Origin of the sequence: Streptomyces sp. NPDC092369 (assembly GCF_044755245.1) — a bacterium.
Classification (GTDB): domain Bacteria; phylum Actinomycetota; class Actinomycetes; order Streptomycetales; family Streptomycetaceae; genus Streptomyces.
Map to the genome: position 1 here is coordinate 57,672 of NZ_JBIVQP010000006.1, position 224,663 is coordinate 282,334.

Consider the following 224,663-nt stretch of genomic DNA (forward strand, 5'->3'; position numbering starts at 1 on the left):
GTCGGTCAACCCGGTCATGATCATGGCGCTCGCGCCGGTCTTCGCCTGGGCGTGGCTGGCGCTGGCCCGGCGCGGCAAGGAGCCGAGCACGGCGACGAAGTTCGCGATGGGCCTGGTCCTGATCGGCGCGTCCTTCTTCCTCTTCCTGGCCCCCCTCGGCATCGCCGACGGCGGTCACAAGGCGGCGGCGCTGTGGCTGGTCGGCATCTACTTCGTCCAGACCGTCGGCGAACTGACCCTCTCCCCGGTCGGCCTCTCGGTCACCACGAAGATGGCACCGGCGAAGTACGCCTCCCAGATGATGGGCGTCTGGTTCCTCGCGGTCACCGCGGGCGACGCGACGACGGGTCTGCTCTCCATCGCCGGCGTCGACCTCAACAAGACAGGGATCGTGGCCCTGGAGGCGGTGCTCGCGGTGATCGCGGGCGCGGCGGTGTGGATGTACCGGAGGAAGGTGCGGGAGCTCATGGGGGACGTGCACTGACGTACGTTCCCGGCTCGGCGGTCTGAGCAGGAGGGCCCTGGCGCACTTCGGGTGCGGTGGGGCCCTTCTGCCTTGTCACGCCTTGATCACTCGATGTGATGACGTTCCACGGATTCCACGGCTACCGTGGTGGCGAGGGCCCGAGGATCCCGTCCATGGGAGGAACCATGACCGCCGAGCGTGTCGAGACCGCGCACCGCTGGCCGATGCCGCCTCAGGACGGCTACACCGTGGACGACTTGTTCACACTGCCCGATCTCCCGCCGCACACTGAGCTCATCGACGGGAGCCTTGTTTTCGTGAGTCCGCAACGCCTCTTCCACAGTCAGATGATCGATCTTCTGGTGAATGGGCTGCGCAGTACCGCACCCTCGAAGTTGAAGATCACTCGGGAGATGACCGTGATCCTCGACGACCGCAACGGCCCGGAACCGGACATCTCGGTAGTACGCGCGGACGCCGTCACCGGCCTCGACCAGACACGGTTCCAGGCGGCCGACGTGCAACTCGCCGTCGAGGTGATCTCCCCCGACTCCGAGGCCCGCGACCGCGACACCAAACCGCGCAAGTACGCGGCTGCCGGCATCCCGAACTTCTGGCTCGTCGAGATGACGGGCGCCGACCAGCACCCGGTCGTACGCGTCTACGAGATCGACCCGCTGTCCAAGACGTACATCCTGACCGGCATCCACCACACGGCTCTCAAGCTGCCGGTCCCCTTCAACGTCGACGTGGACATCACGCTGGAGGCGCTGCGGAATCTGTGACGGTTCGTCACGGCACACAGCGCCTCCGCCCCGGGCCGGCCAGGCCTACCGCAGCCGTCGCCGTCCCGGCATGAACGTGAACACCCCCACGCCCAGCAGGATCGCCGTGCCGGACACCAGTCCCAGCGCCTTCAGGCCGCCGTGGCTGTCGGAACCCGTCGCCGCCAGTCCCCCGCTCGTCGTCGACGACGTGCCGGACGACGTGCCGCCGCCCGAGGTCGACGAACCGCCCGAGACCCCGCTCGCCTGTTCCGTCGTGTCCAGGGTCAGCGAGACCTCTGTCTCGTCCGGTGTGCAGGTGGTGGTCGTGCCGAGGGCCTCGATGGTGAGGATGCCCGGGGAGAGGGTGGAGGAGCCGCTCGCGCCCGGCTTGTAGGTGCCGGTGAGGTCGGGGATCGCGATGGGGTCGCCGGTCTTGATGGCGTCCGCGTTCAGGGGGCCCTCCACGTGCACCGAGCCCGAGTCGGCGCCGGCCACGATCACGTCCATCGACGGCTTGACCGAGCCCGCCGGGATGTCGGCCGGGCTGTCCATCACCGACTTCTTGAACTGGACCGTGAGGTCGAAGTCGCCGCCGTCCTTCTTGGCATTGATCTGGATCGGCGAGGTCGCCTTCTTCTCACCGAGGGGCGACTGGCAGGTGTACGGGATGTCGACCTCCTTGCCGGTGAAGTCGGTCTGCCCGCCGGTGCCGTCGCTCTCGCTCGGGGTGGCCGTGGGTGTGTCCGAAGCGGTCGGCGTGGCCGTGGGCGTCTTGGTCGGAGTGTCCGTCGGCGTAGGAGTGCCCGTGCCGCCGCCGCCCGCCGTCACCGTGATCGTCGCCGCCTTCGGCACCGTCTGGGTCGGCGAACAGGCCGTGTCCGTCCCGAACGCGTTGACCTTGTAGGCGTCCGGGGTGAGCGTGACCTCCCCGGCCGTCGTCAGTTTCAGCGAACCCTTCATGTCGGACAGCACCATGGTGGCGCCCTTGGGAATGGCCGGGTTCTCGCGCGGACCCTGCATCGCGACGGCCGCGGTCTGTGCGCCGGCCGCCTTGAGCGTGCCCGAGGGCTGCACCGAGTTCGCGGGCAGGTCGATGATGTCAGGGTTCTTGGACGCGGCCTGCGTGAACTTCCAGACGATGTCGACGGTGTCGCCGACCTTCGCGGTGGCCGGCGCGGTGATCTCGACCTTCGTGGTGCCGTCGACCGGGTCGATACCGGCGGGCGGTACGCAGTGGGTGGCGTACGACACCTCGGCGGCCTGCGCGGGCGCGGCGGCCATGCCCAGCAGGACGCCGGCCGAACACAGGGCCAGGGCGGCGCCCGCCGCCCCCGCTCTCCGGGCCGGTGTGACTCTCCTCGGCTGTCTCACGTGGATCCCTTCCTGGTGGGAGTCGTCGGACCCGTGGGAGCCGACGGACTCGGCTGACTGTCGTCGTGCGGTGCGGAGAGCCGACCGGCCGTGCCCGGATCGGAGTCCGGGGTGAACCACGGCAGGGTCGAAGCGGCGGTGGGCGCCTCGGCGGGCGTCCGGCTGATCGTGAACTTCGGCCGGTGGAGGCTGAGTTCGGGCAGGCGCAGGCCCCGGTGGCGCAGGCCGCCCGCGCGGCGCGGGCGGACCCGGTCGACGACCGCCATGCCGATACGGAACAGCGCGGCCGGCACGACTACGCAGACCAGGACCCAGAACAGGGTCACGCCCCACGGCCGGCCCACGCCCCAGGGCTGTTCGGCGAGCACCTTCCCGCTGTACTTGAGGGAGACGGTGTAGTCGCCGTGCGCGCCCGCGGCCAGGTCGACGGGGAGTTCGATCCGCGCCTTCCGGCCCGGCTCGATCGTCCCGCGCCACTCCTGTTCCTCCCACTGCGGGGCGAACACGCCGTGGGAGGTACCGACTTGGAAGACGGGGTTCTTCACGGCGGAGGTGCCGACGTTGCCGACGGTGAAGTCGAGGGTCCGCGAGGGCGGGGCGCCGAACCAGGTGAGCAGTCCGCCAGAACCGTCGAGGCGGGTGTCGGTGAGGACCGAGAGCCGGCCGCCGGCGGTCTCGGCGGGCAGCGGTTCGACCGCGTGGCCGGCGACCTGGAGGACCGCGTCCGCCTGTGACTTCGCGCCGGTCACGGTCGCCACGTGCACCACGCACGGGCACGGCACGGGCGGTTCGGAGACGGGGAGTTTCTTGCCGAAGGAGCCCTTGGCGTCGGTGGTGACGGCCCGACCGTCGCTGTTGGCGCAGGAGTTGGTGCCGCCGACGACACCCCGGGCGGGCGTGGCCTGGCCGCAGATCAGCATCATCAGCAGCGCGTTCGCCCGCCATCCGCTGCCGCTGACGGTGATCGAACCACCGGTCCCCGCCTGGGACTTGGACAACTTCACGACCGGCCCGTCCGCCGCCGCGGCCGTGGCCGCCAAGGCCAGCAGAAGCAGCGCGAGCACCGCGACCAGCGCGGGTATCCGACCCTTCGGCCCAGATGTCCGAACCTTGCCGCTCACAGCACCGCTCCCGTCAACTCGACTTCCGTACGCGAGGGTTGAGCCGCCCCGTCGTCCGCCCGCGCCCGCCGCCTTCGATGTCGTACGACCAACAGGGCACCCCCGGCCGCCACCGCGCCCGCGACCCCCGCCACCGCCCCCCACGGCACGAACCGTGCCGAGGCGTGCGCGCTGTCGTGGGCTCCGCCCGCCGCCGTCGCCGTGAGGCGGACGTCGACCGCGTCCAGGGCGGGGTGGCCGGGCCAGGGTTCGGTGAGGTCGAGGCGCTCGCCGGGGCGGAGGTGGACGGGCAGGGTGCGCGGGGCGCGGTCCAGGACCGCGCCGAGGAGGCCGTCCGCGTGTACGGCCAGGCGTGGAACCAGCACGGTCGTACCGCGGTTGACCAGCTCGTACGCGATGTGGTCGAGGTGCACGGTGACGTGTTCGACGGTCAGCGCGGACAGGGTCGGGGCGGCCGCGCGCAGGCGGAGCGGGACACTGGCGCGTCGGCCGTCCTGGTCGCGGGCGACGAGCTCGCCGGTGCGGTCGCCGGTGGCGGTCACCGTGAAGGGGATGTCGGCGCGGGTGCGGGCGGGCACCCGTACCCGGCTCTCGGCGAAGGCGATCCGGACGCCGGTGCCCGACAGCCGTACGGTGAGGGGCCGTTGGCCTCGGTTGGTCACCGACACCGTGTCCCGCAGGGGCGTGCCGGGCTCGCCCTCCGCGTAGAAGGACGGGCGGGAGCCGCCGGCGGGCGCGAGGGACCAGCCCTCGGCGGCGCTCGCCGTCGGGGCGGCGGCCAGCAGCAGCAAAGCGGACAGGAACAGGACACGCATCCGGCGGCTCCAGCGGTCGTACGGACGGTGTTCGTCAGCGGCGTACCGCCTGGCCCCGCCTGGTCAGCCACAGCGCGCCCGCCGCGCCCGCGAGCAGCACGGTGCCGCCGAGGGTGCCGAGCGCGATGGCGGAGTCGTCCGGGCCGGTCTGCGGGAGGGAGCCGCCCGAGTCGGTGCCGCTCTGGGAGGTGCCGCCGGAGGACGAGCCGCCGGAGGAGCCGCCCGCGGCGGTCACGTCGAGGGTCAGCGCCGCGCCCGGGCTGTTGGACGGCGTGCACGTGGTGGTGGTGCCGAGCGCCTTGATGGTGAGGATCGCCGGGGTGAAGGTGACCTTCCCGGTGGCCTTCGGGGTGTACGTACCCGTCAAGTCGTTGATCTTTATGGGGGTGTTGGCGGGAATGGCGGCCTGGTTGGCGGGTCCGGTCACGTTCATCGTCCCGCTGTCGGCGCCGCCCAGTTTGATGGTGGCGCTCGGGTTCATCGCACCCTTGCCCAGCTCGACCGGGCTGGAGGAGACGCCCTTCTGCCAGGACATGGTGATCTTGTAGCCGCTGCCGCTCTTGACGCCCTGGATGTCGATGGGCGAGACGGCGCTCTTGTCACCGATCGGCGTCTTGCACTGGTAGTTGACGCTCACGACCTCGGCGTTGGCTGCGGGGGCGGTCATCAGCACCGCCGAGCCGGCCAGGGCCGCGACGGACGCGAGCACGGCGGTTCGTTTGTGGTACGACACGATCCCCTCATTCCTGACGGCACATCAGATCGGCCGTCAAGGTACGCCCGGGGTCGTGAGGAAGGAAGACACGAAGCGCGCCGGAGTTGTGGGGATCCGGCGCGCACGCAAGGAGGTTCGAGTGGAGGCCGTGCCTCCGGGGGCGGGAGCGTCAGGCCGGGGCGCCCAGCTCCGCCCACACCTTCTTGCCGGGTACGCCCGGGGTCCGTACGACTCCCCAGTCCAGGCACAGGCGCTGCACGATGAACATGCCGTGGCCGCCGGGGCGGCCCGCGCGGTGCGGGGTGCGGGGGGCCGGCTCGCCCGCGCCGCGGTCGGAGACCTCCACCCGGATCACCTTGTTGTCGCCGCTGATCCAGAGCTCGTCGGGACCCTCCGCGTGCAGACAGGCGTTGGTGACCAGCTCGGAGACCACGAGCAGCACGTCCTCCGCGGTGGCCCGCCGGTCGGCCGACTCGGCGGGCAGCCAGCCCCACGCGTACAGCGCCTGGCGGGCGAAGTCACGCGCGAGCGGTACGACCCCGCTGGCGCCGTCGAAGTTCAGCGTGCGGACCTGCCGGCCCACCGGGGCCGCCGCAGCCTCCGTCGGCGGCACGGCCGCGTCCCCATCTCCCCCGGTCGCCGCCACGCCCCCGTCGGACGCCCCGGAAGCGCCGCTGGGCTCCGGGCCGCGGTCGCCCGGCGGGTAAGGCCGGGTGGTGCTCATCAGCGCTTCACCTCACCGATTCACCAGTTCACGTTTCAGAAGTCAGTACGTACATCGACGGCCGATCCGTCACTGTGCCCACAGACCATGTTCAGGATGTCTCCTGCCCGACGGAACCGGCGGAACACCCCCGGATGTGACGCGGAACGCGTAACACCCGGAATGCCCCCTGGGGACAGGGGTGACCGAGGCAGACCGCCGGTGTTCCGCACGCGCCTCAGCCCGCCTCGGCGGCCAGGGCCGCTTCGAGGGTGTCGTGGACGGTGAAGACCGCGTCCGCCCCGGTGATCTCGAAGACGCGCGCCACCACCGGCAGCATCGCGGCGAGATGCACCCCGCCCCCGGCGGCCTCGGCCTTCAGCCGGGCGCCGAGCAGCACATTGAGACCGGTGGAGTCGCAGAACTCCAGTCGTGAACAGTCCACGACGAGCCGGTTGAATCCCTTGTCGAGGCAGTCGTCGAGCGGTTCGCGCAACAGGTCGGCGGTGTGGTGATCCAACTCACCCGCCGCGGTCACGACGGCGCTGTGGCCCTCTTCCCGCACCTCGACCAATAGCCGACCAGACTGTGCGCTGCCGACCGTCCCGCGGTCCATGCCGTCTTCTCTCCCGACGTGGTGGCTGCTGACTGATGCTCCCGAACACTACGCCTTCCTCACACTCTCCGACACCCGAACAACCGCCGGAAAGCGGACATATGGCCATAGAAAGCACTTGCGGGAGGCGTGGGAAACCGGATAGGGCTAGAGGTACGTAACCGACACGGCCGGCTTTGGAGGCGCCGCACACCGCAGTGCACGCACTGGCTTCGGCAGCCATATGCCGAGAACGATGGAGGACATCATGTCACCCCGGCTCGACGCACCGCACGCCCCACAGGCGACGTCGACACCCCATCCGGAACAGGAACATCTGGATCCCATCGAGAGCACCGACACGGATGTACTCGCCGGACTTCCACAGATCCCCCCGTTCGCCGAGGTGGGGCCGGTCGACGCGCGAGCCCTGTCCAAGACGCTCTTCGCACGCCTGGAGTCCCTCGAAGAGGGCACCCACGAGTACTCCTACGTCCGCAACACCCTCGTCGAGCTCAACCTCGCGCTGGTCAAGTTCGCCGCCTCCCGCTTCCGCTCCCGCAGCGAGCCGATGGAGGACATCATCCAGGTCGGCACCATCGGCCTGATCAAGGCGATCGACCGCTTCGAGCTCTCCCGGGGCGTGGAGTTCCCGACCTTCGCCATGCCGACCATCGTCGGCGAGATCAAGCGTTTCTTCCGTGACACCTCATGGTCCGTACGCGTACCGCGCAGGCTGCAGGAACTCCGGCTCGACCTGGCCAAGGCCGGCGACGAGCTGGCCCAGAAGCTCGACCGGTCCCCCACCGTCGGCGAACTCGCGGAGCGGCTCGGCCTCTCCAAGGACGAGATCGTCGAGGGCATGGCCGCGTCGAACGCGTACACCGCCTCCTCGCTGGACGCCCAGCCCGAGGAGGACGACGCCGAGGGCGCCCTCTCGGACCGCATCGGCTACGAGGACCACGGCATCGAGGGCATCGAGTACGTCGAGTCGCTCAAGCCCCTGATCGCCGAGCTTCCGTCCCGGGACCGGCAGATCCTCTCGCTGCGCTTCGTGGCGGGCATGACCCAGTCCGAGATCGGCGACGAACTCGGCATCTCGCAGATGCACGTATCGCGACTGCTGACGCGAACCCTGGTGCGCCTGCGCAAGGGGCTGACGGTCGAGGAGTGACCTCCCGCCCTGCCCGAGACACCGTGGGGCGGTGAGCTTCCGAGTGCGGTGTGCCCGTCCGGCACACCGCACTCGGCATGTCCGGGCCCCTCCCCCGCACCGGTCTCCCGGGCCCTGCCAGGCGGTTCCCCGGTTACCCGCAGAAACCCCTTCTCCCACCGAGTCACTTGCCTCACTATGGTCCCCACAAACTGGCCGGTACGTCAGGAGCCCGGCGGGAGAAGAGGTTTCTGTGGAGACCGGGCTGCACACGGGCGCGTCCGACGCCCGCCTGACCGAACTGCTGCGCACCAGCACCGCCACCGCCTACCCGGCCCTGCGCGAACTCCGCGCCCGTCACCAGCAGTCGGTGCTCGCCTACGCCCGTCTGTGCGCCGGCGGCGACACCTCCGCCCGCCAACTCGCCGCCCAGGCGTTCACGTCGGCGGCCCGTGAGACGGCCCGCGGCATCGAACCGAGCGGCCCCTGGCGCCACCACCTCCTCCTGCTCACCGCCCGCACCGCCGCGTCCTGGGCCACCGACGACCGCGCCGCCGCCCTGGACCCCGGACTGCTCCTGGTCCTCAACACGACGGGCCCCGGCGGCCTCGTACCCCCGATGACGGCCGCCTTCCAGACCCTCCCGTCCCGGGCCCAGGGCCTGATCTGGTACGGCCCGGTCGAGCGCCAACCCGCCCCCGCGACAGCCCAGTTCCTCGGCATCACCCCCGAAGACGTGGCGTACGAGACCGACGCGGCCCTCCACCTCCTCGGCCAGGCCTGCCTCCGCACCCGGCTCGCGGCCTCCGACGATCCGCAGTGCGGCGACTTCCGCCGGCTCATCGAGGAGTCGGTACGGCCCGACCACCCCCGCGACAGTGCCGACCTGCACGCCCACATGGCGCACTGCCCGCACTGCACGGCCGCCCACGAGGAGTTGAGCGCCCTGCGCGACACCCCGCGCACCGCGCTCGCCGAGGGCCTGCTGCCGTGGGCGGGCACGGCGTACACCGGCAGCGAGCCGCCGCAGCGCCCCAAGTCCCTTGCGAAGCCGTCCTCCTGGCCACCGTCCAAGCGACTCGTCCTCACCTCGGCCGCCCTCGGGGTGGCGCTGGCACCGCTGTTGGTCCTGCTGCTCACCCAGGGCGGTACGGCGCCGTCCTCGACGTCCGGGCGGGCGGCGGGCGCGGGCGGTACACCGAGCAGCGCGCCGCAGGTCACGGTGACGGCGACCGTGTCGGCTACGCCGTCGCCATCGGCCACCAGCGGCAAGCCGTCGAACTCCCCGTCCCCGACGCCGAGTTCGACCCCCACCAAATCGAAGAGCCCGTCCCCCGCGACCCCTCCGGCGCACGCCCCCAACGGCACTTACGCGCAGGTCGTGAACGTCTCCTCGGGCCGCTGCCTGGACATCCGCGACGGCGACCTGTCCAAGGGCACGGACGTGATCACGGCCCCCTGCTCCGGGTCCCGTACGCAGCGCTGGCGGGTCGATGCCGGGCGCGGGGTCGTGCAGTCGGCCGCCGACCCCGACTTCTGCCTCGACAACCGCGGTGACGTGGACAAGGGCGTGGGCATCTGGGAGTGCGACTCGGTGGACGGCGACAACGGCGACAACCTGACCTTCACCGTGGACTCCGACGGCGTGATCCGCCCGGCGGTCGCCATCCTGACCGGGGTGACGCCGGAGGGCGGCGACGGGGTGGGGATGGAGCCGCTCAGCGGGGGCGCGGAGCAGCGGTGGCGGGCGGGGGCTGCCTGAGAGGGGGCCGGCCGCTTTTCGGGGCGGGGGCTGTCCGGGACCGACCCCTGCCGGCCTCCCCGGCACGGGCTCAGACCTGGCGGACGCCTCGGCGCCAGACTCCGGTGACGAGGGGGACGCCCGGGCGGTAGGCCAGGTGGACGTGGCTCGGGGCGTCGAGGAGGGTGAGGTCGGCGTAGGCGCCCGCGGTGAGGCGGCCGACGTCCTCGCGGCGCAGGGCGCGGGCGCCGCCGGCCGTGGCGGACCAGACGGCCTCGTCGGGGGTCATGCCCATGTCCCGTACGGCGAGGGCGATGCAGAACGGCACGGACGAGGTGAAGGACGAGCCCGGGTTGCAGTCCGTGGACAGGGCGACGGTCACGCCCGCGTCCAACAGCCGCCGGGCGTCCGGCCATGGGGCCCGCGTCGAGAACTCGGCGCCGGGCAGCAGCGTGGCCACCGTGTCGCCGCCGGCGAGGGCGTCGACGTCCGCGTCGGTGAGGTGGGTGCAGTGGTCCGCGCTGGCCGCGTCGAGTTCGACGGCCAACTGCACACCGGGACCGTAGGAGAGCTGGTTGGCGTGGATGCGCGGGTGCAGGCCCCTGGCCTTGCCCGCGGTGAGGATCGCGCGGGCCTGGTCGCCGTCGAAGGCGCCCTTCTCGCAGAACACGTCGATCCAACGGGCGTACGGCGCACAGGCGTCGAGCATCTCGCCGGTGACGAGGGCGACGTAACCGGCGGGGTCGTCGGCGTAGTCGGGCGACACGATGTGCGCGCCGAGATACGTCACCTCGTCGGTGTGGGCGGCGGCGATGCGCAGGGCGCGGGCCTCGTCGGCGACGGTCAGGCCGTAGCCGGACTTGGTCTCGAAGGTCGTGGTGCCCTGGCGCAGGGCCTCGGCGAGGTAGCGGGTGAGGTTGGCCGCCAGGGCCTCGTCGCTCGCGGCTCGGGTGGCCGCGACCGTCGTGCGGATGCCGCCCGCGGTGTAGGAGCGGCCGGACATGCGGGCGTTGAACTCCTGCGTCCGGTCGCCCGCGAAGACGAGGTGCGAGTGCGAGTCGACGAAACCAGGGAGCACCGCCCGCCCGCCTGCGTCGACCCGATTGTCAGTGGCGGGTGCTTTGCTGGATTCACCGGTCCACACGACCCGGTCGCCGTCGATGACGAGCGCCGCGTCCTGGATCAGTCCGAGGGGGGATCTGTCACCGAGGGAGGGGTCGTTGGTGACCAGCGTGGCGATGTTGGTGATGGCAGTGCTGCTCATGGCGTCCTCGTGGGTGGTGGTCAGGCCCGCAGGGCTTCGACGGCCCGCGCGAGCGCCCCGGGCACATCCGGTACGAGGGTGTGGGCCCCGTCGCGCACGACGTGCCGGCCGCTCACGATCGTGTGCCGTACGTCCGCTGCCGTCGCCGCGAATACGGCGGTCTCGGCGCCGAGCCTGGGCAGCGGCCCGGCCGTCCTGACCGAGTCGAGGGCGATCGTCGTGAGGTCGGCGAGCGCGCCGGCCTCGATGGTGCCCGCCTCGTCCCAGCCGAGCGCCGCGTGGCCGTCGGCGGAGGCGGCGCGCAGCAGGGAGGCGGCGGTCCAGTGACCCCGGGTGCGGGTGCGCAGGCGCTCGTTCAGCTCCATCGCGCGGGCCTCTTCGAGCAGGTCGATGACGGCGTGGCTGTCGGAGCCGAGGGAGAGCGGGGAGCCGGCGCGCTGGAGGGCGACGGCGGGTCCGATGCCGTCGGCGAGGTCCCGTTCGGTGGTCGGGCACATGCAGGTGCCGGTGCCGCTGCCGCCGATCAGGGCGATGTCCTCGTCGGTGAGGTGGGTGTTGTGGACGCCGGTGGTGCGCGGTCCCAGGACACCGTGGTCGGCGAGGAGCCGGGTCGGTGTGCGCCCGTGCGCGGCCAGGCAGGCGTCGTTCTCGGCGGTCTGCTCGGACAGGTGGACGTGGAGCGGGGCCCGCCGCTCCTCGGCCCACCGGGCGATGGTCGCGAGCTGTCCGGCGGGCACGGCCCGCACCGAGTGGACGGCCGCTCCGATCCGCGCGTGATCCCGTTCCTTGAGAAGTGAACAGCGTTCGGCCCAGGCCTCCGCGCTGCCGTCGGAGAAGCGCAGCTGGTGGGCGTTGGGCGGCTCACCGCGGTGCTCGCTCACGATGCCGGCGGCGAGGTAGGCGGTGTCGAGGAGGGTGATGCGGATGCCGGCGTCGGCGGCGGCCGCGACGAGGGCCTCGCCCATGGCGTTGGGGTCGGCGTAGGGGGTGCCGCCGCGCTGGTGGTGGACGTAGTGGAACTCGCCCACCGCCGTGATCCCGGCCAGCGCCATCTCGGCGTACACCGCGCGGGCGAGGGCGTGGTAGGTCTCCGGGGTCAGCTGGTCGGCGACGGAGTACATGACCTCGCGCCAGGTCCAGAAGGTGCCGGAGCCGACCTGGACGGTGGAGCGCAGGGCCCGGTGGAAGGCGTGCGAGTGGGCGTTCGCCAGACCGGGGAGGGTGAGGCCGCGCAGCACCTCGGCGCCGGGCGGCGGCGCGGTCACGTCGGTGCGGACGGCGGTGATCCTGCCGCCCTCGGTGTCGAGGGCGACGCCCGGCTCGACGTGGGTGTCGAGCCAGGCGTGCTCCAGCCAGTACGTGCGGGTCCCGGTCACCTGCAGGCCAGCCCTTCCAATACGTCGGCGAGTGCGGTCACCCCGGCCACGCAGTCGTCCTCGGCGGCGAACTCGGCCGGGGAGTGCGAGACGCCCGTGGGGTTGCGCACGAACAGCATGGCGGTCGGGATGCTCCCGGAGAGGATTCCGGCGTCGTGTCCCGCGCCGGTGCCCAGGACGGGGACGGTCAGTTCCGTTCCGGTGCCCAGGATGCGGGCGAGTTCGTCGCGCAGGGCGTGGTCGAACTCGACGACGGGGGTGAAGGACTCCCTGACGATGTCGAGGTCGATGCCGTGCGCCTCCGCGTACTGGCGGGCCGCCTTCTCGATACCGCCGACCACCTGGTCGAGGCTCTCCTGGTCCTCGGCGCGGGAGTCGAGCCAGCCGCGCACCAGGGAGGGGATGGCGTTGACGCCGTTCGGCTCGACGGCGATCTTGCCGAACGTCGCGACGGCGCCGGCGAGTTCGGCCTCGCGGCGGGCGGCGAGCACGGTCTCGGCGTACGAGAGCATTGGGTCCCGCCGGTCCACCAGCCTCGTCGTACCGGCGTGGTTGGCCTCGCCCCGGAAGTCGAACCGCCACCGCCCGTGCGGCCAGATGGCACTGGCGATGCCGACGCGGTCACCGGAGAGGTCCAGGGCGCGGCCCTGTTCAACATGGAGTTCGACGAACGCGCCGATACGGGCGAGCCGTTCGGGATCGGGGCCGATGGCGTCAGGGTCGTAGCCGGCGGCCTCCATGGCCCGAGGCAGCGTGACCCCGTCTCCGTCCGTCAGCCGGTGCGCCTGCTCGACGGTGAGCTGCCCACCGGTCAGTCGCGACCCGACACAGGCGAGCCCGAACCGGGCCCCTTCCTCGTCCCCGAAGTTGACGATCGCGAGGGGCTTGCCGAACTGCGCTCCCCTGCGGCGCAGTTCATCGAGTGCGGCAAAGGACGACACGACTCCGAGGGGCCCGTCGAAGGCCCCGCCATCGGGCACGGAGTCGAGATGGGACCCGGTGACGACGGCGTCCCCGGCGCCCGGGTCGCCGAGCCAGGCCCACTGATTCCCGTTCCGGTCGAGCTCGTAGGTCAGAGCGCGGCTCTCGGCCTGCGCCCTGAACCAGTCCCGACATTCGGCATCGGCCCCGGTCCAGGCGAAGCGCCGGTATCCGCGGGAGTCGGGGTGGCGCCCGATGGGCAGCAACTCGCGCCACATCTCGTGAAAGGAGGGCGCGCTGTGGCTCACGGCCTGACTGCGACCTCCAGTCCGTTCAGGCTGTGGGCCGCCGACGGGCGCACCGGCCGTACCGGCCACAGGCTGTGGGCAGTCGTTCCGACCGTCGCCGTGCTCGACGTCACGCCGGGTCACTCGCCCCCACCCTCACGCATCGGCACCCGCACGCCCCGCTCGTCGGCGACCCGTTCCGCGATGTCGTACCCGGCGTCCACGTGCCGAATGACGCCCATGCCGGGGTCGTTCGTCAGCACACGCCGGATCTTCTCGCCGGCGAGAGCCGTACCGTCCGCCACCGAGACCTGGCCCGCGTGGATGGAGCGGCCCATGCCGACCCCACCGCCGTGGTGGATGGACACCCAGGACGCGCCGGAGGCGACGTTCACCATCGCGTTCAGCAGCGGCCAGTCGGCGATCGCGTCGGAGCCGTCGAGCATGGCCTCGGTCTCGCGGTACGGGGAGGCCACGGACCCGCAGTCGAGGTGGTCGCGGCCGATGGCCAGGGGCGCTGCCAGCTCGCCGGAAGCCACCATGTCGTTGAAGCGCTCGCCGGCCTTGTCGCGCTCGCCGTAGCCGAGCCAGCAGATGCGGGCCGGGAGGCCCTGGAAGTGGACGCGCTCGCCGGCCAGCTTGATCCAGCGGTGGAGGGACTCGTTCTCCGGGAAGAGGTCGAGGATCGCCTTGTCCGTCTTGTGGATGTCGGACGCCTCGCCGGACAGCGCCGCCCAGCGGAAGGGGCCCTTGCCCTCGGAGAAGAGGGGGCGGATGTAGGCGGGGACGAAGCCGGGGAAGGCGAACGCCCGCTCGTACCCGGCGAGTTGGGCCTCGCCACGGATCGAGTTGCCGTAGTCGAAGACCTCCGCGCCAGCGTCCATGAACCCGACCATCGCCTCGACGTGCCGAGCCATGGATTCCCGGGCTCGGACGGTGAACCCCGCCGGGTCCTTCGCGGCGGCGTCGGCCATGTCCTCGAAGGCGATGCCCACCGGCAAGTAGGCCAGCGGGTCGTGCGCCGAGGTCTGGTCGGTCACGATGTCGATCGGCGCGCCCTCGGCCAGCATCTGCGGCAGCAGCTCCGCCGCGTTGCCCAGGAGGCCGATGGAGAGCGGGCGACGGGCGTCGCGGGCCTCGACGGCGAGCTGGAGGGCGTGCGCGAGGGAGTCGGCCTTCACGTCGAGGTAGCGGTGCTCGATGCGGCGCTCGATGGCGCGCGGGTCGACGTCGATACAGATCGCGACGCCGTCGTTCATCGTCACCGCGAGCGGCTGGGCGCCGCCCATGCCGCCGAGGCCCGCGGTGAGGGTGATCGTCCCGGCGAGCGTGCCGCCGAACTTCTTCGCGGCGACCGCGGCGAACGTCTCGTACGTGCCCTGGAGGATCCCCTGCGTGCCGATGTAGATCCAGGAACCGGCCGTCATCTGGCCGTACATGGTGAGGCCGAGGGCCTCAAGGCGCCGGAACTCCTCCCAGTTGGCCCAGTCGCCGACCAGGTTGGAGTTGGCGATGAGGACGCGCGGGGCCCACTCGTGGGTCTGCATCACGCCGACCGGGCGGCCGGACTGGACGAGCATCGTCTCGTCCTGCTTCAGGGTGCGCAGCGTGCGGACCATGGCGTCGAAGGAGCGCCAGTCACGGGCCGCCTTGCCCGTGCCGCCGTAGACGACGAGCTTGTCGGGGTGCTCGGCGACCTCGGGGTCCAGGTTGTTCTGCAGCATCCGCAGGGCGGCTTCCTGCTGCCATCCCAGGGCGCTCAGTTCCGTACCGCGCGGCGCTCGTACGGGGCGGGGTCCTGACATGGTCTGCCTCCTAGCGGATTGCTCCCGGTGGACTCTTACAGCGGTTATTCACATCCTGGCGTCCTGAATAGAACTAGTCAACACCTCCCGGCGTCTCTACCGGTGCGCTGTGGATGTTTGGCTGGACGCATGGGCGCAGGTGAAGACAACAGGACGGGGGACGGCGTGGACAGGGCGACAGGCGGGGCGACGGGCAGGGAAGCCGACGACGAGCCGACCATCCGGATCGACGGCCGGCCCGATGACCGGACCGATGACCGGACCGCTGACCAGGGCGGACGGGCCGCGCGCCGGGACGAGGCCGTGCGGGCCGCCGTGGAGCAGGGGCTGCTGGGACCGGACATCCCCATCGTGGGCCTGCTGGACGTCGCCGGCATCCGGGAGTCGGCGGCGGCCCTGCGGGCGGCGTTCGACGCGGTCACCGCGCCCGGCACGCCCGTGCTGCACGCCTTCGCGGTGAAGGCGACCCCGCTGGTGCCGGTGCTGCGGCTGCTGCGCGAGGAGGGCATCGGCGCGGAGGTCGCGAGCCCGGGCGAGCTGGCGCTGGCGCGCGCGGCGGGGGTGCCGCCGAACCGTACGGTCCTGGACTCGCCCGCGAAGACGCCGGCCGAGCTGCGCGAGGCGCTGGCGCTGGGGATCGCCGTCAACGCGGACAACCCGCAGGAACTGCACCGCATCGACGGTCTGATGCGGTCGGCGACCAGCCGCTCGCCGCTCGGGATCCGGGTCAATCCGCAGGTCGGCGGCGGGTCGATCGGGGCGACCTCGACCGCGACGGAGACCTCGAAGTTCGGGGTGGCGCTGCGCGACGAGGGGGCGCGCGAGTGGGTGGTGCGGGCGTACGCGGAGCGCCCGTGGCTGACCCGGCTGCACGCGCACACCGGCTCCCAGGGCATCCCGCTCTCGCTGCTGGCGCAGGGCGTGGCGCAGACGTACGCGCTCGCCGAGGAGATCAACCGGCGCATCGGGCGCCCGCAGATCGACACGCTGGACATCGGCGGCGGGCTGCCGGTGAACTTCGGCTCGGACACGGAGACGCCGACCTACGCGCAGTACGCGCGGCTGCTCGGCGAGGCCGTGCCGGGGCTGTTCTCGGGGCGGTACGGGCTGGTGACCGAGTTCGGGCGGTCGCTGCTGGCCAAGCACGGGACCGTGGTGGCGCGGGTGGAGTACACCAAGAGCGCGGGCGGACGGCCGATCGCGGTCACGCACGCGGGCGTGCAGGTGGCGACGCGGACGGTGTACGTGCCGGGGTCGTGGCCCCTCAGGATCGCCGCGTACGACGGGAAGGGGCGCCCCAGGACGGGGGCGCCGGTGGTGCAGGACGTCGCAGGACCGGCCTGCTTCGCGGGCGACCTGCTCGCCGAGGGGCGCTCGCTGCCGCTCCTGGAGCAGGGGGACTACGCGGCGGCGCTGGACACGGGCGCGTACTACTTCGCGCACCACTACGCCTACAACTCCCTGGCCCGGCCGGGTATTTACGGCTTCACGCAGGACGGGCCCGGCGGGGGCGTCTCCTTCGCGACGGTCCGCCGGGCGCAGAGTCTCGACGAGATCGTGGCCGAATCCGGCGGGGCGTACGCGGATGCGCTCACCACCCGGCGCGCACCCGGGCGCGGTTGACGTGTCCCGCGGGACACGATGTTCAACTGGGGAGAAAACAGGCACAGTTGACCCACCCTAATCCCCCGCCGCATGTTCCGCCGGAAAATGCCAGATCCCTCACCCCTCACGCACACGGTGCGTAGTTTCGGCGTCACTCAGCCGAAACCAAGGCAGGAGGGGAGCCACGGTGCCCGGAATCGACGAGTGTCTGCTGGAAGCCATGCGACTGCCCGGTGCTCGGGGCGCCGCACTGGTCGACTGGACCAGTGGGCTCGCCCTGGGCACCGTGGGCGAGTCGCCCGGCGGCGACCACGAGGCCGCCGCCGTGGAGGCCGCCGAGTTCGCCCGGCTCGCCGCCGAGCAGCACGCCTTCGCACCCGACGACGACCCCGAGGCCGGTCCGGCGGCCGACGCGGACCCGCCGGTCGAGGATCTGATCATCAGCAACCGGGACAGCTACCACGTGCTCCGGTTCGTGGGGGCGTCCTTCGACGGCAGCGTGTTCCTGCACCTGTGGCTGGCCCGCGCCGAGGGCAATCTGGCGCTGGCCCGCATCCGGCTCGCCGAGATGGCGGAACGGCTGGTGCTGGCGTGAGCGCCGTGCGCACGACCGAGCCGCCGCGCCTGCCGGTGCGGGACAAGGCGGCCGCGAGCGACCGCGGGTGGGGCGGTGTCTCACCGATGCTGACCCGGCTCGCGGCCGAGCGGGCCACCGGCGTCCTGGTCCGCGAGCGCGGCTCGCTCTACCTCGCCGAGGGCCTGGTGGTGCACGCCGAGAGCGCGTCCGCCCCCGGTCTGGACGTCCTGCTGACGGCGCGAGGGACGCTCAGTCCCGAGGCCTGGCAGCAGGCGCTGGCCGAGGCGGGCGACCGGTACCACGTGGGCCGCAGGCTGGTCGACAGCGGACAACTCGCCGTCGGCGCGCTGGAGTTGTGCCATCTGGCGGCGGTGTACGACGCGGCGTACTTCACGCTGGGGCCCAGCAGCGCGCCGGGCCGGTTCCGCTACGGCTCCGCGCACGAGCCGAGCCCCGTCCATCCGGTGCCGGTGGCCGACCTGGAGCGCGAGACGCTGCGCCGGCGCGACCTGCTGCACCGGCTCTGGCCGGACCCGGGCCCCGACGAGGCCCCGCTGACCCGCGCCGAGCGCACCGAGGTGCCCGCGCTCACCCGCCGCCAGCGTTCGGTGCTGGCGCTGGTGGACGGGGTCCGCACGGCGACGGACATCGCCCGGGCGCTGGGCCGGCCCGCCTTCCACACGCTGGTGGACGTACGGCGGCTGACGGCGGCCGGCGCGGTCGGCATCCGCCGGCCGGGCCAGGCGCCCGAATCCGCCCACTCGGACGCCGACGAGGACCCAGCCGCCGGACAGCTTCCACCCGATCCCCACGTCACGCTGCTGAAGAGGCTCAGGGATGCGCTGGAGGCCCTTTGAGAGGAGACACCGGATGGCCGCCGAGCCCGAAATCCTGGACGAGCTGCGCCGGTTGAGGGCCCGCGTCCCGCAGCTCACCGGCGCCCTTGCGACCGGCGCCGACGGGGCGGTCCTCGCCCAGGACACCCCGGGCGTCGACCCGGAGAGCATGGCCGCGCTCGCGGCGACCGCGCACACGGCCGCCGCGAGGCTGGCGGACGCGACCGGTCAGGGCGAGGTCCGCGAGGTGCTCGTACGCGGTGTGTACGGCTATGTGGCGACGTACGCGGCGGGCGGCGGGGCCGTGCTGACGCTGCTCGCCCAGGACCGGGTGAACGTCGGGCGGCTGCTGCTGGAGGGACGCCGGGCCGGGGCCCGCGTCGGCGAACTCGTCGACGCGCGGGCCGCCGCGCTCGCCAAGGCGGTCCCCAAGCCCACGAAGCCGGCCCTCAAGCCGGCCACCCCCGCACGGACCAGAACGGCGCGCGCTCCACGCACCACGAACACCAGCGCGCGCACCACCACGGAAAGTTGACAGGAACCCAAGGAGCAGAGTCATGGCCAACACCGAAACCTCGCTGAAAGAGGCACTGGCCTCCATCGAGGGCGCGACCGGGGTCGCGCTCGTCGACTACACCAGCGGGATGGCGCTGGGCACGCTGGGCGGCAGCAAGAGCTTCGACCTGGGCGTGGCCGCCGCCGGTAACACCGACGTCGTACGCGCCAAGATGCGCACGATGGAGCACCTCGGGCTCAAGGGCCAGATCGAGGACATCCTGATCACGCTGTCCGACCAGTACCACCTGCTGCGCCTGATGAGCGGGCGCGGCGGCAACGGTCTCTTCCTCTACCTGGTGCTGGACGCCAAGCGGGCCAACCTGGCGATGGCCCGCCACCAGTTGAAGAAGATCGAGGAGGACCTGGAGGTGTGACGGGCGGCGGCTCGGCCCACGACCTCTAGACGAGCGCCGCGGTGCGGCGGCGGGTCCCGCCCGGGGCCGCGTCGCCCGCCGCGATGCCCGTGCTGCGGTAGGCCTTGACGGACTTGCCGGCCGGACGGCCGCCGTTGTCGGCGAGCCAGTCGACGCGGACCCACAGCAGGGCGTCCTCGGCCCGTTCGCGCCGGCCCAGCCAGGCGGCCTTCAGACGCAGTCCGACACCGGCGCCGGCCAGCAGCATGCCGCCCGCCGCGGGCACGGCGAAGGAGGAGCCCACCGCGAGCAGGAACGCCAGCAGCAGCCACCAGCGGTGCCCGCGACGCCAGTTGCGCACGCCGACCGCACGGTCCTGGAGGACGTCGTGCTTGCCGGCCCGGGTCGCTCCGCGGGCGAGGGCGAGGTAGCGCTTGCGGCGCGCGTACGACACCACGAGCGCCGCGATGATGAACAGCGCGGCCCCCGCCATCACTCCGATCCGGCGCCCGGTGATGCCCGGCGGCAGCACGCCGACACCGGCCGCGAACACCCCGGACCACCACAGCGGGGCGGCTCCGGCCCGAACGACGACAGCCACCCGGGTCAGACCCTGGGCTCTGCGATCTCCACTTCCGCGCGCCACGTCGCGCCTCCTCATCCTCACGACACAGTCCCGTCCGGCCGGGAGACTAGTGAGCGAACGTGAGACGAAGCTGAGAACGCACCGCCCGGGACGGCACGTCTCACTCCACGAACAGCCCCCGCGCCGCCGCCCCCGCGTCGAACTCCTCCAGGCGGGCCTGGGCGTCCGGCAGGTCGTCGCACATGGCCTCCAGGAGGACCCGGCCGAGCAGCATCGGGGCGCACGCGGTGTCGAAGGCGAGGCCGGTGCCGACGGCGGCGGGCAGCAGCAGGTCGGAGGCCTTGGCGACCGGCGCGAAGGCGGAGTCGGCGACGGTCACCACGGTCAGGCCCGCGCCCTTGGCGAAGGTCAGGGTGTCCACGACCTCGCGGGGGTGCCGGGGCAGCGCGAAGCACAGCAGGGCGGTCGCCCCGGCGCGCACGGCGGCCTCGATGCGGTCGTGGATCATCGTGCCGCCCTCGTTCAGCAGCCGTACGTCCGGATGGACCTTGGCGGCGAAGTAGGCGAAGCCGTAGGCCTGGGAGGCGGCGGCGCGCAGGCCGAGGACGGGCAGCGGGCGGGAGCTCGCGAGCAGGCGGCCTGCCTTCTGCAACGGGCGCGGGTCCGCGAGCAGTTCGGCGAGATGCCTGAGGTTCTCGATCTCGGCCTCGACGGCCTGCTGGTACTCGTTGTAGGAGCCCGCGTCGGCCGACTGCTCGGTGGGCGCGACCTCGCGCAGGTGCTTGCGCAGCGCGGGGTAGCCGTCGAAGCCGAGGGCGACCGCGAAGCGGGTCACCGAGGGCTGGCTGACACCGGCGAGTTCGGCCAGCTCGACGCTGGACAGGAACGGCACGTCGGCCGCCCGCCGCACCATGCTGTGCGCGATGCGCCGCTGGGTCGGCGTCAGCCGGTGCCCCTCGAAGAGCGTCTGCAGCCGCCCCGCCGCAGTGTCCGCCACGGTCGTGCCCCTCTCCGCGTTCGTCACGCGTTCCCCCTCCAGATGTCCGTGAACCGGTCCAGCAGCGCGGCCGCCGCCGTCACGTCGTCGGTGAGCGGCCGGTCGGCCTGGTCCTGCGCCAGCACCGACTCGGCGAGCTCCAGCGCACGGCCCACCGGAAGCTCCGGCTCGGGCCGCAGCCCGCGCTGGCGCAGCGCCCGCACCGCGGCGACGAGTTCGCAGCCGACCACGAGACGGTACGCGCGACAGGCGCGCAGCGTCTGGCGTGCGGCGAGCGAGGCGAAGCTGGCCTGTTCCTCGACGCCCCGGGAGAGTACAGCGTGCCCGAGCGAGGCGGGAGCGGAGAAGGCCCGCAGGTCGCCGAGGGCCGCGGCGGCGGCGTACTCCAGGATCATCACGCCGGAGGAGGCGGGCTCCTGGTCGGCGAGGAAGGGCTTGAGGCGGGTGAACGCGGGCTCGTTGAGCGAGGAGAGCCGCGAGGTCGACAGCCGGGCCACCTGGGTGAGCGCGAGCCTGAAGTGGTCCAGGGCGAGGGCGAGTTGGGCCTGGTAGAAGCCGCCGTGGTGGTAGGCGGCCATGTCCTCGGGGGAGATGAGCGGGTTCTCGGCGGCCGCGTTGATCTCGATCGCGAGGACCGCCTCCAGGGCGTCGGCCGCGTCGTGGGCCGGACCGTGGATCTGCGGCAGACAGCGGAAGCCGTACGGGTCCTGGATCCGGCCGAGCGGCGGGGTGGGCCGGTCGGCGGCACCGATCAACTCCCGCATGCGCCGGGCGACTTCGCTGCTCCCCCGGTGCGGCCGGGCCGCGTGCACGGGAGCGGCGTACGGTTCGTGCGACCCGTCGACGGCCAGCATCGACAACGCACCGACCACCTGCGTGGCCTCCACCAGCCCGCGCAGCTCGTGCAGGGCGAGGGCGGCCTGGCCGAGCGTGAGGGCGTTGCTGCTGATGATGGCGAGCGCGTCGTTGTTGTCGAGCGGCTGCGCCTCGGGGACGCCGACGACGGCGCCCGCCGCGGGACCGGGACCGTTCCCGACGGAGTCACCCTCCCCACCGCCCCGCCAGGGATGCTCCCCCGCCAGCGCGAGCCCCATCTGCGCCAGCGCCGCGATGTCGCCCGTGCCCACCGAGCCGAACTCGTTGACCAGCGGGTAGACGCCGTTCTCCAGCGCCTCGCACAGGGCCGTGACGACGGTGGGGCGCAGGCCCGCGCCGCCCGCGAGGATCTGGTTGGCGCGGACGGCGAGCATGGCGCGGACCTGTCGGGCGGGCAGTTCGTCGCCGATGGCGCCGGCGTGGCTGCGCAGCAGGCGCAGGCCGTGCTCGGCTGCGGCCTCGGTGGGCACGTCCTCGTTCCGGTTGGCGCCGACGCCGGTCGAGCGGCCGTAGACGCGTCCGGTGGCCGCGATCTGCCGGGCGGCGTCCCAGGACTCCCCCGCCCGCTTCATCGCGTCGGTGCCGGGCACCGGCCGGGCGGCTCCGTCGGCGAGGCGGACGACGTCCTCGATGCCGAGCCCGACGCCGTCGAGGACCACCAGGCCGGTGTGGCCGGCCGATGAGCCGACCGACGCTCCCAGCGGCGTGTCCACGATCCGAGACGACATAAAGCTCAAACTCCCCTCAATCGGGACACCTGATCTTGCCTTTCGGTCATCTGTTACCTCGGATTAACACCAACCCGTTGACAACCTATTCAGACACCAAGAACTCTGCATGACGTTATACAGCCGGGCAAGGGACAACTCATGATCCAGTTCGATGCGGTCCACAAGCGCTTCCCCAACGGCACGACAGCAGTCCACGATCTCTCCCTGGAGATCCCGGAAGGCGGCGTGACCGTCCTCGTCGGATCCTCCGGTTGCGGCAAGACGACCACCCTGCGGATGGTCAACCGGATGGTAGAGCCGACGTCGGGCACGATCCGGGTCGGGGGCAAGGACGTCACCCGACAGGACGCGGCCGAACTGCGCCGCTCCATCGGGTACGTCATCCAGCAGGCCGGCCTCTTCCCGCACCGCACGGTGCTGGACAACGTCGCCACCGTGCCGCTGCTGCTGGGCCACGGCCGCCGCAGGGCCAGGGCCCGCGCCGCCGAACTGCTGGAGACCGTCGGCCTCACCGCCGAGTCCGGCCGGCGCTACCCGCACCAGCTCTCCGGCGGCCAGCAGCAGCGCGTCGGCGTCGCCCGCGCGCTCGCCGCCGACCCGCCGGTACTCCTGATGGACGAGCCCTTCGGCGCCGTCGACCCGGTGGTGCGCACCCAGCTCCAGGACGAACTCCTGCGCCTGCAGAAGGAGTTGAACAAGACCATCGTCTTCGTCACGCACGACGTCGACGAGGCCGTCCGCCTGGGCGACCGCATCGCGATCTTCCGCACCGGCGGCCATCTCGTGCAGTGTGCGGCGCCCGCCGAACTCCTCGCCCGCCCGGCCGACGACTTCGTGGCCGACTTCCTCGGCGCCGAGCGCGGCCTGAAGCTGCTCTCGCTGCAGACCCTCGCCGACGTCCCGCAGGGCCCGGCACCGGAAGGCGGCGCCTGGACCCTCGTACTCGACGAGGCACGCAAACCGCTGCACTGGGCGCCGAAGAACACGCGGGACGCCGAGATCCCCGTCCGACCGCTGCGCGACGGCGATTCGCTGCTCGCGGCGCTCGACGAGTCGATCGCCTCCCCCACCGGCCTGATAGCCCGCGTCGACGCGGCGGGCGTCCTCACCGGCGTCTCCGCCCGCGACAACATCCACGAGCACGCGGGCCGGGCGCACACGGCGGCCCGGACCCGCACCGAGGCCGCGCCCGAGACGGAGGCCGCCGCATGACCATCGACTGGTCGTGGATAGGCGACCACACCGACGACCTCACCAGCCTCACGGTCTCCCACCTCCAGGCCGCGCTGTCCGCCGTCTTCCTCGGCCTGCTGATCTCGCTCCCGCTCGCGGTCGTCGCCCATCGGGTCCGCCCCCTGCGCGGCTTCCTGCTCGGCCTGTCGAACGTGCTGTTCACGATCCCCTCGATCGCGATCTTCGTACTGCTGCTCCCGATCAGCGGCCTGACCCGCACCACCACGGTCATCGGCCTGACGGTCTACACGCTGGTCGTGCTGCTGCGGAACACGGTCGAGGGCCTCGACTCGGTCCCCACCAGGACCAAGGAGGCGGCGAAGGCGATGGGCACGCGCCCGCTGCGCACGCTGCTGACGGTCGAGTTCCCGCTGGCCCTGCCCGTGATCATGGCGGGCGTCCGAATCGCGACCGTGATGTCGATCTCCCTCGTCTCCGTCGCGACCTACATCGGCGACGGCGGCCTCGGCCAGCTCTTCACCGACGGCTTCCAGCGCGACTTCCCGACGCCGGTGATCGTGGGAGTGGTCCTCACCCTCCTGCTCGCCGTGGTCGCGGACGCGCTGCTGGTCGCCCTCCAGTACGTCCTGACCCCGTGGAAGAGGCGGCGAGCCTGATGTACGAACTCTTCAGGAACCTCGGCAAGTGGCTGACCAGCGGCGCCCAGTGGACCGGTTCGGACGGCATCGCGCACCGCCTCGCCGAGCACCTCCAGTACTCGCTGCTCGCGACCCTCATCGCGGCCCTGATCGGCCTCCCGCTGGGCCTGCTGATCGGGCACACCGGCAAGGGCGCGTTCCTCGCGATCAACCTCGCCTCCTTCGGCCGCGCCCTGCCGACCGTGGGCCTGGTGGTCCTCGTCTTCCTGGCCAGCGGCCTGTCCATGTGGCCGGTGTACATCGCGCTGGTCGCCCTCGCGGTCCCCTCGATCGTCACGAACACCTACGCCGGCATGACCGCCGTCGACCCGGACATCAAGGACGCGGCCCGCGGCCAGGGCATGCGCGGCCACCAGGTGCTGTTCCAGGTCGAGTTGCCGCTCGCGCTCCCCCTGATCATGACGGGCCTGCGCCTCGCGCTGATCCAGGTGGTCGCCACGGCCACGATCGCCGCGTACGTCTCCTTCGGCGGCCTCGGCCGGTACGTCTTCGACGGGCTCGCCCAGCGCGACCTCGTGCAGGTGCTCGGCGGGGCGGTGCTTGTGGCTGTCGTCGCCATCGTGCTGGACCTGGGCCTGTCGGCCCTCCAGCGATTCCTTTTCCGACACCGCACGGCGTGAGCCCTCGGGTGGATTGCCGTCTTTCATCTGCGGCGCTGCCGTGGCTGGTCGCGCTCACGTGGCGGTAGCCGCACATCGGCACGGTCCCGCGCCCCTTTGGGGCGCGCCGAACCTGAAGGAACGTGAAATGAACCGTCGTAAACTCCTCGGCGCCCTCGCCGGAACGGCCGTCGCCGTCCCCGTCCTGTCCGCCTGCTCCAGCGGTGTCACCTCCCTGGACGGCGGTGGCTCGGCCGGCGGTGGCAACGCCTCCAGCAAGAACGGCGTCACCATCGGCACCGCCAACTTCACCGAGAACCAGGTCCTCGGCTACCTCTACGCGGCCGCCCTCGAAGCGGCCGGCGTGAAGACCAAGGTCCGCCCCAACCTCGGCACCCGCGAGATCGTCTTCCCCGCCCTCAAGAGCGGCGACATCGACCTGCTGCCCGAGTACCAGGGCGCCCTGCTCACCTACCTCGACCCCAAGTCCAAGGTCTCCCAGGAGGGCGAGATGCAGAACGCCCTCACCGTCGCCCTCCCTTCCGGCCTGCAGGTCCTGCCGTACGGCACGGCCGAGGACTCCGACGCCTTCGCCGTCACCCGCGAGACCGCCAGGAAGTACGGGCTGACCTCCCTGGCCGACCTGAAGAAGCAGAACGGCAAGCTGGTCATCGGCGCCGCCGCCGAGGTGAAGACGCGTCAGGTGGGCGTCGTAGGACTGAAGGACGTGTACGGCGTGGAGTTCAAGGAGTTCAAGTCCCTTGATTCCGACGGGCCGTTGGTGAAGGGCGCGCTGAAGAAGGGGAACGTCGACGTGGCGAACCTCTTCACCACCGACACCGACATCGAGGCCAACGGCTGGGTGGTGCTGACCGATCCCCTGAACCTGATCCCCAGTCAGCACATCGTCCCCCTCATCGCCGACCGCGTGGCCGACCCGACCGTCCGCAAGGCCCTGGCCCGGCTCGGCAACCTCCTCACCACCGCCCAGCTCACCGAGCTCAATCGCCAGGTGGACAAGGACAAGAAGGACCCGGAGGACGTGGCGAACGCGTACGCGAAGCAGCACGGCATCACGAAGTAATGGGTGGTCATCGCGGGGTGCTGGAGTCCCTGGGGGCCCTGGGCGCGAACCCGAATTCCAACAGGGGGGCTATCCCCAGTGCGGCGAGCGCCCCGGCTCCTTAACGTGGTTTCCCATGACGGGAATGGAGACCATGATGGACGCGCGGGACGCCGAGCTCAAAAAGGAACTCAACGCCACTCTGCAGGCCCGCCGGGAGCTGGGCGAGGACTACGAGTCGGCGCTGGTCGACTCCTTCCTGGAGAAGGTCGACCAGCGCATCGACGGTGCGGTGGAGCGCCGGGTGCGCCGGCAGCTCGCCGAGCAGCAGATGGTGGTCGCCCGGGGTTCTAGGGCCTCGAAGTCGACGGACTCCTTCGGCGAGCGTTTCGGCTTCGGCATCGTTTCCCTCGTCCTCGCGATTCCCCTCTCGGGGATCGGCGGCGGAGTGGCCCACCTCCCCGGCCTCCTCGTCACCTGGGCCGGCATCGTGGGCGTCAACGCCTTCCAGGCCCTGCGCATGAACCCGAACCTGTTCGGCAGCAGGCGACGCCATAAGAACGCGGACGACTGGGAGGACTGAGGGGCGTGCCCGCTGGATGCCGGTCTGTATCACTCAGCCCGTCCGGCGCTTGAGGACGAGGCCGTCCAGGCCGACAGTGGGGGTCTGGGGGCGGCAGCCCCCAGCAGACGCCAGCACGAACGCCGGGTGCGCAATAAGGCGAGGACCACTCGACACCCCGCCGAAAAGATTGTCGCGGGGACCGCCGCACCCCCGTTGCCGGGGGGCGGGACGACGGCGGTCCCCGCGAGGGACGTGGACCGGGTCAGGCCCGGGGCCACATCCAGCGTCCATGGAGGTCCGGGAGCCGCTCCGGAGGTCCTTGGACGTTTTGGTGTCGGCCGAGGCGGGGAGCCGCTCCCGCCCTGCCGACACCCACCAATGTGCCGGACCCGTGTTAAGCGTGTGCTGCGCGGACGTGACGCCCTCGTACCACTTCCGAGAAGTCGGCTCCGGAGTCCGGCACGAGGAACGCCCCGGGGCCGGCCGCCGCAAGTTCGCCGCCGTCACGCCCCGTTCACCGGACGTTCGCGCTACTTCCCGCCCTTGGCGAGGAAGGCCAGCAGGTCCTGCCGGCTGATCACCCCGGTGGGCCGCCCGTCGAAGAGGACCATCGCCGCGTCGGCGTCACCGAGAACGGACATCAGGTCGCCGACCGGTTCACCGGAGCCGACCTGCGGCAGCGGGGCGGACATGTGCTTCTCCAGCGGGTCCTCAAGCGAGGCCCGCTTGCTGAACAGCGCGTCCAGCAGCTCCCGTTCGACCACGGACCCGACGACCTCGGCGGCCATGACGTCCGGGTGACCGGCGCCGGGCTTGACGACCGGCATCTGCGAGACGCCGTACTCGCGCAGCACCTCGATGGCCTGACCGACGGTCTCCTCGGGGTGCATGTGCACGAGGGAGGGGATCGCGCCGTGCTCCTTGTCGCTGAGGACGTCGGCGACGCGGGCGCTGGGGCCCTCGTCCTCCAGGAAGCCGTAGTCGGCCATCCACTCGTCGTTGAAGATCTTGCTGAGGTAGCCGCGACCGCTGTCCGGCAGCAGGACGACCACGACGTCGTCGGGGCCGAGCCGCTCGGCGACCCGCAGTGCCGCCACGACGGCCATGCCGCAGGAGCCGCCGACCAGCAGCCCCTCCTCCTTCGCGAGGCGGCGGGTCATCTGGAAGGAGTCCTTGTCGGACACGGCGACGATCTCGTCGGCGACCGTGCGGTCGTAGGCGGTCGGCCAGAAGTCCTCGCCCACGCCCTCGACGAGGTACGGGCGCCCGGAGCCGCCGGAGTACACGGAGCCCTCCGGGTCGGCGCCCACGACCTGCACGCGGCCCTCGCTGGCGTCCTTGAGATAGCGGCCGGTGCCGGAGATGGTGCCGCCGGTGCCGACGCCCGCGACGAAGTGGGTGATCCGCCCGTCCGTCTGCTCCCACAGCTCAGGGCCGGTCGAGTGGTAGTGGGAGAGCGGGTTGTTGGGGTTGGAGTACTGGTCCGGCTTCCAGGCGCCCGGCGTCTCGCGGACCAGCCGGTCGGAGACGTTGTAGTAGGAGTCGGGGTGCTCGGGGTCCACGGCCGTGGGGCAGACGACGACCTCGGCGCCGTACGCGCGCAGGACGTTGATCTTGTCGGTGCTCACCTTGTCGGGGCACACGAAGATGCAGTGGTACCCCTTCTGCTGGGCCACGATGGCGAGCCCGACGCCGGTGTTGCCGCTGGTGGGCTCGACGATGGTGCCGCCGGGCTGCAGCTCCCCGCTCTTCTCCGCGGCCTCGATCATGCGCAGGGCGATGCGGTCCTTCACGGAGCCGCCCGGGTTGAAGTACTCGACCTTGGCCAGAACGGTCGCCTGGATGCCCTTGGTCACGCTGTTGAGCCTCAGCAGCGGGGTGTTGCCGACGAGGCTGATCATCGAGTCGTGGAAATGCACCGTTGTCTCCGGTTGCTTGCATAAGGACTGGTCTTCGTTGGTTCCGCCAGCCTAAGGCCCGCAGCTGACGCAGGACGGTCGTTCACCCCCCGTTGAGATTGGCGGACCGTCTGTACGGGGCAAGGAGTGGGTGTACGACCAAGAGGAGGTGGCGGCGACGCATGACGAGAATGTCGAGGGCCCGGGTGGCCCGGCGGATCGCGGCCGGCGCGGCCTACGGCGGTGGCGGGATCGGGCTGGCCGGCGCGGCCGCCGTCGGTCTGCTGCTGGCCGAGGTGCAGATGGCCAAGCGGCAGGTGGGCAACGGCACCAGCGGGCGCGTCCCGGTGGCGGACGGCCGGTACGGCACGGCGTACACGGTCCCCGACGAACCGCCGCTGCGGCTGACGATGCTCGGTGACTCCACGGCCGCGGGCCAGGGGGTGCACCGGGCCGGGCAGACCCCGGGCGCGCTGCTCGCCTCGGGCCTCGCGGCGGTGGCCGAACGCCAGGTGACCCTGCACAACGTGGCCCTGCCCGGCGCGACCTCCGACGACCTGGACCGCCAGGTGGCGCTGGTCCTGGCGGACCCGACCCGGGTGCCGGACGTCTGCGTGATCATGATCGGCGCGAACGACGTCACGCATCACCTGCCGGCCACCCGCTCGGTTCGCCATCTCTCGGCCGCGGTCCGCCGGCTGCGCACGGCCGGCGCCGAGGTGGTCGTGGGCACCTGTCCCGACCTCGGGACGGTGGAGCAGGTCCAGCAGCCCCTGCGCTGGCTGGCCCGCCGCGCCTCCCGCCAGCTGGCGGCGGCGCAGACCATCGGCACGGTCGAGCAGGGCGGCCGCACGGTGTCCCTCGGTGACCTGCTGGGCCCCGAGTTCGAGGCGAACCCGCGCGAACTGTTCGGCCCCGACCACTACCACCCCTCCACCGAGGGCTACGCCACCGCCGCGATGGCCGTCCTCCCGACCGTCTGCGCGGCCCTGGGTCTGTGGCCGGCCGACGAGGAACGCCCGGACGTCTCCCGCCGCGAGGGCTTCCTGCCGGTGGCCCGGGCAGCCGCGGAGGCCGCGTCGGAGCCGGGTACGGAGGTCACGGCGGCGATGCCGACGGGTCCGCGGGGTCCATGGGCCCTGCTGAAGCGGCGCAAGCGGCGCAGGGTGCACGAACCGGCACCGGAGCCGAGGTCCGCACCTTCCGCTCGGGCCACTCCGTGACCTTCTCCGTGGCTGTTGCCTGAATCCGGGCTCCGGGAGAGCTCACGGAAAAGCAAGCGCTTGGAAACTGCGGTCAGGGTCACACCGCGCCACCCGTGACCCTGACCGTACGTACGGGTAACTTCCCAAGAAGCCCTGCCCGCCTTCCTTACGCCAATGGAGCCGTGATGCCCGAAGCAGTCATCGTCTCGACCGCCCGATCCCCCATCGGCCGCGCTTTCAAGGGCTCCCTCAAGGACCTGCGGCCCGACGACCTCACCGCCACGATCATCCAGGCCGCCCTCGCCAAGGTCCCCGAGCTGGACCCGAAGGACATCGAGGACCTGATGCTCGGCTGCGGTCTCCCCGGTGGCGAGCAGGGCTTCAACCTCGGCCGGATCGTCGCCGTGCAGATGGGCATGGACCACCTGCCGGGCTGCACGATCACCCGTTACTGTTCCTCGTCGCTGCAGACCAGCCGCATGGCCCTGCACGCCATCAAGGCCGGCGAGGGCGACGTCTTCATCTCGGCCGGTGTCGAGATGGTCTCCCGCTTCGTCAAGGGCAACTCCGACAGCCTCCCGGACACGCACAACCCGCTGTTCGCCGACGCCGAGGCCCGCACCGCCGAGGTCGCCGAGCAGGGCGCCGACAGCTGGCACGACCCGCGCGAGGACGGCCTGGTCCCCGACCCGTACATCGCGATGGGCCAGACCGCCGAGAACCTCGCCCGCCTCAAGGGCGTCACCCGCCAGGACATGGACGAGTTCGGGGTCCGTTCGCAGAACCTCGCCGAGGAAGCCATCAAGAACGGCTTCTGGGAGCGCGAGATCACCCCGGTCACCACCCCCGACGGCACGGTCGTCAGCAAGGACGACGGCCCGCGCGCCGGCGTCACCCTCGAAGCCGTCCAGGGCCTGAAGCCGGTCTTCCGCCCCGACGGCTTCGTCACCGCCGGCAACTGCTGCCCGCTCAACGACGGCGCCGCCGCCGTCGTGATCATGTCGGACACCAAGGCCCGCGAGCTCGGTCTGACCCCGCTCGCCCGCATCGTCTCCACCGGCGTCTCGGGCCTGTCCCCCGAGATCATGGGTCTCGGTCCCGTCGAGGCGTCCAACCAGGCGCTGCGCCGCGCCGGTCTCACCATCGACGACATCGACCTGGTCGAGATCAACGAGGCGTTCGCCGCCCAGGTGATCCCCTCCTACCGCGACCTGAACATCCCGCTGGAGAAGCTGAACGTGAACGGCGGCGCGATCGCCGTGGGCCACCCCTTCGGCATGACCGGCGCCCGCATCACCGGCACGCTGATCAACTCCCTTCAGTTCCACGACAAGCAGTTCGGTCTGGAGACGATGTGCGTCGGCGGCGGCCAGGGCATGGCGATGGTCATCGAGCGCCTGAGCTGAACCGCTCCGTAACCGCCGAGGCACCAACGGTGAGCCTCTGGCCCGGAGTCCGGGAATCCGCCGGGCTCCGGGCCGTTTTGTGATCCAATCTCCCCCAGGATGTGACCTATCTCCCAAGTGGAGGGTTTTCCGCAGGTCAGAGCCGTTACAGCACCAAACCCCGGGCCCAAAGTCCTGTCCGTTTCGTGACGTTACGCACTGACAGCTGGTTAGTCCGCCCTTCAAGCTGATGTAGGAAGTCGGGGGTCGACTTTGAACCGGGAGTACGTCAGTGAGCGCTATGCCGATCGCTTTGCTGCTCACCACGGTCGCCACCGGCGCCGTGGGCGTCGCCGTGCTGCGCACCCTCTTGGTGCTGCGCCGTGAGGTCGCGGCCTTGCACACCCAGCTCGCGGAGCACAGCACCGCGCGCGGACTCGTGCCAGCCGCCCGCCTCTCGGCCGAGGCCGACGAGATACGCGCCGCCGTCGCGGAGGCGCTCGCCGAGGAACGTGAGCGTGAACTGGCCGAGGCGCGTGCCTTCTGGGCCGCCCAGGAGGCCCGTGACGGCGATGCGCCGACCCTGCTGGGGCTGCCGGACAGCGAGCTGTTCCTGCCCCGCCAGAGCGACTTCGTGGGCCTTGAGCCGATGGAGGCGGTGACCGAGGCCGGCGCCGACGCGGACGGGTTCGCGGGCGGCACCTCGATGGACGGTTTCGTGGGCGACTCCCCCGAACTGGCCGCCGCCCGCCGCCGCCACCCCTCCCACCCGGACTTCGTACCGGTCCAGTCACCGGTGGTGAACGACCACGAACGCACGGTCGCCACCCTGGAGGAACTGGCCGCGTCCCAGGTCGAACTGGCCGACGTCCGCCCGGGTCCGCTCGGCACCCTCGACGTCTACGTCTTCGCCGACGGCACCACCCTCTGCATGACCCCGGGCCACCGCGAGACGGCGGAGCGCCTCTCCGCGGCCCTCCGCGCCGGCGAAACCCCGATCCTGCTGGGCGGTTCGGGAGTCTCGGGCGCGTACACACTGACGTTCGCGTGCGGCGAGGAGAACGTCTACATCCTGGCGGACCGGGTCATAGCGTCGCTCTAGCGATCACACGCCGGCGCGTTTTTGCGCCTCGGTCACCAACTTCACCGCGTCCTCCACCTGGCCCTCGTCCGACAGCACGAGGGCCAAATCATGCACGGCAACGGTGATTTGATCGGCCGCGGCGAACATCCCCGCATCCGGCATCTCCCGAGGAACGCAGGACGGGTCCTCGATCCGCTGGGCACGCAGTGCCAACTCCCTGGCCAGCGCCAGCGCCTCCGCCGCACCACTTCTCTGCAGCCGGCTCTGCGGAGCCGCCCGCAGACGGTCGGCGAAGTGATCCACGGCTCGCGTCAAAGGCGTCGTATCAACCACGGGACCGAGCGTACGCGGCGCCGCACTGTTGCCAACACGCCAACGCTCAGGCACGGTGACGTGAAGGACCGGCTTACATCCCCTTTGCGTCCGGAGGCGCCGATGTCCCAAGTGTTCTCCCAGGAGACCCACCGCAACATGCTCGCCCGCATCCCGCACTGCACCGGTCGTGAAGTGTCCGACTGGCTCCGCACCGTCGACGAAGGCCCCGCCCTCTTCCGCTTCGAGGAAAAGGTCAGCTGGCTCCGCCACGAACACAACCTCGCGTACGGCCACGCGAAGGCGCTCATCCACGAGTACGACCTGAGGAGGGCGGCGCGCAAATTCCTCTAGGCGCGCACCTGGACCACGCCAAAGGGCCCCGGGAGCGAACCCGGGGCCCTTTGCTGCGAACTGTGGCGTGACTACCGCACGACCGTCGGCGACTAATCGTTGCTGTTGAGGATCGCGATCAGGCGCAGGAACTCGAGGTAGATCCACACCAGCGTCAGCGTGAGACCGAACGCGGCGAGCCAGGCCTCTTCCTTCGGGGCGCCGTAGGCGATGCCGTCCTCGACCTGCTTGAAGTCCAGCGCGAGGAAGCACGCGCCTAGCAGGATGCCGATGACACCGAAGACGATGCCGAGCGGGCCGCTGCGGAAGCCGAGGCCGTCACCGCCGCCGAAGACGGCAAACAGCAGGTTCACCATCATCAGCAGGACGAAGCCGAGCGCGGCCGCCATCACGAAGCCGTAGAAGCGGCGGTTGACCCGGATCCAGCCCGCCCGGTAGGCGATCAGGACACCGGCGAACACCGCCATCGTGCCGATCACGGCCTGCATGGCCGCGCCGCTCGCGATGCGGTTGTCGACGACGCTGGAGACGACTCCGAGGAACACGCCCTCGAACGCCGCGTACGACAGGATCAGCGCGGGCGAGGCCTTGCGCTTGAAGGACTGGACGAACGCCAGCACCATGCCGATCAGCGCGGCGCCGACGCCGATCCCGTAGGAGCGGTTGATGTTGGCGTCGTCGACCGGGAGCAGCGCCCACGCGAGCGCGGCCGTCACGATCAGGGTGCCGAGCGTGGACGCCGTGCGCAGGACGACATCGTCCATGGTCATCCGGCCGGTGGTGGCCGGTGCCTGCGGCGGCGCGCCGTTCTGCAGGTCAGTCTGGGCGTACGGGTTGTTCGCGTAGGGGTTCCCCTGCGCGTACGGGTTGGCCTGCGTGCCGACGGCGGGACCCCCGGCCTGCGGCGAGGCGTTGAAGCCCGCGTAGCCGTTGTCGCGGCTGAACCCCCGTCGCGAGAAGACCGGGTTTCTGCTCCTCATTTCACTCCTCCATGGCCACCTTCGTGGGCCTTGGCTCAAGAGTAATAGGTAGGCAAAGGATTGACCCTACTGCTTGGGGAGGATCTTTCCCTCGTCGTGCTGCGCAACACGCTACGTGGCCGGGTGATTCCCGCCACCACGGGAGGCCTGATCATGACAGACCTGGGACACAGAAGTTATAGGGCGAACCCCGTGTATCCCTCGGCCAGGTCGGTCTCGGCGGCACGGGATGACACGATCCGCTCCAGCCGCGCCAGCTGCAGCCGGTCCTCGAAGTCGGTGGCGTCGGGGGCGCGGTGCAGCATGGTCGTCATGTCGTACGAGAACCGCTCGGCCTGCCACACACGGCGCAGGCAGGTCTGCGAGTACCCGTCGAGGAGCTCGTCCGAACCGGTCTCCTTCTTGTACGTCAGTGCGCGCGCGAAGGTCACCACGTCACCGACGGCCAGGTTGAGCCCCTTGGCGCCGGTCGGCGGCACGATGTGCGCCGCGTCACCGGCGAGGAAGAGCCGGCCGTGCCGCATCGGCTCGTGGACGTGGGACCGCATGGGGGTGACGGACTTCTGGGTGATGGGGCCGCGCTCCAGGCGCCAGTCGTCGTCGGTCTCGAAGCGGCGCTCCAGCTCCGCCCAGATCTCGTCGTCGCTCCACGCTTCGGCGTCCGTGCCGTCGGGGACCTGGAGGTAGAGGCGGGAGACGGACGGGGAGCGCATGGACAGCAGGGCGAAGCCGCGGTCGTGGCGGGCGTAGACGAGTTCGTCGTGCGAGGGCGGTACGTCGGCGAGGATGCCGAGCCAGCCGAAGGGGTACGTCCGCTCGAACACCCGGGTCAGTTCGGCGGGGATCGCCTTCCGGGCCACGCCCCAGGAGCCGTCGCAGCCGACGACGTAGTCGCAGTCGAGGACGTCCTCGCGCCCCTCGTACCGGAACACGACGAGCGGCCGCTCGCCCTCGGCCCCCTCGACACTCAGCGCCTCGGCCCCGAACAGGAGCGGGCCGCCCTCCTTGAGCTGGAGGGCGATCAGGTCCTTGCAGACCTCGGTCTGGGCGTAGACCGTCACGGACCGGCCACCGGTGAGACCGGGGAAATCGACGCGGTGGCGCTGTCTCGCGTACCGCAGCTCGATGCCGTCGTGGCGCAGGCCCTCGCGGTCCATGCGCTCGCCCGCGCCGGCCGCGCGCAGCACGTCCACCGTGCCCTGCTCCAGGATTCCGGCGCGCTGGCGCTGCTCGACGTAGGCGCGGTCGCGGCTTTCGAGGACGACGGAGTCGATGCCGGCGCGGTGCAGCAGCCGGGCGAGGAGGAGACCGGCGGGGCCGGCTCCGATGATGCCGACGGTGGTACGCATCGGGCGTTCCCTTCGGGCGGGGCTCTGTGCGGCCGACGAATGCACGGATGTTCGTACAGTGAAGTTTTATTCACTTGATCGATCCGAGTCTGCGCCGAGGCCTTCCCGATGTCAACGGTCCGCGCCACCGCCGGCGGACCCGACCGTCGCCGGTCGTCCTGTCCGCGAAGGGGCGGTCACGGGCAGGGCGACCGGCTCGGCCGGACGGTGGCGGCGGGTCAGCGACCCGGCCAGCCGTCCAGATGGCGGTGCATGGTGACGTCGGGCTTCTCCTCGCCCTTCGGGGCGTGCGCGACGGCATTCTGGAGGACGCCGGTGACCTCGGCGGCCAGGGCGTCGGCCTGGGTCTTGAGGTCGGCGGCCGGCAGCTTGGACCGGGTCAGCGTGTCCAACCGGCGGTGAATGTCGGCGAGTTGGCGCTTGGCGCCGCCGTCGAGGGTGAACGCCTTGGGCGTGGAGACCACGAACTGGTAGGCGCCGGCCAGGGTTTGGCAGCCGGTGCATTCCTTGTTGGCGGCGTCGCTGAGGTTCACGGCGTTCAGGTGCGTCTGCTCACCGGCGACGGTGACGATCTGGAAGGACAGCGCCACCGAGCGGCAGTGGTCGTCGACGGAACAGCCCACGGAGGCCGCGTTGGCCTGGTTGCGCACGGCGGTGGCCTTGGTCGTGCCGAACTGCCGGACGGTGAAGGAGTCCTTCGCCTGGGTGTGGTGGGCCCGGTTGGCCTGCGTGAACACATGGTCCTCGGCGAACGCGACGTGCGTCGTCCCGGTCGCGGCCTGCGCCGGCACCGCGGTCGCCGCCCCGGCGACCCCGGCGGCGAACAGCCCGAAACGGACGGCACGCCGGGTGAGTGGACTTGGGGTACGGGTTTTTCGATGGCTGCTCAAGGGTTCTCCTCGATGGATGAACGGTCCCGGACGGGAAGCCCCCGCCCGGGAGGCCACGACCTGCCGAGCGGCGCTCCCGACTCCCTCTCAGGTCGCCGCCGGCGTCTCGCTGGCCGGTGGGGTCGAGGGGAGGTCGGACGGGGAGGCCGGGGCGCTCTCCGAGGGGGTCGGGGTGGTGGGATCGGGGGCGGACGGGTCGCCCCCCGTGCCGGGCGACGACGGTTCCGGGTCGCCCCCGCTCGGGTCCTGGCTGGGAGCCACCGGGTTCTGGGAAGCCTGGTCGGACGGCCGGGCCGACGCCGGCGCGGACGGGGAGCCGGACGCCGAGGCGGCCGTACTCCCGGACGCGCCCGGCGACGCGCCGCCGCCGGGACCCGCGCTCGCGCCCGGGGTCGCCGGTGATGCCGAACCGGCGCTGTCCGAGGGGCCGTTCGAAGCGCTTCCGTCGGAGGTCGAGGCGTTGCGGGGCTCGGGCTCCTGCGTCGAGACCCCGGGTTGCAGGATCGGCGCGATGGGCGGGCGCTTCGGCAGCGGCTGGGGTGCGATCCCCGAGGTCCACGCGTAGCTGAGGCCCGCGAGACCGGCCAGCGCCAGTGCGCAGACGGCGATCCGCAGGCCCGGCCGGCCGGCCGTGGACTTCTTCGCGGCGCGGACCAGGCGGCCGCCCATCTTCACGGACAGATAGACGATTCCGGCCATCGGGCACAGCAGCATGACGCAGCCGATCGTCCCGACGAGCCCCTCCACGATCTTCCCGTCGGCGAACGCCGAACCGGTGCCCACGAGTTGCTCGGTCAGCGACCGCGTCATCGTGGCGAGGATCCGCGGCAGGTTCCACAGCGCGTAGCCCAACTCGCCGATGAGCAGCGGCACCATGGTCAGCACCCAGGTGGAGACGATGCGCCGCGTCGACTTCTTCAGCCCGGCGACCTCCTTGCGGGCCGCCCTCCCCTTCGTCCCCGGCAGCAGGCTCAGCAGGATCGGCTTGATCTTGCCGAAGAGATCCGGCACCCCGGCGAGGTCGCCCAGGATGTAGTAGCCGTCCAGCCGGACGGCCGGCATCAGCTGCTCCAGGATCTCGAAGTGGCCCAAGTACACGGCCGCGAGAAAGAACGGCTGCCCGGTGGCGAAGTACGCCCCCGCCATGGCGAGCATGAAGACGACGTTGAAGTACACCCCGCCCAGGTCGGTGCGGAGCCGCCCGGCCCGGCCGATCCGGTAGACGTCGGTGACGTCGGTGTACATCGACGGCCAGATCAGGAACAGCCCGCAGCCGATGCACCCGGGCCGGGCACCGCCGTATCTGCACGCGGAGGCGTGGCCGAACTCGTGGAAGACGAGCGAGGCCACGGTGAGCACGAAGACGACCAGGATCAGGACCGGCTGGTCGAGAACTTCCAGGACCGGCTCGATCGCCCCGAAGAAGCCGAACAGCCATACGTCCATGGCGACGGCCGCCAGCAGCACGACCGCGACGACCGGCGGCCGGTGCAGCCAGGTGAAGACGCTCGCGATGGCCGCCGTACGCCGCTCGTTGAAGATCACCCGGTGGCCCTTGAGGGCGAGCAGCAGGTCGGAGCGCGGGGCGTCGACCTCGTCGTCCTCCTGGCCCTCGGGGACCGTCACGCCCAGCGGTTGAAGCTTCTTCTCCACCAGGTAGCGGATGTTCTCGCCGCTGACCTCGCGGCCGAAGCGCGCGCTGACCCGGTAGGCGATCGTCTCGATGTCGCGGACGCCGTCCACGCTCGACGCCACCAGGTACAGCAGCCGGGACAGCTGCACGACCTGCCCGTCCCCCCGACGGGCGATGTACTTGGGCTCGGTGAAACCCGAGCCCTGGTACTCGCCGTGCAGCTGCAGCCCCGCGCTCAGCCGCGGTACCAACGGCTGTCCGACGACCGGCACGCTGCCCGTGGCGACCTGTTCGTAGGTCACCGGGCGGCCGCCCGGACCGGGTACGGGCCCGGTGCCGTACAGCGCCGTGGGCCCGTCTCCGAGCACCGTCATTGTGGTTCTCCCCCCAAGTCCGCGCCGCCTCCCCCCGGATGCGGCGGGTTCCCCCCGGTAAAGACGCCACGGGGGCGGACCGCCTCGCAGGCAACGTGCGGTCCGCCCCCGTGGCCGTACCGCTACTGAGTGACGGTGATGTTCTGCGCGGCCGAGGACGACGCGACCGAGTACGCGGAGTGGTCGTTGAGGGTCAGGGACTCGTTGGACGCCGAGATGTTGGCGACGTGCTTGGTGACGTTGGTGGTGCGGTTGAAGCTGAACTTCAGCTTGCCCAGCGCCTCACGGCCCGGCAGCAGCTCCGCGGACTCGGTGTCGAGCTCGTGCATGTCCATGCTCATGATGGATGTCCTCTCGGGATGTCGGTGGATGTCGGGTTCTGTTCGAGGTGGAGCGCGAGCGCTACTGCTTGACCGTGATGTTCTGCGCGGCGCCGGAGTCGGCCGCCGACCACGAGGAGTGGTCGTTGACGGCGGCGGACTGGTTGGCCGCCTCGATGTTGGCGACGTGCTTGGTGACGTTCGTGGTCCGGTTGAAGCTGAACTTCAGCTTTCCGAGGGCCTCGCGGCCCGGCAGCAGCTCGGCGGACTCGGCATCGAGCTCGTGGGCGTCCATCATGATCAGTTCCCCCTCAGGGACGGGCAGTTCCGATCGGACGGAGTCAGGTTCCCCCCAGACTCTGTCCAATCTGGTCGGACGTGCTGTCCAACGAGATTGGACACTAGGCCCTCGGGGACACGCTCCGCAACCCGTTCGGGGAATCACTCTTTCGGCGGCCCCCGCAGCCGCCCGTAGAATCGCCTCCGACATGCACGGATCCAGCGAGCGGCAAGCAGGAAGTGACGCACCAGTGGCCAACGCACTGCAGCAGTTGATCCGCGAGCGCCTCGACCGAAGAGGCTGGTCCTACGGCGACGTGGCGCGCCGCGGCGGGGTCCCGCGCTCCACCGTCCACCACCTGGCCACCACCGAACGCGTCTCCCGCATGCCCCAGTCGACCACCCTGGAAGGCCTGTCCAAGGGCCTGGAACTGCCGTTGGACACCGTGCGCCGCGCCGCCGCCGAGGCCTGCGGCATCCACGTGTACGGCCCGCCGGCCGGCTCGGATCCCACCGCCGCGGCCGGCGACCCCGCCGACCCCGAGGTCGACCTGCTCATCGCCAGCGTCCAGCAGCTGTCGGCCGACGACCGCCGCCATGTGGCCGCCCTCGTCGAGTCCCTGCTGGACCGCTCCACCCCTCGCGCACCGGAGAAGTGACCGCTCCCGGAGCCTGCGGCGCCGTCCGACGACCGAGGTGGGTGCCACTTCCGTCAAGTCGGAAAAAGAATTCAACTGCGCCCGAAACCACCGAGATCCCCCGCTAGTCTCTCGTCCTGCCCGAGGAGCGAGAGCCGCACGACCCCGGGCGCAAGCGCCTGTCCGGGGGGAAATGTGTTGTTCGTGCACGGCGGACCGGCCACGGCCGTGGTCCGCGGTCCCGCGGGCGAGTCGGTCGTCCTGCTCTCCGGCGAACTGCCCGATGAGCTCACCGAGGAGTCGGTCGCCGAACTCGTGGACCTCGCCGCCGCCGTCCTGGACACGGACGAGCTGGCCCTCTTCCACACCTGCCTGCGCACGCTGCGGCGGGACGGGATGCGGGCGGGGCGCCGGGTGGAGATGGGCGGCGCGGTACTGACCGTCTACCAGGGCTGACGTCGGCGTTAGCAGGCGTTCTGCGGGCCGGTCAACCTCTGTTGTCCAGGATGGCCGCGCCCCGCTCCCCCGGTCGAGACTTCCGTCATCGACCGCATGAGCCTCAGGGCTCGCAAGGGGGAACAGAAGAGAATGCGTGTGAACAAGAAGGTCGCGGCCACGGTCTCGGCGCTGGCGATGACCACCGGACTGCTCGCCATGTCCGGCGTCGGCACTACCGCCAGTGCCGCCGACGGCTGCAACACCAACGTGGTGACCGGTACCGCCCGCTCGGCGACCGGCGCCAGGGGCCAGCTCTTCGAGCTGAGGTACAACGGCTCCGGGACCAACACCTGCGCCTGGGGCCGGGTCACCAACGGCGCCGTCGGCATGCACGTCTGGGTGGACCGCAGCAGCGACGGCGGCCGCACCTGGGAGCCGCAGCTGGGCATCCGCCGGGTCGACGCCGGAACCAGCGTGCACACCGAGGCCTGGCGCGACTCGAACGGCAAGCTGATGCGGGCCTGCGGCGACTCCGGCGACGGCACGGCGATCGTCTGCACCGGCTGGTACTAGGGCCGACCGACCGTCTTCAAGGGTTGACACCAACGTCAATAAGGATTGACGCTGAAAATACCCCCGAAAGGGTGAGCGCCCACGCGTCGGATGTCGTCGCGTGGGCATGGAGGTGCCCGGAGCCGGACTTGAACCGGCACGCCCGCGAAGGGGCAGCGAGGTTTAAGCTCGCCGTGTCTGCATTCCACCATCCGGGCAGGCCATGGGCTCCGCGTCGAGGTTCCGAGCCTATCGGGATGCTTCCCTCGAACAGCGGCCCGGTGTACCGATGTTGTCTTATTTTATTGATGCCTGAGGGTGCATCAGCCACTGGAACGGGCCATCCGCACATGCCAATAGCCTTGCGTGCGGGATCCGGGGGCGTATGCGGAATGACGGAATTTCACCGCCCGAACGAGGGTGCTCCACCGGTTCTTGACGCAAGCGCTTCCGCGCGCCGGTCGAGGAGTCCCTTCGACGGACCCCCTCAGGGGTGACCGTCATCCCCAGGTATGACTCGACCACCCCGGGTCCCTCCGGAGTCTGCCTTCGGAACCGGAACAGCGGCTGACTACACGGGCACATCCGGCAACCACGATGGGAGACGTCCCCTTCACACGTCGTCCTTTCGAGGAGAGCCTCCCGTGACCACCACACCCGTCGCCGGCCGGACCACCACCGTGGCCGCGCGCGCCACGGATCTGTCGAAGATCTACGGACAGGGCGAGACCCAGGTGGTCGCCCTCGACCGCGTCTCCGTCGAGTTCCGGCAGGCCGAGTTCACCGCGATCATGGGCCCCTCCGGCTCGGGCAAGTCCACGCTGATGCACTGCGTGGCCGGCCTCGACTCCTTCTCCTCCGGATCCGTGCGCATCGGCGACACCGAACTGGGCTCGCTGAAGGACAAGGCGCTGACCAAGCTGCGCCGCGACAAGATCGGCTTCATCTTCCAGGCGTTCAACCTGCTGCCGACGCTGACCGCCATCGAGAACATCACGCTCCCGATGGACATCGCGGGCCGCAAGCCCGACAAGCAGTGGCTGGACACCGTCATCAAGATGGTGGGCCTCGCGGACCGGCTCAGCCACCGCCCCTCGCAGCTCTCCGGCGGCCAGCAGCAACGCGTCGCGGTGGCCCGCGCGTTGGCCTCCCGCCCCGACATCATCTTCGGCGACGAGCCGACCGGAAACCTCGACTCCCGCTCCGGCGCGGAGGTGCTCGGCTTCCTGCGCAACTCCGTACGGGAGCTGGGCCAGACCGTCGTCATGGTCACCCACGACCCGGTGGCCGCGGCCTACGCGGACCGCGTGGTCTTCCTGGCCGACGGCCGGCTGGTCGACGAGCTCTACCAGCCGTCGTCCGAGGCAGTCCTTGATTTCATGAAGCAGTTCGACGCGAAGGGCCGTACGAGCTGATGTTCCGCACCGCCCTGCGCAACGTCCTCGCGCACAAGGCCCGCCTCCTGATGACCGTCCTCGCCGTCATGCTCGGCGTCGCGTTCGTGTCCGGGACCCTGGTCTTCACCAACACCATCTCCGACGCCTTCCAGAACAGCTCGGCCAAGGGCTTCGACCAGGTCGACGTCGCCGTGACGCCCAAGTCCCAGCGGGACACGGGCAATACGATCAACAAGACGCCCGAGCTGACGAAGGCTCAGCTCGACACCGCGGCCAAGGTGCCGGGCGCCTCGAACGCCATCGGTGTCGTCACCGGCTTCACCGCCATCGCCGACAAGGACGGCAAGCTCATCGGCGGCGGCTTCCAGTCGCAGGGCGGCAACTACTGGGGCGACAAGGACCCCCGCTACCCGCTGACCTCCGGCACCGCCCCGCACGGCAAGGACCAGGTCGCCATCGACGCGGAGACCGCGAAGCGGGCCGGCTACAAGGTCGGCGACACCATCCGCATCTCCGTCGACGGCCCGGTCCTCACCCCGAGGATCACCGGCATCTTCACCACCGACGACGGCAACGTCGCGGCCGGCGGCAGCCTCGCGCTCTACGACACCGCCACCGCGCAGACCCTGTTCGGCAAGCCCGGCACGTTCGACGAGATCGACGTGAAGGCGGCCTCCGGCACCTCCCAGGCGGCGCTGAAGTCCGCGCTGGACAAGGCGCTGCCCGCCAAGCTCGTGGAGACCGAGACCGGCAAGAAGCTCGCCGACGACCAGGCCGAGCAGATCGCCTCCTCGATGAGCGGCCTCAAGCAGGGCCTGCTGGTCTTCGCCGGCATCGCGCTGTTCGTCGGCACGTTCATCATCGCCAACACCTTCACCATGCTGGTCGCCCAGCGCACCAAGGAACTGGCGCTGCTGCGCGCGGTCGGCGCCTCCCGCCGGCAGGTCACGCGCTCGGTGCTGATCGAGGCGTTCGTGGTCGGCGTGGTGGCCGGGGTGACCGGACTGGTCGCGGGCATCGGCATCGGAGCCGGCCTGCGCTCGCTGATGAACTCCTTCGGCGCGACCGTCCCCGACGGCCCGCTGGTCATCTCCCCCGGCACGGTCGTGGCCGCCCTCCTGGTCGGCGTCGTCATCACCATGCTGGCGGCCTGGCTGCCCGGCCGCCGGGCGGCGAAGATCCCGCCGGTGGCCGCGATGAGCAGCGTGCACGCGAAGGCGACGACCAAGTCGCTGGTGCTGCGCAACACGTTGGGCGCGCTGTTCAGCGGCGCGGGCATCGCGACCGTGCTGGCCGCCACGACGATGGACGGCTCGACCGGCCAGGCCCCCATGGGGCTCGGCGCCGTACTGCTGATCATCGGCGTGTTCATCCTGACCCCGCTGCTGTCCCGCCCGCTGATCGCGGCGACGGCACCGGTCCTGCGGATCTTCGGCATCTCGGGCAAGCTGGCCCGCCAGAACTCGGTGCGCAACCCGCGCCGTACGGCCGCCACCGCCTCCGCGCTGATGATCGGGCTCACCCTGATCACCGGTATGACGGTGGTCGCCGGCAGCCTGCAGAAGTCGATCGACAAGATGGCCTCGGCCGCGATCAGCGCCGACTACATCATCTCCATGGCCAACGGCAACGAACTGTCCACGGACGTCGACAGGAAGCTGGAGTCCACCGCGGGCGTCGCCGCCACCAGCCCGCTGCGCAACTCCCCCTCGCGCATCGACGGCACGACCGAGTACCTGACCGGCGTGAACGGTGCCGCGATCGGCGAGCTGACCGACCTGAAGGTCGACAGCGGCTCTTTCAAGGTCGGCGGCGACCAGGTCGTCGTCGACGACGACACCGCCAAGTCCTACGGCTGGAAGGCCGGTTCGGACTTCACGGTGCACTACGAGGACGGCAAGGCGCAGCGGCTGACGGTGGCCGGTGTCTACGAGGGCAACGAGCTGATCCGGGGCATCATGCTCGACAACAAGGTCCTCACCCCGCACCTGACCGACCCGGGCGACATGCAGATCCTGGTCAAGACCGCCGACGGCGCCTCCAGCGCGACGAAGGACAAGCTGGAGAAGGCCCTGGGCACCAACCCGGCCATCAAGGTGCAGAGCAAGCAGGACCTGTCCGACGACATCGCGCAGATCTTCACGCTGATGTTGAACATGCTCTACGGGCTGCTCGCCATGGCGGTCATCGTGGCCGTCCTCGGTGTCATCAACACCCTGGCGATGTCGGTCTTCGAGCGCTCGCAGGAGATCGGCATGCTGCGCGCGATCGGCCTGGACCGCAAGTCCATCAAGCGCATGGTGCGCCTGGAGTCCCTGGTCATCTCCCTGTTCGGCGGCGTTCTCGGCATCGGCCTGGGCGTGTTCTTCGGCTGGGCGGCCGGCGAACTGCTGGGCGCGAAGATGGCGACGTACGAACTGGTCCTGCCCTGGACCAGGATGGCGATCTTCCTGCTGCTGGCGGCGACGGTCGGCATCCTGGCCGCGCTGTGGCCGGCCCGCCGGGCGGCGAAGATGAACATGCTGGCGGCGATCAAGTCGGAGTAGCGGGAGGGATGTTGACTGCGGAGGGGCTCCGCTGCCGGGTGGCGGCGGAGCCCCTCCGCAGTCAAGTGCCGTGCGGACGTGGTCGGTTCAGTTCCAGGTGCGCGCCCGCAACGGCAGCCCGGAGCGGCCCGACTCGGGTGTGCGTACCGCCAGCACCTGGTTGACACCGATGCGGTTGCGCTCGAAGGCGAGGGCGCTGGCGGCCATGTAGAGGCGCCAGACGCGGGCGCGGCCGGCGCTGGTCAGCTTCACCGCCCGCCCCCACTCCGCCTCCAGGTTGGCCACCCAGCGGCGCAGCGTGAGCGCGTAGTGCTCGCGGATCGACTCGACGTCCCGCACCTCGAACCCGGCCCGCTCCAACTGCGTGACGGTGGAGCCGAGCGGGGCGAGTTCGCCGTCCGGGAAGACGTACGCGTCGATGAACTCGTCGATGTCGTACGCCGACTCGTCGCTCTGCGGCCGGCGCGCGATCTGGTGGTTGAGCAGCCGGCCGCCGGGCCTGAGCAGCCGGTACAGATCCCGGGCGTACTCCAAGTACCGTTCCGCGCCGACGTGTTCGGCCATGCCGATGGAGGAGATGGCGTCGTAGGGACCGTCGGCGACGTCCCGGTAGTCCTGCACCCGGATCTCCACCCGGTCGGTGAGCCCCTCGTCCGCGACACGCTTGCGGGCGTAGGCGGCCTGTTCCTGGGAGAGGGTGATGCCGACGACGCTCACGCCGTGCTCGCGGGCGGCGTGCACGGCCATGGAGCCCCAGCCGCAGCCGACGTCGAGCAGTCGCTGACCGGGCGTCAGATCCAGCTTGCGGCAGACGAGTTCGAGTTTGTCGCGCTGCGCGTCCTCAAGCGTGGCGTCATCCGTGGAGGCCTCCCAGTAGGCGCACGAGTACACCATGGAGGGGCCGAGGACGATCTCGTAGAAGTCGTTGCCGACGTCGTAGTGGTGGCTGATGGCGCGTCTGTCACTGCGTTTGGTGTGCAGGTGGGAGCGGGTCCTGCGGACCTCCTCGCGGGGCGGGGCGGGCGGCAGCGGGAGCCCGGCGAGCTTCACGAGTCCGCGGGCGGCGGCCCGTACCTCCGGCTCGCGCACCATCTGCGCGAGGGACCTGGCGTCCTCCCCGCGCTCCCACACCAGCCCGGCGATCAGGTCGAGGGCGGTGTAGAGGTCCCCTTCGATGTCCAGGTCCCCCGAGACCCAGGCACGGGCGAGCCCCAGCTCGCCCGGTCTCCACAGCAGCCGGCGCACCGCGCGCCGGTTGCGTACGACCAGCGTGGGCGCGCCCGGCGGCCCCGCCTGCGACCCGTCCCAGGCGCGGATGCGCACGGGGAGGGGAGTGCCCAGCAGTTGTTCCAAGAGGGTCTTGAGCCGCAGCGCGGCGTCAGCCATGACGCACACCTCCGTGACGAGGTTCCCTTAATTGTCCAGTCACTACGTAAACACCGGTAGGGGCGCAGCGCAGTCCCTCGTGAGCGTTACGAGTGGGCAAAATGCCTGTAGCTACCATGCATGCGGGTGCCGGAGCACGCCGAAGGGGCCGCCCGCACCACGGATGGCGAGCGGCCCCTTCGGGCGTACGACGGAGGTGACCCGAGGTCAGGAGGCCTTGGCCTTCTCCTCGGTCTTGGCCGCGGCGGCGGGCGCCGGGGCCGGCTTGGCGGCCTCGTAGAACTCCTCGCGGGGGTTCTCCATGGCGCCGAGGGCGACGACCTCGCGCTTGAGGAACATGCCGAGGGTCCAGTCGGCGAAGACGCGGATCTTGCGGTTCCAGGTCGGCATGGCCAGACCGTGGTAGCCACGGTGCATGTACCAGGCGAGGCGGCCCTTGACCTTGATCTTCATCTTGCCCATGACGATCATCGCGACGCCCTTGTGGAGGCCGAGACCGGCCACCGCACCCTTGTTGGCGTGCGAGTAGTCCTTCTGCGGGAAGCCCCGCAGGCCGGACATCACGTTGTCACCGAGGACCTTGGCCTGACGCAGCGCGTGCTGGGCGTTCGGCGGGCACCAGGCGTTCTCGACACCGGCCTTGCGGGCGGCGATGTCGGGGACCTGGGCGTTGTCGCCGGCGGCCCAGATGTAGTCGGTGCCCTGGACCTGGAGGGTCGGGGCGCAGTCGACGTGACCGCGGGGGCCGAGCGGCAGGCCGTAGCGGGACAGCGCCGGGTTCGGCTTCACACCGGCGGTCCACACGATGGTGCTGGAGTCGACCTCAAGACCGTTCTTGAGCACGACGTGCCCGTCGACACAGGAGTCCATGGAGGTGGAGAGGTAGATCTCCACACCGCGGCTCTCCAGGTGCTCCTTGCCGTACTGGCCGAGCTTGGGGCCGACCTCGGGCAGGATCTTGTCCGCGGCGTCGACGAGGATGAAGCGCATGTCCTCACGGGACACGTTCTTGTAGTACTTGGCCGCGTCGCGGGCCAGGTCCTCGACCTCACCGATGGTCTCCGCACCGGCGAAACCGCCGCCGATGAAGACGAAGGTGAGCGCCTTGCGGCGGATGTCCTCGTCGGTGGTGGAGTCGGCCTTGTCCAGCTGCTCAAGCACGTGGTTGCGCAGGCCGATGGCCTCCTCGATGCCCTTCATGCCGATGCCCTGCTCGGCGAGGCCGGGGATCGGGAAGGTCCGGGAGACCGCGCCGAGCGCGATCACCAGGTAGTCGAAGGGCAGCTCGTACGCCTCACCGACGAGGGGGGCGATCGAGGCGACCTTGCGGTCCTGGTCGATGCTGGTGACCCGGCCGGTGAGAACCTCCGCCTTCGGCAGCACGCGTCGCAGCGGGACGACGACGTGGCGCGGGGAGATGTTGCCGGCGGCGGTTTCGGGGAGGAAGGGCTGGTAGGTCATGTACGACCGGGGGTCGACGACCGTGACGGTCGCCTCGCCGTAGCGCATCTTCTTGAGAATGCGCCGAGCTGCGTACAGGCCTACGTACCCACCGCCTACTACGAGGATCCTGGGACGCTCCGTGGTGCTCATGCCATCGAGTATCCACCTGCCCCAGGGGGGTAGCTCGTGCGCCCCTTCACAAGCTTGTGGAGGGGGTGTGCTATTCTCCGCGGCCGCCATGATCCATGTCACCTCGCGAGGACGGAACCCTCGCCCGGTACGACCCGTTGTCAATGCCGCGTGAGCTGCCGCTCTGACGCTCCGACGGCCCCGCCGACCCCTCCCCGGCCGCCCCGCCGACACACCCCCGACACCCCCTCGACACACACTCCTGAACGCGTTCAACACCCTACCTGGCCCCCGGAAGGGCCAACCGGGGCCTTTTCCTGCTCCGACAGGGCCGAATTCCTTGTGAAGAACTTCACGAACTTTGTCGGCGGGGTGTTCGCGAAGGGGGCTCCGAGGCCTCCCTGGGCTGCTCATCGGGGGTGCGGAGTGCTCAGTGGAGTGCGGATCCGCCCCACCGCCGGACCCCCTGGCCGCGGTCCATGGACGCCTAGCACTGCACGACCAGCCGGGCCCGGTCGAAGCGCAGAGCGGCGAGGTCCTCGTGGCGGATCAGCCAGTAGAGGGTGCCCGCGTCCCCCCACTCCATCTCCGCGTCGATGTCGCTGTCGAACTGGGCGAGCGAAACCCAGCGGGCCGCTTCCTCGTCCAGGAGCGGGTCGCCCCAGGTGCGGTGACCCGGGCCGAGGTGCGCGTCCGCGATCTCGTACTCCACCGGGCCCTGCACGGGGACGGCGTGACCGCCTACCTGGTGGCCCATGTCGCCGCGCAGGCGTTCGAACGCGCGGCGGAACGAGCGGAGTTCGGTGGGGGTCTCGCGCAACTGCTCCGGCCACTGTCCACCGTCGCCGAGCAGGGCCTGCCGGGCCTGGGGCAGCCAGAGGTCGGGGGCGCTCAGCTCCGTCTCCGCGGCGAGGGGCGTGCGCGGGTACGGGGTCAGCTCCCCCGGTACGTCCGCCGGGCGGACCGGTGTGCCTTCCGGGACGTACAGGACCTGGGCCCCGGCCCAGGTCCCGGGGTCGTCGACGGAGACGAACGAACCCTCGTCGCCGTCGGCCTCACCGTCGTACTCGAAGTAGAAGAAGAGCAGGGTGCCGTCCTGGGGGAAGCCCGTCGTCAGGGCCTCGCGCGGTAGCGCCGCGCAGCGCACCGACGCGACGAAGGACAGCGGGCCGTGGCCCGGCCACTCGGGCCAGGCCGTCCCGAGCGGCAGCTCCGGCGTCCCGCCGAGGGCGGCGACGGGCCGCTCGTCGCCGGCGGCTGGATGCAGGCGTGCGCACGGGCGCAGCAGGGCCGTCCATCGGTCGGCAAGGTCGGCGGAGAGATGATCGGCCGCCAGTCGCGCGTATCGCTCGTCGGTCATGACGGCCATGGTCCCGGTCGGCACTGACATCCGTACCGCCGGGACCCGTCGTCGGTGCTGCGGCGGTCCGGCTCAGTCCCCCTGCTCGCCGGCCCCGGACTCCCTCGCCGCCAGGAACGCGATCCCGTCGAGGATGTCGTGCTCGCTCACCACGACCTCCGCCGCGCCGGTCCGCTCCATGATCGACAGCAGTACGAGGGCGCCCGCCCCGATGACGTCGACGCGGCCCGGGTGCATGGAGGGGATGGTCGCGCGTTCGGCGTGTGTGGAGGTCAGCAGGGACTCCGTGATCTCGCGGACGCGGTCGTAGGAGACGCGGGAGTGGTGGATGGCCCGGGAGTCGTACTCGGGGAGGTTCTGCGCGATGGCCGAGACGGTCGTGACCGAGCCGGCCAGGCCGACCAGGGTGCGGGCCTCGCGAAGGGGGACCGTCCGTTCGGCGAGGTCGAGGGCGGCCTCGATGTCCGCGCGCATCGCCGTGACCTGACCCGGAGTGGGCGGGTCGGACACCACGCCGTCCTCGACCAGGTGCCGTTCGGTCAGGCGCACGCACCCGACGTCGACCGAGCGGGCCGCGCGGACCCGGTCGTCGCCGACCACGAACTCCGTCGAGCCGCCGCCGATGTCCACGACCAGGTAGGGCTTGGCGAGGTCGTCGCGGCCGGCGAGTTCCGCGGTCGCGCCCGTGAAGGAGAGGGCGGCCTCCTGGTCGCCGGAGACGACCTCGGGCTCGACCCCGAGGATGTCGAGGACCCCGCGCACGAAGTCGTCACGGTTGGCGGCGTCCCGGGTGGCCGACGTGGCCACGAACCGCACTCGGTCGGCGCCGTGTTCCTTGATGATCGCCGCGTAGTCACGGCAGGCCGCGAAGGTCCGCTCCAGCGCCTCGGGGGCGAGCCGTCCGGTGCGGTCGACGCCCTGGCCGAGCCGCACGATGGTCATGCGCCGGTCCAGGTCGACGAGTTCGCCGCTCGCCGGGTCCACGTCCGCGACGAGGAGGCGGATGGAGTTCGTACCGCAGTCGACGGCGGCGACGCGGGTCACCGGCCATCCTCCTCTACGGGCTTGAACGCACCGTGTCCTTTACCGTCCTCGGTCGTCTCCGTCTGCCGGCCCTCGCCCGTCGGCGGCCCGGGCACGGTCACACACGCACCCTTCCGCCACCACTCCGGCAGCATCGCGATCGCCTCGTCGCCCAGCGGGTTCACACCGGGTCCCGCGGCCAGGGAGTGCCCCACCAGTACGTGCAGGCACTTCACCCGGTCCGGCATGCCGCCCGCGCTCGGGAAGCCCTCCAGGACCTCGATGGCGTCGCGGCGGGCGAGGTAGTCCTCGTGCGCGGCGCGGTAGGACGCGGCGAGTTCCGGGTCCGTCTCCAGACGGGCCGTCATCTCCTTCATGACGCCGTTCGCCTCCAGCGTGCCGATCGCCGAGGCGGCGCGCGGGCACGTGAGGTAGTACGTCGTCGGGAAGGGCGTGCCGTCGGGGAGGCGCGGGGCCGTCTCCACCACATCGGGCTGGCCGCACGGACAACGGTGGGCGATGGCGCGCAGCCCGCGCGGCGGACGGCCGAGCTGCTGCTTGAAGGCCTCGACGTCCGCGTCGGTGGGCTCGGTGCGCGGGGTGGTCGGCGGAGGGGTTTCCACTGCGGAGTGTCTCTCTGGTCAGGTCACTGGTCGGAGGCGTCGGACTTGTCGACCCCGTCCCAGACGTTCGAGTACCAGGGGCGGTCGGCCGCCCCCAGGTCGGCGCGCGACTGCTTGGTCAGGTCCGGGTCGATCACGATGTAACCGGTCTCCCCGGGCATGACGTAGTGCAGCCGCTGCCGGATCTGCTGCTCGGCGTACGCGTCGTCCTGCCAGCGCGCCTTGAGGTCGCGCAGCTGCTCGACCCGCTCCTTGGCCTGCTGCTTCTGCCGCTGCAGGTCGGCGACCTCGGCGCGCTGGGAGACGTACTGCCTTATCGGGTAGGCGAGCGCCACCACCAGTGTGCAGACGACGAGCGCGAGCAGGGCCGCGCGGCCGGTGAGCCGGGAGCGGCGGGCCTGGCGCTTGGTCTGCGAGCGGTAGACCCGGGCGGCGGTCTGCTCGCCGAGCAGCCGGATCCGGGTGGCGGTGGAGAAACGGTCCCGGTCCTTGACGGCCATGTCTCCGCCTCCCCTTTCACACGCGCGTACGTCCCCGCACACGGTACGGGACCGAGTACGGGGACGTACGTACGACTGGCTCGGGCTTGACCCTGTACGGCTCAGCCCTTGTTCAGGTCAGCCCTTGTTCAGGTCAGCCCTTGAAGCGCGGGAAGGCGCTGCGGCCCGCGTACACCGCCGCGTCGTCGAGGATCTCCTCGATGCGCAGCAGCTGGTTGTACTTGGCGACGCGCTCGGAGCGGGCCGGGGCGCCGGTCTTGATCTGGCCGCAGTTGGTGGCCACGGCGAGGTCGGCGATGGTGACGTCCTCGGTCTCGCCGGAGCGGTGGGACATCATGCACTTGAAACCGTTGCGCTGGGCCAGCTCGACCGCGTCCAGGGTCTCGGTGAGCGAGCCGATCTGGTTCACCTTGACGAGCAGCGCGTTGGCCGCGCCGTCCTCGATGCCACGGGCCAGGCGCTCCGGGTTGGTGACGAACAGGTCGTCGCCGACGATCTGCACCTTGTCGCCGAGGCGGTCGGTGAGGACCTTCCAGCCGGCCCAGTCGTCCTCGTACAGCGGGTCCTCGACGGAGACGAGCGGGTAGGCCGCCACGAGCTCCTCGTAGTACTCGGTCATCTCGGCGGCCGAGCGGGACTTGCCCTCGAACTCGTACTTGCCGTCCTTGTAGAACTCGGAGGCGGCGACGTCGAGCGCGAGCGCGATCTGCTCGCCGGGGATGTAGCCGGCCTGCTTGATCGCCTCAAGGATGAGGTCGAGCGCGGCGCGGTTGGAGTCCAGGTTCGGGGCGAAGCCGCCCTCGTCGCCGAGGCCGGTGGACAGGCCCTTGCTCTTCAGGACCTTCTTGAGGGTGTGGTAGACCTCGGCGCCCCAGCGCAGGGCCTCGGAGAAGGACTCCGCGCCGATCGGGGCGATCATGAACTCCTGGATGTCCACGTTGGAGTCGGCGTGCGAGCCGCCGTTCAGGATGTTCATCATCGGCACCGGCAGCAGGTGCGCGTTCGGGCCGCCCAGGTAGCGGAAGAGCGGGAGGTCGCTGGCCTCGGAGGCGGCGTGGGCGACGGCGAGGGAGACGCCGAGGATGGCGTTGGCGCCGAGCGAGCCCTTGTTGTCGGTGGCGTCCAGGTCGAACATCGCCTGGTCGATCAGGCGCTGCTCGGTGGCGTCGTAGCCGACCAGCTCCGGGCCGATCTGTTCGATCACGGCGAGGACGGCCTTCTCGACGCCCTTGCCCTGGTAGCGGTTGGGGTCACCGTCACGCAGCTCGATGGCTTCGAAGGCACCCGTGGAGGCGCCGGAGGGGACGGCGGCACGACCCGTGCTGCCGTCGTCGAGGCCGACCTCGACCTCGACCGTGGGGTTGCCTCGGGAGTCCAGGATTTCCCGGGCTACGACGACGTCGATGGACGGCACGAGCATCTCCTTCTTCAATGTGACGCGGCTACGCGGGCCGCGATGGCTCTGCGGGACCGAGCCTAACCGTCCCGGGGCGAACAGCCAGCCGATGGGCCGCCCCTTGGACAGAACCGAGAGTAAATTGTTTCCGAACGGAACAAAGCAGACGGGCAAAAAGAACCCCGCCCCGGTGCGTACGGGGGAACACGCACCGAGACGGGGAGTCCGTGGGGACGGGGGAGGCCCTCACGTGCCGTCCATGATGGACGACACACCTGTCGGACCGCTGTGGCTCAGCTACCGGATCCCTGTCACCAGGGGTCCGGCGTGGGGCGCCGCTGTCACTTGAGGTGCAGCTGCTGACCCGGGTAGATGAGGTCCGCGTCCTCGACGATGTCCTTGTTCAGCCGGAACAGCTTCTCCCAGCCGCCCTTGACCTTGTGCTTCTCGGCGATCGTGCTGAGGGTGTCGCCCTTGACGACCTTGTACTCGCCGTCGCCCTTCTTGACCTTCTTGCCGGTCGGGGTGGTGACGGTCTTCTTCGCGGCCGGACGGTCGGCCGAGCGGGAGGTGCTGGTCGAGTCGTTCGAGCGGGTGCTGGTGCCGCTGCTCGAAGAGCTGTTGTTCGAGGAGCTGGAGGAGCTCGACGAGCCGCCGCCGTTGTACGCGGCACCGGACAGGCCCGTGCCGCAGACCGGCCAGGCACCCTTGCCCTGGGAGGCGAGCACCTTCTCGGCGACGGCTATCTGCTGCGACTTGCTGGCCTGGTTGGCCTGCGCGGCGTACTGGGTACCGCCGTAGGCGGCCCACGTCGAGGCGGAGAACTGCAGACCGCCGTAGTAGCCGTTGCCGGTGTTGATCGACCAGTTGCCGCCGGACTCGCAGCTGGCGACCGTGTCCCACTCGGAGGCGGTGGCGGCGGAGGCGTTGCCGGCCGCCATGAGCGGGGCGGCGATGGCGACACCGGTCACGCCGGCGAGCGTGGCGACGCGGGTGGCCTTGGACGGACGACGGTGCTTGCCCTTGCTGGAAAACAGCATGCGGAGATCCCCTCACCGACGCCTGCGAGGTGAGCTGTCGGGTTCGGGCCGTGTGAGTTGCCCGGCCGCGCACCTCTCGGCGCACGACTTCACCCCAAGCCGGTCCGGCACTGTCTGCCGGGCCCGGCACTTACCTGGGTCCCCCGCTCCTGCCTACGGCGCTGTGAAGCGACGACTGTTCCCTACGGCCGCTGGCAGGATTCGGCGTTGCGGCATTCGGGGTTCGTGTTGACGAACGGTGATGACCGTAGACACGGATTCCGCGGAAACTCAAAGACGATCAGGGCTTCTGAGAGTCATCCCACACTTTCACCAAACCGGACATTCAGTCCGAAGACCGTCGTTAACTCCCGTCGCTTTTCGCCCCGTTCAGCCCTTGTCCGCCCCTATTCGCCGGGAAGCCTCAGGGTCTGACCGGCCGCGACGTCGTTCGGGTCGGCGCCGATGGCCTGCCTGTTCTCCGTGTAGAGCGCGCGCCACCCGCCGTCCAGGCCAAGGGAGTCGGCGATGGAGGCGAGAGTGTCACCGCCGCGGACGGTGTACGACCCCTGCGGAGACCCTCCCGCGTCGTCGCCGGCCGCGTCCTCGTCGGCGCTGGCACCGCGGTGCTTGCCGGAGCCGATCGCACCGGTGTCGACCAGGCTCCAAGAGCCCACGGCCTGCTCGGACTTGTCCGAGTTCTCACCCTTCGCCCGATCTGTCGACGGGCTGTCGCTCTCCCGTGAACCGCTCGCCGTCGACTCGGACGGGGAGTCGGAGGGCGAGAGGTACTCGTCCGTTTCGTCAGGGTTGGTCGAGGAATCGGATGAAGAGTCAGGTGAGGCCGACGGTGACGTGGACGAGTCCGTCGAGGACGAGTCGTCGGACGTACCGCCGGGCGTGTTGGACAGGCCGGTGGAGCCCGAACCGTCCGAGGAGGAGGAAGAGGAGGAATCGGAGGAGTCGTCCAGGATCCCGGTGTCGATGTCGGTCGACCCGTCGTCCGCCGACAGCCCCGTGGTCAGCCCGCAGGTGTGGAACGCGCCGACGCCCTGGTCGTCCAGGAGCTTCTCGGCGACGGCTATCTGCTGGTTGCGGCTGGCCAGGTCGGGGCGCGAGGCGTAGTCGAGACCGCCGTACCGCTCCCAGTCGTCCTGCGAGAGCTTGAGCCCGCCGTAGAAACCGGTCCCGTCGTTCTGGCTCCAGGAGCCGCCGGTCTCGCAGTTCGCCACCTTGTCCCAGGTGGTGCCGTCGGCCGCGCTGGCGCTCACCGCACCGAGGAGCGGGATCGCGATGGCGGAGCCTGTCACGCCGGCGGCGACGAGGAGGGCCGGAGCCTGGCGGGGGCGACGGTGACGACCGTTCCCGGAGAGCATGCGGGGGCCTTTCAGGAGACAGCGGTGACGAGTGCGACGCGTGGTGCTGGGCACCGCACTTGAACGGTGAACGTATAGGCACTCCATTGCTTGTCACAAGTTAATGCCGCGTAGATCACGTGAAGATCACATAGTTGAATGTGCGTCATGTTTGCGCAGGTGGACACGTGCTCCTGCGCGGTGACGATCCGGTCACCCGGGTGGCGTGAACTCGACCGGCAGCGTGCGCAGTCCACGCATGATGAGTCCCCCACGCCATCTCAACTCGGCCGGATCCACGGCGACTCGGAGGTCCGGCAGCCGGGTCAGCAGCGTGCGGAGCGCGGTCTGTCCCTCCAGCCGGGCGAGCGGGGCGCCGAGGCAGTAGTGGATGCCGTGGCCGTATCCGAGGTGCTGGTTGTCCCGGCGGGAGAGGTCGAGGGTGTCCGGCTCGGCGAACCGCGCCGGATCCCGGTCCGCCGCCGCGAGGACGACGAGAACGGGGTCGCCGGCCGCGATGTCCTGCCCGCCGACGGTGAGCGGTTGGGTCGCGAACCGCCAGGTCGCCAGCTCCACCGGCCCGTCGTAGCGCAGGAGTTCCTCCACGCCGGTCTCCAACAGGCCGCGTTCGCCGGCGGCCAGGGAGTCCTGGAGGCGGGTGCGCTGCTCGGGGTGGGTGAGCAGGGCGTACGTGCCGTTGCCGATGAGGTTGACGGTGGTCTCGAAGCCGGCGAAGAGCAGGATGAACGCCATCGCCGCGGCCTCGTTCTCGGTGAGGTGCTCGCCCTCGTCCGAGGCGCGGATGAGGCCGGAGATGAGGTCCTCCCCGGGCACGGGCTCGGCCGGCAGGGATGCGCGCTTCTTGTGAATGAGTTCCAGGAGATACCCGCGCATCTTCTTCACCGAGCGCGCGACCCCGCCTCTCGGCCCGCCTCCGTGCCGGATCATCATCCCCGCCCAGTCCCGGAAGTCGTCCTGGTCCTCGCGCGGGACACCGAGCAGGTCGCAGATCGCGTAGATGGGGAGCGGGAAGGCGAACTCGTGGATGAGGTCCGCGGACCCCCTCTCGGCGAACCGGTCGATGAGGTCGTCGGCGAGCTCCTGGACGCGAGGGGTGAACTCGGCGACCCGGCGAGGCGTGAACGCCTTGCTGACCAGCCGACGCAGCCGGGTGTGGTCCGGCGGGTCGATGTTGAGCAGATGGGTCATCAACTCGGCATTGCGCTCACCGGGGATACCGGTCTTGCCCTTGGCGTGCGCCGGCTCGTCGTGATGTGCCGGGTTCTTGGAGAGCCGCGGCTCGGCGAGGGCCTGCTTGGCATCGCCGTAACGCGTGACCAGCCATGCCTCCACCCCGCTCGGCAGCCGCGTGCGATGCACGGGCGCGTGCTCCCGGAGCCAGGCGTAGGCGGGGTAGGGGTCGGTGGCGAACTCCCAGGTGAAGAGGTCGGGGGCGGAGGCGGTGGAGTCGGGGGCGGTGGAGTCGGGCACGGGGGCGGGGGTGGCGGTGGCAGAAGCGGGCGCAGGGGTGGGCGTGGCGGGGGCGGGCGCGGTGGCGGGCGTGTCAGGGGCGGGCGAGGTGATGGGCGTGGCAGGGGCGGGCGAGAGATGGGGGCGGTCCGGCTGATCGGTCACTCCTCGTCGTCCCCCTTGTCAGCTTCCGCCTTGTCCGCATCGGCCTGGTCCGCATCCGCGATCCCGGCGCCCTCGCTGTCCGCACCCGAGACCCGAACGCCCTCGCCGCCTGTCCCCGACGCCTCTGCCTCCCGTACCGCGTCCCGATACGCACGCGCCGCCGCTCGCAGCGCCGCCTCCGGGTCGATGCCGTCCGCCTCGGCGCGTACCGCCAGCGTGAGCAGCTCGTAGCCGATGCCGTCCTTGGAAGGCAGGGGGACCTCCAGGCCCGCCGTGCGGACGCGGGACGCCAGTTTCGAGGCGAGGGCGAGGCTCGGCTGGCCGAGGGGGATGCCCTCGGTCACCGAGGTGCGCCGCTTCTCCGTCGCCTTCGTGCGCAGCCAGTGCTCCGCGACCTCCTCGGGCGTGGCCGCCGTCTCGTCGCCGAAGACGTGCGGGTGGCGGTGGATGAGCTTGGCGACGATGCCGGCGGCCACGTCGTCGACGGAGAAGGGGGCGTCCGGGTCCTCCTCGGCGATCCGGGCGTGGAAGACGACCTGGAGCAGGACGTCGCCGAGCTCCTCGCGCAACTCGTCCCGGTCGCCCTCCTCGATCGCCTCGACGAGTTCGTAGGCCTCCTCGATGGCGTACTTCGCCAGGCCCTTGTGCGTCTGCCGGGAGGTCCAGGGGCACTCGGCGCGGACGCGGTCCATGACCTGGACGAGGTCGAGGAGACGGGCGCCCGGCAGGTCGTAGGAGGCGGGGAGCAGCTCCAGCTCGGGCATGTGGACGCGGCCGGAGCCGGCGAGCCGGGCGAGGCCGTCGGTGAGGGCCGGTTCGCCCTCACCGGTGGCGACGACGACCACCGTCCGCCCACCGGCACACGCGTCGACCAGTTCCTCGGCGCTCGGGGACACCTCGTCGACCGCTGTGCCCGCTTCCCGCAGATACGGCAGCTGCGGGTGGGCGCCGTCCGCGCACAGCACCCGGTCGGCGGCGTGCAGGGCCTGCCAGGCGGGCCAGGACAGGAGGCCGGGCGCGACGCGGTGGCTGGTGGTGAGGAGGACGATGCGGCCGGGGGCGGGGGGCGCGCCCGGGGCCTGGTCGGAGGCGGCGTCGAAGCTGGTTGCGTTCACAGTTCGAAGCTAACGCACGGCGACGACGGTCCCCGCGGGATATCCACAGGGCAGCGAGGTTCGCCCGATCATCAGACCGCAAGCCCCGGCTGAATCCTTTATGCCGTCCCCTGCGTCGCCGGTGCCGTCACCTCGCGTACCCACGGAGTCTTCGCGTCGACGCGGCTGCTCTTCTGGACGTCCCAGGTGCCGTAGCGCGGGTTGAGGTCGACGTGGAGTTCCTTGGACGCCTTGGACAGGGCGTTCCAGAAGGCCGGCTTGCTGGTGTCGGTGCCAAGAGCCTGGGCGAGTTTCTGGGCCTCCAGCTGGAGGCGGAGGTTGTCGTCGAGGCGGGCCGGGGCGACGCCGTACTGCTGCAGCCAGGCCGTCTCCAGCGCCTTGGAGCCGCCGACCTGCTGTTCCAGGCCGGTGCGCATCTGCTGGATCTCGTGGCGGGAGACGGTGACGTCCTCGTCCTGGGCGGCGCGGTGCAGCACCCGGTCCAGGACCATGCCGTGCAGGGTGTCGCGGGTGAGGCTGCCGGTCTGTGCGACCGCCTGCTTGTACTGGGCGTCGTCCGACACGGCCGCGCGCTGCGCGGAGCGCACCTCGCCCACCCGGTTCTCCAACTGCGCGACGGTGATCCGCTGGCCGCCGACGACGGCGGCGGCGCCGGGATGCGCGTCGCTCCCGCAGGCGGAAAGGAGCGGGGCCGCGGCGATCACGGCGGTGAACAGGAGCGCGGTGCGACGGCGGCGGTGCAAGGAAGCCTCCCGAGGAGATTGTGCGACGGTGCACAAAGTCTTGCGGTGATCGATGGTAGGCAGTGGGTCGGCTGGGGCCAACCCATTCGACCAACGATTCACCAGGACTTCGGGCACCGCCGCGCCCTCGCGGGCTCCACGGGCTCCGTGAGTTCAGCCGGTGATGGCCACCGGGGCGTCCCAGGCGTCGCGGTCCACGGTGATCGTGTAACCGCCGCGGGTCTCCTTGCTGTTGACCATGTACTGGTGGGCCCGGCTGTGGTTGGTGAACTGGGTGGAGCCCCACGGCCAGTCCGAGGTCGTGGTGTTCTTCTTGTCCCACAGCGCGTACCAGAGGTTGCCGGGCAGGTCCGTCTTGTCGGTCGCGGTCGCGATCGCCTTGGCGCTGGAGCTGCTGAAGCCGTAGTAGCCGGTGCGGTACGTCTTGGCGTGCAGTTCCTTGTCGAAGGCGCGGACGTAGGTCAGGACGGCCTTGTTGCAGGACGTGTTCGTGATGTCGTACGACTCCATGTCCAGGTAGATCGGGCTGCCGGCCTTCATGCCGAGCGCCGAGGCCTTCGCCACCGCGTCGTCCGCCTCGCTCTTGCCGACGGACGCGGCGGTGGTGGCGCTGATCTTCACCGAGCCGCCGGAGCCGCAGGACGGCTGGGAACCGACGTACAGGGGGATGAGTTTCCAGCCGACCGCGCTGACCGACTTCACCCAGGAGGCGGTGAGGTTGGCCTGCGCGCAGCCGCGGTTCTTGCCGCCGATGTAGACGGCGGCGGCGCCGTAGAGGCCGCCCTTCCACGCCTTCATCGCGGAGAGGGAGGGCGCGGCGCAGGTGTCGAACGCGCGGCCCGTGTACGTCTTCTGGGCGGGCCAGGCCGTGGCTGCCATGGAGCTCTGCGCGGCGAGTCCGGCCCCCGCGACGACGGCTGTGCCGGCGACGGCCCACGTGATGTATCTGCGCTTCTTGGACTGCCGATGGCCGGCCATGAATACCCCACCCCTGGTTGTGCGTTGGCGCCCTCTTTAAAGAGGAGGGCGCATTGACTGGCGATCTGACTGGCGATCCGACGGGCGAAAAACGAACCGCAACCTATCCCGCGGCGCCCAAGTGTTCGGGAAACCCCGCCCCTTGAGGAACACAAGTTTCTCTCCGTGCACGGCAAAAACTAGCCGCGCACCTGCCCCAGCCACTCCAGCGTCCGCCGGATGTCCACCGCGAGCGGGTGGCCCGGGCCGCGCAGCCGCTCCACGTCGTGCAGCAGGCGCGCGAGCGTGTCGTGGGCGGCGCCGCGGTCGCCGAGGGCGAGCAGGAGGTGGCCGATGCGCCGGCGCACGTCGTGGGCGAGCTCGGGGTCACCGGCCACGTACTGGTTCTCGTAGTACGGCAGCAGGGCGCGGTACTCCGCGAGGGCCGCCGCCGGTTCGCCGAGCGACTCCAGGCACTGGGCGGCCTCGTAGCGGAACCGGAGCGACTGGGGGTCGGCCTGGCCCGCCTCGGTGGCGCGTTCGTCGGCGAGGCGGCGCAGTTCGGGCAGCGCGCGCCGGTACTGGCCGTCGTCCATGAGGGTGGCCGCGTACTGCTTGCGCAGGGTGCGGACGACCGGGGAGTGCTGGCCGTGCTGTTCGGCCGCCGCGGGCAGGATCGCGCCCAGGATGTCGACGGCCTGGGTGATGCGGCCCTCGCCCAGCAGGCGCTTGACCTCGTCGACGGCGCGCGCGACATCGGGCTTCTCGGCGGCGGGCGGGGTGACCGCGGCGGGCTGGGACGCGGGCGTGCGCGCGCGGTCCGGCCAGGGGGCGTGCGGGCGCAGGAACGGACGCGTGGGGTCCAGCGGCGCCCCCGAGGGCATCCCGCGCGCGGGCAGCAGCGGCGCCAACTGCTCGTAGACCTCCTGCGCGGACGCGGGCCGGTGCTGCGGGTCCTTGGCGAGCAGGCGCAGGACGAGCGCTTCGAGCGGCTCCGGCACCTCGGGGCGGACCCGGCGCACGGGCAGCGGGGGCTCGTACAGGTGCCGGTGCAGCACGCCGAGGGCCGTGGAGCCCGCGAACGGGACGTCGCCGCTGAGGAGTTCGTGCAGGACCACACCGAGCGCGTACAGGTCGGTGTACGGGCCGACCGCGCCGCCCATCGCCTGCTCGGGCGCCATGTAGGCGGGCGAGCCGATGGGCGTGCCGGTGTGGGTGAGGCGGGTGGTGTCGGCGTCCATGACGGAGGCGACGCCGAGGTCGAGCACGGTGACCGTGCCGTCCTGCTTCACCATCACGTTGCGCGGCTTGAGGTCGCGGTGGACGATCGGCACGGCGTGCACGGCACTGAGCACGGCGCACAGTTGCGCGGCGACGGTGACCGCCCACGGCCACGGGTACGGGTCGTGCTCGGCGAGGTGGTCGGAGAGGTCGGCGCCGTCGATGTACTGCATGACGAGGAACAGCTCCTCGCCCTCGCTGCCCGCGTCGTGCACCGTGACCAGGCCGGGGTGGTCGACCTGGGCGGTCACCCGGCACTCGCGCACGAACCGGCGGCGCAGTTCGTCGGCGTCCTGCCCCGCCACCTTGTCGGGGCGCAGCAGCTTCACCGCCACGCGCCGGTCGAGCCGTTGGTCGTAGGCCGTCCAGACCTGGCCCATGCCGCCCTGTCCGATGAGCGTGGACAGGGCGTAGCGGGAGGCGACGACCCGGCCTTCCGCCGCGGTCACCTGCCGCCCTCGTGGTTCCCGTCCTGGTGGCCGTCGTGCCTGCGCAGGTAGTCGCTGAGTTCGTCGAGTTCGGCGCGCACCTGGTCGATGCGGGCGGGCGCGGGGCGCTGGGGCGGGGGCGGCGGCACCGGGGTGTGCAGCGGGTTCTGGGGCGGGGTGTGGTGCTGGGGCGGCTGCGGCAGCTGGGTCTGGTGCAGGGGCGGCTGGGGCACGGGCGGCTGGGGCACGGGCGTGGCGCCGAACGGCGTCGCGGCCTGCGGATAGCCGTACCCGGACTGCACGGTGGGACCCTGCGGCGGGTAGCCGGCGAACTGCTGCTGCTGCCGGTGGATCCGGATGTCCACCACCAGGAAGTAGATGCTGCTGAACACGCCCAGGAGGATCACCACCGCCATGGCGATGTCGGTCCTGGAGTCGCTCTCCGGCAGCGAGCCGACCACGGCGAAACAGCCGATGGCCACCGGCAGGCTCACCCAGGCCAGCGCCCAGTCGGTCTTCCGCCCGCGGAGGAAGGCCACCCGGAACAGCGGCACACAGGCGAGGAACCCGCAGCAGAGGGTGCCGATCACGGCGAACATCACGCGCAAGGTGACGACGTTGCTCTCGCTGCGGGCGGGCGGCACCGCGCCGTGGCCGTACATGACTGCTCCCGGGCCCGTAATCGATGTGGGGTTCGAGCGTATAGGCCCACACCGACATGCGGTCCGGGTTGTACCGAACCGTTGTCGTGCTGATCAATTCATGCGACCACGCCCCGGCCCGGCGGCTCAGTCCGGCGCCACCGTCCCGTCCGTCAGCCCGTCGTACATCCCGCGCACCAGTTGCTCCCCCAGCCGGCCCGCGTTCCTGAGCGCCCGCTCGAAGTCGTCGAGGGCGCGGAACCGCGCGCCGTAGCGCCGCTGTTCGTCCAGCGGGAGCCGGGGCAGCTGGAGCCGGCGCACGTCCAGCCGCGTGGCCGTGGACGCGTAACTGCTGGCCTGGCGGTTGTTGGCGGTGCCGCGCAGGAAGCCGGCGAGGAACCACGCGTCCAGCGCCGCGGGATCGGGGCGCAGGAGCACGAGGTTGCGCCCCAGGGCGGCGCCCGTCGTCGCGTCGTCGATCACGCGCGCCACCGAGCCCCCGCCGAGCACCGGCAGCACCACATCGCCCGGCTCCGTCAGCACCGCCTCCTCGTCGCTCTCGGGCAGCGTCCCGGAGGGCGCCGTACCGGCGAGGACGTCCTGGTCGGTGAGCACGGGCACGCGCGCGTGGCCACCGTTTCCGCCGCTGCGCATCACCACCGCTCCCCCGCGCGCGAGTTCACCGACGGTGGTCAGCGGCCAGCGCCCGAGCCGCGCCGACTCCGCGGGCGGCGGGGTGAGGTCGGCGGTCAACCGGAGGGTCTCGCCGAGGCGTTCGCGTACGACGGTGAGCGCGTCGGCGCCGTCCGCCGCGGTCGGCGGCGGGAGGTGGCGGGCCGGGGCGAGGTCGACGTCGTCGTCGAGGAGTTCGATGACCGGCAACGCGCGGGCCACGCCCGGACGTTCCTGGAGGGTGCCGGCCAGGTCGAAGGCCCGCCACGCGTCCAGGACGGCCCCGCGCACCTCCCGCCAGTCGGGACCGCCGCGCCCCTCGCCGGCGTACTGCCCGGTGTCGACGAGCAACACCTCAGGCTGCACGGGCGCCTTCTCGGGCCGCCGCAGCACCCACAGGTGGAGCGGGATGTTGTACGGGGGTGCCGCGCCGATCGGCAGGGCGATCACGGCACGCAGTGCGCCGCGGCGCAGCAGGTCGGCGCGGATGCGGCGCCCTGAGCGGCGGGAGGCGGTGGCCGGCGGCATCAGCAGGACGGCGGTGCCGCCGTCGGCGAGCCGGGCGAGCGCGTGCTGCACCCAGGCAAGTTCGGACTCGTTGCGGGCCGGGAAGCCGTACTCCCAGCGGGCGTCGTAGGCGAGTTCGTCGTGGCCCCAGCCCCGCTCGTTGAACGGCGGATGGCACAGGACCGCGTCGGCGCGCAACTCGGGGTAGGCGTCGGCGCGCAGGGTGTCGCCGGCGGCGGCGCGCACGGTGACGCGCGTCTGCAACGCGAGCCGCAGCGCTGTGAGCGCGGCGAGTTCGGGCGCGCTGTCCTGGGCGTACAGCTCCTGGCCGGGGCCGGGGCCGGGGCCGGGACCGGTGCCGACGGCGCGCAGCAGGGTGCCGGTGCCGCACGCGGGGTCGAGGAGGGTGCGGGCGGGGCCGGCCAACTCGACCATGAGGGCGGCGAGTTCACCTGGGGTGAGCGTGTACTGGCGCGGGTTGGCGTCGAGGTGCCGGCCGAGCAGGAACTCGAAGGCGCCCCGGGCCCCCGTCTCGGCGGCCAGCTCGGCGACACCGCGCAGGAGGGGGGCGGACGGGAGGAGTTCGGGGCCGGTCGGGGTGTGAACGGCAGGGTGGGTGTTCACAAGAAGCGCGGCGCTCACGGAAGTCGACCCGTCCGCGAGGGACGGCCTGTGTACAGCACCCCGGCCGTTCACAGCGGAAGCGGCCTTCACAGAGGCGTTCTTCACCGAAGCGCCCTTCACACCCCCCGCCCCGAACCGCGGCACCAGCACCCCTTCCAGCGCCCCCGGCAACATCGCCGCGAGCCGCTCGTCCGAGCCCGCGCTCGCCTCCAGCCACACCGTGGGGCGGTCGTGGATGAGCAGCAGGACGCAACCGGCGTGGGTGAGGGCGGTGAGCGGGCCCTCCGGATGGCCGGCGAGTTGCTGCCAGACGCGCTCCCGGAGCGGGACCTCGGCGAGTTTGCCCTGCTCGCGCAGCCACGCCTCGACCTCGGCGAGCGCGAAGGACGGGCTGGTCTCGGTGCCGCCAACCGGTTTGGGGAAGTCGGCGTGGCGGCGGCGCCAGTTGCTCACGGCCGCGCGGCCGACGCCGGCGAGCCGGGCGATCCCGGCGGCGGTCACCTCAGTGGCGTTGTCCTGCACCCGGCGGCTCCCCTCGTCGTTCCGCGTCCGCGCACCGCATCCGCGTGTGATCCCGAGCATAGCGAGATGAGCGACATCCATCGGTTCACATCCGTGTACTGACACGAACGCGTGAATCGTGTTGACTCGGTTCACAGGCTTTGGTCTCATTGACCCAGCGAACCGTAACTTCCGGGGGGAATCCGCATGTCTCGCAAGGCACTCACCGCTCTCGTCCTCGCCACCGCGACCGCCGCAGCACTCACCGCCTGCCAGTCGGGCACGTCCGGCCAGGACGCGAAGGCCGGCAAGTCCGGCTCAACCGCCAAGCCCAGCAAGTCCACCAAGCCCGCCGACCCCTTCGCCGGTCTCAGCGCTCTGGAGATCGCCGACCGTTCGATGAAGGCCACCACCGGTGCCTCGTCGGTGCACCTGAGGGGCGATGTCGAGGACGAGGACGCCGGCGGCAGGATCCACGTCGACATGGCGCTCAGCACGAAGAATGAGTGCAGGGGCACCTTCGGCATGGGCAGTTCGGGCGGCATGGAGATGATCAAGGCCGGCGACACCATCTACATGAAGTACGACGAGGCGTTCCTGCGCGAGCAGAGCAAGACCGAGTCCAAGGAGACCGTCGACGAGATGGTCGCGATGCTCGGCGGGAAGTGGGCCAAGACCTCCGCCACGGGCGCGGACTCCGAGGACATCGCGGGCTTCTGCGACCTGGACACGGTGCTCGAAGGCGCCGAGGACGTCGGTTCGGGCGGCAGCGCCTCGCCGGGCGCCACCGCCACCGCCGCCTCCAGCGCGACCCGCGCCGGCACGGCCCAGGTCGACGGCGCGAAGGCGGTCGTACTGAAACTGAAGGACGGCAAGGACCGGTACACGCTGTACGTCGCCGCCGAGGGCAAGCCGTATCTGCTCCGGATGGTCAGCACCGGCAAGGACACCGGCACGCTCACCTTCGGCGACTACGACAAGCCGCTCTCCGTGCGCAAGCCCCCGGGAAAGATCCTGGACCTGGACGCGCTGGGCGCACAGAACACCTGACGGCCCGTCACAATCCGTGCCGCATCCACACGTTGGGCTCCACGTACACGGCGTACCCGCGCTCCGGATCGCAGTGCACCGGCACCAGCGCGCCCGGTACCTCCAGGTCGCCCCGGGTGTCGAAGGGCAGCCCGGTCCACTCGCGCCACTGCTCAAGGGAACCCGAGACGGTCATCGAGGCCGGTGCCACCCGCTCGATCGTGGCGCCGGCCCGGGCGTGGACGCGCAGCCAGGGGTCGTGGGGCAGCCCGTCGGACCGTACGCGCCAGGCGTACTCCTCGATGGAGGTGTGCGGTTCGAGGTGTTTGGCGCTGGGGCGGACCGGGGCGACGACCTCGGTGAAGCCGCGGGCGCGGGCGGTGTCGCGCAGCGCGGAGAGCATCCGGGCGGACAGTCCGCGGCCCTGGACGCTCGGCGCGACGACGATCGCGATCGCGCTGACCGTGTCGGGGCGCACGCCGTGGCGCAGGTCGGCGAAGGCCCACAGCAGGACCTGGTCCCAGCCACGGGCGGGCAGTTCGCCGGGGCCCTCGGTGCCGCCGCGGTCCTCGGTGCGCAGGGCGAAGGGGACGCTGTAGGCGTAGGCGACGACCTCGCCGCGTTCGTCCTCGGCGGCGAGGGTGTACTCCGCGAAGTCGACGGCGAGGCGCCCGTAGCAGGCGTCGCCCACGCCGTCGTGGCGGACGAACTCCGGCCAGCTGTCGGCCATCGCATAGACCTTTTGGACCAGGTCGGGGCGTTCGGCGAGGCTGGACACCTTCAGCTCCATACGGTCACCGTAGGCGCGGTGGCCGTCCCCGGAAACCCATTTGTACGGCTCTCAGCCCGAGGTGAACCGGGCGGGTGCCTCCGTCGGGTTGCCCCCGGACGGCAGCTTCTGCCCCGAGCACGTGCTGAGCACCTTCTCCATCGCGGACTTCTCGGCGGCCGTCACCCACAGTTCGTACTTCTTCTTCACGGCGACCTGCGCGGCGACGTACGTGCAGCGGTAGGACTTGTTGGGCGGCAGCCAGGTGGCCGCGTCGCCGTCGCCCTTGGAGCGGTTGGTGGAGGAGTCGACCGCTATGAGGTTCAGCGGGTCGTTGGCGAGGGCTATGCGCTTGCGGCTGTCCCAGTACTTGGCGCCCTTCTGCCAGGCGTCGGACAGAGGCACGACGTGGTCGATGTCGACCAGGCTGCGCCCGCGCCGGTAGACGACGTGCTTGCCGGAGTAGGGGTCCTTCTCCAGGACGCCGTAGGACACCTTGCAGTCGCCGTCGCTGAACTTCACGTCCTCCAGGTCCCGTTTGAGGATGTCGTCGCGGGTGTCGCAGCTGTTGGTGTCCGTGTCCGCCCAGGCGCTGCCGAACCTGTCCCGGTCGTAACCGGTCTTGGGCGCACGCCCCTTGACGGTCAGTGCCTTCGCGGCGGTGAGCGCGGCACCGCCTCCGCCGCCCCCGCCCGCGTCGCTGCCCGTGGACTGTTCCGGTCCCGGGGCTCCGGTCGTCATGTCCTTGCACCCGGCAAGGCCGCCCATGCCGATCACCAGCACGGCGACAGCCGCGGTCCCGCCCCTCAGACGCCTCACAGTGCGCCCCTCCCCTTCGACCTCGCTCCGCAGGGAGCGTCCCGAACCGTCCCGACCCCGCAACAGGCGTCTTCCCACTACTTGTTGGTGCACACCGTAGCGAGCGGGCGCACAGGGGCACCCGGGAGGTCCAGACCATTTCCGTCCACAGTGTGCGCTTCGCACATTTCGGACGTATCGTCGACGGTGAGTCACCTCCGGAAGGAGCTCTGGATGGGCATCCTCGACAGGTTCAGGAGCAACCGCCAGGCACAGGACAAGGCCAAGGGCATGTCCGACATGGCGGAGAAGAAGGTCAACGAGAAGACGGGCAACAAGTACGAGGGCCAGGTCGACCAGGCGCAGCAGAAGATCGAGGGCGCCCTCGGCATGGACCGCGACAAGCCCGACCAGCCGTAGGCCATCAGGCCCCACGGAGGAGTCACAGAGCCGGACGGAGGCCGCCCGCGGACACGAACGTCCCGCGGGCGGCCTCTCTGTGCAAGGGTCCCGCGCCCCCGGAGCCAAACCGGTCTACGGTCCCGGAACCAAGCCGGTCTACGACCCCAGGATCGACGTCAGGAACTCGCCCACCCAGCCGAGCAACTCCCGCCCGACCAACGGCTTTCCGCCGACCTTCGCCGTCTTGGGCCGAGGCACCAGCACCTGGTGGGCCGTCGGCTTGATGACGGTGCCCGGGTACAGGCGCTTGAGGCGCAGTTCCTGGGACTCGCGCAACTCCACCGGTGCGAAGCGGATGTTGGTGCCCTGGAGGACGATCTCGCCGACACCGCACGCGCGGGCGAGCATGCGCAGGCCGGCCACCAGCAGGAGGTTCTCCACCGGTTCGGGCAACTTGCCGTAGCGGTCGGTGAGTTCCTCGCGTACGGACTTGACGTCCTCCTCCGTGTTGGCGGAGGCGATGGAGCGGTAGGCCTGCAGACGCAGGCGCTCGCCGGGGGCGTAGTCGTGCGGGACGTGCGCGTCGACCGGGAGCTCGATCTTGACCTCCAGGGGCGGTTCCTCCTCGACCCCGCCCTCCAGGGAGGCGCGGTAGTCCGCGACCGCCTCGCCGACCATGCGGACGTACAGGTCGAAGCCGACGCCCGCGATGTGCCCGGACTGTTCGCCGCCGAGCAGGTTGCCCGCGCCCCGGATCTCGAGGTCCTTCATGGCGACGTACATGCCCGCGCCCATCTCGGTGTGCTGGGCGATGGTGGCGAGCCGCTCGTGCGCGGTCTCGGTCAGGGGCTTCTCCGGCGGGTACAGGAAGTAGGCGTAACCGCGCTCGCGGCCACGGCCAACTCGCCCGCGCAGCTGGTGGAGTTGGGAGAGGCCGAAGTTGTCGCCGCGCTCCACGATGAGGGTGTTGGCGTTGGAGATGTCGATGCCGGACTCGACGATCGTGGTCGAGACGAGGACGTCGTACCGCTTCTCCCAGAAGTCGACGACGACCTGTTCCAGGGCCGTCTCCGACATCTGGCCGTGGGCGGTGGCGATGCGCGCCTCCGGGACGATCTCGCGCAGCCGGGCGGCGGCGCGGTCGATGGACTCGACGCGGTTGTGGATGTAGAAGACCTGGCCCTCGCGCAGGAGTTCACGGCGGACGGCCGCGCCGATCTGCTTCTCCTCGTAGGGGCCGACGAAGGTGAGGACGGGGTGGCGCTCCTCGGGCGGGGTGGTGATGGTGGACATCTCGCGGATGCCGGTCACCGCCATCTCCAGGGTGCGCGGGATCGGGGTGGCGGACATCGTCAGGACGTCGACGTTGGCGCGCAGCTTCTTCAGCTGCTCCTTGTGCTCGACGCCGAAGCGCTGTTCCTCGTCGACGATGACCAGGCCCAGGTCCTTGAACTTGGTCTCGGAGGAGAACAGTCGGTGGGTGCCGATGACGACGTCCACCGAGCCCTCCCGCAGGCCCTCCAGGGTCGCCTTCGCCTCGGTGTCCGTCTGGAAGCGGCTCAACGCCCGTACGTTGACCGGGAATTGGGAGTAGCGCTCGGAGAAGGTCCCGAAGTGCTGCTGCACCAGCAGGGTGGTGGGGACGAGGACGGCGACCTGCTTGCCGTCCTGGACGGCCTTGAAGGCGGCGCGGACCGCGATCTCGGTCTTGCCGTAGCCGACGTCGCCGCAGATCAGGCGGTCCATCGGGACCGACTTCTCCATGTCGTCCTTGACCTCGGCGATGGTGGTGAGCTGGTCGGGGGTCTCCACGTACGGGAAGGCGTCCTCCAGCTCGCGCTGCCAGGGCGTGTCCGGGCCGAAGGTGTGCCCGGGGGCGGCCATGCGGGCGCTGTACAGCTTGATCAGGTCGGCCGCGATCTCCTTGACGGCCTTCTTGGCGCGCGCCTTGGTCTTCGTCCAGTCGGCGCCGCCGAGACGGTGCAGGGTGGGGGCCTCGCCGCCGACGTACTTGGTGATCTGCTCCAGCTGGTCGGTGGGGATGTAGAGGCGGTCGCCGGGCTGGCCGCGCTTGGCGGGCGCGTACTCCACCACCAGGTACTCGCGGGTGGCGCCCTGGACGGTCCGCTGGACCATCTCGATGTAGCGGCCCACGCCGTGCTGCTCGTGGACGATGTAGTCGCCGGCCTCCAGGCTGAGCGGGTCGATGGTCTTGCGGCGGCGGGCCGGCATCCGCGCGCCGTCCTTGCCGGCCGCCTTCTGGCCCGACAGGTCGGTCTCGGTGAGCACGGCGAGTCTCAGCGCCGGGTCGACGAAGCCGTAGTCGATCGAGCCGCACGCCACGTGCACGACGGACGGCTCCAGGTCGGTGAGCCCTGTGCTGTCCAGGCGGGCCGCGATGCCCTCGCCGCCGAGCACCTCGACCGTGCGGGCGGCGGGGCCGTGCGCCTCGGTGACGTAGACCGTGCGCCAGCCGTCGGCGAGCCAGCCCTTGGTGTCGGCGAGCGCCTTGGCGGTGTCGCCGCGGTAGGTCTCGGGCGCGTGCATGCCGAGCTTGAGGGTGTCGCCCGCCGCGTCAGCGGCAAATGTCTCCGTGAGTTCCTCGTCGGCGGCGAAGGGCGACACCGACCACCACATGATGTCCAGCTCGCGCGCCCGGTCCCGGACGTCCGCGATGGACCACAGGGAGGCCGCGCCGACGTCGATCGGGGCCTCGCCGCCGCCGGCGGTGGCCGCCCAGGAGGCCTGGAGGAACTCCTGCGAGGTCGCGACGAGATCGGCGGCACGCGTGCGGACCCGCTCCGGGTCGCATACGACGGCCATGGCGCCCTTGGGCAGCACGTCGAGCAGCAGCTCCATGTCGTCGACCAGGACGGGGGCGAGGGACTCCATGCCCTCGACCGCGATGCCCTCGGCGATCCGGCCGAGCAGTTCGCCGAGCTCGGGGTGCTGTTCGGCGAGGGCACGCGCGCGGGCGCGGACGTCCTCCGTCAACAGGAGTTCACGGCAGGGCGGGGCCCACAGCCCGTGCGCGGCGACTTCGAGGGACCGTTGGTCGGCGACCTTGAAGTAGCGGATCTCCTCGACGTCGTCGCCCCAGAACTCGATGCGCAGGGGGTGTTCCTCGGTGGGCGGGAAGACATCGAGGATGCCACCGCGTACGGCGAACTCGCCGCGCTTCTCGACCAGTTCCACGCGCGCGTAGGCGGCGGCGCCGAGCGCGTCGACGACCTCGTTCAGGTCGGCGGTCTGTCCGGTCCGCAGGGCGACCGGCTCCAGCTCGCCCAGCCCCTTGACCTGCGGTTGCAGCACGGACCGTACGGGCGCGACGACGACCGACACCGGTCCGGTCTCGGGGTCGTCGGGCCGGGGGTGGGTGAGCCGGCGCAGGACGGCGAGGCGGCGGCCGACGGTGTCGCTGCGCGGGCTGAGCCGCTCGTGCGGGAGCGTCTCCCAGGACGGGTACTCCACCACCCCGTCGGCCGGCAGCAGCGAGCGCAGGGCGGCCGCGAGATCCTCCGCCTCACGTCCCGTCGCGGTCACCGCCAGCACCGGGCGACCGGTCTCCCGGGCCAGGGCGGCGACGGCCAGCGGCCGGGCCGCGGGCGGACCGACCAAGTCGACGTGCATACGGTTGCCGCCGGCGGCCGCCGCGATCGCTTCCGCGAGAGCGGTGTCCTTGACAACGGCATCGAGCAGACCGTGCAGGCTCATGAAGGAGTGCTTCCGTCCGGGGTTCCGAGGGGGGTGGGCAACACGAAGGACCCGACACGCGCGGCGGGCCGGGGGTTCTCCAGGGTACGTCGCCGGGGGCGGTGTCACTCGGCGGAGTGAATGCGGTGGCCCGGCCGGGGGATGGAGCGTTACCGTGGTTCTCATCTAGTCCGCCCCTTAGTCCACCAATTGGGGAGACCGCCATGGCACCGCAGGAAGTCCAGCGGCAGTACAACGTGCATGACGCCAAGACCCACTTCTCCCGGATACTGCAGCTGGTGGAGACGGGGGAAGAGGTGATCATCAGCCGGGCGGGGGAGCCGGTCGCCAAGGTGGTGCCATTGCGGCCCAAGGTCAACCGGACCGATCGCGGATCGCTCCGGGGCCAGATCCACATCCCCGACGACTTCGACGTACTGCCCGACGACATCGCCGAAGCATTCGGGATGCGGTGATCGTCCGGTGAAGTACTTGCTCGACACGCATGTCGTTCTGTGGTGGCTGAACGCATCCGAGTTGTCCGAGGACCTCACAGAGCTCCTGCGCACCGAGCCGGGTGTCTACATGAGCGCGGTGACCCCGTGGGAGATCGCCCTCAAACACTCACTGGGCAAGCTGCCCGGTCCTCCGGGCTTACGGGAACGCGTGCGCGACCTCCAGTTCAGGCAGCTCCCGATCACGACAGAGCACGGACTGCGCATCCGGGATCTCCCCTGGCACCACCGCGACCCCTTCGACCGCATGCTCGTCGCCCAGGCCCAGCTCGAAGACCTGACGATCGTCACCCGCGACACCTGGATCCCCAAGTACGACGTCCCCGTGCTCCGCGCCTGACTCCTCCGGGCATGTCAGCGGCCCGGCGCCGTCGAGTCCCCCAAGACTCTTCGACGCCGGGCCCTCCCCCGCAACCCCCGTATGCGGTGGCTTTGTCCCCCGTCTCCCCTGTTCCGTTACGCGGTCTACTCCGTGGCGATCGCGTTCAGGACGTTCATCCGGCCCGCCCGGAACGCCGGGATCAGGGCGGCGATCAGGCCCACGAAGGCCGAGCCGGCGAAGACCGCGATGATCGTCGGCCAGGGGATGTCGAGGACCTTGAGGCCCTCCAGGGCGAGGAGTTTCTGGGCGGTGGCGCCCCAGCCCATGCCCAGGCCGAGGCCCAGCAGTGCGCCGAAGAGGGCGATGACGACCGACTCCAGGCGGATCATGCGGCGCAGCTGGCGGCGCGAGAGGCCGATGGCCCGCATCAGGCCGATCTCGCGGGTCCGCTCGACCACCGAGAGGGCCAGGGTGTTCACGACACCGAGGACCGCGACGATGATCGCGAGGGCCAGCAGGCCGTAGATCATGTTCAGGAGCTGGCCGATCTGGTCCTTCAGCGCCTGCTTGTAGTCGGTCTGGTCGCGCACCTTGTACTGCGGGTAGTCGTGCAGCGCCGACTTCAGGGACTTGTACGCCGCGTCCTGCTGTCCGTCCTTGGCGCTGGCGAAGACCAGGCTGTCGAGCGGCATCTTGTCAGCCGGCACGTACTTGGCGAGCGTGGCGATCGACATGTACTTGGAGCCCGCGTCGATCAGACCGTCGTTGCTGGTGATGGCCCGGACCGTCAGGCTGGCGGTGGCGCCGTCCTTGAAGGCCATCTTGATCTTCGAGCCGAGGTGGATGTCGTGCGCCTTGGCGAACTTCTCGTGCACGGACATCGAGTCGGGCAGGTAGGCGTCCTGCAGCTTGCCCGCGACGGTCTTGACGCGCAGGTCGGTCGCGTAGGTCGGCGAGGCCGCGGTGACGTCGGTGTTCTTGAGCGTCTTGCCGTCCGGGGTCGTGTAGTCGGCCTCGGCCTCCTTGTACTCGGAGACCCGGGACAGTCCCGGCGTGTCCTTGACCGCCTTGACGGCCTGCGGGGTGATCAGCTGCCCGCTGTCGCTCTGGATGATGAAGTCCGTGCCGACGGTGCTGTCGAGCTGGTCGGAGGCGGAGGCCACCATGGAGGAGCCGACCACCGACAGGCAGGCGACCAGCGCGAGGCCGATCATCAGGGCGGCGCCCGTGGCACCGGTACGGCGCGGGTTGCGCAGCGCGTTGCGCTCGGCCATCCGTCCGACCGGTCCGAAGATCCGCAGCAGGACCGCGCCCAGCACCCGCACCATGGCGCCGACCAGCAGCGGGCCGATGACGACGAAGCCGATCAGGGTCAGCACCACGCCCAGGCCCAGCCAGAGCGAACCCTCGCTCGCCTTGTTCGCGGAGGCGGCCACGTAGAGGCTGTAGCCGCCTGCGCCGGTCAGCAGCAGGCCCAGTACGGCCCGGATCCAGCCGGCCTTGGCGTCGGCCGGAGCGCCGGCGTCGCGCAGCGCGGCCATCGGGGAGACCTTGCCGGCCCGGCGGGCGGGCAGATAGGCGGCGAGGACGGTGACGACGACACCGAGCAGGAGACCGATCGTCGGGGTCGTCCAGGCGACGGTCAGGTCGCTGGTCGAGAGCTGGATGCCGAGCTTGCCCATGAGTTTCATCAGGCCGACCGCGATGCCGACACCCGCGCCGACGCCGAGGATCGAGCCGAAGACACCGAGCAGCAGCGCCTCCACCAGTACGGACCGGTTGACCTGCCCGCGGCTGGAGCCGACGGCCCGCATCAGGCCGATCTCACGGGTGCGCTGGGCGACCAGCATCGAGAAGGTGTTGATGATCAGGAAGATGCCGACGAGGAAGGCGATCCCGGCGAAGCCGAGCATCGCGTACTTCATGACGTTCATGAAGGACTCGACGTCCTTCTGGTTGGCGTCGGCGGTCTCCTTGGCCGTCTGCACCTTGTAGGCGCCGCCGAGTTCGGCGGTCACGTTCTGCTTGAGCTGTGCGTCGGTGACACCGGACGCGGCCGTGACGTTGACGTTGGTGTACACGTTCGGCTCGCCGACCAGCGTCGACTGCGCGGTCCTGGTGTCGAGGTAGAAGATCGCCGCACCGGGGTTGGTGACCTGGAAGTCGGCGATGCCGGAGATCTTCGCCTTGAAGTTGCCGACCGCGCTGATCACGCCGATCTGGTCGCCGAGCTTGAGGTGGTGCTTGTCGGCGGTGTCCGCGTCGACCATGACCTGGTCGGAGCCCTTGGGCGCCGCGCCCTTGGTGATCTTCATGGTGCGGGCGTCGTTGCTGTTCCAGCTGCCGACGATGGTCGGGGCGCCGCTGGAGGGCGAGAGGTTGTCCTTCTTGTCGTCGACGACGGTGACGGAGGTGGAGAAGACGGTCCCCTCCGCCGACTTCACGCCGTCGGCCGCCTTCACCTTGGCGAGCACGGAGGCCGGCATCACCGGCGGCTTGCCGTTGCCGGAGGTCGTCTCCCCGCTGTCCGAGGCGCCCTTGGCGCTGACGGTGACATCGGAGGAGGTGGCCGCGAAGAGCTTGTCGAAGGTCGTGTTCATCGTGTCGGTGAACACGAGCGTCCCGCACACGAACGCGACCGACAGCAGCACGGCCACCGCCGAGAGGGCCATCCGGCCCTTGTGCGCGAAGAAGTTGCGCATCGAGGTCTTGAGCACGGTCATGACGTACGCCCCCGGGCGTCGAAGTCCTTCATGCGGTCCAGGACGGCCTCGGCGGTCGGTTTGTACATCTCGTCGACGATCCGTCCGTCGGCGAGGTACAGCACGCGGTCCGCGTACGAGGCGGCGACCGGGTCGTGCGTGACGATGACGATGGTCTGGCCGAGCTCGTCGACCGAGCGCCGCAGGAAGCCCAACACCTCCGCTCCCGCACGGGAGTCGAGGTTTCCGGTCGGCTCGTCACCGAAGATGATCTCGGGCCGCGCGGCCAGGGCGCGGGCCACGGCGACGCGCTGCTGCTGACCGCCGGAGAGCTGCGAGGGCCGGTGCTTGAGCCGGTCGCCCAGACCCACGGTGTCCACGACCTGCGCCAGCCACTGCCTGTCGGGCTTGCGGCCCGCGATGTCCATCGGGAGCGTGATGTTCTCGATCGCGTTCAGCGTCGGCAGCAGGTTGAACGCCTGGAAGATGAACCCGATCCGGTCCCGGCGCAGCCGCGTGAGCTTCTTGTCCTTGAGCCCGGTGATCTCGGTCTCGTCGAGGTAGATCTGCCCGCCGGTGACGTTGTCGAGCCCGGCGAGGCAGTGCATCAGCGTGGACTTGCCGGACCCCGAGGGCCCCATGATCGCGGTGAACTGCCCCCGCGCGATGTCCACGTCGACGTGGTCGAGGGCGACGACCCGGGTCTCCCCGGACCCGTACGCCTTGACGACCTGGCGAGCCCTGGCGGCAACGGCCGTACGCCCTCCAGTGCCCCCGTGCCTGGGAATGGTTACGGCCGAAGTCATGGTATTTCTCCTATGTCGGTCATGAAGATGACGCACGTGTGCCGCGTCGGTCCGGTCCTGCCGGTGTCGCCCGGCTCGGTCCCGCCGGCCTTGCGTTGTGCTGACGTCGATGAGTCTGTCGTCGAAGAGGGGTCCGGCGCGCTGGTGCCCAGCACCCTCTTCTACGGGGGAAAACCCCACCCCCACCGGTTCGGTGAACCACCCCACCACCGCCCGGCCACCGCTCCCCAGCGGCATAAAGCCAGGTTAAGGACGCCCCGGGCCCGTCTCCTCCTCCACGGGTACGAACCCGCCCCTGTCCGTAGTGCGGAGGAACCCTTAGGGGCTGTCCACCGTCGGGTGGAGTCGATCTAGGGGTTCGGTCCACCCACCGGTCCGCCCGACCTTGCACCCTCCCGCCACGTCAGGGTCAAGTGGGAAGCTGTCCGAGGGCAGATAGGTGCAAGGGGAAAGGAATCACGTGGACCAGGGGGACACAGACATACGGGCGTCGGTGGCGGGCAGGCCTCCGCAGGACACCCGCCGCCGAGGCGCCGTCGTCGCCGCCCTGATGCTCGCCATGGCCCTCGCGGCCCTCGACTCCACGATCGTCTCGACCGCGGTCCCGCAGATCGTGGGCGACCTCGGCGGCTTCTCCTACTTCTCCTGGCTCTTCTCCGGCTATCTGCTCGCCGTGACGGTGACGCTCCCGGTCTACGGCAAGCTCTCGGACACCTTCGGCCGCAAGCCGGTGCTGATCGTGGGCGCGGCCCTCTTCCTGCTCGGCTCCCTGCTGTGCGCGGTGGCCTGGAACATGCCCGCGCTGATCGCGTTCCGGATCGTCCAGGGCCTGGGCGGCGGGGCGTTGCAGGGCACGGTCCAGACCCTGGCCGCCGACCTCTACCCGCTCAAGGACCGCCCCAAGATCCAGTCCAAGCTCTCCACGGTCTGGGCGGTTTCGGCGGTCGCGGGCCCCGGCATCGGCGGACTGCTCGCGGCCTACGCCGGCTGGCGCTGGATCTTCCTGGTCAACCTGCCGGTCGGCGCGGTGGCGTTGTGGCTGATCGTCCGCTATCTGCACGAACCGGCACGGGAGGTGGTCCGGCGCCCGCGCGTGGACTGGGCGGGCGCGCTGGCGGTGTTCGCGTGCGGCGGCGTCCTGATCACGGCGTTGGTGCAGGGCGGGGTGGCCTGGCCATGGCTGTCGGCACCCTCGATCGCCTTGTTCGGTACGGGACTTGCGCTGGTCGCCGTCGTGGTCGCGGTCGAACGCCGGGCGGCGGAGCCGATCATCCCCGGGTGGGTGTGGCGGCGCCGCACGATCGCGGCGGTCAATCTCGCCCTGGGCGCCCTGGGGTTGCTCATGGTCGCGCCGACCGTGTTCCTGCCGACGTACGCGCAGTCGGTGCTCGGTCTCGCGCCGGTGGCCGCCGGATTCGTGCTGTCCGTCTGGACGTTGACCTGGCCGGTGTCGGCGGCACTGAGCCAGCACGTGTACCGGCGGATCGGTTTCCGCAACACCGCGATGATCGGCATCGGCACGGCGACGCTGATCCTCTTCGCGTTCCCCTTCCTCCCCTACCCGGGCTCGGCCTGGCAGCCGACCCTCCTGATGCTCCTGCTCGGCGCGGCCCTCGGCCTCTTCCAGCTCCCGCTGATCGTCGGCGTCCAGTCCACGGTCGGCTGGTCGGAGCGCGGCACGACCACGGCCTCGGTGCTCTTCTGCCGCCAGACCGGGCAGACCATCGGCGCCTCGGTCTTCGGCGCGATCGCCAACGGGGTGCTGGCCGCACGGCTCGGCGGCGCGAGCGACCTGGACTCGGTGACGCGGGGCCTGGACGCGGGTGCCGTCCCGGAGGCGACGCGGCGGGCGGTCGCGGACGCGGTGCACGCGGTGTATCTGGGCGCGGGGGGCGCGGCGGCGCTCGCGTTCCTGGTGCTGCTGTTCATGGCGCCGAGGCGGTTCCCGGTGCTCAAGGAGTGAGGGTCCGGGGACTCAAGAAGTGAGGACCCGGCGCGGAAAACGCGGACGGATAGGGAGGGCCTGTAAAGGTCTCAGGGCGCCCAAAGGTATGAGTTAACGCGGGTAACACCGCAGGTCAGCGAAGTAAGCGCGTACCGACCAATCAGTTTGGCGAAACCCTCGCGCAGCGCGGGTACCGACGAGTAGCGTGCGTGGCTCCGCCCGCTCCCCACCCCTCTCCCCCTTCCCCACCCACCTCCCTGCGGTCCGCCGCCACGGACCCGAGCCACGCAAGGAGACCGGGATGTCCTACGACTCGTCCCCGTCCTACGACTCGTCCCCGTCCTACGACGCCACCTACCCCTGGCAGCCGCCCCTCGACCCGCCCGAACCGGCCAGGCGGCGCCGCCCCGAGCGCCCGCCGCTCGGGCACCACAGCGATCTGCGGGTCCTGCGCAGCGCGTACCGCTGGCAGCGGCGCACCGCGAGCCTGGCCGCGCTCGGCTACTTCACGCTCTTCCTGATCCTGTCGGCGTTCGCACCCTCGGTCATGACGAGCACCGTCACCGACGGCCTGCCGACCGGACTGCTGCTCGCGCTGCTCCAGATCCCGGTGACCTGGCTGGCGATCGTGCTGTACGAGCGCACGGCCCGCCGTTACGTCGACCCGATCGCGGACCGCATCCGCAAGGAGTCCGCGCTGGACGCCAAGCGGGAGGCGGCCCGATGACCGACGGTTTCAGCGGGAACGCGCAGGCCATGTCCCTGGTCGCGTTCACCGCCATCGCCACCATCACGCTGCTGCTGTGCGTGATGACCGGCCCCGACCGTGACGACCTCGACGAGTTCTACACCGGCTACGGCTCCCTCTCCCCGCTGCGCAACGGCCTCGCGATCGCCGGCGACTACATCTCCGCGGCGAGCGTGCTCGGCACCGGCGGTGTCATCGCGCTCTGCGGCTACGACGGGATCGTGCTGGCCCTCAGCACCGCGCTGTCGCTGATGCTGCTGATGTTCCTGCTGGCCGAACCCCTGCGGAACGCGGGCCGGTTCACGATGGGCGACGCGCTCGCGCGGCGGATGCCGGGGCGGGGCGTGCGGATGACGGCGTGCGTGGTGACCATCGCCGCGCTGCTGCCGCTGATGCTGGTCCAACTCGCGGGCACGGGACAGCTGTTGGCCTTCATCCTCGGCTTCTCCGGCGACTCCCTGAAGACGGCCTGCATCATCGGGCTCGGCGCGCTGATGATCAGTTACGCGGCGATCGGCGGGATGAAGGGCACCGCGCTCATCCAGATCATGAAGATCGTGATGCTGCTCGGCTCCGGGGCCGTGATCGCCGTACTCGTGCTGCAGCGGTTCGACTGGAACCCCGGCACGCTCTTCGACGCGGCCGCCGCGCAGAGCGGGGTGGGCTCGTCGTTCCTGCACTCGGGACTCCAGTTCGCGGGCGGTCCCGAGCCCCGACTGGACATGATCGTCTCGCAGTTGACGGTCGTCCTGGGCGGTGGCGTGCTGCCGCACATCACCATGCGCATGTACACGGCCTCCAGTGCGCGGCAGGTGCGGCGGTCGATGTCGTGGGCGGTGTCGGCGGTGGTGCTGTTCGTGCTCGTCGTCACGGTGGTCGGGTTCGGCGCGACGGCGCTGATCGGGCGCGCGGCGATCGCGCAGGCGGACCCGCAGGGCAACACGGCCTATCTGCTGGGCTCGCGGGCGGCCTTCGGCCCGGACGTCTCCACGGCGGAAACGTTCCTCTTCACCACGGTCACCACGGCGATCTTCCTCACGCTCCTCGCCTCGGTCGCCGGCATGATCCTCGCCTGCGCCAACTCCCTGGCCCACGACGTGTTCGCGGCGCGCGCACGGGAGATGACGGCCCGCCGGGAGATGACGCTCGCCCGGATGTCGGCGCTGGCGGTGGGTGTCCCGGCGATCCTGCTGGCCACGCTGGTCCAACACCGCAGCCTGCAGCCCCTGGTGACCCTCTCCTTCTGCCTCGGCGCCTCCGCCATCGCCCCCGCCCTGGTCTACAGCCTCTTCTGGCGCCGCTACACCCGAACGGGCCTGCTCTGCACCCTGATCGGCGGCACCACGGCGGTCCTCCTCCTCATGCCGGGCACCAACCTGGTCTCCGGCAGCCCCACTTCGGCGTTCCCGGAGTTCGACATCAACTGGTTCCCTTTCACGACGACAGGCCTCGTCACCATCCCCCTCGGCTTCGCCTTCGGCTGGCTGGGCTCGATGCTGTCCGGCCGCCGGGCGTCGGAGGAGGAGCGCCGACAGTACGAGTCGGTGGAGGGGTGGATTCTGGCGGGGGCTGTGCGGAGGGGTGGGTGACGGGGGGCGGTTCGTTACGGGGGTGGGGCGGGGGCGGGCCGTTACGGGGGTGCGGCGGGGGGCGGTTCGTTACGAGGGTGCGGCGGGGGCCGGGCCGTGAACCGGCGGTGCGAGTGCGGGGCTTGACGGCCGGTCGCGTACCCCGGAGACCTGGGCTGGCGCGGGACGCCGGCCGGGGGGCGCGGTGTCGACGTGCGCGCGCGTCGTCAGCCGGGAGCGGAGGACGTCAGGTCGGGGCGCGCTCTTGTACGAGGAGTGCGGCGGGGCCGTGAACCGGCGGTGCGAGTGAAGGTGTGGGCCGGCCGGGCGCGGGGTCGATCCCGGTCGCCCGGATCCGGCGTCGGCGGTCGAGACGCGAGACGACCGGTCGGGCGGGGCGCCAGTCGGGGTGCCGGACGCCGGCTGAGGGTGGCGTGCGGTGTCGATCGGCGCGCGTCACGTCGGCCGGGAGCCGAGGACATCAGGGCGCGGCGCGCTCATGGTGCCGGGGGCTGTGGCGTGCTCATGTGCCGGGGCGAGGCGTGCACATGTGTCGGGGCGAGGCGTGCACATGTGCCGGGGTGCCATCCGCAGCCGGCGCCGCCGCCCCGGCGGTCCGTCACTCTCCCGACGGTGAACCCGTCAGTGCCGTGAGGCTGCTGCGTACGTAGTCCATCTGGGCCTGTACGTCGTCCCAGCGTTCGCCGTGTTCGCGCAGGACGCGTTCCGTTTCGCGGGCGGTGCGTTCCTCGCGGGCGCGGGCCTCGGCGAGGATCTCGGCGGCGCGGGCGTGGGCGTCCTCCTGGCAGCGGCGGGCGGACTCCTCGGCCTCCGCGAAGGCCCGCTTCGCCTCGGAGAGCGACGCCTCCGCGCGCGCCACCCGTTCGGCCTCGCGGGCGTCCAGGGCGGCCTCGCGCTCGGCCGCCTCGCGCTCCGCCTCCGCCCGCCGTTCGTCCTGCTCCTTGGTCAGCTCGGCGAGCATTCCCGCGGTGCGCCGGCGCACTTCGCGGAGCGCGGCGAGGGCCTCACCACGCCCCTCCTTCACGTCCCGCCGGGCGGAGATCCGGATCTCGTCGGCCTCGGCCTGCGCGGCGAGCAGACGGTGGCGGGCGCGTTCGTCGGCCTCGGCGCGTACCTCGTCGGCGTGCGCCTGGGCCGCATCGCGCACGCCGGTCGCGTACTCCTGCGCCTCGTCCATGAGGCGCCGCGCCTCCTGACGCGCGCCCTCCCGCACGGCCGTGCCCTCCTCCTGCCCGAGCTGGAACAGGCGCCGCGCCCGCTCCCCGAGGATCTCGTAGGTCTGCGGCACGAGCTGCGCCACGGTCTCCCGCAGCCGGGCCGTCTCCTCCTCCATCTCCCGGGCGAGCACGGTGAGACGGGCGGCCCGCTCCCACGCGGCGTCCCGGTCGCGGGAGATCGCGACCGCGTACGCGTCGACCTGTTCGGGGCGATAACCGCGCCCTCGTACGGCCACGAAACCGTGGGTCGGGACCGCTGCGCTGCTCATCCTGGAACCCCTCTCCGCCGAACGGACGCGACATGATGATTTCCCGCTCATCCTGAGGTATCGGACGGAAGTGTTCATAACGCGACACTCCGCGCATAGGTCACGGTCATCAGGCGTCTGTACCCGAACAGGAACGAGAACGGGGACAGGAACGCCGAGGGGCCGGGCCGGTCACTGTGACCGGCCCGGCCCCTCGGCCTCGTTCAGTGGTGGCGGTGGCGGTGCCTCACAGCAGCCCGTCCCACATCTGCTCCAGCAGGACCGACCACCAGCTCTCCGGCGATCCGAGCGACGCCGGGTCGAGAGAGGCCAGCTGGGCCTGGAAGTCGACGGTCCAGCGGCCCGCCTGCTCCTGGTTCAGCCCGTACCGCAGCCGCCACATCCGCCCGAGCAGCCCGAGGCAGCGCTGGAACTCGGGCAGGCCCGTGTTCACGAACTGCGGCGGCACGGACGCCCCGCCGGGCCCCGCCTCGACCGGGACCGCCACGATGTTGGCCGTCCCGTACTGCACACAGATCGCCTTGCCGAAGTCGCTGCCCATCACGAGGTACGAGCCCGCGTCCGGCGCCGGCCGCACCCCGCGCTCCTGCGCCAGCTCGGCAAGCGTCGGCACCGGCCGCCCCGGCTGGGCCTGCGCCCAGAAGAAGGGGCCGAGGTCCACCGGCAACCCCGCCGCGACGAGCGAGTGCGCCACGACCGGCGGTACGCCCTGCCGGGACACGGCCGCCTGCTCGAACCGGAACACCCCCGGCCCGAACGCCGCCGCCAGCTCCTGCGCGATCGCCTCCGGCGGGATCGGCGGCGCCGACTGCACCGGCGGCAACGGCGCACGCACCGGCGCCGGGCGCGCGGGGCCGTCGGCGACCTGGTGCAACTCGCCCTGGTGGGCCAGCAGTTGGTGCATGCCCTGCTGCCGGCTCGCGTGATCCGTGCCGTACGGGGCGATGCTCGCGATCCGCGCCTGCGGCCACTGCTCCCGGATCATCCGCGCGCAGTACGCGCCCGGCAGCTCACACGACTCCAACTCCGTGTGCAGCTCCAGCACTTGGTCCGGCGGCACGTTCATGCCGCGCAGCTCGTGGAAGATCTGCCACTCCGGGTGCGGGGTGCCCGGCGCCGAACGCCGGATCACCTGCTGCTCGGAGCCGTCCTGCGCGCGGTAGCGCAGCACGGCCTGATAGCCGGGACCCACGGTCGGCTGCCCCTGCGGCTGCGGATAGCCGTACGCGGGGGGCTGACCGGGCGCCTGCCCCGCCGGGGGCATCGCCGGCTGCGCGGCACCCGGCACCATACCGGGCGCGCCGGGGGCCGGCGGCGGAGGAGGCGGCGCACCGGGTCCACCGACCGGCGGCGCCGACAGCACGGTCTCCGCATGATGCACGGCACCTCGCGCGCCGCCCGCGGAGCCCTGCGGACCGGGCCCACCGGGAGCGCCCGGGGCGCCGGGCGGCTGGGGCGCACCGGGGAACGCGGGTGCGCCGGGAGCACCAGCACCGCCTGGAGCGCCAGGCGCGCCCGGAGCCTGCGGCGCGCCAGGGGCTCCCGGACCGCCCGGGATACCCGGCGCCCCCGGACCGCCTTGCGCGCCGGGCGAGTTCGGGACGCCAGGGGCACCCGGAGGCTGCGGCGCACCCCCGCTGGAGCCCGCCCCACCGGGGCCGGTCCGACCGGGGTCGGCGAACATCGTGGCGGCCTGGTGAACACCACCGGGCGGCGTACCGCCGGGCGGGTTCGGCGCACCGGGCGGATGAGGAGCGCCGGGTGCCTGCGGCGCACCGGGCGGGTTGGGCGCACCCGGACCACCCTGCGACGCCCCCGGCCCCTCGGAACCGAGCGACGACACCATCTGCGTCGGGACGTACCCGCCCGCCGGCGCACCAGGCCCTGAAGCGGGCGCCGGAGGCGTACTCGCCGGCCGCGCACCCGGCGTACCGGGGGCGCTCGGCGGAGGCGGCGGGTTGCCGCCCGCACCTCGCGCCCGTCGCGGCGGAGGTCCGGCCTTGCTCGTGGCGGCATCGGCGATGTCCCCGGCATCCGGCGGCGCGACCGGCGCCGCGGGCACACCGGGACCGGCGGGCGGCTGGGGGGCACCGGGGGCGCCCTGCGGATAACCGGAGGAGGCGCCACCCTGGCTGCCCGGCGCACCAGCACCGGCCGGCGGCTGCGAGGAACCCGGGGCGCCTTGCGGATAGCCGTAGGAAGAAGCACCCGGCGCGGAGGGCGGGGTCCCCGGCGCCCCGGGACCGGCAGGCGACTGCGACGCACCCGGACCACCCTGCGGATAACCGTAGGAAGAACCACCCGACCCGGCCGGCGAAGCCCCAGGCGCGCTCGGCGTCCTCGGCGCGCCGGAACCACCCGGCGACTGCGGCGCACCGGGCGCGCCCAGCGGGTAACCGTAAGACGAAGCACCCGGTCCGGACTGCGAACTCGCCTGTGTGCCGGGCGAGTTGGAGGCGCTCTGCGGGAAGCCGTAGGAGGAACCGCTCTGTGCGGGCGGCGGTGTCCCCGGCGCTCCGGGACCGTTCGCGCCACCCTGCGGATACCCGTACGACGAGCCGCCCGGCGGAGCCGACGGCGGCGTGGCCCCCCGCCCACCGACCGCTCCCTGTGCACCCGGCCGAGCCGAACCGTCAAGTGCCCGTTCCTCCGCCGTCGGTGGCAACTGGCTGCCGCCCGACATCAGCGCGGTCTGGGCGTCGGGCGGCGTGGCGTCGTTCGAATCCCGCAACGGCGGCGCGAACACGGTCGCCGGCAGCGGCACCGAACGGTCCTCGCCACCATCGGCGTTGGTGTCGGTCCCGGCCCAGGGAGTGGCCCCGTCGGGCACCCCCGCACTGCCTCCGGCCGGAGGCCACTGCGCACCGCCACCCGACCCGACAGAAGCCCCCGGAGCGGGAGTTGCCGCCACCGGAGCCCCGGCCTGCGTCTCGGGCAACGCCCCACCACCGGAAGCCGAAGCAGCCCCCGAAACAGCACCGGCACTCTCCCCGGAACCGCCGGAGGCATCGGCGCCGCGGCGATCCTGGATCCCCAGCTTGTCCGCCGCCTCCTGCAGCCACTCCGGCGGGCTCAGCAGGAAGGACGTCTGGTTCAGATCCACCCGCGCCGAAGCGGCCGGCACGGCATCCGCCGGCTCCTCCGGACGGCCGTACTCCTCCTCGTAGCGGCGGACGACCTCGCCCACCGGCAGCGCGGGCCACAGGGTCGCCTCGCCGCTGTCGCGGGCGATCACCAGCCGCTGCGCGCCACCGTCCGAGCGCGGTCCGTCGGCACGGTCCTCGGCCCACACCACGAAGCCGAGCTCGAACTCCCGCACCCGCACCTCACGATGCTGGTACGACGGCACATCGCCGTTGATCCATTCCTCCGCGCGCTCCTGCGCCTGCGCGAACGTCACCATCGAGAAGTCACTCCCCCACCGAAGCCGCCGTCGGCACCGCCTGCGCGAAACCGCCGTCCACCATCAGGTTCGCCACGGTCTCCAACTCCGGCGGCGAGCCCGCGAGTCGGGAGAGGAACGCGTCGAAGTCATCGCCGCACGGCAGCAGCAGCCGCGCCACGCGGTCGGCCGGCGGCCACGAGGGATCGACGTCGCGGGCGTCGTCGTAGGCGCAGAACCACACCGAACCGAGCCGTTCGCCCTTCACCTTCACCGCGAGCAGCCCGCCCTGGACGAAGGCGACGCACAGGTAGTCCTTGGTGAGGTGGTCGCGCAGGCACTTGTTCACGTAGACGAGGTCGTTGACCGCCGCCTCCTCACGGACCGTGAAGAAGGGCTGGTCGATCAGCAGGCCGAGGTCCGCGTCGAGCGCCGTGCCCACCGGCGCGCAGCCGCCCGCCGCCTTGAGGAACGAGCGGTAGGCGCCCGGCAGCCGGTAGCCGAGGTCCTCCTCGACACCCTGCACCTGCGCCTCCGTCACCGCCGCCCCCGACTTCGGCAGCCCGAAGTGGGTGGGCCGGGTCTCCTGGAGCGGGCGCGTGCCGCGCTTGTTCTGGTCGACGTTGCCCGTCGCGATACCACCGTGATGCCGCAGCAGCGCCTTCACCTCGACCGGGACCAGTTCGAGGCGCCGGCCGCCGCGCACGTGGTGCCAGGTCCAGCCGTGCGGCGTGGCCACCGCGGGGACCGTGTCCCACAGTTCGTGACCGGAGGCGGCAAGCGCCGCGTTCGCCGACACATAGTCCGTCAGGCGCAGCTCGTCGACCCCGAAACCCTCCGGCGGATCGGCGATCTCCGCAGCGGCACGCGCGTAGGCGGAGAAGTCGGGATAACCGTGCTCGTCCACCCGCACCCCTCTGGGATGACGGGCCGCCCGGACCGGATCCGGGAAATGCACGACCTGCCCGGCGTAGGCCGCGTTCGGCGGCGCGGCTTGCCCGAGCCGACCTGTCGTCATGGCGGTTGCCCCCTGCGGCACTCTGTACGGCGCGCGACGACCGGCCAGGCCGGCCGTTCACCACACCCCGTATCGACTGTCTCGTCCGTCTCGACGTCCGTCTGGACTTCCGTCTCGACCTCACCTCGTCCGACACCGCGCGCCGACCGCCGTGTGGCACCGGGCGTCGACCGCGCGGACGCGGTGCGGACAGCCTATGCGGTACGACCGCACCGGTCACCGGGCGCCGGTCAGCCGCCCTCCGCTTCCGTGACCGGCCGTCACAGCACCGTGACTGCCCGCCCAAACCCGGGCGTGTCGTGTGGCCCCAGCTTCCGCACCAGCCACGGAATTTGGCACTCTGTCTCCTCCGGGGGGATGCTCGGGAGGGGATGACGATCATGAACGCGACACAGACGGGTCCGCACACGGACCCCGGCGGCAGACCGTCCGACGGTTCCGCGACCGGCCGGACGGGCGACCCGCGCGGTGGTGCGTACGGCGACCGGCACGGTGGCGCCTACGACGATCCGCGCACCGCCGGGTCCGGCGATCCGCGCGTCGGCTGGAGCTCCGAAGCCGACCACACACCCGCCCTCCACCACCGCCGCGACGGCATACTCCCGACCATCGCCGCCGCGCTCTCCGTCCGCGGCGCCACCCTCACCGGCACGGCCGCCCGCGGCGACCAGCCGCCCGAGCTGCACCCCCTCGTCCAGGACTTCCTGGACACCCTCACCAGCGCCCAGCGCGACCGTTTCACCGGCCGCTGCGCCGAGACGATCCTCATCTCCCGCCACATAGCCGCCGTCGACGCCGACCGCAGCAAGCGCGCCGCCCGCAAGCCGCTGACCAACGGCGAGGCACGCCGGGCCCTCAAGCAGTCCAAGCTCACCGCACGCCGCATCCGCGAGGACGGCGACCCCCTGCACGGCAGCTTCGCCGCCCCGTGCCGCGCGTGCGCCGCGCTCAGCGCCCATTTCGGCGTCCGCGTCGTCGACCCGGCGGCGGCCGACGACTGACCCCTCTCTCCCTCACCCCCCGCACCACGGCGCCCGTGGGCGCCCACCCATGACCTCGACGAACGAAGGGCAGATGCACGCCGACCGCACCTCCACGAGATTCGCCGTCCCCCTCGACGCAGCGCTGCGCGCAGCGGGGTGGCAGCCCGGGCGCTGGGACATAAAACAGGCCGAGTTCTGGGCCGACACCCTGCGCGAGCACGAGTCGCCGGCCGGCCACCGCCACGCCGTCTTCCCGGCCGCCGTCGAGGCCTGGGCGGAGTTCGGCGGCCTGCACATCAAGCCCACAGGCCCCGGCCGCCAGATCGCCCCCGCCGCCGTCCACCTCGACCCCCTGCACGGCCTCCACATGGCCCGCACCCTCGGCGACCTCGGCCGCGCCCTCGACACCGAGGTCACCCCCCTGGGCACCGAGACCGACACCCACGCCCTCCTGGCCATGGACATGGAAGGCCGCGTCTACGCCCTCGACCACACCGGCGACTGGTACCTGGGCCTCACCATCGACCAGGCCCTGACGACCCTGGTCACGGGGATAGACCCACCCCGCCTGACGACGGCCTGACCGGCAGCGGGCCTTGAACCAGAGGGCGCCGGGAATCGCCGGCCCTGCAACCCCGCAAGGGGCGCGGGGCTGTTTCGATATGCGGCTCCGCCGCGTGGGCGCGACCAGCCCCCACTAACCGGCAGCCGCCCGACAACCGAAACCGCGCACCCCCTAGGGCGACCGCTAAGCCGGAATAACAGCCGAAACCCGATAGCCCCCGGCATCCGTAGGACCGGACACAAAAACACCGCCCAGCGCAGTCACCCGCTCCTTCATGCCGACCAACCCGTTACCGCCGGAAGGCAACCGCGCCGACGAAGCCGAGGAGACCTCCGGCGGAGGCTCGTTCTCCACCTGCATGGCGATCTCGGAAACCCGGTGGGCCAAGCGGACATGCGTCTTCGCACCGGCCGCGTGCTTGTGGACGTTCGTCAACGCCTCCTGCACGACCCGATACGCCGTCTCCTCCACCTCCGCCGCATAGAGCCGCACATCGCCCTCCACCGACAGATCCACCACCATCCCCGCCGCGGCCGACTGCCCGATCAGCTCGTCCAGTTCCTCAAGACAGGGCCCCTCACCGTCATCCGCGAAACGGGACGCGACCACCGCCGCCGCGACCCCCACCGCCACCAACGGCACCGAAGGCTCCGTACGCCGGGAACCGTCCCCACTGCGCAGCACACCGAGCATCTCGCGGAGCTCGGTGAGCGCCTGGCGGCCCATGTCGCCGACGAGCGCGGCGTTCTTGACGGCCTTCTCCGGATCCTTGCGCGCCACCGCCTGCAACGCCGCCGCGTGCACGACCATCAAACTCACCCGATGCGCGACGACATCGTGCATGTCCCGCGCGATCCGGGTCCGCTCCTCGTTGCGGGCCCACTCGGCCCGCTCCTCCGCCCGCTCGGCCAACAGCTGCAACTCGCGCTCAAGACTGTCCGCCCGCTCCCGCAGGCTCTCCATCAGCCGCCGCCGCGCCCCGACGTACAGCCCGAGCAGCAGCGGCGGCGCGGTCATCCCGATCGCGGTGGTGATGGCGGCGAACGGCACGAACCAGTCGCCGAGATCCAGATCCCCCCGCGCCATGTCCTGCCGGACCCGCACGAACATCACGATCAGCATCCCGACCAACGACATCCCGGCCAGCGAGGCGATGATCCGGCGCGGCAACTCCGAGGCCGCCAGCGTGTAGAGGCCGACGATGCCCATCAGGTAGCCCATCTGGGCCGGCGTGATCGCGATCGCCACCAGCACGACGGCGATCGGCCACTTCCGCCGGAACAGCAGCGCCGAACCGGCCAGCACCCCGAACACGATGCCCGCGGCGAGCGGGATCCCCGCGTCCCGCGCGAACCGGATCCCCTCGAACGCGCACTCCACCGCGGACGCCGCGGCGAGCCCCACGTCCAGTACGGCACTTCGCCACCTGGTCCACCACCACGGCCCTCCCCGGCCCGTGGTGTCTTCTTCCCCCGTCGTGGTCATGCCTCCAGCCTACGGGCGCCGCGCCCCGGTTTTCCGGTGAGTTTCGACGACTGGCCTACACCACAGAGCGCGGCCGAACGGAAGCGGAACGACCCGACACCCCTCGAACTGCTGAATCGCGCAGCGTTCGACCTCGGAATAGATCATTCCGCCCGCACGGTATGCCCATGGCACATCCACAGAGCAAATACGCCGACTTCGACGGCCTGCGGGACCAGGCGGTGGCACTGCGGCAGGCAGGACTCAGCCGACGCCAGATCCGCGACCGGCTGCACGTCGACAACAACGACATCCTCAACCGCCTCCTGGAGGGCGAGCCGCCTCCGGACTGGACGAAGCGCCCGAACGCGAAGGACGACCTGAGGGACAGGGCACGGGAACTCCGGCTCCAGGGCTGGACCTACGACCGGATCCAGGTGGAGCTGGGCTGCTCGAAGAGTTCGATCTCGCTGTGGGTACGGGATCTGCCGAAGCCGGAGCCGAGGTACACGCCGGAGGAGCATCAGGCCCTCATGCAGGCGGGGCTGGCACACCTGCGCAACTCACAGGACGAGGAGCGCAAGCGGGTCAAGGATCGCGCCGCACAGGAGATCGGGGAACTCTCCGACAGAGATCTGTTCATGGCCGGCAGTGCCCTCTACTGGGCCGAGGGACAGAAGAGCAAGCCGTACCAGCGCCGCGAAGTCGTCGCGTTCGTCAACAGCGACCCGTCGGTCATCGAGGTCTTCCTCGCCTGGCTCGACCTGCTGGGCGTGAGCCGGGAACGTCTCGGATTCCGCGTCATGATTCACGAGAGCGCGGACGTACCTGCCGCCGAGCGCTACTGGGCCGACCTCGTCGGCGTCGACACGTCCGCTCTGCAACGGACGACGCTCAAGAAGCACAACCCCAAAACCGTTCGCAAGAACACCGGGGACAGCTATCACGGTTGCCTTGTCGTCCGAGTCCGGCAGGGGGCCGAGCTGTACCGCCGCATCGAGGGCTGGTGGTACGGAATAGCTGCTGGCGCAGCCGCGCGGCTCCGGTAAGGTCTGAGGCAGCGATCCGCCGTAGTGTAATTGGCAGCACGGCATCCTTTGGAGATGTTCGGTCTAGGTTCGAGTCCTAGCGGCGGAGCACCTCACCTCGGGCCCTGACAGCACCGTCAGGGCCCACTCTCATGTCCCCCAAGAAACGCCCCGGTATCCTTCGGATGTCCCCACCTCATCCACAGCCGAAGGGCAACCCCGTGAGCGCCATTCGCCCGGCAGCCGTCGTCGTTCTCGCAGCGGGTGAGGGCACCCGTATGAAGTCGGCCACACCCAAGGTCCTCCATGAGATCTGCGGCCGTTCCCTGGTGGGCCATGTGCTCGCCGCCGCGCGTGAGTTGGCGCCGGAGAACCTCGTCGTGGTCGTCGGGCACGCACGCGAGAAGGTCACCGCGCACCTCGGCGTGATCGACCCCGCCGTGCACACCGCGGTGCAGGCGGAGCAGAACGGCACCGGGCACGCCGTACGGATCGGTCTGGAGGAGCTCGGCGGTTCCGTGGACGGGACCGTCGTGGTCGTGTGCGGGGACACCCCGCTGCTGACCGGCGAGACCCTGAGCCGGCTCGCCGAGACGCACTCCGCGGACGGCAACGCCGTCACCGTGCTGACCGCCGAGGTCCCGGACGCCACCGGCTACGGGCGGATCGTGCGGGACGACGTCACCGGCGCCGTCGTCGGGATCGTCGAGCACAAGGACGCGAGCGAGGCGCAGCGGGCGATCCGGGAGATCAACTCGGGGGTGTTCGCGTTCGACGGGCAGCTGTTGGCGGACGCGTTGAAGAAGGTGCGTACGGACAACAGTCAGGGCGAGGAGTATCTGACGGATGTGCTCGGGATCCTGCGGGAGGCCGGGCACCGGGTGGGGGCCTCGGTCGCGGGGGATCACCGGGAGATCGCCGGGATCAACAACCGGGTGCAGTTGGCGCAGGCCCGGCGGATCCTGAACGACCGGCTGTTGACCGCTGCCATGCTCGGAGGGGTGAGTGTCGTCGATCCCGCGACGACCTGGATCGACGTCACGGTCACTTTCGAGCAGGACGCGATCGTGCACCCGGGTACCGAGTTGCACGGTTCGACGCATGTCGGTGAGGGCGCGGAGGTCGGCCCCAACAGCCGGCTGACGGACACCCGGGTCGAGGCGGGGGCGCGGGTGGACAACACGGTGTCCTATTCCTCGCACATCGGGGCGAACGCGTCGGTGGGCCCGTTCGCCTATCTCCGGCCCGGCACCCGGCTGGGCGCCAAGGGCAAGATCGGGACGTACGTGGAGACGAAGAACGCGTCCATCGGGGAGGGTTCGAAGGTCCCGCATCTCTCCTATGTGGGGGACGCGACGATCGGCGAGTACTCGAACATCGGCGCGGCCAGCGTGTTCGTGAACTACGACGGACAGGACAAGCACCACACCACTGTGGGCTCGCACTGCCGGACCGGTTCGGACAACATGTTTGTGGCGCCTGTCACGGTCGGGGACGGGGCGTACACCGCTGCCGGGTCCGTGATCACGAAGGATGTGCCGCCCGGTTCGCTGGCCGTGGCCCGGGGCCAGCAGCGGAATATCGAGGGTTGGGTGGCCCGCAAGCGTCCGGGGAGCGCGGCGGCGAAGGCGGCCGAGGCGGCCTCGGGCCGGGGCGAGAGCGAAGACTGACCGGAAACGGGTGCGTCGAACACGGCGTACCGTGATAAACGCACACCCAGTTGATGAACCTCTGAGGAGACAGTGCTGTGACCGGGATCAAGACGACCGGCGAGAAGAAGATGATGTTCTTCTCCGGCCGCGCCCACCCCGAGCTTGCCAAGGAGGTCGCCCAGCAGCTGGGTGTCGGGGTCGTCCCGACCAAGGCCTTCGACTTCGCGAACGGTGAGATCTATGTCCGTTTCGAGGAGTCGGTGCGTGGTGCGGACTGCTTTGTGATCCAGAGCCACACGGCTCCGATCAACCAGTGGATCATGGAGCAGTTGATCATGATCGACGCGTTGAAGCGGGCTTCGGCCCGCTCCATCACGGTGATCGTGCCCTTCTACGGCTATGCCCGGCAGGACAAGAAGCACCGCGGTCGCGAGCCCATCTCGGCGCGCCTGGTCGCGGACTTGATGAAGACGGCGGGTGCGCACCGCATCCTGACCGTCGACCTGCACACCGACCAGATCCAGGGCTTCTTCGACGGCCCGGTGGACCATCTCTTCGCGCTGCCGCTGCTCGCGGACTACGTGGGCCGCAAGGTCGACAAGGACAAGTTGACGGTCGTCTCCCCTGACGCGGGCCGCGTCCGCGTGGCCGACCGTTGGTGCGACCGCCTGGGCGCCCCGCTCGCCATCGTGCACAAGCGCCGGGACAAGGATGTCGCCAACCAGGTCACGGTGCATGAGGTGGTCGGCGAGGTCGAGGGCCGGGTGTGCGTGCTCGTCGACGACATGATCGACACGGGCGGCACGATCTGTGCCGCCGCGGACGCGCTGTTCGCGCACGGTGCGGAGGACGTCATCGTGACGGCCACGCACGGTGTGCTCTCCGGGCCTGCCGCGGACCGTCTGAAGAACTCCCGGGTCAGTGAGTTCATCCTCACCGACACCTTGCCGACGCCGGGTGAGCTGAGCCAGGACCTGGACAAGATCACCGTGCTGTCGATCGCGCCGACGATCGCGAGCGCGGTGCGTGAGGTCTTCGAGGACGGTTCCGTGACGAGCCTGTTCGACGAGCAGTAGGTCGCACGGCCGGTCCCCGCGGTCGTAGATCGATTTCGGAAACGGCCTCCCCGCCGAGTACGCTGACCCAGTTGCTCGGCGAGGGAGGCCGTACCCGTTCCAGGGTGCGGCGGTCCGTTATCGACGCGCTCTTCGTAGCAGGCCGATGTTCGGCCGGGTGACCGCCTTTTTTTGCAGGCTTCCCCAAGTTTTCTACGAGGAGTGAACATGTCCGAGGTCAAGCTCGCCGCCGAGACCCGCACCGAGTTCGGCAAGGGCGCCGCCCGCCGCATCCGCCGTGACAAGAAGGTTCCCGGCGTGGTCTACGGCCACGGTGTCGACCCGGTCCACATCACGCTGCCGGGCCACGAGCTGCTGCTCGCCCTGCGCACCCCGAACGTCCTGCTCTCCCTGGACATCGAGGGCAAGACCGAGCTCGCGATCCCGAAGGCCGTCCAGCGTGACGCCGTCAAGGGCTTCCTGGAGCACGTCGACCTGCTCCTGGTGAAGCGCGGCGAGAAGGTCACCGTCGAGGTCTACGTCCACACCGAGGGCGAGCTGGCCCCGGGTGCCTACCTGCTCGAGCACGTGCTGAGCACGCTGACCGTCGAGGCCGAGGCCACCAACATCCCGGAGTCGGTGACCGTCTCCATCGAGGGCCTGGAGGCCGGCGCGTCGATCGCCGCCAAGGACATCCCGCTCCCCAAGGGCACCACGCTGGCGATCGACGAGGACGCGGTCGTCCTCCAGGTCCTGGCCGCCCAGGCCGAGGAGAGCACCGAGGACGAGGCCGAGGGCGAGTCTGCGGAGGCCTGATCCTCAGCTCATCACCGTTTCGCCGGCCGCTGTTCCCTCCGGGGGCAGCGGCCGGCTGCCGGGGGTCCCCGGGGGGGTGTCCCCCGAATTGCACAGCAATGGAGACGTGGACGTGACGACCGACGCCAATGCCCCCTGGTTGATCGTGGGGCTCGGGAATCCGGGTCCTGAGTACGCGAGGAATCGGCACAACGTGGGCTTCATGGTGGCCGATCTGCTGGCGGAGCGGATCGGGGGGAGGTTCAAGCGGGCCGGCAAGGCGCAGGCGCAGGTCGTCGAGGGGCGGATCGGGCCGCCTGGGCCGACGGGCCGGCGGGTGATCCTGGCGAAGCCGATGTCGTACATGAATCTGTCGGGTGGCCCGGTGAACGCGCTGCGCGACTTCTACAAGGTGCCCCTGGCCAACGTCGTGGCGGTGCACGACGAACTCGACATCGACTACGGGACTTTGCGGCTGAAGCTGGGTGGCGGGGACAACGGCCACAACGGGTTGAAGTCGATGACGAAGGCGATGGGTCCCGATTATCACCGGGTGCGGTTCGGGATCGGTCGGCCGCCGGGGCGGATGCAGGTCGCCGACTTCGTGCTGAAGGACTTCTCCGGCTCCGAGCGCAAGGAGCTGGACTACCTGGTGGATCGCGCGACCGACGCGGCCGAGGCGCTGGTGCTCGAAGGACTTGAGCGGGCGCAAAGCACGTACAACTCCTGACTTGTCGCCCGCCCTGGTCGACCCGAGTTGACCGCGCGCGGGGCCATGGCCAATGATCCCGGCCATGCCCGCCACCGCCACCACCTCCCGCCAGGTTTCGGCGATCGCGCTGCGGTTCGGTCGGCTCGCGGCGATGGGGACGATCGCGGTGCTGATCATCGTCGCCGGTGTGTGGGCGTCCTGGGGCAGCGCCCAGTACGTGATGCTCACCAAGGGGCGTGAGCGGGGCACGGTCGAGGTCGCGCGGTGCGACCACGACACCTGCACCGGTGCCTACACGCCGGTCTCGGCGGGCTCGGAGCCGCGCTCGCACGTCGTCATGGAGAAGACGGTCGCAGTGCGGAAGGGTCACTCCTACACGGTGGTCGTGAAGCCCGGCACGGACGAGGTCTTCCGGTGCGGGCTCGCGGGCGTCCTGTACGCGTGGGTCCCGCTGGGCGGCGCGCTGCTGCTCGCCTCGGTGGTGGTGGCCGGCGGCCTCGGCCGCGTCCGGCTGGGCTGGGTGCTGGCGGGGTCGGGGGCGGTGCTGCTGACGGCCACGTTCATCGCCGTCCAGTCGTAGACACGAGCACGGGTACGGACATACGAGAAGGGGTGCCCCCGGGATTCGTACGATCCCGGGGGCACCCCCATGTCCGAGCGGCTCAGCCCGTGTTGCGCAGGCCCGCGGCGACGCCGTTGACCGTGAGCAGGAGGGCTCGGGCCAGGAGCGGGTCCGGGGCCTGGCCGGCGGCAGCGGCGTCGCGCTGGCGCTTGAGCAGGGTCACCTGGAGGTAGGAGATGGGGTCCAGGTAGGCGTCGCGGATGGTGAAGGTCTGCTTCAACACCGGGGTGGCGTCGAGGAGTTCGCTCTCGCCGGTGACCCGCAGCACCTCGGCGACGGTCAGTTCGTGCTCGGCCCTGATGGTCTCGAAGACGTGCTTGAGTTCGTCGGGGACGAGGGTGTCGACGTAGTGCTGGGCGATCCGCAGGTCCGTCTTGGCGAGCGTCATCTCGACGTTGGAGATGAAGTTGCGGAAGAAGTGCCACTGCTCGTGCATCTCGTCGAGCACTCCCTCTCCTCCCGATGGTGCGGTGGGACCCGCCTCGCGCAGCGCCTTGAGGCCGGAGCCGACGCCGAACCAGCCGGGCACGATCTGCCGGGACTGGGTCCAGCCGAACACCCATGGGATGGCGCGCAGTCCGTCGAGCGAGACGCCCGAGCCGGGGCGGCGGGAGGGCCGCGAGCCCAGGTGCAGGTCGGCGAGCTGGTCCACCGGGGTGGAGGCGAGGAAGTAGGTCGGCAGGTCCGGGTCCTCGACCAGCCTGCGGTAGGCCGCGTGGGCGGCGTCGCTGACGACGTCCATGGCCGCGTCCCAGCGGGCGAGCGCCTCGTCGGACTGGCGGGGCGCGGTGTGCAGGGCGGACGCCTGGAGGGTGGCCGCGACGGTCAGCTCCAGGTTCTCCCGGGCCAGCGAGGGCACGAGGTACTTGTCGGAGATGACCTCGCCCTGCTCGGTCACCTTGATCTCGCCTTCGAGGGTGCCCCAGGGCTGGGCGAGGATCGCGTCGTGCGAGGGGCCGCCGCCGCGGCCGACGGTGCCGCCGCGGCCGTGGAAGAGGCGCAGGCGTACGCCGTAGCGGTGGGCGACGTCGCGCAGGCGCCGCTGGGCGCGGTGGATCTCCCACTGGGAGGTCGTGATGCCGCCGAACTTGGAGGAGTCGGAGTAGCCGAGCATGACCTCCTGGACGTCGCCCCGCAGCGCCACCAGGCGCCGGTAGGACGGGTCGGATAGCATGTCCTCCAGGATCGTGTCGGCGGCCTTCAGTTCGTCGGTGGTCTCCAGGAGCGGCACGATGCCGATCTTCGCCCAGCCGGCGTGCAGGTCGAGCAGTCCGGCCTCGCGGGCCAGCACGGCGGCGGCGAAGACGTCGTCGGCGCCCTGGCACATGGAGATGATGTACGACTCGACGACCTCGGGCCCGAACACCTCAAGGGCCCGCTTCACGGTCTGGAAGACGCCGAGGGTCTTCTCGCCGGCCGCGTCCACCGGCGCCGGGGTCGGGGCCAGGGGCCGCCTGGACCGCAGTTCCTTGGCGAGCAGCTTGCCCCGGTACTCGCGGGGCATGTCGGCGTACCGCCAGGACTCCTCACCGAGCCGGTCGAAGAGCTGGCCGAGGGCGTGGTGGTGGGCGTCGGCGTGCTCGCGCACGTCCATGGTGGCGAGCTGGAGGCCGAAGGCGGCGAGGGTGCGGATGGTGCGGTTCATCCGGCCGTCGGCGAAGAGGCCGCCGCGGTGCTCGCGCAGCGAGGTCTGGATGAGTGTGAGGTCCGTCAGCAGTTCGCCGGTGCCGAGGTAGTCGCGGCCGGGCTGGTGCGGGGTGTTCTTGGCGAGGCGCTGCTTGGTGTTCTCCAGCTTCTGCCGGATGCAGGTGGCCTTGAGCCGGTAGGGCTCCTCCGCGTTCAGCCGCTTGTAGCGGGGGCTGATCTCGGGCAGCCGCTGCAGGTCGGTGCCGAGGGAGTCGAGGAGTTCGTCGGTGGCGCCGGTGTAGCGGATGGAGTTGGACAGGAAGCCGCGCAGTTCGTCGATCTGCTCCAGCGCGTCGTTGATGCCGTGCTCGTGCTGGAGGATGAGGACGTCCCAGGTCACCTGGGGGGTGACGTTCGGGTTGCCGTCGCGGTCGCCGCCGATCCAGGTGCCGAAGGTCAGCGGGCGGGTGGCGTCGGGGAGTTCGACGCCGACGCGCTCCAGTTCGGCGGTGAGGTCCTCAAGGACGTCGCCGACGGCGCCGGCGTGCAGTTCGTCCAGGTAGTAGATCGCGTTGCGGGCCTCGTCGGCCGGCTCGGGGCGCACCACGCGCAGTTCGTCGGTCTGCCAGACCAGGTCGATGTTCTCGGCCAGCCGGGTGTCGTAGCGGCGGCGGTCGGCCTCGATGACCGGGGTCTCCAGGAGCGTGGCGATGCGCCGGAGCTTGTTGAGGACGGACCGGCGGGCGGCCTCGGTGGGGTGGGCCGTGAAGACGGGCCGCACGTTCAGGTTGCCGACGGTCTGGCGCAGGTGTTCGGGGTCGGCGTCCTTGAGGCGGTCGGCGGTGCGGGCGAGCAGTCCGCCCTCGGCGGCCCGGCGGGCGCGCAGCTCGCGGCCTCGGTGCACCTGCTCGGTGACGTTGGCGAGGTGGAAGTAGGTGGAGAAGGCGCGCACGAGCTTGGCGGCGGTCTCCAGCTCGATGCCGCGCAGCAGCTCGGCGGCGGCCTCGCCGTCCTCGCGGGTGAGGCGGCGGACCTTCTCGACCAGCTCCAGGAGCTCGGGGCCCTCCTGGCGGACGAGGGTCTCGCCGAGCAGGTCGCCCAGCCGCCTGATGTCGGCGCGCAGCTCACTGTTGGTCGAGGTGGTGCTCGTGGTCAGGTCGTCGGCACTGCTCACAGGTGCGGCTCCTTGCAGTGTTGAAGCTCGTCCGGGAGGGAACCCGGCAGACCGGGGCCGTGCGGCGAGGTGCCGCATACGGCCCTGACATCCGGGAAGGAATCAGAGCGGACCGCGCTGTCCGACCGACTCCAAGGATAGGTGTCCATGCGGACGCGCAGACTGTCGGGCTCCTTGCCGCCCGGCCACCCGCTGCCATACTTACGATGCCGTAGGTTACGGAACCGTAGGGACTGTTGTAACGGAGCCCGGGCAAGGTTCCCGCTGCCGTCCCGGCACCACCTCTCCACCATCGACCCCACAGGGGACGCCACCATGTCCACAAGTTCCGATGTGATCGACGACGCCCCGAAGGCGAACGACGACACCCCACTCCCCCCAGCGACCCTCGGCGGCGAGAGGAAGGGGTCGGTCGAGCAGTCCGCGCTGCTCCTCTTCATCGTCGTACCCTTCGTGGCCCTTCTCGCGGCGGTGCCCCTGGCCTGGAGCTGGGGCGGTGTGAGCTGGCTCGATCTCGGGCTGCTCGTCTTCTTCTACTTCCTCGGCTGCCACGGGGTGACGATCGGTTTCCACCGCTACTTCACCCACGGTTCCTTCAAGGCCAAGCGCCCGCTGCGCATCGCGCTCGCCATCGCCGGTTCGATGGCGGTGGAGGGCCCGCTGGTGCGCTGGGTGGCCGACCACCGCAGGCACCACAAGTTCTCCGACGCGGAGGGCGACCCGCACTCCCCGTGGCGCTTCGGCGAGACCCTGCCGGCGCTGATGAAGGGTCTGTGGTGGGCGCACATCGCCTGGATGTTCGACGAGGAGCGGACCCCGCAGGACAAGTACGCGCCGGATCTGATCAAGGACACGACGATCCGGGCGATCTCCCGGCAGTTCATCTACTGGACGATGCTCTCGCTGGCGCTGCCCGCCCTGATCGGCGGTCTGGTGACGATGTCCTGGTGGGGCGCCTTCACCGGCTTCTTCTGGGGCTCGCTCGTGCGGGTGGCGCTGCTGCACCACGTGACCTGGTCGATCAACTCGATCTGCCACGCGGTCGGCAAGCGCCCCTTCAAGTCGCGGGACCGCTCGGGCAACGTGTGGTGGCTCGCGGTGCTGTCCTGCGGTGAGTCCTGGCACAACCTGCACCATGCCGACCCGACCTCCGCGCGGCACGGTGTGATGCGCGGCCAGGTGGACTCCTCGGCGCGCATCATCCGCTGGTGCGAGCAGCTCGGCTTGGCCTACGACGTGCGCTGGCCGTCACGCTCGCGTATCGATTCCCGCCGCAACACCGACCAGGACGGCTCCCGGCGCGGGAGGGAAACCGCCGAGGCGGCATGATTGACGCCGTGGCGACCGACTCCAGCAGCACCCCGAGCAATGAAAAGCCGCGGCGTGCCCGCCGCACCCGGATGACGGGTGCCGAGCGTCGCCAGCAGCTGCTGGAGATCGGCCGCACCCTGTTCGCCGCCAAGGGCTTCGAGGGCACGTCGGTTGAGGAGATCGCGGCGAGGGCCGGGGTGTCCAAGCCGGTGGTGTACGAGCACTTCGGCGGCAAGGAGGGCCTGTACGCGGTGGTCGTGGACCGTGAGATGCGCCGACTCCTGGACATGGTGACCAGCTCCCTCACCGCGGGTCACCCCCGCGAACTGTGCGAACAGGCCGCCTTCGCGCTCCTGGACTACATCGAGGAGTACACGGACGGCTTCCGCATCCTGGTCCGCGACTCCCCCATCCCCCAGTCGACGGGTTCCTTCGCGTCCCTGATCTCCGACATCGCGACGCAGGTCGAGGACATCCTGGGCCGCGAGTTCAAGAACCGCGGCTTCGACTCCAAGCTGGCTCCGCTCTACGCGCAAGCGCTGGTCGGCATGGTCGCGCTGACAGGCCAGTGGTGGCTGGACGTCCGCCGGCCGAAGAAGGCGGAGGTCGCCGCCCATCTGGTCAACCTGGCCTGGCACGGCCTGGACGGCCTGGAGGCGAAGCCGCACCTGATAGGACGCCGCAAGGCCTGACCGGCCGCGCACCGGCCGCGTACGAAAAGGCGCACACGAGAAAGCGGGCCCCTGCCGTCCCAGGCAGGGGCCCGCCTTGTTTCCCCGGCGCCGGCCCTGAGGTGCTCGACCGCATCGGCGTCCGAGCGCGTCAGTCCTTGAATACGTCCTTGACCTTCTCCTTGGCCTGGCGGGCGTCACCCTTGGCCTGCTCGGCGCGGCCCTCGGCGGTCAGCCGCTCGTTGCCGACGACACGGCCCACGGCCTCCTTGGCCTTGCCCTTCATCTGCTCGCCCTTGGCCTTGCCCTTTTCCTCTTCAGCCACCGTTTCTCACTCCAAAGATCGGTCGGATTCCGGTGTCGCACTCCGGGTAGCCGCCGAGCCCGTCCGCAAACCTCGATTCTGCGGCTCAAGGAATTCCAGCCGGTTGCCGACCGGGTCGTCCGCGTAGAAACGCAGGTGCCCCGGGAGGTCGTCGTCCCAGGTCACCGCCACTCCATGCGCCGCCAGCCGGGCCGCGTACGCCTCGATGCCGGTGACCCGCAGCCCTGGGTGGGCCTTCCTGGCGGGCCTGAAGTCGGCCTCGATCCCCAGGTGCAGCCGCACGGCCCCGGCCTCGAACCAGCACCCGCCGCGTGCCGCGAGCACCGCCGGCTTGGGCACCTCGGTCATGCCTAGGACGTCGACGTAGTAGCCGCGCAGCAGGTGCTCGGAGCCGGGCGGGGCGGCGAGCTGGACGTGGTCGACGGCCGCGAGCACGGTCAGCTCTCCTTGCGGGCGACCGCGAAGATACGGCGGAAGGGGAACGGCGTGCCGTGCGCGGTCGCCGGATAGGCCTCGCGCAGGGCGGCCCGGTAGGCGGCGAGGAACGCGTCCCGCGCGGGCGGGTCGTCGGCGAGGGCGGTGAGGACGGGTCGCAGCCCGGTCCCCATGACCCAGTCGAGCACCGGGTCCTCGCCGGTCAGGAGATGGACGTACGTCGTCTCCCAGACGTCGGCCGCGCAGCCGAGCGCGGTCAGCCGCTCCAGGTAGGTCTCCGGCGCGAGCACGGCGTCGTCGTGACGGAGGGTGTCGGCGAGGCGGTCGCGGAAGGGGGCGGAGTGGGCCAGGTCGCGCATCGACCGGTGGCTGGGGGCGGAGAAGTTGCCCGGTACCTGGAAGGCGAAGGTGCCGCCGGGGGCGAGGGCGGCGATCCAGTCGGCGAAGCGGTCGACGTGTCCGGTGACCCACTGGAAGGTGGCATTGCTGACGATCAGGTCGTACGTGCCCTCGGGCGCCCAGGTGCGGACGTCGGCGTAGGAGAAGTCCAGGCGGCCGCCGCCGGGTGTCTGTCCCTCGTACTCCACGAGCGCCTTGTCGAGCATCTCGGGCGAGTTGTCGTAGCCGACGATGTGCGCGGCCGGCCAGCGTTCGGCGAGCAGGGCGGTCATGTTGCCGGGGCCGCAGCCGAGGTCCGCGACGCGGGGTGCGGATGACGGCGGGTCGGGGATGCGGGCGAGCAGGTCGGTGAAGGGGCGGGCGCGGTGGTCGGCGTGGCGGAGGTACTGGGCCGGGTCCCAGGTGGGAGAGGTCATGACGTCCACCTTCCCCGTCCATATATCTTGATGTCAAGAGACTCGACCTCAAGAGACTTCACGTCGACACAACCACTACACTGATCGTCATGGAGGACGAGGTCGATCGGCTGGTCGCTGCGTGGCGCCGGGAGCGCCCGGACCTCGACGTGGAGCCGCTGGAAGTGCTCAGCCGGGTGAGCAGGCTGGCCCGGCACCTGGATCGGGCGCGTCGGCTGGCCTTCGCCGAACACAGCCTGGAGCCCTGGGAGTTCGACGTGCTGACCGCGCTCAGGCGCGCGGGAACGCCGTATCAGCTCTCGCCCGGACAGCTGCTGACGCAGACTCTGGTCACCTCGGGCACGATGACCAACCGCATCGACCGGCTGGCCAAGAAGGGCCTGGTGGAGCGGCTGCCCGATCCGAGCGACCGGCGCGGAGTACTGGTCCGGCTGACCGAGGAGGGCCAGGACCGCGCGGACCAGGCCCTGGCCGGTCTGCTCGCCCAGGAACGCGCGATCCTCGCGGAGCTCTCCCGAGCCCAACGCGGCGAACTCGCGGGCCTGCTGCGCCAACTGACCGCGCCGTTCGACAACATCCCGGGCTGAGGGCCGCGCCGGTCGGACCCTGGCCGGGCACAGGACCCCGGTCAGTCACAGGGTCCTGATCAGACGCTGGGCCCCGGTCAGGCTGTGTGGGTCTCCTCCGCCCCGATGCGGGCCGTCGGTTCCAGGTCCACCGGGCCGACTCCCGCCCTGCGCGCGAGCGCCACCGCGGCGAGGGTGGAGTGGACGCCCAGTTTGCCCAGGACGTTCTGCATGTGGGTGCGGACGGTGTGCGGGGAGAGGAACAGGCGCTCGGCGACGGCCTTGCGGCCCAGGCCGGCGACCATGCAGCGCAGCACTTCGCGCTCCCTCGGCGTGAGGGACTCCACCAGCCGTTCGCTCTCGGTGCGGTGCTTGCGCGCCGCCGTGAGCTCCCGCAGGACACCCGTGAGCAGGGCCGGCGGCAGATGCGTCTCGTCGCGCAGCACCCCCCGGATGACCGTGAGCAGCCGGGACAGCGAGCAGTCCTTCGCCACCCACCCCGACGCCCCGGCCTGCAGGGCCAGTGCGGCCCGCCGGGGATCGTCCTTCTCGGCCAGGACGACGATCCGGACGCCCGGCTGGGCGGTGCGGACGCCGGCGACGAGTGAGATCCCGTCGACCAGCCCGTCCTCGCCGGCCTCCTGGAGCGGCACCGCGGGCCGGACACCCGGCACATTGCCCCCCAGGTCCGAGTCGACGAGCAGCACGTCGTAGCGGCGCCCCTCGGCGGCGGCGCGCTCCAGACTGCGCAGCGCCGCGGGACCGCTGCCGGCGGCGGAGACGTCGACATCGGGCTCTGCGGCCAGTGCCGCGGCGAGCGACTCGGCGAAGATGCGATGGTCGTCGACGACCAGGACACGGATGCGAACCACGAAACCCCCTTCCCCAAGCTCTCGAAGAGCAGGGGATACCCCATCGTCGGGAGACGACACGGGCGCAGGTACGACGCCCGAAGCGCGATGGCTGTGCATGGCCGCCGCCATGCGTGAACTGCTACCCCCACTTCGGGTGCCGTACCCGACTTGTCTCGCCCCCTGATCAGCACCGGCCCCCACCGGTGCCGTTCATCAGGGTACGGCTGGGGGGCGGGAGCGGAAGGTAATTTGCAGAACTGGTTGGCCAGCGCGTTTATGGTGAGCCGCATGTTTCGTCTTGAGACAGAAATCGACAGGGCTCGACGCGATCTTCTCCGCTCCCGGCTCCGGGACACCAACACGGCCGCCTCACCGGTGCTGCGCGCACTGCGCGGAACGCCCGCGGAACGTGAACTTCCGCTCCATGTCTGGGCATTGGACGAGGCAGGCGAGCTCGCCGGCGGCCTGGTCGGCCACACCTGGACGACCTGGCTGCACGTGACGTACCTGTGGGTCGACGACCGCCACCGCGGCTCGGGGCTCGGCTCGGGGCTCCTCGAAACGGCGGAGCGCATCGCGCGCGAGGAGCGCGGCTGCGCGGCCGCCCGGCTGGAGACCTGGGACTTCCAGGCGCCGGAGTTCTACAAGAAGAAGGGGTACGAGGTGGTGTGCGTGATCCCCGACTATCCGCCGGGGACCACCGAGTACACCTTGACCAAGCGGCTCAGCTGAGCCGGCGCGCGCCCGGCGAGGGCACCGCCTCGAACACCCGCGGCGCGAGGAACCCGGCCGTGGCGAAGGCCTCTTCGACGGCCTTGGTGATCGTGTCCACGTCGGCGGTCTCCGCCAGCACGATCGCCGAGCCGCCGAAGCCGCCGCCGGTCATCCGGGCGCCGAGCGCGCCGGTGGCGACGGCCGTGTCGACGACGAGGTCCAGCTCCGGGCAGGAGACCTGGAAGTCGTCGCGCAGCGAGGCGTGGCCTGCGACCAGCACCGGGCCGATCGCGCGGGTGTCCCCCGCCTCCAGGAGCGCGACCACCTTCTCCACCCGCTCGTCCTCGGTGACGACGTGCCGGACCAGCCGGACCACTTCCTCGTCGTCGCCGAGCCGGGCCAGGGCCGCGTCGAGTCCGTCGTAGGGGATGTCCCGCAGGGCGTCCACGCCGAGCAGCGCCGCGCCCTTCTCGCAGCCCGCGCGCCGCTTGCCGTACTCGCCCTCGCTGTGCGAGTGCTTGACGCGGGTGTCGACGACCAGCAGGCGCATGCCCTCGGCCGCGAGGTCGAAGGGGATCTGCTTCTGCGAGAGGTCCCGGGTGTCGAGGAACAGGGCGTGGCCCTCCTCGCAGCACGCGGACGCGGTCTGGTCCATGATGCCGACCGGCGCACCGACGTAGACGTTCTCCGCGCGCTGGCACAGCCGGGCCAACTGCCAGCCCTTGAGGCCCAGTTCGTAGAGGTCGTTGAGCGCAAGGGCGACGACGACCTCCAGGGCCGCCGACGACGACAGGCCCGCGCCCGCCGGGACCGTCGAGGCCAGGTGGATGTCCGCGCCGGTGACCGGATGCCCGGCCTCGCGCAGCGCCCAGACGACACCCGAGGGGTACGCCGTCCAGTCGCGGTCGCTCTCGGGCACCAGGGCGTCCAGGGACAGTTCGACGACCCCGCTCTCGACGTCCGCGGAGTGCAGGCGCAGCACCCCGTCGGTGCGGCGCGAGACGGCGGCCACCGCGGTGTGCGGCAGCGCGAACGGCATCACGAAGCCGTCGTTGTAGTCGGTGTGCTCGCCGATCAGGTTGACCCGGCCCGGCGCCGCCCAGACGCCCTCCGGCTCGGTCCCGTACAGCCCGACGAAGTCCTCACGGACCTGCTCTGCCCCCACTACTGCTCCCTTGCGATCTGCTGCGCGAACTTCCAGGCGTCCGCGACGATACCCGCGAGGTCCGCGCGGGACGGCTGCCAGCCCAGCTTCTCGCGGGCGGTCTGTGCCGAGGCCACCAGCGACGCCGGGTCGCCGCCCCGGCGCGGGGCCACCACCTCGGGGATCGGGTGGCCGGTGACCTGGCGGACGGTCTCGATGACCTGGCGGACCGAGAAGCCCTCGCCGTTGCCCAGGTTGCAGATCAGGTGCTCGCCTGGGGTGGCGGCGCTCAGGGCGAGGAGGTGCGCCTCGGCCAGGTCGGCGACGTGGATGTAGTCGCGCACGCAGGTGCCGTCCGGCGTCGGGTAGTCGTCGCCGAAGACCGAGATGGCCTCGCGCCTGCCCTGGGCGACCTGGAGGACCAGCGGGATGAGGTGCGACTCGGGGTCGTGCCGCTCGCCCTGTTCGCCGTACGCGCCCGCCACGTTGAAGTAGCGCAGCGAGACCGCGCCCAGGCCGTGGGCCGCCGCCTCGCCGGTGATCATGTGGTCGACGGCGAGCTTGGAGGCGCCGTAGGGGTTGGTCGGGGCGGTCGGCGCGGTCTCGACGATCGGGACCTCGGTCGGCTCGCCGTAGGTGGCCGCCGTGGAGGAGAAGACCAGCTTGCGCACGCCCGCCTCGCGCATCGCGCCGAGCAGCGCCATGGAGCCGCCGACGTTGTTCTCCCAGTACTTCTCGGGCTTCACGACCGACTCGCCGACCTGGGAGAAGGCGGCGAAGTGCAGGACGCCCTCGTAGGAGGAGTCGAGCCACTTGGCGGCGTCACGGATGTCGCCCTCGACGAAGGTCGCCCCGGCCGGGACGCCCTCGCGGAAACCGGTGGACAGGTTGTCGAGGACGGTGACCTCGTGGCCGGCTTCCAGCAGATGCCGGGCGACCACGCTGCCGACGTACCCCGCGCCACCGGTCACCAAGTACTTGCTCATGAACTCGCTACCTCTCGCAGACGCTGGGCCGCGCGCTCCGGCGGCACGTCGTTGATGAACACGCTCATGCCGGACTCGGAGCCCGCGAGGAACTTCAGCTTGCCGGAGGTGCGGCGGATGGTGAAAAGCTCCAGGTGCAGCGCGAAGTCGTCCCGGCTGACGCCGTCGAACTCCGCCAGCGCGCCGAACGGCGCCTGGTGCCAGCCCGAGATGTAGGGCGTGGGCGGTTCACCTTCGCCGAAGATCCGGTCGAAGCGCCCCAAGAGTTCCAGATAGACCTGGGGGAACTCTGTGCGCGCCTCCTCGTCCAGGCCGAGCAGATCGGGCACCCGGCGCTTGGGGTACAGGTGGACCTCGTAGGGCCAGTGCGCCGCGTACGGCACGAAGGCCGCCCAGTGTTCACTCTCCAGGACGACCCGCTCACCGGCGAGTTCACGCTTGAGGACGGCGTCGAAGAGGTTCTCCCCGCCACTCGCCTTTTTGTGCTGCGCGAGTTGACGCAGCATCAGCGCGGTGCGAGGGGTGGTGAAGGGGTAGGCGTAGATCTGGCCGTGCGGGTGACCGAGCGTCACGCCGATCTCCTCGCCGCGGTTCTCGAAACAGAACACCTGCTCCACGGAGGGGAGATGCGACAGCTCCGACGTCCGGTCCGTCCACGCGTCCAGGACCAGCGCCGCCTGCTCCACGCTCAGATCGGCGAAGGAGGCGTTGTGGTCGGACGTGAAGCACACGACCTCGCAGCGCCCGGAGTCACCGGCCAGCGAGGGGAAACGGTTCTCGAAGACCACGACGTCGTACGACGAGTCGGGGATCTCGCTCAGCCGGCCGTCCCGCGAAGGACACAGCGGGCACTCGTCGGCCGGCGGGTGATAGGTGCGGCCCTGGCGGTGCGAGGCGACGGCGATGGAGTCGCCGAGCAGCGGATCGCGGCGGATCTCGGAGGACGTGACGGTCGGCTCCAGCGGGCGACGGTCCACGGCGTCCCGCACGGTGTCATCGCGCAGATCGTAATAAATCAACTCGCGACCGTCGGCCAGCCGGGTCGAGGTCTTCTTCACTGCGGACTCCCGTTGTTCGAGCCAGCCAACCACCAAACAGAACCGAACACACCAAAACACAACTCACCACCTCAGTCAACATCACAATCAATCAAGGTGAGACAACGAACGTGTTGAATTACTGGGTGCAGAACCCCACATATGCTCCTGAGTCCACCCATACGACTGTGCAACTGGCAGCCGAGCTGCGACTCCCCACCAACTGGCTCGACTACACGATCCTCGGCATCTACTTCGTCGTGGTGCTCGGCATCGGCTTCGCCGCCAAGCGCTCGGTGAAGACCAGCCTCGATTTCTTCCTCTCCGGTCGCTCGCTGCCCGCCTGGATCACCGGTCTCGCCTTCATCTCGGCCAACCTCGCCGCCACCGAGATCCTCGGCATGGCGGCCAACAGCGCGCAGTACGGCGCGTACACCGTGCACTGGTACTGGATCGGCGCCATCCCGGCCATGGTCTTCCTCGGCCTGGTGATGATGCCCTTCTACTACGGCAGCAAGGTCCGCTCGGTCCCCGAGATGCTGCTGCTGCGCTTCGACAAGGCCGCACACCTGCTGAGTTCGATCCTGTTCGCCTTCGCCGCCATCCTGATCGCCGGGGTGAACCTGTACGCGCTGGCGATCGTGGTCGAGGCGCTGCTGGGCTGGCCGCAGTGGGTGGCGATCCTGGTCGCCGGCTTCTTCGTGCTGGCGTACATCACCCTCGGCGGTCTGTCGTCCGCGATCTACAACGAGGTGCTGCAGTTCTTCGTGATCCTGGCCGCGCTCATCCCGCTCGTCGTGCTCGGCCTGAAGAAGGTCGGCGGCTGGGGCGGCCTGACCGACAAGCTGGACGCGAGCCACGGCCACAACTTCACCACCGCGTGGGGCGGCACCGGCATCGGCAGCGCCAACCCGCTCGGCGCGAACTGGCTGACCATCGTGCTGGGCCTGGGCTTCGTGCTGTCCTTCGGCTACTGGACGACCAACTTCGCCGAGGTGCAGCGCGCGCTGTCCGCGAAGAACCTGTCCGCGGCCCGGCGCACCCCGCTGATCGCCGCGTACCCGAAGGTCTTCATCGTGTTCCTGGTGATGATCCCGGGCCTGGTGGCCGCGGTGCTCGTCCCGAAGATCGGCACCAGCGGCTCGGACCTGCAGTACAACGACGCGATCCCGTACCTGATGGAGCAGTTGCTGCCCAACGGCGTCCTCGGCATCGCGGTGACCGGACTGCTGGCCGCGTTCATGGCCGGTATGGCGGCCAACGTGTCGTCCTTCAACACCGTGTTCACCACCGACATCTGGGGCAAGTACGTCGTCACGGACCGGGAGGACGGGTACTACGTCCGCTTCGGCCGGCTGATCACGGTCATCGGTGTGGCCGCCTCGGTCGGCACGGCGTTCCTGGCGTCGTCCTTCTCCAACATCATGAGCTACCTCCAGACCCTGTTCTCCTTCTTCAACGTGCCGATGTTCGTCGTCTTCATCGTCGGCATGTTCTGGAAGCGGGCCACCCCGAAGTCCGGCTTCTGGGGGCTGCTCGCGGGCACGGTGACCGCGATGGTGAACTACTTCTGGATCTACAAGCAGGGGATCATCTCCATCCCCTCCGACCAGGGCGCCAACTTCGTCTCCGCGATCGCCGGCTTCGTGGCCGGTGCGGTGGTCATGTTCCTCGTGTCCCTGTTCACCCAGCCCAAGCCCGCCGAGGAACTCCAGGGCCTGGTCTACGGCACCACCTCGCCGGGCATGACGGAGGCGCCCGCGGAGGGCGACGACGCGTGGTATCGGCGGCCGGCACTGCTCGGCTGGGGTGCCGTGATCCTGGCGGCCCTCTGCTACATCCCGTTCTCGTTCTAGTAGCGGGAGGATTGAGAGACCATGTCTGAGAACTCAGGACACCCCGGACCTTCAGGGCACGACGTCCAGCGCGAGGTCAGTGAGCTGGAGGGCAAGTCGACGACGGCCTCCCGGCTGTTCGACCTGCGGTTGATCATCGGCGGGCTGTTCGTCGTCTACGGCATCATCGTCACGATCGCCGGGATCAATCCGTCGGACTCGTCGCTGGACAAGTCCGAGGGGATCAACATCAATCTGTGGACCGGGCTCGCGATGCTGCTGCTCGGCGTCTTCTTCCTGGGCTGGGTGAAGCTTCGGCCGGTACCTCCGGTGGAGTTGGTGGAGGAGAAGGACGAGGGGGCTTAGACCGGTTGCCGGGTGCGGGAGGACTGTGGCTGGTCGCGCAGTTCCCCGCGCCCCTGGGTCGGCTGGACCCGTCGCCGGTTCACAGATCCGGGCCCGCTGAGTTGTTCAGTGGGCCCGCCCTGTCCAGCAGTCCCGTCCTCGCCGCCAAAGCCGCCGCCTCCAGCCTCGAACCCACGCCCAGCTTCATCAGGACCCGCTGCACGTGGGTGCGGGCCGTGGAGGGGGCGATGCCCATGCCGGCGGCGATCAGGCGGGTGTCCTCGCCGTCGGCCACCCGGACCAGGACCTCGACCTCCCGCGGGGTGAGCATCTGGAGCAGGCGCTGACCCTCGTCGTCGGGCTGGGCCGCCGGGTTGAGGAGTTCACTGAAGGCGCCCTGGAGCAGTTGGGGCGCGACCGCTGCCTCGCCCGCCCTCGCCTTCATGATCGCCCGCTCCACGCCCTCGATGCGTTCGTCATGGCGTACGTAGCCGGAGGCCCCGGCCGCGAAGGCCGCCGCGATGCCGCGTGGGCTCGGTACCGGGCCCAGGACCAGGACCGCCACCTGCGGGCGCTCCCGTTTGATCCTCACCACCGGGTCGAACATGCCCGGCTCGGCCGGTGTGGCCGTCCCCAGCAGGCACACCTCCGGTGCCCGGCTGATCACCAGTTCCGCCGCACCGGCGGCGGGTGCCGCCGCGGCCAGCACTCGGTGTCCCCGCAGCTTGAGCGCCGAGGCCAAGGCCTCGGCGAGCAATCGGTGGTCGTCGACCACCATCAGCCGCACTCCCATCGAGCAACCCCCCAGTCCCCCCAATGGATCCCCATGGACGCACGGAAGCCCCCCTCCGGCTCCCCCGCCCTCCATGACCCCGGAAGCTACACGCTTGTTCGACGTTGCGCTCCCCCTACCGGTGAGAAGTGCCCTGGATCGACGGATTTTCTGGCTTTCCCCTCATTCGAGGGTGATGAGCGGTACGCGCACGGCCCCGCCCCTGAGCAGGGGCGGGGCCGTCACCGAATCCAGGTGGTTCAGCCGGTGGTTCAGCCGCTCGTGCCGAAGGCGAGCGCCAGGTACTCCTTGTCGCCCGCGGTCGAGGAGGAGTCGGCGTAGACGGCGGACATGTAGAGGTGGCCCTGCCGGTAGATGATCTCGGAGTACTCCGGCAGCATCCGCGACTCGGCGTCGCGCACCGAGTCCGTCGCCGGGTTCTCCAGCAGCTTGGTCTCCTTGAAGGTGCCGCCGTCGAGGCTGACGATCTGGCCGCCCTTGTCGTAGGGCGGGCGCTTGTACGCGATCAGGTTGGCGCCGTCCATGCGCAGCGGGGTGATGGTGTAGCCGTCGCCCGCGTCACCGCGCTGGCCGGTCTGCTTGCCGGTGGCGAGGTCGAAGACGACGACCTCGTTGCTCTGGCCGTGCTCGCCGCCGCTGTCGTGCTCCTCGGTCGGCACGTACAGCCGGTCGTTGCCGACGGCGAGACCCGAGCAGTTCTCGATCCGGGAGATGCCGTCGCACTTGGCCGCGTACTGGTCGCCCGGCGCCGAGATGCGGGTGCGCAGCTTGCCCGTCTTGTTGTCGATGGAGAAGAAGTCCGAGATGCCGCTGCCGTCGCCCGCGGTGTCGCCGACGTCGGCGGCCACCACCAGCGGGTTCGTGGACACGACGGCCGCGTACTCGATGCCGTCGGACATCTTGTACTCCGAGATCACCTTCCCGGACTTCGGGTCGATGGTCTGGATGTGCAGCTGGCGCTGGCCGTACGCGCCGCACTTGCGCACCGCGACCAGCTTCTCGCCGCCGGCGTACCCGGCGTCGTAGCAGCTGTCGGTCTGCTTGGGGGCCCACAGGGGCTTGCCGGTGGTGATGTCGAACGCGCCGCCGCCGCTGGTGCCGCCGACCGCGACCGTGTTCGCGCTGACGGTGACGTTGTCGAAGTTGATCGCCGTGTCACCGGTCTTGACCGTCTTGGTCCACAGCTTCTTGCCGGCACCGAGGTCGAGCGCCGCGACCTGGCTGCAGCCGTGCGCGGGCTCGGCCTTGGTCGGCATGGCGGGCTCGTAGACGATCGCGGTCAGGCCGGCGTCGGTGGCGTGCTTGCTGGACTGGCAGACCGGGCCCGGCAGTTTGATCGTCCAGAGCTTGGTGCCCTTGTCGGGGTCGTAGCCGTTGATCTCGGCGATGCCGCTCTTGACGTATGCCTTGTCGGTGAGCCACGAGCCGTTGACGGCGACGCTGTTGACGCCCTTGGAGACCTGGGGCTCGGGGACCTGGAAGAGGACCTGGGAGGCGGTGTTCGCGGGCACCTTCTCCTCGCCGCCGGTGGACGTGCCGCCGGTGTCGCCCTTGTCGTCCTTGTCGTCCTTGCCGCCGGTGGGCCCGGCCGAACTGGCCTGCTCGTCCTTCTTGTCGTCGTCCTTGCCGGAGGAGGAGTACCAGATGCCGCCGCCGACGATCAGCGCGATCGCCACGACCGCCGACACGATGATCGCCACCTGCGCGTTGACCTTCCGGCCGCCGCCCGGCTGCCCCGGTTGCGGGTGCAGCGGCACGGTGGTCGGCTGCGGGTAGCCGTAACCGGGCTGCTGGCCATAGGGGTTGGGCGCCTGACCGTACGGATTGGGCTGCTGGGCGTACGGGTTGGGCTGCTGGCCCGGGTAGCCGTAGCCCGGCTGCTGCGGCGGCTGGGGTGCCTGCGGGGCGCCGAAGCCGGGCTGCTGCGGGGGCGCGGCCGGGGGAGCCTGGGGCGGCGGTGCCTGCGGGTAGCCGTAGCCCGGCGGCGGCTGGGGCGGCTGCTGCGGCTGCTGCGGCTGCTGCGGCTGATCCTGCGGCGGGCCGAAACCGGGCTGCTGCGGCGGCTGGTTGGGCGGTGGGGGCGGCGGCTGGGTCATGGCGTGAGTACCTCGGGGACGGGGACGGCGGCGGGTCGCGGGCGAACGGAAGAAGGCGTCACTTGCCGTAGGCGAGCATCAGCTTCTCCTTCGTGTCGTCGTTCCCGGACAGCCGCGTGGTCGCGAGATAGAAGCGTCCGTCGACCCAGTCGAAGATCTTGGAGTAGAAGCCGCTCTCGATGCCGGCCGTGCTCGCCGGGTTCTGCAGCAGCTTGACCGGCTTGTGCGACGAACCCCCGGTGGGGATCGACACGACCTGGCCGCCGGTGGCGTACGACGGCTCCACGTACGCGATGAGCTTGCCGCCCTCGGTGCGCAGCGGCAGCATCGACTCGTCCGCCGGGGACTTGACGCGCCACTTCTCCTTGCCGGTCGCCAGGTTGATCGCGACGACGTCGTTCGGGCCGCCGGAGGCCTCGGTCGGCAGGTAGAGGGTGGTGGAGTCGACCGCCACGCCCTGGCAACCCTGCAGATCGCGCTGGAGGATCGCCCACCCGCACGCGGGCGCGAAGTCCTCGTCGAAGCTGACCTGCGAGCGGAAGGTGCCGCCCGAGTTGAAGGTGGAGATGTTCCAGGCCTTCTTGTCCTCGTTGGTGCTGTAGACCACGACCGGGTCGACGGAGTACGTCCGCGCGACCCGCCAGCCCTTGTCGAACTTCTGGGTCCACCTGACCTTGCCGGTCCTCGGGTCCAACTCCTGCATCTCGTCGTGCTCGTTGGTCCCGGTGGCGTCGCAGGACGCGACGGAGAGCAGCCTGGCGCCGCCCGCGAAGGCGGTCGGGAAGCAGGCGTTGCCGTACTTCGTCTTGTCGAACAGCTTCTTGCCGGTGCCGACGTCGAAGGCCACCCCGGACTGCGAGCGGCCCACCAGCAGGGTCTTGCCGGTGATGGACATGCTGATGGTGATGGTGCTGTCGAACAGGGCGCCGTCGGCGAGCGTGCCGCTCCAGCCCTTGGCGCCGGTGTTCAGGTCGATCTGCTGGAGCTTGTTGCACTCGGCCCGGTCGCTGGTGCCGCTCTCGTAGGCCACCACGACCTTGTCGTCGGCCGTCTTCTGCGGGGTGACCGCGCAGATCTTCTGCGGGAACGTCAGCGCGTCCCAAGTGGGGTTGCCGTCACCGACGTTGTAGGCGAAGACCTGCTTGTACGCGGCCTTCACGACCGTCTTGTCGGTGATCCACAGGCCGGGTGCGTCGGCGCCGGAACCGGGCGCGTTCGGCGCCTCCTTGTACCAGAGCACCTTCGACTCGCCCGCCTTGCGGCCGGAGTTGAGGTCCTCGGGATCGGCACCGCCGTCGCCGCTGCCGTCACCGGGGTTGACCGGGACGGACGCCGACGGCTTCGCGTCGTCGCTCTTCTGGGCGACCGGCTTCTTGTCCTTGTTGTCGTCGCCACCGCTGGTGACGGCGAAGACCACGCCCCCGATGAGGGCGAGCGCGACGACGGCCGCCCCGACGGCGAGCCCGGGCTTGCCCTTGAACGGATTGCGGGAGCCGCCGGCGGGCGGCGGCGGCATGCCGGGACCGCCCGGGTACTGGGGCTGCGGCGGATAGCCGTACCCCGGCTGGACCCCGTAGGGACCCGGCTGCTGCGGCTGGCCGTAGGGACCGGGCTGCCCGTAGGGGCCGGGCTGTTGGGCGTACTGGCCGGGCTGGGCGTACGGTCCCGGCTGGTCGTACGGGCCGGACGCGCCGTACGGGCCGGGCTGCTGGGGTGCCTGCGGGTAGCCGTAGCCGGGCTGGGGCGCGGCCGACGGCGGGCCCTGCGGAGGCGGCGGGGCCTGGGGCGCGCCCTGCGGGGGCGGTGGTGTCTGGGGCGGCTGCATCTGGGGTGGCGGCGCGCCGAACGCACCTTGCGGCGGCTGTGGTGGCTGCTGCGGCTGGTCCGGCGGCTGAGTCATCAGCGCGTCTCCCCCTCGTTCACTGATTTTTAGCCACCCCGGACTGTGTCGGGCCCGGAGTCGTCCTCAGAAAGTTCTCAGACGGCTCTTTCTATCACCCGGGGCCGACAAAGCATCGGGCCGGTTCAGCCCCTGTTCCCAAGGGAGAACCGGCCCGTGATGCCGCCGTTACGCGCCTTCACGCACCCTTCACGCGTCCTCGGCGAGATCCAGCCAGCGCAGCTCCAGTTCGTCGCGCTGCCCGGCGAGATCGCGGAGTTCGGCGTCCAGTTCGGCCACTTTCGCGAAGTCGGTGGAGTGCTCGGCGATCTGCGCGTGCAGCTTGGTCTCGCGCTCGGAGACCTTGTCCAACTGCCGCTCGATCTTCTGGAGTTCCTTCTTCGCGGCCCGCTGGTCAGCGGCGCTCTTCTCGGCGACGGGCTTCACCGTCACCGGCGCCGCGGCGGCGGCCGCCTCCTCCATCCGCTTGCGCCGCTCCAGGTACTCGTCGATGCCGCGCGGCAGCATCCGCAGGGTGGCGTCACCGAGGAGTGCGAAGACCCGGTCGGTGGTGCGTTCGACGAAGAACCGGTCGTGGGAGATGACGACCATCGAGCCGGGCCAGCCGTCGAGCAGATCCTCCAACTGGGTCAGCGTCTCGATGTCGAGGTCGTTCGTCGGCTCGTCGAGGAAGAGGACGTTGGGCTCGTCCATGAGCAGCCGCAGCAGTTGCAGTCGCCTGCGCTCACCGCCGGACAGGTCCCCGACCGGCGTCCACTGCTTCTCCTTGTTGAAGCCGAACGTCTCGCACAGCTGCCCGGCGGTCATCTCGCGCCCCTTGCCGAGGTCGACGCGCTCGCGGACCTGCTGAACGGCCTCCAGAACGCGCAGAGTCGGGCTCAGTTCGGCGACCTCCTGGGAGAGGTAGGCGAGCTTGACGGTCCGGCCGACGGTGACCCGGCCCGCGGCCGGCTGGGTCTCGCCCTCGCTGCGGGCGGCCTGGGCCATGGCCCGCAGCAGGGAGGTCTTGCCGGCGCCGTTCACGCCCACGAGGCCGATCCGGTCGCCCGGGCCCAGCTGCCAAGTGACGTGCTTGAGCAGCACCTTGGGACCGGCCTGGACGGTGACGTCCTCCAGGTCGAAGACCGTCTTGCCGAGCCTGGACGAGGCGAACTTCATCAACTCGCTGGTGTCCCGGGGCGGCGGCACGTCCGCGATCAGCTCGTTGGCGGCCTCGACGCGGAAGCGCGGCTTGGAGGTCCGGGCGGGGGCGCCGCGGCGCAGCCAGGCCAGCTCCTTGCGGACCAGGTTCTGCCGCTTGGTCTCCTCGGTGGCGGCGATCCGCTCGCGCTCGGCCCGCGCGAAGACGTAGTCGGAGTAGCCGCCCTCGTACTCGAAGACGTCACCCTTCTGCACGTCCCACATGCGCGTGCAGACCTGGTCCAGGAACCACCGGTCGTGGGTCACGCAGACGAGCGCCGAGCGGCGCTCGCGCAGATGGCGGGCGAGCCAGGAGATGCCCTCGACGTCGAGGTGGTTGGTGGGCTCGTCCAGGATGATCAGGTCCTGGTCCTCGATCAGCAGCTTCGCGAGCGCGATACGGCGCCGCTCGCCGCCGGAGAGGGGCGCGATGACGGTGTCCAGACCCTGCGGGAAGCCCGGCATGTCGAGCCCGCCGAACAGTCCGGTGAGTACGTCGCGGATCTTGGCGTTGCCCGCCCACTCGTGGTCCGCCATGTCCCGGATGACCTCGTGGCGGACGGTGGCGGTGGGGTCGAGCGAGTCGTGCTGGGTGAGCACGTCGAAGCGCAGGCCGCCGGAGTGGGTGACGCGTCCGGTGTCGGCCTCCTCCAGCTTGGCGAGCATCCGGATCAGCGTGGTCTTGCCGTCACCGTTGCGCCCCACGACCCCGATCCGGTCCCCTTCGGAGACACCGAGCGAGACACCGTCGAGCAGGGCACGGGTGCCGTACACCTTGCTGACGTTCTCGACATTGACCAGGTTGACGGCCATTTCGCTCCTGACAGGGGGGACGGTCAGCCACCCAGCCTAATGCGCACCGGGCGGCTGACGATCCACGCAGGTCAGGAGGCCGCTGCCGTCCTGACCTCGGCCGGCAGGTCGTACATCGTCCGGCCCGGGCAGTCCGTCCGGAGCCAGTCGCGGTGGCCGCTGACCGCCGCAGGTCGCGGAGAACGCGGTCGTCGCCGTGCGTGGCCCTTCGGGGAGTCCGCTTCGGGGAGGCCGCGTGGACGCGGGCGGGCGAAGATCGCCCGGCCGGTGAGGAGCGGTCAGCCGCGCTCCCGTTGCCGCCACTGGTAGCGCCACACCGCGTCCAGCAGCCAGGTGTCCGGCCACTTCTCCCGGTCCACGGAACCGATGTGCCGCTCGGCCTCGACGCAGCGCGGATCGTCGTGCAGGGCGAGGCCGTACACGGCGTAGATACGGATCAACTGCTCCTCGTGGTCGACGAGTTCGGCCAGCGCGTCGGCGATGCGAGGGTCGCGGCCCGGGTACTCGGCGAGCCAGTAGCCCGCCGACGCGCGGACCTGGGAGTCGGGGTCGCGGACGAGCGTGAGCACCGCCGACAGATTCTCGGGGCGGACCAGCATGCACCTCTCGTCCCGTTGGAGGCCGTGCAGGACCTGGACACGGATCCGCGGGTCCGGATGCGTGAGGTGGGAGAGCAGCAGCGGCTCGATCTCCGGACCCTCGCTCTCCGTCAGCGCGTTGAGCACCGCCGCCAGCACCTCGATGTCCTGCTCGGCCGCCGCCCACGGCACCAGCACCTCGGGCCCGCGGCTCTCGAAGCGGTAGTCGGGGTCCAGGGGATTGCTCCCCAGCCCCATGATCAGGCAGCGCAGCACATCCGCCGCGAACAGCCGCCGCAGCCGGTCGGGGTGCCGCCCCAGGGCCACGGCGGCGGCCCAGGTCTCCTCGTCCATCCGGGCCGAGAGGGTCAGCGACACCGTGGACCGGACGGCGTGCTCCTCGTCGGGGTGCGCCAGGGCACGGGCCACCAACTCCTCGAAGGGCGTGCGCAGTCCGAAACGCGCCTCCAGGTTGCTCAGGATCCCCGCGTGCCCGTCCCACACGCTCACCCCGCCGAGCGTGAGCCGCTCCCAGTGACAAGACCAACCGTGGTGCTCGCCCCTGCTCCGCTCGACCGGTCCCGACTCGCCGGTCCTGCGCCGCAGTTCGGCCTCCGCGCCCCTCTCCGTCCACTGCCGGGCGCGGTCGAGCAGTTCGGTGCGTACGGCGGACGAGAGATGGACGGGTTCCGGCAGTACGGCGGCGACCATGACGTCAGAGCCGCCGTCCACCGCGCGCAGCAGCGGGGTGGTGCCGTCGGGGAGGGCGCGCAGCGGATCGGCGCCCGCCGCGACCAGCGCCTGGGCGATCGGTTCGTCGTACGCGGCGACGGCCAGGCACAGCACGGGCACTCCGTTGGCCACCGCCTCCGGGTCCGCACCGACGTGCAGCAGGTCCCCGACCTCGTCCGCGTCACCGCGCCGTACGGCGGCCACCAGCACGTCCACCGACACCGAGTCCTCCGTCAACTTCCCCAACTCCCCCGTCCCCGGCGGAGCCTAGGGGCCCGCCACGGGACCCGGCACCTGGTTAACGGCCCAGCACCGTCGCCCCGAGCGCCGGTCCCGACGTCACCCGTACCTTCCGGCACGTGCCCGAACTCTCCAGTGCCGCTGCCACCTTGGCCGCGGACTCGGGGTCGCGGACGAGGAAGGCCGTTGTCGGGCCCGAGCCGGAGACCAGGGTGGCGAGGGCGCCCGCGGTGCGGCCGGCGGTGAGGGTGTCGGCGAGTTCGGGGAAGAGGGAGAGCGCGGCGGGCTGCAGGTCGTTGGAGACGGCGGCGGCGAGTGCGTCCGGGTCGCCCTTCGCGAGCGCGTCGAGGAGTTCGTGGGAGGCCACGGGTTCGGGGATGTCGGTGCCCTCGCCCAGCCGGTCGAACTCCCGGAAGACGGCCGGCGTCGACAGTCCCCGTTCCGCCATCGCGAACACCCAGTGGAAGGTGCCGCCGACCTCCAGCGCGGTCAGCTTCTCCCCCCGACCGATCCCGAGCGCGGCCCCGCCCACCAGGCTGAACGGCACATCGCTGCCCAACTCGGCGCAGATGTCGAGCAGTTCCTCGCGCGGGGCCCGGGTGCCCCACAGCGCGTCGCACGCTACGAGCGCACCCGCGCCGTCCGCGCTTCCGCCCGCCATACCGCCGGCGACCGGGATGTCCTTGGCGATGTGGAGGTGTACGGCGGGGTCCATGCCGTGGCGCACGGCGAGCGCGATCGCCGCCCGCGCCGCCAGGTTCGTGGCGTCCAGAGGCACTTGGTCGGCGTCCGGCCCGGTGCAGGTGATGCGCAGTTCGTCGGCGGGCGTGGCCGTGACCTCGTCGTACAGGCCGACCGCGAGGAAGACGTTGGCCAGGTCGTGGAACCCGTCGGGCCGGGCGGCCCCCACCGCGAGCTGGACGTTGACCTTGGCGGGGACGCGGACGGTGACGCTCACTTACCGGACTCCTCGTTCTCGGCGCTGTGCGCCTTGTTCTCGGCGCTGTCCACCTCGTTCTCGGCGCCGTCCACCTCGTTCTCGGCGCCGTCCACCTTGTTCTCGGCGATCCGCGCGAACTCCTCCACCGTCAGCGCCTCCCCGCGGGCCTGCGGGGACACCCCCGCCGCCACCAGCGCCGCCTCCGCCGCCGCGGCCGAACCCGCCCATCCGGCGAGAGCCGCCCGCAGGGTCTTGCGGCGCTGGGCGAAGGCCGCGTCGACCACCGCGAAGACCTCGCGCCTGGAGGCCGTCGTCTTGAGCGGCTCGGCCCTGCGGACGAGGGCGACCAGGCCGCTGTCCACGTTCGGGGCGGGCCAGAAGACCTTGCGGCCGATGGAGCCGGCGCGCTTGACCTCGGCGTACCAGTTGGCCTTCACGGACGGGACGCCGTACACCTTCGAACCGGGCGGCGCGGCCAGCCGGTCGGCGACCTCCGCCTGGACCATGACGAGGGTGCGCTCGATGCTCGGGAAGGTGTCGAGCATGTGCAGCAGGACGGGCACGGCGACGTTGTAGGGCAGGTTCGCGACCAGTGCCGTCGGCGGGGGGCCGGGGAGGTCGGTGATGTGCATGGCGTCCGAGTGGACCAGGGCGAAGCGGTCGGCGCGCTCCGGCATGCGGGCAGCGATGGTCGCGGGCAGCGCGGACGCGAGGACGTCGTCGATCTCGACGGCGGTGACGCGGTCGGCGACTTCGAGCAGCGCGAGGGTGAGTGAACCCAGGCCCGGGCCGACCTCCACGACCACGTCGTCGGCGCGGACGTCCGCGGTGCGGACGATACGGCGGACCGTGTTCGCGTCGATGACGAAGTTCTGGCCGCGCTGCTTGGTAGGCCTTACGCCGAGGACGGCCGCGAGTTCACGGACTTCGGCGGGGCCCAGGAGGGCGTCGGGGGTGGGGTTGCTGCTCACGGCACCTAGGGTACGGGGCTGTCATTTGGCTGCTGCGCCGTCGTGGCTGGTCGCGCAGTTCCCCGCGCCCCTGGGGGTGGGGGCTGCGCCCCACCCCCCTCACCCGTGCAGGCGCGCCCCACAATGCGGCCACGGACTCGACCCCCGCCTCACGTACAGCTTCTTCGCTCGGAACGTCTGTTCCGCCGCCGGTGCGTCCTGGGGGCGGCCGCTGCCGCCCAGGCCCTGCCAGGTGCGGGTGTCGAACTGGTAGAGGCCGCCGTACGTGCCCGACGGGTCCACCGCGTTCGGGCGGCCGCCGGACTCGCAGGTGGCGAGGCCGTTCCAGTTGAGGCCGTCCGCGCCGCCCACGGACGTCGGCAGCGGCTTGGTGCCGACCTTCACGATCTGCTTGCGCGGTTGACGCACGACCTCGTCGTCGGTCCTGCGCGGCTTCTGCTTCACGCCGTTGACCGTGCGCAGGGCGTACGTCACCCGGCGCAGGCCCGGCACGCCCGCCTGTTCGACGACCTCCGTGCCCTTGAACAGCGAGGCGTCCTCCGTGCGCTGCACCTCGAACGGGATCGGCTCCTCGCGGACCTCCTTCGTCCCGGTGATCCGCAGCACGGTGACCGTCTGCCCGTCACGCGGGAAGCTGTCCTGCGGGACGGACGTGGTGTCCTGGTCGTGCAGGGTGATCCCGGCCTCGTCGATGACCTCGCCGACGGTCGCCGCGTTGGTGCGGACCGTGCGGGCGCGGCCGTCGGCCATGACGGTGACCGAGCGCTCGGTGCGCACGTGGAGTTCGAGACCGGCGCGTCCGATGGGCTGGGAGCGCGAGATGGACAGGTACGCGCCCTCCGCGCGCACCCCCAGTTGCTTGAGCGCCCCGTCGACCGTGTGCGCCGTCGTCCACACCTCGCGGCGCTGGCCGTCGAGCGTGAGCCGGACCGGGCGCCCGTAGTGCACCGCCACCTCGTCGCCGCTGGTCAGTTCCGTGCCGGGGGCGGGCGCGACCACGTCGTGCGCGCCGACGTCGACGCCCTCCTCGGCGAGCAGTTCGGTGACGTCGTCGGCGAAGGTGTGCAGGGTGCGCGGCGTGCCGTCGACGCTCAGCTCGATCGCCTTGTCCTCGGCGACGAAGGCGGTGGTGCCGCCCGCGAGGAACGCGACGACCAGCGCCTGCGGCAGCAGCCGGCGCATCGCACTGTCCGGGCGCTCGGTGTACCGCCCCTTGCGCCGGCGTTCGGCCCGCCCCACCTGCCGCGGCAGCGTCGGTTCGAGCGACTCGGTCGGCGCGGGTGCCTCGTACGCGGGCCGGTACGTGTCCTCGTATCTGTCCCTGTGCCTGTCCTCGTACGTGTCCGGCGCCGCGTACACGCCATAGGCCAGCGTCTCCGCGGTGTGCAGGTCACCGGCGACACCGGCACCCGGCTCGGCGCCGTACGCCTCGTACGTCTGGTACTTCGAGTTGCTCACGCCGACACGCTCCAGTGGCCGGAGGGGTCCGGAAAGGGCCCCCAGAACCTAGCGGAGCATTCGTCACTCTCCAAAGCGACGCGACTACTCAAAGTGGTGTTCGAGAGGATCGGGGAGCGGATCGGCAGTCCTCAACGGGCCTCGGTCGGGCCTCAATAACCGAACGCGCGCGCCGTGTTCGCCGCCAGCGCCGTCGCCAGCGCGTCCTCGTCGATGTCGCGCACGGCGGCCAACGCGCGCACGGTGACCGGGATGAGGTAGGGGGCGTTGGGCTTTCCGCGGTGGGGCACCGGGGTCAGGAAGGGTGCGTCCGTCTCCACCAGGAGCAGCTCCAGGGGGGCCACGGCCGCGGCGTCCCGCAGGTTCTGCGCGTTCTTGTAGGTGACGTTGCCGGCGAAGGACATGAAGTAGCCGGCGCCCGCGCAGATCTCCGCCATCTCGGCGTCACCGGAGTAGCAGTGGAAGACGGTCCGCTCGGGGGCGCCCTCCTCCTTGAGGATGCGCAGCACGTCCGCGTGGGCGTCCCGGTCGTGGATGACGAGGGCCTTGCCGTGCCGCTTGGCGATCTCGATGTGGGCGCGGAACGAGCGCTCCTGCGCCTCCTTGCCGCCGGGCCCGGTGCGGAAGTAGTCGAGGCCGGTCTCGCCGACGCCCTTGACCTGCGGGAGCCCGGCCAGGCGGTCGATCTCGGCGAGCGCCTCGTCGAGCGCCCCCTCGCCCCCTGGTACGCGGGCGCGCTGTCTCGACCAGCCGTCGGGGTCGCCGTGGACGATGCGCGGGGCCTCGTTGGGGTGCAGGGCGACGGTCGCGTGGACGTTCTCGTGCGCGGCGGCCGTCTTGGCGGCCCACCGCGAGCCCTTGATGTCGCAGCCGACCTGCACGAGCGTCGTCACTCCGACCGACGCGGCCTTCGCGAGGCCCTCCTCGACCGTGCCGGACTGCATGTCCAGGTGGGTGTGGGAGTCGGCGACGGGCACCCGGAGGGGTTCCGGGAGCGGCGGGGCGGCGTTCTTGCCGGAGGGGCCGGAGGAATTCGAAGGCATGCCCCGATCCTACGAAAGGGGCATGCCTTCACGCGCTCCGATTTCGCTCAGCTCGCCTTGCGCTGGAAGGGGTGCAGGAGATCCGACAGGTGCCAGTGGTGCCGCTCGCCGTCGGCCTGCGCGGGCACCTCGGCGATCTCGGTCCCGGGCGCCGTCACGGCCACCGGCGCCGCCTGATGACGGTAGGCCGCCTGGTGCACCGAGGAGACCTGCCCGGGCCGCATGATCCGTACGACATGGCCGTCGCACTGCACGCACGAGGGCCTGCTCAGCGGGGAGGGCACGACCCGGCCGCCGGCCACGTACGTGACGTACTGGTGGCCCTCGGTGTCCTTGTGGTGCTCTATCTCGTACGACTGCTCCCAGCCGTGCCCACAGCGCATGCAGGCGAAGGAATACGACTCGTGGACCACCGCGGTCGCCGCACCGCGGCCGCCGTTCTGTCCGGAGATCTCGCTCATGCCAGCTCCTCTTGTCCGCTGGGCACAGGGACGGTTCGTCCCCACAACCCAGTGGACGCCTCCACCGGCGCGAAAGCATCAGGCCTGTCGAGTGTTGGAGCCGATTTGGACTTTCCTTGCCATACCGGCCTCGCGGACCGGTGGGACTTTGCCATCGCCCCTGCTGGCTTTGCCTGCCCGTGGGGCGCGCGCTCAGACGATATGCGCCCTGCTCAGAGCGGGTATGAGCCGAATCACGCAGGCCTCGTCAGGAGCTTGCGGAAGCCGCGTTCTTCGCAGCCACAACCGCGTCGAAAACCTCCCGTTTGGGCAGCCCGGCCTCCGCCGCGACCGCCACGATGGCCTCCTTGCGCCGCTCCCCCGCCTCCTCGCGCACCCGCACCCGCCGTACCAGTTCGGCCGCGTCGAGCTCCTCGGGCCCCTTCTGGGGCGCGCCCTCCACGACGACGGTGATCTCGCCCCGCACACCCTCGGCGGCCCAGGCGGCCAGCTCCGCCAGCCCGCCCCGCTTGACCTCCTCGTACGTCTTGGTCAGCTCCCGGCAGACGGCCGCCCGCCGGTCGGCGCCGAACACCTCGGCCATCGCGGCGAGGGTGTCGTCGAGCCGGTGCGGGGCCTCGAAGTAGACGAGGGTGCGCCGCTCGTCGACGACCTCCCGCAGCCGGGTCAGCCGCTCGCCCGCCTTCCGCGGCAGGAACCCCTCGAAGCAGAACCGGTCCACGGGCAGCCCGGACAGCGCGAGCGCGGTCAGCACGGCCGAGGGTCCCGGTACGGCGGTGACGCGGATGTCCCGCTCGACGGCGGCGGCGACCAGCCGGTAGCCGGGGTCGGACACCGACGGCATTCCGGCGTCCGTGACGAGCAACACCCGCGCCCCGCCCACCAGTTCCTCGACCAGTTCGGGCGTGCGGGCCGACTCGTTGCCCTCGAAGTACGACACGATCCGGCCCTTGGGCGTGACGCCGAGTGCCTGGGTCAGCCGCCGCAGCCGCCGGGTGTCCTCGGCGGCGACGACGTCGGCACCGGCCAGTTCGGCGGCGAGCCGGGGCGGCGCGTCCGCGGTGTCGCCGATGGGGGTGCCTGCGAGAACGAGGATTCCAGTCACGCCGTCCATCCTCCCAGCCGCGTTCCGATGCGGACGCATCCGGCCATGCACGGGACTCACACAGCGCGGTTCCCTACGATGGCGCGGTGACCAGTACCGCGTCCTCCACGGACACCCGGCCGGGCAGGCCCCCGCAGGACCAGCAGCCCTCGTGGCAGCAGCGGCTGCGCCGTTTCGGCTACCGGCCGGGGGCCTCAGACACCGACGTGCGCGAGCGGCTCGTACCGCCGTACGTGCAGCCCAGCCCGCGGCTGTGGCAGGTGCTCGGCGTACCGCCGACGCTCGCCGAGCGCATCGCCCGCTGGTCCGGCTGGGGCGGCCCGCTGCTGGTCACGCTGATGGCGGGCGTGCTGCGCTTCTGGAACCTGGGCAGCCCGAAGGCGGTGATATTCGACGAGACGTACTACGCCAAGGACGCCTGGGCGCTCGTCCACCGCGGCTTCGAGGTCAACTGGGACAAGAACGCCAACGATCTGATCCTGTCGACGAACGGGCACGTCACGGTCCCGGCGGACGCGGCGTACGTCGTGCACCCGCCGGTCGGCAAGTACGTCATCGGCCTGGGCGAGCTGATCTTCGGCTTCGACCCGTTCGGCTGGCGCTTCATGACAGCGCTGCTCGGCACCCTCTCGATCCTCATCCTCTGCCGCATCGGCCGCCGCCTCTTCCGCTCCACGTTCCTCGGCTGCCTGGCGGGCGCGCTGATGGCGGTGGACGGTCTGGCGTTCGTGATGAGCCGCACGTCGCTGCTGGACGGCGTGCTGATGTTCTTCGTCCTGGCCGCGTTCGGCTGCCTGCTGATCGACAGGGACAGGGCGAGGGAGAAACTGGCGGCGGCGCTCCCGCTCGACGCCGACGGCAGGGCCCGTCCGGACGCGCACATCGCGGAGACGACCCGCCTCGGCCTGCGCCCCTGGCGCTGGATGGCCGGCCTCACCCTCGGCCTGGCCCTGGGCACCAAGTGGAACGCCCTCTACATCCTCGCCGCGTTCTGCGTGATGGCCCTCCTCTGGGACGCCGGCTCCCGCAAGGTCGCGGGCGCCCGCCACCCGTACGCGGCGGTCCTGCGCCGCGACACGGGCCTCACCTTCCTGGCCACGGTCCCGGTGGCGATCGCGGTGTACCTCCTCTCGTGGATCGGCTGGATCCTCTCCCCCACGAACGGCTCCGGCGGCTACTTCCGCAACTGGGCCGCCACCGACGGCAAGGGCGGCAACTGGACCTTCCTGCCCGACTGGCTGCGCAGCCTGTGGCACTACGAGCACGAGGTCTACGAGTTCCACGTGGGCCTGTCCTCGCCCCACACGTACATGTCCAACCCGTGGAGCTGGCTGGTCGACGGCCGCCCGGTCTCGTACTTCTACGAGTCCCCCTCCCCCGGCAAGGACGGCTGCCCCGCGGACGCCGGCGAGAAGTGCGCCCGCGAGGTCCTCGCCTTGGGCACGCCCCTCCTGTGGTGGGCGGCCTGCTTCGCCCTCGCCTACGTCCTGTGGCGCTGGTTCTTCCGCCGCGACTGGCGAGCCGGCGCCATCGCCTGCGGCGTCGCGGCGGGCTACCTCCCCTGGTTCATGTACCAGGAGCGCACGATCTTCTTCTTCTACGCCATCGTCTTCGTCCCGTTCCTCTGCCTGGCCGTGGCCATGCTCCTCGGCGCGATCATCGGCCCACCGGGGTCGAGTGATACGCGCCGGGTGGCGGGGGCCACGGGGGCGGGGGTGCTGGTGCTGCTGATCGCGTGGAACTTCATCTACTTCTGGCCGCTGTACACGGGCACGGCGATCCCGATCGACGACTGGCGGTCGCGGATGTGGCTGGATACGTGGGTCTAGGCGGGCAAGACTTCAGCGGAACTCGTGGACCACCTGGATCGCGCCGACGATGTGGGCGTTGAAGTCGTCGAGCTCCTCGGCCGGAACCCAGAGCTCGAGAATCGTGCGTCCGCCGGCCTGCTGGACGGGGTACCGGTTCAGGTACTCCGAGTCGACCTCGAATCGGGTGACGAAGCCGGCACCGTCGTGCTTCACGTTCCAGTCCCGCGCGATCCTGATCGCGTAGTCCTCGTTGAGGACCGGGTAGAAGATCGGCTGCTCGGGCAGCCGAGGCGGCCACGCGCGCCAGTTCAGCTCGCGGACCAGGTCCAGCTCCTTGGGGCCGGTGGGGCGCCACAGGGTGGTCGTCGCTCGCTGGCTGGTCATGTGCATCGCTCTCTGAAACCGGGAGCCGCCGGTACGGCAGGTCGGGAGACCGGACGCTACCGGCGAGGTGGCGTCGGCAGCCATCGAGTTCCCCCACCCCTCTTCGACAACAAACGAAAACTTGGGCCACAGCCACCCCCCATCTCGCATACAGTGCGAGCATGGACAGCCCTTTCTGAACGTGTTCAGAAGATCCTGGGGACGGGGGGAAGGGCTCACGGGGAGGGGAACGTTTCATGGGCCGGGGGGTCAAGACCGCTGTCATAGGCGGGGTGTTCGCCGTGATGGTGGGTGGGGCCGGGTACGGGGCGTACAACATCGTCAGTGCGGTGAGCGGGGACGAGGGGTCCGGGGCCGCGGCCGTGAAGACCGGGCCGCCCAGTGCCGGGGAGGTCAAGGACGCGTCGGCCAAGTTCTTCGCGGCGTGGGAGAAGGGCGACGGGGCGAAGGCGGCCACGTACACGAACAACGACGTCGGGGCCGAGCCGTTGTTGACCGCTTATGGCACGGACGCCCACATCACCCACGTGAAGATCACGCCGGGCGCCGCGACCGGCGCCACCGTGCCGTTCTCCGTCAAGGCCACGGTGTCGTACGAGGGGAAGTCCAAGCCGCTCGCGTACAAGAGCCGACTGACCGTCGTGCGAGGCAAGACCACCGGGCGCGCGCTCGTCGACTGGCAGCCGTCCGTCGTGCATCCGCAGTTGAAGAAGGGCGACACGCTGGTCACCGGCGAGGCCGCCAACCCGCCCATCGAGGCCGTGGACCGGGACGGGACCGTCCTGACCGCCGAGAAGTACCCGTCCCTCGGGCCCATCCTCGACGAGCTGCGCGCCAAGTACGGCGACAGCGCGGGCGGTACGCCCGGGGTCGAGCTGTCGATCCACCACGCCGTCGAGGGTTCCGCCGACACCTCGCTGCTCACCCTCTCCAAGGGCGAGCCCGGCGAATTGCGGACCACGCTGAGGGCCAGCGCGCAGGCGGCGGCCGAGACCGCGGTGAAGAAGTACGCGGAGTCCTCCGTGGTGGCCGTCCAGCCGAGCACCGGCGAGGTCCTCGCCGTCGCCAACCACCGCAAGGACGGCTTCAACGCCGCGTTCCTGGGCCAGTTGGCGCCCGGCTCCACGATGAAGATCGTCACCGCGGCCACGCTCATCGACAACGGCATCACCAGCATGAACGGCCCGGCGCCGTGCACGGACGACGCGGTGTGGCAGAGCCAGACCTTCCACAACCTCAAGGGCATGGCCCCGGACCTGAACGCGACGCTCTCCGACAGCTTCGCCCGCTCCTGCAACACGGCGTTCGTGAAGTACGCGGACGAGGTGAAGGTGGACTCGCTCACCAAGGAGGCCGAGGACCGCTTCGGGCTCGGCCGGGACAACTGGAAGACCGGCATCCCGTCCTTCGACGGCTCGGTCCCCGCCTCCGGCGGCCCGGACACCGCGGCGAACATGATCGGCCAGGGCCAGGTCCAGCTGAGCCCGCTGAACATGGCCTCGGTGACGGCGACCGCGATGACGGGCGCCTTCCGGCAGCCGATCATCGTCTCCCCGAAGCTCGACGACCGCCAACTGGCCACCGCCAAGGGCCTGTCCGCGAACACGGTCGCGCAACTGCGCTCGATGATGAACCGCACCGCGACCAGCGGCACCGCGGCCGGCGTGATGGCGGGCCTGGGTCCGAACTTCGGCGCGAAGACCGGTTCCGCCGAGGTCGACGGCCAGTCCAAGTCGAACAGTTGGTTCACCGGCTACCGGGGCGACGTGGCGGCCGCGGCGATGACCCAGGACGGCGGCCACGGCGTGGACGCGGCCGGCCCGATTGTCGCAGCTGTGCTACGGAGTGGTGGCTGAAGTCACCCGTACAGGACGGGACTCTAGGGTGGCTACCGTCGTTGAGTTGGGTGTGGGAGGGCTGGGTCCGCCGGGACCCTGAGGGGACCCTGGGGAATCAGCGGAGGATTCGGGAACTGTGGGTAAAAGAGGGCGCGTCGCCGAGCGACGGAAGACCAAGCCCGCCGTGATCGGCGGGATGATCGCCGTGGTCGTCGGCGGCGCCGGTTTCGGCGTCTACGCGCTGTACGGGAGCGGGGCGGCGGCCGACGACCGGACCACCAACGCGTCCTCGTCCGCCGACCACAAGGACGTCAGGACCGGTCCGCTGTCGGCGACCGAGGTCACCACCGCGGCCACCCGGTTCCTCACGTCCTGGCAGCAGGGCAAGGTGCCGCAGGCCGCCGCCGTCACCAACGACACGACAGCCGCCACCGCCCTGCTCACCGGGTACACCAAGGACGCCCACATCGAGGGCGTCACCCTCACCCCGGGCATCCGCACCGGCGACAAGGTCCCCTTCTCCGTGAAGGGCACGGTGTCGTACAAGGGCACCAGCAAGCCACTGGCGTACGAGAGTTCGCTGACGGTGGTGCGGAACAAGGAGGACGGCAAGCCGCTGGTCGACTGGTCCTCCGCCGTCGTCCACCCGGATCTCAAGGACGGCGACACCCTGGTCACCGGCGAGTCCGGGACCCCGCCGATCAAGGCCTACGACCGTGACGGCGGCGAGCTGACGACCGCCAAGTACCCGTCGCTCGGCCCGGTGTTGGACGGGCTGCGGGAGAAGTTCGGCAAGATCGCCGGCGGCAAGGCGGGCGTCGAGCTGGACGTGGTGCGCGGCAAGGCGTCCGAGAAGGCCAAGCTGTCCGACAAGACGCTGCTGACGCTCGCCAAGGGCACGCCGGGGTCGGTGAAGACGACGCTCAGCCCGACCCTCCAGGCCGCCGCCGAGCAGCAAGTGGCCAAGCAGGCCCGGGCGTCGGCGGTCGTGATGCGTCCCTCGACCGGCGAGATCCTGGCCGTCGCCAACACCTCGCACGGCTTCAACGTCGCCTTCCAGGGCTCCCTCGCCCCCGGCTCCACGATGAAGATCGTGACCTCGACGATGCTGTTCGAGAAGAACCTCACCACCCCGAACGCCTCGCACCCCTGCCCCAAGACGTACAAGCTCGCCGGCTGGACCTTCCACAACGACGCCGACTCCGAGATCAAGCGGGGCACGTTCAAGATGAGCTTCGGGGCGTCCTGCAACAACGCCTTCATCAACTTCGCGCCGAAGCTGTCCAACAGCGACCTGACGAAGGAGGCCCAGCAGGTCTACGGACTCGGCATGAACAACTGGGCCATCGGTGTCCCGACCTTCGACGGCGCGGTGCCGGTGCAGAGCGGCGCGCAGATGGGCGCCTCCCTGATCGGCCAGGGCGGGGTGCGGATGAACCCGCTGAACATGGCGTCGGTCGCGTCGACCGTGGCCACCGGCTCCTTCCACCAGCCCTACCTGGTCTCCCCGAGCGTGGACAACCGCACGCTGGCGAAGGCCTCGCGGACGATGTCGTCGACGACGCAGGCCGAGCTGAAGGACGTCATGCAGTACACGGCCGCGTACGGCACGGCGGCCAAGGCGATGGCGGGCCTCGGCCCCGACTACGGTGCCAAGACGGGCTCCGCGGAGGTCGACGGCCAGGAGAAGCCGAACGGCTGGTTCACCGCGTACCGCGGCGATCTCGCCGCGGCCGGCGTGGTCCAGGCGGGCGGCCACGGCGGCGACACGGCGGGACCGATCGTCGCGGCACTGCTGCGGATGGGCGGCTGATTCAGCGTCGTACGGGTTCCGCGGTGACCATGTAGGTCCGCCGCAGGAACCTCAGCAGGGCCTTCGACTCGAACTGCACCACCGAGACGCCCTTCGCCGAGTGGAACTCGACCACCGCCTGCACCCGCCCGCACGGCCAGACGCGGACCTCACCGCTGCCCGCCGGGGCACGCAGACCCTGTTCGAGCAGTGCGCGCGAGCAGGTCCATTCGTGGGGTCCGGGCAGTCCGAAGCGCACCGATCGCGGGTCGGCCTCGGGGTCGTAGCGCAGGACGACGGGCACAGTCCCGTCATCCGGGATCTCGGCGTCCGTGACGATGTGGGCTCGCGCGTACTGTTCGACTACAGACATCGGGCGACCCCTAACGCTGCGTAACCTATGTGAAAGCTGTGCGTCCGCTTCTCCTCCAATGTCGCACATTTTCCTGTTCTCGCTCCTTGACGTCGGACAGATCACATGCACGATTCAGGAGCTTCTAGCTCTTGCAAAGGGTTCGCAATAAGCCTCTATTATCGAACGGTGCATGTGCCTGACGGATTCATCAACGCCCCCACCTCCGCCGTGACCGGAGTCGTCGCCGCGGGTGCCATCGCCGTGAGCCTGCGCGGCGCGCGCCGCGAGCTCGACGAACGCACCGCGCCACTGGCCGGTCTGGTGGCCGCGTTCATCTTTGCCGTACAGATGCTCAACTTCCCCGTAGCGGCCGGAACAAGCGGCCATCTGCTCGGCGGAGCGCTGGCGGCGATACTCGTCGGCCCCTACACAGGGGTCCTGTGCGTCTCCGTCGTCCTGCTCATGCAGGGCATTCTCTTCGCGGACGGCGGCCTGACCGCGCTCGGCGTGAACATCACCGACATGGCGATCGTCACAACGGTCGTCGCGTACGCGATCTTCCGCGGCCTGGTGAAGGTGCTGCCGCGCAAGCGGCGCTCGATCACCGTCGCCTCCTTCGTCGCCGCGCTCCTGTCGGTCCCGGCCGCCGCGGTCGCCTTCACGCTCCTCTACGCCGTCGGCGGCACCACGGACGTCGCCATCGGCAAGGTCGCGACCGCGATGATCGGCGTGCACGTCCTGATCGGGATCGGCGAGGCGGCCATCACGGCACTGACCGTGGGCGCGGTGATCGCCGTACGCCCCGACCTCGTGTACGGGGCGCGCGGCCTGGAGCAGAGGCTCAAGCTGCGCGTGGACGGCGCGCTCGTCGACGTGCCGACGCCCGAGCCGGCGCCCGTCGCGGCGCGCACCTCCCGGCGCGCGCTGTGGATCACCGGTCTGGTCACCTCCCTCGTCCTCGCCGGGTTCGTGAGCTTCTACGCCTCCTCGAACCCCGACGGCCTGGAGAAGGTCGCCGCCGACAAGGGCATCGACAAGAAGGCCGAGGAGCACGCCTCGGCCGACTCCCCCCTCGCCGACTACGGCGTCAAGGATGTCGAGAACGCCCGCCTGTCCGGGGGGCTGGCGGGCGTTCTCGGCGTAGGTGTGACCATCGTCGCGGGCAGCGCGGTGTTCTGGGCGGTGCGCCGTCGGCGCACGCCCGACGCGACTCCCACCAGCACCGCAAGCACGAGCGCCTGACATGGGAGCGGGGCACGCGCACCGGCTGTACCGGCACGGGCACTCGCCCGTGCACGCGCTGCCGCCGCACACCAAGCTCGCCGCCGTCCTCGCCTTCGTGGTGGTCGTGGTCTCCACCCCGCGCGAGGCGATGTGGGCGTTCGGCCTGTACGCCGTCCTGCTGGCCGTCGTCGCGTACGTCGCGCGCGTGCCGGCCGGCTTCCTGCTGCGCAGGCTGCTGATCGAGGTGCCGTTCGTCGCGTTCGCCGTCCTGCTGCCCTTCGTGGCGGAGGGCGAGCGAGTGGACGTACTGGGCCTGTCGTTGAGCGTCAACGGCCTGTGGGGCGCGTGGAACGTGCTCGCCAAGGGGACGCTCGGCGTCGCCGCCTCCGTCCTCCTCGCCTCCACCACCGAACTGCGCGAACTCCTGCTGGGACTGCAGCGGTTGAAGCTCCCGCCGCTGCTCGTCCAGATCGCGTCCTTCATGATCCGCTACGGCGATGTCATCACGGACGAGATGCGGCGGATGAGGATCGCCCGCGAGTCACGGGGTTTCACGGCCCGGGGTGTCCGGCAGTGGGGCGTGCTCGCGAAGTCGGCGGGCGCGCTGTTCATCCGTTCCTACGAGCGCGGCGAGCGCGTGCACCTGGCGATGATCAGCCGCGGGTACGCCGGTTCGATGCCGGTCATCGACGAGGTGACCGCCTCCCGGGCGCAGTGGTCGTACGCCCTCGCGCTCCCCGTCGCGGCCCTGACCGTCTGCGTGTTGGGATGGACCCTGTGAGTACCACCGCTTCCCCCGCCTCCCTGGAGGTCTCCGGCCTCGCCTACGCCTACCCCGACGGCCATCAGGCCCTGTTCGGCGTCGACTTCACCGTCGGCCGCGGCGAACGGGTCGCGCTGCTCGGCCCGAACGGCGCCGGCAAGACGACCCTCGTCCTGCACCTCAACGGCATCCTCACGGCAGGCGCCGGGACGGTGACGGTCGCCGGACTCCCGGTCGGCAAGCGGCACATGGCGGAGATCCGGCGCCGGGTCGGCATCGTCTTCCAGGACCCGGACGACCAGCTCTTCATGCCGACGGTCCGCGAGGACGTGGCGTTCGGCCCGGCGGCGGCCGGCATGAAGGGCCCCGCACTCGAAGAACGGGTGCGCACCGCCCTTGAGTCGGTCGGCATGGCCGACTTCGCCGACCGCCCCCCACACCACCTCTCCTTCGGCCAGCGCCGCCGGGTGGCCGTCGCGACCGTGCTCGCCATGGAGCCGGAGATCCTCGTCCTGGACGAGCCCTCCTCCAACCTCGACCCGGCCTCCCGCCGCGAACTCGCCGACATCCTGCGCTCGTTGGACGTCACGGTCCTCATGGTCACGCACGACCTGCCGTACGCCCTCGAACTGTGCCCGCGCGCGCTGATCCTGAGCGAGGGCGTGATCGCGGCCGACGGGAAGACGGCGGAGGTGCTCGCGGACGAGGACCTGATGCGGGCGCACCGGCTGGAGCTGCCGTTCGGCTTCGACCCGCGGTCGGTGACGACACCCTGACCTCGGGTTACCGGCGGTTGCTACCCCCTGGTAACACCAGTTGACCTACCGGCCAGTACCTTGTGCGGGATGCACGTGTCAGCTACTACGCACACTCGCCCCGGGGGAGGCCGGCCATGACGGACGACGCGGTCGCAGTCGCCGTGGACACCCGTCCGACGAAGATCATGTACGTCGCCGAGGCGACCGCGCACGGGGGTCGGGACGGCTATGTCACCAGCCAGGACGGCCAGATCGAGCTGAAGGTCGCGATGCCGCCGGAGATGGGCGGCGACGGCAACGGCACCAACCCGGAACAGCTCTTCGCGGCCGGCTACAGCTCCTGCTTCCACAACGCGCTGGTGATGGTCGGCCGCCGCTCGGGCTTCGACCTGACCGGTTCCACGGTCGCCGCGAAGGTCGGCATCGGCCCGAACAAGCAGCGCGGCTACGGCCTCGCGGTCGCCCTCAGCGTCTCGCTCCCGGTCCTGGACCCGGACATCGCCGGGAAGCTGGTGGACGCGGCGCACGAGGTGTGCCCGTACTCGAACGCGACGCGCGGGAACATCGACGTGACGATCCTGCTTGGGTAAGTAAGAAGTATCCGCAGGCCGGAGAGGTACGGGCATGGACGTGAACGGCGTGGTGGCCGAGGGCTTCGAGCCGGTCAGGGATGCGTTCGCGCGGAACTTCGAGGTGCTCGGGGACCGGGGCGCGGCCGTCGTCGTCTACCGGGACGGGCACAAGGTCGTCGACCTGTGGGGCGGCACCAAGGACGTCGACGGCACCGAACCCTGGGAGCCCGCCACCGCGCAGATCGTGCGCTCGGCGACCAAGGGCGTCGCCGCCGCCGCACTCCTGCTGCTGCACCAGCGCGGAGAGCTGGACCTGGATGCGCCGGTGGGCGAGTACTGGCCGGAGTACAAGGCGGCGGGCAAGGAGCGGACGCGGGTGTGGCACCTGCTCGCGCACCGCGCCGGCGTCCCGGTCCTCGACCGCCCGCTGACCCCCGCGCAGGCCGCGGACCCGGTGCTGGGCGCCGAGGCGGTCGCGGCCCAGGCACCGGCCTGGGAGCCGGGCACGGACCACGGCTATCACGCGCAGACGTACAGCTGGCTGACGGGCGAGCTGATCCGGCGGGTCACGGGCCGTTCGCCGGGCGAGCTGATCGCCGACGAGATCGCGGGACCTGTCGGCGCGGACCTGTGGCTGGGACTGCCGGAGTCAGAGACAGGACGGGTGGGCCGGGTCGCGCAGGTGGACCCGCCCCCGGAGCCGGCCGGTCTGCGGACGCGCCCCAAGCGGGCGGTCGCCGACGCGTACGCCGACCCCACCTCCCTCACCACCCGCGCCTTCGCCGCGATCACCCCGCTCCCCGACGAGAACGACCCGGCGTACCGTGCCGCCGCGCTCCCCGCCTCCAACGGCATCGCCACGGCGGACGGTCTGGCCCGTTTGTACGCGTCCCTGATCGGTGAAGTGGACGGCGGGAGGCGGCTGTTCACGCCGGAGACGATGGAACTGGCCCGCACGGAGCGCTCCGCCGGCCCGGACCGTGTGCTCGTCGTGCCGACCCGCTTCGGCCTCGGCTGCATGCTGCACGGCGCCGCCTCCCCGCTCCTGTCCCCCACCTCCTTCGGCCACCCCGGCCGAGGCGGCGCCCTGGGCTTCGCCGACCCGGCCTCGGGCATCGCCTTCGGCTATGTGACGAACGGTTTCCGGACGAGCGTGACGGCGGACCCGCGGGCGCAGGCGTTGGTACGGGCGGCACGGGGCGCCTTGCCGGCGTAGGCGGGGGCGGCTCCGGAATGGGCCGAGGTGCGTGGGACGTTGCCCGTCCATGACGCTCAAGGACGACGACGCCCGCACGATCACCAACCCGCCCGCGCTCCACGACCCCACCCCCTTCGGCTACAGCCACGCCGTGTCGGCACCCGGTGAACTGGTCTTCATCGCCGGGCAGTACGCCTCCGACGCGACGGGGTCACCCGTGCCGGGCGACTTCGCCGCGCAGGTGGACGTGGCCTTCGGGCGACTGCGGTCGGCGCTGGCGGGAGTGGGGCTCGGCTTCGAACATGTGGTCCGGCTGGGCACGTTCATCGTGGACCACGACGTCACCAAGCTGGAGACCCTGGGCAAGGCACTGCACACGCACTTCGGCGACCGCCTGCCGGCGCAGACCCTGAGCGGAGTCGCGTCCCTCGCGTTGCCGGGGATGCTGTTCGAGGTGGACGCGGTGGCGGTACGGCGGGTGTGAATCCCGGTCTCCCGGTTACTGGTTGTCGCGCGCGGCGACCTCGGCCCTGATCGTCTCGCCCAACTCGTCGGACGTGAAGCCGAGGTCGCGCAGGATCCGCGCGGCCGGGCTCGCCTCGGCGCGGATCAGGCCGAGCAGCATGTGTTCCGTGCCGACCCAGTCGTGGCCGAGGTCGGTGGCGGCGGCGCGTGCCTGCTCGATGGCCTCCTTGCTCTCCGGCCGGAAGGCGATGTGACCCCGCAGCGCCTTGGTCCCGGCGGGCGGCAGCGCCTCCTCGATCGCGGCGCGGACGTCCTGCTCCGAACCGACTCGCGCCACCAGTACCTCGTAGGCCAGGCCTCGCGGTTCGCCGAGCAGGCCGAGGAGGAGGTGTTCGGTGCCGATGAAGTCGTGCTTGTGCGTGCGCGCGGCCTCCTGAGCCAGGACGATTCCGTGCCGGTTGAGGTCGGTGAACCGCTCGAACGGGCCGGAGGCGTGGCGCTGTTGGGCCGCCTGCTTGGTCACCCCGATGGCGTCGCCGATCTCGGTCCAGGACGCGCCGACCTGCTTGGCCTTGCTGACGTAGTGGTCGATGAGCTGGTCGCCGAGGTCGGACAGGGTCTGGGCGCGCAGTCGTGCCTCGCTGATGCGGGCCAGTTCGTCGGATTCGGGCAGTTCCTCGTCGAGACGGGCGATCAGGTCGGCGAGGCTGATGTCGAGTGGGCTCATGCGTCAACTTTAAATTGACGCTTCTGGATCGTCAACCTGTAATTGACGATTGCCCGACTGGTGGCGTGGGACCGGCCCAAATCCGGTTGCCCCCTCCCTCCAGCCCGCCCTACGGTGAGGCCACTTCGACGAGACGTTCCCCAGAGGCAAGCCGCAGGGTGGGAGCGTCCCACCTCCGTGAAGACGAGGTGCCGAAGGGGCGGCAACAACTTTGTCGACCCTTCCTTTCGGAGGCTCCTTCATGAACGTCGGTATCGGCGACCCCGCCGCCCTGCTGACCTGGGCGCGGCGCGCGGACGCCGGGCCCTTCACCACCCTCGGCCTCCTCGACCGTCTCGTCCACGACAACCCCGAGCCGCTGGTCGCCCTCGCCGTCCTGGCGGGTGCCACCTCCCGCGTCCGCGTCCAGACCGAGGTCCTGCTCGCCCCCCTGCGCGACACCGCGCTCCTGGCCAAGCAGGCCGCGACCCTGGACCGGATGACCGGCGGCCGCCTGGTCCTCGGCCTGGGCGTCGGCGGCCGGGACGACGACCACCGGGCGTCCGGCACGGACCGGCGCACGCGAGGCCGGCGCCTGGACGAACAGATGGCGGTGATGCGGCGGTTGTGGTCGGGCGAGGCGTACGACGACGCGGGCGGCGTCGGTCCGATCGGCCCCGCACCCGCCCGCCCCGGGGGCCCCGAGGTCCTCTTCGGCGGCTTCCAGCCCGCCGCGATCGAACGCGTCGCGCGCTGGGGCGACGGTTTCCTCGCCGCGGCGGCACCCTCGTGGGCGGGCGGCCTGTTCGACACCGCGCGCCGGTTCTGGAAGGAGTACGACCGAGCCGGCGAACCGCGCATCGTCGCGCAGGTCAATGTCGCCCTGGGCCCGGAGGACGTGATCGACGACGCCCGGTCCCGCATGCACGCGTACTACACCTTCACCGGCATGGCCGACCGCATGGTGTCCGGCATGCTCACGACCCCGACGCAGATCCGCGAGACGATCACCGCCTTCACCGACCTCGGCGCCGACGAGGTGATGCTCTACTGCTACGGCATCGACCCGGACCAGGTGGACCGGCTGGCGGATGTGGTGTGACGGTGACTGCGGACGTGCTGTGACACCGACTGAGGCGTAGCCCGGCATCGGGGGCACATCAGAAAGCCACCCCGCCGCCCTCCTGGCCCTGCCCCCGACCACCGAACGCCGGGGCCGGGGGCAATGGTTGGTTCCCGTCCGGCCGTGTGCGCATGCCGTCCAGCAGGAGCCGTAGATACCGCCGCCACAGGTCCGGCTCTCCGGTGCGGTCGGTGATCGCCGCCACCATCAGCTGGATCATCGGCAGGTCCAGCGGTACGACGTCGGCGCGCAGCGTGCCCTGAGCCTTCGCGCGGGTGATCAGCACATCGACCAGCGGCTTGACGCGCCGGTCGACGAGGGCGTGTCGCTGCGCGGCCTTGCCGGTGCCGAGCATGACCTCGCGCAACCCCCGGTCGTGCGCCTGGAGTTCGCACACCTTCTCCAGGCTGGACGCCAGCCCGTGCCACGCGTCGGGATCGGCGGCGGCCTCCCGGGCGGACGCCTCGACACGGTCGATCATGTCCTCGAAGACCGCGTCGACCAGCTCTTCCTTGTTCGCGAAGTGCCGGTAGGCCGTTCCCACCCCGAGCCCCGCGTGGCGGGCGACGTCGTCGAGGGTCGCGGCCAGACCCCGGTCGCGGAACACCTCGCGGCCGGCGGCCAGCAGGCGGCGACGGTTCAGCTCGGCATCGCGCCGCAGCGGCGGCCTGTCGAGTCCAGCGGGTTCCGACATCCCAGCCCTCTCGCCTTCCGGTTCCGGGTGATGGCGGACCGTCCCGCGCATCGCACCTCCGAGTATAAACGGAGATTGAATCTCCGTTTGGTGGTACGGTGACCGAAGGAAACGGAGATGTCATCTCCGTTTGTTGTCACGTGTCGGCGAGGAGAAGAGACATGCTCGAAAACGGCGGGATGGCGCACCGGAAGGCGCGGGACACGGGTCAGGCGCGGCAGGCGCGGCCAGGCTCCTGGAGAGACGCATGGAAGGGCACGCGGAAGGGCGGCGCCGCCATCGCGGCGACCGTCGCCGTATGGCTGAGCCTGGCCGCCTGCTCCTCGGGCGGCGACAGTTCGTCCGGCGGTTCGGCGAGCGACGCGTCCAGCGCGAGTGCCCGGACGGCCGCCTGCCCCACGACCGCGGCCGGCGGCGGTACCGGGACGTCCAGCGGAACACCCACCGGCATGCCGTCCGGCGCCACGGGCGGCAACGCGGGAAACATCCCGGTCGCCAAGACCATCAAGAAGTCGGACACCAGCACCAGCACCGTGATCGATCCCACCGGCGCGCAGATCAAGTGCGCGACCTCCGGGATCACCACCACGAACGACATCACGTACTCCTCGCCGACCACGAACGGCAAGAAGAGCGACCTGAAGCTGGACATCCAGGTGCCCACGTCCACGTCGGGCAAGAAGCCGTTGGTCGTCTACATGACCGGCGGCGGGTTCAGCATGGCGGACCGCACCGCCAACCTGAGCCAGCGCACCTACGTGGCCGACCAGGGCTATGTGGTGGCCAGCATCCAGTACCGCACCGTCACGAACGGCGCCACGTACAAGGACGCCGTCGCCGACGTGAAGTCCGCGATCCGCTACCTCCGCGCCAACGCCGACAAATACGACATCGACCCCGACAACGTCGCCGTGTGGGGCCAGTCCGCGGGCGGCTACCTGGCCGCGATGACCGGCGTCACCAACGGCGACAAGTCCTTCGACATCGGCGACAACCTCGACCGGAGCAGTGAAGTGCAGGGCGTCGTCGACGAGTTCGGCCCGGCCGACCTGTCCACCCTCGCGGCCGACTACGACACCGCCGCGCAGAAGGCCAACTACACCGCGGGCAACACCGCCGCCCAGTGGGTCTACGGCCCCGGCACCAAGAAGTCGATCGAGGACCGTACGAGCCAGATCGCGGCGGCCGACCCGAGCACGCACATCAACTCCAGGACCGCGCCCTTCGTCCTGTTCCACGGCAGCGCCGACAACCTGGTCTCCCCCAGCCAGACCCTGAACCTGCACACTGCCCTCCGCGCCAAGGGCATCGACAGCACCCGTTACGTCCTCACCGGTGCGGGCCACGGCGACCTGTCCTTCACCGGCGACACCTCGGCCGCCCAGCCCTGGTCCACGCAGGAGACGATGGGCCACATCGTCGACTTCCTGCACGAACACCTCAGTTGATCGGCCGGGCGGCCCCGAGGTCCTCTTCGGCGACGGCGTCAGCCGTCGGACTCCGGCGAGGGGAGGTAGGCGCCCGGCACGTCGTTCGGCGTGTAGATCTTGCTGTCACCGGGATACGGCTTGGACCAGTTGTGGGTCTGGTACCAGGTATAGCGGTTCATCTGGGTGGGGTTGGCGTAGTCCGGCACCGCGTTCGGGCCGGTCAGCCGCTGGTGCGAGGCCCAGGTCTGCCACTGCGCCGCGAGCGCCCTCTCGGCGGCCGGCACCGAGACGGACGTCGGCGCGGGTGCCGCGGCGGTGTCCTGGGCCGCCGGGGTGTCCGAGCCGCAGGACGGCTGGGGGCTCACCCCGAGGGTCAGCGAGGTCCGGTTGGGCACCGCCGTGAACGGGGTGTTGTCCGCCTTCCGTGTGAACGCCCCGTACATGGGCGTGGCCGCGCTGTCGAGCTGGTTCATCGGGTGGATCCCGAGGATCTGCTCGACGGTACGGACCATGGTGATCTGCGAGTAGTAGTGGTCGTCGACCGTGCCGTGGTTGGCGTACGGGCTGATGACCTGGACCGGGGCGCGGTGGCCGTCCACGTGGTCGAGTCCGGCCTGGGAGTCGTCCTCGACCACGAAGATCGCCGAGTCCTTCCAGTACGTGCTGTGCGTGATCCTGTCGACCATCCGGCCGACCGCGAGGTCGTTGTCGGCGACCTCGGCCGCCGCGTTCGCCGGGCCGCCGGTGTGGTCGTTGGAGAACCAGAACATGTTCAGGTTCGCCGGACCGTTCCTGTCGAAGTCCTGCTGCCAGATCTGCTCTTTGTAGATGTCGGGCACGTCGAGGTCGAACAGCGGGAACCCCTGCACCGACACGTCGTTGAGGGAGGGGATCGCCGAGCCCGTCTTGATGGGGTAGGCGGTCTGCGCTCCGGTCGCGGCCATGTTCTTGCTGTCGCAGTAGAGGTTCTGCCAGGTCGCGCCGGCCGGCTTGGTCTCCAGCGACTGGAACTCGCCGAAGTCCTTGACGGACTTGCCGGCCGCCTGAGCTCCGGTCCAGATGAACCCGGTCTTCTGGTGGCCGAGGACGTCGTTCTCGGTGTCGTAACTGCGCGTGTACTCACCGGCCGAGGACTCGGTGTACTCCGGGTTGTCCGACTGCATCAGCCAGTTGTGGCCCTCGGCGGAGTTGGTGCCGATGTCGTAGAAGTTGTCGTAGAGCCCGAACTGCTCGGCCAGCGCGTGCTGGTTGGGCGTCACGTTCGCACCGAACTGCGTGAGCGAGGCGTTGCCGTTGCCCTCCGGGATGTCACCGAAGACCTGGTCGTAGGTGCGGTTCTCCTTCACGAGCAGGAAGACGTGCTTGATCGTCGAGGGGTCGCCGAGCCGGGCGGGGACCGGGACGGCCTTCGGGTGGCTCCTGCCCTTGGCCGTGGTGACCGAGCCGGGCGTCCAGCCGTTCTGCTTGAAGACCTTGGCCGTCTGGGACTTGACGGTCAGGTCGCTCGGCAGCGTGAACTGCGTGACGCTCGACGTCGTGTCGTGGGTGTTGTGGCCGGCGGCGTCGGGGCGGAGCGCGTCGACGCCACGGGTGTTGGCGACGACTACCTGCTTGCCGATGGCCGTGATCCCCGAGGGGAAGTAGTCGGTGGGGAGCAGGCCGACGTAACGGGCGGGCTGCTGCGGGGAGTTGTAGCGGTAGACGGCGACCGCGTTGGCACGCCCGAGCGTGACCAGCAGCCGGCCGTCGTCGGTGAGCGTCACCGCGTTCGGCTCGTAGCCGACGGACGCCTCGGGCCACGGCTGGGTGGCGATCGTCTGGACGACCTTGTCCTTGCGGGTGTCGATGACCGACACGGTGTTGTCGGCGGTGTTGGTGACGAACACCGCGTCCTTCTTGGCGTACACGGCGGTCGGGTGCAGTCCTACGGCGATGGTGCCGACGGCGGCGGACGGGTCGGCGGTGTCGATGACGCTGACCGTGCCGGTGCTGCTGGCGCCCGTCCTCGGGTTGGCCGGCACGTCGGTGCCGTAGGAGTTGATGGTGGTGTCGCCGGGCTTGGCCGGGCGCCCGCCCTCGTTGCTGACGTACAACGTGCCGCCGACCAGGGCGATTCCGCGCGGGGCGGTACCAACGACCCAGGTCTGCTTGACGGTTCCGGTCGCCGCGTCGATGGCGACCACCTTGTTCTGGCCGTTGACCGCCGAGTAGACGGTGGAGCCGTCGGCGGAGAACACGGCCGCGCCCACGAGTGCCTGCTTGGTGCCGTCGGCCGCGATCGGGACGGCGGTCGGAGCGGCGAGGGTGCCGTCGGCGTTGACGGTGAACTTGGTGTACCCGTTGGCCTGACCGAGCCACAGCTGCTTGCCGTCGGGCGAGTAGGTCGGGCCTTCCTGGCCGACGGCGCCGCTGCTGATGCGCAGGTCGTCCGCCGCGTTGGTGCCGATCTTCTGCTTCACCTGACCGGTGGCCAGGTCCATGATCACCAGGGAGGCGTCACCGTCCGCGATCGAGGCCGCGAGCCGGGTGCCGTCCGGGCTGACCGTCGATGACATGATCTTGCCGTCGTCGATGACGGTGCGGCTGCCGTACGGCTTGATGTACTGGTCGCTGGAGATGACCTGGCCGTTGGCGGTGGTCTGGCCGACTTGCTGGGTGCCGAACCGGTAGGTGGAGGCGACCGCCGTGCCCGTGACACCGAGGGCGACGGCGATACCCGTCGTCACCAGCAGTGCCCGGCGGCCGACGTGTCTGCCGAAGAGGGTGACGTGTTTCTTCTCGCTGATCCGACGCCGGCGAATTACCTGCACGGAACTGTTCCCTTCAGTGGGTGTCGAGCAGATCGACGTTGCCGTCGAACTGCCACAGCGGATTCGGGGCGTCGCCGGTCGAAGTCCGTACCAGGAAGTAGCCGTTGACTTCCTTGGGACCGTCGCCGTCCGCCACGAACCGCCCGTCCGAGGTGATGTCGAGCTGGTAGATCGCCGTCCCGGTGACCGCGACCCCGGGGAGATGCCAGCTCACGACGCAACGCCAGTCGTTGCCCGCCCCCTCCTGGGCGGCCTGGCCGTCGCTCTTGGTGCACGCCGCCGAGGTCCGAAGCTGCGCCTCGGTGACGGCGGGCCGGTGCAGTTGCTCGGTCTGCAGGCGATAGAGGTGCGCGAACACCGTCGCGAGGGACTTCTGCACCTTCGCCTGCTCGATCCCCGAACCGGTCGACGGCGTCGCCACCACGACCGCCCCCACGGTGACGGCGGTCAGCGCGGCCAGCGGCAGCAGGCCCACGGTGATCGCGCGGCGCCCGGAACCGTCGTAGGCCGGGTTGGTGAAGTCCCGCCGTACGAACAGCACATAGGCCAGCGCGATAGCGAGCAGCGCCCACACCAGGCTGACCGCGACGGCGATAAGGAGTGGGGCGAGCTGGGCCGGGCTGGTGAACAGGCCGTTCCAGGCGATGAAGGCGTAGCCGGGCAGTGCGAGGCGCACGGCGACGGGCAGCGGCAGCATCTGGGCGACCTGCATCGCCAGCGCGACCAGCACGGGCAGCAGCAGTCCCATCGAGGACCGCCCCAGCGCGACCGACCCGAGGAGTCCGATCGCGGCGAGGGCCAGGGTCGGGGCGAGGGCCGCGGTCCAGGCGAGCAGGACGCGGCCGGCCGCGTCTCCGGGCGACAGCAGGTGACCGTCGAGACCGACCAACGGCTGGTTGCCGACCGCCAGCAGCCCGCCGACCGTACTGGAGACGACCAACCCCGCCACCAGCGCCAGGATGACGGTGACGCTGGCCAGCGCCTTCGCCACGAAGATCCGGGCGGGCGAACGGACCGCCACCAGCAGATGCCGCCAGGTCCCGAGCCGGTCCTCGGCCGCGAACACATCGCCCGCGACGAGCGAGGTCACCAGCGGAAGCGCCCAACTCCCCGCGAAACCCAGCACGACCAGCGGCGCGGCCCACCCCGTGGCGTGCATCCAGCGCCCGAAGAGGGTGTCCGAGGGAAGCGTGCTCTGCCCGCTCACCCCCGCGACGAAGAGCGCGGGCGCGACCCAGCAGGCGAGGACCAGCAGCCGGATCCGCCACTGCGAGACGAGCTTGACGAGTTCGAAGCGGTAGCCGCGCGCGACCGAGACGCGACGGGCCACGGCGGTGTGTTCGGCGACGGCGGTCGCGGTGGTCATCGGCCGGCCCCCCGCTCCTGCCGCTCCGGCTCGGTGAGCGCGAGGAAAGCGGCCTCCAACGGCGATACCAGGGGCGCGAGTTCACGTACCGCGACGCCCGATCGCACGAGCCCCGCCACCAGGTCGTCGAGGGCGGGTGTCAGCGCGCGCACGACGAACACCTCGGCGTCCTGCCGTACGGCGCTGTCGTCGACGATCCGGATGCCGGCCGTGTCGGCGGCGAGCCGGCGCGCGGCCTCGACGTCGGAGGTCCGCAACCGGTACGCGAGTTCACGGCTCTCGGTGGCCAGCTTGCTCAACGGCCCCGAGAAGACGACCCGTCCGGTGGCGAGGATGGTGACCTCGGAGCACAGCGCCTCCAGGTCGTCCATACGGTGGCTGGAGAGCACCACGCCGGTTCCTTCGGCGGCGAGCCGGGTGAGGACGCCGTGCACTTGTCTCTTGCCCGCCGGATCGAGCCCGTTGGAAGGCTCGTCGAGCACCAGCAGCCGGGGCTTGGTGAGCAGCGCGGCGGCGAGCCCGAGCCGTTGACGCATGCCGAGCGAGAAGCCGCGGGCCTTGTCGTCGGCGACATCGGTGAGCCCGACCTGGTCGAGCACGTCGTCGATTCCCGCCGTACGCGCGTCGCCACCCCGAAGCGCGGCCAGCGCGGCGAGGTTCTGCCGGGCGGTGAGCGAGGGGTAGAGACCGGGCCCGTCCACGAACCCGGCGACGCCGTCGGGAGCGGCGAACGCCCGCCCGACGTGCCGACCGAGGATCTCCAGACGCCCGCTGTCGGCGACGGCCAGACCCAACAGCAGCCCGAGCAGGGTGGTCTTGCCCGCCCCGTTCGGCCCGACCAGACCGTGGATCTGACCCTGCGTCACCTCCAGATCGACGCCGTCGAGCGCGACGACGTCGCCGAAGCACTTGGTGATCCCGCCGGCCCGGACCGCGTGGAGTATGCCCATGAGCCCCTTCTTTCGACATCCTCAGGGACCCTAGGGGCACCACCCATCCCGGACACGGACAGCTGTCTGAACGCCCATGGAACGAACCGTCAAGTCGTCGGCAAGCCCGGGGAACGGTCCGGTCAACTCGCCCGCAGCATCAGCCCGATCCCGGCCACGAGCAGCAGGGCGGCGATGATCCGGGACACACCGAACCGTTCCTTGAAGAAGACGGCGCCGATCGCGGCACCCACGATGATCGACGATTCGCGCAGCGCCGCGATCGGTGCCAGTTCCGCCTTTGTCTGGGCCCACAGGACCAGCCCGTACGCGGTGACGGACATGGCCGCGCCCAGGAGGCCGAGTGCGGCGAGCGGGCGCAGGGCCGTGAGGAGTTCGGTGCGCCGGCGGGTGGCCGCGTACGCCGGGATGGCCACGCCCTCCAGGGCCATCAGCCAGGCGATGTAGCCGAGGGACGAGCCCGAGGCGCGGACGCCCAGGCCGTCGACGACCGTGTACGCGGCGATCGTCAGGCCCGTTGCCAGGGCCGCGCCGATCGCCGGCCAGTTGGGGCGGCTGCCGCGCATGCCCCATACGGCGACGCCCGTCAAGCCCGTGCAGGACAAGGCGATGCCCGCGGCGGCCCAGGCGTTGGGGACCTCGTGGGCGAACACCGCGGCCAGGAGGGTGACCACCAGGGGTGCGGTGCCTCGGGCGATGGGGTAGGCCTGGCCGAAGTCGCCCAGCTTGAACGATCGCATCAGCAGGACGAAGTACGCGACGTGGATCACGGCGGAGAGCAACAGGTACGGCCATGCCGCGCGCGCCGGTATCGGTACGAACGGCATCATCGCCAGGCCGATCAGTACCCCGCCGCCCGCGATCAGCGTGAACCCGACCAGTTTGTCGGTGATTTGGTGGGCGATGGCGTTCCAGCCGGCGTGCGTGACCGCGGCCAGCAGGACGGCCGTGGCCACCAACGGGGTCACGAGTCGCGCTCGCGCACGTCCACGAGAGTCGCGCCGGCGTGGGTGATGAGGTCCTTGGGTTCCATCGGGAAGACCGTGTGCGGGGTGCCGGCCGCGGCCCACACCACGTCGTGGTCCAGCAGCGAACGGTCCGCCAGTACGCGCGTCTTCGTACGGTGTCCGAAGGGCGGTACGCCGCCGATGGCGTAGCCGGTCGTCTCCCGTACGACGTCCGCCTTGGCCCGCGTGACCTTCTCCACGCCGAGTTCCTGGCGGACGCGTTCGAGGTCCACCCTCGACGAGCCGTCCATCAGCACCAGTACCGGGACGCCGTCCGCCGCGAAGATCAGGGACTTGCAGATCTCGCTCAACTCGCACCCGATCGCCGCGGCGGCCTCGGCGGCGGTGCGGGTCGCGTCCGGGAAGCGGCGGACGCGGGTGAGCAGGTCCGCCAGCCCCAACTCCCGTACGGCTACGGCGAATCGAGGGCTCGCGCCGGAATCTCCGGTGCCTTCCGTGTCTTCGGTGGTGTTGTCGTTCGTGGTCATGCAGGCACGGTAACGGGGGGTGTGCTCAGTTTCCGAACGAAATTTCCTTCGCCTCGGACACCGCCGCGGTGCGGCCCGGGGCCTGGTGGTACTTCCAGTACAGGTTCGTGTGCGCGATGACCTGGTCCGGCGGCGGCGCACCCCACTGGCTCAGGTCGGTCGTGGTGTGGGCGTCGCCGACGAGTGTGACGTCGTAACCGCGGACGAAGGCGCCGTGGATGGTGGACCGGATGCAGGCGTCCGTGGACGCGCCGACCACGACCACGTGTCCGACGCGGGCCTCTGCGAGGACGTCCTCCAGGCTCGTGTCCTCGAAGGAGTCGCCGTAGCGCTTGTGCACGAGGGGCTCCGCGTCCTGGCGGGTCAGCTCGGGGACGTACTGCCAGCCGTCGCTTCCCTGGGTCACGTTGTCGTCGGAGTGCTGGACCCAGACGACCGGCGTGGCTTGCTCCCGTGCCCTGTCGACGAGTCCGGCGATGTTCGCGACGACCGCGTCACGCTCGTGCGCATCCGCCACGACGGCGACCTGTACGTCGATCACCAGCAGAGCGGTGTGGGGACGTTCCGGCAGAGTGGTCACAGCTGCTCCAGGAAGTCGGTCCAGGCGGTCGGGGCGACGGTGAGGTGGGCAGTTTGGGGGGCCTTGGAGTCGCGGATGTGGATCGTGGTGGGGGCCACGGCCACTTCGACGCAATCGCCAGGCGCACTGCTGTCGCTGTAGCTGCTCTTGAACCAGTGGAGTTCGGCGGTGCTCATAGTCTCCCCAGCACTTGCTCGATGAAGGCGAGTGACTCCCCCGGGGTGAGGGCCTGCGCCCGGATCATGCCATACCGCAATTCAAGGATACGAAGCTCCCTGGGGTTTGAGACCGGGCGACCGCTGAACGCTCCGTCGGAACGTCCGATCCCCGTGCCATCAGCAAACTTCAACACCTGGACCAGCCCATCCATCCCGGCGTGGCCCTCCCTGCCGGTCGGCATGACCTGAAGCGTAACGCTCCGCATCTGCCCGATCTCCAGAAGGTGTTCGAGCTGCGAACGCAGCACCACCCTCCCACCGATGGGGCGCTCCAGCGTTACCTGCTCTTGGACGAAACTGAGTGTCGGGGCAGGCTTTCGCTCGAAGATCGACTTCCTCGCCATGCGTGCGACGGTCTCCCGCTCCACCTCGTCCGGCGAGTACGCGGGTTGCCGCGTCTCGTACAGCGCGCGCGCATAAGCCGGCGTCTGCAGCAGCCCTTGGATGTTGTGGTTGCTGTACTGCATCAGCTCAACCGCCTTGTCCTCCAACTCCTTCAGCGCCCGCACCTTTTGCGGATACCGAGCCTCCTCCATGTCCTTCGTGAACGCCCTCAGATGACCCTGTGCGCTCAGCAGTTGGTCCGCCCGTTCCAGGAACTCCGGCCTCGGAATGCGCACACCCCGCTCGATCTTCCGGATCATGTCCTCGCCGTAGCCCATCGCCTGCGCCAGGTCCGCCACTCGCATCCCCGCAACCTCGCGGAAAAACCTGAGCATCCGTCCCACCGCCTGGACCAACGGCGCAATCTCGTCCCCCGGCTGTACATCCCAACCAGCCTCGTCCACACCCTCATTCATGCACCCTCCGTACCCGTACAACCCCCGAGACCGACGAGACAGCGCGGGACAAAGCCAAGACAGTCACGCTACGTACCGGCACCACCACTCACTCAGAGAAGCAAACGCGGCCACTCTGAGTGACATGAATCAAGAAATCACCATCCGCAACTTCTCCGTCCCCCTCTCCCCCACCCCCCGAGGCGCCCGCCTCGCCCGACTCCTCGCCGCCGAACAACTCCACGCCTGGCAACTCCCGTCGGAGACCGCCGCGCAGATCGTCGCCGAGCTGGCCGCCAACGCGGTGACGCACGGTCGCGTACCGGGACGGGACTTCCGCCTGACGCTGTACGTCGTCGGCGACACCCTCCGTATCGAGGTCACGGACACCCGGGCCGACGCGCTCCCCCACCTCGCGTCCGCCGCGCCGGGTGCGGAGTCGAGCCGAGGCCTTCTCCTCGTGGACGCCTTGGCGGACCGGTGGGGCGTGGCCATGGGGCCGTATCCGAAGAAGACCGTGTGGGCCGAGGTGAATACTGACCGGCGCTGACCACCACGTGTGTACCCCCGTACTTCTGGAGCCGCCGGTGCCCGAGACCGAGTCCCTCCCCGCCGGCGACACCCGCCTCTCCGCCTACGCCGACGTCGGCGCGCGGCTCTCCCTGCTCAGCGACCGCCGACTCGCCGAGGCCGTCGCCGCCGCGCCGGTCATCGGTTCAGGGATCGGCGGGCGCCGGTCCGAGATGGACGTCGCCGGAACTCCCGTATTCGTGAAGCGAGTTCCCCTGACCGACCTCGAACTCCGGCCGGAGCACGTGCGGTCGCGCATCTCATCACCACCGCCTGGGTCCTGCGGAACGAGTACGCCGGTTTCCCGCTGCTCCATCACTGGCGGGTGCTGCCCGATCGGCCGCCGACCGACTTCGTGGACGAGTTCGGCGGAGTCGAGGGGGCCGTCGCCCACTGGGAGGGTCCCACGTGGTACGCCGTCGGCTCGAAGCCATCGGACGCGCCGACTTCAGCCTCGTACTGTTCCTGGAACCCCTGCCCCGAACGCTCGCCGACCGGCTCGCCGACGCCCCCGACCACCGCTGGGCGGCGGACGCCCTGTCGCAGGGGACGGACTCCATGAGTTCACGCGACTTCGGACTCGCCCTCAGCCGCGACTTCGAACTCTCCCCGGAAGAGGCCGAGTTCCTCACCGCCCACCTCGACTACGACCGCAGTTACGCGCACAATCATCTGCTGCGCCACCACCTGCCGGAGGACGTGCGGGGCGGGACGGAGCACGGAGTCTTTCTGCGCGACTGGGTCGCAGGGCGTCCGCCCGCCGCCGGCGCCGTCCCTCCCGACATCGCCGCCCTCCTCGACCGCCACGCCCCGCACGCCCTCGTCCTCGACGACTTCCACCGCCGACTGCTCACGGAGAGCAAGCGGACACCCTTCCCGGCGGCCGAGATCCGCCACGCCCTGGACCCCCACCCCACTCATGCCCGCCCCACGCACACCCGCCCCACTCACACCCATTCCGCCTCCGCCCGCTGACGTCGGCCCGCGATGAGCCCGCCCGCCGCGCCCAGCGACACCAGGCCCATCATCGCGGCGGCCAGGATCCCCTTGACGCCGTCGATCGTGAAGTACAGGACGACCGCGGTACCGCCGTTGAAGAGGAACAGGAACCAGAGGGTCCCGGGGCGGGACAGGAACGCCTTGATCCTCGGCTTCCTCGCTATGCGCGAGCCGGCGAGGAGGGCGATGACCGTTCCGACGGCGGTGACGATGTTCTTCTGGGTGCCGTCGTCGATGACCGCACCCGATCCCGCGCCGGCGGCCAGGCCACCGGCGAAGCAGGTCCACAGGACGACTTCGGTCACGGACTTCTTGACGGCGGCGACGGGAGTAAGCATGGGACGGCCTCTCTGACCAGGGATGATGTGGACTTCCGGATCTCTTCGATCCGCTGTCCACGATCCCGTCCGGCGCCGCCCGCAACGAGGGAGCGGCCTCCCGAACCCGGGGTGTAGCGCACTACACCCCGAGGCCCGAAAGGCCGCTCATCGCCAGGTCGGTCAGGCCCGGACCAGCTCCTTCTCCTCGTCCGGATCCGCCGCGTCGGACAGGGCCTTCAGACCCTCGCCCTCCACGTCCACGTTCGGCAGCGCCCGGTCCAGCCACTTCGGCAGCCACCAGGCCCGCTTGCCGAGCAGCGCGAGGACCGCCGGCACGATCGCCATCCGGACGATGAACGCGTCGAAGAAGACCGCGATCGCGAGGCCGAAGCCGATCATCTTGATCATGGACTCGCTGGAGCCGATGAAGCCCGCGAAGACCGCCATCATGATCACCGCGGCGGCCGTGACGACCCGCGCGCCGTGTCTGAAGCCGGTGACGACGGCCTGGCTCGCCTTCTCGCCGTGGACGTAGGCCTCTCGCATACGGGTCACGAGGAAGACCTCGTAGTCCATCGCGAGGCCGAAGACCACGCCGACCATGAAGATCGGCATCATCGACATGACCGGGCCGGTCTCCTCCACGCCCAGCACGCTCGCGAACCAGCCCCACTGGAATACCGCGACGACCGCGCCGAGCGCCGCCATGACGGAGAGCAGGAAGCCGAGGGCCGCCTTCAGCGGGACCAGGATCGAGCGGAAGACCACGATCAGCAGGAGGAAGGCGAGGCCGACCACCAGGATCAGATACGGGATCAGCGCGTCGTTCAGCTTCTGCGAGACGTCGATGTTCATCGCCGTCGTGCCGGTGACCAGTACCGTCGCGTCGGTGTCGGCCTTGATGTCCGCGCCCTCGTCACGGATGGAGTGCACCAGATCCTCGGTCGTCACCGACGAGGGCTTGGAGTTGGGGACGACGGTGATCGTCGCCGTGTCGCCCGCCTTGTTGAAGTTCGCCGGGGTGACCGACTGGACGTCTCCCAGGCCCTTGATGCGGTCGCGGACCTCCGTCACCGCCGCCTTGGGCGAGTCGCTGTCCTTGGCGTCGACCGCGATCATCAGGGGGCCGTTGAAGCCGGGGCCGAAGCCGTCCGAGAGGAGGTCGTAGGCCCGTCGCTGGGTGGTGGACGTCGGCTGGGAGCCGTCGTCGCCCAGGCCCAGTTCGAGGGAGCCCGCCGGGATGGCCGCGGCGCCCAGGCCGACCACGCCGAGCAGCAGCACGGCGATCGGACGGCGTACGACGAAGCTCGCCCAGCGCGTGCCCATGTTGGGCTTGTCGGCCTTCTTGGCCGCGCGCGCCCCGCCCAGGAACCTGCTCTTCTGGCCGGCGGGCTTGATCCTGCGGCCCGCGTAGCCCAGCAGCGCCGGGATCATGGTCAGGGCGATGAAGACCGCGATCGCCACCGTGCCGGCCGCGGCGACGCCCATCTTCGTCAGCATCGGGATGTTGACGACGGAGAGGCCGACCAGCGCGATGACCACCGTCAGACCCGCGAAGACCACCGCGGAACCCGCCGTGCCCACCGCTCTTCCGGCCGCTTCCTCGCGATCCCGTCCGTCGGCCAGTTCCGCTCTGTAGCGGGAGACGACGAACAGGGCGTAGTCGATGCCGACCGCGAGGCCGATCATCATCGCCAGGGTCGAGGTCGTCGAGCCGAGGTCCAGCGCGCTGGCCAGGCCGGTGATCGCCGAGACACCGATGCCCACGCCGATGAGGGCGGTGAGCAGCGGCAGTCCGGCCGCTATCAGGGAACCGAAGGTGATGACGAGGACGACGGCCGCGACCGCGATGCCGATGATCTCGGTGGACCCGGTCTCCGGCGTCGTCTGCAGCGCGTCACCGCCGACCTCGACGGTCAGCCCGGCGTCCTGCGCCTGCTTGGCGGTGTCCTCCAGGGCGTCCCGGGAGGAGTCCTTGAGCTCCATGCCGGAGACCTTGTAGCTCACCGACGCGTAGGCGATCGTGCCGTTCTTGCTGACGGCGTGCGCCTTGAACGGGTCGGCGACGGAGGTGACCTCGGAGCCGTCGGCCAGATCGTCGACGGCCTTCTTCACGATCGCCTTGTTGGCGGCGTCGGAGATCTTCTCGCCGGCCGGCGCCTTGAAGACGACGCGTGCGGTGGCGCCGTCGGCCGTGGTGCCGGGGAAGCGCTGTTCCAGCAGGTCGAAGGCCTTCTGGGCCTCCGTGCCCGGGACGGAGAAGGAGGTCGTCCCCGCGGCCGGGGCGCTGGCCGCGCCCACTCCCACGAGGGTCAGCAGTGCCACCCAGAACAGGGCGACGAAGTGCCGTCGCCTGAAGGCGAACCGGCCGAGTCTGTAGAGGATCGTGGCCACGAGGGCGTTCTCCCGGTCAGGTCGTGTGGTGGGGCAGGGCAGGGGTGATCAGCCCGGCGGGGAGGCAGGGGTGATCGTCCCGACGACTTGAGCGGTGACGTCAGGTGGTGAGGTGGTGCAGGGGGTACGGGGAGGGGTCAGCCGACGAGGGGCGCCAGGGATCAGCTGGTGGGTACACCGAGGGCGGGGAGGACCACGGCGTCGATGTACGAAACGAGGAAGTCCTGGGTGGGCGGCTGGTCTTCGAGCAGCGCCCGGGTCGCGAACCCGCCGACCATCATGTGCACCACGAACTCCAGCGCCGGACAGTCCTCGCGGACCTCGCCCCGGTCGATGGCACGCCGGATCATCAGGTTGAAGCCGGACATCTCCGGCTCGACCAGCTGCGCCCGGAAGGCACGGCGCAGATCCGGGTTGTTGTGCATCGCCATGGCGACGCCCCGCATCAGCGACGAGTTCTTCTCGAGGGTGCAGTCGTCGTCGACCCTGATGGAGGCGTGCAGGTCCTCCCGGAGCGAACCGGTGTCGATGCCCTCGCCGTGATCCGGCTTGGTGTGCTTGATGGCTCGTACCACCAGCTCGGCCTTGCCGCCCCACTGGCGGTAGAGCGTGGCCTTGCTGGAACGGGTGCGGCCGGCGACGGCGTCCATGGTCAGGGCGTCGTAGCCGACCTCACGGAGCAGGTCGAGCACGGCCTCGTAGAGCTCGGCCTCACGCTCGGGCGTGATCCGACTGCGACGCGCCGTTGCGACAACCTCGGTCATGCCTCTCACCTTCTCACTCCGTGTGCTTACTCGTTCGTACAACCATGAAGATACCCCGAAGCCGAGCGAAACGAAACCGTTTCGTACGTGCGTTGGGTCACGTATGTGAGGAATCCGTAAGCAGGATCTGAGTTGCTGGTACCCATCTGCCGGAAAAGCATGGGGAGGTGAGCTACCTGCGCCTGCCTCATCTCAGCGGTGACCTGTTGTGCTTCGTGGCCGAGGACGACCTCTGGCTCTCCCCGCTCGACGGCCGGGAGCGCGCCTGGCGGCTGACCGTCGACCGCACGAAGACCGGGCACCCCCGCTTCTCGCCCGACGGCCGGCGGATCGCGTACACGAGCTGGCGCAGCCTGGTGCCCGAGATCCACGTCGTGCCGGTGGACGGCGGCCCCGGGCGGCAGCTCACCTACTGGGGGTCGCCCGACACCCAGGTCTGCGGCTGGGACCCGGGCGGCACGATCCTCGCCGTCGCCTCGCACGGCGAGCCCTTCTCGTACTTCACCTGGGCCTACAAGGTCGCCACCGACGGCGACCCGGGGCGCAAGCTGCCCTGGGGCCCGGTCTCCGACATCCAGGTCGCCGACCTCGACGGCGAGCGCAGGACGCTGCTCCTGACAGGCACCCCGCCGCACGAACCGGCCGCCTGGAAGCGCTACCGGGGCGGCGCGACCGGCCGCCTGTGGCTGCACGGCGAACGGCTGCTCGCCGACCTCGGCGGCCACCTCGACTCCCCCATGTTCGTCGGCGGCCGGATCGCCTTCCTCTCCGACCACGAGGGCGTGGGCAACCTCTACTCCTGCGCCCACGACGGCTCCGACCTGCGCCGCCACACCGACCACGACGCCTTCTACGCCCGGCACGCGGCGAGCGACGGCACCCGGGTGGTGTACCAGTGCGCGGGCGACCTGTGGATCGTCGACGACCTCGCCGCGGGCTCCGAGCCGCGGCGCCTGGAGGTACGGCTCAGCGGGCCGCGCGCGGGCCGGCGGACGTACCAGGTCCCGGCCGCCCAGCACGTCGACGGTCTCTCGGTCGACGAGACGGGCCGTGCGAGCGCCGTCGTGGTCCGCGGCAGCCTGTACTGGCTGACCCATCGCGACGGCCCCGCGCGCACGATCACCGACACCCCGGGCGTACGGGCCCGGCTCCCGGAGATGCTCGGCTCGCTCGGCCAGGTCGCCTACGTCACCGACGCCGAGGGCGAGGACGCGGTCGAGATCGCCTCCCTGCCCCGCGCGAGCGGCGACCGCGAGCCGCGCCGGCTTGCCTCCGGCGAGCTGGGCCGGGTCCTGGAACTGGTCGCCGACCCGCGCGGCGAACGCCTCGCCATCGCCTCGCACGACGGACGGCTGCTCCTCATCGACGCGACCGAGGACTCTGAGGGCACCTCCCGGACGGAGTCCGGGGGAGGGGAGGTGACCGAGCTGATCCGGTCCATCAACGGGCCGGTCCGCGACCTCGCCTTCTCCCCGGACGGGTCCTGGCTGACCTGGTCGCACCCCGGCATCGGCCGGTCCCTGCGCCAGATCAAGATGGCCCGCATCGCGGGACTCGGCACGGGCGAGCGGCTGATCGTCGACGTCACGAACGGCCGCTTCGAGGACGAGAACCCCGTCTTCACCAGGGACGGCCGCTACCTCGCGTTCCTCTCCTGGCGCGGCTTCGACCCGGTCTACGACGTCCACACCGGCGACCTCTCCTTCCCGCTCGGCTGCCGCCCCTACCTGGTCCCCCTCTCCTCGGCGACCCCCTCCCCCTTCGCGCTGAGCCCCGAGGGCCGCCCGGCCGCCGGTGGCCTGGACCCGGTGGAGGAGGAGGGTGCGGACGGCGCGGTGACCGTCGAGGTGGAGGGCCTGGAGAGCCGGGTCACCCCCTTCCCGGTCACCGCCTCCAAGTACTCGGCGCTGTACCCGGTCGCGGGCGGCGGACTGGTCTGGCTGCGCTGGCCGATCTCGGGCGCGCTCGGCGAGACCTTCGCCAACCCGGACGACACCAGTGGGCGGCCGACGCTTGAGTACTTCAACATCAGCAAGGCCAAGAAGTCCGAACTGGTCGACCACCTCGACTGGTTCGCGCTCAGCGGCGACGGCACCCGGCTGGTCGTGGTCGACGAGGACGAACTGCGGGCCGTCCCCGCCACGGAGCCCGCCGACGGCGACTCGACCGTCTGGATCGACCTGCGCCGCATCCTGCACGAGGTCGACCCGCCCGCCGAGTGGCGCCAGTCCTACGAGGAGGCCGGCCGCCTGATCCGCGCCTACTTCTGGGACCCCGGGATGTGCGGCATCGACTGGGACGCGGTTCTCGACCAGTACCGCCCGCTGGTCGAACGGGTCGCCTCCCCCGACGAGTTCGCCGACCTGCTGCGTGAGGTCCTCGGTGAACTGGGCACCTCCCACGCCTACGTCACCCCCGCCCGCCGCAACGAGGGCCCGCCCCACTACCAGCGCCGCCAGGGCCTCCTGGGCGCCAACTTCGTGCGCAGGGACGAGGGTTGGACCGTCCACCGCATCCTCCCCGGCGACTCCTCCGACTCCAAGGCCCGCTCCCCGCTGGCCGGCACCGGCATCCGCGAGGGCGCGGTCCTCACCCACGTCGACGGCCGCCCGGTGGACCAGCTGACCGGCCCCTACCCCCTGCTCGCGGGCGCGGGCGGCACCACGGTCGAGCTGACCTTCACCCCGGCGGAGGGCGAGGCCGGCCGTGCCCGCCGGGTCGCCGTCGTCCCCCTCCTCGACGAACGCCCCCTGCGCTACCAGGACTGGGTGGCCAAACGCCGGGCGGTGGTACGGGAGTTGAGCGGCGGTCGCTGCGGCTATCTGCACATCCCCGACATGGGCGGCTCGGGCTGGGCCCAGTTCAACCGGGACCTGCGGATGGAGGTGTCACGCCCGGCACTCCTCGTCGACGTACGCGGCAACGCGGGCGGCCACATCAGCGAGTTGGTGGTCGAGAAGCTCACGCGCGTGATCCTCGGCTGGGACGTGACCCGCAACGCCCAGCCGGTGTCGTACGCCTCAAACGCCCCCCGGGGCCCGGTGGTGGCCCTCGCCGACGAAGCGACCTCCTCCGACGGCGACATGATCACGGCGGCGTTCAAGTTGCTCAAGCTGGGCCCGGTGGTCGGCCAGCGCACCTGGGGCGGAGTCGTCGGCATGACCGGCCGCCACCGCCTGGGCGACGGCACGATCATCACGGTCCCGATGAACGCGGCCTGGTTCGACGCGTACGGCTGGGGCGTGGAGAACCACGGCGTCACCCCCGACCTGGAGGTCCTGCGCACGCCCCTGGACTGGGCGGAGGGCCGCCATGTCCAACTCGACGACGCGATCCGACTGGCCGTCGATCTGCTGGAGACGAGGCCGCCGGCGACACCGCCCGACTACTCCGCAGTGCCGGACCGGTCCCGTCCAAAACTGCCGCCGAGGACAACGCCCTAAGGGGCGCGGGGAACTGCGCGACCAGCCCCCGCCGTCCCGCACCCGACAACGCACCCCTCACAGCAACACGGACGTGGGGCGCCCCCACACACGGGGCGCCCCACGTCCGTAGGACAAGCCAGACCTAGACGTCGAAGTCCTGGTCCATACGGTCCTGCTCCTCCTGCTGACGCCGCGGAGCACCCCGCTCGGACTCCTCGTCACGACGGCTGGACCGTTCGGAAGCCTCGTCCTTGGCTTCCTCCATCTTCTTCTTGGCCTGGTCCTGCCACTCCTGCGACTTGTCCTGGAACTGGTCCTTCATACCCATGTGGGTTCACTCCCGTATCGCGTGGGGGAACGGCCCTTGACCGGGCCTCGACCAGATTCACACGCCGGGACAACCCTCGCATTTCGATCAGTCACGGTGCGTAGCGCGAGCCTTCTCATCCGCCGCCCCACCTGCGCCGACGAGCCCGTTCCGCATGCCCTCCAACCGTGACCCGAACCGCTTCATCTCCCGTTGCCCGACCGTTCCGATGACCCCCGGCAGATACCCGCGCACCCCCTGCATCCCCCGCAGCCACCACTGCCCGTACACATGGCTGGACCGCCGCTCGATCCCGGCGACGATCCGGTCGACGGCGGGGCCCAGCGGATACGTCTTGTTGGACGGCCACGGCAACCGCTGCCGCAGCTCCCGCATCACCTCGTCCTGGTCCGCTCCGCGCACCATGTCGGTGTCGGTCCAGGACAGATACCCCACCCCGACCCGCACGCCCTTGTGGCCGACCTCGGCCCGCAGGCTGTGCGCGTACGCCTCCACACCGGACTTGGAGGCGCAGTACGCGGTCATCATCGGCGCCGGAGTCATCGCCGCGAGGGAGGCGATCTGGAGCAAGTAGCCCCGGCTCTCCATCAGGTGGGGCAGGAAGGCGCGAGCTGTCACCGCCGACCCGATCAGGTTCACCTCGATCACCCGCCGCCAGGCGTCCGGATCGGAGTCGACGAACGGACCGCCCGTCGCCACACCGGCGTTGGCGACCACGATGTCGATCTTCCCGAACCGCTCCTTCACCTCCCGCGCCACCCGGGCCATCGCCTCGTGATCCGTGACGTCGGCGTACCAGTGGTCGCTGTCGCTGTGCAACCGCCCCGAGACCTGCTTGAGGGCGTCCGCTTCGAGCCCGACCAACGCCACCTTCACCCCGCGCGCGGACAGCTTCCGGGCGAGCAACTCCCCCACACCGCGCGCCGCTCCGGTGACGACGGCGACCTGCCCTTCGAGACCGACCCTGCTCATGCGCTCTCCTTGGTGGCCGTGTCGCGCGTATCGGCTGTATCAGCCGTACTGACTGTCACGTACGTCGTCACCAGCTCCCGGATCCGCCCGCTCACCGACTCCGGCGCCTCGACGGGCGTCATGTGCCCGACCCCCGCCAACTCCGTGCTGCCCACGCAGTTGGGCAGCGCGGCGACCAGCGCCCGCGAGTGCACCGGCGGTGTCAGCCGGTCGGCGGTCCCGCACAGCACGGCCGTCGGTACGCCGATCTCCCGTACGCCGTGGTCGAGTTCGAGCAGGTCCAGCACCTTCGACCAGGCGTGCCGCGCCCTGGGCGGACACGCGAGCACGATCCGTGCGACCGCCTCGACCATGTGCGGCGCCGAACCGGGGCCCATCGTCCCGTACTTGAGCATGGCGCGGGAGACGGGCGTGACCGGCCCGAGCGGTCCGCGCGCGCCGAGGATCTTCTTGGTCAGCCAGGTCCGCGGTTTCCCCGCCCGGATCGGCAGGACGGTCGACTCGGCGACCAGCCGCGAGGAACCGGTGCTGCACAGCAGGACGGCGGCGGCGTGCTCCCGGAACGCGGGGCGGCCGGCCGCCGCCATCACCGTCATGCCGCCCATGGAGTGACCGGCGATCACGGCCTGTCGGCCCGGTGCGAGGGTCGCCTTCAGTACGGCTTCGAGGTCGTCGGCGAGGGCGTCCGTGCTGCAGGCGGGGCTCGCCGGGCTGCGTCCGTGGCCGCGTTGGTCGTAGGTGATGACGCGGTGGTCGGCGGCGAGGTCGCGGATCTGGGCCGCCCAGAAGGCTGTCGAGCAGGTCCAGCCGTGCGCGAGGACGACGGCGGGGGCGTCCTCGGGTCCGTGGATCTCCACGTGGAGCCGGGAACCGTCGGCGGAGACGGCGGTCATCTCGCGGGCGGGGACGGGCGGGGCGTAGGGACCGGCGGTGACATGCATCGGGCGGCTCACGCGGAAACCTCTTCCCTGGGGCCCTTGTCGGCACCCTTCTCGGCGGAGACGGCCTTCTCGGCGGGGACACCCCGGGCGGGTTCGGCCGACGGCCGTACGACGTCGTACTCCCCCAGATCCACCCGTCGCGTGGCCCGCCGGAACTCGGTCGTCGTACCCGGCCAGACGGTGGTGTTGCGGCCGCTCGCGTCGAGGTACCAGCTGGTGCAGCCGCCGGTGTTCCACACGGTCCGCTCCATCCGCTCCTGCACCCGCCGGTTCCACGCGCGCACCGCGCCGGGCCGGGCGTCGAGGGCCGCTTCGCCGCCGAGGACGTCCAACTGCCGTAGATAGTCCGCCATGTAGTTCAGCTGGGACTCGATCATCAGGATCATGGACGAGTTCCCGAGGCCGGTGTTGGGCCCGATGATGGTCATCCAGTTCGGGAACCCGGCCGCGGAAGCGCCCCGCAGGGCCTCCATCCCACCCGTCCACGCCTCGGCGAGGGTCTTGCCCTCGGCGCCCACCACGCGGTCGGCGATCGGCATGTCGGTGACGTGGAAGCCCGTACCGAAGACGATCGCGTCGACCTCGGTCTCGGTGCCGTCGGCGGCGACGAGGGTGGAACCGCGCACCTCGCTCAACCCGCTGGTGACGACGTCCACGTTGGGCTGGGCGAGCGCCGGATAGTAGGTGTTGCTGAGCAGGATCCGCTTGCAGCCGATGCGGTAGTCCGGGGTGAGCCTGGCGCGCAGGGCCGGGTCCTTGATCGCGTGGGCCATGTTCCGTTTGGCCAGCCGCTCGACGAACCCGAGCTCTTCGGGGTGCTTGGTGAAGGCCTGGACCTGCAACTCCCTTATCCCCCACAGCAGTCCGCGACGGGCCCGGGTGGTGAAGGGCAGCGCGCGGTGCAACGCCCGTTCGGCGCCGCTGATGGCACGGTCGGCGCGGGGCATGACCCAGGGCGGGGTGCGCTGGAAGAGGGTGAGCCGGCCGACCCGCGGCTGGATGGCGGGCACGATCTGGATGGCGGAGGCGCCGGTGCCGACCACGGCGACGCGCTTGCCGCGCAGGTCGTAGTCGTGGTTCCAGCGGGCGGAGTGGAAGACCTCGCCGGGGAAGGAGTCGAGCCCCGGGATGTCGGGCGTCTTCGGATCGGACAAGGGCCCGGTGGCGGAGACGACGACGTCGGCGGACAAGGCCCCCGAACTGGTCTCGATGTCCCAGCGCAACCGCTCCCCGTCCCAGGTCATCTTCTTGACCTCGGAGTTGAAGCGGAGGTGGGGCCGCAGGTGGAAGACGTCGGTGACGTGCTCCAGATAGGCCCGGATGTGCTCCTGCCCGGAGAAGGCGCGCGGCCAGTCGGGATACGGGGCGAAGGAGAAGGAGTACAGGTGGGAGGGCACGTCACAGGCGCACCCCGGATAGCTGTTGTCCCGCCAGGTGCCGCCGACGCTGGCGGCCCGCTCCAGCACGACGAAGTCGGTGATGCCCTCGCGCCGCAGCCGCACGGCGGCCCCGAGTCCTCCGAACCCGGACCCGACGACCACCACCCGCACATGTTCGTGTTCAGCCATGCCGATGCCTCCGCAGCGCGACTCCGCCAGTAATCACTGGCACAGTCGGAGCGTAGAACAGCTCCGTACTCATGGGTAGGGGTCGGCGGAAGGAAAGTTACCGCCGGTACGACATAGGCTCACCGACGTGACAGCGGCCGAGGGACGACGAACCGAATACCGCATGGAGGAGCTGGCCGCGAAGGCCGGCATCACGGTGCGCACCCTGCGCTTCTACCGCGAGCGCAAACTGATCGGGCCACCCCGCCGCGAGGGCCGCATCGCCTGGTACGACGACCACCACCTGGCGCGCCTGCGCACGATCTCGGCGATGCTGGAGCGCGGCCACACCCTCAACGGCATCGCGGAACTCGCCGACGCCCTCGACCACGGACGGGACGTGGCCGACCTCCTCGGCGTCGGCGGCCCCACCGAGGAGGAGCCGGTCCGCCTCACCCCCGAGGAACTCGCCGCCCGCTTCGAGGGCGAGGTCACCACCGAGAACCTCGCCGCCGCCATGGAACTCGGCTACCTCGGCACCGACGGCGACGAGATCGTCCACATCAGCCGCCGCCTCCTGGACGTCTCCTCCGCCCTGGTCCGCGAGGGCATCCCCCTCGCGGACGTCCTGGCCGCGGGCAAACAGGTCCGCGAACACGTCGACATCCTCGCCGAGATGTTCGCCACCCTGGTCCTGCGCCACGGCCCGGAAGAAAACCTCCAACGCCTGCGCCCACTGGCCCGAAGCGTGGTGGAGGCGGAACTGTCACTGGCGTTGGACCGACGGTTGCGCAAGCGGGATGGGACCGGGGCCGGCGAGAGCCGCGAGGACTAGCGGTCGTACACGACCGTCACCGGCGCATGGTCCGACCACCGCTCGGCATGCGTGGCCGCTCGCTCGACGAGTCCCTTGACCGCCTTGGCGGCGAGGCCGGGCGTACAGACCTGGTAGTCGATGCGCCAACCCGTGTCGTTGTCGAACGCCCGCCCCCGGTACGACCACCACGAATACGGCCCCTCCACCTCCGGATGCAGGGCGCGCACGACGTCGACGTACCCACCGTCCGCCGCGTCGAAGACCCGCGTCAGCCACGCGCGTTCCTCCGGGAGGAAGCCGGAGCTCTTCTGGTTGGCGCGCCAGTTCTTGAGGTCGGCGGGCTGGTGGGCGATGTTCCAGTCGCCGCAGACGACGACCTCGCGGCCGTCGGCGGCGGCGCGTTCGCGCAGTTCCTTGAGGTAGGCCAGGAACTCGCCCATGAAGCGGACCTTCTCGTCCTGGCGCTCGGTGCCGACCTCGCCGGAGGGGAGGTAGAGGGAGGCGACCGTGACACCGGGCAGGTCGGCCTCGACGTAGCGCCCGCTCGTGTCGAACTCCGCCGAGCCGAAGCCGACCTGGACGCGGTCGGGCTCGCGGCGCGTGTACAGCGAGACGCCGGCGCGGCCCTTGGCGGCGGCCGGCGCGTGCACGACGTGCCAGCCGTCGGGGGTGCGGACGTCCTCCGGCAACTGCTGCGGCTCGGCACGCACCTCCTGCAGGCAGAGCACATCGGCGGAGGTCCCGGCGAGCCACTCCACGAAGCCCTTCTTCGCGGCGGCACGCAGTCCATTGACATTGGCGGAGGTCACAGTGAGCACGCGGGAACGATACCGGCACACTGGACACAGTCCGATGTCCCGCTCTGTGCATAGGTGTACGATCTTCGACATGAATATACGCCGGGTCCCCTTCGACCACCCCGACGCCGTGAAGCTGAACGACCAGGTCCAGGCCGAGTACCACGTCCGCTACGGCGACGGCGGCGACGCCACCGTCATGGACCCGACCCACTTCGAGCCGCCGAACGGCGTGTACCTCATCGCGTACGACGAGGACGACAGCCCGATCGCCACCGGCGGCTGGCGCGCCAAGGACGCGAACGGCGAAGGCAACCTCGACGGCGACGCCGAGCTCAAGCGCATGTACGTGGTCGAGCGGGCGCGGGGGTTGGGACTCGCCCGGCGCATTCTGGCCGCGTTGGAGGAGGACGCGCGGGCCGCGGGGCGGCGACGGATGGTCCTGGAGACCGGCACCAAGCAGCCGGAGGCGATCGCCCTGTACACGTCGAGCGGGTATGAGCCGTGCGAGAAGTTCGGCTACTACCGCTTCCACGAGGACAGCCGGTGCTTCGCGAAGCCGCTCCAGCCCTGAGGGCCTTCGGGGGAGTTCAGGGGCCTCTGAGGGCGGCCTTGGCCCTCACGCCCTGAGATACGCCAGCACCGCCAGCACCCGCCGGTGCACGTCGTCCGCCGGCGGCAGGTCCAGCTTGGTGAGGATGCTGCCGATGTGTTTGCCCACGGCCGCGTCTGACACCACCAGCGCCCGCGCGATCGCCCCGTTCGACCTGCCCTCCGCGATCAGCGCCAGCACCTCCCGCTCCCGCGGGGTCAGCCGCGCCAGCGGATCGCGGCGCCGGCGCAGCAACTGCCGTACCACTTCGGGGTCGACGACCGTGCCACCGTCCGCCACGTCACGGAGCGCGTGCACGAACTGCTCCACCTGCCCCACCCGGTCCTTGAGCAGATAGCCGACCCCGCTCCCGTCCCCGGAGTCCAACAGCTCGGCCGCGTAAGCCCGTTGCACGTACTGACTGAGCACCAGCACCGGCAGCCCCGGCCGCCCCGCCCGCAGTCGGAGGGCCGCGTGCAGCCCCTCGTCCTGGAAACCGGGTGGCATGCGGACGTCCGTCACGACCACGTCCGGCCCGTCCGGACCCAGCGCGGCGACCGCCGCCAGCAGCGCGTCCGCGTCACCGACGGCCGCGACGACCTCGTGCCCGAAGCGCGTGAGCAGCCCGGTCAGTCCGTCCCGCAGCAGCACGCTGTCCTCGGCCAGGACTACCCGGAGCGGTCTGTCGGCCGGCAAGGGATCTCCACACGCAGCAGGGTCGGTCCGCCCGGCGGGCTGGACAGGGTGAGTCTGCCATCGAGCACCGACACCCGGTCGGCGAGCCCGGTCAGCCCACTGCCGGCCCCGGGCGAAGCACCCCCGCGCCCGTCGTCCCCGATCCGCAGCACCAGCCGCCCGCCCGTGTACTCCCCACCGACCTCGGCCCGGCTCGCCCCGCTGTGCCGGGCCACGTTGGCGAGCGCCTCGCAGACGACGAAGTACGCGGCGGACTCGACCGCCCCGGGCAACCGCCGCCCGTCCAGGCCGAGTTGAAGGTCCAGGTCGAGGTTCACGGGGACCGGGCTGCGGTCGGCCGCGTCGGCGACGGCGGCTTCCAGTCCGTAGTCGGTGAGCACCTTGGGATGGATGCCGTGGATCAACTCCCGGAGTTCGGCGAGCACTTGCCCGGCCTCCTCGTGCGCCTTGGCGAGTTGCCCGGCGAGCGGTCCCGGCGGGGCGTCGAGGCGGGCGAGCCCGAGGGTCATGGTGAGGGCGACGAGCCGCTGCTGGGCGCCGTCGTGCAGGTCGCGCTCGATCCGCCGGCGCTCCGCCTCGAAGGCGTCCACCAACCGCACGCGGGAGCGCACGAGTTCGGTGACCCGCACGCTGTCCTCCGCACGGGCCGGGGTCGCGATCAGGGCGCGGGCGAGCTCGGCGCGCGCTCCCGCGAAGACCCCCAGCGCGTACGCCCCTGACGCGAGCAGCACCACCCCGAGCCCGGCGACCGCGCACGCGCCCGGCAGCGTGTCGACGGCCCACACCTTCACCACCTTCGCCTCGCCCTGGACACCGACCAGGACGGGCGCGGCCACCAACTGCCCCGGCACCCCCACCGCGAGGACGACGACCAGCGCGTCGAGCGGCCACAGCACCACTCCGACCAGCACGGCGTACGCCAACTCCCGCCAAGTCGCCGCCTCCCGCCACCGCGTCGACAGCCACGGCCCCAACCCCGCCCGCCCCGGCACCCGATGCCGCCCGGCGGGCTCCGCGCGGACCCCGACCAGCCGCAGCCGCCACCGTTCCACCGCGGCCACCGGAATCCCGGCCAGCGCGGTCAGCCCGAGCAGCGGCAGCCCGACGAGTACGAGGGCCAAGGCGCCCCCGAGCACGGCGCCGCAGCCGATCACCACGAGGACGACCATCCCGAACAGCGCCCCGCTGCCCAGGTAGGCCAACGCCCGCCACGGCCACGCCGACCACAGGTATCCGCGCTCCCGGAGCGCCCGCCACACGGTCATCCCTCTCGCCGATCAGTCATGGAGATCACCGTAGGAGCAGCCCGCGCCGGGGACCATCCGCCCCGGGCGAGCTTCGGGGGTATGCCTGGCCCTACCCCAAGTCTCGTCCCTGCCGCACTGATCGACCGGCCCGTCCCGCGGTTCGCTGGTGCCGGTTGCCGATGAGGGACGTACGGGAAGAGGGTCGGATGGGGTCCAACGCGATCGAACTACGCGGTGTGAGCAGGGAGTTCGGGGTCGGCGACAGCCAAGTCGCCGCCCTGGACGACGTGTCGCTCACCTTCGGGCAGGGCACTTTCACCGCTGTGATGGGCCCGTCCGGTTCGGGCAAGTCCACGTTGTTGCAGTGCGCGGCGGGTCTTGACCGCCCCACCTCGGGCTCGGTCCGGATCGGCGGGACGGAGCTGACGACGTTGACCGAGCACCGGCTCACCCTCCTGCGCCGCGCCCGCGTCGGCTTCGTCTTCCAGGACTTCAACCTCCTCCCGTCCCTGACCGCGGAACAGAACGTGGCCCTCCCGCCGCGCCTGGCCGGCCGGCGCGTGCCGAGGTCGGAGGTACGGGCGGCCCTGGCCCGCGTCGGCCTCGCCGACCGCGCCCGGCACCGCCCCGGTGAACTCTCCGGCGGCCAGCAGCAGCGCGTCGCCCTCGCCCGCGCCCTGATCACCCGCCCCGAGGTCCTGTTCGCCGACGAGCCGACCGGCGCCCTCGACTCACGCAACGGCAGGGACGTACTCGCCCTCCTGCGCGCGATGGTCGACACGGAGGCGCGCGCGATCGTGATGGTCACCCACGACCCGCTCGCCGCGTCGTACGCCGACCGCGTGGTCTTCCTGGTCGACGGCCGCGTGCACGGCGAACTGGCGGGCGCCCCCGCGGCCGACATCGCGGCCCGCATGACGACGCTGGAGGCCGTGCCGTGCTGACGGTCACCGTCCAGACCCTGCGCACGCGTTGGGCCACGTTCGTCGGCAGCTTCGTCGCCCTCGCGCTCGGGGTCGCTCTGATCGCCGTCATGGGCCAGGCCCTCGCCGCCTCCCTGGACGCTCCCGAGCGCCGTCCGGAACGGTTCGCGGCGGCCGAGGTGGTGGTGAAGGGCCGGGACACCCTCCGCGTCCCCACCCCGAACGGCGTCCGCACCGAGCGGCTCGCCCAACCGAGCCCGATCCCCGCGCGAACGATCGCCGCCCTGCGGCGGCTGGGCAAGGTCACCGAGGACCGCGCCTTCGCCGTACCCACCGAGGGCGGTCCGCGCGACCTCGTCGGCCACCCGTGGTCGACGGCGGCCTACGCCCCGTACGGACTCACCGCGGGCCGCGCGCCGCGTACCGCCGACGAGGTGGTGGCGACCGGGAGTTGGACGAAGGTCGGCCGACACCTGCGGACCGCTTTCGGGCGGGTCCAGGTGGTCGGCACGGTCGGCGTGGACGGCACGGTCGGCGCCCCCTTCGAGAACGCCCTCTTCTACACCGACGCCCGGGCCGCGCTCCTCTCGCCGGTGAGTACGCAGCTCGTCGTGGACGCCGACGCGGGGGCGGTACGGCGGGTGGTGGCCGGTGCGGGCGTGCTCACCGGTGACGCGCGGCGCTTCGCGGACGCCGATCCCGACCGTGACGCCGAGGCCCTCACCGCGCTGAACGCCCTGTTCGGCACGGCCGGCGGGGTCACGGCGTTCGTGTCGGTGTTCGTCGTGGCGTCCACTTTCGCCTTCGCGGTCGCCCAGCGCCGCCGGGAGTTCGGACTGCTGCGCCTGGCCGGCGCGACCCCGTCCCAACTCCGCCGGACGGTCTGCGCGGAGGCGCTGCTGATCGGCGTGGCGGCCTCGACCGCGGGTTGCGCGCTGGGGGCGTACGCCGCCCCCTATCTGACATCCCGGGTGGTCGACGACGGTCTCGCACCGGCGTGGTTCACGATCGGCGACCACCTCTGGCCGTACCAACTGGCCTTCTGGACAGGCCTGTTGGTGTCCCTGTGCGGAGTGCTGGCCGCGTCCCGCCGGGCGGGCCTGACCAGCCCGGCGGACGCGCTGCGGGAGGCGTCGGTGGACACTGCGCCCCTGACCGGGGGCCGTCTCCTGTCCGGTACGGCCCTGCTGGTCGCGGCCGTCGCCCTGCAGACGTTCGCCCTGCTGACCGACCCGGGTGACCTGCTGCACCGCAAGACGTACGTCAGCCGCCCGATGCTGCTGATCACGGCGGTGGCGTTGCTGTCACCCGCGGTGGTGCGCCCGCTGGTCCGGCTGGTCGTCCGGCTGCCCGGCGCGGTCGGCATGCTGGTGCGGGAGAACGCCGCCGCCGGTGTCCGCCGTACCGCCGCCGTCGCGGCCCCTGTCCTGGTGACGGTGGCCCTGACCGGTTCCCTGCTGGGCGCCACCGCGACGCTGGCGGGCGCGCGGGCGACAGAGGCAAGCGACCGCACCACAGCCGACTTCATCCTCACCTCACCGTCCGGAACCGGCTTCACCCCGACGACCCTGCGCCGCCTGCGCGCGGTCCCCGAGTCGGTCGTCTCCCCCACGGCGACGACCGCCGTCCACTACCTGGAGGACGGGGTCGCCCTGCTCACGTCGCAGGCGCGCGCGGCCGATCCGCACGCCCTCGCGGCGACCGTGCGCCTGCCACTGACCGCCGGCCGCGTCACCGACCTCGACGACGACTCGATCATCGTGAACGAGGAGTGGGCCAGGCACACCGTGGGCCGGCACGTGACCGTCTGGCTGGGCGACGGCACCCGCAGATCCCTGCGCATCGCGGCCGTGATGCCGGTCGGCACGGGCGACAACGGCGCCTACGTGACCCCGGCCAACGCCCCGCGCGCCCCTGTCGACCGGGTCGAGGTGAAGGTGCGGGAGGGCGGGACGACGAGCGAGGTGTCGGCAGGGTTGCGGCGAGCGCTGCGCGGCACGGGAGCCGGGATCCTCACAAAGGCGGGGTGGCTACGACACACAGCCCCCTCCCCCTCGGGCGGCCTGGGCACCGGAACGGACCGCACGACCCGCCTCGGCTTCCTCCTCGTCCTCGGCATCGCCCTCCTCTACACCGGCATCTCCCTCGCCAACACCCTGGTCATGGCGGCTTCCGACCGACTGCGCGACCTGGAGACCCTCCGCCTGACGGGCGCCACGAGAGGCCAGCTCCTACGCCTGATCACAGCGGAGTCCCTGACAACGGTGGCACTCGGGTCATTCCTGGGCCTCCTGGTCGCCACCCTCAACCTGCTCGGCATGTGGACGGCCCTGGCCCGCCAGTCGATCCGGACCCCACTCCGACTCCCGTGGCCGGCCCTCGCCCTGACCACGACGTCCTGCGCCGCCGTGGCCGTCATCGCGACCCTGATCCCGACGACTCTCGCCCTGCACCGCCGGGCCCGCGCTCACACCCACACCGGCACCTGACAACAGGTCAGCACAACAAAGATCCCGCCCGATCTTCCGATCGGACGGGATCTCATCAACTGCCCCAGGTTTCCCTGACCAGTTGTTGCGGTGGACCTGTGGGGATTTGAACCCCAGACCCCCTCGATGCGAACGAGGTGCGCTACCAGACTGCGCCACAGGCCCTTGCAACGAGTGAAACTCTAGCATCCCGGTCCGCGTGCTTGGAAATCCGTTCCCGGGCCCCGGCGGACGGCCGCGGCACAGGTGGGGGACGGGGGGAGGCGTGCAGGGCGAGCGCCCGGAGCCGGCCTATTCGTTGGCGGCGCGGGGCCGCTCCCCGTCCTCGTACTGATCGAACAGCGGCGTACGCCCCCGCTCCCGCGCACGCCTCGCGGACGCGGCCCGGCGGGCGTCGCTGCGGCCCTCGTCGTCGGAATCCGTCTCCGCCTGGTCGTCGGCGGGATCCATGCGAGCGTCCGCGCCGGGCTCGGCGCCGGAACCGGCCTCCGCCTCCTGGCCCCCGGCGACCGAACTCGACCGTGCCGAGCTCCACGCGTCCGGCGCACCCAGGTCCACGTCCGAGGTGGCCCGCGGAGCGACCGGCGCGGTCACGTACGTCGGCAGCGGCACCGGCACCGGGTCCCAGCTGTCGCCGTGTCCGGGCCGCCGCTGGCGCTCGCGCTGCTGGTCGACCCACTCGGCGTGGTCGGTCTGCTCGACGAGGGCGCGACGGTCGGCGGCGAGCGCCGACAGCCCCGGGTCCAGCTCCTGCTCTGGCGCACCCTCCGGCGACTCGGCCTCGGCATCCGCGGTGGCCCGCCGGCGCGGCTGGCGCTGGCGCTCCCGCAGCCGCTGCGCGGCGGCCTCGGCCCGGCGCCGGTCCATCTGGTAGGTGAACCGGCGCTGCTCCTGGGAGCGCAGGTACACGATGTAGCCGCTCAGCAGTATCGCGGGCACACCCGGCGCCCACAGGAACGCCAGTCCCCCGACGGCCGCGACGATCGTGCCCATCGTGAAGGCGAGGAAGAGCATCACCGTGGTACGTCGACGGCGCGCGAGCACCTTCGTACGCCGGGCGCGCGCGGCGGCCGCCTCGGCCGCTGGCGAGCGCCGGGCGGCCGGGACGCGCTTGCGCGCCGGCGCGGAGCCGGATTCGGGCGCCGGCGCGGAAGCGGAATGGGACGCGCGCGCCTGGGCGGGACCGGATGCCGGCGGACCGGAGGTACGGGCGGGCTTGGAACCGGGCGCCTGTGCCGACCCGGTGCCCGCCGCCGGCGCCTTCACGTCCGCGCGCACCTGGGCGCGCGCCGGAGGCATGGCGAAGGCCCGGACGTCCACCGAGTCGGTGACGACGTCCGGAACGTCGGCGCTGTGCTCCCCCTCCTCGGTGGAGCGCGCGCGCAGGTCCTTGGCGTACCGGCGCTCCATGCCCGCCCGTCCGGACAGCAACCGGATGGCTGTGCTGAAGCGTTCCGTCGGACGGGCCTCGTTCAGCTCGTCCTGCCTACGGAGCCACATCGGCACCAAGTAGGCGGCCCAGGCCCCGACAATGACTGCGTAGATGAGGCCGCTGCTGCTCACGCCTCACACGGTAGAGGGGTTTGCGTGAGGCCATCTGCCAATTGAGCCGGTGTGTCGCACGATCTGGCTGATATTTCGAACTTTTTTTGTGACCGATGCGATCAGCAGCCCACCGAGGGCGCGAAATTAATGCCTTCAGACGGTCGCCGGGCGATCAATTTCGAACACTTATTCAATTTCCGGGCCTATCCGGGATTCCCCGGTGTGTTCTGGGGGTTCCGCGGGGTGTTCGAGGAGGTGTCGTGCGACGTCCGCTGAGAGCGTGCCCGCTGCCAGCGGTTCAGCAACCCGTCGGGGACCTCTTCCGCCGTGAGCGCGAAGACGAGATGGTCGCGCCAGGCTCCGTCGATGTGGAGATAACGCGGCCTGAGCCCCTCCTCGCGGAATCCGAGTTTCTCCACGACCCGTCGGCTGGGTCCGTTCTCGGGGCGAATGCAGACCTCGATGCGGTGCAGACCGACGGTACGGAAACAGTGGTCCACGACGAGTGCCACGGACGTCGGCATCACTCCGCGCCCGGCCACCGATTCGTCCACCCAGTAGCCGACGTGGCCCGAGCACATCGAGCCCCAGGTGATCCCGGCGACCGTCAACTGCCCGACCAGGTGCCCCTGGTACTCGATGACGAACGGCAGCATCCGCCCCGAGTTCGCCTCGGAGCGCAGATGCCGGACCATCTGCCGGTAGGTCGGCCGGTGCGCGATCGGCCCGCTGGGCGTGGGCGGCGGAATGGTCGCCTCCCAGGGGCGCAGCCAGTCCCGGTTGCGCCGGTTGACCTCGCGCCAGGCTCGCTGGTCGCGCAGTTTTATCGGCCTCAGGACGATGTCGCCGTCCGCCAGCACGGCGGGCCAGGATGGGCTGTTCAGCTCGCACCCCCACTGGTGACGCCGGGTCTTTGGTGGTCGCCGCCCCGGATCTGGTCGACGGCGTGCACCAGCAGGGGTTGAAGGACCGCAAGCCCGTCCTTCACCCCGCCGGTGGAACCCGGCAGGTTGACGATCAGTGTCCGCCCCGCGACTCCGGCCAGTCCCCGGGAGAGCGCGGCGGTCGGTACCTTCTCCCGTCCGAACGCCCGGACGGCCTCGGCGATGCCCGGCACCTCGTAGTCGATCACTCGGCGGGTCGCCTCCGGCGTGCGGTCGGTGGGCGAGACGCCGGTGCCGCCGGTGGTGACGATCACATCGAAACCGGCCTCGACGCCCGCCCGCAGCGCGGCCTCCACGGGGTCGCCGTCTTGGACGACCTGCGGCCCGTCCACGGCGAACCCGAACCCCGTGAGCCCCTCGGCGATCAGTGGGCCGCCCTTGTCCTCGTACACACCGGCCGCGGCCCGGTTGGAGGCCGTGACGACAAGGGCACTGTAGGGCGCGGCAAGGGCACCGCCTATGGGCGCGTCAACGCTCATGACCGGCTCCAGTCGCCCGACTTGCCGCCCGTCTTCTCCTCCACGCGCACGTCCGTGATGACCGCTCCCTTGTCGACCGCCTTGACCATGTCGATCACGGTGAGCGCGGCGACGGAGACCGCGGTGAGCGCCTCCATCTCGACGCCCGTGCGGTCCGTGGTCTTCACGGTGGCCCAGATCTCCACGGCGTCGTCCGCGACCGACAGATCCAGTTTCACACCGGACACCGACAACGGGTGGCACAGCGGGATGAGGTCCGGCGTGCGCTTGGCGCCCATGATGCCCGCGATGCGCGCGGTGGCCAGCGCGTCGCCTTTCGGAACGCCCTCACCGCGCAGCAGCTCGATCACGCGGGGCGAGACGAGGACGCGACCGCTGGCACGGGCGGTCCGGGCGGTCACGTCCTTCCCGGAGACGTCGACCATGCGGGCGGCACCCGCGTCGTCGATGTGGGTCAGACGGTCCTGCGTGCTCATGGCGTGTGGCGCTCCCGGTCCGGGCCCGTCGCGATGCGGCGCGCGGGCCTGTTGTGCGCGACACGGTACCGCCAAGTCGGCGCGGGCAACGGACCAGCACGGCCTCATCGACCGGCACGCACGCGTGGGCTCAGCCGAGCAGGACGACCTCGACCTCGGTGCCGGGCTCGACCAACTCCACGTCCTCGGGTACGACGATCAGCGCGTCGGCGTGCGCGAGGGCCGCGACCAGGTGCGATCCGGCGCCGCCGACCGGGCTGACCGAGCCGTCGGCGTACGCGGCCCGCAGGAACTGCCGGCGCCCCTTCGGCGAGGTCAGCGCCTTGGCGGCGGTCAGGGTGGCCCGGGTCCTGGGCCGGTGGATGTCGTCGAGCCCCATGAGCGCGCGGATCGCGGGCCGAGCGAACAGCTCGAAGGAGACGTACGACGACACCGGGTTGCCCGGCAGGGCGAGCAGCGGGGTGTGGTCGGGGCCGATGGAGCCGAAGCCCTGGGGCTTGCCCGGCTGCATGGCGAGCTTGCGGAACTCGATCCCGCTGCCCGCCGCGTCCTCGTCACCGACGTAGGACAGCGCCTCCTTGACGACGTCGTACGCCCCGACGCTGACGCCGCCGGTGGTGACGAGCAGGTCGGCGCGGACGAGTTGGTCGTCGATGGTGGCGCGCAGTGTCTCGGCGTCGTCGGCGACGGCACCCACCCGGTAGGCGATGGCGCCCGCGTCGATGGCGGCCGCGGTGAGGGCGAAGCTGTTGGAGTCGTAGATCTGGCCGCTGCCCAGCTGTTCGTCGGGCTGGACGAGTTCGCTGCCGGTGGACAGGACGACCACGCGCGGGCGCGGGCGTACGCGTACCGTGCCGCGGCCGATCGCCGCGAGCAGGCCGATCTGCGGCGGACCGAGGACGGTGCCCGCCTCCAGGGCGCGGTCGCCGGCCTTCACGTCACTGCCTTTCGCGCGTACGTGCGCGCGTGCCTCGGCCGGCCGGTACACGTGCACGTGGCCCTCGGCGGCCTCGGGGGCCAGGCTGCGGGCGCGCATCCCGGTCACCGGTCCGTCGCCGAGGCCTCCGTCGGTCCACTCGACGGGGACGACGGTCTCGGCGCCGGGCGGCAGCGGGGCGCCGGTCATGATGCGGGCGGCCTGGCCGGGGCCCACGTGGAGCAGATTGGCCTGGCCCGCCGCGACATCGCCGACGACCTCCAGGACGGCGGGGAACTCCTCGCTCGCGCCCGCGACATCCGCGACCCGTACCGCGTACCCGTCCATGGAGCTGTTGTCGAACGGCGGCAGCGAGAGCGGCACCGTGATGTCCTCGACGAGGACGCAGCCCTGGGCGTCCAGCAGGTTCAGCTCGATGGGTTCGAGGGGGCGGACGGTGGCGAGGATGTCCTCCAGGTGTTCCTCCACCGACCACAGGTGGTCCGGGCCGGCGGTGCGGGGCGCGGCGCTGCTCAACTCGCTACATCTCCTCGGCTACGTAACTGCGAAGCCAGGTCCGGAAGTCCGGGCCCAGATCTTCACGTTCGCACGCGAGTCTGACAATGGCACGCAGATAGTCGCCGCGATCGCCGGTGTCATAGCGGCGGCCCTTGAAGACGACGCCGTGCACCGGACCGCCGACCTTCTCGTCCTGGGCAAGCTGCTGGAGGGCGTCGGTGAGCTGGATCTCGCCGCCGCGGCCCGGCTCGGTCTTGCGCAGTATGTCGAAGATGTGCGGGTCCAGGACGTAGCGTCCGATGACCGCGTAGTTCGAGGGGGCGTCCACCGGGTCGGGCTTCTCGACCAGGCCGGTCACCTTGACGACGTCGCCGTCCGCGGTGGGCTCGACGGCCGCGGAGCCGTAGAGGTGGATCTGCTCCGGCTCGACCTCCATGAGGGCGATGACGCTGCCGCCGTGCTGCTCCTGGACCGCGACCATGCGCGCGAGCAGCGGGTCGCGCGGGTCGATCAGGTCGTCGCCGAGCAGGACGGCGAAGGGCTCGTGACCGACGTGCGGGGCCGCGCAGAGCACGGCGTGACCGAGACCCTTGGGGTCACCCTGGCGCACGTAGTGCATGGTCGCGAGGTCGCTGGACTCCTGCACCTTGGCCAGCCGGCTGGCGTCACCCTTCTTCTGAAGGGCTGACTCCAGCTCGTAGTTGCGGTCGAAGTGGTCCTCCAGGGGGCGCTTGTTGCGTCCCGTAATCATGAGGACGTCGTCGAGGCCCGCGGACACGGCCTCCTCGACCACGTACTGGATCGCCGGCTTGTCGACGACGGGCAGCATCTCCTTGGGAGTGGCCTTCGTGGCCGGCAGGAACCGGGTGCCGAGGCCGGCTGCGGGAATGACAGCCTTGCTGATCCTGGGGTGCGACTGAGTCATGTCCGCAACCTTATCCGGTGCCTTTGCAGAGAATCTGTGGCTCCGGTTAATTAGCTCTCATATGAGCGCATTAGGAAGGGTACGGGTGCGACCTGTGAGTCACATCGGACGTGAGGCCGAGCCTGACAAGCCAACGTTGCGGCGAGAGTTCATCGCGGTGAGAAACAGGTTGACGGCGGATGACGTGCGGGAATCGGCGGGCGAGTTGGCCGCACGCGCGCTGGAACTGCCCGAGTTGGCGCACGCGCGCACGGTGGCGGCGTACGTCTCCGTGGGCAGCGAACCCGGAACGCTCGCGCTGCTGGACGCGCTGCACGCGCGGGGCGTGCGGGTGCTGCTGCCCGCGCTCCTGCCGGACAACGACCTGGACTGGGGCTCCTACGCCGGTGAAGGTTCCCTCGCCCGGGTCCAACACGGCGGAAAGATGGCGCTGTTCGAGCCCACCGGCACGCGCCTGGGCCCGCGGGCCGTCACCGAGGCGGACGTCGTGCTGCTGCCCGGCCTCGCGGTCGACGCACGCGGGATGCGGCTGGGGCGCGGCGGAGGGTCCTACGACCGGGTGCTCGCGCGCCTGGAGCGCGCGGACGCCCGTCCCGCGCTGGTGGTGCTCCTCTACGACGCGGAGGTCGTCGAGCGGGTTCCGGCCGAGGCGCACGACCGGCCCGTGCAGGCCGCGGTGACGCCGTCGGCGGTGCACCGCTTCCGCGACGGCGGGTGAGGCGGGTGATGTCCCGCGGATGCGTCGAAGGGCCCTCCACGCGTGCGTGGAGGGCCCTTCGAGGTCGTTGCCGCTCACCGGCGGCGGCTCACCCGCGGCTCACGGTTTCAGGACCAGCGTGTCGCTCGTGCTGTCGTCGACCGCCTTGTCCGAGAAGGACCACGGCAGTAGTTCGCCGTCGACCCACTTGCTCGTCTGGTCGGTGTAGTGCGCGCTGAAGGCGTGCCCGGAGGCGCCGGTGAGATTGATCCACTTTGACTTGTCGAGGTCGTCAAGGTTGACCACCATGCGCATCGACGGCACCCACACGACGCCGTAACCGCCTGCGGCGTTCCACCCGGTGGCGTTGACGGTCGCCTCGCCGCCGCCGAGCTTCCAGGGGCCGCGGTTGAGGATGTACTGCACGACGCCGGGGCCGTCGGTGCCGAGGGTCTGGTTCTTCAGGAACAGGCGGTGCAGCCGGCCCCAGCTCCAGGTGTCGATGTCCTTGCCGAGCTTGGAGGTCAGCTCCCAGCGGGCGTCGATCAGGGCGCGCTTGAACAGTTCGTCGCGGTTGTTGGTCGCGCCGGGTCGGGTACCCGCCTTGGGCGTGGTCCACCAGTCGCTCTTGGGGTCGTTCATGAGGTTGCGCACGACCTCGAACCAGCGGTCGCCGCCGTCGGGTTGCGCCTGGTCGGCGTCGCGCTGGCCGCACTCGCGGACCTTCTGGGTGTCGTCCACGGGCCCGGTGTCGTTGACGGGGTCGACCCACAGGCACTGGCCCTCGACGCGCAGTTCCTTGGGCAGTTTGTTGCCGAAGGCGAGCTTGAGGATGTTGCGCCAGACCGAGTTGAAGTAGGCGGCCGCGGCCGAGTCGGCGTCCTGGGTGTAGTCCCAGCCCTCCAGCAGCTCCTGCGCCTCGCGGACGTCCTTGTCGTCGACGTCGATCTTCAGCAGCTTGGGCACGAGCAGCTTGGCGATCTCGCTGCTGTTGTCCAGCTGCATCTGGCGCATGTCGTCGGTGGAGATCTTGCCGCCGTCCTTGATCTTCGACTGGATCAGGTCGGTGATGCGCTGGCTGCGGGTGCCGTAGCCCCAGTCCGTGGTGAGCGTGTAGGGATACTTGTCCGGGTCGATGACGGCCTGGTTGGCGGTGACGATGTAGCCGCGCTCCGGGTCGAACTCGTAGGGCAGCTCGCCCTGCTTGATGAAGCCGGTCCACCGGTACTTGGAGTCCCAGCCCGGCGCGGGGATCGAGCCGTCGTCGCCCTTCGCGCGGATGGGGATGCGTCCGGGCAGCGTGTACCCGATGTGGTTGTCGGTGTCGGCGTAGACGAGGTTCTGCGAGGGCACGTCGAACTTGGCGGCCGCCGAGCGGAACTCGGTCCAGTTGGACGCCTTGTCGATGGCGAAGACGGCGTCCATGGTGGTGCCCGCGTCCAGCGCGGTCCAGCGCAGCGCGATGCCGTAGCCGTCGCCTCTGTCGGGCGCGGCCGTGTCGACGGTGGCCTTCTTGCCGACCTTCACCAGTTCGTCGTCGCGGTCGGACAGCAGGGGCCCGTTGTTCGTCTCGCGCACGACGATCTTCTTGGAGTCGCCGCCGGCGACCTTGATGGTCTCCGTACGGGACTTGAAGGGCTTGACGGTGCCGTCGTACAGGTAGCCGTCGCCGCTGAGCTTCTCCAGGTAGAGGTCGGTGACGTCGACGCCCGAGTTGGTCATGCCCCAGGCGATGTCCTGGTTGTGGCCGATGACCACGCCGGGCATGCCCGAGAAGGTGTAACCGGTCACGTCGTACTGGCACTTGGCGGAGACCGTGCGGCAGTGCAGGCCCATCTGGTACCAGACGGACGGCAGGGAGGCCGACAGGTGCGGGTCGTTGGCCAGCAGCGGCTTGCCGGTGATGGTGTACTTCCCGGCCACCACCCACGAGTTGGAGCCGATGCCCTGACCGTTCACGCCGACGGCCGTGGGGACGTCGTCCAGGACGTCGTAGAGGCCCGAGAGCTGGCTCTCCAGGGCCGAACCCGCCGTCGACGTGGACGAGCCCGTCGTGCCGCTCGTGGACGTCCCCGAGGTCGAGCTGTCGCCCTGCTCGAACGTCTGGGTGAGCTCGTCGTACTGGCCCTCCTGGACGATCGCCTGGTTGCGGCTGTACGGGTACTCCGGGTACAGGTCCTTGATCTGCTTGGGGCCGAGCCGACTGGTCATCAGGGCGCGGTCGATCTCGTCGTCCATGTTGCCGCGCAGGTCCCAGGCCATCGCCTTCAGCCACGCCACGGAGTCCACCGGGGTCCACTGCTCGGGCTTGTAGTCGTTGACGAAGCCCAGGGCGGCGTACTCCAGGGAGATGTCCTTGCCGTCCTTGCCCTTGAGGTAGGCGTTGACTCCCTTGGAGTAGGCCTGGAGGTACTTCTTGGTGGAGGCCGACAGCTTGGTGTCGTACTCCTCCTTGGCGACCCGGTCCCAGCCCATGGTGCGCAGGAACTCGTCGTCCTTGACCTGGTCCTTGCCGAACATCTCCGACAGGCGCCCGGAGGTCATGTGCCGGCGCACGTCCATCTCGTAGAACCGATCCTGCGCCTGGACGTAGCCCTGCGCCATGAACAGGTCCTCGTCGGAGGAGGCGTAGATCTGCGGGATGCCGTAGCCGTCGCGCTTGACGTCGACGGGTCCTGACAGACCGTCGAGCGTGATGGAGCCCTTCGTCTGCGGGAAGGACGCACGGACGGTACTGATGGACCAGTACGCCCCGTAGGCGACGCCTCCGATGATGGCCAGCACCAGGACGAGGACGACAAGGCGGGCTTTGCGCCCCTTCTTCCTGCCGGACTTGCGGGCCTTGCGACCCGTTGAGGCGGTGGTGTTGGGGGGCATCGCTGTCCTTGCTGTCCTTCCGCGAGCGGCAGGCGGGCTGGTCCATGTGACTGGGCGCTGGAGCAACCATAGGCGCAGGGCCCACAGCCCCTTGACGCGGTGTCCGCAACGAGCGCGGACGGGCGTTCGATCATGCCTCGGCCAGCGTCAAGAAATCGTCAAGAGTTAGGTAAGGTAACGAAGTACCTGGATGCGGAGCTCCATGGGCTCGTGTCCTATGTACGTGAGCTCCCGCGCGGGATGCGCGTGAGCCAGGGAAGGGAACGGCCGCTGACTGTCCACCACCTCAACCAGCTCCTGTTCGTCTGCTCGCTCGTCCTGCTCGTAGCCGTGGCCGCGGTCCGGGTCTCCTCGCGCAGCGGACTCCCCAGCCTGCTCGTGTACCTGGGGATCGGCGTCGCCATGGGACAGGACGGCGTCGGCGACATCCGCTTCGACAACGCCGAACTGACCCAGGTCATCGGATACGCGGCCCTGGTCGTGATCCTCGCCGAGGGCGGTCTTGGCACGAAGTGGAAGGAGATCAGGCCGGCCCTGCCGGCCGCCTCCGCGCTGGCCCTGGTCGGTGTCGCGGTGAGCGTCGGGGTCACGGCGTCGGCCGCGCACTACCTGATCGGGCTCGAATGGCGCCAGGCGCTCATCGTCGGCGCGGTGGTCTCCTCGACGGACGCGGCGGCCGTCTTCTCGGTGCTGCGGAAGATCCCGCTCCCCACGCGCGTGACGGGCACTCTGGAGGCCGAGTCCGGCTTCAACGACGCCCCTGTCGTCATCCTGGTCGTCGCCTTCTCCACGGCGGGCCCGGTCGACCACTGGTACGCGCTGATCGGCGAGATAGCGCTGGAGCTGGCCATCGGCGCCGCCATCGGCCTCGCGGTGGGATGGCTGGGCTCCTGGGGCCTGCGGCACGTCGCCCTGCCCGCCTCCGGCCTCTACCCGATCGCCGTGATGGCGATCGCCGTCACCGCGTACGCGGGCGGCGCGCTGGCGCACGGCAGCGGCTTCCTGGGCGTCTACCTCGCCTCGATGGTGATGGGCAACGCCAAGCTGCCGCACTGGCCCGCCACGCGCGGGTTCGCCGACGGGCTCGGCTGGATCGCCCAGATCGGCATGTTCGTGCTGCTCGGCCTCCTGGTCACCCCGCACGAACTCGGCGACGACATCTGGCCCGCCCTCGTCATCGGCATGGTGCTCACGATGGTGGCCCGGCCCTTGAGCGTGGTGGTCTGCCTGACGCCGTTCCGTGTGCCCTGGCAGGAGCAGACCCTCATGTCCTGGGCCGGCCTGCGCGGCGCCGTGCCCATCATCCTGGCGACGATCCCCATGGTGGAGGGCGTCGACGCCAGCCGCCGCATCTTCAACATCGTCTTCGTCCTGGTCGTCGTCTACACCCTGATCCAGGGCCCGACCCTGCCCTGGCTGGCCCGCAAGCTGAGCCTGGGCGGGGAGGCGGAGGCCGCCGACCTCGGCATCGAGTCGGCACCCCTGGAGCGGCTGCGCGGCCATCTCTTGTCGGTCGCCATTCCCGACGGCTCCAAGATGCACGGCGTCGAGGTGGCCGAGCTGCGGCTGCCCGCAGGAGCCGCCGTCACCCTTGTCGTCCGCGAGGGAAAATCGTTTGTCCCGCTGCCGACCACGGTCCTGCGGCACGGCGACGAACTCCTCGTCGTCGCCACCGACCCCGTCCGGGACGCGGCGGAACGACGCCTGCGCGCCGTGGGCCACGGCGGCAAGCTGGCCGACTGGCTGGGAACGGACGGGGCGGACGCGGGGCGGTGAGGCCGAGGACGGGAAGCCGACGCGCCCGCCGGGTCGTTAAGGGTGTGTTTCATACGGTTCACACGAGCGGCAATCGCAGGTGCACGCCCGCATGGTGCTCGCTTTCACAGGAGCACCACCCCTTGATCCCTGTAGGATGAAGGCAGACTTTGATCGAACCAACTCTGCCTGACGCAGAGCTGGCGCGACCGTATGGCGGTCGGAACGCTCTCCCCAGCGGAGACAGCGGGCTCCGGCATCTACCGCAGTTCCGCGCAAGAGGACAGCTCTCGGCGCCCCCGCACGGGCGCGCTACCAGGCGGCAGAAAGGCACGGGCCGTGGCATCCACGGTCACCACCGAGCCGTCGGAGAACTCGCCGGCTCCCACCCGCCCGGGATACGGACAGCTGCTGCGCACCCGCGGCGCCTGGACCTTCCTGCTCCCCGGCTTCGCGGCACGCCAGCCGTTCGCGATGCTCACCATCTCCATCGTGCTGCTCGTGCAGCACACCACCGGCTCGTACGGCGCGGCGGGCGCCGCGGCGGCCGTCACGGGCGTCTCGATGGCCCTGTTCGCGCCCTACAGCGGCCGCCTCGCCGACCGCTACGGGCAACGCACGGTGCTGCTCCCCGGCGTACTGGTGCACACCCTGTCGGGCCTGACCCTGACCGCGCTCGCGCTGGCCCACGCGCCGCTGTGGGCGCTGTTCGTCGCCGCCGTGCCCACGGGCGCCTCGGTGCCGCAGATCGGCCCCATGGTGCGCGCCCGCTGGGGCGTGAAGCTCCAGGACTCACCCCTGCTGACCACCGCCGCCGCCTTCGAGTCGGTCACCGACGAACTCACCTTCGTCTTCGGCCCCCTGCTCGCCACCGCCCTGTGCACGACCGTCGACCCGGCCGCCGGCCTGGTGACGGAAGCGGCACTGACGCTGATCGGCGGACTGCTGTTCGCGGCGCAGAAGAGCACCCAGCCCACGGTCGCGGCGCGCGGGCACGCACGCGTGGAGCACGTTTCCGCGCTGAGCATCCCCGGTGTGCGCGTTCTGATCGTGACTTTCCTGGGCATCGGCTCCGTCTTCGGCGGTATGCAGGTTTCCCTGGCCGCGTTCACCGAGTCGATCGGCGAACCCGGGCTCAACGGCGTCCTGTACGGCGTCTTCGCGGCGGGCAACATGCTCTCCGGCATCGTCTGCGGCGCGATCGTGTGGAAGACGGCCCCGCAGCGGCGCCTGGTCGTCGGCTACGGCGCCCTCGCGCTCGCGGCCTCCGGACTGTGGGCCGCGCACTCGGTGCTCTTCCTGGCCGGCCTCGGCCTGCTCGTCGGCATGTGCATCGCGCCGGCGCTGATCACCGGCTACACGCTCGTCGAGGGCCTGGTCCCGGCGGGCGCGCGCACCGAGGCGTTCACCTGGCTGACGGGCGCGGTCGCACTCGGTCAGGCGGCCGCCGTCACCATCGCCGGACAGCTGGAGGACCGCTTCTGGACGGGCGCCGGGTTCTTGGTGCCGGCGGCGGGCACGATACTGGCCCTGGCGACTCTCCTGACCCTCCGCTCACGCCTCGCGGTGCGGCCCCGCAGCCGGACCGTGGCACGTGGCGTCGGTCACCGCGTGCCGGTGACGGTGGACTGATCCTCAGGAATACGTCACTATGGACCGTCGTTAGCACTCACTGAGTGAGAGTGCCAGGAGGAAGACAGTGCCCACTTACCAGTACCAGTGCACCGAGTGCGGCGAGGGCCTTGAGGCGGTGCAGAAGTTCACTGATGACGCCCTTACCGAGTGCCCTAATTGCGGTGGCCGCCTGAAGAAGGTGTTCTCCGCGGTCGGCATTGTCTTCAAGGGCTCCGGTTTCTACCGCAACGACAGCCGCGGCTCCTCTTCGAGCAGCGCCCCGGCGTCGTCGGGCTCGTCGTCCAAGTCGACGTCGTCGTCCTCTTCGAGCGACTCGTCGTCCTCATCGTCCTCGTCTTCGTCCTCCTCGGACTCGAAGTCGAAGTCGTCGAGCACCGGCTCCTCCTCCAGCAGCAGCTCCGCCGCTTAAGGACTCGCGCACGGGACCCTGTCGTCGTAGGACGGCAGGGTCTTCGGTGTTCCCGAAGGTGTTTCCGGAGGTGTTCCCGGAGCGCTTCGTCCCTCGCCGCCGGGGCCGGTTACCGTGCTGGTCATGGCGAACGCAGAGATCGGTGTAATCGGCGGTTCGGGCTTCTACTCGTTCCTGGAAGACGTGACCGAGGTACAGGTGGACACCCCGTACGGGCCACCCAGCGACTCCCTCTTCCTCGGCGAGATCGCCGGCCGCCGGGTCGCCTTCCTGCCCCGGCACGGACGCGGCCACCATCTGCCCCCGCACCGCATCAACTACCGGGCCAACCTGTGGGCGTTGCGGTCGGTCGGGGTGCGCCAGGTCCTCGGCCCGTGCGCGGTGGGCGGCCTGCGCCCCGAGTACGGACCGGGCACGCTGCTCGTGCCGGACCAGCTGGTCGACCGTACGAAGTCCCGGGTCGGGACGTACTTCGACGGACTGCCGCTGCCAGACGGCAAGGTGCCGAACGTCGTGCACGTGTCCCTGGCCGACCCGTACTGCCCCACGGGCCGCGCCGCCGCGCTCAAGGCCGCGCGCGGACAGGAGTGGGAGGCGGTCGACGGCGGCACACTGGTCGTGATCGAGGGGCCGCGCTTCTCGACCCGCGCCGAGTCGCTGTGGCACCAGGCGCAGGGCTGGTCGATCGTGGGCATGACCGGCCACCCGGAAGCGTCCCTCGCCCGTGAACTGGAGCTCTGCTACACGTCGTTGACCCTGGTCACCGACCTCGACGCGGGCGCCGAGACCGGCGAGGGCGTCTCGCACGACGAGGTGCTGCGGGTGTTCGCGGCGAATGTGGACCGGCTGCGCGGTGTGCTGTTCGACGCGGTGGCCGGCCTGCCCGCCACGGAGGAGCGGGACTGCCTGTGCGCGACGGCACTTGGCGGGATGGATCCGGGGTTCGCGCTGCCGTAGCGGGGTTCGCGCTGCCATAGCAGGGTGGGCGCTGCCATAGCAGGGTGGGCGCTGCCGCGGCAGGCTTCGTGCTTTCGCAGCCAGGCGGGCGCAGAGGACTGTGGACGGCCGGCGGTATCGGAACGTCCCGTTCGGGTGAGGGAGTTGTCCACAACCCGTCGGTCGTCCACCGGCCTCGGCGAGCTTCGGCGAAAAGCCCCATCGTGGGTTCGCAAGCCGATCCCTCGACGCAGGTGGTGACCCACATGACCTTTCCGAACCCTCCCGTCCTCTCCTCTCCCGCTCCCCCGCGTTGGGCCCAGCGCCCGCCCGGCACCGAAGCTCCCGCCACGTGCGAGGTACCGCACTTCGCTCCCGTCCGGGTGCGCGGCGGGCGGTATCAACTGCGGCGGCTGGTACGGCATCGACGGCGGGCCCTGGCCGCGGGCCTGGCCGTGACAGCGGCCGCACTGGTGGCGGCGGGACCCCAGCACACGGACCGGGCGCGTGGGCATCCGGTGGCGGATCCCGTACGGCACCACCGTGCCGTCGAGATGGTGGCGGCGCCGGTGCGGATCACCGACGGCGCCACGGTCCGGCTGCTGCGGCCCGGCGACCGGGTCGACGTCATCGCCGCGCGGGAGACGGCGACGGGCGGTGACGCGCGCGTGGTCGCACGCGGGGCGCGGGTGACCAAGGTGCCTGAGCCCCTGGACAGTTCGGTCGACAGCGGGGCGCTGGTCGTGCTGTCGGTTCCGCGCTCACTCGCGGCGCGGCTGGCCGGCGCCGGGGCGACGGCACGGTTGGCGGTGACGTTGTGCTGAACCGGGTGGTACACGGCGTCCGTTTTCTGCGCCCTCGCTTGTCAAGTCCCACGTTCGAGCTACCCAATTGGACAGGACGACCTTGCCCTGACGTAGGTTGCGGAGCTGTTTGTTCCACAACCGGCGCATGCGAGAAGAGGCCCCGCGGTGAGCGAGAAGAAGGATCCGAGTGTCTGGCAGGGCTTCAAAGCCTTCCTGACACGCGGGAACGTCGTCGACCTGGCGGTGGCGGTGGTCATCGGCGCCGCGTTCACCAACATCGTGAACGCGGTGGTGAAGGGACTCATCAACCCGCTCGTCGGGGCGATCGGCACCAAGAACCTCGACAGCTACAGCTCGTGCCTGAGCGACAGTTGCTCGGGCGACCAGGGCATCCAGCTCATGTGGGGTTCGGTCCTCGGCGCCACGCTGACCTTCGTGATCACGGCGGCCGTCGTCTACTTCCTGATGGTCCTGCCGATGTCGAAGTACCTGGCACGGCAGGCGGCCCGGAACAAGGCGAAGGAGGGCACGCACGAGGTCATCGAGCTGACCGAGCTGGAGGTGCTCAAGGAGATCCGCGACTCCCTGGTCGCGCAGCGCGGCTCCGGGAACGGCGAACAGCAGCGGTAGCGCAAGCAGCAGTGACGGGGGCGGTCGGCGCGGTTCAGATGTGGTGGGGCGGCTTCTCGTCGAGGAAGCGCTTCAGGTCCGCCACGCTGCCGCCGTCGCCGCCGGGACGCTCGCCCCACCCGCGGTCCGTGTCGTCCGAGGACTGCTGGTCCAGCGGGTCGTCGAAGATCAGCGAGGGCCTCGGCTTGCGCGGCTCTGAGGCGGCGGGCTTCGAGTCGCCGGCCGTGGAGTCGCTGGGCTTTGCGGCGCTGGGCTTCGAGGCGGCGGGGTCGGGGGCGGGGGCGGGGGTCATGCCTCCAGGGTACGACCCCCGCGCGCTTGTGAATGCTTTCACAAGAATTTCCGCGGATTATCTGGTGTGCTGGACCCATGACGAGCAGTTCGACTCCGTCGTCGGCGCCCTCCGGCGAGCCCGCACGCCACAGACCCCTGCGCAGGATCACGGCCCGAGGCCGGGACGAGGCACACCGCGTCGCCTCACCACTGGAGCTCTTCTTCGACCTGTGCTTCGTGGTGGCCGTCGCCCAGGCGGGTATCCAGCTGGTGCACTCCGTGGCCGAGGGACATCCGGGCGAGGGGATCCTCAACTACGCGATGGTCTTCTTCGCCATCTGGTGGGCGTGGATGAACTTCACCTGGTTCGCGTCGGCGTACGACAACGACGACGTGCTCTACCGGGTCGTCACCCTGATCCAGATCGCCGGAGTGCTCGTGCTCGCGGCCGGGGTGTCGCGGGCGTTCGAGGACCACGAGTTCCTGGCCGTCTGGCTGGGCTATGCGATCATGCGGGTCGCCATGAGCGCGCAGTGGCTGCGGGTCGCGTGGTCGAGCGAGGGCGCGGAGCGAACGACGGCGTTGCGGTACGCCGGCGGTGTACTGCTGTGCCAGATCGGCTGGTTGGGGCTGCTGGTCCTCCCCGAGGGCGGCCGTGCCTGGGTCTTCCTGGTGATGGCGATCCTCGAGATGTGCGTACCGCTCTACGCGGAGAAGGACCACCCCACCTCCTGGCACCCGCACCACATCTCCGAGCGGTACGGGCTGTTCACGATCATCGTGCTCGGCGAGACCATCGCCTCGGCCACCGTGGCCGTGAAGACGGGCGTCGACGAGAACGACGCCCTGGGCGAGTTGCTACCCATCGCGACGGGTGGCTTGCTGATCATCTTCTCCGCCTGGTGGATCTACTTCGTGGTCCCCATCCACGGGCACCTGCGCTCCAACCGGCAGTCCTTCCTGTGGGGTTACGGCCACTACCTGATCTTCGCGTCGGCCGCCGCGATCGGCGCGGGCCTGGAGGTGGCGGTGGAGCAGGCGGTCGGCGAGGCGCACATCTCCACGCTGGCCGCGTCGGCGGCCGTGACCCTGCCGACGGCGCTGTTCCTGCTGACGGTCTGGTTGCTGCACGCGCGCTTCTACAAGGTGGGCACGGCCCAGCAGTTGGTCCTGCCGACCGCCGCCCTGCTGGTCATCCTCTGCACGTTCCTGGGCGACTGGGCGGTACTCGCCGCCGGCATCGTGTCCGCGCTGGCGGTGGCGGTCGGGGTGACGCTGACGGCACGCATGGTCGCCGGGGAGCGCGGGGCGACGCGGGAGGTGTGACCGGAGCGCCCGGACGCCGGGCGCCCGTCCGCCGAATACGCGCACCCCACGCCGCTCGCGCCCCCGCGCCCCGCGCCCCGCGCCCCGCGCCGGGCGAGACTGAGCCCATGACAGTTGACGCATTGACGGACGTGGCCGGTGTGCGGGTGGGCCATGCGACGCGCATCGGCGACGGTTGGCTCACCGGCACCACGGTCGTCCTCGCGCCGGAGGGAGGCGCCGTGGCCGCCGTGGACGTGCGCGGCGGCGGCCCCGGCACCAAGGAGACCGACGCCCTCGACCCGCGCAACCTCGTGCAGAGGGTCGACGCGATCGTCCTGACCGGCGGCAGCGCGTACGGGCTCGACTCGGCGTCCGGGGTGATGGCGTGGCTTGAGGCGCAGGGGCGGGGAGTGCGCGTCGGGCCGGATCCCGCGCACGTCGTGCCGGTGGTCCCCGCCGCCTGCGTCTTCGACCTCGGGCGGGGCGGCGACTTCTCGGCCCGGCCGGACGCGGCCACCGGCAGGGCCGCGGTCGAGGCGGCCGCGGGGAGTGCGGCCGGGGCGCGGGTGGAGGAGGGGTGCGTGGGTGCCGGTACGGGGGCCACGACCGGGGCGTTGAAGGGTGGGATCGGTACCGCGAGCGTCGTACTCGACTCGGGGGTCACGGTGGCCGCGCTGGTCGTGGCCAATGCCGCGGGGTCGGTGATGGATCCCGAAACGGGGGTGCTGTACGGGGAGTTGTTCCAAGGGCGCGTGGACTATCCGGAAGCGCGCGTGCACGAGGCCGCGCGCCGGCGCCTCGCGGAGACCCAGGCGAGGTACGCCAGTCCCCCGCTCAACACCACGCTCGCCGTCGTCGCCACCGACGCGGAACTCTCCAAGGCGCAGGCGCAGAAGCTGGCCGGTACGGCGCACGACGGCATCGCGCGAGCTGTACGGCCGGTGCATCTGCTCCACGACGGGGACACGGTGTTCACGCTGGCAACCGGAGCCCGCCCCCTCGACGCCGAGAACCCGCTCGCGCTGAACGACCTCCTCGCGGCGGGCGCGGACCTGGTGACCCGCGCGATCGTACGAGCCGTACGCGCCGCGGAGTCGGTGACGGGGGCGGCCGGGGAGTGGCCGTCGTACGGGGAGTTGTACGGGGGGCGGTGACGGCGGGGAGGGCAGGCCCGGGGGAACGCCGGCCCGGCCCGGGAAGGGGAGGGAGGGAAGGGGGGGAAGGGGGGGAAGGGGAGGGCCCCCAGGAGAAGAGCAACGCGTTCCAGAAAGCGGTCCCGCCGTGTGCGAGCGCGCCTCTGATTGTCCGGGTTCTGTCACGCGATGGCGTTCGTGGGGAACTCGCGGAACCTCGTCCGGTGTCGGGGCCCTCTTTGTTCACGCATCGGAGCGGATCACGCACATCACACGAACCTGGAGCAGCCCGTGACAACGCCGGACATAACAGCGCGGCGCGTACTGGGGGCCATCGCCGCCCTGGTGGTCGGCACCCTCGCCCTCACCGGCTGTGGTGGCAACGCCAACGCCGACACCAATGCACAGAGCGAGGGCAAGAACGGTGGCACGGCCGTCAAGACGTCCGTCGCGAAGATCGCCATCTCCGCCAAGGACGGCTCGACCAACGCGTCGATCAACACGACCGGTGTGAAGGTCAGCGGGGGCACGTTGGCCGTAGTGAAGATGGCGGTCGCCGGGTCGGGGCAGGTCGTGGACGGCGTGCTGTCGGCGAACGGCAGCAGTTGGAAGCCCAAGGAGCAGTTGGAGCGCGGGACGAAGTACCAGATATCGGCGACCGCCAAGGACGCCGGCGGCAAGACCGTCGCGGCCGACTCGACCTTCACCACGGTGTCTTCGGCGAACAGTTTCATCGGGACGTACACGCCGGACAACGGGACGACGGTCGGTGTGGGGATGCCGGTGTCGTTCACGTTCGACAAGGCGATCAGCGACACGAAGGCCGTGCAGTCGCACATCACGGTCACCTCGACCAGCGGGCAGAAGGTCGAAGGGCACTGGGTCGGGGCGCAGCGGCTCGACTTCAGGCCCGAGGCGTACTGGAAGGCCGGCTCCAAGGTCACGATGAAGATCGACCTGGACGGTGTGCGGGGCGCGAACGGTGTCTACGGGGTGCAGAAGAAGACCGTCACCTTCACCGTCGGGCGCTCGCAGGTCTCCACGGTCGACGTCGACACGCAGACCATGACGGTCGTACGCGACGGCCGGACCCTCAAGTCGATCCCGATCTCGTCGGGCAGCCCGGAGCACACGACGTACAACGGGCAGATGGTGATCTCCGAGAAGTTCACGCAGAAGCGGATGGACAGCCGGACGGTCGGGCTCGGCGGTGAGTACGACATCCCGGACGTGCCGCATGCGATGCGGTTGACCTCGTCGGGGACGTTCATCCACGGCAACTACTGGTACAACAAGGCCAACCCGCCCTTCGGTCGGACGGGCAGCAGCCACGGATGCGTCGGGCTCGCGGACGTGCAGGGCGCGCAGGGCGCGACCAACGCCAAGTGGTTCTACGACAATTCACTCATTGGGGACGTAGTGATCGTGAAGCACTCCCCCGACAAGTCGGTCTCGCCGGACAACGGGCTCAACGGCTGGAACATGCCGTGGAGCGAGTGGACCGCCGGAAGTGCCGCCTGACCGGCTGGTTTTGACGGATCTTCGGGCCGTGCGGGAACTCCCCGCACGGCCCGCGCGTTTTGTGGACGTACGTTTTCTCGGTTCCCGGACATGATGTCCGACCGAGGGGCTACGGTATGCACCCACAAGGTGACATGCAGCAACGCCGGGAGAAACCTTGAGCGTTCCGTACGAGACGGCAGCGTACGAACCACCCGAGTCGTTCGAGTCTCCGGAGGAGCATCTCGAACGACTCCTCGGCCGTGCCCTGAACTCCTTCGAGCTGCCGGACGAGACGATACGGCGGCTCGACTGCGCGCTGGCGTACGACAGTTCGTTGCACTCCGCGCACCACAGCGCGGGCCTGCACCGCGAGACGTACCGGCACACCTGGCTGCTGGCCGACGGCTCGGCGCTCACTCTCTGGGAGCTCGTGCACAACACCGCGCCGGGCAGTGTCGCGCAGCACGAGGTGTACGTGGACGAGGAGGAGTTGCGGGCCGCCACCGCGCGTCTGCCGCTGCCGCCGGACGCCCCGGACTTCGAGCTGCCGGTGACGGTGCAGTTGTCGCCGGTTCCCGCGCCGCGGCACGCGTACGTGCCGGACGACTCGGCGGATCACGCGCGCCGGCTGCTGCGCCGCGCGGAGAACAGCGACCGGCCGGACGCGGACACCGCCGATCTGCTCACCATGGCGTGCGCCCACCAGATCACACAGGCCTTCGGACGCCCGTGCCGCACGGTGCGCGCCGGGTTGTGCTTCGCGCTCTACGAGCACGCGTTCCTGCTGTGCGACGGCGCGGAGGTCTCCCTGTGGGAGGTCGAGCACACGGCGACGCCGGACGGGCGGCACATGTGCGAGGTGTACGACTCCGAGGACGCGGCCCGGGACGCGATCGAGCGACGAGCGGCGCAGGTCTCCTGACGCGCAGGTCTCCTGACGCGCAGGTCTCCTGACGCGCAGGTCTTCTGACGCGCAGGTCTTCTGACGCGAGGCTGAACAAGTTCCCCGAGGCCCGGACGCGCAGCGCTCCTGGTCGCGGGGCTGAACAGGTCCCGCGAGGCCCGGCCGCGCAGCGCTCCTGGCTCCGGGCCGAACAGGTCCCCTGGCCACCGGCCGTGCACGTCTCCCGACGCGCGCCGGAACGCTCCACGACCCAGCGGACGCGCCCCCGCGGCCTCAACTGCCGTTGCTGAGCTGTCGTACGAGACCCGCGAACGCGGCCTTCTCCGCCGGGGTCAGTTCGACGGACTCCAGGTGGGGGGCCGTTCGGCGTTGGGGCGGGAGGGCGTGCAGGGAGGGGTCGGTGCGCCAGAGGGCGGCGCCGGAGCGGGCGCGGCGCAGCAGGCGGGCCAGGCCGATCAGCCAGACGACCGTGGCGAAGGCGAGCAGGGCCACGCCCAGTGACTGCAGGATCGACGCGCTCTCATCTGCCATGGGCCCCAGTAGACATCACGGTCCGGGACTTTGGTCCCGGACCGTGATGTATCTCGCAGACAGCCGCAAAGCGTGCCGACCACCGCGCCACCGGAGGTGCTACGCCGGCACCGGCTGCTTCTTCTCCGCCGTCGGCGCGGCCGTACCGTCCGGGGCGTCCGTGGTCACCGCGCCCGGGGCCGGCTTGCGCATGCCCTTCAGGACGATCACCAGGGCGGCGGTGACGCAGACGCCGGCCGCGATGGCGATCAGGTAGAGGAAGGGATTGCCGATCAGCGGGACCACGAAGATGCCGCCGTGCGGGGCGCGCAGGGTGGCGTCGAAGGCCATGGACAGGGAGCCGGTGATCGCGCCGCCCACCATCGAGGTGGGGATGACGCGCAGCGGGTCGGCCGCGGCGAACGGGATCGCGCCCTCGGAGATGAAGGAGGCGCCCAACACCCAGGCGGCCTTGCCGTTCTCGCGCTCGGTCTGCGTGAAGAGCTTGCCGCGGACCGTGGTGGCCAGGGCCATCGCGAGCGGCGGGACCATGCCGGCCGCCATGACCGCGGCCATGATCTTCATCGCCGAGTCGCTGGGGTTGGAGACCGCGATACCCGCCGTGGCGAAGGTGTACGCGACCTTGTTGACCGGGCCGCCGAGGTCGAAGCACATCATCAGGCCGAGCAGGGCGCCGAGCAGGATGGCGTTGGAGCCGGTGAGGCCGTTGAGCCAGTCGGTCATGCCCTTCTGCGCGGAGGCGATGGGTTTGCCGATGACGACGAACATCAGGAATCCGACGATCGCCGAGGAGATCAACGGGATCACCACCACCGGCATGATGCCGCGCAGCGCCGCCGGGATGTTGATCCGCTGGATCGCCATCACCACGCCACCGGCGATCAGACCGGCCGCGAGGCCGCCCAGGAAGCCGGCGTTGATGGTGAGGGAGATCGCGCCGCCGACGAAGCCGGGGACGAGTCCGGGGCGGTCCGCCATGCCGTACGCGATGTAGCCCGCGAGGACGGGGACGAGGAAGCCGAAGGCGACGCCGCCGATCTGGAAGAGCAGGGCGCCCCAGCTGTCGGCCTGGGTCCACAGGAAGTGGTCCATGACCGACGGCGCCTTGTTGATCTTGTAGCCGCCGATCGCGAACCCGAGGGCGATCAGCAGACCGCCCGCCGCGACGAAGGGGACCATGTAACTGACGCCGGACATCAGCCACTTGCGGAGCTTGGAGCCGTAGCCCTCGCCCGCCTCACCGCCGCGTTCGACGGGGGTCGCGGCGCCCGCACCGGCGGTCACCTCACCGCGTTCCGCCTTCGCGCGCACCTCGGAGATCAGCTCGCCGGGGCGGTTGATGCCCGCCTTCACACCGACGTCGACGGTCGGCTTGCCGGCGAAGCGTTCCTTCTCCCGTACGGGCACGTCGTGGGCGAAGATCACGCCGTCCGCCGCCGCGATCACCGCGGGGTCGAGGCGGGTGAAGCCGGCCGAGCCCTGCGGCTCGACGACGAGTTCGATACCCGCCTCGCGGCCCGCGTTCTCCAGGGACTCGGCCGCCATGTACGTGTGGGCGATGCCGGTCGGGCAGGAGGTGACGGCGACGACACGGAAGGGGCGCGCGCCGGGGTCGGGGGCGCCCGACGCCGGGCGCGCACCACCCGTAGCGACAGCACTGCCCGCCGCGGCACTACTGCCCGCTGCGGCATCGGCGGAGGCCGCCCCCGACGCCGCAGCGGTGTTCTTGGAGGCACCCGTGGCGCCCGTGGCACCCGTGGCACCCGTGGCACCCGCGCTGCCGCCGGCGCTCACGGCGCCCTCGACGGCGCTCGACGCGGCACGCGCGCCCTCGCCACCGCTCTCACTCTCACTCTCGCTCTCGCCCGCGCCTTCACCTTCGCCCGCGCCCTGGCCCGCGCCCCCGCCCGTCTCATCCCCGCGGATCAGCGCCGCGGCCGCCTCCGCGTCGCCCACCGACCGCAGCGCGTCGGTGAACTCGGCGTTCATCAGATGCCGGGCCAGCGAGGACAGGATCGTCAGGTGGGCGTCGTCGGCGCCGGCGGGCGCGGCGATGAGGAAGATCAGGTCGGCGGGGCCGTCCGGCGCGCCGAAGTCGATCCCGGCCGCGCTGCGTCCGAAGCCGAGGGTCGGTTCGGTGACGTGCTCGCTGCGGCAGTGCGGGATGCCGATGCCGCCGTCGAGACCGGTCGGCATCTGCGCCTCACGCGCGGCGACGTCGGCGAGGAAACCCTCCAGGTCGGTCACCCGGCCCAGGGTCACCATGCGCTCGGCCAGGGCGCGTGCCGCGGCTTCCTTGGTGTCGGCGGACAGGTCGAGGTCGACCAGGTCCGCGGTGATGAGGTCGCTCATCGCGGGCTCCTTCGCTCGCGTATCGCCCGGGGAGTGGACTGGGCGCGTATGGGGACGGGGGCGGTGCGGGGGGTGGTGGGGAGCGGGGAGTGGGGGACATCGGGGGCGGTGGGCAGGGGATCGCCTCGCCGCCCGGGGACCGGTCGAAGAGGAACGCGAGGAGGACGCCGAAGCGAACTGCCGGGATTCGTACGGAGGTTCATGACGCCGTTCATGACACCGGCTCCCTCAGCACGCGGTCCGCGGGAACCTCCGCCGTCACCGTCACCGCGGCCGGGTCCAGGTCGCCCGGGGAGGGCATCACGCTGCCCGGCAGCTGGACGGCCGCCGCGCCGTGCGCGACCGCGGAGGCGAGGGCCTCGGGCCCGCTGCCGCCGGCGATCAGGAATCCGGCGAGCGAGGAGTCACCGGCGCCGACATTGCTGCGTACGACGTCCACGCGCGCGCTGCCGAACCAGGCGCCCGAGCCGTCCACGAGCAACTGCCCGTCGGCGCCCAGGCTCGCGAGGACGGCGCGTGCGCCCATCTCGCGCAACTCCTCGGCCGCCTTCATCGCGTCGCCCACCGTGGCCAGGGGGCGGCCGACGGCCTCGGCGAGTTCCTCGGCGTTCGGCTTCACCACGTCGGGCCGCTCGCGCAGTGCTTCGAGGAGGGCGGGCCCCGAGGTGTCCAGGGCGATCCGTGCGCCGCCGGCGTGCGCCCGCGCGACGACATCGGCGTACCAGGCGGGGGCGAGCCCGCGCGGGAGGCTGCCGCAGCAGGCGATCCAGTCCGCGTCCCGCGACTGCGCGCGGACCGTCTCCAGGAGCAACTCCTGCTCCTCCGCGGACAGTTCGGGCCCCGGTGCGTTGATCTTCGTGAGCACCCCGTCCGCCTCCGCGAGGGCGATGTTGGAGCGGGTGGCGCCCGCGACCGGGACCGGCGCGACCTCGATGCCCTGCGCGTCGAGCAGGTCGGCGACGAGCGCGCCCGGCGCACCACCGAGGGGCAGTACGGCGACCGTGCGCCGTCCGGCGGCCGCGACGGCGCGCGAGACGTTGACGCCCTTGCCGCCCGGGTCCATGCGTTCGCCGGTGGCGCGTATGACCTCGCCGCGCTCCAGCGACGGCACCTCGTAGGTGCGGTCCAGGGACGGGTTGGGGGTGACCGTCAGGATCATGCGCGCACTACTTCCGTACCACCGCGCTCGATGTCGGCGGCGCCCTCGGGGCTCAGCCCGCTGTCGGTGATCAGCAGGTCCACGTCGCTCAGGTCGCCGAAGCGGGCGAAGTGCTCCTGGCCGTACTTGGAGGAGTCGGCGAGCAGCACCACGCGGCGAGCGGCGGCGACCGCGGCGCGCTTCACCGCGGCCTCGGCGAGGTCGGGGGTGGTCAGGCCGTGGTCGGCGGAGAAGCCGTTGGCGGCCACGAACAGGACGTCCGCCCGGATCTCGCCGTACGCCCGCAGCGCCCAGGCGTCCACGGCGGCGCGCGTACGGTGACGCACGCGCCCCCCGACGAGGTGGAGCTGGATGCCGGGGTGGTCGGCGAGGCGGGCGGCGATCGGCAGGCTGTGCGTGACGACGGTGAGGGAGGCCTCCAGCGGGATGCCGGCGGCCAGCCGGGCCACGGTCGAGCCGGCGTCGAGGATCAGCGTGCCCTCGCTCGGCAGTTCGGCGACGGCCGCCTTCGCGAGGCGGTCCTTCTCGTCGGCCGCGGTGCTCTCGCGCTCGGCGAGGTCGGGCTCGAAGTCCAGCCGCCCTGCCGGTATGGCACCGCCGTGCACACGGCGGAGCAGGCCGGCGCGGTCGAGGGCCTTCAGGTCCCGGCGGATCGTCTCCGCCGTCACCTGGAACTCCTCGGCCAGCGACACGACGTCGACCCGGCCGCCGTCACGGGCGAGCCGGAGGATCTCCTGCTGCCGCTCCGGTGCGTACATGTCCGTTCGCCTCCGCCTGGATGCCTGTTCGCGCCCGACCAATGCCCGAACTTGTGGTTTCACTCGGAGGCTACGCCCGGATTTCCGGAAAGTAAACGGGTTCGGACACGACTCGGACGTAAACGGGCAGGGCTGGCTCAGACCGACAGGGACGGCTCGGCTCCCCACGGCGGCGTCAGCCCCAGGCGTATCAGCCCCAGGCGATATCAACCCCCGGCGGCGAACTGACGCAGCGCGTCCACGTCGTGGACGATGAACTGCCGGTACCGGGCCTCGATGGCGCCGTGGTACCGCAGGGTCCGGATCGCGTTCTCCACGGTGGACATGGCGATCTGGAGGGCGGCGGCGATGTCCTTCTGGCCCGGGCCGCTGATGACGGTCCAGCCCGTGCGCGGGTCGGGGACGCCCGCGGTGTCGGCGAGGTGCGCCAGCAGTCTGCCGATGCGCTCCAGGGGCGGCCGGGTGGCCATGGCGTAGACGAGTTCGTCGCTGCGGCTGCGGTCCTCCAGGCTGCACAGCAGGGCGAGTTGGATCTCGGGGCGTCGGCGCATCAGGATGTTGAAGTGGCGGGCGCGGCAGGGTATGGCCACGGTTCGGGTCAGGCACTTGGTGCGGACGCCGGAGCCGGGGGTGATGAGCTTGGCCTCGCCCACCAGTTGGCCGCCGCCCCGGAACCGCGTGACGGTGGGCACGTTCTCCCCCTCGCCCAGCGGGAAGCGGTCCTGCCGTACGACGCCCTCCCAGATGATGTACACGTCCCGGCCGTCCGGGCCCAGCGGCAGGAGTTCGTCCCGGCCGAAGACGAGGCCGCGCAGGCCGGCCTGCAGCAGGGTCTGCCAGTCCTCGGCGGGCAGCCGCTGCAGGAAGCTTCCCTCCGGCTTGTCCTCGTGGCCCAAAAGGAGGCCGGTCGGGCGGGAGGTGTCGACGGTCGCGGGCATGCTCACTCCCCGACTCACTCCCCCGCTCCGGCGCCCGTGGCAGCGCACGTCCCGGCGAACACGCCTTGCGGCGCGCTGTGGTGACGACGTGTCACAGGTGAGGTACCGCGATGCCCGCGGCCCGACGGCGGAATGACGCCGTCGTCGTTGACGGTGCGCATTGACGTTGATCCCTGTTCTCTTGGCGCTCTGGAACCTCACTGGTCAGCGGGGTTCCGGGTGGTGGGTCCTGCTCCCTCTCCGAGAGGTGCGGCAGCGCCCGGGTGGTGAGGCCGGGCGGATGGAGACGGTTGAGCGAGATAAAGCTACCCCTCGCCGCGAGTGCAGAGCCAGTCGCGATATCGAAGGTGCGGCGGCAGATATCGATCATGACGCGAACTCCCCTGCCCCGGGGTTTTGTTACAGAAGATCACGCGCAATCCGGGCCGGAAATCCATTCGTCTTTTGCGCAATTACCGCTCCCGGTTATCGGCACGCCCCCACGGGCCCGTCCGAGCCCTTCCCGGGTGAGCGACATATGACGTCCACACCAACCGAAAGCAAAAACGAGAGGCCCCGGGGCACCACCCCCAGGACCTCCCGGAAAGGTCCGGACCCACCAGGGATCAGACCGCTGCCCAGTAAACACCACGGATGGCCTTTTGGTCACTCCCCGTCAGGCGGCAGTCCGCCCCCGCCACCGGACGGCCAGCCGAAACCCCCACCAGCGGGGGTTCGTTACGGACAACTCGGCACCCCGCAGGTGCCGACACCGCACCTCACCCGGCCGCACGTTTTACCCCCTTTATCCGAGCAGGGGCGAGACAACCCCGAGCTCACAGGGCTGTGACAGCGTTATCAAATGGCGCGCACCGATCAAGAGTCAACAGATTCGGCCAACAGACCCCTGCCCGCCCGACGTCCTCACCGGCCAAAAACGCACCCACCGGACCCGGCGGAGCGGGCCGCCCGCCACCCGCCCGATTAACCCGTCACGGCTCGGTCAATTACTTTTCGGGAGGTAATCCGGGCCGACGGAATACGGCACCAGCGGGCGCGGAACGGAATCCCGTCCGGGAATGCACGGTTCGCCGTAGCACATCATCAAATGTCGACTAATGAACAAGGGCGCCCCCGGCGGTCCCGCGCCCTCACCCTTGACGCAGACGGACGGGGAACCGGTCGGCTGCCCGACCGGTTCCCCGTCCGTCACGAACTTATGACCTGTCAGTTCTGTTACAGAGCAGGCAGGTTGAGCGCGAGAGGCGCTCAATAACCGGAGTGTTCCGCACAGAAGCGACCACTCTGGTACGAACGCCATCAACTCCCGCTCGGCCGGACCTGCTTGGCGCCCCGCCCCGGCAGCGCGAACATCAGCAGGAAGATCAGCCCCATCACTGCGGCCACCCACCCCAGCGCACCCTGGAAGGCGTCCACGAACGCGGGACCCACCCGCTCCGGCGTCAGGTGGTCGTCCATCGTGCCGAAGAAGACCACCGACACCAGCCCGAGCCCCAGCGCGTTGCCCATCTGCTGAACGGTGTTGATGAGCCCGGACGCCGAACCGGCGTGCTCGCGCGGCACCTCGGACAGGATCGTGTCGGTCAGCGGGGCGAAGATCAGGCCCATGCCGGCGCCCATCACGACCAGCGGAAGCGCCATCTGCCAGGAGGCGATGGCCAGTCCGTACCGCTCGGACTCCCAGAGGTAGAGCAGCACGCCCGCGGCCATCACCAGCGCACCGGCCTGGAGGACGTTGCGTCCGCCGACGCGGGGCACCAGCTTCTGCACCGACATCCCGGCCGCCACCGAGACGGCGACGGAGAACGGCACACCGGTCAGCCCCGCCCGCAGCGGGCTCCAGCCCAGGCCGATCTGCATGTACAGCGTCCAGACGAGGAAGAAGATGCCGAGTGCGACGCCGAACACGGTCTGCACGGCGATGCCGGCCGCGAAGCTCTTCACCTTGAACAGGGACAGTTCGACGAGCGGGGAGCCGTCCCGCGCCGCCTTCTTCCTCTCGTACGCCACCAGCCCCCAGAAGACGCCGATCGAGCCGGACATCGACACGAACCCCCAGGCGGGCCAGCCCAGTTCGTCGCCGCGGGTGAGGGGGTAGAGCAGCATCAGCAGGCCGAGGGTGACCAGGGCGACGCCCACCAGGTCCAGCTTCAGGGCGCGCGGCGCCTTCGACTCGGTGATGAAGCGGCTGCCGAGGATCAGGCCCGCGATGCCGACGGGCAGGTTGATGAGGAAGATCGGGCGCCATTCGAGGCCGAAGAGGTTCCATTCGGTGAGCAGGGCGCCGAGCAGCGGGCCGGAGACGGCGCCCAATCCGACGATCGCGCCGAACAGGCCGAACACCTTGCCGCGTTCGTGCGCCGGGAAGGTCGCGTGCACGATCGACAGCACCTGGGGCACCATCATCGCCGCCATGGCGCCCTGGAGGATCCGCGAGGCGACCAGCATCTCCGGGTTGGCGGCGAAGCCGCACAGCGCGGAGGCGAGCGTGAAGCCGCCGATGCCGATGAGGAACAGCCGCTTGCGGCCGTGGATGTCACCGAGCCGGCCGCCCGTGATCAGCCCTGCGGCGAAGGCGAGCGCGTAACCCGCGGTGATCCACTGGATCTGGTTGAAGGAGGCGCCCGCGTCCCGCTGGATCGACGGGATCGCCACATTGACGATCGTGACGTCGACGAGGTCCATGAAGGCCGCGGTCATCACGATGGCGAGCGCGAACCAGCGCCGCCGGTCACCCGGGGCGGGCCGCACGCTGTCGTCGGGTGCCGCCGTCACCGCCGGCTGGGTGCTGAGAGGTGTGGTCTCCGTTGAGGTCATGAGACGAACCTAGAAGGCAACTAGGTCAGATCGTGTCCTAGTTCTACGGCATCCTCGAACTCATGACGACGGACACCCCGGCCCGGCTCCTCCAACTCCTCTCCCTCCTCCAGACGCCCCGCGAGTGGCCCGGCGGCGAGCTCGCCGACCGGCTCGGCGTCTCGCGGCGCACGATCCGCCGTGACGTCGACCGGCTGCGCGAGCTGGGCTACCCCGTCGAGGCCTCCCTGGGCTCCGACGGCGGCTACCGGCTCGTCGCGGGCAAGGCGATGCCCCCGCTCGTCCTCGACGACGAGGAGGCGGTGGCCATCGCGGTCGGCCTGCGGGCGGGCGCGGGACACGCGCTGGAGGGCGTCGACGAGGCCTCCGTACGCGCCCTCGCCAAGCTGGAGCAGGTGCTGCCCTCCCGGCTGCGGCACCGCGTCTCCACGCTCCAGGCCGCGACGACCCCGCTGACCAGCGGTGACGGCGCGAGCATCGCCCCTGAGACGCTGACCGTGATGGCCTCGACGGTGGCGGGGCACGAGCGCCTTCGGTTCGCCTACCGCGCGGCCGACGGCACCGAGTCGCGCCGCCTCACCGAGCCCTACCGCCTGGTCTCGACCGGCCAACGCTGGTATCTCGTCGCCTACGACCTCGACCGCGCCGACTGGCGCACCTTCCGCGTCGACCGGGTCGCCGACCCCTTCGCGACCGGCGCACGGTTCGCCCCGCGGGAGCTGCCCACGGGGAGCGCGGCGGAGTACCTGCGGCTCTCGATGCAGCGACGGCAGGAGTCGTACGACGTCGATGTCACCTTCGCCGCCCCCGCCGAGTCCGTCGCGGGCCGCCTCCCGAACTGGCTGGGCACACCCGAACCCCTCACCGCCGACAGCTGCCGCCTGCGCACCACGGTCGGCGACAAGAAGGAGTGGCTGGCGGTCCGGCTCGCCATGGTGGGCTTCGAGTTCACGGTCCGGGAACCGGCGGAACTGGCGGAGTGCGTACGGGAGTTGGGTGGCCGGCTGACTCGGGCTGCGGGCGGCTGAGGACACCGGCGGCAGCCGAGCCGCGGCCCCTGCGCCACCGGCCTACCCTCTCGCCAGGTCCGCCCACGGGAAGTCGCGCAGCGCCTCCAGGTTCCGCAGCGCCATCGCGGCCGGTCCCTTCGGCCCCGACGCGGGTGCCTCGCCGGCGGCCCAGCCTTCCACGGCGACCCGTACGGCGGCACTGGCCACGGCGGCCGCGAAGCGCAGGCCGGGGGACTGGGCGGGGCCGCTGCCAACGTTGTCCGCACGCCGCTCCGGAGCCCCGTCGGCTCCCCGTTCCGCAGCCGCGTCAGAACCCCGTACCGGAGCCTCCCCCAGCCGCTCCGCCAGTACCTCGCCCAGCTTGCCCTCCGCGTCGTGCGACACCTCCGCCCACACCTTGCGCAGGGCGGGGCTCGTGTCGGTGAGGCGGATGAGGGTGCGGACCAGTTCCCAGGAGGCGGCGGAGACGCCGACGCCGGGGGTCAGGGTGTGGCGTACCGCGTGTTCCAGTGCCTCGGGCACGGAGAGGTCGGCGGGGGCCGCGCGGAACGCCTCGCCCCAGCGCTCGGCGCCCGCCGCGTACAGCGGGGCGACGGCTTCCTCCTTGGAGGCGAAGTAGCGGTAGAAGGTGCGCGGGGCGATGCCGGCCGCCTGGGCGATGTCCTCGGCCCGGGTGGCGCGCAGTCCGTGCCGTACGAACAGTCCGGCCGCGGCCCGCGCGATCTCCATCCGGGTCGCGGCCTTGCGCCGTTCGGTCAGCGAGGACGCGCGGGACTGCTGGGCGGGGGTGGAACTGCTCACACCGGCAGGCTATGCCCATGTGGCACAATCTGCCATTCGGCGGGCCACCCCGGGGTTCAGGTTCGGGGTGCCCCGCCGTCCACTCTGCCCTGCCCGGCCGCGGACGACAAAAGCGGCGGTACGAGGGCATGGGGGGCGGGCAGAAAAAGAGCCGGGCTCCGGCGCCCGGGGGGAGGGCGCCGAAGCCCGGCTCAGGGAAGGTCCCGGCGCCGGGGGGGAGTGCGTCGGGACGTGGTCCAAGGGGGTCGAGGGACGGTGTCCCCTGACCTGAACTCCTGGGCCCTGAAGTCTTGTTCCCGGGGCCCAGTTGCTTGAAGCGGCGGAACACAGCCATGTTTGCGCCGGTGTTCCGCCACCGGGCGTACGCGGTGGGGGCTGTCGTACGCCACTGGCATCTGCCGGGTGACGCACGCTCCCCCGCGCCGCTTACGCCGCCGCTTCGAAGCCGGTGTCGCGGGCCAGCTTCTTCAGTTCCAGCAGTGCGTGCTTCTCGATCTGACGGATGCGCTCACGCGTCAGGCCGTGCTCCTTGCCGACCTCGGTCAGCGTCCGCTCGCGGCCGTCGTCGATGCCGTAGCGCATCTTGATGATGGAGGCCGTGCGCGGGTCCAGGCGGCCGATCAGGTCGTCCAGTTCCTCGCTGCGCAGCAGGGTCAGGACGGACTGCTCGGGAGAGACCGCGGAGGTGTCCTCCAGCAGGTCGCCGAACTGGGTCTCGCCCTCGTCGTCCACCGCCATGTTCAGCGAGACCGGGTCGCGGGCCCAGTCCAGGACGTCGATGACGCGCTCCGGGGTGGACGCCAGCTCGGCGGCGATCTCGGCGGGCTCCGGGTCGCGGCCGTGCTCGCGGTTGAACTCGCGCTGGACGCGGCGGATCCGGCCGAGCTCCTCCACCAGGTGGACGGGGAGCCGGATGGTGCGGGACTGGTCGGCGATCGAGCGGGTGATCGCCTGACGGATCCACCAGGTCGCGTAGGTCGAGAACTTGAAGCCCTTGCGGTAGTCGAACTTCTCCACCGCGCGCACCAGGCCCGCGTTGCCCTCCTGGACCAGGTCCAGCAGGGGCAGACCGCTGCGCGGGTAGCGACGGGCGACGGCCACGACCAGGCGGAGGTTGGAGCGGATGAAGACGTCCTTGGCCCGCTCTCCCTCGTCGACCAGGGCCTGCAGCTCCTCGCGGCTGGCCTCGGCCTGCGAATCCTCGTATCCCTCGAGAACCTGTCGCGCGAACACACCCGCCTCGATGATCTGAGACAGCTCGACCTCCTTGGCGGCGTCGAGCAGCGGTGTGCGCGCGATCTCGTCGAGGTACATGCCGACCAGGTCACGGTCGGCGATCTCGCCGGCGTGGGCGCGAACACTGCTTGCCCTGTCGGCCGTCTCGCCAGAGGCGGACTTACGACGGGCGACGGCACGGGTTGCCATGCGAGCTCCCTTGCGATGGTGGCTGGCGGGTGGTCTCTCGGATATCGGGTACTCAGCTTCGAGTGCCTCTCAGCACCTTTCTCGGGTGCCCTGCATCCGAAGGAAACAACGACTGGAATCCGGACAGAATTCCCAACCTGCCCCCCGATTTTTCTGATCATGCAGTACCCTGTGCCGCCACGGAGGTGGTCCGGTGTCGTCGGAACGTACAGAGGTGCAGGTCAGGGCAGGAGTCGAGGCGGACCTCGAAGCCCTCACCGCCCTCTACAACCACTACGTCCGTGAGACGCCGATCACATTCGATACCGCCGTCTTCGCTCCGGAAGAGCGCCGCCCTTGGTTGCTCTCCCACCCTGAAGACGGCCCGCACCGGCTGAAGGTTGCCGAAGATGCGGACACACAGGAGATTCTGGGCTACGCCACATCCGGCCCTTACCGTGCCAAGCCCGCCTACTCGACCTCGGTGGAGGTCACGGTCTACGTCGCCCCGCGCGCGGGAGGCCGCGGCATCGGCACGCTGCTCTACAAGGCCCTCTTCGAGTCCCTGGCGGCCGAGGACCTGCACCGGGCCTACGCCGGTATCGCACAGCCCAACGAAGCGTCCACGCGGCTGCATGAACGCTTCGGGTTCCGGCATGTCGGCACCTACAGGGAGGTGGGCCGCAAGTTCGGCCGCTACTGGGACGTCGCCTGGTACGAGAAGGAGCTGTAGCAAGGAGCCGCAGTACCGGGCGGCCGGGACTCAGCCGAACTGCACCGACCGCTTCGCCATCCCCATCCAGAACCCGTCGATCACCGACTTCTGCGCGTCCAGCTCGCCGGTCACCTCGGCCGCGCCCATGGTCACGAAGAGCGGGGCGAAGTGCTCGGTGCGCGGGTGGGCGTAGCGGCCGGCCGGGGCCTTGTGGAGGAAGTCCAGCAGCCCGTCCCAGTCACGGGTCTCCAGCGCGTTGCGGCCCCAGTCGTCGAACTCCGAGGACCAGGTGGGCACTCCCCCGCCGGTGTGCCGCAGCGCGGCGAGGTTGTGGGTGAAGAAGCCGGAGCCGACGATCAGGACGCCCTCGTCGCGCAGGGGCGCGAGCCTGCGGCCGATCTCCATCAGCTTCACCGGGTCGAGGGTGGGCATGGAGACCTGGAGGACCGGGATGTCGGCGGCCGGGAACATCTCGACGAGCGGGACGTAGGCGCCGTGGTCGAGGCCGCGGTCCGGGACGTCCTGCACGGGGATGCCGGGGGCGCGCAGCAACTTCCGTACCGACTCGGCGAGTTCGGGGGCGCCGGGAGCGTCGTAGCGGACCTGGTAGTAGTGCTCGGGGAAGCCCCAGAAGTCGTGGACGAGCGGGACCGGGTCGACCGCGCCGAGGGCGAGCGGGGCCTCCTCCCAGTGGGCGGAGACCATCAGGATCGCCTTGGGGCGGGGCAGCTCCGCGGACCAGGCGGCGAGTTCGCCGGGCCAGATGGGGTCGTCCGCGAGCGGCGGGGCGCCGTGGCTGAGGTAGAGGGCGGGCATGCGCTCCGGTGCGGCGGTGGACATGACGGTCACTCCCCATGCTTGAACTCTCAACTTCTCCAGGAAGAGCCTACGCCTGATTTGTTTAACCTTCAAGGAGAGTTCTCGTACAGTGGAGTGCATGAACCCGGCACCCACATCCGCTGAACCCCACTGGCTCACCGACGAGGAACAGCGCGTCTGGCGCGCCTACATGCAGGCGTCCACGCTCCTTGAGGACCATCTCGACCGTCAGCTCCAGCGGGACGCGGGCATGCCGCACATCTACTACGGGCTGCTCGTGGTGCTCGCCGAGGCGCCGGGGCGGCGGCTGCGGATGACCGAGCTGGCCCGGATGGCGAAGATCACCCGCTCCCGGCTCTCGCACGCGATCGCGCGGCTGGAGAAGAGCGACTGGGTGCGCCGCGAGGACTGCCCCTCGGACAAGCGCGGCCAGTTCGCGGTCCTGACCGACCAGGGCTTCGAGGTGCTCAGGAGCAATGCGCCGGGCCATGTGGCGGCCGTCCGGCAGGCGGTGTTCGCGCGGCTCAGCCCGGAGCAGCAGAAGGCCCTCGGCGACATCATGGAGATCGTCGCCGAGGGCCTGCAGCCCAAGGAAGCGGGTGCGGACCTGCCCTGGCTGCGCTGAGCCGCTCGCTCAACGGGCCGGACAGGTCCGCGGGTTGTACCTACGGGGCGTCCCCTTCCCCGTACGTACGAGTTTTCCGAAGGGGTACCTCGGCGGCCGTCAGTGGGCGATCACCGGTACGGCCAGCTCGTCCTCCACCGCGTCACCGGTGGCGACCGGGCCGCCGCCCTGCTTGCCGGCGGTGACCAGGACCGAGACGATCGCGGCGGCTGCGACCAGCATGCCGACCGCGAACCAGATGGCGTTGGTGTAGCCGTGCACCTGGCCCTGCAGCGCGACGAGCTGCTGCTGGGTCTTGGAGGTACCCGCCGAGGCGATGTGGTCCTTGATGTACGCGGTCGTCGCGGACGCGGCGATCGTGTTCAGCAGGGCCGTGCCGATCGCGCCGCCCACCTGCTGCGAGGTGTTGACCATCGCGGAGGCGACACCCGCGTCCCGGGGCTCGACGCCCAGGGTGGCCAGCGACATGGCGGGCATGAACGCCGTACCCATGCCGAGACCGAGCAGCAGCATCGCGGGCAGGATGATCGAGGCGTACGACGAGCCGATCTCCAGCTGCGTCATCAGGAGCATGCCGACCGCGGCGACCAGGAAGCCGGGGCCCATGAGCAGGCGGGCCGGCAGGCGGGTCATCAGGCGGGTGCCGATCTGGGTGGAGCCGACCATCATGCCGACGATCATCGGCAGGAAGGCGAAGCCGGTCTCGATCGGCGAGAAGCCCTTCACGACCTGGAGGTAGTAGGTCAGGAAGAGGAACGTGCCGAACATCGCGATGATGGCGATGCCGAGCGAGAGGTAGATACCGCCGCGGTTGCGGTCGGTGATCACGCGCAGCGGCAGCAGCGGGGCCTTGACCTTGGCCTCGACGATGACGAACGAGATCAGCAGGACCGCGGACGCGATGAACAGCGCGATGGTCGAGGTGTCGCCCCAGCCGTCGGACTCGGCGCGGGTGAAGCCGTAGACCAGCGAGACCAGACCGAGGGTGGACAGCAGCACGCCCGGGATGTCGAGCGGGTTGCGGTTGCGGCCGCCCTCGGGCTCACGGATGACGAAGTACGCGCCGAGCGCGGCGACGATGGCGAAGGGGATGTTGACGAAGAACGTCCAGCGCCAGTCCAGGTACTCGGTCAGCACACCGCCGAGGATGAAGCCGACGGCGCCACCGCCACCGGCGATCGCACCGTAGATGCCGAAGGCCTTGGCGCGCTCCTTGGCGTCGGTGAACATCACGGCGAGCAGGGAGAGCGCGGCCGGGGCGAGCAGGGCGCCGAAGGCACCCTGGAGGGCGCGGGCGCCGAACATCATGGCGCCGCTGGTGGCGGCACCGCCGAGCGCGGAGGCCAGGGCGAAACCGATCAGACCGACGACGAAGGCGCGCTTGCGGCCCCAGAGGTCGGCGATGCGGCCGCCGAAGAGGAGGAGCCCACCGAAGGCGAGGGCATAGGCCGTGACGACCCACTGCCGGTTGCCGTCGGATATGCCCAGGTCCTGCTGGGCGGAGGGCAGGGCGATGTTCACGATGGTCGCGTCGAGCACGACCATCAGCTGGGCGAGCGCGATGAAGACGAGCGCCTTCCAGCGGTTGGCGTCGCCGGACGTCGCCGGCACGCCATTAGCCTTGGTGGCTGTTTCAGACATGGGGGTACCCACTTCGGTACTTCGGGACGGAAAAATACGGAAAAGAAGACTGTGTCCTGAACGGCCTGTCGTCGTTGACGGCCGGTGGTGTGCCGGACGCGCTGTGGAAGGTGCGGCGCGGCACTGAGTCGGTTCTGAAGCTGTCGAGAACGTTCTGCGGTGTTGAGACTCCCCCGTGACTCCTGACTGATCGGTCGGTTGTCGTCGTCAGACCCTGCGCAGGTCCTCCATGGTCATCGCCGTACCCGGCAGCACGGAGGGGGCCGGGGCCCGCAGTCCGTCCAGGAACAGCTGGAGATGGCGGTGGACGAAGCGGTCCACGCTGAAGCACGCCGTACCGGCCAGGGGCCGGCTGAGCTGGGCGACCGCCATCATGATGTCGCCGACGTCCACGTCGGTGCGGAGCTGACCGGCCGCCTTGGCGCGGCCCATGATCTCCCCGATGAGCTCCTCGCACCGCTCGCGGGCGTCCACCAGATCCGGGTGGTGCTGGTCGAAGGTGCTGGAGATCATCGGGCACAGCGCACTGACCCGCTCGTCGGCGGCCGCGTGCACGAAGCGCTCCAGCGCCCCGAACGCGTCCCCGTTCTCCGCGAGCGCCACCTCGGCCGCCTCGGTCGTCCGGTCCATGACGGAGCAGACGACCTCGCGGACCAGCGCGTCGCGGTCGGGGAAGTTGCGGTACACCGTGGCGTTGCCCACGCCTGCCCTGCGGGCGATCTCGTCGAGCGGCACGTCAGGGCCGAACTCCGTGAACATCTCGCGGGCGGCGGTGACGATCCGCTCCCGGTTGCGCAGGGCGTCGGCTCGTGGCCGGGGCACCTTGCGCTGCACGGGGTTCGCGGTCGTCATGGCGGTCACGGCGTACTCCTTCAAGTCGATGGTTCAGCGATCAGGTCCTGAGGCCGGATCCCGGGATCCGGGGAAGCAGTCCCCGTTTCGCTCGGACGCCTGATTAAACGGGGAAACGATCCCCGGTTATTTCCCGACCTGACGAAGACTTCCTGTGACCTGAGTCACATGCCCTCCGTGCGGAAACCTCCGTTCGGCTCCTCCAGCGCGCGCCCCCGCGACCCGCGACCCAGGGTGATCGAAAGGGCGCAGCCAGAGACCGGCGGCTGCCATGGACGAAGGGCCCGTGCATGCCGCCTGAGCGATCCCAGCCGCTCCGCCGTCGGATACGCCCGCGCCGCGTGGCCGCCCTCGCGTCGGTGACCGCGCTGACCCTGGCGGTCAGCACCTCGGCCGGCACCGGGCACCTCACGGCCGGCTCCACCACGGCCGGCGCCGGCTCGGTCGCCCTGGCCCGCTCCGCCGCCTTCGGTCCCTGCATGATCAGCGGCGGCCACACCGTCCAGATGTCGGAGGGCGTGCCCACCCCCGGCGGCTACTCCCGCTCCACCGGCACGGTCCGCGCCCTGACCCTGATGGTCGACTTCTCGGACGCGCCCGGCAAAGGCACCGCGCTCGACCGCTTCCACGAGTTCTTCCCGCAGACCCAGGAGTGGTTCACCACCGCGTCCTACGGCCGCCTCGACTACCGCCCCGAGACCCCGATCCCGCGCTGGCTGCGCATGCCCAAGTCCTTCCGGGCGTACGGCATAGAGCGCGGCGCGCCCTTCGACCCCGGCTACCGCGACCTGGTCCAGGACATCGTGTCCGCCGCCGACCCGGACGTCGACTTCCGCGGTTACGACTTCCTGAACGTGCTGGTCACCCCGAACGCGGGCCCCTCCGCGCTGGACACCGTCCTGTCGGTGACGTTCGCCGGGAACATGGACGCCCCGGTCGCCGACGGCGTCCCCGTGGCGAACGCCTCCTTCGTCTACTCCCGCCAGGACGACGGCTCCGGCTCCTACGCGCAGACCGGCTACCGCGTGCTCCCGCACGAGAACGGCCATGTCTTCGGCCTGCCCGACCTCTACACCCAGGAGGGCGGCGGCTCGGTCGGCCACTGGGACATCATGAGCGAGGACTGGGGCGCCAACAACGACCTGCTGGGCTGGCACAAGTGGAAGCTGGGCTGGCTGGACGCCTCACAGGTCGGCTGCGCGGCGAGCCGCGGCACGACCGAGTACACGCTGACCCCGCTGGCCCGCCCGGGCGGCGCGAAGCTGATCTTCGTCCCGACCGGTACCCGCACCGGCTACGCGCTGGAGCTGCGCACCCGCGAGGGCAACGACGAGACCGTGTGCCGGCCGGGCGTCCTGGTCTACCGGGTCGACGCCGACGTGGACACCGGCATGGGCCCGGTCACGGTCTACGACTCCCGGCGCGACAGCGGAGGCTGCACCCGCAGCCCGAACGTCAACGCCGAACTGTCCGACGCCCCCTTCACCCCCGGCGAGACCTTCAAGGACCCGCGCCGCGGGATCCAGATCTCGGTGGCGGGAGCGGATCTGGCCGGGGACTACCGGGTACGGGTCACCCGCCGGTGACGGGCCGCGGGGCGGTAGGCGCACGGGTCGGCGCATTACGGTAGGCCTGCCCTGATTGCCGTACCGGAGATGTGATGGCCGCGAACCGCACGTTGGACGCCCTTGCCGATGCTTCAGCGGTGCCGGCGGAGGCGGTCACGCCCCTGATCAGAGGGATCGCCGTGCTGCGGGAGCTGACCGAGGCCGGCGGCACAGTCAGCCTCAGCGGCCTGGAGCGGGCCACCGGACTCGCCCGCTCCACGGTCGACCGCATCACCGCGACCCTCGCGCGCATGGGGTACGTCCGTCTCGACGGCCGCGACGCGATCCTCACCCCCCGCCTGATGGAACTGGGCAACGCCTATCTCTCCGCCCTGCGTCTGCCCGCGCTGCTGGACGCGCGCGCCGACGCCCTCGCCGACGAGCTGGACGAGTCGGTGTCCCTGGCAGTCGCCGACCGCGACGGCATCCGCTTCATCCACCAGGCCACCCGCCGCCGCGCGATGTCCCTCAGCTTCCGCATCGGCGACCTGCTGCCGGCCGAACGCACCGCGCCGGGCCCGCTGTTCGCGACGGAGTGGACGGCACGGGAATGGCGGACCTGGCGCGCACGCCGGTCGGCGGACCCGCAGGACCGAGGCTTCCCGGCCCTGCCGCCCCACGAACACACGGACAGGGAAGCCGACTTCGAGCGCCGGGCGGCCCAAGCCGCCACGGACGGCTGGGCGTTGGACGACGAGCTGATCGAGCCGGGCCTGGTCGCGGTCTCGATGCCGGTACGGGATCCTCGCACCGGCAAGGTCGCCTGCGCGGTCAGCGTGGTCAGCCACACCAGCCGGCACACCGCCGCCGATCTGCGCGACACCCTGCTGCCCAGCCTGCGGGCCGCGGTCGCGGACATGCAGGAGCAACTGCGCACCGCACCACCCCCGGCCCCCGGCGCGGCCCCCTCCGGACTGGCCGGCTGGACCGGCGCCTCCAAGCAGGAACTGGGCCGGGAGTTCATCGAGTCGCTCGCGCGCGGACTGACCGTCCTGACGGCCTTCGGCGAGGGCCGCGCCGCCCTCACCCTCACCGAGGTCGCCCAGTCCACGGGCCTCGCCCGCGCCACCGCCCGCCGCGCCCTCATCACCTACGAGCACCTGGGCCACATCGCCGCCGAGGACCGCGTCTTCCGCCTCACCCCGCGCGTCCTGGACCTCGGCTACCCCCCGCTGTCCCGTATCGCCCTCCCTGGGATCGCCACCCCGCACCTGGCCGAACTCTCCGCGCAGGTCCACGAGTCGTCCTCGCTCGCGATTCTCACCGGCGACGAGATCCAGTACACCGCGCGCGTCGCCACCAGCCGCATCATGAGCGTCAACATCACCATCGGCACCCGCCTGCCCGCGTACGCCACCTCGATGGGCCGGGTGATCCTGGCCGGCCAACCGGCGCCGCACTTCCCCGAGTTGCGCCCGCTGACCCGCCACACCCTCACCGACCCCGACGCCCTGCGGGCCGAACTGGACCGCGTCCGCACGAACGGATACGCCCTGGTCGACGGGGAGTTGGAGGAGGGCCTGCGGTCGATCGCGGTCCCGGTACGCGAGCGCGGCGGACAGATCGTCGCCGCCGTGAACGTCGCCCTGCACAGCAGCCGCCGCACCGCCGAGGAGTGCGTCCACGACATCCTCCCGGCCCTGCGCGCCGCCGCCGACCGCATCGAGGCGGACGTGCGGATCGCGGGGCGCTTCCGGGCGGTGCCCCTCACCTGATACCTTCGCGAAGGAATGTTATTCGACGGAGGGGGAGTCCGAGCGATGACGGTACTGGCAGCCACGGAGACGGGCATACAGGCGGGGGCCGGAGGCGCGGGTGGCGTCCACCGGCCCGCGTATCTCGTCTTCTGTGACGTCGACGAGACGCTGATCAACTGCAAGAGCATGTTCGAGTTCGCCCGCTTCCAGCGCATGCGCCGGTACGGGGACGCCGGGGCGCGCTGGTACGAGGAACTCGCCGGGGAACTGCGCCGGCAGTCCGCCGCCGGCGCGCCGCGGGAGGCCGTCAACCGGTCCTACTACCGCGCCTACGCCGGTGAGAGCGCGGAAACGATGACGACTCTCGGCCGCGCGTGGTTCGACCTCGCCTCGCGGGAGCCGGGGTTCTTCATCGCGTCCACCGTGGCGGAGCTGGACCGGCACCGGGCCGCGGGCGCCGAGGTCGTCCTCGTCTCCGGGTCCTTCGCGCCCTGCCTCGACCCGATCGCCGAACGCGTCGGCGCCCGGCACGTGGTGTGCACCACGCCGGTCGTCCAGGACGGCCAGTACACCGGCGAGGTCCCCGAGCCCGTGATCGGCGAGGGCAAGCGGGCGGCGGTCCTGCGGCTGCTCGCCGAACACCCCGGCGTCGACCCGCGCGACTGCTTCGCCTACGGCGACCATCCCTCGGACTTCCCGATGCTCGACTGCGTGGGGCATCCGCGGGCGGTCGGGGACGATCCGGCGGTACGGGAGCATCTGGCGAGGCGGAGTGCGGGGGTCGCGAACTCCGGCTGCGCGCTGGCCTGTTGGTCGATGGGCCGGGACGAGCACTCCGAGGGGTGCTCGGGGGATTGCGCATTGCCGCTGGGCTGAAGGGAATCGGGCTGACATACGTGAGGGGACGGAGGTCCGATCCTCCGTCCCCTCACGCGTGTGCCGGCTCAGTCGATGCTCCGGCAGATGTGCGGTTCCAGCCAGGCGTCCTCGCTGTCGCCCGCGAGGCGGAGGACCGGTGCCTTCGCTCGTGGGGCGGTGGCGGGTGTCCTCGTGGGCGTTGCCGGAACGGTCTTGCCCTTTCTCGTCCTGCGCTGTCGCATCTCGCTCACCTCTCCATTGGTCGTCTGCGTCCGGGTCGGTTGCCGCTAACGCGCTCCCACCAGTACGGGCTCCACCGCGGGAGCGGCCGTGCGCTGCCGGGCCGGGCGGGCGTGCCGGGTCGGTGCCCAGCGCAGGAGGGCCGAGCCGACCGACATCCCGCCGCCGAAGGCCGACAGGACGGTGAGGTCGCCCTCGGTGAACAGGCCGCGCCGGTGGGCGAGATCGAGCGTGATCGGAACGGACGCGGCACCCGTGTTGCCGTGCAGGGCGAGGGCCAGGTGCATGCGGGCCGCGTCCAGGCCGAGGGCGGGCCAGACCTCGGCGAGCATCACGCCGTTGGCCTGGTGCGGGACGAAGTGCCGGACCGCACGGCCGGGTACGCCCGCCTTGGCCAGCAACTCGTGGATCGCGCCGGGCAGGTTGTCCTGCACGAAGCCCCGGACACCGCGCCCGTCCATCGTGAACCAGTGCGCGCCCTCCGCCAGCGTGTCCGCCGACGCCGGCCGCCTGCTGCCACCCGCCGGCACGCTGATCAGGCGGTGCTGGTCGCCGCGCGTGGTCAGGCTGGTGACGAGGGACCCGGCCCCGGCGGGCACCGGACCGAGAACCACCGCGCCGGCGCCGTCACCGAACAGGATGGCCGTCTTGCGGTCGCCCTCGTCCAGGATGCGGGAGTAGACGTCCGCACCGATGACCAGGGCGTACGGGCCGTGCGTGGACGGACGGTCCGGGTCCGGGCGCATGGCACCGGCCGCGTCGGCCGCGTCCGCCCGCAGCATCCGGTCCGCCGCCGTGAGCGCGAACATGAAGCCGCTGCACACCGAGTTGACGTCGAAGGCGGCGGCGCGGCGGGCACCGATGAGGTCGGTGACGATGGCGGCGGTGGCGGGCTGGGGGTGATCGGGGGTGGAGGTGGCGACGACGACGTACGAGATCTGATCCGACGTCAGTCCGGCCTGTTCAAGGGCCCGTTGGGCGGCCCGGGCGGCGAGGTCCGAGGTGGCCTCGTGCGGGGCGGCGCGGTGTCGTCGTCGTATGCCGGTCTTGTGCTCGATCCACTCGGCGCTTACGCCCGCCGCCGCGCCGACCTCTTCGTTGTCGACGACCCTGGCGGGCAGGTAGGAGCCGGTGGCGATGATGCCGATCGAGGTGCTCGTGCTCATGGGTCTCTCCTCAGGTGGTCGCAACCGTCGTGAACTCGCCGAAGCTCGGGCCGCGCATCTTCAGTTGGGCGTGGATGTCGCCGCCGAGGCCGAAGTGGCCGATGGCGCCGCCGTAGTTCTGCTGGTAGCTCATCCACAGCACGACCACGTTGATCACGCGGTTGGCTCCCGGGGTGCCGGGCGCGGGGAAGGGGTTGGGCAGGGTGGCGCGGTAGTGGGCCATGCCGTTGCTGTCGCTGATGAACGCGTTGGGCACGCCGAGTGGGCCGGGGCGGGTCGGGCCCGCCGGGTCGAGGTCGTGCTCGCGCAGCGACATCACGGTGTAGAGGCTGTCGGGGATCAGGCCGGTGAAGGCGAACGAGAAGTCGGCGCCCCGCCGGTGCGCCGGCACGTGCACCTCCAACTGGCCCCGGGCCTTGACCCATTGACCCAGCGTGATCGGCTCACGCACCTTGGGCCCGTCCTCCTCCCGCAGGTCCGGGATGGGAGCGCCGTGCAGCGGATAACTCGGCCGCCGCACATCGTGCGCGTCGGGCCGCTGTTCCGGGGCGAACAGCATCGGGTAGTTGTTGCAGGGCAACGGCAACGGCAGTGTGTACAGCTGGACCTGGGCGTCCGGTCCGGTCGGGTCCGCGAAGTCCAGCTCGCGCACGACGTCGTAGGGCAGGTTGGTGCCGAGCGGGGGCAGCGGGCTGTCCGGGGAGACCACCGCGCTCCCCCACTCGGAGACTGTCGTGCCGTCCGGGCCGGGCCGGTTGACGCGCCCGACGACGACGAAGTCACCGTTCGCGTCGACGATTTCGCTCGGCGGGTAGAGGGGGCCCTGGGTGGTGACGCTCAGGTCGTAGGTGCGGGTCATGGGTGCGGGGGCGACAACTGCCCCGGGCGCGGTGGTCAGGTCGGGTGCGATGGTCATGTCGGGTGCTCCTTCGCCGGTGCGAAGCCGATACGAACGGCCGGCCGCGGGACGCCTTGCTCGGTGCACCGCAGTGCGGAGGGGGTTCCGCGACCGGCCGTGGGCAGGAGGGGAGTTGGGGCGAGCCGGGCCGGGATCAGGCGGTGAAGCGCTCGTAGATGCGGGTGTACAGGCCGTTGTCGCCGCCGGTGATGTACGTGTCGCCGGCCTCGCGGACGATCTGCTGGTAGCGCGGGGAGGTGAAGGCCTCCATGTATTTCGCCGGGTCCGCGTCGAAGCCGGACACGAACATCACGCCGGGCTCGGTGCTGGCCAGCGAGTGGAACGCCTGGAAGCTGACGACCTCCTCGGAGGCGCGGACGACGTCGAAGATGGTCTCCTCGCGCCAGGCGCGGTACTGCCGGTAGACCCGCGGCACGACCTCGACGTGCCGCATCTGCACGTACCGGGTGTCGGGCAGCGCCCCCGCGGCCGGCTTGGGCGCCTCGACGAACTGCAGGAACTGGCGGCGGAAGTCGCCCTCGCCCAGCGGGCCGACGGCCTCCCACAGCTTCCACCAGTCGGCGCGCAGCTCCTCCATCTCCTCGAAGCCCTTCAGCGGGGCGAGTTCGAGGACGGAGTTGCTCTCCAGACCGCGGTAGAGGATGCGGCCCGCGAACCCGGCGGCGTCGTTGTGCGCCTGCCATGCCGCGGCGACGGCGTCGATCTGCTCGGGCTTGGCGAAGAGCTCGGTGGCGGTGATGAGGGCGGCGGAAGCGGACATGGCTGTCTCCTTGAGTGAGTGGCGCTGCGAGAAGTGGTGATGGTGCGTGGTGAAGTGACGGGTCTACGAGGTGAGTTGTGCGGCCGGCTCGATCCGCTCAGGCGCCGACCAGCACCGGCTGCCCGGTCTTGGTGCCCGCGCCCGCCGCCGTGGCCCCCGCCGCCACGGCCGCCTGCGTCGCCGTACGCACCGCGTGTTCCACCGCGACGCGCGCGCGGCGGTGTTCCTTGGCCTCGATGACCGGGCTGTCGAAGGCCGTGTAGGTCACCGTGGTGATCGAGGCGCGGCGGCCGGCCTGGTGGAGGGAGATCTCCGCGGCGAAGGAGAGCCGGTCCGGGTCGTCGGTCTCGGCGCGGAGCGTGTGATAGACGACCGTGGCGTCGACGGGGAAGAGGAAGTTCTCGAAGTCGGTGTTCAGCGACTCGATGACGTAGTAGTACGAGCGGTCCAGGTGGCGGGAGGCGTGGTAGCGCTCGCTGACCGCGAGGAACATCTGGCGGGCGGCCTCGACGGCGACCATGCCCTGGACGTGTTCGCCGGTCTGGTGGTCGATGAGCAGCTCGTTGTCGTTGTGCACCCGCAGGGTCGCGGAGAACAGGTCCTCGCCGTCCCGTCGCAGGTCGGCTATGAGGGTGTTGCAGCTTCGGTGTTTGTGGGCCTCGCCGCGCGCGGCGAGCGCCGGCGCCCGGTAGTCGAGGTCCAACCGGTCGCCGAGGCCGAGGAGTTGGGCCTGCCCGCGGACGAGCTCCCATTCCTCGGTGGTGACGCCCTGTCCGGCGCGTACCAGGATCGGCCGGGTGTCCCAGGAGTACACGCCGAGGCGCATCTCCTCGACGAACTGCGTGACGGTGAGGACGTCGTCCTGTGCGGCGAACCCGACGAAACGGTCGCCGACGATCAGCAGGGTGCGGGGGGTCGCTGTGGCTGACATGCGTTTCTCCTTGGTGGGGATACAGCTGTCGCTAGTCGCTTGTCACGTGCGGAGGCCGTCCGCCGCCGTCCATGCCGATACCTGCCGGCTCATGACGGTTTCCTACCGGTTTCTGCCGGTGTGGCGGGGCCGATGTGAAGAACGTAGAGGAGTCCGGGCGAGAACGCAACCATCTAGTTGGTTTTTCAGAACTATCCAGTTGGTTTCAGGTGGACTACGCTCGCCCCATGGCTGAGACACCCAAGGGACTGCAGACCCGCGCCAAGCTCCTGGAGGCCGCCCAGGCGGAGTTCTCCGAGCACGGTCTGGCGGGTGCCCGCGTGGACCGCATCGCCGAGCGCTCCGGCGTCAACAAGCAGCGGATCTATGCCTACTTCGGCAACAAGGAAGCCCTGTTCGCCGCCGTGATGAGCAAGGTGTACGCCCACATGTCCGAGGTCGTGCCGATCCCGACCACGGAGGAGGGCCTGCGCTCCTACGTCGGCGAGGTCTTCGACTACCACCGCCGGTCCGACCTGGTGCGGCTGCTGGCCTGGGAGGGTCTGCACTACGGCGCGGGACCGATCCCGGACGAGAAGGAACGCGAGGCGTACTACGTCCACAAGACGGCCGCGCTCAGCCTCGCCCTCGGCATCGACGACCCCTCGGCGGCGGCCCGGGTCCTCATCATCCTGGTCGGCATCGCCTCCTGGCCGTTCATCGTGCCCCAGCAGCGCCGGCTGATGCTCGGCCCGGACGGTGACACGGAGTCGGGCTGGGCGCTGCTGCGGACCAGTGTCGTGGCGCACGGCCACTCGATCATCGACAACGTGCTGCAGGGGTCGGTCTGAGGGGAGCGCACCGCGGTAACGCGGGGTTTCGGTAAGGGAGTTCGGGTTGTTCCGGGCTCCCTTTTTGCTGGTCGGAGGGCGCGCGGGAGGCGATTTCGGGTGCCGACCGAACAGAAAACCAACTAGATGGTTGCGCCAGCTCTCGAACCCGGCTACCTTCTTCATCACCAGGCCGGAACCGCTGCGTTCGGACCGCGCCCAGGGATCTGACATTCCGTCAACTGGGGGCGATGCCCCGGAAATCGAGGAACCCATGGAGACCATCGCCCCCGTCATCGTCGTCAGCGGCGCCACCGGCGGCATGGGCGCCGCCGTGGTCGAGGAACTCGCCCGTTCCGACGCCACCGTCGCCCTGCTCGGCCGGGACGCGGCCCGTCTGGACCGCGTCCGGCGCGAGATCGACACCCGCACCGGCGGTGCCGGCCGGCTCGTGACGTACGAGACCGACATCAACGACACCGCCCAGGTCGACGCCACCGTGGATGCCGTGGTCGGCGAACTCGGCCGGGTGGACGGGCTGGTGCACACCGCGGGCGACGGCCCGCTGGCCCCGCTCGCCGAGACGACCGACGCGATGTGGCAGGCCACGTTCAACGGCAAGCTGCTCGGCGCGGTGCGGCTCGTGCGGGCGCTTGCCGGTCCCCTGACCGCGGCCGGCGGCGGCTCGGTCGTGCTGGTCAGCGGGGTCTTCCGGAAGGACCCCGACCCGCTCTTCCCGGTGAACAGCGCGGTCAACGCGGCCGTCGCGGCCTTCGCGAAGTCCGTCTCCAAGGACCTCGGCCGCGCCGGGATCCGCGTCAACGTGCTCGACCCCGGCGCCGTACGGACCCCGCTGTGGGACGAGATCGCCAAGGCCATCGGCGACCGCACCGGCGCCACCGCCGAGGAGGTCAGCGCGCAGGTCGCCGGCGGGACACCGCTCGGCACGCTCGCCGAACCGGCCGACGTGGCCCGGCTCGCCGCCTTCCTGCTCTCCCCCGCCGCCCGGCACGTGACCGGCGCCGCGATCACCGTCGACGGCGGAGCCTCGGCCGGGCTGTAGCCCGCCGCGCCCCTTCGATCAGCAGCCTCACCTTTCGCACGGCCCTCAACTCTCGTACGCCACAAGGAGCTTCGTCATGCCCATCCTCCACATGACCACCTGGCCGAACCAGACCGACGAGAAGTGCCAGGAGCTGATCGAGGAGCTCACCGCCACGGTGCACCGCGTGATCGGCGCGCCCCTCGACAAGATCACCGTCTTCATCCAGGAGATCCCGCAGAACCGCTGGGGCGAGGGCGGAGTGCTCGGCACGAACCCCGAGTTCGCCGAACTCAGCCGCCGCCGAAGCGCCCCGGCGCAGGTCTGAACACCTTCACTCCTCTCCCCTCGCTGCTCCCCCACCCCGACTCGGCTTCTTTCAAGGAGAGTTCCCATGGCCATCCTGACCCGGTCCGCGCGGACCGACCGGAGCGACCGGACCCCGGTCGTACCGGGCGAACCGGCTCCGCCGCGCACCTCCTCCCCCACCACCGTCCTCGCGGCGGCCCTGCTCGCCTTCTTCGTCATCTCCCTCGACGGCTCGGTCGTCAACGTGGCGCTGCCCGCCATCTCCCACGACCTGCGCGGCTCGATGGCCGACCTGCAGTGGATCGTCGACGGCTACACCCTGATGTTCGCCGCGTTCATGCTGTCCGCGGGCACCTTCTCGGACCGGATCGGCGCCAGCCGGGCCTACGCCTGGGGCCTGGCCGCCTTCACCGTGGCGTCCCTGGCCTGCGGTGTCGCGCCCAACCTGGGCACGCTGATCGGCGCCCGCATGGTGCAGGGCGGGGCCGCCGCGCTGATGGTGCCGGCCTCGCTCGCGCTGATCCGGCAGACCTACTCCGACCCGGGCAAGCGGGCCCGGGCCATCGCGATCTGGACGGCCGCGGGTTCCGTCGCGGTCGCCTTCGGACCGGTCATCGGCGGCATGCTCACCAGCGGGCTGAGCTGGCGCGCGGTGTTCTACCTGAACCTTCCGGTGGGTGCGATCGGACTCGCCCTCCTCACCCGTATCGCCCCCTCGGCCCGCCGTGCCGCGCCGGTCGACCTGTTCGGCCAGCTGTCGGTGGTGGCCTCGCTCGCCGGTCTGACGTACGCCGTCATCGAGGGCGGCCGCGCGGGCTGGAGCAGCCCCGACGTGCTCGGCACGCTGGCGCTGTCGGCGGTCGCCACGGTGGCGTTCGTCCTGACGCAGTCCCGCCGCGAGCACCCGATGGTGCCGCTGAGCATCTTCAAGTCCCGCACGGTCGTGGTCTGCCTGGCGGCCGGCTTCACCATCAACGCGGTCTTCTACGGCGCCATCTTCCTGCTCGGCATGTACTTCCAGCAGGTGCGCGGCGCCTCCCCGATCAGCACCGGCGCGATGTTCATCCCGATGTGCGCGCTGATCTCCGTGGTGAACATGGCGGGCGTCAAGCTCGCGGCCCGCAAGGGTGCGTGGGTGCCGATGGCGATCGGGCAGGTGGTGATGGCGGCCGGTGCGCTGCTGATGCTCACGGTCACCTCCTCCACCTCGTACCTGATCCCGGTGCTGCTGCTGGTCCCGATCGGCCTGGGCGGCGGGCTCGCGGTGCCGTCGCTGACGGCGGCGATCCTGGAGAACATCGACGGCGAGCGGGCGGGCACGGCGGCCGCGGTGCTCAACACCTTCCGGCAGGTGGGCAGTTGCATCGCGGTGGCGGCCTTCGGCGCGCTGATCGCGAACCCGGCGCACTTCCAGCACGGCTTCGACACGAGCTTTGTGATCAGCGTGGTGATGCTGCTGACGACGGCGTCAGTGACGGCGATGTTGCTGCCGCGGCTGTCGAAATCGACGGGCGGCAAGGCGTAGCCGCTCAGCGGAAGCCCCGTGTCCCTGAAGGGGTGCGGGGCTTCCGCATGTCCGCAGGCCTGCGGCCGCTCCGGCAAAGTCACGTTAAAAAACCTTCACGAAGGAATTTAAATACGTCATGCTGGACCCATGACCGTCACCGAGGAACGCCCAGTCGCTCCGCCCGCACCCGCAGCCCCACCCCCGACAACCCGCTCCCGCCTCACCGAGCTGGAGCTGATACGGCAGCTCGCGCACGAGGGCCCGGCCCCGGGTGCGAGCGACCAGCAGCACGCACGCGGCAAGCTCACCGCCCGCGAACGTGTCGAACTCCTCCTGGACCAGGGCTCGTTCACCGAGATCGAGCCGCTGCGCCGGCACCGCGCCACCGGCTTCGGCCTGGAGGCGAGGCGGCCCCACACCGACGGCGTGGTCACCGGCTGGGGCACGGTCCATGGCCGTACCGTCTTCGTCTACGCCCATGACTTCCGTATCTTCGGCGGCGCCCTCGGCGAGGCGCACGCCGCCAAGATCCACAAGGTGATGGACCTCGCGCTGGCCGCCGGCGCCCCGCTGGTCAGCCTCAACGACGGGGCCGGCGCCCGCATCCAGGAGGGCGTCTCCGCGCTCGCCGGCTACGGCGGCATCTTCACCCGCAACGTGGCCGCGTCCGGTGTGATCCCGCAGCTCAGCGTGATGCTCGGCCCGTGCGCGGGCGGCGCGGCCTACTCCCCCGCGCTCACCGACTTCGTCTTCATGGTGCGCGGCATCTCGCAGATGTTCATCACCGGCCCGGACGTCGTCCAGGCGGTGACCGGAGAACAGGTCACGCACAACGCGCTGGGTGGCGCCGACGTCCACGCGGGCGTCTCCGGGGTGGCAGCGGGGGCGTACGACGACGAGGCAGGCTGCCTGGAGGACGTACGCCATCTGCTGTCGCTCCTGCCCGCCAACAACCGCGAACTCCCGCCCCACGAACCGCCGTCGGACGATCCGGAGCGGCGCTGCGAGGCGCTGCTCGACCTGGTGCCGGCCGAGCCGAACCAGGCGTACGACATCCACCGCGTGATCGAGGAGGTCGTCGACGACGGGGACTTCTTCGAGGTGCAGCCCTCCTGGGCGGCCAACCTGGTGTGCGGGCTGGCCCGGCTCGACGGTCATGTCGTCGGAGTGGTCGCCAACCAACCGGCCGTGACGGCAGGGGTGTTGGACATCGCCGCGTCGGAGAAGGGCGCGCGGTTCGTGCAGTTCTGCGACTCCTTCAACATCCCGCTGGTGACGCTGGTGGACGTGCCGGGCTTTCTGCCGGGGGTGGGCCAGGAGCACGCCGGCATCATCCGGCACGGCGCCAAGCTCCTGTACGCGTACTGCAATGCGACGGTCCCGCGCATCTCGCTGGTGCTGCGCAAGGCGTACGGCGGCGCGTACATCGTCATGGACTCCCGCTCGATCGGCGCCGATCTGGCCTTCGCCTGGCCCACCAACGAGATCGCGGTGATGGGCGCCGAGGGTGCCGCCAACGTCGTCTTCCGGCGGGAGATCGCCGCCGCGGCCGATCCGGAGGCGGCGCGGGCCCGGCGTATCGCGGAGTACAAGTCCGAGCTGATGCACCCCTATTACGCGGCCGAGCGCGGTCTGGTCGACGACGTCATCGACCCGCGCGACACCCGCGCGGTGCTGATCCGCTCACTCGCCATGCTCCGCACCAAGCACCGCGACCTGCCCTCCCGCAAGCACGGGAACCAGCCGACATGAGAGAAGCGAGAAGAGACGAGAGCAAGGGGACGGGCGGGGGAGAACGGGCCGAGGAGGACGGGGAGTTCGTGCTGCGTGTGGTGCGCGGCGCCCCGACCCCGGAGGAACTGGCCGCCGCCACCGCCGTCCTGCTCGAACTGGCCCGACGGTCGCCTGCCGCGGAGGAGCCCGCGCCCGTCCCGCCCGTACCGACCTGGCACCGCCCCACCCTGACCCCGCACCGCGCCGCCACGTCCTGGCGCCACTGACCCGGAGGAGCACGATCACCATGCCGACGACCCCTGTCACCCACGCGGGCCACGACAACCGCCCCACCGCGTACGTCACTTCGCTCGCGGAGACCTTCTCCCTGGAGGATGTCGTCCGCATCAGCGGCCTCGACGCCGACACCCTGCGCTGGTACGAGGACCAGGGCCTGATCGAGGGCGCCACGGAGGACCCCTACGGCGGGCGCGCCTACAGCCCGCTGCATCTGCGCTGGCTGGAGTTCCTCAACCACCTGCGCAGCACCGGAATGTCACCGGCCGACATGAACCACTACGTCGAGCTGTACCGGGCGGGCGACTCCACCATCGCCGCCCGCCGCGAACTCCTCGAAGCCCACCGTGAGTTGCTGCGCGGGCAGGCCCGCGAGCACGACTCCACGCTGCGCTACCTGGACTGGAAGATCGGCTTCTACCTGGAGCGGGAGGCGGCACTCGTACGGGCCTCTGCCCCGTCCGCGCCGAGCACGGCGGAGGCGTAGGCGCCCGCCACCGGCTCAAGTCGCAGTACGCCGTGGGAGGCGACGGTGTGCACATCCCGCCACAGCCGGGTCAGTTCGCCCGAGCCGTCACGGATGTGCGCACCGCCGGTACGGAACAGCCGGTCGACGGCGTCGGCGAGCATCCGCGCGGCGACGGCGGCGTCGCGCCGGTTGCCGGCGACCAGGGTGTCGCTGACGGGGTCGGTGTCGGAGCGACGGGCCGCGCGCTCCAACAGCAGTCCTGCCGCGTCGACTTGGGCCGAAGCCAGGGCGAGCGTCTCGCGTACCGCCGAGCTGTCGTGGTGGGGGCGTCCGCCGGGTCCCTTCGCCGCCGCCCACTCGGACCACACGGCCACGGCCCGCCGGGCGGCGCCCAGCGCCGGGGCGCAGAACAGGAGCCCGCCGGGGAGATGGGCGGGGACACGGTGGCAGCGGGCGGCCTCCGGGGCATCGCTCCCGCGCATCAACTCGGCGAGCGGGACGGTCCGTCGGTGCGGGACAAAGGCGTCCCGCACCACGGCCGTGTGGCTCCCGGTGCCGCGCAACCCGGTGGCGTCCCAGGTGTCCTCGACGTCCACGGCATCACCCGGCACGGCACACACGCGCACCCCGTCGCCGTACGCCTCCGGAGCGGCGACCAGCACCCACGCGGCGTGCTCGACCCCGCTCACGCACCCCCAGCTCCCGGTCACCCGCCAGCCGCCGTCGACCGGTTCGGCCCGCCCGGCCGGCGGCACGAGCGCGGCGGCGATCCGTACGTCGGGCGAGCCTCCCCACACCTCCCGCTGCCCCTCGTCGGGCAACAGCGCGGCGAACCGCCCGTGCGCGGCCCACAGCATGGCGACCCAGGCAGCGGAGGTGCAGGCCTCGCCGACGGCCGCGACGTCTTCGAGCAGCCCGAGGAAACTCCCCTCCGTCCCGCCCCACCGCCTGGGCACGAAGTGGCGGGCGAGACCGGCGGAGGTGAGCGTGGTGACGACCTCGCCGCTCAACCGCCGTTCCTGGTCGGCGAGTCGGGCGTGCTCGGCGGCGAGGAGGAGGACGTCGTCGGTGAGGTCGGAGGTCCGACGGCCGGATCGGGGGACGTTGCTGGAGGACATGGAGCAGCTCCCGTCTACAGAAAAGTGCGTTCAAGAAGGTATTCTTTTGGGACCAGGGACGAAGGGACGGACCAGCCATGGCGAAGCAGGCACGTGCGCGCCGCACCCACGAACTCGTCCTCGACGCCGCCGCGGCCGAGTTCCTGCGGCACGGCTATCCGCGCGCCAACCTCCAGCACGTGGCGGACCGCACCGGACTCACCAAGGGCGCGCTGTACGGCCACTTCGCCTCGAAGGAGCAGTTGGCCCAGGCGCTGACCGCTCATCTCGACGAGGTGGTCGACCAGTTGGTCGCCAGGACCACGGCCGAGGACCTGCCGGCCAGGGACCGGCTGCGCACACTGACCTGCGCCCTGGCCGAACGGATCGAGGCGGACGTACGGGTCAACGCGGCGCTGCGTCTGGCGATGGACGAGATCCACTCCACGCCCCGACCCCCCAAGGTCCTGGCCGACTTGCGCGCCCTGGGGGAGCGCCCACCGACCGCGCCCCTGGCCGACCTCGCCGTCGTGATCCTGGTGGGCGCCTACTGCACGGCGCCCGACCCGGACCGACGCGGACTGGCGGAGCGGGTGCGCGATCTGTGGGACGCGTTCCCGGCGGACGGTCAGGCGCTGAGCGGTACGTCCCGGTGAGCGGCGCCGGGACCCCAGGTCGCCCGGCAGGACGCGAGCGCCGTACCGCCCTGCACGGCGTCGAGCCTCAACCGCGCCCCGGCGGCGCCGGTTTCCCGCTCCCCCACCACCAGGTCGATCGGCTGGTCCAACTCCCCGAAGGCCAGGCAGTCCACCTCCATACCGAGGAGGGTGAGCGGGGCGCCGGCCGCTTCGGGGGCGCGCGGGGCGCCTACCTCCGCGTGCAGCAGCAGATGCCCGAGCTGCCGGAAGCCTTCCAACGTGACCATCAGCGGCACATGGTCACTTGGGTGGTCGAAGAAGATCGGGTGCTCCACGTCGACGAGCAACTGCCAGGGCCCGTCGGTGCGTTCACGCACGAGCACGCTGTCCTTGGCGCGCAGGCGGCCCACGGCCGCGGGGTGGACGCGCTCGACGGGCCGGCCGTTCGCCGGACGCGGCGCACGCGTGCTCCCGCCCACCGCCGCGCCGCGCGGCAGGGCACCCCGCCCGCGCAGCATGGCGTACCGCTTGTCGTCCACGGCGACGACGTGCAACGCCCCGTGCCCGCACGCCCGTCCGCCCACGGTCAGGACGACCTCCAACCGCATGCCGAATCGATTCGGCGGCCGGTTCCCCACCCACACCCACCGCGCTTCCAGCACCACGGGCACCGGCTCCCCACCGATGCGCAGCGCGGCCGGGTCGGTGATCCGGAACTCCGAGCCGAAGCCGATGAAGCGGTGGCTGAGCGGCACGTCGTAGTAGGCGTGCGCGAGGTAGACCAGGGCCTGCCGGATGGTCTCCATGAACAGCAGCGGGTCGCTCGTCCCGTCGCTCCCCGGCGAGTAGAGCGCGTGATCGCGCGGCCACTGCGCGGCGACGAGAAAGCTGTGCTCGCCGGTGCGGACGGCGTCGGTGAGGAAGACCTCGGCGATCGCGGCGCGGTGCACCATGTGGCGGGGGACGGGCTGGAGATAGCTGAGGACGGGTGGACGTACGGGTGCGGGTGCGGGCGTGGCCGGGCGTACGGGTGCGGGTGCGGCCGGGCGGACGGGCCCGGATGCGATGGCGACCGGTTTGGTTTCCGGTATGGCGGCAGGCTGATGCATGGTCTGAACCCCCAGTGAATGCATTCACACAGACAGCAACATCGGCCCGACACTTCTGCTCGTCGAGCCGCCCGCTTACAATACATTCCCGAAGGTATATTTCAAGGACGCCCTGAGGATGTGCACGAGGACATGAGGACGGACGCGATGGCCAAGACAGACGGTGCCCGTAGCGGCGTGAGCGGCCACGAGGCGCGGAACGCCTCTCCTCGGAACCGGGACACGGGCCTCAAGCAGGAGCGCGCGGTACGCACCCGGGGCCAGGTCCTCGACGCGGCGGCGGAGGCGTTCGCCACGAAGGGCTTCCCCGCGGTGACCGTCCTGGACGTGGCCGAACTCGCGGGCGTGACCAAGGGCGCGGTCTACTTCCACTTCGCCAACAAGGAGGCTCTCGCCCGGGCCGTGGCCGAGGAGTTCTACCACCTCCTGGGGGTCATCGGCCGCGAGGTCGAGGAGGCGGGCCTGTCCCCGCTGGCGGCGGTGGCACAACTCCTCGAACGCACGGCGCTCGCCTTCCGCGACGACACCATGGTCCAGGCCGGCGCCCGCCTCCAGATCGAACGCTCCCTGATCGGCGTGGAGATGCCCATGCCGTACCTCGGCTACACGGAGTCCCTCACCCGCTGGCTCCGCCAGGCCCAGGACCAGTCCCAACTCCCCCCCGGCGCCTCCCCCGAGTCCACCTCCCGCGTCCTCGTCTCCGCGTTCTTCGGCGCCCAGCACATCTCGTGGGTCCTGAACGACCGGGCGGACATCGCGGAGAGGGTGCGGGAGATCTTGGTGGCGTTGGTGCCGGGGGTGGGGGTGGAGGAGGGGCAGGGCTGAGGGGCGGGGTGGGGGGCGGGGCTGAGGAGCGGGGCTGAGGAGCGGGGCCGAGGGACGGGGCGAGGGACGGGGGCGGAAAAGGCTTGCCGATCGCCACATGGTCAGCCGCTACACTGTGGGCGGCGGCATGCCCGTGGATCAGCGTGCCACCACCGCACCACCCTCGCCTTCGTAGCTCAGGGGATAGAGCACCGCTCTCCTAAAGCGGGTGTCGCAGGTTCGAATCCTGCCGGGGGCACAGTGGAATACCTGGTCAGAGGCCCTTTCGTCCGGTGGACGGGAGGGCCTTTGTGTTGTGCGTCCCGGGATGGGGTCACCGCAGGAGCGCCTCCAGGAGATCCGTGCCCAGCCGAGCCCCCGTCGTGAGGTCGAACTCGTAGCGCACGTACCTGCCCCGGCGGTGGGTGATGAGGAGGCCCGCCTTTTTGAGGACGGCGAGTTGGCGGGAGACCTCGGGGGCGGTGAGTTGCCAGTAGGCGGCCAGTTCGCCTGTGGTGTGGGGGCCTCGGGCCAGGGTGCGGCAGAGGCGGAGGCGTACCGGGTGGGCGAGTGCGTCCAGACGGCGTTGGACCAGCTCGGGGGGTGCGGGATGGGCCAGGCCCGGGACGGTGGCGGGGTACTGGACCACCGGGTGCCAGCCGGGTGAGAAGACGATGGTCAGGTGGGGGCGGCCGAAGTCGCTGGGGATGAAGGTCAGGCCGGTCTCGGTGGTCGTGCCGGTGCTGACGTCCTGGAGTTTGTCGATGACGATGCGCTGCCGTCGGTGGGTCGTGTCCAGGGTGATCGCGCTGGAGACCGCCGCCAGGGTTCGTTCCGGGCCCTTTCTGCTCAGCAGGTCGGATTTCTGGCGGGCGTCCGCGGTCAGATGATGGCGGGTGCGTTGCCAGGTGTCGGCGAAGAACGACTCGTCGCAGTCCTGGAGGAGCCTGCGTACCCAGTTCCGTACGGCAGGTGGGTCCGCGAGTAGTCGCTCCGCGAAGGCCGCCTGGCGGGGGCCGCCCGCCCGGGCCACCTCCAGGGCGTGTTCGCGGGCCGCCCGGTCGGTGAGCGGTGACGGCGGTGTTCCGAGCGCGGCTGCCGTCGCACGTTGCGAGGTGAGGGCCGCGGTGGCGTACGCCTCGTCCGAGACGCGGTCCACCGCGTCCAGTTCGTCGGCCAGGGTCGCTCCGGGACGGCCGGGGATGAGGAAGTCCGCGCGGGCCGATCTCCACAGCGCCTCCGCGTCCAGCAGCCGGTCGGCCAGGCCGGGCGGGAGCGCGGCGGTGGTGGCGGTGGCCCAACCCCGTAGCTCCGGATGGTGGTTGGGCTCGGACAGAACGTGCAGCATCGCGGTCAGCTCGGCCAGTGGGGAGGGCACGAAACGGATCTGCTCGGGCGGTAGGCCCGTGATGTCGATCGTCACGCTCATGGGGTTCATGGTCGCAGCCGGAAGCGGGCCGGCCCCTGCACCGGGAAGTGGCACCGGGAAGTGCATTGGCGCTGATCGTCAATCCGCGTGCCCGGCGGTGGGGGCGGTGCGGATCGTGACGGCCATGAGTGCGGACAGCGGTGCGGATACGGAGAGCGGCACAGGGAGAGGTACTGGGAGAAGTACGGGGACAGGTTCGGGGAGAAGAAGTACGGGGACAGGCGCGGGGAGGAGTGCGGGTGCGGCGGGTAGCGCCCGGCGGCTCCTCACGCCGGCCGCCCTGCTGCGGGTGCCCGGCGGTGGGCGGTACACCTCCGCCGTCGTCGTGGACGCGCTGGCCGCCGGGCTGATGCGGCCGTTTCTGTTGCTCTACGGGATCAGCGTGCTGCACCTGGGCGCCGGTGACGCCGGACTCGCGCTGTCCGCCGGGATGTTGGCGGGGCTGGGCGCCGTACCGCTGACCGGGCGGTGGATCGACCGCGGGGCCCTCGCGGCGCCGGTCGCCGCGACGCTGGTCGTGCGGGTCGTGGGGACGCTCGTGCTGTTGGTGGCCACCGGGCCCTTCGGCTACACCGCCGCGGCGGTGTTGTCGGGCATCGGCGTCCAGTCCTGGCCTGCCGCGCACGCGGCCGTGGTCGCCGCCCTCACGGACGACCGACAGCGTGACGCGGCGCTCGCGGCGGCTCGGTCGCTGCGCAACGCCGGGTTGGGGGCGGGGGCGTTGATCGCCACGCTCGCGGTGGCCGGCGGTACGGGTGCGCTGCGGATTCTGGCCTGGGTGACGGTTGTCGGGTATCTCGTGGCCGCGGTGCTGGTGGGGTCGATGCGGGGTGCCGCCGGCGGGCCGCGCAAGGGCGGAGGCGGGAGCGGGAGCGGGGGTGAGTCGCGTGACGCGTCTCCGGTCGGCGGCGGTGCCGGCACCGAGGGCGATACGCGCGGCGGGCACCTGCGGCACGTCACCCTCCTCAGCGTCGCCAACCTCCCCTACGCCTTCTGCTACGACGTCCTCGAAGTCGCCCTGCCCGCCCTGCTGGTGACCTACCTGCACGTCTCCGCTTCCTGGTCGGCGGGCATCTTCGTGGCGAACACCGTGCTGGTCATCGTCACGCAGGTACCGGTGGTGCTGTGGCTGGCACGGCGTTCCCGGCGGTCGGTACTGGCGTCCTCGGGGGCCGTGCTCGCCCTGTCCTACCTCGGGTTCTGGGCGGCGGGCGCGCTGGGCGGGCAGGCGGGCGCGGTGGCCGTCGCCGCGGTGTCGGTGCTCTACACGGCCGGCGAGATCCTCTACACCGGCAGCGCCACGGCGCTCGTCCTCGCCACAACACCGGCACGGTCGCGCGGGCGCGCGCTCGCCCGCTGGCAGTTGTCCACCGGCATCGGCCGGGCCGCCGCGCCGGCCGCGCTCACCGCGCTGCTCACGGTGGGGCCGGGGATGTTGTGGGGCGTTCTGGCCGGGACGAGTCTGATGGCGGCCGCGGCCGTCCGCACCCTACGGTGATCACGCAGGGGAGCAGGAGAGGAGCAGGACATGCGGTCTTCCGCGGTGGTTGCGATCGTCCGTGAGTGGAGCGACGAGGAGGGGTGGGGTGTTCTCGACTCGCCCGAGACTCCCGGTGGTTGCTTCGGGCACTACTCCGACATCCAGGCGAAGGGCTTCCGCACACTGTCGCCCGGGCAGCGGGTCGACCTCACGTGGGAGGCCCCCGGATTCAAGCAGGACGGGTACGACTACCGCGCGGTGAGCATCGTGCCTCGATCGGCCTGACCTCCGCACCTGAACAGGGCAGCCCGGGAAGTCTTCCTGGGCTGCCCCTGCTTCGGACCGCTTCAGGCCTCGTGCGGCCTGTTGAGCGCGCGGATGGCTATGTCGTACGCCAGGCCCGCGATGGCGAGGGCGACGGCGGGCCAGACAACGGCGGGCTGGACGTGGCCCGTTGCGATGGCGGTCGCGAGGCCACCGCTGCTGCCGACGGCGGTGATGGTGGGGATCGCCGGCAGCCGCGGCGCCGGCACCTCCAGGCGCCATACGCTGCGGCGGCCCGCGTCAAGGAATCGTGCGCCCGAGGCGGTATCGCGCTCTCGGGTGAAGTTGGCTGCGTTCCCGCCCGGAGGGCTCTTCTTCGTGTCACGCTGAGAAGGCATGTGCAGCTCCAGTGCTGATTGCCGGCCGTGTTCGGTTTCGGCTTGGGCCTCGGCTTCCGCTTGGGCTAGTGCTCGCGTTTTTGCTCGGACTTGTACTTGGCATATCCAGTGAAGGCGGAACTGAACTTCCAGCCAAACGCGATAGTTCAAGTCGATGAAACATCGAACAACCGGTGTCCCGTCGTCGACGGAACCGCGTACGGAATTCCTCTCGATCTTCGCTTCCTTCTTCGCCGCTCAGCTCGGAAGAATCTTGATGGATCGTTTCCTCATAGCTCCCCGCCCCGGTATATGCGGATCAGGTGGATTACGTCGCCCTCGCCCGGGAAGAATGGCCCACCATCTGAGGAGGCGTGGCAAAGGGGGGGCTCATGGGGCGCAGGGTCAATGCCCTCCCCGACGACGGGCGGCCGTTGACAGGTTTCGCGCTGCGGTTGCGTGCCCTGCGCGAGAAGGCCGGTTCCCCGAGCCTGACCGAGTTGGCGGAGCTGACCGGCTATGGCCAGCCTCGCCTCTCGGAGTTGTTCAACGCGAAGAGAATGCCGAGCAACGACCTGGTGCGTGACGTCGTCCAGGCACTCGGCGGAGACGACGCGGCGTGGCTCGTACAACTGAAGGCGCTGCGGGAGGCGGAGGACGAGTTCCAGGCCGTCACCGCGCGCGAGGGAGACACTCTTGAAGCGCAGGTCGCACGGCTGGAGTTCGAGAACAAACGGCTGCTGGCGCTGACCTTTCACCCTGATTCCGTCATCGCGCAGGCGAAAGCCGCGACCGAGGCGGCGGCGGCCCGGATAGACAGGGCTACGGCCCTTGAGGCCCAGGCGCGCTCGGTGCTCGCGGAAGCCCTGGACCAGATCCGGCAGGCGCATGAGCGGCTGCCGGCGGTGGAACGGCAGGCCGAGTCGATCCTCGGTGACGCGCGTGCCGAGGCGGACCGGCACGCGCTGTTGGGCCGCTCGGAACGCGAGCAGATAACGCTCGAAGCCAACGACAGGGCGGACGCGATCCGCCGCAAGGCCCAGCAGGAGGCGAGCGCGCTCAAACAACGCGCCATCGAGAACGCCCGGGAGCACCGGGAAAAGGCGGCTGCCGCAACCGACCGGATGCTCAAGGAAGTCGATCTGCTGCGCGCCGAGGCCGAACAAGCGGTCCAACTCGCTCAGGCGCAGCGGTCGAACATGGAACGGCGCGCGAAGATCGAGATTGAACGGCTCGTGCGAACGGTCCAGAAACGGCTCGAAGAAGTAGGGGCCAGTGAGGAGACGGAACTGCTCGAACTGCTCCTGCTCGACTTCAACATCAACGACAGTCACGCCGGAGCGATCGGACGGCATGCGCGCAGGCCTGTCGAATCCGGGC

204 protein-coding genes, 4 tRNA genes, 2 pseudogenes and 1 riboswitch (2 of these 211 cut by a window edge) are annotated in these 224,663 nt (G+C 70.9%); of the genes and pseudogenes, 93 read left to right on the forward strand and 117 right to left on the reverse strand.

What is annotated here, in order from left to right; all coding sequences use genetic code 11:
* Together ACIQI8_RS32160 and ACIQI8_RS32165 are read left to right on the forward strand one after the other, a co-directional pair.
* A protein-coding gene (locus ACIQI8_RS32160; protein ID WP_402358127.1) for an oligopeptide:H+ symporter crosses the window boundary here: on the forward strand, positions 1 to 484 show its 3' end. Its footprint begins 1,013 nt before the window's first position; 484 of the gene's 1,497 nt are visible here — the last part of the coding sequence; the start codon falls outside the window, past its left edge; its stop codon occupies positions 482 to 484.
* A gap of 167 nt (positions 485 to 651) precedes the next feature.
* Entirely contained in the window at positions 652 to 1,251 is a 600-nt protein-coding gene (locus ACIQI8_RS32165) for a Uma2 family endonuclease (RefSeq protein ID WP_402358130.1), read from the forward strand.
* Between the two features lie 45 nt (positions 1,252 to 1,296).
* Here ACIQI8_RS32165 and ACIQI8_RS32170 read toward each other — a convergent pair whose 3' ends face one another.
* The 6 genes from ACIQI8_RS32170 to ACIQI8_RS32195 form a co-directional block, all read right to left on the reverse strand.
* On the reverse strand, positions 1,297 to 2,514 hold the full coding sequence (locus ACIQI8_RS32170) for a hypothetical protein (protein WP_402359673.1): 1,218 nt from the start codon (positions 2,512 to 2,514) through the stop codon (positions 1,297 to 1,299).
* A gap of 86 nt (positions 2,515 to 2,600) precedes the next feature.
* Complete coding sequence (locus ACIQI8_RS32175; RefSeq protein ID WP_402358133.1) at positions 2,601 to 3,725, reverse strand: hypothetical protein; 1,125 nt, start codon at positions 3,723 to 3,725, stop codon at positions 2,601 to 2,603.
* Positions 3,722 to 4,540: a hypothetical protein gene (locus ACIQI8_RS32180; RefSeq protein WP_402358136.1), complete on the reverse strand. Its 819-nt coding sequence runs from the start codon at positions 4,538 to 4,540 to the stop codon at positions 3,722 to 3,724. The genes ACIQI8_RS32175 and ACIQI8_RS32180 overlap by 4 nt, the downstream gene beginning before the upstream one ends.
* 34 nt (positions 4,541 to 4,574) lie before the next feature.
* Positions 4,575 to 5,273 carry an LPXTG cell wall anchor domain-containing protein gene (locus ACIQI8_RS32185; protein WP_402358139.1) on the reverse strand — a complete coding sequence of 233 codons (699 nt, stop codon included), beginning with the start codon at positions 5,271 to 5,273 and terminating at the stop codon, positions 4,575 to 4,577.
* A gap of 151 nt (positions 5,274 to 5,424) precedes the next feature.
* Positions 5,425 to 5,979 (reverse strand): ATP-binding protein, encoded by a 555-nt coding sequence (locus ACIQI8_RS32190; protein ID WP_402358142.1) that lies wholly within the window; start codon positions 5,977 to 5,979, stop codon positions 5,425 to 5,427.
* Positions 5,980 to 6,196: 217 nt separating this feature from the next.
* Positions 6,197 to 6,574, reverse strand: coding sequence for an STAS domain-containing protein (locus tag ACIQI8_RS32195; RefSeq protein WP_402358145.1), 378 nt, complete (start codon positions 6,572 to 6,574; stop codon positions 6,197 to 6,199).
* A gap of 235 nt (positions 6,575 to 6,809) precedes the next feature.
* On the opposite strand from ACIQI8_RS32195, the gene ACIQI8_RS32200 reads away from it, so the two are divergent.
* Both ACIQI8_RS32200 and ACIQI8_RS32205 read left to right on the forward strand, forming a co-directional pair.
* Entirely contained in the window at positions 6,810 to 7,727 is a 918-nt protein-coding gene (locus ACIQI8_RS32200) for an RNA polymerase sigma factor SigF (protein WP_402358148.1), read from the forward strand.
* 232 nt (positions 7,728 to 7,959) lie between these two features.
* Positions 7,960 to 9,468 (forward strand): ricin-type beta-trefoil lectin domain protein, encoded by a 1,509-nt coding sequence (locus tag ACIQI8_RS32205; protein WP_402358151.1) that lies wholly within the window; start codon positions 7,960 to 7,962, stop codon positions 9,466 to 9,468.
* A gap of 70 nt (positions 9,469 to 9,538) precedes the next feature.
* Here ACIQI8_RS32205 and hutI read toward each other — a convergent pair whose 3' ends face one another.
* From hutI to hutU, 4 genes are all read right to left on the reverse strand, one after another.
* Positions 9,539 to 10,711: an imidazolonepropionase gene (gene hutI / locus ACIQI8_RS32210; RefSeq protein ID WP_402358154.1), complete on the reverse strand. Its 1,173-nt coding sequence runs from the start codon at positions 10,709 to 10,711 to the stop codon at positions 9,539 to 9,541.
* 20 nt (positions 10,712 to 10,731) lie between these two features.
* Positions 10,732 to 12,087, reverse strand: coding sequence for a formimidoylglutamate deiminase (locus tag ACIQI8_RS32215; RefSeq protein ID WP_402358157.1), 1,356 nt, complete (start codon positions 12,085 to 12,087; stop codon positions 10,732 to 10,734).
* Positions 12,084 to 13,286: an allantoate amidohydrolase gene (locus ACIQI8_RS32220; protein ID WP_402359676.1), complete on the reverse strand. Its 1,203-nt coding sequence runs from the start codon at positions 13,284 to 13,286 to the stop codon at positions 12,084 to 12,086. The genes ACIQI8_RS32215 and ACIQI8_RS32220 overlap by 4 nt, the downstream gene beginning before the upstream one ends.
* A gap of 149 nt (positions 13,287 to 13,435) precedes the next feature.
* The gene (hutU, locus tag ACIQI8_RS32225) at positions 13,436 to 15,100 is read right to left on the reverse strand and encodes a urocanate hydratase (protein WP_402358160.1); all 1,665 of its coding nucleotides are present in this window, start codon (positions 15,098 to 15,100) and stop codon (positions 13,436 to 13,438) included.
* Positions 15,101 to 15,229: 129 nt separating this feature from the next.
* On the opposite strand from hutU, the gene ACIQI8_RS32230 reads away from it, so the two are divergent.
* From ACIQI8_RS32230 to ACIQI8_RS32250, 5 genes are all read left to right on the forward strand, one after another.
* Positions 15,230 to 16,723 (forward strand): diaminopimelate decarboxylase, encoded by a 1,494-nt coding sequence (locus ACIQI8_RS32230; RefSeq protein WP_402358163.1) that lies wholly within the window; start codon positions 15,230 to 15,232, stop codon positions 16,721 to 16,723.
* Between the two features lie 169 nt (positions 16,724 to 16,892).
* Complete coding sequence (locus ACIQI8_RS32235; RefSeq protein ID WP_402358166.1) at positions 16,893 to 17,300, forward strand: hypothetical protein; 408 nt, start codon at positions 16,893 to 16,895, stop codon at positions 17,298 to 17,300.
* Positions 17,297 to 18,139 (forward strand): transcriptional regulator, encoded by an 843-nt coding sequence (locus tag ACIQI8_RS32240; protein ID WP_402358169.1) that lies wholly within the window; start codon positions 17,297 to 17,299, stop codon positions 18,137 to 18,139. The genes ACIQI8_RS32235 and ACIQI8_RS32240 overlap by 4 nt, the downstream gene beginning before the upstream one ends.
* A gap of 13 nt (positions 18,140 to 18,152) precedes the next feature.
* Positions 18,153 to 18,653, forward strand: a complete 501-nt coding sequence (locus tag ACIQI8_RS32245) for a roadblock/LC7 domain-containing protein (RefSeq protein ID WP_402358172.1) — start codon at positions 18,153 to 18,155, stop codon at positions 18,651 to 18,653.
* Between the two features lie 22 nt (positions 18,654 to 18,675).
* Positions 18,676 to 19,050: a hypothetical protein gene (locus tag ACIQI8_RS32250; RefSeq protein WP_402358175.1), complete on the forward strand. Its 375-nt coding sequence runs from the start codon at positions 18,676 to 18,678 to the stop codon at positions 19,048 to 19,050.
* A 25-nt stretch (positions 19,051 to 19,075) separates the two neighbouring features.
* Here ACIQI8_RS32250 and ACIQI8_RS32255 read toward each other — a convergent pair whose 3' ends face one another.
* From ACIQI8_RS32255 to ACIQI8_RS32265, 3 genes are all read right to left on the reverse strand, one after another.
* The gene (locus tag ACIQI8_RS32255; protein WP_402358178.1) at positions 19,076 to 19,690 is read right to left on the reverse strand and encodes a hypothetical protein; all 615 of its coding nucleotides are present in this window, start codon (positions 19,688 to 19,690) and stop codon (positions 19,076 to 19,078) included.
* Positions 19,691 to 19,775: 85 nt separating this feature from the next.
* A complete protein-coding gene (locus ACIQI8_RS32260) occupies positions 19,776 to 20,612 on the reverse strand; it encodes a MurR/RpiR family transcriptional regulator (RefSeq protein ID WP_402358181.1) in 837 nt (278 codons plus the stop codon).
* A gap of 23 nt (positions 20,613 to 20,635) precedes the next feature.
* The gene (locus ACIQI8_RS32265; protein WP_402358184.1) at positions 20,636 to 22,216 is read right to left on the reverse strand and encodes an aromatic amino acid ammonia-lyase; all 1,581 of its coding nucleotides are present in this window, start codon (positions 22,214 to 22,216) and stop codon (positions 20,636 to 20,638) included.
* 141 nt (positions 22,217 to 22,357) lie between these two features.
* On the opposite strand from ACIQI8_RS32265, the gene ACIQI8_RS32270 reads away from it, so the two are divergent.
* The 5 genes from ACIQI8_RS32270 to ACIQI8_RS32290 all read left to right on the forward strand — a co-directional run bounded on the left by ACIQI8_RS32270 (position 22,358) and on the right by ACIQI8_RS32290 (position 26,356).
* Positions 22,358 to 23,431, forward strand: coding sequence for an ABC transporter ATP-binding protein (locus tag ACIQI8_RS32270; RefSeq protein ID WP_402358187.1), 1,074 nt, complete (start codon positions 22,358 to 22,360; stop codon positions 23,429 to 23,431).
* Positions 23,428 to 24,069 carry an ABC transporter permease gene (locus ACIQI8_RS32275; protein ID WP_402358190.1) on the forward strand — a complete coding sequence of 214 codons (642 nt, stop codon included), beginning with the start codon at positions 23,428 to 23,430 and terminating at the stop codon, positions 24,067 to 24,069. Before ACIQI8_RS32270 ends, ACIQI8_RS32275 begins: the two co-directional genes overlap by 4 nt.
* Complete coding sequence (locus ACIQI8_RS32280; protein WP_402358193.1) at positions 24,069 to 24,731, forward strand: ABC transporter permease; 663 nt, start codon at positions 24,069 to 24,071, stop codon at positions 24,729 to 24,731. The genes ACIQI8_RS32275 and ACIQI8_RS32280 overlap by 1 nt, the downstream gene beginning before the upstream one ends.
* Before the next feature lie 127 nt (positions 24,732 to 24,858).
* On the forward strand, positions 24,859 to 25,794 hold the full coding sequence (locus tag ACIQI8_RS32285; protein ID WP_402358196.1) for an ABC transporter substrate-binding protein: 936 nt from the start codon (positions 24,859 to 24,861) through the stop codon (positions 25,792 to 25,794).
* A gap of 136 nt (positions 25,795 to 25,930) precedes the next feature.
* A complete protein-coding gene (locus ACIQI8_RS32290) occupies positions 25,931 to 26,356 on the forward strand; it encodes a hypothetical protein (protein WP_402359679.1) in 426 nt (141 codons plus the stop codon).
* Between the two features lie 512 nt (positions 26,357 to 26,868).
* Here the strand turns inward: ACIQI8_RS32290 and ACIQI8_RS32295 are convergent.
* Positions 26,869 to 28,257 carry a cystathionine beta-synthase gene (locus ACIQI8_RS32295; RefSeq protein ID WP_124003745.1) on the reverse strand — a complete coding sequence of 463 codons (1,389 nt, stop codon included), beginning with the start codon at positions 28,255 to 28,257 and terminating at the stop codon, positions 26,869 to 26,871.
* A gap of 161 nt (positions 28,258 to 28,418) precedes the next feature.
* On the opposite strand from ACIQI8_RS32295, the gene ACIQI8_RS32300 reads away from it, so the two are divergent.
* The 3 genes from ACIQI8_RS32300 to ACIQI8_RS32310 all read left to right on the forward strand — a co-directional run bounded on the left by ACIQI8_RS32300 (position 28,419) and on the right by ACIQI8_RS32310 (position 31,928).
* Positions 28,419 to 29,459, forward strand: coding sequence for an SGNH/GDSL hydrolase family protein (locus ACIQI8_RS32300; protein ID WP_402358199.1), 1,041 nt, complete (start codon positions 28,419 to 28,421; stop codon positions 29,457 to 29,459).
* 167 nt (positions 29,460 to 29,626) lie between these two features.
* Positions 29,627 to 30,847: an acetyl-CoA C-acetyltransferase gene (locus ACIQI8_RS32305; protein WP_402358202.1), complete on the forward strand. Its 1,221-nt coding sequence runs from the start codon at positions 29,627 to 29,629 to the stop codon at positions 30,845 to 30,847.
* A 280-nt stretch (positions 30,848 to 31,127) separates the two neighbouring features.
* Entirely contained in the window at positions 31,128 to 31,928 is an 801-nt protein-coding gene (locus ACIQI8_RS32310; RefSeq protein WP_402359682.1) for a hypothetical protein, read from the forward strand.
* Positions 31,929 to 31,931: 3 nt separating this feature from the next.
* On the opposite strand, the gene ACIQI8_RS32315 is transcribed toward ACIQI8_RS32310, so the two are convergent.
* Positions 31,932 to 32,243, reverse strand: a complete 312-nt coding sequence (locus tag ACIQI8_RS32315) for a hypothetical protein (RefSeq protein WP_402358205.1) — start codon at positions 32,241 to 32,243, stop codon at positions 31,932 to 31,934.
* 102 nt (positions 32,244 to 32,345) lie between these two features.
* Between ACIQI8_RS32315 and ACIQI8_RS32320 the strand changes: the two genes are divergently transcribed.
* Positions 32,346 to 32,576 (forward strand): DUF4287 domain-containing protein, encoded by a 231-nt coding sequence (locus ACIQI8_RS32320; protein ID WP_124003749.1) that lies wholly within the window; start codon positions 32,346 to 32,348, stop codon positions 32,574 to 32,576.
* 92 nt (positions 32,577 to 32,668) lie between these two features.
* Here the strand turns inward: ACIQI8_RS32320 and ACIQI8_RS32325 are convergent, their stop codons facing one another.
* The 6 genes from ACIQI8_RS32325 to ACIQI8_RS32350 form a co-directional block, all read right to left on the reverse strand.
* Positions 32,669 to 33,556, reverse strand: coding sequence for a Bax inhibitor-1/YccA family protein (locus tag ACIQI8_RS32325; RefSeq protein WP_402358208.1), 888 nt, complete (start codon positions 33,554 to 33,556; stop codon positions 32,669 to 32,671).
* A 176-nt stretch (positions 33,557 to 33,732) separates the two neighbouring features.
* A complete protein-coding gene (locus ACIQI8_RS32330; protein WP_402358211.1) occupies positions 33,733 to 34,905 on the reverse strand; it encodes a 4-hydroxybenzoate 3-monooxygenase in 1,173 nt (390 codons plus the stop codon).
* Positions 34,906 to 35,123: 218 nt separating this feature from the next.
* The gene (locus ACIQI8_RS32335) at positions 35,124 to 35,795 is read right to left on the reverse strand and encodes a hypothetical protein (RefSeq protein WP_402358214.1); all 672 of its coding nucleotides are present in this window, start codon (positions 35,793 to 35,795) and stop codon (positions 35,124 to 35,126) included.
* 87 nt (positions 35,796 to 35,882) lie between these two features.
* On the reverse strand, positions 35,883 to 37,802 hold the full coding sequence (locus ACIQI8_RS32340; RefSeq protein ID WP_402358217.1) for a hypothetical protein: 1,920 nt from the start codon (positions 37,800 to 37,802) through the stop codon (positions 35,883 to 35,885).
* A 122-nt stretch (positions 37,803 to 37,924) separates the two neighbouring features.
* Positions 37,925 to 38,143, reverse strand: a complete 219-nt coding sequence (locus ACIQI8_RS32345) for a hypothetical protein (RefSeq protein WP_402358220.1) — start codon at positions 38,141 to 38,143, stop codon at positions 37,925 to 37,927.
* 61 nt (positions 38,144 to 38,204) lie between these two features.
* Entirely contained in the window at positions 38,205 to 38,420 is a 216-nt protein-coding gene (locus tag ACIQI8_RS32350) for a hypothetical protein (protein WP_402358222.1), read from the reverse strand.
* A 232-nt stretch (positions 38,421 to 38,652) separates the two neighbouring features.
* Between ACIQI8_RS32350 and ACIQI8_RS32355 the strand changes: the two genes are divergently transcribed.
* The 3 genes from ACIQI8_RS32355 to ACIQI8_RS32365 all read left to right on the forward strand — a co-directional run bounded on the left by ACIQI8_RS32355 (position 38,653) and on the right by ACIQI8_RS32365 (position 40,050).
* A complete protein-coding gene (locus tag ACIQI8_RS32355; protein WP_402358225.1) occupies positions 38,653 to 39,060 on the forward strand; it encodes a helix-turn-helix transcriptional regulator in 408 nt (135 codons plus the stop codon).
* Between the two features lie 183 nt (positions 39,061 to 39,243).
* The gene (locus ACIQI8_RS32360; RefSeq protein WP_402358228.1) at positions 39,244 to 39,495 is read left to right on the forward strand and encodes a hypothetical protein; all 252 of its coding nucleotides are present in this window, start codon (positions 39,244 to 39,246) and stop codon (positions 39,493 to 39,495) included.
* Positions 39,496 to 39,633: 138 nt separating this feature from the next.
* Complete coding sequence (locus ACIQI8_RS32365; protein WP_402358231.1) at positions 39,634 to 40,050, forward strand: glycosyl hydrolase; 417 nt, start codon at positions 39,634 to 39,636, stop codon at positions 40,048 to 40,050.
* Positions 40,051 to 40,163: 113 nt separating this feature from the next.
* Here the strand turns inward: ACIQI8_RS32365 and ACIQI8_RS32370 are convergent.
* A tRNA-Leu gene (locus ACIQI8_RS32370) sits at positions 40,164 to 40,247 on the reverse strand.
* Positions 40,248 to 40,673: 426 nt separating this feature from the next.
* Here ACIQI8_RS32370 and ACIQI8_RS32375 point away from each other — a divergent pair.
* Both ACIQI8_RS32375 and ACIQI8_RS32380 read left to right on the forward strand, forming a co-directional pair.
* The gene (locus ACIQI8_RS32375; protein WP_402358234.1) at positions 40,674 to 41,444 is read left to right on the forward strand and encodes an ABC transporter ATP-binding protein; all 771 of its coding nucleotides are present in this window, start codon (positions 40,674 to 40,676) and stop codon (positions 41,442 to 41,444) included.
* The gene (locus tag ACIQI8_RS32380; protein WP_402358237.1) at positions 41,444 to 43,972 is read left to right on the forward strand and encodes an ABC transporter permease; all 2,529 of its coding nucleotides are present in this window, start codon (positions 41,444 to 41,446) and stop codon (positions 43,970 to 43,972) included. Before ACIQI8_RS32375 ends, ACIQI8_RS32380 begins: the two co-directional genes overlap by 1 nt.
* A gap of 87 nt (positions 43,973 to 44,059) precedes the next feature.
* On the opposite strand, the gene ACIQI8_RS32385 is transcribed toward ACIQI8_RS32380, so the two are convergent.
* The 16 genes from ACIQI8_RS32385 to ACIQI8_RS32460 all read right to left on the reverse strand — a co-directional run bounded on the left by ACIQI8_RS32385 (position 44,060) and on the right by ACIQI8_RS32460 (position 63,331).
* Positions 44,060 to 45,358 (reverse strand): class I SAM-dependent methyltransferase, encoded by a 1,299-nt coding sequence (locus tag ACIQI8_RS32385; RefSeq protein WP_402358240.1) that lies wholly within the window; start codon positions 45,356 to 45,358, stop codon positions 44,060 to 44,062.
* A gap of 207 nt (positions 45,359 to 45,565) precedes the next feature.
* Positions 45,566 to 46,951, reverse strand: coding sequence for an NAD(P)/FAD-dependent oxidoreductase (locus ACIQI8_RS32390; protein WP_402358243.1), 1,386 nt, complete (start codon positions 46,949 to 46,951; stop codon positions 45,566 to 45,568).
* A 466-nt stretch (positions 46,952 to 47,417) separates the two neighbouring features.
* The gene (locus ACIQI8_RS32395; protein WP_402358246.1) at positions 47,418 to 48,290 is read right to left on the reverse strand and encodes a YwqG family protein; all 873 of its coding nucleotides are present in this window, start codon (positions 48,288 to 48,290) and stop codon (positions 47,418 to 47,420) included.
* Between the two features lie 72 nt (positions 48,291 to 48,362).
* Entirely contained in the window at positions 48,363 to 49,334 is a 972-nt protein-coding gene (locus ACIQI8_RS32400; RefSeq protein WP_402358249.1) for an exopolyphosphatase, read from the reverse strand.
* Positions 49,331 to 49,936, reverse strand: coding sequence for a DUF501 domain-containing protein (locus ACIQI8_RS32405; protein ID WP_402358252.1), 606 nt, complete (start codon positions 49,934 to 49,936; stop codon positions 49,331 to 49,333). Before ACIQI8_RS32405 ends, ACIQI8_RS32400 begins: the two co-directional genes overlap by 4 nt.
* 23 nt (positions 49,937 to 49,959) lie before the next feature.
* Positions 49,960 to 50,436, reverse strand: a complete 477-nt coding sequence (locus ACIQI8_RS32410) for a septum formation initiator family protein (RefSeq protein WP_402358255.1) — start codon at positions 50,434 to 50,436, stop codon at positions 49,960 to 49,962.
* 133 nt (positions 50,437 to 50,569) lie between these two features.
* Positions 50,570 to 51,856 (reverse strand): phosphopyruvate hydratase, encoded by a 1,287-nt coding sequence (gene eno, locus ACIQI8_RS32415; RefSeq protein ID WP_402358258.1) that lies wholly within the window; start codon positions 51,854 to 51,856, stop codon positions 50,570 to 50,572.
* Between the two features lie 317 nt (positions 51,857 to 52,173).
* Positions 52,174 to 52,872 (reverse strand): transglycosylase family protein, encoded by a 699-nt coding sequence (locus ACIQI8_RS32420; RefSeq protein ID WP_402358261.1) that lies wholly within the window; start codon positions 52,870 to 52,872, stop codon positions 52,174 to 52,176.
* A gap of 4 nt (positions 52,873 to 52,876) precedes the next feature.
* Positions 52,877 to 53,089: riboswitch (cyclic di-AMP (ydaO/yuaA leader) on the reverse strand.
* Positions 53,090 to 53,258: 169 nt separating this feature from the next.
* Entirely contained in the window at positions 53,259 to 54,227 is a 969-nt protein-coding gene (locus tag ACIQI8_RS32425; RefSeq protein ID WP_402358264.1) for a transglycosylase family protein, read from the reverse strand.
* Positions 54,228 to 54,419: 192 nt separating this feature from the next.
* The gene (locus ACIQI8_RS32430; protein ID WP_402359684.1) at positions 54,420 to 55,697 is read right to left on the reverse strand and encodes a cytochrome P450; all 1,278 of its coding nucleotides are present in this window, start codon (positions 55,695 to 55,697) and stop codon (positions 54,420 to 54,422) included.
* A 140-nt stretch (positions 55,698 to 55,837) separates the two neighbouring features.
* Positions 55,838 to 56,956 (reverse strand): nucleoside triphosphate pyrophosphohydrolase, encoded by a 1,119-nt coding sequence (locus ACIQI8_RS32435; RefSeq protein WP_402358267.1) that lies wholly within the window; start codon positions 56,954 to 56,956, stop codon positions 55,838 to 55,840.
* Positions 56,957 to 57,054: 98 nt separating this feature from the next.
* The gene (locus ACIQI8_RS32440; RefSeq protein WP_402358270.1) at positions 57,055 to 57,699 is read right to left on the reverse strand and encodes a SurA N-terminal domain-containing protein; all 645 of its coding nucleotides are present in this window, start codon (positions 57,697 to 57,699) and stop codon (positions 57,055 to 57,057) included.
* 153 nt (positions 57,700 to 57,852) lie between these two features.
* On the reverse strand, positions 57,853 to 58,677 hold the full coding sequence (locus ACIQI8_RS32445; protein ID WP_402358273.1) for a glycoside hydrolase domain-containing protein: 825 nt from the start codon (positions 58,675 to 58,677) through the stop codon (positions 57,853 to 57,855).
* A gap of 179 nt (positions 58,678 to 58,856) precedes the next feature.
* Positions 58,857 to 60,344 (reverse strand): protein kinase, encoded by a 1,488-nt coding sequence (locus ACIQI8_RS32450; protein WP_402359687.1) that lies wholly within the window; start codon positions 60,342 to 60,344, stop codon positions 58,857 to 58,859.
* Between the two features lie 38 nt (positions 60,345 to 60,382).
* Complete coding sequence (locus ACIQI8_RS32455; protein WP_402358276.1) at positions 60,383 to 61,027, reverse strand: hypothetical protein; 645 nt, start codon at positions 61,025 to 61,027, stop codon at positions 60,383 to 60,385.
* Between the two features lie 126 nt (positions 61,028 to 61,153).
* Positions 61,154 to 63,331 carry an N-6 DNA methylase gene (locus ACIQI8_RS32460; RefSeq protein ID WP_402358279.1) on the reverse strand — a complete coding sequence of 726 codons (2,178 nt, stop codon included), beginning with the start codon at positions 63,329 to 63,331 and terminating at the stop codon, positions 61,154 to 61,156.
* 186 nt (positions 63,332 to 63,517) lie between these two features.
* Here ACIQI8_RS32460 and ACIQI8_RS32465 point away from each other — a divergent pair, with 186 nt between their 5' ends.
* On the forward strand, positions 63,518 to 64,360 hold the full coding sequence (locus tag ACIQI8_RS32465) for a hypothetical protein (protein ID WP_402358282.1): 843 nt from the start codon (positions 63,518 to 63,520) through the stop codon (positions 64,358 to 64,360).
* A gap of 7 nt (positions 64,361 to 64,367) precedes the next feature.
* Here ACIQI8_RS32465 and ACIQI8_RS32470 read toward each other — a convergent pair whose 3' ends face one another.
* Together ACIQI8_RS32470 and ACIQI8_RS32475 are read right to left on the reverse strand one after the other, a co-directional pair.
* Entirely contained in the window at positions 64,368 to 65,129 is a 762-nt protein-coding gene (locus tag ACIQI8_RS32470; protein ID WP_402358285.1) for a GNAT family N-acetyltransferase, read from the reverse strand.
* A gap of 51 nt (positions 65,130 to 65,180) precedes the next feature.
* Positions 65,181 to 65,876 carry an HNH endonuclease family protein gene (locus ACIQI8_RS32475; RefSeq protein ID WP_402359690.1) on the reverse strand — a complete coding sequence of 232 codons (696 nt, stop codon included), beginning with the start codon at positions 65,874 to 65,876 and terminating at the stop codon, positions 65,181 to 65,183.
* A gap of 264 nt (positions 65,877 to 66,140) precedes the next feature.
* Between ACIQI8_RS32475 and ACIQI8_RS32480 the strand changes: the two genes are divergently transcribed.
* Entirely contained in the window at positions 66,141 to 66,326 is a 186-nt protein-coding gene (locus tag ACIQI8_RS32480) for an antitoxin (RefSeq protein WP_402358288.1), read from the forward strand.
* 138 nt (positions 66,327 to 66,464) lie between these two features.
* Here the strand turns inward: ACIQI8_RS32480 and mfd are convergent, their stop codons facing one another.
* Positions 66,465 to 70,022, reverse strand: a complete 3,558-nt coding sequence (mfd, locus tag ACIQI8_RS32485) for a transcription-repair coupling factor (protein WP_402358291.1) — start codon at positions 70,020 to 70,022, stop codon at positions 66,465 to 66,467.
* A gap of 203 nt (positions 70,023 to 70,225) precedes the next feature.
* Between mfd and ACIQI8_RS32490 the strand changes: the two genes are divergently transcribed.
* Together ACIQI8_RS32490 and ACIQI8_RS32495 are read left to right on the forward strand one after the other, a co-directional pair.
* Positions 70,226 to 70,477 carry a type II toxin-antitoxin system Phd/YefM family antitoxin gene (locus tag ACIQI8_RS32490; protein ID WP_402358295.1) on the forward strand — a complete coding sequence of 84 codons (252 nt, stop codon included), beginning with the start codon at positions 70,226 to 70,228 and terminating at the stop codon, positions 70,475 to 70,477.
* A 7-nt stretch (positions 70,478 to 70,484) separates the two neighbouring features.
* A complete protein-coding gene (locus ACIQI8_RS32495) occupies positions 70,485 to 70,856 on the forward strand; it encodes a type II toxin-antitoxin system VapC family toxin (RefSeq protein ID WP_402358298.1) in 372 nt (123 codons plus the stop codon).
* A 125-nt stretch (positions 70,857 to 70,981) separates the two neighbouring features.
* On the opposite strand, the gene ACIQI8_RS32500 is transcribed toward ACIQI8_RS32495, so the two are convergent.
* Together ACIQI8_RS32500 and ACIQI8_RS32505 are read right to left on the reverse strand one after the other, a co-directional pair.
* A complete protein-coding gene (locus tag ACIQI8_RS32500; protein ID WP_402358301.1) occupies positions 70,982 to 73,561 on the reverse strand; it encodes an ABC transporter permease in 2,580 nt (859 codons plus the stop codon).
* Positions 73,558 to 74,346 carry an ABC transporter ATP-binding protein gene (locus ACIQI8_RS32505; protein ID WP_402358304.1) on the reverse strand — a complete coding sequence of 263 codons (789 nt, stop codon included), beginning with the start codon at positions 74,344 to 74,346 and terminating at the stop codon, positions 73,558 to 73,560. Before ACIQI8_RS32505 ends, ACIQI8_RS32500 begins: the two co-directional genes overlap by 4 nt.
* Positions 74,347 to 74,896: 550 nt before the next feature.
* Between ACIQI8_RS32505 and ACIQI8_RS32510 the strand changes: the two genes are divergently transcribed.
* The 3 genes from ACIQI8_RS32510 to ACIQI8_RS32520 all read left to right on the forward strand — a co-directional run bounded on the left by ACIQI8_RS32510 (position 74,897) and on the right by ACIQI8_RS32520 (position 78,628).
* A complete protein-coding gene (locus ACIQI8_RS32510; RefSeq protein WP_402359693.1) occupies positions 74,897 to 76,309 on the forward strand; it encodes an MFS transporter in 1,413 nt (470 codons plus the stop codon).
* A 283-nt stretch (positions 76,310 to 76,592) separates the two neighbouring features.
* On the forward strand, positions 76,593 to 77,018 hold the full coding sequence (locus ACIQI8_RS32515) for a DUF485 domain-containing protein (RefSeq protein ID WP_402358307.1): 426 nt from the start codon (positions 76,593 to 76,595) through the stop codon (positions 77,016 to 77,018).
* On the forward strand, positions 77,015 to 78,628 hold the full coding sequence (locus ACIQI8_RS32520) for a cation acetate symporter (RefSeq protein ID WP_402358310.1): 1,614 nt from the start codon (positions 77,015 to 77,017) through the stop codon (positions 78,626 to 78,628). The genes ACIQI8_RS32515 and ACIQI8_RS32520 overlap by 4 nt, the downstream gene beginning before the upstream one ends.
* 598 nt (positions 78,629 to 79,226) lie before the next feature.
* Here the strand turns inward: ACIQI8_RS32520 and ACIQI8_RS32525 are convergent.
* From ACIQI8_RS32525 to ACIQI8_RS32535, 3 genes are all read right to left on the reverse strand, one after another.
* The gene (locus ACIQI8_RS32525) at positions 79,227 to 80,114 is read right to left on the reverse strand and encodes a cellulose-binding protein (protein WP_402358313.1); all 888 of its coding nucleotides are present in this window, start codon (positions 80,112 to 80,114) and stop codon (positions 79,227 to 79,229) included.
* Positions 80,115 to 80,340: 226 nt separating this feature from the next.
* The gene (locus ACIQI8_RS32530; RefSeq protein ID WP_402358316.1) at positions 80,341 to 83,517 is read right to left on the reverse strand and encodes an SUKH-4 family immunity protein; all 3,177 of its coding nucleotides are present in this window, start codon (positions 83,515 to 83,517) and stop codon (positions 80,341 to 80,343) included.
* A gap of 7 nt (positions 83,518 to 83,524) precedes the next feature.
* Complete coding sequence (locus ACIQI8_RS32535) at positions 83,525 to 84,514, reverse strand: SMI1/KNR4 family protein (protein WP_402358319.1); 990 nt, start codon at positions 84,512 to 84,514, stop codon at positions 83,525 to 83,527.
* A 371-nt stretch (positions 84,515 to 84,885) separates the two neighbouring features.
* On the opposite strand from ACIQI8_RS32535, the gene ACIQI8_RS32540 reads away from it, so the two are divergent.
* Both ACIQI8_RS32540 and ACIQI8_RS32545 read left to right on the forward strand, forming a co-directional pair.
* Entirely contained in the window at positions 84,886 to 85,515 is a 630-nt protein-coding gene (locus ACIQI8_RS32540) for a YwqJ-related putative deaminase (protein WP_402358322.1), read from the forward strand.
* A 73-nt stretch (positions 85,516 to 85,588) separates the two neighbouring features.
* Positions 85,589 to 86,080 (forward strand): SUKH-3 domain-containing protein, encoded by a 492-nt coding sequence (locus ACIQI8_RS32545; protein WP_124004101.1) that lies wholly within the window; start codon positions 85,589 to 85,591, stop codon positions 86,078 to 86,080.
* A 165-nt stretch (positions 86,081 to 86,245) separates the two neighbouring features.
* On the opposite strand, the gene ACIQI8_RS32550 is transcribed toward ACIQI8_RS32545, so the two are convergent.
* Positions 86,246 to 87,547, reverse strand: a complete 1,302-nt coding sequence (locus ACIQI8_RS32550) for a sensor histidine kinase (protein ID WP_402358325.1) — start codon at positions 87,545 to 87,547, stop codon at positions 86,246 to 86,248.
* A gap of 167 nt (positions 87,548 to 87,714) precedes the next feature.
* Between ACIQI8_RS32550 and ACIQI8_RS32555 the strand changes: the two genes are divergently transcribed.
* The 7 genes from ACIQI8_RS32555 to ACIQI8_RS32585 all read left to right on the forward strand — a co-directional run bounded on the left by ACIQI8_RS32555 (position 87,715) and on the right by ACIQI8_RS32585 (position 93,348).
* Positions 87,715 to 88,575: a hypothetical protein gene (locus ACIQI8_RS32555; protein ID WP_402358328.1), complete on the forward strand. Its 861-nt coding sequence runs from the start codon at positions 87,715 to 87,717 to the stop codon at positions 88,573 to 88,575.
* Positions 88,576 to 88,590: 15 nt separating this feature from the next.
* Positions 88,591 to 88,663 (forward strand) — tRNA-Gln (locus ACIQI8_RS32560).
* A gap of 112 nt (positions 88,664 to 88,775) precedes the next feature.
* Entirely contained in the window at positions 88,776 to 90,224 is a 1,449-nt protein-coding gene (gene glmU / locus ACIQI8_RS32565; protein ID WP_402358331.1) for a bifunctional UDP-N-acetylglucosamine diphosphorylase/glucosamine-1-phosphate N-acetyltransferase GlmU, read from the forward strand.
* A 77-nt stretch (positions 90,225 to 90,301) separates the two neighbouring features.
* Positions 90,302 to 91,282: a ribose-phosphate diphosphokinase gene (locus ACIQI8_RS32570; protein ID WP_124003789.1), complete on the forward strand. Its 981-nt coding sequence runs from the start codon at positions 90,302 to 90,304 to the stop codon at positions 91,280 to 91,282.
* Positions 91,283 to 91,489: 207 nt separating this feature from the next.
* Positions 91,490 to 92,077, forward strand: coding sequence for a 50S ribosomal protein L25/general stress protein Ctc (locus ACIQI8_RS32575; protein WP_402358335.1), 588 nt, complete (start codon positions 91,490 to 91,492; stop codon positions 92,075 to 92,077).
* A gap of 106 nt (positions 92,078 to 92,183) precedes the next feature.
* Entirely contained in the window at positions 92,184 to 92,786 is a 603-nt protein-coding gene (pth, locus tag ACIQI8_RS32580; RefSeq protein ID WP_402358338.1) for an aminoacyl-tRNA hydrolase, read from the forward strand.
* Positions 92,787 to 92,850: 64 nt separating this feature from the next.
* Positions 92,851 to 93,348, forward strand: coding sequence for a hypothetical protein (locus ACIQI8_RS32585; protein ID WP_402358341.1), 498 nt, complete (start codon positions 92,851 to 92,853; stop codon positions 93,346 to 93,348).
* Between the two features lie 82 nt (positions 93,349 to 93,430).
* On the opposite strand, the gene ppc is transcribed toward ACIQI8_RS32585, so the two are convergent.
* Positions 93,431 to 96,190: a phosphoenolpyruvate carboxylase gene (ppc, locus tag ACIQI8_RS32590; protein ID WP_402358344.1), complete on the reverse strand. Its 2,760-nt coding sequence runs from the start codon at positions 96,188 to 96,190 to the stop codon at positions 93,431 to 93,433.
* A 315-nt stretch (positions 96,191 to 96,505) separates the two neighbouring features.
* Here ppc and ACIQI8_RS32595 point away from each other — a divergent pair, with 315 nt between their 5' ends.
* Positions 96,506 to 97,519: an acyl-CoA desaturase gene (locus ACIQI8_RS32595; RefSeq protein WP_402358347.1), complete on the forward strand. Its 1,014-nt coding sequence runs from the start codon at positions 96,506 to 96,508 to the stop codon at positions 97,517 to 97,519.
* A complete protein-coding gene (locus ACIQI8_RS32600; protein WP_402358350.1) occupies positions 97,516 to 98,193 on the forward strand; it encodes a TetR family transcriptional regulator in 678 nt (225 codons plus the stop codon). Before ACIQI8_RS32595 ends, ACIQI8_RS32600 begins: the two co-directional genes overlap by 4 nt.
* Positions 98,194 to 98,323: 130 nt before the next feature.
* Here ACIQI8_RS32600 and ACIQI8_RS32605 read toward each other — a convergent pair whose 3' ends face one another.
* The 3 genes and pseudogenes from ACIQI8_RS32605 to ACIQI8_RS32615 form a co-directional block, all read right to left on the reverse strand.
* Positions 98,324 to 98,497 carry a CsbD family protein gene (locus ACIQI8_RS32605; RefSeq protein WP_402358353.1) on the reverse strand — a complete coding sequence of 58 codons (174 nt, stop codon included), beginning with the start codon at positions 98,495 to 98,497 and terminating at the stop codon, positions 98,324 to 98,326.
* 81 nt (positions 98,498 to 98,578) lie between these two features.
* Positions 98,579 to 98,932 (reverse strand): annotated as a pseudogene (locus tag ACIQI8_RS32610) (glyoxalase); the annotation flags it as partial.
* Between the two features lie 2 nt (positions 98,933 to 98,934).
* Complete coding sequence (locus tag ACIQI8_RS32615; protein WP_402358356.1) at positions 98,935 to 99,747, reverse strand: trans-aconitate 2-methyltransferase; 813 nt, start codon at positions 99,745 to 99,747, stop codon at positions 98,935 to 98,937.
* A gap of 89 nt (positions 99,748 to 99,836) precedes the next feature.
* Here ACIQI8_RS32615 and tamR point away from each other — a divergent pair, with 89 nt between their 5' ends.
* Entirely contained in the window at positions 99,837 to 100,334 is a 498-nt protein-coding gene (gene tamR, locus ACIQI8_RS32620) for a MarR family transcriptional regulator TamR (RefSeq protein WP_401716626.1), read from the forward strand.
* A gap of 77 nt (positions 100,335 to 100,411) precedes the next feature.
* Here the strand turns inward: tamR and ACIQI8_RS32625 are convergent, their stop codons facing one another.
* Positions 100,412 to 101,185 carry a LuxR C-terminal-related transcriptional regulator gene (locus ACIQI8_RS32625; protein ID WP_401716623.1) on the reverse strand — a complete coding sequence of 258 codons (774 nt, stop codon included), beginning with the start codon at positions 101,183 to 101,185 and terminating at the stop codon, positions 100,412 to 100,414.
* A gap of 258 nt (positions 101,186 to 101,443) precedes the next feature.
* Between ACIQI8_RS32625 and ACIQI8_RS32630 the strand changes: the two genes are divergently transcribed.
* The gene (locus tag ACIQI8_RS32630) at positions 101,444 to 101,899 is read left to right on the forward strand and encodes a GNAT family N-acetyltransferase (protein ID WP_402359696.1); all 456 of its coding nucleotides are present in this window, start codon (positions 101,444 to 101,446) and stop codon (positions 101,897 to 101,899) included.
* Here ACIQI8_RS32630 and galK read toward each other — a convergent pair.
* The 3 genes from galK to galT are packed head-to-tail and all read right to left on the reverse strand — an operon-like array spanning position 101,892 to position 105,069.
* On the reverse strand, positions 101,892 to 103,046 hold the full coding sequence (galK, locus tag ACIQI8_RS32635; RefSeq protein WP_402358360.1) for a galactokinase: 1,155 nt from the start codon (positions 103,044 to 103,046) through the stop codon (positions 101,892 to 101,894). The genes ACIQI8_RS32630 and galK overlap by 8 nt on opposite strands.
* A complete protein-coding gene (gene galE / locus ACIQI8_RS32640) occupies positions 103,046 to 104,011 on the reverse strand; it encodes a UDP-glucose 4-epimerase GalE (protein WP_402358362.1) in 966 nt (321 codons plus the stop codon). The genes galK and galE overlap by 1 nt, the downstream gene beginning before the upstream one ends.
* Complete coding sequence (gene galT, locus ACIQI8_RS32645; RefSeq protein WP_402358365.1) at positions 104,008 to 105,069, reverse strand: galactose-1-phosphate uridylyltransferase; 1,062 nt, start codon at positions 105,067 to 105,069, stop codon at positions 104,008 to 104,010. Before galT ends, galE begins: the two co-directional genes overlap by 4 nt.
* A gap of 125 nt (positions 105,070 to 105,194) precedes the next feature.
* Here galT and ACIQI8_RS32650 point away from each other — a divergent pair, with 125 nt between their 5' ends.
* Both ACIQI8_RS32650 and ACIQI8_RS32655 read left to right on the forward strand, forming a co-directional pair.
* Positions 105,195 to 106,904, forward strand: a complete 1,710-nt coding sequence (locus ACIQI8_RS32650; RefSeq protein WP_402358368.1) for a sodium:solute symporter family protein — start codon at positions 105,195 to 105,197, stop codon at positions 106,902 to 106,904.
* Positions 106,905 to 106,925: 21 nt separating this feature from the next.
* Positions 106,926 to 107,249, forward strand: coding sequence for a hypothetical protein (locus ACIQI8_RS32655; RefSeq protein WP_402358371.1), 324 nt, complete (start codon positions 106,926 to 106,928; stop codon positions 107,247 to 107,249).
* Positions 107,250 to 107,328: 79 nt separating this feature from the next.
* Here the strand turns inward: ACIQI8_RS32655 and ACIQI8_RS32660 are convergent, their stop codons facing one another.
* The 11 genes from ACIQI8_RS32660 to rsmI form a co-directional block, all read right to left on the reverse strand.
* Positions 107,329 to 108,021 carry a LuxR C-terminal-related transcriptional regulator gene (locus tag ACIQI8_RS32660; RefSeq protein WP_124003804.1) on the reverse strand — a complete coding sequence of 231 codons (693 nt, stop codon included), beginning with the start codon at positions 108,019 to 108,021 and terminating at the stop codon, positions 107,329 to 107,331.
* 251 nt (positions 108,022 to 108,272) lie between these two features.
* Positions 108,273 to 110,117: a PQQ-binding-like beta-propeller repeat protein gene (locus tag ACIQI8_RS32665; RefSeq protein ID WP_402358375.1), complete on the reverse strand. Its 1,845-nt coding sequence runs from the start codon at positions 110,115 to 110,117 to the stop codon at positions 108,273 to 108,275.
* 58 nt (positions 110,118 to 110,175) lie between these two features.
* Positions 110,176 to 112,017 (reverse strand): PQQ-binding-like beta-propeller repeat protein, encoded by a 1,842-nt coding sequence (locus ACIQI8_RS32670; protein WP_402358378.1) that lies wholly within the window; start codon positions 112,015 to 112,017, stop codon positions 110,176 to 110,178.
* 189 nt (positions 112,018 to 112,206) lie between these two features.
* Positions 112,207 to 114,009, reverse strand: coding sequence for an ABC-F family ATP-binding cassette domain-containing protein (locus ACIQI8_RS32675; protein WP_402358381.1), 1,803 nt, complete (start codon positions 114,007 to 114,009; stop codon positions 112,207 to 112,209).
* Positions 114,010 to 114,287: 278 nt separating this feature from the next.
* Positions 114,288 to 115,556, reverse strand: coding sequence for a hypothetical protein (locus tag ACIQI8_RS32680; RefSeq protein ID WP_402358384.1), 1,269 nt, complete (start codon positions 115,554 to 115,556; stop codon positions 114,288 to 114,290).
* 61 nt (positions 115,557 to 115,617) lie between these two features.
* A complete protein-coding gene (locus ACIQI8_RS32685) occupies positions 115,618 to 116,517 on the reverse strand; it encodes a 4-(cytidine 5'-diphospho)-2-C-methyl-D-erythritol kinase (RefSeq protein WP_402358387.1) in 900 nt (299 codons plus the stop codon).
* Complete coding sequence (gene rsmA / locus ACIQI8_RS32690) at positions 116,514 to 117,470, reverse strand: 16S rRNA (adenine(1518)-N(6)/adenine(1519)-N(6))-dimethyltransferase RsmA (RefSeq protein WP_402358390.1); 957 nt, start codon at positions 117,468 to 117,470, stop codon at positions 116,514 to 116,516. Before rsmA ends, ACIQI8_RS32685 begins: the two co-directional genes overlap by 4 nt.
* Before the next feature lie 99 nt (positions 117,471 to 117,569).
* Positions 117,570 to 118,928 carry a ubiquitin-like domain-containing protein gene (locus ACIQI8_RS32695; protein WP_402358393.1) on the reverse strand — a complete coding sequence of 453 codons (1,359 nt, stop codon included), beginning with the start codon at positions 118,926 to 118,928 and terminating at the stop codon, positions 117,570 to 117,572.
* A 152-nt stretch (positions 118,929 to 119,080) separates the two neighbouring features.
* The gene (locus ACIQI8_RS32700) at positions 119,081 to 119,971 is read right to left on the reverse strand and encodes a TatD family hydrolase (RefSeq protein WP_402358396.1); all 891 of its coding nucleotides are present in this window, start codon (positions 119,969 to 119,971) and stop codon (positions 119,081 to 119,083) included.
* A 47-nt stretch (positions 119,972 to 120,018) separates the two neighbouring features.
* A complete protein-coding gene (locus ACIQI8_RS32705) occupies positions 120,019 to 120,432 on the reverse strand; it encodes a hypothetical protein (protein WP_402358399.1) in 414 nt (137 codons plus the stop codon).
* Between the two features lie 247 nt (positions 120,433 to 120,679).
* Complete coding sequence (rsmI, locus tag ACIQI8_RS32710; RefSeq protein WP_402358402.1) at positions 120,680 to 121,537, reverse strand: 16S rRNA (cytidine(1402)-2'-O)-methyltransferase; 858 nt, start codon at positions 121,535 to 121,537, stop codon at positions 120,680 to 120,682.
* A gap of 86 nt (positions 121,538 to 121,623) precedes the next feature.
* Between rsmI and ACIQI8_RS32715 the strand changes: the two genes are divergently transcribed.
* Positions 121,624 to 123,366 carry a dolichyl-phosphate-mannose--protein mannosyltransferase gene (locus tag ACIQI8_RS32715; protein ID WP_402358405.1) on the forward strand — a complete coding sequence of 581 codons (1,743 nt, stop codon included), beginning with the start codon at positions 121,624 to 121,626 and terminating at the stop codon, positions 123,364 to 123,366.
* Between the two features lie 12 nt (positions 123,367 to 123,378).
* On the opposite strand, the gene ACIQI8_RS32720 is transcribed toward ACIQI8_RS32715, so the two are convergent.
* The gene (locus tag ACIQI8_RS32720; protein ID WP_402358408.1) at positions 123,379 to 123,738 is read right to left on the reverse strand and encodes a hypothetical protein; all 360 of its coding nucleotides are present in this window, start codon (positions 123,736 to 123,738) and stop codon (positions 123,379 to 123,381) included.
* 230 nt (positions 123,739 to 123,968) lie between these two features.
* Between ACIQI8_RS32720 and ACIQI8_RS32725 the strand changes: the two genes are divergently transcribed.
* Positions 123,969 to 125,588 carry a penicillin-binding transpeptidase domain-containing protein gene (locus ACIQI8_RS32725; protein WP_402358411.1) on the forward strand — a complete coding sequence of 540 codons (1,620 nt, stop codon included), beginning with the start codon at positions 123,969 to 123,971 and terminating at the stop codon, positions 125,586 to 125,588.
* 118 nt (positions 125,589 to 125,706) lie between these two features.
* Positions 125,707 to 127,383, forward strand: a complete 1,677-nt coding sequence (locus ACIQI8_RS32730) for a penicillin-binding transpeptidase domain-containing protein (RefSeq protein ID WP_402358414.1) — start codon at positions 125,707 to 125,709, stop codon at positions 127,381 to 127,383.
* 1 nt (position 127,384) lies between these two features.
* On the opposite strand, the gene ACIQI8_RS32735 is transcribed toward ACIQI8_RS32730, so the two are convergent.
* Positions 127,385 to 127,735, reverse strand: a complete 351-nt coding sequence (locus tag ACIQI8_RS32735; RefSeq protein WP_402358417.1) for an SsgA family sporulation/cell division regulator — start codon at positions 127,733 to 127,735, stop codon at positions 127,385 to 127,387.
* A 168-nt stretch (positions 127,736 to 127,903) separates the two neighbouring features.
* On the opposite strand from ACIQI8_RS32735, the gene ACIQI8_RS32740 reads away from it, so the two are divergent.
* The 6 genes from ACIQI8_RS32740 (at position 127,904) to ACIQI8_RS32765 (ending at position 132,716) form a co-directional block, all read left to right on the forward strand.
* Positions 127,904 to 128,959 (forward strand): energy-coupling factor ABC transporter permease, encoded by a 1,056-nt coding sequence (locus tag ACIQI8_RS32740; protein ID WP_402358420.1) that lies wholly within the window; start codon positions 127,904 to 127,906, stop codon positions 128,957 to 128,959.
* 1 nt (position 128,960) lies between these two features.
* On the forward strand, positions 128,961 to 129,722 hold the full coding sequence (gene cbiQ / locus ACIQI8_RS32745) for a cobalt ECF transporter T component CbiQ (protein ID WP_402358423.1): 762 nt from the start codon (positions 128,961 to 128,963) through the stop codon (positions 129,720 to 129,722).
* Complete coding sequence (locus tag ACIQI8_RS32750) at positions 129,710 to 130,480, forward strand: energy-coupling factor ABC transporter ATP-binding protein (RefSeq protein WP_402358426.1); 771 nt, start codon at positions 129,710 to 129,712, stop codon at positions 130,478 to 130,480. Before cbiQ ends, ACIQI8_RS32750 begins: the two co-directional genes overlap by 13 nt.
* Positions 130,481 to 130,596: 116 nt before the next feature.
* On the forward strand, positions 130,597 to 131,052 hold the full coding sequence (locus tag ACIQI8_RS32755; protein WP_402358429.1) for an organic hydroperoxide resistance protein: 456 nt from the start codon (positions 130,597 to 130,599) through the stop codon (positions 131,050 to 131,052).
* Between the two features lie 34 nt (positions 131,053 to 131,086).
* On the forward strand, positions 131,087 to 132,250 hold the full coding sequence (locus ACIQI8_RS32760) for a serine hydrolase domain-containing protein (protein WP_402358432.1): 1,164 nt from the start codon (positions 131,087 to 131,089) through the stop codon (positions 132,248 to 132,250).
* A 49-nt stretch (positions 132,251 to 132,299) separates the two neighbouring features.
* Positions 132,300 to 132,716 carry a RidA family protein gene (locus tag ACIQI8_RS32765; protein ID WP_402358435.1) on the forward strand — a complete coding sequence of 139 codons (417 nt, stop codon included), beginning with the start codon at positions 132,300 to 132,302 and terminating at the stop codon, positions 132,714 to 132,716.
* A gap of 15 nt (positions 132,717 to 132,731) precedes the next feature.
* On the opposite strand, the gene ACIQI8_RS32770 is transcribed toward ACIQI8_RS32765, so the two are convergent.
* Positions 132,732 to 133,424: a Clp protease N-terminal domain-containing protein gene (locus tag ACIQI8_RS32770; protein WP_402358438.1), complete on the reverse strand. Its 693-nt coding sequence runs from the start codon at positions 133,422 to 133,424 to the stop codon at positions 132,732 to 132,734.
* A gap of 241 nt (positions 133,425 to 133,665) precedes the next feature.
* On the opposite strand from ACIQI8_RS32770, the gene ACIQI8_RS32775 reads away from it, so the two are divergent.
* A complete protein-coding gene (locus ACIQI8_RS32775; protein WP_402358441.1) occupies positions 133,666 to 134,505 on the forward strand; it encodes an LLM class flavin-dependent oxidoreductase in 840 nt (279 codons plus the stop codon).
* A gap of 58 nt (positions 134,506 to 134,563) precedes the next feature.
* On the opposite strand, the gene ACIQI8_RS32780 is transcribed toward ACIQI8_RS32775, so the two are convergent.
* Positions 134,564 to 135,220 (reverse strand): TetR/AcrR family transcriptional regulator, encoded by a 657-nt coding sequence (locus ACIQI8_RS32780; RefSeq protein WP_402358445.1) that lies wholly within the window; start codon positions 135,218 to 135,220, stop codon positions 134,564 to 134,566.
* Between the two features lie 161 nt (positions 135,221 to 135,381).
* Between ACIQI8_RS32780 and ACIQI8_RS32785 the strand changes: the two genes are divergently transcribed.
* On the forward strand, positions 135,382 to 136,668 hold the full coding sequence (locus ACIQI8_RS32785) for a prolyl oligopeptidase family serine peptidase (RefSeq protein ID WP_402358448.1): 1,287 nt from the start codon (positions 135,382 to 135,384) through the stop codon (positions 136,666 to 136,668).
* Between the two features lie 38 nt (positions 136,669 to 136,706).
* Here ACIQI8_RS32785 and ACIQI8_RS32790 read toward each other — a convergent pair whose 3' ends face one another.
* From ACIQI8_RS32790 to ACIQI8_RS32825, 8 genes are all read right to left on the reverse strand, one after another.
* The gene (locus ACIQI8_RS32790; protein WP_402358451.1) at positions 136,707 to 139,460 is read right to left on the reverse strand and encodes an alkaline phosphatase family protein; all 2,754 of its coding nucleotides are present in this window, start codon (positions 139,458 to 139,460) and stop codon (positions 136,707 to 136,709) included.
* Positions 139,461 to 139,473: 13 nt separating this feature from the next.
* On the reverse strand, positions 139,474 to 140,826 hold the full coding sequence (locus ACIQI8_RS32795) for an ABC transporter permease (RefSeq protein ID WP_402358454.1): 1,353 nt from the start codon (positions 140,824 to 140,826) through the stop codon (positions 139,474 to 139,476).
* Positions 140,823 to 141,776: an ABC transporter ATP-binding protein gene (locus ACIQI8_RS32800; RefSeq protein ID WP_402358457.1), complete on the reverse strand. Its 954-nt coding sequence runs from the start codon at positions 141,774 to 141,776 to the stop codon at positions 140,823 to 140,825. The genes ACIQI8_RS32795 and ACIQI8_RS32800 overlap by 4 nt, the downstream gene beginning before the upstream one ends.
* A gap of 122 nt (positions 141,777 to 141,898) precedes the next feature.
* Complete coding sequence (locus ACIQI8_RS32805) at positions 141,899 to 142,744, reverse strand: EamA family transporter (protein WP_402358460.1); 846 nt, start codon at positions 142,742 to 142,744, stop codon at positions 141,899 to 141,901.
* Complete coding sequence (locus ACIQI8_RS32810; protein WP_402358463.1) at positions 142,741 to 143,271, reverse strand: YbaK/EbsC family protein; 531 nt, start codon at positions 143,269 to 143,271, stop codon at positions 142,741 to 142,743. The genes ACIQI8_RS32805 and ACIQI8_RS32810 overlap by 4 nt, the downstream gene beginning before the upstream one ends.
* A gap of 25 nt (positions 143,272 to 143,296) precedes the next feature.
* The gene (locus ACIQI8_RS32815) at positions 143,297 to 143,851 is read right to left on the reverse strand and encodes an isochorismatase family protein (protein WP_402358465.1); all 555 of its coding nucleotides are present in this window, start codon (positions 143,849 to 143,851) and stop codon (positions 143,297 to 143,299) included.
* On the reverse strand, positions 143,848 to 144,027 hold the full coding sequence (locus ACIQI8_RS32820; RefSeq protein WP_402358468.1) for a DUF397 domain-containing protein: 180 nt from the start codon (positions 144,025 to 144,027) through the stop codon (positions 143,848 to 143,850). The genes ACIQI8_RS32815 and ACIQI8_RS32820 overlap by 4 nt, the downstream gene beginning before the upstream one ends.
* Positions 144,024 to 144,869: a helix-turn-helix domain-containing protein gene (locus ACIQI8_RS32825; protein WP_402358471.1), complete on the reverse strand. Its 846-nt coding sequence runs from the start codon at positions 144,867 to 144,869 to the stop codon at positions 144,024 to 144,026. Before ACIQI8_RS32825 ends, ACIQI8_RS32820 begins: the two co-directional genes overlap by 4 nt.
* Before the next feature lie 124 nt (positions 144,870 to 144,993).
* Between ACIQI8_RS32825 and ACIQI8_RS32830 the strand changes: the two genes are divergently transcribed.
* Together ACIQI8_RS32830 and ACIQI8_RS32835 are read left to right on the forward strand one after the other, a co-directional pair.
* Complete coding sequence (locus ACIQI8_RS32830) at positions 144,994 to 145,398, forward strand: ATP-binding protein (protein ID WP_402358474.1); 405 nt, start codon at positions 144,994 to 144,996, stop codon at positions 145,396 to 145,398.
* A 37-nt stretch (positions 145,399 to 145,435) separates the two neighbouring features.
* A pseudogene (locus ACIQI8_RS32835) lies at positions 145,436 to 146,393 on the forward strand (protein kinase family protein).
* Here ACIQI8_RS32835 and ACIQI8_RS32840 read toward each other — a convergent pair.
* From ACIQI8_RS32840 to ACIQI8_RS32850, 3 genes are all read right to left on the reverse strand, one after another.
* The gene (locus ACIQI8_RS32840; protein ID WP_402358477.1) at positions 146,366 to 146,755 is read right to left on the reverse strand and encodes a hypothetical protein; all 390 of its coding nucleotides are present in this window, start codon (positions 146,753 to 146,755) and stop codon (positions 146,366 to 146,368) included. The pseudogene ACIQI8_RS32835 and the gene ACIQI8_RS32840 sit on opposite strands and share 28 nt — an antisense overlap.
* 162 nt (positions 146,756 to 146,917) lie before the next feature.
* Positions 146,918 to 149,131 (reverse strand): MMPL family transporter, encoded by a 2,214-nt coding sequence (locus ACIQI8_RS32845; protein WP_402358480.1) that lies wholly within the window; start codon positions 149,129 to 149,131, stop codon positions 146,918 to 146,920.
* Between the two features lie 161 nt (positions 149,132 to 149,292).
* On the reverse strand, positions 149,293 to 149,895 hold the full coding sequence (locus tag ACIQI8_RS32850; protein WP_402358484.1) for a TetR/AcrR family transcriptional regulator: 603 nt from the start codon (positions 149,893 to 149,895) through the stop codon (positions 149,293 to 149,295).
* 167 nt (positions 149,896 to 150,062) lie between these two features.
* Here ACIQI8_RS32850 and ACIQI8_RS32855 point away from each other — a divergent pair, with 167 nt between their 5' ends.
* The gene (locus tag ACIQI8_RS32855; RefSeq protein WP_402358487.1) at positions 150,063 to 153,338 is read left to right on the forward strand and encodes a S41 family peptidase; all 3,276 of its coding nucleotides are present in this window, start codon (positions 150,063 to 150,065) and stop codon (positions 153,336 to 153,338) included.
* Between the two features lie 124 nt (positions 153,339 to 153,462).
* Here the strand turns inward: ACIQI8_RS32855 and ACIQI8_RS32860 are convergent, their stop codons facing one another.
* The 4 genes from ACIQI8_RS32860 to ACIQI8_RS32875 form a co-directional block, all read right to left on the reverse strand.
* Positions 153,463 to 153,648 carry a hypothetical protein gene (locus tag ACIQI8_RS32860; RefSeq protein WP_402358490.1) on the reverse strand — a complete coding sequence of 62 codons (186 nt, stop codon included), beginning with the start codon at positions 153,646 to 153,648 and terminating at the stop codon, positions 153,463 to 153,465.
* An 87-nt stretch (positions 153,649 to 153,735) separates the two neighbouring features.
* A complete protein-coding gene (locus tag ACIQI8_RS32865; protein WP_402358493.1) occupies positions 153,736 to 154,620 on the reverse strand; it encodes an SDR family oxidoreductase in 885 nt (294 codons plus the stop codon).
* Complete coding sequence (locus ACIQI8_RS32870) at positions 154,617 to 155,573, reverse strand: alpha/beta fold hydrolase (RefSeq protein ID WP_402358496.1); 957 nt, start codon at positions 155,571 to 155,573, stop codon at positions 154,617 to 154,619. Before ACIQI8_RS32870 ends, ACIQI8_RS32865 begins: the two co-directional genes overlap by 4 nt.
* On the reverse strand, positions 155,570 to 157,129 hold the full coding sequence (locus tag ACIQI8_RS32875; RefSeq protein WP_402358499.1) for a flavin-containing monooxygenase: 1,560 nt from the start codon (positions 157,127 to 157,129) through the stop codon (positions 155,570 to 155,572). Before ACIQI8_RS32875 ends, ACIQI8_RS32870 begins: the two co-directional genes overlap by 4 nt.
* A 163-nt stretch (positions 157,130 to 157,292) precedes the next feature.
* Here ACIQI8_RS32875 and ACIQI8_RS32880 point away from each other — a divergent pair, with 163 nt between their 5' ends.
* Positions 157,293 to 157,943 carry a MerR family transcriptional regulator gene (locus ACIQI8_RS32880; RefSeq protein WP_402359699.1) on the forward strand — a complete coding sequence of 217 codons (651 nt, stop codon included), beginning with the start codon at positions 157,293 to 157,295 and terminating at the stop codon, positions 157,941 to 157,943.
* On the opposite strand, the gene ACIQI8_RS32885 is transcribed toward ACIQI8_RS32880, so the two are convergent.
* Entirely contained in the window at positions 157,940 to 158,743 is an 804-nt protein-coding gene (locus tag ACIQI8_RS32885; RefSeq protein ID WP_402358502.1) for an exodeoxyribonuclease III, read from the reverse strand. The genes ACIQI8_RS32880 and ACIQI8_RS32885 overlap by 4 nt on opposite strands.
* Positions 158,744 to 158,813: 70 nt before the next feature.
* On the opposite strand from ACIQI8_RS32885, the gene ACIQI8_RS32890 reads away from it, so the two are divergent.
* Positions 158,814 to 159,296, forward strand: coding sequence for a GNAT family N-acetyltransferase (locus ACIQI8_RS32890; protein WP_402358505.1), 483 nt, complete (start codon positions 158,814 to 158,816; stop codon positions 159,294 to 159,296).
* 45 nt (positions 159,297 to 159,341) lie between these two features.
* On the opposite strand, the gene ACIQI8_RS32895 is transcribed toward ACIQI8_RS32890, so the two are convergent.
* Both ACIQI8_RS32895 and ACIQI8_RS32900 read right to left on the reverse strand, forming a co-directional pair.
* Positions 159,342 to 160,010 carry a response regulator gene (locus ACIQI8_RS32895; protein ID WP_402358508.1) on the reverse strand — a complete coding sequence of 223 codons (669 nt, stop codon included), beginning with the start codon at positions 160,008 to 160,010 and terminating at the stop codon, positions 159,342 to 159,344.
* Entirely contained in the window at positions 159,983 to 161,275 is a 1,293-nt protein-coding gene (locus ACIQI8_RS32900) for a sensor histidine kinase (protein WP_402358511.1), read from the reverse strand. The genes ACIQI8_RS32895 and ACIQI8_RS32900 overlap by 28 nt, the downstream gene beginning before the upstream one ends.
* Before the next feature lie 188 nt (positions 161,276 to 161,463).
* Between ACIQI8_RS32900 and ACIQI8_RS32905 the strand changes: the two genes are divergently transcribed.
* Positions 161,464 to 162,201 carry an ABC transporter ATP-binding protein gene (locus ACIQI8_RS32905; RefSeq protein ID WP_402358514.1) on the forward strand — a complete coding sequence of 246 codons (738 nt, stop codon included), beginning with the start codon at positions 161,464 to 161,466 and terminating at the stop codon, positions 162,199 to 162,201.
* Positions 162,195 to 164,669, forward strand: coding sequence for an FtsX-like permease family protein (locus ACIQI8_RS32910; RefSeq protein WP_402358517.1), 2,475 nt, complete (start codon positions 162,195 to 162,197; stop codon positions 164,667 to 164,669). Before ACIQI8_RS32905 ends, ACIQI8_RS32910 begins: the two co-directional genes overlap by 7 nt.
* A 91-nt stretch (positions 164,670 to 164,760) precedes the next feature.
* On the opposite strand, the gene ACIQI8_RS32915 is transcribed toward ACIQI8_RS32910, so the two are convergent.
* The 7 genes from ACIQI8_RS32915 to galU form a co-directional block, all read right to left on the reverse strand.
* Positions 164,761 to 164,834: transfer RNA gene (locus ACIQI8_RS32915), tRNA-Ala, on the reverse strand.
* Positions 164,835 to 164,960: 126 nt separating this feature from the next.
* Positions 164,961 to 166,232, reverse strand: coding sequence for a gephyrin-like molybdotransferase receptor GlpR (gene glpR, locus ACIQI8_RS32920; protein WP_402358520.1), 1,272 nt, complete (start codon positions 166,230 to 166,232; stop codon positions 164,961 to 164,963).
* Positions 166,233 to 166,417: 185 nt separating this feature from the next.
* A complete protein-coding gene (locus ACIQI8_RS32925; RefSeq protein ID WP_402358523.1) occupies positions 166,418 to 167,074 on the reverse strand; it encodes a GNAT family N-acetyltransferase in 657 nt (218 codons plus the stop codon).
* A 20-nt stretch (positions 167,075 to 167,094) separates the two neighbouring features.
* Positions 167,095 to 167,637 (reverse strand): molybdenum cofactor biosynthesis protein B, encoded by a 543-nt coding sequence (locus tag ACIQI8_RS32930; RefSeq protein WP_402358526.1) that lies wholly within the window; start codon positions 167,635 to 167,637, stop codon positions 167,095 to 167,097.
* On the reverse strand, positions 167,634 to 168,113 hold the full coding sequence (gene moaC, locus ACIQI8_RS32935; RefSeq protein WP_402358529.1) for a cyclic pyranopterin monophosphate synthase MoaC: 480 nt from the start codon (positions 168,111 to 168,113) through the stop codon (positions 167,634 to 167,636). Before moaC ends, ACIQI8_RS32930 begins: the two co-directional genes overlap by 4 nt.
* Before the next feature lie 130 nt (positions 168,114 to 168,243).
* The gene (gene glp / locus ACIQI8_RS32940; protein WP_402358532.1) at positions 168,244 to 169,566 is read right to left on the reverse strand and encodes a gephyrin-like molybdotransferase Glp; all 1,323 of its coding nucleotides are present in this window, start codon (positions 169,564 to 169,566) and stop codon (positions 168,244 to 168,246) included.
* A 4-nt stretch (positions 169,567 to 169,570) separates the two neighbouring features.
* On the reverse strand, positions 169,571 to 170,473 hold the full coding sequence (gene galU / locus ACIQI8_RS32945) for a UTP--glucose-1-phosphate uridylyltransferase GalU (RefSeq protein ID WP_124003860.1): 903 nt from the start codon (positions 170,471 to 170,473) through the stop codon (positions 169,571 to 169,573).
* Between the two features lie 61 nt (positions 170,474 to 170,534).
* On the opposite strand from galU, the gene ACIQI8_RS32950 reads away from it, so the two are divergent.
* Positions 170,535 to 171,191: a 5-formyltetrahydrofolate cyclo-ligase gene (locus ACIQI8_RS32950; protein WP_402358535.1), complete on the forward strand. Its 657-nt coding sequence runs from the start codon at positions 170,535 to 170,537 to the stop codon at positions 171,189 to 171,191.
* A 99-nt stretch (positions 171,192 to 171,290) separates the two neighbouring features.
* Here the strand turns inward: ACIQI8_RS32950 and ACIQI8_RS32955 are convergent, their stop codons facing one another.
* Positions 171,291 to 174,047, reverse strand: a complete 2,757-nt coding sequence (locus tag ACIQI8_RS32955) for a penicillin acylase family protein (protein WP_402358538.1) — start codon at positions 174,045 to 174,047, stop codon at positions 171,291 to 171,293.
* A gap of 240 nt (positions 174,048 to 174,287) precedes the next feature.
* On the opposite strand from ACIQI8_RS32955, the gene ACIQI8_RS32960 reads away from it, so the two are divergent.
* The 6 genes from ACIQI8_RS32960 (at position 174,288) to mscL (ending at position 180,218) form a co-directional block, all read left to right on the forward strand.
* Positions 174,288 to 175,823, forward strand: coding sequence for a potassium/proton antiporter (locus tag ACIQI8_RS32960; RefSeq protein WP_402359702.1), 1,536 nt, complete (start codon positions 174,288 to 174,290; stop codon positions 175,821 to 175,823).
* A gap of 318 nt (positions 175,824 to 176,141) precedes the next feature.
* A complete protein-coding gene (locus ACIQI8_RS32965) occupies positions 176,142 to 177,434 on the forward strand; it encodes an MFS transporter (RefSeq protein ID WP_402358541.1) in 1,293 nt (430 codons plus the stop codon).
* Positions 177,435 to 177,501: 67 nt separating this feature from the next.
* Positions 177,502 to 177,846, forward strand: coding sequence for an FmdB family zinc ribbon protein (locus ACIQI8_RS32970; protein WP_402358544.1), 345 nt, complete (start codon positions 177,502 to 177,504; stop codon positions 177,844 to 177,846).
* A 123-nt stretch (positions 177,847 to 177,969) separates the two neighbouring features.
* Entirely contained in the window at positions 177,970 to 178,803 is an 834-nt protein-coding gene (locus ACIQI8_RS32975) for an S-methyl-5'-thioadenosine phosphorylase (protein ID WP_402358547.1), read from the forward strand.
* Positions 178,804 to 179,048: 245 nt separating this feature from the next.
* Positions 179,049 to 179,606, forward strand: a complete 558-nt coding sequence (locus tag ACIQI8_RS32980; protein WP_402358550.1) for a hypothetical protein — start codon at positions 179,049 to 179,051, stop codon at positions 179,604 to 179,606.
* 147 nt (positions 179,607 to 179,753) lie between these two features.
* Positions 179,754 to 180,218 (forward strand): large conductance mechanosensitive channel protein MscL, encoded by a 465-nt coding sequence (gene mscL, locus ACIQI8_RS32985; protein WP_402358553.1) that lies wholly within the window; start codon positions 179,754 to 179,756, stop codon positions 180,216 to 180,218.
* A 34-nt stretch (positions 180,219 to 180,252) separates the two neighbouring features.
* Here the strand turns inward: mscL and ACIQI8_RS32990 are convergent, their stop codons facing one another.
* Positions 180,253 to 180,510, reverse strand: coding sequence for a hypothetical protein (locus ACIQI8_RS32990; RefSeq protein ID WP_402358556.1), 258 nt, complete (start codon positions 180,508 to 180,510; stop codon positions 180,253 to 180,255).
* Between the two features lie 77 nt (positions 180,511 to 180,587).
* Here ACIQI8_RS32990 and ACIQI8_RS32995 point away from each other — a divergent pair, with 77 nt between their 5' ends.
* The 4 genes from ACIQI8_RS32995 (at position 180,588) to ACIQI8_RS33010 (ending at position 185,357) form a co-directional block, all read left to right on the forward strand.
* Positions 180,588 to 181,817: a low temperature requirement protein A gene (locus tag ACIQI8_RS32995; RefSeq protein ID WP_402358559.1), complete on the forward strand. Its 1,230-nt coding sequence runs from the start codon at positions 180,588 to 180,590 to the stop codon at positions 181,815 to 181,817.
* 107 nt (positions 181,818 to 181,924) lie between these two features.
* Positions 181,925 to 182,953, forward strand: coding sequence for a P1 family peptidase (locus ACIQI8_RS33000; protein ID WP_402358562.1), 1,029 nt, complete (start codon positions 181,925 to 181,927; stop codon positions 182,951 to 182,953).
* Positions 182,954 to 183,223: 270 nt separating this feature from the next.
* Positions 183,224 to 184,453 (forward strand): Ig-like domain-containing protein, encoded by a 1,230-nt coding sequence (locus ACIQI8_RS33005; RefSeq protein WP_402358565.1) that lies wholly within the window; start codon positions 183,224 to 183,226, stop codon positions 184,451 to 184,453.
* A gap of 157 nt (positions 184,454 to 184,610) precedes the next feature.
* Positions 184,611 to 185,357 carry a DUF6227 family protein gene (locus ACIQI8_RS33010; RefSeq protein WP_402358568.1) on the forward strand — a complete coding sequence of 249 codons (747 nt, stop codon included), beginning with the start codon at positions 184,611 to 184,613 and terminating at the stop codon, positions 185,355 to 185,357.
* Between the two features lie 255 nt (positions 185,358 to 185,612).
* Here ACIQI8_RS33010 and ACIQI8_RS33015 read toward each other — a convergent pair whose 3' ends face one another.
* The 6 genes from ACIQI8_RS33015 to ACIQI8_RS33040 form a co-directional block, all read right to left on the reverse strand.
* Positions 185,613 to 185,870, reverse strand: coding sequence for a hypothetical protein (locus ACIQI8_RS33015; RefSeq protein WP_402358571.1), 258 nt, complete (start codon positions 185,868 to 185,870; stop codon positions 185,613 to 185,615).
* Positions 185,871 to 185,969: 99 nt separating this feature from the next.
* Positions 185,970 to 188,222 (reverse strand): fructose-specific PTS transporter subunit EIIC, encoded by a 2,253-nt coding sequence (locus ACIQI8_RS33020; RefSeq protein ID WP_402358574.1) that lies wholly within the window; start codon positions 188,220 to 188,222, stop codon positions 185,970 to 185,972.
* Between the two features lie 211 nt (positions 188,223 to 188,433).
* Positions 188,434 to 189,381 carry a 1-phosphofructokinase gene (pfkB, locus tag ACIQI8_RS33025; RefSeq protein WP_402358577.1) on the reverse strand — a complete coding sequence of 316 codons (948 nt, stop codon included), beginning with the start codon at positions 189,379 to 189,381 and terminating at the stop codon, positions 188,434 to 188,436.
* Positions 189,378 to 190,139 (reverse strand): DeoR/GlpR family DNA-binding transcription regulator, encoded by a 762-nt coding sequence (locus tag ACIQI8_RS33030; RefSeq protein ID WP_402358580.1) that lies wholly within the window; start codon positions 190,137 to 190,139, stop codon positions 189,378 to 189,380. The genes pfkB and ACIQI8_RS33030 overlap by 4 nt, the downstream gene beginning before the upstream one ends.
* Positions 190,140 to 190,345: 206 nt before the next feature.
* Positions 190,346 to 191,077 carry a Crp/Fnr family transcriptional regulator gene (locus ACIQI8_RS33035; protein ID WP_402358583.1) on the reverse strand — a complete coding sequence of 244 codons (732 nt, stop codon included), beginning with the start codon at positions 191,075 to 191,077 and terminating at the stop codon, positions 190,346 to 190,348.
* A 1,299-nt stretch (positions 191,078 to 192,376) separates the two neighbouring features.
* Entirely contained in the window at positions 192,377 to 193,894 is a 1,518-nt protein-coding gene (locus tag ACIQI8_RS33040) for an MFS transporter (protein ID WP_402358586.1), read from the reverse strand.
* 62 nt (positions 193,895 to 193,956) lie between these two features.
* On the opposite strand from ACIQI8_RS33040, the gene ACIQI8_RS33045 reads away from it, so the two are divergent.
* Entirely contained in the window at positions 193,957 to 194,922 is a 966-nt protein-coding gene (locus ACIQI8_RS33045; RefSeq protein WP_402358589.1) for a helix-turn-helix transcriptional regulator, read from the forward strand.
* Between the two features lie 42 nt (positions 194,923 to 194,964).
* On the opposite strand, the gene ACIQI8_RS33050 is transcribed toward ACIQI8_RS33045, so the two are convergent.
* The gene (locus ACIQI8_RS33050) at positions 194,965 to 195,705 is read right to left on the reverse strand and encodes a TetR/AcrR family transcriptional regulator (protein WP_402358592.1); all 741 of its coding nucleotides are present in this window, start codon (positions 195,703 to 195,705) and stop codon (positions 194,965 to 194,967) included.
* A gap of 426 nt (positions 195,706 to 196,131) precedes the next feature.
* Positions 196,132 to 197,130, reverse strand: coding sequence for an RNA polymerase sigma factor RpoD/SigA (locus tag ACIQI8_RS33055; protein ID WP_402358595.1), 999 nt, complete (start codon positions 197,128 to 197,130; stop codon positions 196,132 to 196,134).
* Between the two features lie 193 nt (positions 197,131 to 197,323).
* On the opposite strand from ACIQI8_RS33055, the gene ACIQI8_RS33060 reads away from it, so the two are divergent.
* Positions 197,324 to 197,842, forward strand: a complete 519-nt coding sequence (locus ACIQI8_RS33060) for a GNAT family N-acetyltransferase (RefSeq protein ID WP_402358598.1) — start codon at positions 197,324 to 197,326, stop codon at positions 197,840 to 197,842.
* A gap of 30 nt (positions 197,843 to 197,872) precedes the next feature.
* Here the strand turns inward: ACIQI8_RS33060 and ACIQI8_RS33065 are convergent, their stop codons facing one another.
* Positions 197,873 to 198,664 carry a dioxygenase gene (locus ACIQI8_RS33065; protein ID WP_402358601.1) on the reverse strand — a complete coding sequence of 264 codons (792 nt, stop codon included), beginning with the start codon at positions 198,662 to 198,664 and terminating at the stop codon, positions 197,873 to 197,875.
* 97 nt (positions 198,665 to 198,761) lie between these two features.
* Here ACIQI8_RS33065 and ACIQI8_RS33070 point away from each other — a divergent pair, with 97 nt between their 5' ends.
* On the forward strand, positions 198,762 to 199,268 hold the full coding sequence (locus ACIQI8_RS33070; protein WP_402358604.1) for a MarR family winged helix-turn-helix transcriptional regulator: 507 nt from the start codon (positions 198,762 to 198,764) through the stop codon (positions 199,266 to 199,268).
* A gap of 99 nt (positions 199,269 to 199,367) precedes the next feature.
* Here the strand turns inward: ACIQI8_RS33070 and ACIQI8_RS33075 are convergent, their stop codons facing one another.
* Both ACIQI8_RS33075 and ACIQI8_RS33080 read right to left on the reverse strand, forming a co-directional pair.
* Positions 199,368 to 200,909 carry an MFS transporter gene (locus ACIQI8_RS33075; RefSeq protein ID WP_402358607.1) on the reverse strand — a complete coding sequence of 514 codons (1,542 nt, stop codon included), beginning with the start codon at positions 200,907 to 200,909 and terminating at the stop codon, positions 199,368 to 199,370.
* A gap of 207 nt (positions 200,910 to 201,116) precedes the next feature.
* On the reverse strand, positions 201,117 to 201,761 hold the full coding sequence (locus ACIQI8_RS33080) for a TetR/AcrR family transcriptional regulator (protein WP_402359705.1): 645 nt from the start codon (positions 201,759 to 201,761) through the stop codon (positions 201,117 to 201,119).
* A gap of 290 nt (positions 201,762 to 202,051) precedes the next feature.
* Here ACIQI8_RS33080 and ACIQI8_RS33085 point away from each other — a divergent pair, with 290 nt between their 5' ends.
* From ACIQI8_RS33085 to ACIQI8_RS33095, 3 genes are all read left to right on the forward strand, one after another.
* Positions 202,052 to 203,347: a M6 family metalloprotease domain-containing protein gene (locus ACIQI8_RS33085; RefSeq protein ID WP_402358610.1), complete on the forward strand. Its 1,296-nt coding sequence runs from the start codon at positions 202,052 to 202,054 to the stop codon at positions 203,345 to 203,347.
* A 74-nt stretch (positions 203,348 to 203,421) separates the two neighbouring features.
* On the forward strand, positions 203,422 to 205,083 hold the full coding sequence (locus tag ACIQI8_RS33090) for an IclR family transcriptional regulator C-terminal domain-containing protein (protein ID WP_402358613.1): 1,662 nt from the start codon (positions 203,422 to 203,424) through the stop codon (positions 205,081 to 205,083).
* Between the two features lie 45 nt (positions 205,084 to 205,128).
* Entirely contained in the window at positions 205,129 to 205,941 is an 813-nt protein-coding gene (locus ACIQI8_RS33095) for an HAD family hydrolase (RefSeq protein WP_402358616.1), read from the forward strand.
* Between the two features lie 68 nt (positions 205,942 to 206,009).
* Here ACIQI8_RS33095 and ACIQI8_RS33100 read toward each other — a convergent pair whose 3' ends face one another.
* The 5 genes from ACIQI8_RS33100 to ACIQI8_RS33120 form a co-directional block, all read right to left on the reverse strand.
* Positions 206,010 to 206,165 carry a hypothetical protein gene (locus ACIQI8_RS33100; RefSeq protein ID WP_402358619.1) on the reverse strand — a complete coding sequence of 52 codons (156 nt, stop codon included), beginning with the start codon at positions 206,163 to 206,165 and terminating at the stop codon, positions 206,010 to 206,012.
* A 45-nt stretch (positions 206,166 to 206,210) separates the two neighbouring features.
* Positions 206,211 to 207,329 carry a 3-oxoacyl-ACP synthase III family protein gene (locus ACIQI8_RS33105; protein WP_402358622.1) on the reverse strand — a complete coding sequence of 373 codons (1,119 nt, stop codon included), beginning with the start codon at positions 207,327 to 207,329 and terminating at the stop codon, positions 206,211 to 206,213.
* Positions 207,330 to 207,339: 10 nt separating this feature from the next.
* Positions 207,340 to 208,245: a hypothetical protein gene (locus ACIQI8_RS33110; RefSeq protein ID WP_402358625.1), complete on the reverse strand. Its 906-nt coding sequence runs from the start codon at positions 208,243 to 208,245 to the stop codon at positions 207,340 to 207,342.
* 136 nt (positions 208,246 to 208,381) lie between these two features.
* Complete coding sequence (locus ACIQI8_RS33115) at positions 208,382 to 209,008, reverse strand: hypothetical protein (protein WP_402358628.1); 627 nt, start codon at positions 209,006 to 209,008, stop codon at positions 208,382 to 208,384.
* A 97-nt stretch (positions 209,009 to 209,105) separates the two neighbouring features.
* Positions 209,106 to 209,939, reverse strand: a complete 834-nt coding sequence (locus ACIQI8_RS33120; RefSeq protein ID WP_402358630.1) for an AfsA-related hotdog domain-containing protein — start codon at positions 209,937 to 209,939, stop codon at positions 209,106 to 209,108.
* A 227-nt stretch (positions 209,940 to 210,166) separates the two neighbouring features.
* Here ACIQI8_RS33120 and ACIQI8_RS33125 point away from each other — a divergent pair, with 227 nt between their 5' ends.
* The 7 genes from ACIQI8_RS33125 (at position 210,167) to ACIQI8_RS33155 (ending at position 216,103) form a co-directional block, all read left to right on the forward strand.
* Positions 210,167 to 210,769 (forward strand): TetR/AcrR family transcriptional regulator, encoded by a 603-nt coding sequence (locus ACIQI8_RS33125; protein WP_124003893.1) that lies wholly within the window; start codon positions 210,167 to 210,169, stop codon positions 210,767 to 210,769.
* 253 nt (positions 210,770 to 211,022) lie between these two features.
* On the forward strand, positions 211,023 to 211,811 hold the full coding sequence (locus tag ACIQI8_RS33130) for an SDR family NAD(P)-dependent oxidoreductase (protein ID WP_402358633.1): 789 nt from the start codon (positions 211,023 to 211,025) through the stop codon (positions 211,809 to 211,811).
* A gap of 76 nt (positions 211,812 to 211,887) precedes the next feature.
* The gene (locus tag ACIQI8_RS33135; protein ID WP_402358636.1) at positions 211,888 to 212,118 is read left to right on the forward strand and encodes a 4-oxalocrotonate tautomerase family protein; all 231 of its coding nucleotides are present in this window, start codon (positions 211,888 to 211,890) and stop codon (positions 212,116 to 212,118) included.
* A 66-nt stretch (positions 212,119 to 212,184) separates the two neighbouring features.
* Complete coding sequence (locus tag ACIQI8_RS33140; RefSeq protein WP_402358639.1) at positions 212,185 to 213,624, forward strand: MFS transporter; 1,440 nt, start codon at positions 212,185 to 212,187, stop codon at positions 213,622 to 213,624.
* Between the two features lie 129 nt (positions 213,625 to 213,753).
* Positions 213,754 to 215,358 carry an acyl-CoA carboxylase subunit beta gene (locus tag ACIQI8_RS33145; protein WP_402358642.1) on the forward strand — a complete coding sequence of 535 codons (1,605 nt, stop codon included), beginning with the start codon at positions 213,754 to 213,756 and terminating at the stop codon, positions 215,356 to 215,358.
* Positions 215,355 to 215,606 carry an acyl-CoA carboxylase subunit epsilon gene (locus ACIQI8_RS33150; RefSeq protein ID WP_402358645.1) on the forward strand — a complete coding sequence of 84 codons (252 nt, stop codon included), beginning with the start codon at positions 215,355 to 215,357 and terminating at the stop codon, positions 215,604 to 215,606. The genes ACIQI8_RS33145 and ACIQI8_RS33150 overlap by 4 nt, the downstream gene beginning before the upstream one ends.
* A gap of 20 nt (positions 215,607 to 215,626) precedes the next feature.
* Positions 215,627 to 216,103 carry a MerR family transcriptional regulator gene (locus ACIQI8_RS33155; RefSeq protein WP_402358648.1) on the forward strand — a complete coding sequence of 159 codons (477 nt, stop codon included), beginning with the start codon at positions 215,627 to 215,629 and terminating at the stop codon, positions 216,101 to 216,103.
* Here the strand turns inward: ACIQI8_RS33155 and ACIQI8_RS33160 are convergent.
* Positions 216,034 to 217,203: an acyl-CoA dehydrogenase family protein gene (locus tag ACIQI8_RS33160; protein ID WP_402358651.1), complete on the reverse strand. Its 1,170-nt coding sequence runs from the start codon at positions 217,201 to 217,203 to the stop codon at positions 216,034 to 216,036. The genes ACIQI8_RS33155 and ACIQI8_RS33160 overlap by 70 nt on opposite strands.
* Before the next feature lie 77 nt (positions 217,204 to 217,280).
* On the opposite strand from ACIQI8_RS33160, the gene ACIQI8_RS33165 reads away from it, so the two are divergent.
* A complete protein-coding gene (locus tag ACIQI8_RS33165; RefSeq protein ID WP_402358654.1) occupies positions 217,281 to 217,838 on the forward strand; it encodes a TetR family transcriptional regulator in 558 nt (185 codons plus the stop codon).
* Here the strand turns inward: ACIQI8_RS33165 and ACIQI8_RS33170 are convergent.
* Positions 217,811 to 218,929: a ScbA/BarX family gamma-butyrolactone biosynthesis protein gene (locus ACIQI8_RS33170; RefSeq protein ID WP_402358657.1), complete on the reverse strand. Its 1,119-nt coding sequence runs from the start codon at positions 218,927 to 218,929 to the stop codon at positions 217,811 to 217,813. The two genes, ACIQI8_RS33165 and ACIQI8_RS33170, sit on opposite strands and share 28 nt — an antisense overlap.
* Positions 218,930 to 219,076: 147 nt before the next feature.
* On the opposite strand from ACIQI8_RS33170, the gene ACIQI8_RS33175 reads away from it, so the two are divergent.
* Positions 219,077 to 219,754 carry a ScbR family autoregulator-binding transcription factor gene (locus ACIQI8_RS33175; RefSeq protein ID WP_402358660.1) on the forward strand — a complete coding sequence of 226 codons (678 nt, stop codon included), beginning with the start codon at positions 219,077 to 219,079 and terminating at the stop codon, positions 219,752 to 219,754.
* 165 nt (positions 219,755 to 219,919) lie between these two features.
* Positions 219,920 to 219,992, forward strand: a tRNA-Arg gene (locus ACIQI8_RS33180).
* Between the two features lie 75 nt (positions 219,993 to 220,067).
* Here ACIQI8_RS33180 and ACIQI8_RS33185 read toward each other — a convergent pair.
* Positions 220,068 to 221,162, reverse strand: coding sequence for a DUF5937 family protein (locus ACIQI8_RS33185; protein ID WP_402358663.1), 1,095 nt, complete (start codon positions 221,160 to 221,162; stop codon positions 220,068 to 220,070).
* 289 nt (positions 221,163 to 221,451) lie between these two features.
* Here ACIQI8_RS33185 and ACIQI8_RS33190 point away from each other — a divergent pair, with 289 nt between their 5' ends.
* Both ACIQI8_RS33190 and ACIQI8_RS33195 read left to right on the forward strand, forming a co-directional pair.
* A complete protein-coding gene (locus ACIQI8_RS33190; protein ID WP_402358666.1) occupies positions 221,452 to 222,660 on the forward strand; it encodes an MFS transporter in 1,209 nt (402 codons plus the stop codon).
* Between the two features lie 30 nt (positions 222,661 to 222,690).
* Complete coding sequence (locus tag ACIQI8_RS33195) at positions 222,691 to 222,927, forward strand: cold-shock protein (RefSeq protein WP_402358669.1); 237 nt, start codon at positions 222,691 to 222,693, stop codon at positions 222,925 to 222,927.
* A gap of 62 nt (positions 222,928 to 222,989) precedes the next feature.
* On the opposite strand, the gene ACIQI8_RS33200 is transcribed toward ACIQI8_RS33195, so the two are convergent.
* Positions 222,990 to 223,304 (reverse strand): hypothetical protein, encoded by a 315-nt coding sequence (locus ACIQI8_RS33200; protein WP_402358672.1) that lies wholly within the window; start codon positions 223,302 to 223,304, stop codon positions 222,990 to 222,992.
* A 371-nt stretch (positions 223,305 to 223,675) separates the two neighbouring features.
* Between ACIQI8_RS33200 and ACIQI8_RS33205 the strand changes: the two genes are divergently transcribed.
* Positions 223,676 to 224,663: the 5' portion of a helix-turn-helix domain-containing protein gene (locus tag ACIQI8_RS33205; protein WP_402358675.1), read on the forward strand. Its footprint extends 119 nt past the window's final position; 988 of the gene's 1,107 nt are visible here — the first part of the coding sequence; its start codon is at positions 223,676 to 223,678; the stop codon falls past the right edge of the window.

What these genes read in the sequence shown, in the direction of transcription:
- ACIQI8_RS32385 (WP_402358240.1), bottom strand. Translation starts at nt 45,358, where the DNA reads ATGGCTGACGCCGCGCTGCGGCTCAAGACCCTCTTGGAACAACTGCTG.
- ACIQI8_RS32410 (WP_402358255.1), bottom strand. Translation starts at nt 50,436, where the DNA reads ATGGCCGTCAAGGACCGGGACCGTTTCTCCACCGCCACCCGGATCCGG.
- ACIQI8_RS33075 (WP_402358607.1), bottom strand. Translation starts at nt 200,909, where the DNA reads ATGTCTGAAACAGCCACCAAGGCTAATGGCGTGCCGGCGACGTCCGGC.
- ACIQI8_RS32860 (WP_402358490.1), bottom strand. Translation starts at nt 153,648, where the DNA reads ATGGGTATGAAGGACCAGTTCCAGGACAAGTCGCAGGAGTGGCAGGAC.
- ACIQI8_RS32700 (WP_402358396.1), bottom strand. Translation starts at nt 119,971, where the DNA reads ATGCCTTCGAATTCCTCCGGCCCCTCCGGCAAGAACGCCGCCCCGCCG.
- ACIQI8_RS32265 (WP_402358184.1), bottom strand. Translation starts at nt 22,216, where the DNA reads ATGTCGTCTCGGATCGTGGACACGCCGCTGGGAGCGTCGGTCGGCTCA.
- ACIQI8_RS33185 (WP_402358663.1), bottom strand. Translation starts at nt 221,162, where the DNA reads ATGAGCGTGACGATCGACATCACGGGCCTACCGCCCGAGCAGATCCGT.
- ACIQI8_RS32480 (WP_402358288.1), top strand. Translation starts at nt 66,141, where the DNA reads ATGGGCATCCTCGACAGGTTCAGGAGCAACCGCCAGGCACAGGACAAG.
- ACIQI8_RS33090 (WP_402358613.1), top strand. Translation starts at nt 203,422, where the DNA reads ATGGCCGCGAACCGCACGTTGGACGCCCTTGCCGATGCTTCAGCGGTG.
- ACIQI8_RS33015 (WP_402358571.1), bottom strand. Translation starts at nt 185,870, where the DNA reads ATGGCAGATGAGAGCGCGTCGATCCTGCAGTCACTGGGCGTGGCCCTG.
- ACIQI8_RS32455 (WP_402358276.1), bottom strand. Translation starts at nt 61,027, where the DNA reads ATGTACGGCCACGGCGCGGTGCCGCCCGCCCGCAGCGAGAGCAACGTC.
- ACIQI8_RS33105 (WP_402358622.1), bottom strand. Translation starts at nt 207,329, where the DNA reads ATGAGCACGAGCACCTCGATCGGCATCATCGCCACCGGCTCCTACCTG.
- ACIQI8_RS32340 (WP_402358217.1), bottom strand. Translation starts at nt 37,802, where the DNA reads ATGACGGTGCTCGGAGACGGGCCCACGGCGCTGTACGGCACCGGGCCC.
- ACIQI8_RS32725 (WP_402358411.1), top strand. Translation starts at nt 123,969, where the DNA reads ATGGGCCGGGGGGTCAAGACCGCTGTCATAGGCGGGGTGTTCGCCGTG.
- ACIQI8_RS33125 (WP_124003893.1), top strand. Translation starts at nt 210,167, where the DNA reads ATGGCTGAGACACCCAAGGGACTGCAGACCCGCGCCAAGCTCCTGGAG.
- moaC (WP_402358529.1), bottom strand. Translation starts at nt 168,113, where the DNA reads ATGAGCACGCAGGACCGTCTGACCCACATCGACGACGCGGGTGCCGCC.
- ACIQI8_RS33160 (WP_402358651.1), bottom strand. Translation starts at nt 217,203, where the DNA reads ATGTCCTCCAGCAACGTCCCCCGATCCGGCCGTCGGACCTCCGACCTC.
- galE (WP_402358362.1), bottom strand. Translation starts at nt 104,011, where the DNA reads ATGAGCAAGTACTTGGTGACCGGTGGCGCGGGGTACGTCGGCAGCGTG.
- ACIQI8_RS32890 (WP_402358505.1), top strand. Translation starts at nt 158,814, where the DNA reads ATGAATATACGCCGGGTCCCCTTCGACCACCCCGACGCCGTGAAGCTG.
- ACIQI8_RS32950 (WP_402358535.1), top strand. Translation starts at nt 170,535, where the DNA reads ATGAGCGCATTAGGAAGGGTACGGGTGCGACCTGTGAGTCACATCGGA.
- ACIQI8_RS32765 (WP_402358435.1), top strand. Translation starts at nt 132,300, where the DNA reads ATGACGCTCAAGGACGACGACGCCCGCACGATCACCAACCCGCCCGCG.
- mfd (WP_402358291.1), bottom strand. Translation starts at nt 70,022, where the DNA reads ATGAGCCTGCACGGTCTGCTCGATGCCGTTGTCAAGGACACCGCTCTC.
- ACIQI8_RS32190 (WP_402358142.1), bottom strand. Translation starts at nt 5,979, where the DNA reads ATGAGCACCACCCGGCCTTACCCGCCGGGCGACCGCGGCCCGGAGCCC.
- ACIQI8_RS32840 (WP_402358477.1), bottom strand. Translation starts at nt 146,755, where the DNA reads ATGCTTACTCCCGTCGCCGCCGTCAAGAAGTCCGTGACCGAAGTCGTC.
- ACIQI8_RS32665 (WP_402358375.1), bottom strand. Translation starts at nt 110,117, where the DNA reads ATGACCCAGCCGCCGCCCCCACCGCCCAACCAGCCGCCGCAGCAGCCC.
- ACIQI8_RS33115 (WP_402358628.1), bottom strand. Translation starts at nt 209,008, where the DNA reads ATGTCCGCTTCCGCCGCCCTCATCACCGCCACCGAGCTCTTCGCCAAG.
- ACIQI8_RS33130 (WP_402358633.1), top strand. Translation starts at nt 211,023, where the DNA reads ATGGAGACCATCGCCCCCGTCATCGTCGTCAGCGGCGCCACCGGCGGC.
- ACIQI8_RS32900 (WP_402358511.1), bottom strand. Translation starts at nt 161,275, where the DNA reads ATGACCGTGTGGCGGGCGCTCCGGGAGCGCGGATACCTGTGGTCGGCG.
- ACIQI8_RS32750 (WP_402358426.1), top strand. Translation starts at nt 129,710, where the DNA reads ATGGACCCTGTGAGTACCACCGCTTCCCCCGCCTCCCTGGAGGTCTCC.
- ACIQI8_RS32555 (WP_402358328.1), top strand. Translation starts at nt 87,715, where the DNA reads ATGGCACATCCACAGAGCAAATACGCCGACTTCGACGGCCTGCGGGAC.
- ACIQI8_RS32310 (WP_402359682.1), top strand. Translation starts at nt 31,128, where the DNA reads ATGCCGATCGCTTTGCTGCTCACCACGGTCGCCACCGGCGCCGTGGGC.
- pfkB (WP_402358577.1), bottom strand. Translation starts at nt 189,381, where the DNA reads ATGATCCTGACGGTCACCCCCAACCCGTCCCTGGACCGCACCTACGAG.
- ACIQI8_RS32470 (WP_402358285.1), bottom strand. Translation starts at nt 65,129, where the DNA reads ATGGAGCTGAAGGTGTCCAGCCTCGCCGAACGCCCCGACCTGGTCCAA.
- ACIQI8_RS32290 (WP_402359679.1), top strand. Translation starts at nt 25,931, where the DNA reads ATGGACGCGCGGGACGCCGAGCTCAAAAAGGAACTCAACGCCACTCTG.
- ACIQI8_RS32475 (WP_402359690.1), bottom strand. Translation starts at nt 65,876, where the DNA reads ATGGGCGGCCTTGCCGGGTGCAAGGACATGACGACCGGAGCCCCGGGA.
- ACIQI8_RS32305 (WP_402358202.1), top strand. Translation starts at nt 29,627, where the DNA reads ATGCCCGAAGCAGTCATCGTCTCGACCGCCCGATCCCCCATCGGCCGC.
- ACIQI8_RS32530 (WP_402358316.1), bottom strand. Translation starts at nt 83,517, where the DNA reads ATGGTGACGTTCGCGCAGGCGCAGGAGCGCGCGGAGGAATGGATCAAC.
- galU (WP_124003860.1), bottom strand. Translation starts at nt 170,473, where the DNA reads ATGACTCAGTCGCACCCCAGGATCAGCAAGGCTGTCATTCCCGCAGCC.
- ACIQI8_RS32615 (WP_402358356.1), bottom strand. Translation starts at nt 99,747, where the DNA reads ATGACCTCTCCCACCTGGGACCCGGCCCAGTACCTCCGCCACGCCGAC.
- ACIQI8_RS32445 (WP_402358273.1), bottom strand. Translation starts at nt 58,677, where the DNA reads ATGGCCGGCCATCGGCAGTCCAAGAAGCGCAGATACATCACGTGGGCC.
- ACIQI8_RS32735 (WP_402358417.1), bottom strand. Translation starts at nt 127,735, where the DNA reads ATGTCTGTAGTCGAACAGTACGCGCGAGCCCACATCGTCACGGACGCC.
- ACIQI8_RS32955 (WP_402358538.1), bottom strand. Translation starts at nt 174,047, where the DNA reads ATGCCCCCCAACACCACCGCCTCAACGGGTCGCAAGGCCCGCAAGTCC.
- ACIQI8_RS32770 (WP_402358438.1), bottom strand. Translation starts at nt 133,424, where the DNA reads ATGAGCCCACTCGACATCAGCCTCGCCGACCTGATCGCCCGTCTCGAC.
- ACIQI8_RS33000 (WP_402358562.1), top strand. Translation starts at nt 181,925, where the DNA reads ATGACAGTTGACGCATTGACGGACGTGGCCGGTGTGCGGGTGGGCCAT.
- ACIQI8_RS32515 (WP_402358307.1), top strand. Translation starts at nt 76,593, where the DNA reads ATGTCCTACGACTCGTCCCCGTCCTACGACTCGTCCCCGTCCTACGAC.
- hutI (WP_402358154.1), bottom strand. Translation starts at nt 10,711, where the DNA reads ATGAGCAGCACTGCCATCACCAACATCGCCACGCTGGTCACCAACGAC.
- ACIQI8_RS32275 (WP_402358190.1), top strand. Translation starts at nt 23,428, where the DNA reads ATGACCATCGACTGGTCGTGGATAGGCGACCACACCGACGACCTCACC.
- ACIQI8_RS32875 (WP_402358499.1), bottom strand. Translation starts at nt 157,129, where the DNA reads ATGGCTGAACACGAACATGTGCGGGTGGTGGTCGTCGGGTCCGGGTTC.
- ACIQI8_RS32525 (WP_402358313.1), bottom strand. Translation starts at nt 80,114, where the DNA reads ATGAGCAGCGCAGCGGTCCCGACCCACGGTTTCGTGGCCGTACGAGGG.
- ACIQI8_RS33140 (WP_402358639.1), top strand. Translation starts at nt 212,185, where the DNA reads ATGGCCATCCTGACCCGGTCCGCGCGGACCGACCGGAGCGACCGGACC.
- ACIQI8_RS32350 (WP_402358222.1), bottom strand. Translation starts at nt 38,420, where the DNA reads ATGATGGACGCCCACGAGCTCGATGCCGAGTCCGCCGAGCTGCTGCCG.
- ACIQI8_RS33055 (WP_402358595.1), bottom strand. Translation starts at nt 197,130, where the DNA reads ATGGCAACCCGTGCCGTCGCCCGTCGTAAGTCCGCCTCTGGCGAGACG.
- ACIQI8_RS32505 (WP_402358304.1), bottom strand. Translation starts at nt 74,346, where the DNA reads ATGACTTCGGCCGTAACCATTCCCAGGCACGGGGGCACTGGAGGGCGT.
- hutU (WP_402358160.1), bottom strand. Translation starts at nt 15,100, where the DNA reads ATGTCAGGACCCCGCCCCGTACGAGCGCCGCGCGGTACGGAACTGAGC.
- ACIQI8_RS32705 (WP_402358399.1), bottom strand. Translation starts at nt 120,432, where the DNA reads ATGAGCGAGATCTCCGGACAGAACGGCGGCCGCGGTGCGGCGACCGCG.
- eno (WP_402358258.1), bottom strand. Translation starts at nt 51,856, where the DNA reads ATGCTCGTGCCGTCCATCGACGTCGTCGTAGCCCGGGAAATCCTGGAC.
- ACIQI8_RS32595 (WP_402358347.1), top strand. Translation starts at nt 96,506, where the DNA reads ATGTCCACAAGTTCCGATGTGATCGACGACGCCCCGAAGGCGAACGAC.
- ACIQI8_RS32170 (WP_402359673.1), bottom strand. Translation starts at nt 2,514, where the DNA reads ATGGCCGCCGCGCCCGCGCAGGCCGCCGAGGTGTCGTACGCCACCCAC.
- ACIQI8_RS33020 (WP_402358574.1), bottom strand. Translation starts at nt 188,222, where the DNA reads ATGAGCGACCTCATCACCGCGGACCTGGTCGACCTCGACCTGTCCGCC.
- ACIQI8_RS33085 (WP_402358610.1), top strand. Translation starts at nt 202,052, where the DNA reads ATGCCGCCTGAGCGATCCCAGCCGCTCCGCCGTCGGATACGCCCGCGC.
- ACIQI8_RS32960 (WP_402359702.1), top strand. Translation starts at nt 174,288, where the DNA reads ATGCGCGTGAGCCAGGGAAGGGAACGGCCGCTGACTGTCCACCACCTC.
- ACIQI8_RS33030 (WP_402358580.1), bottom strand. Translation starts at nt 190,139, where the DNA reads ATGTACGCACCGGAGCGGCAGCAGGAGATCCTCCGGCTCGCCCGTGAC.
- ACIQI8_RS32200 (WP_402358148.1), top strand. Translation starts at nt 6,810, where the DNA reads ATGGAGGACATCATGTCACCCCGGCTCGACGCACCGCACGCCCCACAG.
- ACIQI8_RS32535 (WP_402358319.1), bottom strand. Translation starts at nt 84,514, where the DNA reads ATGACGACAGGTCGGCTCGGGCAAGCCGCGCCGCCGAACGCGGCCTAC.
- ACIQI8_RS32325 (WP_402358208.1), bottom strand. Translation starts at nt 33,556, where the DNA reads ATGAGGAGCAGAAACCCGGTCTTCTCGCGACGGGGGTTCAGCCGCGAC.
- ACIQI8_RS32930 (WP_402358526.1), bottom strand. Translation starts at nt 167,637, where the DNA reads ATGAGCGTTGACGCGCCCATAGGCGGTGCCCTTGCCGCGCCCTACAGT.
- ACIQI8_RS32245 (WP_402358172.1), top strand. Translation starts at nt 18,153, where the DNA reads ATGGCCGCCGAGCCCGAAATCCTGGACGAGCTGCGCCGGTTGAGGGCC.
- ACIQI8_RS32230 (WP_402358163.1), top strand. Translation starts at nt 15,230, where the DNA reads ATGGGCGCAGGTGAAGACAACAGGACGGGGGACGGCGTGGACAGGGCG.
- ACIQI8_RS32760 (WP_402358432.1), top strand. Translation starts at nt 131,087, where the DNA reads ATGGACGTGAACGGCGTGGTGGCCGAGGGCTTCGAGCCGGTCAGGGAT.
- ACIQI8_RS32785 (WP_402358448.1), top strand. Translation starts at nt 135,382, where the DNA reads ATGCTCGAAAACGGCGGGATGGCGCACCGGAAGGCGCGGGACACGGGT.
- ACIQI8_RS32380 (WP_402358237.1), top strand. Translation starts at nt 41,444, where the DNA reads ATGTTCCGCACCGCCCTGCGCAACGTCCTCGCGCACAAGGCCCGCCTC.
- ACIQI8_RS32880 (WP_402359699.1), top strand. Translation starts at nt 157,293, where the DNA reads ATGGAGGAGCTGGCCGCGAAGGCCGGCATCACGGTGCGCACCCTGCGC.
- ACIQI8_RS32660 (WP_124003804.1), bottom strand. Translation starts at nt 108,021, where the DNA reads ATGGGAGTGCGGCTGATGGTGGTCGACGACCACCGATTGCTCGCCGAG.
- ACIQI8_RS32520 (WP_402358310.1), top strand. Translation starts at nt 77,015, where the DNA reads ATGACCGACGGTTTCAGCGGGAACGCGCAGGCCATGTCCCTGGTCGCG.
- ACIQI8_RS32220 (WP_402359676.1), bottom strand. Translation starts at nt 13,286, where the DNA reads ATGTGGCGCGAGTTGCTGCCCATCGGGCGCCACCCCGACTCCCGCGGA.
- ACIQI8_RS32280 (WP_402358193.1), top strand. Translation starts at nt 24,069, where the DNA reads ATGTACGAACTCTTCAGGAACCTCGGCAAGTGGCTGACCAGCGGCGCC.
- ACIQI8_RS33175 (WP_402358660.1), top strand. Translation starts at nt 219,077, where the DNA reads ATGGCCAAGACAGACGGTGCCCGTAGCGGCGTGAGCGGCCACGAGGCG.
- ACIQI8_RS32995 (WP_402358559.1), top strand. Translation starts at nt 180,588, where the DNA reads ATGACGAGCAGTTCGACTCCGTCGTCGGCGCCCTCCGGCGAGCCCGCA.
- ACIQI8_RS33145 (WP_402358642.1), top strand. Translation starts at nt 213,754, where the DNA reads ATGACCGTCACCGAGGAACGCCCAGTCGCTCCGCCCGCACCCGCAGCC.
- ACIQI8_RS33195 (WP_402358669.1), top strand. Translation starts at nt 222,691, where the DNA reads ATGCGGTCTTCCGCGGTGGTTGCGATCGTCCGTGAGTGGAGCGACGAG.
- ACIQI8_RS32420 (WP_402358261.1), bottom strand. Translation starts at nt 52,872, where the DNA reads ATGCTGTTTTCCAGCAAGGGCAAGCACCGTCGTCCGTCCAAGGCCACC.
- ACIQI8_RS32285 (WP_402358196.1), top strand. Translation starts at nt 24,859, where the DNA reads ATGAACCGTCGTAAACTCCTCGGCGCCCTCGCCGGAACGGCCGTCGCC.
- ACIQI8_RS33040 (WP_402358586.1), bottom strand. Translation starts at nt 193,894, where the DNA reads ATGACCTCAACGGAGACCACACCTCTCAGCACCCAGCCGGCGGTGACG.
- ACIQI8_RS32670 (WP_402358378.1), bottom strand. Translation starts at nt 112,017, where the DNA reads ATGACTCAGCCGCCGGACCAGCCGCAGCAGCCACCACAGCCGCCGCAA.
- ACIQI8_RS32320 (WP_124003749.1), top strand. Translation starts at nt 32,346, where the DNA reads ATGTCCCAAGTGTTCTCCCAGGAGACCCACCGCAACATGCTCGCCCGC.
- ACIQI8_RS32830 (WP_402358474.1), top strand. Translation starts at nt 144,994, where the DNA reads ATGAATCAAGAAATCACCATCCGCAACTTCTCCGTCCCCCTCTCCCCC.
- ACIQI8_RS33170 (WP_402358657.1), bottom strand. Translation starts at nt 218,929, where the DNA reads ATGCATCAGCCTGCCGCCATACCGGAAACCAAACCGGTCGCCATCGCA.
- ACIQI8_RS32975 (WP_402358547.1), top strand. Translation starts at nt 177,970, where the DNA reads ATGGCGAACGCAGAGATCGGTGTAATCGGCGGTTCGGGCTTCTACTCG.
- ACIQI8_RS33150 (WP_402358645.1), top strand. Translation starts at nt 215,355, where the DNA reads ATGAGAGAAGCGAGAAGAGACGAGAGCAAGGGGACGGGCGGGGGAGAA.
- ACIQI8_RS32675 (WP_402358381.1), bottom strand. Translation starts at nt 114,009, where the DNA reads ATGGCCGTCAACCTGGTCAATGTCGAGAACGTCAGCAAGGTGTACGGC.
- ACIQI8_RS33200 (WP_402358672.1), bottom strand. Translation starts at nt 223,304, where the DNA reads ATGCCTTCTCAGCGTGACACGAAGAAGAGCCCTCCGGGCGGGAACGCA.
- ACIQI8_RS32905 (WP_402358514.1), top strand. Translation starts at nt 161,464, where the DNA reads ATGGGGTCCAACGCGATCGAACTACGCGGTGTGAGCAGGGAGTTCGGG.
- ACIQI8_RS32465 (WP_402358282.1), top strand. Translation starts at nt 63,518, where the DNA reads ATGTCTCGCAAGGCACTCACCGCTCTCGTCCTCGCCACCGCGACCGCC.
- ACIQI8_RS32780 (WP_402358445.1), bottom strand. Translation starts at nt 135,220, where the DNA reads ATGTCGGAACCCGCTGGACTCGACAGGCCGCCGCTGCGGCGCGATGCC.
- ACIQI8_RS32270 (WP_402358187.1), top strand. Translation starts at nt 22,358, where the DNA reads ATGATCCAGTTCGATGCGGTCCACAAGCGCTTCCCCAACGGCACGACA.
- ACIQI8_RS32300 (WP_402358199.1), top strand. Translation starts at nt 28,419, where the DNA reads ATGACGAGAATGTCGAGGGCCCGGGTGGCCCGGCGGATCGCGGCCGGC.
- ACIQI8_RS32825 (WP_402358471.1), bottom strand. Translation starts at nt 144,869, where the DNA reads ATGAATGAGGGTGTGGACGAGGCTGGTTGGGATGTACAGCCGGGGGAC.
- ACIQI8_RS32820 (WP_402358468.1), bottom strand. Translation starts at nt 144,027, where the DNA reads ATGAGCACCGCCGAACTCCACTGGTTCAAGAGCAGCTACAGCGACAGC.
- ACIQI8_RS33045 (WP_402358589.1), top strand. Translation starts at nt 193,957, where the DNA reads ATGACGACGGACACCCCGGCCCGGCTCCTCCAACTCCTCTCCCTCCTC.
- ACIQI8_RS32990 (WP_402358556.1), bottom strand. Translation starts at nt 180,510, where the DNA reads ATGACCCCCGCCCCCGCCCCCGACCCCGCCGCCTCGAAGCCCAGCGCC.
- ACIQI8_RS32490 (WP_402358295.1), top strand. Translation starts at nt 70,226, where the DNA reads ATGGCACCGCAGGAAGTCCAGCGGCAGTACAACGTGCATGACGCCAAG.
- cbiQ (WP_402358423.1), top strand. Translation starts at nt 128,961, where the DNA reads ATGGGAGCGGGGCACGCGCACCGGCTGTACCGGCACGGGCACTCGCCC.
- ACIQI8_RS32585 (WP_402358341.1), top strand. Translation starts at nt 92,851, where the DNA reads ATGCCCGCCACCGCCACCACCTCCCGCCAGGTTTCGGCGATCGCGCTG.
- ACIQI8_RS32180 (WP_402358136.1), bottom strand. Translation starts at nt 4,540, where the DNA reads ATGCGTGTCCTGTTCCTGTCCGCTTTGCTGCTGCTGGCCGCCGCCCCG.
- ACIQI8_RS32800 (WP_402358457.1), bottom strand. Translation starts at nt 141,776, where the DNA reads ATGGGCATACTCCACGCGGTCCGGGCCGGCGGGATCACCAAGTGCTTC.
- ACIQI8_RS32390 (WP_402358243.1), bottom strand. Translation starts at nt 46,951, where the DNA reads ATGAGCACCACGGAGCGTCCCAGGATCCTCGTAGTAGGCGGTGGGTAC.
- ACIQI8_RS32330 (WP_402358211.1), bottom strand. Translation starts at nt 34,905, where the DNA reads ATGCGTACCACCGTCGGCATCATCGGAGCCGGCCCCGCCGGTCTCCTC.
- tamR (WP_401716626.1), top strand. Translation starts at nt 99,837, where the DNA reads ATGGAGGACGAGGTCGATCGGCTGGTCGCTGCGTGGCGCCGGGAGCGC.
- ACIQI8_RS32980 (WP_402358550.1), top strand. Translation starts at nt 179,049, where the DNA reads ATGACCTTTCCGAACCCTCCCGTCCTCTCCTCTCCCGCTCCCCCGCGT.
- ACIQI8_RS32345 (WP_402358220.1), bottom strand. Translation starts at nt 38,143, where the DNA reads ATGAGCATGGACATGCACGAGCTCGACACCGAGTCCGCGGAGCTGCTG.
- ACIQI8_RS33035 (WP_402358583.1), bottom strand. Translation starts at nt 191,077, where the DNA reads ATGCCCGCGACCGTCGACACCTCCCGCCCGACCGGCCTCCTTTTGGGC.
- ACIQI8_RS33095 (WP_402358616.1), top strand. Translation starts at nt 205,129, where the DNA reads ATGACGGTACTGGCAGCCACGGAGACGGGCATACAGGCGGGGGCCGGA.
- ACIQI8_RS32510 (WP_402359693.1), top strand. Translation starts at nt 74,897, where the DNA reads ATGCTCGCCATGGCCCTCGCGGCCCTCGACTCCACGATCGTCTCGACC.
- ACIQI8_RS32250 (WP_402358175.1), top strand. Translation starts at nt 18,676, where the DNA reads ATGGCCAACACCGAAACCTCGCTGAAAGAGGCACTGGCCTCCATCGAG.
- ACIQI8_RS33100 (WP_402358619.1), bottom strand. Translation starts at nt 206,165, where the DNA reads ATGCGACAGCGCAGGACGAGAAAGGGCAAGACCGTTCCGGCAACGCCC.
- ACIQI8_RS32545 (WP_124004101.1), top strand. Translation starts at nt 85,589, where the DNA reads ATGCACGCCGACCGCACCTCCACGAGATTCGCCGTCCCCCTCGACGCA.
- ACIQI8_RS32865 (WP_402358493.1), bottom strand. Translation starts at nt 154,620, where the DNA reads ATGAGCAGGGTCGGTCTCGAAGGGCAGGTCGCCGTCGTCACCGGAGCG.
- ACIQI8_RS33065 (WP_402358601.1), bottom strand. Translation starts at nt 198,664, where the DNA reads ATGTCCACCGCCGCACCGGAGCGCATGCCCGCCCTCTACCTCAGCCAC.
- ACIQI8_RS32540 (WP_402358322.1), top strand. Translation starts at nt 84,886, where the DNA reads ATGACGATCATGAACGCGACACAGACGGGTCCGCACACGGACCCCGGC.
- ACIQI8_RS33120 (WP_402358630.1), bottom strand. Translation starts at nt 209,939, where the DNA reads ATGTCAGCCACAGCGACCCCCCGCACCCTGCTGATCGTCGGCGACCGT.
- ACIQI8_RS32425 (WP_402358264.1), bottom strand. Translation starts at nt 54,227, where the DNA reads ATGCTCTCCGGGAACGGTCGTCACCGTCGCCCCCGCCAGGCTCCGGCC.
- ACIQI8_RS32655 (WP_402358371.1), top strand. Translation starts at nt 106,926, where the DNA reads ATGTCTGAGAACTCAGGACACCCCGGACCTTCAGGGCACGACGTCCAG.
- ACIQI8_RS33155 (WP_402358648.1), top strand. Translation starts at nt 215,627, where the DNA reads ATGCCGACGACCCCTGTCACCCACGCGGGCCACGACAACCGCCCCACC.
- ACIQI8_RS33135 (WP_402358636.1), top strand. Translation starts at nt 211,888, where the DNA reads ATGCCCATCCTCCACATGACCACCTGGCCGAACCAGACCGACGAGAAG.
- ACIQI8_RS33070 (WP_402358604.1), top strand. Translation starts at nt 198,762, where the DNA reads ATGAACCCGGCACCCACATCCGCTGAACCCCACTGGCTCACCGACGAG.
- ACIQI8_RS32630 (WP_402359696.1), top strand. Translation starts at nt 101,444, where the DNA reads ATGGTGAGCCGCATGTTTCGTCTTGAGACAGAAATCGACAGGGCTCGA.
- ACIQI8_RS32255 (WP_402358178.1), bottom strand. Translation starts at nt 19,690, where the DNA reads ATGAGGAGGCGCGACGTGGCGCGCGGAAGTGGAGATCGCAGAGCCCAG.
- ACIQI8_RS32195 (WP_402358145.1), bottom strand. Translation starts at nt 6,574, where the DNA reads ATGGACCGCGGGACGGTCGGCAGCGCACAGTCTGGTCGGCTATTGGTC.
- ACIQI8_RS32720 (WP_402358408.1), bottom strand. Translation starts at nt 123,738, where the DNA reads ATGCACATGACCAGCCAGCGAGCGACGACCACCCTGTGGCGCCCCACC.
- ACIQI8_RS33080 (WP_402359705.1), bottom strand. Translation starts at nt 201,761, where the DNA reads ATGACGACCGCGAACCCCGTGCAGCGCAAGGTGCCCCGGCCACGAGCC.
- ACIQI8_RS32850 (WP_402358484.1), bottom strand. Translation starts at nt 149,895, where the DNA reads ATGACCGAGGTTGTCGCAACGGCGCGTCGCAGTCGGATCACGCCCGAG.
- ACIQI8_RS32395 (WP_402358246.1), bottom strand. Translation starts at nt 48,290, where the DNA reads ATGACCGACGAGCGATACGCGCGACTGGCGGCCGATCATCTCTCCGCC.
- ACIQI8_RS32165 (WP_402358130.1), top strand. Translation starts at nt 652, where the DNA reads ATGACCGCCGAGCGTGTCGAGACCGCGCACCGCTGGCCGATGCCGCCT.
- ACIQI8_RS32795 (WP_402358454.1), bottom strand. Translation starts at nt 140,826, where the DNA reads ATGACCACCGCGACCGCCGTCGCCGAACACACCGCCGTGGCCCGTCGC.
- ACIQI8_RS32550 (WP_402358325.1), bottom strand. Translation starts at nt 87,547, where the DNA reads ATGACCACGACGGGGGAAGAAGACACCACGGGCCGGGGAGGGCCGTGG.
- ACIQI8_RS32600 (WP_402358350.1), top strand. Translation starts at nt 97,516, where the DNA reads ATGATTGACGCCGTGGCGACCGACTCCAGCAGCACCCCGAGCAATGAA.
- ACIQI8_RS32755 (WP_402358429.1), top strand. Translation starts at nt 130,597, where the DNA reads ATGACGGACGACGCGGTCGCAGTCGCCGTGGACACCCGTCCGACGAAG.
- ACIQI8_RS32810 (WP_402358463.1), bottom strand. Translation starts at nt 143,271, where the DNA reads ATGACCACGAACGACAACACCACCGAAGACACGGAAGGCACCGGAGAT.
- ACIQI8_RS33165 (WP_402358654.1), top strand. Translation starts at nt 217,281, where the DNA reads ATGGCGAAGCAGGCACGTGCGCGCCGCACCCACGAACTCGTCCTCGAC.
- ACIQI8_RS33110 (WP_402358625.1), bottom strand. Translation starts at nt 208,245, where the DNA reads ATGACCATCGCACCCGACCTGACCACCGCGCCCGGGGCAGTTGTCGCC.
- ACIQI8_RS32775 (WP_402358441.1), top strand. Translation starts at nt 133,666, where the DNA reads ATGAACGTCGGTATCGGCGACCCCGCCGCCCTGCTGACCTGGGCGCGG.
- ACIQI8_RS32575 (WP_402358335.1), top strand. Translation starts at nt 91,490, where the DNA reads ATGTCCGAGGTCAAGCTCGCCGCCGAGACCCGCACCGAGTTCGGCAAG.
- ACIQI8_RS32500 (WP_402358301.1), bottom strand. Translation starts at nt 73,561, where the DNA reads ATGACCGTGCTCAAGACCTCGATGCGCAACTTCTTCGCGCACAAGGGC.